General features: G+C 71.6%; 155 protein-coding genes, 1 tRNA gene and 2 pseudogenes (1 of these 158 only partly in view). 96 read left to right on the forward strand and 62 right to left on the reverse strand.

Features of this window, described 5'->3' with window-relative positions; translation table 11 throughout:
• Nucleotides 1-1,272, forward strand: partial view of a DUF6379 domain-containing protein gene (locus AB1K56_RS12245; protein WP_371205872.1) — the 3' portion only. Its footprint begins 39 nt before the window's first position; 1,272 of the gene's 1,311 nt are visible here — the last part of the coding sequence; the start codon falls outside the window, past its left edge; its stop codon occupies nucleotides 1,270-1,272.
• A gap of 10 nt (nucleotides 1,273-1,282) precedes the next feature.
• Nucleotides 1,283-2,758 carry a DUF6379 domain-containing protein gene (locus tag AB1K56_RS12250; protein WP_371205873.1) on the forward strand — a complete coding sequence of 492 codons (1,476 nt, stop codon included), beginning with the start codon at nucleotides 1,283-1,285 and terminating at the stop codon, nucleotides 2,756-2,758.
• A gap of 81 nt (nucleotides 2,759-2,839) precedes the next feature.
• On the opposite strand, the gene AB1K56_RS12255 is transcribed toward AB1K56_RS12250, so the two are convergent.
• The 4 genes and pseudogenes from AB1K56_RS12255 to AB1K56_RS12270 all read right to left on the reverse strand — a co-directional run bounded on the left by AB1K56_RS12255 (nucleotide 2,840) and on the right by AB1K56_RS12270 (nucleotide 7,242).
• Entirely contained in the window at nucleotides 2,840-3,490 is a 651-nt protein-coding gene (locus AB1K56_RS12255; protein ID WP_371205874.1) for a TetR/AcrR family transcriptional regulator, read from the reverse strand.
• Between the two features lie 20 nt (nucleotides 3,491-3,510).
• Entirely contained in the window at nucleotides 3,511-4,947 is a 1,437-nt protein-coding gene (locus AB1K56_RS12260; protein WP_371205875.1) for a hypothetical protein, read from the reverse strand.
• Nucleotides 4,948-4,966: 19 nt separating this feature from the next.
• Nucleotides 4,967-6,136: pseudogene (locus tag AB1K56_RS12265) on the reverse strand (FAD-dependent monooxygenase); the annotation flags it as partial.
• Between the two features lie 167 nt (nucleotides 6,137-6,303).
• The gene (locus tag AB1K56_RS12270) at nucleotides 6,304-7,242 is read right to left on the reverse strand and encodes a LysR family transcriptional regulator (RefSeq protein ID WP_371205998.1); all 939 of its coding nucleotides are present in this window, start codon (nucleotides 7,240-7,242) and stop codon (nucleotides 6,304-6,306) included.
• A gap of 227 nt (nucleotides 7,243-7,469) precedes the next feature.
• Between AB1K56_RS12270 and AB1K56_RS12275 the strand changes: the two genes are divergently transcribed.
• From AB1K56_RS12275 to AB1K56_RS12340, 14 genes are all read left to right on the forward strand, one after another.
• Entirely contained in the window at nucleotides 7,470-8,756 is a 1,287-nt protein-coding gene (locus AB1K56_RS12275; RefSeq protein ID WP_371205876.1) for an extracellular solute-binding protein, read from the forward strand.
• 70 nt (nucleotides 8,757-8,826) lie between these two features.
• A complete protein-coding gene (locus AB1K56_RS12280) occupies nucleotides 8,827-9,801 on the forward strand; it encodes a carbohydrate ABC transporter permease (RefSeq protein WP_136588281.1) in 975 nt (324 codons plus the stop codon).
• Nucleotide 9,802: 1 nt separating this feature from the next.
• Nucleotides 9,803-10,639 carry a carbohydrate ABC transporter permease gene (locus tag AB1K56_RS12285; RefSeq protein ID WP_371205877.1) on the forward strand — a complete coding sequence of 279 codons (837 nt, stop codon included), beginning with the start codon at nucleotides 9,803-9,805 and terminating at the stop codon, nucleotides 10,637-10,639.
• Between the two features lie 93 nt (nucleotides 10,640-10,732).
• Nucleotides 10,733-11,527, forward strand: coding sequence for a TIM barrel protein (locus AB1K56_RS12290; RefSeq protein ID WP_371205878.1), 795 nt, complete (start codon nucleotides 10,733-10,735; stop codon nucleotides 11,525-11,527).
• Entirely contained in the window at nucleotides 11,524-13,071 is a 1,548-nt protein-coding gene (locus AB1K56_RS12295; RefSeq protein WP_371205879.1) for a GMC oxidoreductase, read from the forward strand. Before AB1K56_RS12290 ends, AB1K56_RS12295 begins: the two co-directional genes overlap by 4 nt.
• An 88-nt stretch (nucleotides 13,072-13,159) precedes the next feature.
• The gene (locus AB1K56_RS12300) at nucleotides 13,160-13,579 is read left to right on the forward strand and encodes a DUF6379 domain-containing protein (protein ID WP_371205880.1); all 420 of its coding nucleotides are present in this window, start codon (nucleotides 13,160-13,162) and stop codon (nucleotides 13,577-13,579) included.
• On the forward strand, nucleotides 13,576-14,685 hold the full coding sequence (locus AB1K56_RS12305; RefSeq protein ID WP_371205881.1) for a sugar phosphate isomerase/epimerase family protein: 1,110 nt from the start codon (nucleotides 13,576-13,578) through the stop codon (nucleotides 14,683-14,685). The genes AB1K56_RS12300 and AB1K56_RS12305 overlap by 4 nt, the downstream gene beginning before the upstream one ends.
• 136 nt (nucleotides 14,686-14,821) lie before the next feature.
• Entirely contained in the window at nucleotides 14,822-15,865 is a 1,044-nt protein-coding gene (locus AB1K56_RS12310) for a sugar phosphate isomerase/epimerase family protein (protein ID WP_371205882.1), read from the forward strand.
• Between the two features lie 26 nt (nucleotides 15,866-15,891).
• Nucleotides 15,892-16,674, forward strand: a complete 783-nt coding sequence (locus tag AB1K56_RS12315) for a nuclear transport factor 2 family protein (protein WP_371205883.1) — start codon at nucleotides 15,892-15,894, stop codon at nucleotides 16,672-16,674.
• A gap of 12 nt (nucleotides 16,675-16,686) precedes the next feature.
• A complete protein-coding gene (locus AB1K56_RS12320) occupies nucleotides 16,687-17,103 on the forward strand; it encodes a DUF6379 domain-containing protein (RefSeq protein ID WP_371205884.1) in 417 nt (138 codons plus the stop codon).
• The gene (locus tag AB1K56_RS12325; RefSeq protein ID WP_371205885.1) at nucleotides 17,100-18,305 is read left to right on the forward strand and encodes a Gfo/Idh/MocA family protein; all 1,206 of its coding nucleotides are present in this window, start codon (nucleotides 17,100-17,102) and stop codon (nucleotides 18,303-18,305) included. Before AB1K56_RS12320 ends, AB1K56_RS12325 begins: the two co-directional genes overlap by 4 nt.
• Nucleotides 18,305-19,309 carry a sugar phosphate isomerase/epimerase family protein gene (locus AB1K56_RS12330; RefSeq protein ID WP_371205886.1) on the forward strand — a complete coding sequence of 335 codons (1,005 nt, stop codon included), beginning with the start codon at nucleotides 18,305-18,307 and terminating at the stop codon, nucleotides 19,307-19,309. The genes AB1K56_RS12325 and AB1K56_RS12330 overlap by 1 nt, the downstream gene beginning before the upstream one ends.
• Nucleotides 19,310-19,313: 4 nt before the next feature.
• Complete coding sequence (locus AB1K56_RS12335) at nucleotides 19,314-20,177, forward strand: ThuA domain-containing protein (RefSeq protein WP_371205887.1); 864 nt, start codon at nucleotides 19,314-19,316, stop codon at nucleotides 20,175-20,177.
• A gap of 139 nt (nucleotides 20,178-20,316) precedes the next feature.
• Complete coding sequence (locus AB1K56_RS12340) at nucleotides 20,317-21,303, forward strand: Gfo/Idh/MocA family protein (protein ID WP_371205888.1); 987 nt, start codon at nucleotides 20,317-20,319, stop codon at nucleotides 21,301-21,303.
• A 157-nt stretch (nucleotides 21,304-21,460) separates the two neighbouring features.
• Here the strand turns inward: AB1K56_RS12340 and AB1K56_RS12345 are convergent, their stop codons facing one another.
• The 5 genes from AB1K56_RS12345 to AB1K56_RS12365 form a co-directional block, all read right to left on the reverse strand.
• Entirely contained in the window at nucleotides 21,461-22,450 is a 990-nt protein-coding gene (locus AB1K56_RS12345; protein WP_371205889.1) for a sugar phosphate isomerase/epimerase family protein, read from the reverse strand.
• The gene (locus AB1K56_RS12350; RefSeq protein ID WP_371205890.1) at nucleotides 22,447-23,406 is read right to left on the reverse strand and encodes a sugar phosphate isomerase/epimerase family protein; all 960 of its coding nucleotides are present in this window, start codon (nucleotides 23,404-23,406) and stop codon (nucleotides 22,447-22,449) included. Before AB1K56_RS12350 ends, AB1K56_RS12345 begins: the two co-directional genes overlap by 4 nt.
• 86 nt (nucleotides 23,407-23,492) lie before the next feature.
• A complete protein-coding gene (locus AB1K56_RS12355; RefSeq protein WP_371205891.1) occupies nucleotides 23,493-24,482 on the reverse strand; it encodes a restriction endonuclease subunit R in 990 nt (329 codons plus the stop codon).
• Nucleotides 24,479-24,892, reverse strand: coding sequence for a hypothetical protein (locus AB1K56_RS12360; protein ID WP_371205892.1), 414 nt, complete (start codon nucleotides 24,890-24,892; stop codon nucleotides 24,479-24,481). The genes AB1K56_RS12355 and AB1K56_RS12360 overlap by 4 nt, the downstream gene beginning before the upstream one ends.
• A gap of 82 nt (nucleotides 24,893-24,974) precedes the next feature.
• Nucleotides 24,975-26,243 carry an ROK family protein gene (locus AB1K56_RS12365; protein WP_371205893.1) on the reverse strand — a complete coding sequence of 423 codons (1,269 nt, stop codon included), beginning with the start codon at nucleotides 26,241-26,243 and terminating at the stop codon, nucleotides 24,975-24,977.
• 109 nt (nucleotides 26,244-26,352) lie between these two features.
• On the opposite strand from AB1K56_RS12365, the gene AB1K56_RS12370 reads away from it, so the two are divergent.
• The 16 genes from AB1K56_RS12370 (at nucleotide 26,353) to AB1K56_RS12445 (ending at nucleotide 41,372) form a co-directional block, all read left to right on the forward strand.
• Complete coding sequence (locus tag AB1K56_RS12370) at nucleotides 26,353-27,399, forward strand: Gfo/Idh/MocA family protein (RefSeq protein ID WP_371205894.1); 1,047 nt, start codon at nucleotides 26,353-26,355, stop codon at nucleotides 27,397-27,399.
• Complete coding sequence (locus AB1K56_RS12375; RefSeq protein ID WP_371205895.1) at nucleotides 27,396-28,118, forward strand: hypothetical protein; 723 nt, start codon at nucleotides 27,396-27,398, stop codon at nucleotides 28,116-28,118. The genes AB1K56_RS12370 and AB1K56_RS12375 overlap by 4 nt, the downstream gene beginning before the upstream one ends.
• Nucleotides 28,119-28,353: 235 nt before the next feature.
• Nucleotides 28,354-29,370 carry a VOC family protein gene (locus tag AB1K56_RS12380; RefSeq protein WP_136587978.1) on the forward strand — a complete coding sequence of 339 codons (1,017 nt, stop codon included), beginning with the start codon at nucleotides 28,354-28,356 and terminating at the stop codon, nucleotides 29,368-29,370.
• Nucleotides 29,371-29,404: 34 nt separating this feature from the next.
• Nucleotides 29,405-30,364 carry a fumarylacetoacetate hydrolase family protein gene (locus AB1K56_RS12385; protein WP_371205896.1) on the forward strand — a complete coding sequence of 320 codons (960 nt, stop codon included), beginning with the start codon at nucleotides 29,405-29,407 and terminating at the stop codon, nucleotides 30,362-30,364.
• Complete coding sequence (locus tag AB1K56_RS12390) at nucleotides 30,361-31,410, forward strand: cyclase family protein (protein ID WP_371205897.1); 1,050 nt, start codon at nucleotides 30,361-30,363, stop codon at nucleotides 31,408-31,410. Before AB1K56_RS12385 ends, AB1K56_RS12390 begins: the two co-directional genes overlap by 4 nt.
• Nucleotides 31,411-31,441: 31 nt before the next feature.
• The gene (locus AB1K56_RS12395) at nucleotides 31,442-32,575 is read left to right on the forward strand and encodes an FAD-dependent monooxygenase (protein ID WP_371205898.1); all 1,134 of its coding nucleotides are present in this window, start codon (nucleotides 31,442-31,444) and stop codon (nucleotides 32,573-32,575) included.
• Complete coding sequence (locus tag AB1K56_RS12400; protein WP_371205899.1) at nucleotides 32,572-33,597, forward strand: amidohydrolase family protein; 1,026 nt, start codon at nucleotides 32,572-32,574, stop codon at nucleotides 33,595-33,597. The genes AB1K56_RS12395 and AB1K56_RS12400 overlap by 4 nt, the downstream gene beginning before the upstream one ends.
• Nucleotides 33,594-34,595: a fumarylacetoacetate hydrolase family protein gene (locus tag AB1K56_RS12405; protein ID WP_371205900.1), complete on the forward strand. Its 1,002-nt coding sequence runs from the start codon at nucleotides 33,594-33,596 to the stop codon at nucleotides 34,593-34,595. Before AB1K56_RS12400 ends, AB1K56_RS12405 begins: the two co-directional genes overlap by 4 nt.
• Nucleotides 34,592-35,353: an SDR family NAD(P)-dependent oxidoreductase gene (locus AB1K56_RS12410; RefSeq protein ID WP_371205901.1), complete on the forward strand. Its 762-nt coding sequence runs from the start codon at nucleotides 34,592-34,594 to the stop codon at nucleotides 35,351-35,353. Before AB1K56_RS12405 ends, AB1K56_RS12410 begins: the two co-directional genes overlap by 4 nt.
• Before the next feature lie 130 nt (nucleotides 35,354-35,483).
• Nucleotides 35,484-36,977 (forward strand): MFS transporter, encoded by a 1,494-nt coding sequence (locus tag AB1K56_RS12415; RefSeq protein ID WP_371205902.1) that lies wholly within the window; start codon nucleotides 35,484-35,486, stop codon nucleotides 36,975-36,977.
• 21 nt (nucleotides 36,978-36,998) lie between these two features.
• Nucleotides 36,999-38,582, forward strand: a complete 1,584-nt coding sequence (locus AB1K56_RS12420) for a GMC oxidoreductase (protein WP_371205903.1) — start codon at nucleotides 36,999-37,001, stop codon at nucleotides 38,580-38,582.
• Between the two features lie 96 nt (nucleotides 38,583-38,678).
• Entirely contained in the window at nucleotides 38,679-39,068 is a 390-nt protein-coding gene (locus AB1K56_RS12425; protein ID WP_136587986.1) for an ester cyclase, read from the forward strand.
• 183 nt (nucleotides 39,069-39,251) lie between these two features.
• Nucleotides 39,252-39,536, forward strand: coding sequence for a hypothetical protein (locus tag AB1K56_RS12430; protein WP_371205904.1), 285 nt, complete (start codon nucleotides 39,252-39,254; stop codon nucleotides 39,534-39,536).
• Nucleotides 39,533-40,000, forward strand: coding sequence for a BLUF domain-containing protein (locus AB1K56_RS12435; RefSeq protein ID WP_371205905.1), 468 nt, complete (start codon nucleotides 39,533-39,535; stop codon nucleotides 39,998-40,000). Before AB1K56_RS12430 ends, AB1K56_RS12435 begins: the two co-directional genes overlap by 4 nt.
• On the forward strand, nucleotides 39,997-40,695 hold the full coding sequence (locus AB1K56_RS12440; RefSeq protein WP_371205906.1) for an alpha/beta fold hydrolase: 699 nt from the start codon (nucleotides 39,997-39,999) through the stop codon (nucleotides 40,693-40,695). The genes AB1K56_RS12435 and AB1K56_RS12440 overlap by 4 nt, the downstream gene beginning before the upstream one ends.
• A gap of 26 nt (nucleotides 40,696-40,721) precedes the next feature.
• Nucleotides 40,722-41,372, forward strand: coding sequence for a Pr6Pr family membrane protein (locus AB1K56_RS12445; RefSeq protein WP_371205907.1), 651 nt, complete (start codon nucleotides 40,722-40,724; stop codon nucleotides 41,370-41,372).
• Here the strand turns inward: AB1K56_RS12445 and AB1K56_RS12450 are convergent.
• Nucleotides 41,367-42,077, reverse strand: coding sequence for an SGNH/GDSL hydrolase family protein (locus AB1K56_RS12450; protein WP_371205908.1), 711 nt, complete (start codon nucleotides 42,075-42,077; stop codon nucleotides 41,367-41,369). The two genes, AB1K56_RS12445 and AB1K56_RS12450, sit on opposite strands and share 6 nt — an antisense overlap.
• A gap of 41 nt (nucleotides 42,078-42,118) precedes the next feature.
• Entirely contained in the window at nucleotides 42,119-42,700 is a 582-nt protein-coding gene (locus tag AB1K56_RS12455; protein WP_371205909.1) for a YdeI family protein, read from the reverse strand.
• 110 nt (nucleotides 42,701-42,810) lie between these two features.
• Here AB1K56_RS12455 and AB1K56_RS12460 point away from each other — a divergent pair, with 110 nt between their 5' ends.
• From AB1K56_RS12460 to AB1K56_RS12470, 3 genes are all read left to right on the forward strand, one after another.
• Nucleotides 42,811-43,173 carry a hypothetical protein gene (locus tag AB1K56_RS12460; protein WP_136587990.1) on the forward strand — a complete coding sequence of 121 codons (363 nt, stop codon included), beginning with the start codon at nucleotides 42,811-42,813 and terminating at the stop codon, nucleotides 43,171-43,173.
• Between the two features lie 214 nt (nucleotides 43,174-43,387).
• Nucleotides 43,388-44,149 carry an SDR family NAD(P)-dependent oxidoreductase gene (locus AB1K56_RS12465; RefSeq protein WP_371205910.1) on the forward strand — a complete coding sequence of 254 codons (762 nt, stop codon included), beginning with the start codon at nucleotides 43,388-43,390 and terminating at the stop codon, nucleotides 44,147-44,149.
• Nucleotides 44,150-44,224: 75 nt separating this feature from the next.
• A complete protein-coding gene (locus tag AB1K56_RS12470) occupies nucleotides 44,225-44,770 on the forward strand; it encodes a cysteine hydrolase family protein (RefSeq protein WP_371205911.1) in 546 nt (181 codons plus the stop codon).
• A gap of 19 nt (nucleotides 44,771-44,789) precedes the next feature.
• Here AB1K56_RS12470 and AB1K56_RS12475 read toward each other — a convergent pair whose 3' ends face one another.
• The 3 genes from AB1K56_RS12475 to AB1K56_RS12485 all read right to left on the reverse strand — a co-directional run bounded on the left by AB1K56_RS12475 (nucleotide 44,790) and on the right by AB1K56_RS12485 (nucleotide 46,572).
• Nucleotides 44,790-45,533 (reverse strand): hypothetical protein, encoded by a 744-nt coding sequence (locus AB1K56_RS12475; RefSeq protein WP_371205912.1) that lies wholly within the window; start codon nucleotides 45,531-45,533, stop codon nucleotides 44,790-44,792.
• Between the two features lie 186 nt (nucleotides 45,534-45,719).
• Entirely contained in the window at nucleotides 45,720-46,280 is a 561-nt protein-coding gene (locus AB1K56_RS12480) for a hypothetical protein (protein WP_371205913.1), read from the reverse strand.
• Nucleotides 46,281-46,498: 218 nt separating this feature from the next.
• Nucleotides 46,499-46,572: transfer RNA gene (locus tag AB1K56_RS12485), tRNA-Gly, on the reverse strand.
• 197 nt (nucleotides 46,573-46,769) lie between these two features.
• On the opposite strand from AB1K56_RS12485, the gene dcd reads away from it, so the two are divergent.
• Nucleotides 46,770-47,375: a dCTP deaminase gene (dcd, locus tag AB1K56_RS12490; RefSeq protein WP_136587994.1), complete on the forward strand. Its 606-nt coding sequence runs from the start codon at nucleotides 46,770-46,772 to the stop codon at nucleotides 47,373-47,375.
• Nucleotides 47,376-47,524: 149 nt separating this feature from the next.
• On the opposite strand, the gene AB1K56_RS12495 is transcribed toward dcd, so the two are convergent.
• Nucleotides 47,525-48,385 (reverse strand): hypothetical protein, encoded by an 861-nt coding sequence (locus tag AB1K56_RS12495; RefSeq protein WP_371205914.1) that lies wholly within the window; start codon nucleotides 48,383-48,385, stop codon nucleotides 47,525-47,527.
• 108 nt (nucleotides 48,386-48,493) lie between these two features.
• Here AB1K56_RS12495 and AB1K56_RS12500 point away from each other — a divergent pair, with 108 nt between their 5' ends.
• The gene (locus AB1K56_RS12500; RefSeq protein ID WP_371205915.1) at nucleotides 48,494-49,000 is read left to right on the forward strand and encodes a MarR family winged helix-turn-helix transcriptional regulator; all 507 of its coding nucleotides are present in this window, start codon (nucleotides 48,494-48,496) and stop codon (nucleotides 48,998-49,000) included.
• A gap of 189 nt (nucleotides 49,001-49,189) precedes the next feature.
• On the opposite strand, the gene AB1K56_RS12505 is transcribed toward AB1K56_RS12500, so the two are convergent.
• On the reverse strand, nucleotides 49,190-50,560 hold the full coding sequence (locus tag AB1K56_RS12505; protein WP_371205916.1) for an MFS transporter: 1,371 nt from the start codon (nucleotides 50,558-50,560) through the stop codon (nucleotides 49,190-49,192).
• Between the two features lie 126 nt (nucleotides 50,561-50,686).
• Here AB1K56_RS12505 and AB1K56_RS12510 point away from each other — a divergent pair, with 126 nt between their 5' ends.
• From AB1K56_RS12510 to AB1K56_RS12530, 5 genes are all read left to right on the forward strand, one after another.
• On the forward strand, nucleotides 50,687-52,438 hold the full coding sequence (locus AB1K56_RS12510) for a DEAD/DEAH box helicase (RefSeq protein ID WP_371205917.1): 1,752 nt from the start codon (nucleotides 50,687-50,689) through the stop codon (nucleotides 52,436-52,438).
• 525 nt (nucleotides 52,439-52,963) lie between these two features.
• Nucleotides 52,964-54,835, forward strand: a complete 1,872-nt coding sequence (gene dnaK / locus AB1K56_RS12515; RefSeq protein WP_371205918.1) for a molecular chaperone DnaK — start codon at nucleotides 52,964-52,966, stop codon at nucleotides 54,833-54,835.
• A 9-nt stretch (nucleotides 54,836-54,844) separates the two neighbouring features.
• Complete coding sequence (locus AB1K56_RS12520) at nucleotides 54,845-55,450, forward strand: nucleotide exchange factor GrpE (protein ID WP_136587999.1); 606 nt, start codon at nucleotides 54,845-54,847, stop codon at nucleotides 55,448-55,450.
• An 8-nt stretch (nucleotides 55,451-55,458) separates the two neighbouring features.
• A complete protein-coding gene (locus AB1K56_RS12525; RefSeq protein ID WP_136588000.1) occupies nucleotides 55,459-56,442 on the forward strand; it encodes a DnaJ C-terminal domain-containing protein in 984 nt (327 codons plus the stop codon).
• A 93-nt stretch (nucleotides 56,443-56,535) separates the two neighbouring features.
• The gene (locus tag AB1K56_RS12530; RefSeq protein WP_371205919.1) at nucleotides 56,536-56,979 is read left to right on the forward strand and encodes a heat shock protein transcriptional repressor HspR; all 444 of its coding nucleotides are present in this window, start codon (nucleotides 56,536-56,538) and stop codon (nucleotides 56,977-56,979) included.
• Between the two features lie 221 nt (nucleotides 56,980-57,200).
• Here the strand turns inward: AB1K56_RS12530 and AB1K56_RS12535 are convergent, their stop codons facing one another.
• Entirely contained in the window at nucleotides 57,201-57,794 is a 594-nt protein-coding gene (locus tag AB1K56_RS12535; protein ID WP_264632004.1) for a hypothetical protein, read from the reverse strand.
• A 160-nt stretch (nucleotides 57,795-57,954) separates the two neighbouring features.
• On the opposite strand from AB1K56_RS12535, the gene AB1K56_RS12540 reads away from it, so the two are divergent.
• The 4 genes and pseudogenes from AB1K56_RS12540 (at nucleotide 57,955) to AB1K56_RS12555 (ending at nucleotide 64,800) form a co-directional block, all read left to right on the forward strand.
• Nucleotides 57,955-59,682 (forward strand): ABC transporter ATP-binding protein, encoded by a 1,728-nt coding sequence (locus AB1K56_RS12540; protein ID WP_371205920.1) that lies wholly within the window; start codon nucleotides 57,955-57,957, stop codon nucleotides 59,680-59,682.
• Nucleotides 59,679-61,837, forward strand: a pseudogene (locus AB1K56_RS12545) (ABC transporter ATP-binding protein). The gene AB1K56_RS12540 and the pseudogene AB1K56_RS12545 overlap by 4 nt, the downstream one beginning before the upstream one ends.
• A gap of 418 nt (nucleotides 61,838-62,255) precedes the next feature.
• On the forward strand, nucleotides 62,256-63,497 hold the full coding sequence (locus tag AB1K56_RS12550; protein WP_371205921.1) for a glycosyltransferase: 1,242 nt from the start codon (nucleotides 62,256-62,258) through the stop codon (nucleotides 63,495-63,497).
• 4 nt (nucleotides 63,498-63,501) lie between these two features.
• Nucleotides 63,502-64,800: a glycosyltransferase gene (locus AB1K56_RS12555; protein ID WP_371205922.1), complete on the forward strand. Its 1,299-nt coding sequence runs from the start codon at nucleotides 63,502-63,504 to the stop codon at nucleotides 64,798-64,800.
• A 73-nt stretch (nucleotides 64,801-64,873) separates the two neighbouring features.
• Here the strand turns inward: AB1K56_RS12555 and AB1K56_RS12560 are convergent, their stop codons facing one another.
• A complete protein-coding gene (locus tag AB1K56_RS12560) occupies nucleotides 64,874-65,116 on the reverse strand; it encodes a hypothetical protein (RefSeq protein ID WP_371205923.1) in 243 nt (80 codons plus the stop codon).
• An 87-nt stretch (nucleotides 65,117-65,203) separates the two neighbouring features.
• Between AB1K56_RS12560 and AB1K56_RS12565 the strand changes: the two genes are divergently transcribed.
• The gene (locus AB1K56_RS12565; protein WP_371205999.1) at nucleotides 65,204-66,205 is read left to right on the forward strand and encodes a GlxA family transcriptional regulator; all 1,002 of its coding nucleotides are present in this window, start codon (nucleotides 65,204-65,206) and stop codon (nucleotides 66,203-66,205) included.
• A gap of 58 nt (nucleotides 66,206-66,263) precedes the next feature.
• Here AB1K56_RS12565 and fae read toward each other — a convergent pair whose 3' ends face one another.
• The 6 genes from fae to AB1K56_RS12595 form a co-directional block, all read right to left on the reverse strand.
• Nucleotides 66,264-66,773, reverse strand: a complete 510-nt coding sequence (gene fae / locus AB1K56_RS12570) for a formaldehyde-activating enzyme (protein WP_136588009.1) — start codon at nucleotides 66,771-66,773, stop codon at nucleotides 66,264-66,266.
• Nucleotides 66,770-67,717: a glycine betaine ABC transporter substrate-binding protein gene (locus AB1K56_RS12575; protein ID WP_371205924.1), complete on the reverse strand. Its 948-nt coding sequence runs from the start codon at nucleotides 67,715-67,717 to the stop codon at nucleotides 66,770-66,772. Before AB1K56_RS12575 ends, fae begins: the two co-directional genes overlap by 4 nt.
• A 52-nt stretch (nucleotides 67,718-67,769) precedes the next feature.
• Nucleotides 67,770-68,564 (reverse strand): ABC transporter permease, encoded by a 795-nt coding sequence (locus tag AB1K56_RS12580; RefSeq protein ID WP_371205925.1) that lies wholly within the window; start codon nucleotides 68,562-68,564, stop codon nucleotides 67,770-67,772.
• The gene (locus AB1K56_RS12585; protein WP_371205926.1) at nucleotides 68,561-69,595 is read right to left on the reverse strand and encodes an ABC transporter ATP-binding protein; all 1,035 of its coding nucleotides are present in this window, start codon (nucleotides 69,593-69,595) and stop codon (nucleotides 68,561-68,563) included. Before AB1K56_RS12585 ends, AB1K56_RS12580 begins: the two co-directional genes overlap by 4 nt.
• Complete coding sequence (locus tag AB1K56_RS12590) at nucleotides 69,588-70,253, reverse strand: ABC transporter permease (protein WP_136588013.1); 666 nt, start codon at nucleotides 70,251-70,253, stop codon at nucleotides 69,588-69,590. Before AB1K56_RS12590 ends, AB1K56_RS12585 begins: the two co-directional genes overlap by 8 nt.
• A gap of 103 nt (nucleotides 70,254-70,356) precedes the next feature.
• Complete coding sequence (locus AB1K56_RS12595) at nucleotides 70,357-71,223, reverse strand: IclR family transcriptional regulator (protein WP_136588014.1); 867 nt, start codon at nucleotides 71,221-71,223, stop codon at nucleotides 70,357-70,359.
• A 154-nt stretch (nucleotides 71,224-71,377) separates the two neighbouring features.
• Here AB1K56_RS12595 and AB1K56_RS12600 point away from each other — a divergent pair, with 154 nt between their 5' ends.
• From AB1K56_RS12600 to AB1K56_RS12625, 6 genes are all read left to right on the forward strand, one after another.
• Nucleotides 71,378-72,307, forward strand: a complete 930-nt coding sequence (locus AB1K56_RS12600) for an NAD(P)-dependent oxidoreductase (RefSeq protein WP_240752841.1) — start codon at nucleotides 71,378-71,380, stop codon at nucleotides 72,305-72,307.
• Nucleotides 72,304-73,782 (forward strand): NAD-dependent succinate-semialdehyde dehydrogenase, encoded by a 1,479-nt coding sequence (locus tag AB1K56_RS12605; RefSeq protein ID WP_371205927.1) that lies wholly within the window; start codon nucleotides 72,304-72,306, stop codon nucleotides 73,780-73,782. The genes AB1K56_RS12600 and AB1K56_RS12605 overlap by 4 nt, the downstream gene beginning before the upstream one ends.
• 4 nt (nucleotides 73,783-73,786) lie before the next feature.
• Nucleotides 73,787-74,566 (forward strand): SDR family oxidoreductase, encoded by a 780-nt coding sequence (locus AB1K56_RS12610; protein ID WP_371205928.1) that lies wholly within the window; start codon nucleotides 73,787-73,789, stop codon nucleotides 74,564-74,566.
• Nucleotides 74,567-74,597: 31 nt separating this feature from the next.
• The gene (locus AB1K56_RS12615; protein WP_371205929.1) at nucleotides 74,598-76,061 is read left to right on the forward strand and encodes an FAD-binding oxidoreductase; all 1,464 of its coding nucleotides are present in this window, start codon (nucleotides 74,598-74,600) and stop codon (nucleotides 76,059-76,061) included.
• Nucleotides 76,061-77,467, forward strand: a complete 1,407-nt coding sequence (locus tag AB1K56_RS12620; RefSeq protein ID WP_371205930.1) for an FGGY-family carbohydrate kinase — start codon at nucleotides 76,061-76,063, stop codon at nucleotides 77,465-77,467. The genes AB1K56_RS12615 and AB1K56_RS12620 overlap by 1 nt, the downstream gene beginning before the upstream one ends.
• Before the next feature lie 153 nt (nucleotides 77,468-77,620).
• Complete coding sequence (locus AB1K56_RS12625; protein ID WP_371205931.1) at nucleotides 77,621-79,828, forward strand: ATP-dependent Clp protease ATP-binding subunit; 2,208 nt, start codon at nucleotides 77,621-77,623, stop codon at nucleotides 79,826-79,828.
• A 79-nt stretch (nucleotides 79,829-79,907) separates the two neighbouring features.
• Here the strand turns inward: AB1K56_RS12625 and AB1K56_RS12630 are convergent, their stop codons facing one another.
• The 3 genes from AB1K56_RS12630 to AB1K56_RS12640 all read right to left on the reverse strand — a co-directional run bounded on the left by AB1K56_RS12630 (nucleotide 79,908) and on the right by AB1K56_RS12640 (nucleotide 82,812).
• Nucleotides 79,908-80,513 (reverse strand): YdcF family protein, encoded by a 606-nt coding sequence (locus AB1K56_RS12630; protein WP_371205932.1) that lies wholly within the window; start codon nucleotides 80,511-80,513, stop codon nucleotides 79,908-79,910.
• A 191-nt stretch (nucleotides 80,514-80,704) separates the two neighbouring features.
• Nucleotides 80,705-81,289, reverse strand: coding sequence for a nitroreductase family protein (locus tag AB1K56_RS12635; protein ID WP_371205933.1), 585 nt, complete (start codon nucleotides 81,287-81,289; stop codon nucleotides 80,705-80,707).
• Nucleotides 81,290-81,450: 161 nt separating this feature from the next.
• Nucleotides 81,451-82,812: a glucose-6-phosphate dehydrogenase gene (locus AB1K56_RS12640; protein ID WP_371205934.1), complete on the reverse strand. Its 1,362-nt coding sequence runs from the start codon at nucleotides 82,810-82,812 to the stop codon at nucleotides 81,451-81,453.
• 113 nt (nucleotides 82,813-82,925) lie between these two features.
• Here AB1K56_RS12640 and AB1K56_RS12645 point away from each other — a divergent pair, with 113 nt between their 5' ends.
• Genes AB1K56_RS12645 through AB1K56_RS12655 form a run of 3 tightly spaced genes read left to right on the forward strand, consistent with a single transcriptional unit; the run spans nucleotide 82,926 to nucleotide 85,851 of the window.
• Entirely contained in the window at nucleotides 82,926-84,707 is a 1,782-nt protein-coding gene (locus AB1K56_RS12645; protein ID WP_371205935.1) for a glycoside hydrolase family 15 protein, read from the forward strand.
• Between the two features lie 37 nt (nucleotides 84,708-84,744).
• Nucleotides 84,745-85,455: a hypothetical protein gene (locus AB1K56_RS12650; RefSeq protein WP_371205936.1), complete on the forward strand. Its 711-nt coding sequence runs from the start codon at nucleotides 84,745-84,747 to the stop codon at nucleotides 85,453-85,455.
• A 15-nt stretch (nucleotides 85,456-85,470) separates the two neighbouring features.
• On the forward strand, nucleotides 85,471-85,851 hold the full coding sequence (locus tag AB1K56_RS12655) for a VOC family protein (RefSeq protein WP_136588026.1): 381 nt from the start codon (nucleotides 85,471-85,473) through the stop codon (nucleotides 85,849-85,851).
• Between the two features lie 33 nt (nucleotides 85,852-85,884).
• Here the strand turns inward: AB1K56_RS12655 and AB1K56_RS12660 are convergent, their stop codons facing one another.
• The 5 genes from AB1K56_RS12660 to AB1K56_RS12680 form a co-directional block, all read right to left on the reverse strand.
• Nucleotides 85,885-87,042, reverse strand: coding sequence for a hypothetical protein (locus AB1K56_RS12660; RefSeq protein WP_371205937.1), 1,158 nt, complete (start codon nucleotides 87,040-87,042; stop codon nucleotides 85,885-85,887).
• An 82-nt stretch (nucleotides 87,043-87,124) separates the two neighbouring features.
• The gene (locus tag AB1K56_RS12665) at nucleotides 87,125-88,240 is read right to left on the reverse strand and encodes an ABC transporter permease (RefSeq protein WP_371205938.1); all 1,116 of its coding nucleotides are present in this window, start codon (nucleotides 88,238-88,240) and stop codon (nucleotides 87,125-87,127) included.
• The gene (locus tag AB1K56_RS12670; RefSeq protein ID WP_264632020.1) at nucleotides 88,237-89,121 is read right to left on the reverse strand and encodes an ABC transporter ATP-binding protein; all 885 of its coding nucleotides are present in this window, start codon (nucleotides 89,119-89,121) and stop codon (nucleotides 88,237-88,239) included. Before AB1K56_RS12670 ends, AB1K56_RS12665 begins: the two co-directional genes overlap by 4 nt.
• A 140-nt stretch (nucleotides 89,122-89,261) precedes the next feature.
• Entirely contained in the window at nucleotides 89,262-89,978 is a 717-nt protein-coding gene (locus AB1K56_RS12675) for a response regulator (RefSeq protein WP_371205939.1), read from the reverse strand.
• On the reverse strand, nucleotides 89,971-91,230 hold the full coding sequence (locus AB1K56_RS12680; protein WP_371205940.1) for a sensor histidine kinase: 1,260 nt from the start codon (nucleotides 91,228-91,230) through the stop codon (nucleotides 89,971-89,973). The genes AB1K56_RS12675 and AB1K56_RS12680 overlap by 8 nt, the downstream gene beginning before the upstream one ends.
• A gap of 143 nt (nucleotides 91,231-91,373) precedes the next feature.
• Between AB1K56_RS12680 and AB1K56_RS12685 the strand changes: the two genes are divergently transcribed.
• Nucleotides 91,374-91,946 (forward strand): NADPH-dependent FMN reductase, encoded by a 573-nt coding sequence (locus AB1K56_RS12685; RefSeq protein ID WP_136588031.1) that lies wholly within the window; start codon nucleotides 91,374-91,376, stop codon nucleotides 91,944-91,946.
• 183 nt (nucleotides 91,947-92,129) lie between these two features.
• Here AB1K56_RS12685 and AB1K56_RS12690 read toward each other — a convergent pair whose 3' ends face one another.
• From AB1K56_RS12690 to AB1K56_RS12700, 3 genes are all read right to left on the reverse strand, one after another.
• Nucleotides 92,130-93,395: an RNA polymerase sigma factor gene (locus AB1K56_RS12690; RefSeq protein WP_371205941.1), complete on the reverse strand. Its 1,266-nt coding sequence runs from the start codon at nucleotides 93,393-93,395 to the stop codon at nucleotides 92,130-92,132.
• Nucleotides 93,392-93,817, reverse strand: coding sequence for a YciI family protein (locus AB1K56_RS12695; protein WP_371205942.1), 426 nt, complete (start codon nucleotides 93,815-93,817; stop codon nucleotides 93,392-93,394). The genes AB1K56_RS12690 and AB1K56_RS12695 overlap by 4 nt, the downstream gene beginning before the upstream one ends.
• A gap of 191 nt (nucleotides 93,818-94,008) precedes the next feature.
• Nucleotides 94,009-94,854 carry an exodeoxyribonuclease III gene (locus AB1K56_RS12700; protein ID WP_371205943.1) on the reverse strand — a complete coding sequence of 282 codons (846 nt, stop codon included), beginning with the start codon at nucleotides 94,852-94,854 and terminating at the stop codon, nucleotides 94,009-94,011.
• An 83-nt stretch (nucleotides 94,855-94,937) separates the two neighbouring features.
• Between AB1K56_RS12700 and pyrE the strand changes: the two genes are divergently transcribed.
• Nucleotides 94,938-95,516 (forward strand): orotate phosphoribosyltransferase, encoded by a 579-nt coding sequence (gene pyrE / locus AB1K56_RS12705; protein WP_264632026.1) that lies wholly within the window; start codon nucleotides 94,938-94,940, stop codon nucleotides 95,514-95,516.
• 80 nt (nucleotides 95,517-95,596) lie between these two features.
• On the opposite strand, the gene AB1K56_RS12710 is transcribed toward pyrE, so the two are convergent.
• From AB1K56_RS12710 to AB1K56_RS12725, 4 genes are all read right to left on the reverse strand, one after another.
• Nucleotides 95,597-95,743, reverse strand: coding sequence for a hypothetical protein (locus AB1K56_RS12710; RefSeq protein WP_316003836.1), 147 nt, complete (start codon nucleotides 95,741-95,743; stop codon nucleotides 95,597-95,599).
• A gap of 79 nt (nucleotides 95,744-95,822) precedes the next feature.
• Nucleotides 95,823-96,395, reverse strand: a complete 573-nt coding sequence (locus AB1K56_RS12715) for a YdeI family protein (RefSeq protein ID WP_371205944.1) — start codon at nucleotides 96,393-96,395, stop codon at nucleotides 95,823-95,825.
• Nucleotides 96,396-96,397: 2 nt separating this feature from the next.
• Nucleotides 96,398-97,228 (reverse strand): HAD-IIA family hydrolase, encoded by an 831-nt coding sequence (locus AB1K56_RS12720; protein WP_264632028.1) that lies wholly within the window; start codon nucleotides 97,226-97,228, stop codon nucleotides 96,398-96,400.
• A gap of 97 nt (nucleotides 97,229-97,325) precedes the next feature.
• Nucleotides 97,326-97,496 (reverse strand): CsbD family protein, encoded by a 171-nt coding sequence (locus tag AB1K56_RS12725; RefSeq protein WP_055832729.1) that lies wholly within the window; start codon nucleotides 97,494-97,496, stop codon nucleotides 97,326-97,328.
• Between the two features lie 191 nt (nucleotides 97,497-97,687).
• Here AB1K56_RS12725 and AB1K56_RS12730 point away from each other — a divergent pair, with 191 nt between their 5' ends.
• Together AB1K56_RS12730 and AB1K56_RS12735 are read left to right on the forward strand one after the other, a co-directional pair.
• Nucleotides 97,688-98,635 (forward strand): SDR family NAD(P)-dependent oxidoreductase, encoded by a 948-nt coding sequence (locus tag AB1K56_RS12730; RefSeq protein ID WP_264632029.1) that lies wholly within the window; start codon nucleotides 97,688-97,690, stop codon nucleotides 98,633-98,635.
• 56 nt (nucleotides 98,636-98,691) lie between these two features.
• Nucleotides 98,692-101,661, forward strand: coding sequence for an HAD-IC family P-type ATPase (locus AB1K56_RS12735; RefSeq protein WP_371205945.1), 2,970 nt, complete (start codon nucleotides 98,692-98,694; stop codon nucleotides 101,659-101,661).
• An 18-nt stretch (nucleotides 101,662-101,679) separates the two neighbouring features.
• On the opposite strand, the gene AB1K56_RS12740 is transcribed toward AB1K56_RS12735, so the two are convergent.
• Nucleotides 101,680-102,315, reverse strand: coding sequence for a metal-dependent transcriptional regulator (locus tag AB1K56_RS12740; protein WP_136588040.1), 636 nt, complete (start codon nucleotides 102,313-102,315; stop codon nucleotides 101,680-101,682).
• A 9-nt stretch (nucleotides 102,316-102,324) separates the two neighbouring features.
• Nucleotides 102,325-103,722, reverse strand: a complete 1,398-nt coding sequence (locus AB1K56_RS12745; RefSeq protein WP_371205946.1) for an Nramp family divalent metal transporter — start codon at nucleotides 103,720-103,722, stop codon at nucleotides 102,325-102,327.
• A 203-nt stretch (nucleotides 103,723-103,925) separates the two neighbouring features.
• Here AB1K56_RS12745 and AB1K56_RS12750 point away from each other — a divergent pair, with 203 nt between their 5' ends.
• Nucleotides 103,926-104,588, forward strand: coding sequence for a TrmH family RNA methyltransferase (locus AB1K56_RS12750; RefSeq protein WP_371205947.1), 663 nt, complete (start codon nucleotides 103,926-103,928; stop codon nucleotides 104,586-104,588).
• Between the two features lie 20 nt (nucleotides 104,589-104,608).
• The gene (locus AB1K56_RS12755) at nucleotides 104,609-105,019 is read left to right on the forward strand and encodes a RidA family protein (protein ID WP_371205948.1); all 411 of its coding nucleotides are present in this window, start codon (nucleotides 104,609-104,611) and stop codon (nucleotides 105,017-105,019) included.
• Between the two features lie 71 nt (nucleotides 105,020-105,090).
• On the opposite strand, the gene AB1K56_RS12760 is transcribed toward AB1K56_RS12755, so the two are convergent.
• Nucleotides 105,091-106,419 (reverse strand): MATE family efflux transporter, encoded by a 1,329-nt coding sequence (locus AB1K56_RS12760; protein WP_371205949.1) that lies wholly within the window; start codon nucleotides 106,417-106,419, stop codon nucleotides 105,091-105,093.
• Between the two features lie 389 nt (nucleotides 106,420-106,808).
• Between AB1K56_RS12760 and AB1K56_RS12765 the strand changes: the two genes are divergently transcribed.
• The 4 genes from AB1K56_RS12765 (at nucleotide 106,809) to AB1K56_RS12780 (ending at nucleotide 111,179) form a co-directional block, all read left to right on the forward strand.
• Nucleotides 106,809-108,788 (forward strand): M13 family metallopeptidase, encoded by a 1,980-nt coding sequence (locus AB1K56_RS12765; RefSeq protein WP_371205950.1) that lies wholly within the window; start codon nucleotides 106,809-106,811, stop codon nucleotides 108,786-108,788.
• Between the two features lie 48 nt (nucleotides 108,789-108,836).
• On the forward strand, nucleotides 108,837-109,799 hold the full coding sequence (locus AB1K56_RS12770; RefSeq protein WP_371205951.1) for a serine hydrolase: 963 nt from the start codon (nucleotides 108,837-108,839) through the stop codon (nucleotides 109,797-109,799).
• A 196-nt stretch (nucleotides 109,800-109,995) separates the two neighbouring features.
• A complete protein-coding gene (locus tag AB1K56_RS12775; protein WP_136588049.1) occupies nucleotides 109,996-110,271 on the forward strand; it encodes a hypothetical protein in 276 nt (91 codons plus the stop codon).
• Between the two features lie 14 nt (nucleotides 110,272-110,285).
• Nucleotides 110,286-111,179, forward strand: a complete 894-nt coding sequence (locus AB1K56_RS12780; RefSeq protein WP_371205952.1) for an FHA domain-containing protein — start codon at nucleotides 110,286-110,288, stop codon at nucleotides 111,177-111,179.
• Between the two features lie 131 nt (nucleotides 111,180-111,310).
• On the opposite strand, the gene purU is transcribed toward AB1K56_RS12780, so the two are convergent.
• Both purU and AB1K56_RS12790 read right to left on the reverse strand, forming a co-directional pair.
• Nucleotides 111,311-112,192 carry a formyltetrahydrofolate deformylase gene (purU, locus tag AB1K56_RS12785; RefSeq protein ID WP_371205953.1) on the reverse strand — a complete coding sequence of 294 codons (882 nt, stop codon included), beginning with the start codon at nucleotides 112,190-112,192 and terminating at the stop codon, nucleotides 111,311-111,313.
• A gap of 119 nt (nucleotides 112,193-112,311) precedes the next feature.
• Nucleotides 112,312-113,430 (reverse strand): zinc-binding alcohol dehydrogenase family protein, encoded by a 1,119-nt coding sequence (locus AB1K56_RS12790; protein ID WP_371205954.1) that lies wholly within the window; start codon nucleotides 113,428-113,430, stop codon nucleotides 112,312-112,314.
• A gap of 80 nt (nucleotides 113,431-113,510) precedes the next feature.
• Here AB1K56_RS12790 and AB1K56_RS12795 point away from each other — a divergent pair, with 80 nt between their 5' ends.
• The 4 genes from AB1K56_RS12795 to AB1K56_RS12810 all read left to right on the forward strand — a co-directional run bounded on the left by AB1K56_RS12795 (nucleotide 113,511) and on the right by AB1K56_RS12810 (nucleotide 117,767).
• Entirely contained in the window at nucleotides 113,511-114,071 is a 561-nt protein-coding gene (locus AB1K56_RS12795) for a TetR family transcriptional regulator (RefSeq protein ID WP_371205955.1), read from the forward strand.
• A 121-nt stretch (nucleotides 114,072-114,192) separates the two neighbouring features.
• Complete coding sequence (locus tag AB1K56_RS12800; protein WP_371205956.1) at nucleotides 114,193-115,515, forward strand: nitrate/nitrite transporter; 1,323 nt, start codon at nucleotides 114,193-114,195, stop codon at nucleotides 115,513-115,515.
• A gap of 32 nt (nucleotides 115,516-115,547) precedes the next feature.
• Nucleotides 115,548-116,234, forward strand: a complete 687-nt coding sequence (locus tag AB1K56_RS12805) for a GNAT family N-acetyltransferase (RefSeq protein ID WP_371205957.1) — start codon at nucleotides 115,548-115,550, stop codon at nucleotides 116,232-116,234.
• Between the two features lie 234 nt (nucleotides 116,235-116,468).
• A complete protein-coding gene (locus tag AB1K56_RS12810; RefSeq protein ID WP_371205958.1) occupies nucleotides 116,469-117,767 on the forward strand; it encodes a hypothetical protein in 1,299 nt (432 codons plus the stop codon).
• Nucleotides 117,768-117,803: 36 nt separating this feature from the next.
• Here AB1K56_RS12810 and AB1K56_RS12815 read toward each other — a convergent pair whose 3' ends face one another.
• Both AB1K56_RS12815 and AB1K56_RS12820 read right to left on the reverse strand, forming a co-directional pair.
• Complete coding sequence (locus tag AB1K56_RS12815) at nucleotides 117,804-118,013, reverse strand: multidrug transporter (RefSeq protein ID WP_371205959.1); 210 nt, start codon at nucleotides 118,011-118,013, stop codon at nucleotides 117,804-117,806.
• A 10-nt stretch (nucleotides 118,014-118,023) separates the two neighbouring features.
• Nucleotides 118,024-118,836 carry an SDR family oxidoreductase gene (locus tag AB1K56_RS12820; RefSeq protein WP_371205960.1) on the reverse strand — a complete coding sequence of 271 codons (813 nt, stop codon included), beginning with the start codon at nucleotides 118,834-118,836 and terminating at the stop codon, nucleotides 118,024-118,026.
• A gap of 307 nt (nucleotides 118,837-119,143) precedes the next feature.
• Between AB1K56_RS12820 and menC the strand changes: the two genes are divergently transcribed.
• The 5 genes from menC to AB1K56_RS12845 all read left to right on the forward strand — a co-directional run bounded on the left by menC (nucleotide 119,144) and on the right by AB1K56_RS12845 (nucleotide 124,539).
• Nucleotides 119,144-120,277, forward strand: a complete 1,134-nt coding sequence (menC, locus tag AB1K56_RS12825) for an o-succinylbenzoate synthase (protein ID WP_371205961.1) — start codon at nucleotides 119,144-119,146, stop codon at nucleotides 120,275-120,277.
• Nucleotides 120,274-120,975 (forward strand): hypothetical protein, encoded by a 702-nt coding sequence (locus AB1K56_RS12830; RefSeq protein WP_371205962.1) that lies wholly within the window; start codon nucleotides 120,274-120,276, stop codon nucleotides 120,973-120,975. The genes menC and AB1K56_RS12830 overlap by 4 nt, the downstream gene beginning before the upstream one ends.
• A gap of 58 nt (nucleotides 120,976-121,033) precedes the next feature.
• Nucleotides 121,034-122,422 (forward strand): glycine--tRNA ligase, encoded by a 1,389-nt coding sequence (locus AB1K56_RS12835; protein ID WP_076672936.1) that lies wholly within the window; start codon nucleotides 121,034-121,036, stop codon nucleotides 122,420-122,422.
• 306 nt (nucleotides 122,423-122,728) lie between these two features.
• The gene (locus AB1K56_RS12840; RefSeq protein WP_371205963.1) at nucleotides 122,729-123,739 is read left to right on the forward strand and encodes an ATP-binding cassette domain-containing protein; all 1,011 of its coding nucleotides are present in this window, start codon (nucleotides 122,729-122,731) and stop codon (nucleotides 123,737-123,739) included.
• A complete protein-coding gene (locus tag AB1K56_RS12845) occupies nucleotides 123,736-124,539 on the forward strand; it encodes an ABC transporter permease (RefSeq protein ID WP_371205964.1) in 804 nt (267 codons plus the stop codon). The genes AB1K56_RS12840 and AB1K56_RS12845 overlap by 4 nt, the downstream gene beginning before the upstream one ends.
• On the opposite strand, the gene AB1K56_RS12850 is transcribed toward AB1K56_RS12845, so the two are convergent.
• Complete coding sequence (locus AB1K56_RS12850; RefSeq protein WP_371205965.1) at nucleotides 124,536-127,544, reverse strand: AAA family ATPase; 3,009 nt, start codon at nucleotides 127,542-127,544, stop codon at nucleotides 124,536-124,538. The genes AB1K56_RS12845 and AB1K56_RS12850 overlap by 4 nt on opposite strands.
• 181 nt (nucleotides 127,545-127,725) lie before the next feature.
• On the opposite strand from AB1K56_RS12850, the gene AB1K56_RS12855 reads away from it, so the two are divergent.
• Nucleotides 127,726-132,342: an SCO7613 C-terminal domain-containing membrane protein gene (locus AB1K56_RS12855; protein WP_371205966.1), complete on the forward strand. Its 4,617-nt coding sequence runs from the start codon at nucleotides 127,726-127,728 to the stop codon at nucleotides 132,340-132,342.
• Between the two features lie 173 nt (nucleotides 132,343-132,515).
• On the opposite strand, the gene AB1K56_RS12860 is transcribed toward AB1K56_RS12855, so the two are convergent.
• Nucleotides 132,516-133,091 carry an HhH-GPD-type base excision DNA repair protein gene (locus AB1K56_RS12860; protein WP_371205967.1) on the reverse strand — a complete coding sequence of 192 codons (576 nt, stop codon included), beginning with the start codon at nucleotides 133,089-133,091 and terminating at the stop codon, nucleotides 132,516-132,518.
• Between the two features lie 90 nt (nucleotides 133,092-133,181).
• Between AB1K56_RS12860 and AB1K56_RS12865 the strand changes: the two genes are divergently transcribed.
• Together AB1K56_RS12865 and AB1K56_RS12870 are read left to right on the forward strand one after the other, a co-directional pair.
• Complete coding sequence (locus AB1K56_RS12865) at nucleotides 133,182-133,406, forward strand: antitoxin (protein WP_371205968.1); 225 nt, start codon at nucleotides 133,182-133,184, stop codon at nucleotides 133,404-133,406.
• The gene (locus AB1K56_RS12870; RefSeq protein ID WP_371205969.1) at nucleotides 133,403-133,786 is read left to right on the forward strand and encodes a type II toxin-antitoxin system VapC family toxin; all 384 of its coding nucleotides are present in this window, start codon (nucleotides 133,403-133,405) and stop codon (nucleotides 133,784-133,786) included. Before AB1K56_RS12865 ends, AB1K56_RS12870 begins: the two co-directional genes overlap by 4 nt.
• A gap of 300 nt (nucleotides 133,787-134,086) precedes the next feature.
• Here the strand turns inward: AB1K56_RS12870 and AB1K56_RS12875 are convergent, their stop codons facing one another.
• The gene (locus tag AB1K56_RS12875) at nucleotides 134,087-134,368 is read right to left on the reverse strand and encodes a hypothetical protein (protein WP_264632055.1); all 282 of its coding nucleotides are present in this window, start codon (nucleotides 134,366-134,368) and stop codon (nucleotides 134,087-134,089) included.
• 64 nt (nucleotides 134,369-134,432) lie between these two features.
• Nucleotides 134,433-135,755 (reverse strand): glutamyl-tRNA reductase, encoded by a 1,323-nt coding sequence (locus tag AB1K56_RS12880; RefSeq protein ID WP_371205970.1) that lies wholly within the window; start codon nucleotides 135,753-135,755, stop codon nucleotides 134,433-134,435.
• Nucleotides 135,756-135,846: 91 nt separating this feature from the next.
• Here AB1K56_RS12880 and hemE point away from each other — a divergent pair, with 91 nt between their 5' ends.
• The 12 genes from hemE (at nucleotide 135,847) to cofD (ending at nucleotide 146,592) form a co-directional block, all read left to right on the forward strand.
• Complete coding sequence (gene hemE / locus AB1K56_RS12885; RefSeq protein WP_371205971.1) at nucleotides 135,847-136,959, forward strand: uroporphyrinogen decarboxylase; 1,113 nt, start codon at nucleotides 135,847-135,849, stop codon at nucleotides 136,957-136,959.
• Complete coding sequence (gene hemG / locus AB1K56_RS12890; protein WP_371205972.1) at nucleotides 136,956-138,458, forward strand: protoporphyrinogen oxidase; 1,503 nt, start codon at nucleotides 136,956-136,958, stop codon at nucleotides 138,456-138,458. Before hemE ends, hemG begins: the two co-directional genes overlap by 4 nt.
• 111 nt (nucleotides 138,459-138,569) lie before the next feature.
• The gene (locus AB1K56_RS12895) at nucleotides 138,570-138,971 is read left to right on the forward strand and encodes a hypothetical protein (protein ID WP_371205973.1); all 402 of its coding nucleotides are present in this window, start codon (nucleotides 138,570-138,572) and stop codon (nucleotides 138,969-138,971) included.
• Between the two features lie 3 nt (nucleotides 138,972-138,974).
• A complete protein-coding gene (locus AB1K56_RS12900) occupies nucleotides 138,975-139,385 on the forward strand; it encodes a phage holin family protein (RefSeq protein ID WP_264632059.1) in 411 nt (136 codons plus the stop codon).
• Nucleotides 139,375-139,653, forward strand: a complete 279-nt coding sequence (locus AB1K56_RS12905; protein WP_136588070.1) for a hypothetical protein — start codon at nucleotides 139,375-139,377, stop codon at nucleotides 139,651-139,653. The genes AB1K56_RS12900 and AB1K56_RS12905 overlap by 11 nt, the downstream gene beginning before the upstream one ends.
• A gap of 228 nt (nucleotides 139,654-139,881) precedes the next feature.
• Nucleotides 139,882-140,553: a hydrogen peroxide-dependent heme synthase gene (gene hemQ, locus AB1K56_RS12910; RefSeq protein ID WP_136588071.1), complete on the forward strand. Its 672-nt coding sequence runs from the start codon at nucleotides 139,882-139,884 to the stop codon at nucleotides 140,551-140,553.
• The gene (gene hemC, locus AB1K56_RS12915) at nucleotides 140,550-141,548 is read left to right on the forward strand and encodes a hydroxymethylbilane synthase (protein ID WP_371205974.1); all 999 of its coding nucleotides are present in this window, start codon (nucleotides 140,550-140,552) and stop codon (nucleotides 141,546-141,548) included. Before hemQ ends, hemC begins: the two co-directional genes overlap by 4 nt.
• Nucleotides 141,545-142,360: a uroporphyrinogen-III synthase gene (locus AB1K56_RS12920; protein ID WP_371205975.1), complete on the forward strand. Its 816-nt coding sequence runs from the start codon at nucleotides 141,545-141,547 to the stop codon at nucleotides 142,358-142,360. The genes hemC and AB1K56_RS12920 overlap by 4 nt, the downstream gene beginning before the upstream one ends.
• Complete coding sequence (gene hemB, locus AB1K56_RS12925; protein ID WP_371205976.1) at nucleotides 142,357-143,340, forward strand: porphobilinogen synthase; 984 nt, start codon at nucleotides 142,357-142,359, stop codon at nucleotides 143,338-143,340. The genes AB1K56_RS12920 and hemB overlap by 4 nt, the downstream gene beginning before the upstream one ends.
• A 214-nt stretch (nucleotides 143,341-143,554) precedes the next feature.
• Nucleotides 143,555-144,895 (forward strand): glutamate-1-semialdehyde 2,1-aminomutase, encoded by a 1,341-nt coding sequence (gene hemL, locus AB1K56_RS12930; protein WP_264632062.1) that lies wholly within the window; start codon nucleotides 143,555-143,557, stop codon nucleotides 144,893-144,895.
• Nucleotides 144,896-145,103: 208 nt separating this feature from the next.
• The gene (locus AB1K56_RS12935) at nucleotides 145,104-145,556 is read left to right on the forward strand and encodes a hypothetical protein (protein ID WP_371205977.1); all 453 of its coding nucleotides are present in this window, start codon (nucleotides 145,104-145,106) and stop codon (nucleotides 145,554-145,556) included.
• Between the two features lie 70 nt (nucleotides 145,557-145,626).
• Nucleotides 145,627-146,592: a 2-phospho-L-lactate transferase gene (gene cofD / locus AB1K56_RS12940; RefSeq protein ID WP_371205978.1), complete on the forward strand. Its 966-nt coding sequence runs from the start codon at nucleotides 145,627-145,629 to the stop codon at nucleotides 146,590-146,592.
• Between the two features lie 350 nt (nucleotides 146,593-146,942).
• Here the strand turns inward: cofD and AB1K56_RS12945 are convergent, their stop codons facing one another.
• The 6 genes from AB1K56_RS12945 to cofG all read right to left on the reverse strand — a co-directional run bounded on the left by AB1K56_RS12945 (nucleotide 146,943) and on the right by cofG (nucleotide 154,662).
• Nucleotides 146,943-148,013 (reverse strand): CU044_5270 family protein, encoded by a 1,071-nt coding sequence (locus AB1K56_RS12945; RefSeq protein WP_371205979.1) that lies wholly within the window; start codon nucleotides 148,011-148,013, stop codon nucleotides 146,943-146,945.
• Complete coding sequence (locus AB1K56_RS12950) at nucleotides 148,006-148,587, reverse strand: RNA polymerase sigma factor (RefSeq protein WP_371205980.1); 582 nt, start codon at nucleotides 148,585-148,587, stop codon at nucleotides 148,006-148,008. Before AB1K56_RS12950 ends, AB1K56_RS12945 begins: the two co-directional genes overlap by 8 nt.
• A gap of 331 nt (nucleotides 148,588-148,918) precedes the next feature.
• Nucleotides 148,919-149,554, reverse strand: coding sequence for a 2-phospho-L-lactate guanylyltransferase (cofC, locus tag AB1K56_RS12955; RefSeq protein ID WP_371205981.1), 636 nt, complete (start codon nucleotides 149,552-149,554; stop codon nucleotides 148,919-148,921).
• Between the two features lie 102 nt (nucleotides 149,555-149,656).
• A complete protein-coding gene (fgd, locus tag AB1K56_RS12960; RefSeq protein WP_136588078.1) occupies nucleotides 149,657-150,667 on the reverse strand; it encodes a glucose-6-phosphate dehydrogenase (coenzyme-F420) in 1,011 nt (336 codons plus the stop codon).
• A 9-nt stretch (nucleotides 150,668-150,676) separates the two neighbouring features.
• Nucleotides 150,677-152,170, reverse strand: coding sequence for a flavin-containing monooxygenase (locus tag AB1K56_RS12965; protein WP_371205982.1), 1,494 nt, complete (start codon nucleotides 152,168-152,170; stop codon nucleotides 150,677-150,679).
• Nucleotides 152,167-154,662, reverse strand: a complete 2,496-nt coding sequence (cofG, locus tag AB1K56_RS12970; RefSeq protein WP_371205983.1) for a 7,8-didemethyl-8-hydroxy-5-deazariboflavin synthase CofG — start codon at nucleotides 154,660-154,662, stop codon at nucleotides 152,167-152,169. The genes AB1K56_RS12965 and cofG overlap by 4 nt, the downstream gene beginning before the upstream one ends.
• A 187-nt stretch (nucleotides 154,663-154,849) precedes the next feature.
• Here cofG and AB1K56_RS12975 point away from each other — a divergent pair, with 187 nt between their 5' ends.
• Nucleotides 154,850-155,239: a hypothetical protein gene (locus AB1K56_RS12975; protein WP_136588100.1), complete on the forward strand. Its 390-nt coding sequence runs from the start codon at nucleotides 154,850-154,852 to the stop codon at nucleotides 155,237-155,239.
• 55 nt (nucleotides 155,240-155,294) lie between these two features.
• Here the strand turns inward: AB1K56_RS12975 and AB1K56_RS12980 are convergent, their stop codons facing one another.
• The 3 genes from AB1K56_RS12980 to AB1K56_RS12990 are packed head-to-tail and all read right to left on the reverse strand — an operon-like array spanning nucleotide 155,295 to nucleotide 158,317.
• Nucleotides 155,295-156,113 (reverse strand): TSUP family transporter, encoded by an 819-nt coding sequence (locus AB1K56_RS12980; protein ID WP_371205984.1) that lies wholly within the window; start codon nucleotides 156,111-156,113, stop codon nucleotides 155,295-155,297.
• Between the two features lie 45 nt (nucleotides 156,114-156,158).
• Entirely contained in the window at nucleotides 156,159-156,977 is an 819-nt protein-coding gene (locus AB1K56_RS12985; protein ID WP_371205985.1) for an ABC transporter permease, read from the reverse strand.
• A complete protein-coding gene (locus AB1K56_RS12990; protein ID WP_371205986.1) occupies nucleotides 156,974-158,317 on the reverse strand; it encodes an ABC transporter ATP-binding protein in 1,344 nt (447 codons plus the stop codon). The genes AB1K56_RS12985 and AB1K56_RS12990 overlap by 4 nt, the downstream gene beginning before the upstream one ends.
• Before the next feature lie 88 nt (nucleotides 158,318-158,405).
• Between AB1K56_RS12990 and AB1K56_RS12995 the strand changes: the two genes are divergently transcribed.
• From AB1K56_RS12995 to AB1K56_RS13015, 5 genes are all read left to right on the forward strand, one after another.
• Nucleotides 158,406-159,470 (forward strand): enoyl-CoA hydratase/isomerase family protein, encoded by a 1,065-nt coding sequence (locus AB1K56_RS12995; protein WP_371205987.1) that lies wholly within the window; start codon nucleotides 158,406-158,408, stop codon nucleotides 159,468-159,470.
• Nucleotides 159,471-159,504: 34 nt separating this feature from the next.
• Nucleotides 159,505-160,374 carry an LssY C-terminal domain-containing protein gene (locus tag AB1K56_RS13000; RefSeq protein WP_371205988.1) on the forward strand — a complete coding sequence of 290 codons (870 nt, stop codon included), beginning with the start codon at nucleotides 159,505-159,507 and terminating at the stop codon, nucleotides 160,372-160,374.
• The gene (locus AB1K56_RS13005; RefSeq protein ID WP_371205989.1) at nucleotides 160,371-160,925 is read left to right on the forward strand and encodes a hypothetical protein; all 555 of its coding nucleotides are present in this window, start codon (nucleotides 160,371-160,373) and stop codon (nucleotides 160,923-160,925) included. Before AB1K56_RS13000 ends, AB1K56_RS13005 begins: the two co-directional genes overlap by 4 nt.
• Nucleotides 160,926-161,051: 126 nt before the next feature.
• A complete protein-coding gene (locus AB1K56_RS13010; protein WP_371205990.1) occupies nucleotides 161,052-161,984 on the forward strand; it encodes a DnaJ domain-containing protein in 933 nt (310 codons plus the stop codon).
• A gap of 39 nt (nucleotides 161,985-162,023) precedes the next feature.
• Nucleotides 162,024-162,206: a DUF5302 domain-containing protein gene (locus AB1K56_RS13015; RefSeq protein WP_371205991.1), complete on the forward strand. Its 183-nt coding sequence runs from the start codon at nucleotides 162,024-162,026 to the stop codon at nucleotides 162,204-162,206.
• An 85-nt stretch (nucleotides 162,207-162,291) separates the two neighbouring features.
• Here AB1K56_RS13015 and thiD read toward each other — a convergent pair whose 3' ends face one another.
• Genes thiD through thiM form a run of 3 tightly spaced genes read right to left on the reverse strand, consistent with a single transcriptional unit; the run spans nucleotide 162,292 to nucleotide 165,283 of the window.
• The gene (gene thiD / locus AB1K56_RS13020; RefSeq protein ID WP_371205992.1) at nucleotides 162,292-163,752 is read right to left on the reverse strand and encodes a bifunctional hydroxymethylpyrimidine kinase/phosphomethylpyrimidine kinase; all 1,461 of its coding nucleotides are present in this window, start codon (nucleotides 163,750-163,752) and stop codon (nucleotides 162,292-162,294) included.
• A gap of 56 nt (nucleotides 163,753-163,808) precedes the next feature.
• Nucleotides 163,809-164,456 (reverse strand): thiamine phosphate synthase, encoded by a 648-nt coding sequence (thiE, locus tag AB1K56_RS13025; protein ID WP_371205993.1) that lies wholly within the window; start codon nucleotides 164,454-164,456, stop codon nucleotides 163,809-163,811.
• Complete coding sequence (gene thiM / locus AB1K56_RS13030) at nucleotides 164,453-165,283, reverse strand: hydroxyethylthiazole kinase (protein ID WP_371205994.1); 831 nt, start codon at nucleotides 165,281-165,283, stop codon at nucleotides 164,453-164,455. Before thiM ends, thiE begins: the two co-directional genes overlap by 4 nt.
• Nucleotides 165,284-165,437: the final 154 nt, after the last annotated feature.

Genomic DNA, 165,437 nt, shown 5'->3' on the forward strand with positions numbered 1-165,437 from the left:
CGCAACGTCCGCGAGGGCGGAGACAGCGGCGAGATCACCGGCTTCCAATTCCGCGTCCGGATGCCGTCGTACCGGGGCATGGCTGCCTCGCTCATCGACGGGATCGGGGTCAGCATCCCCGGGCTCGTCGACGTCGCCCCCGACGTGCCGCTGTGGACGCTCCAGGGCACGCAGTACACGCTCGCCGAGCTGTGGGACGGCGACGGCGTGCGCTGGCCCCTCGAGGACGCCGCGATCGTCACGGTCCCGCTGCCCGGGGGTCTGCCCGACGGCGTGCACGAGCTGTCGATCGAGCTGCGACTGCGGATGTCGTACATCCCCCAGGAGCACCAGCCGAGCACCTACCGGGTCACCAAGCACGTCACGCTCGCCCCCGAGGCATCCGGTGCCCCCTTCCGCTACGGCGTCTCGCTCTACAGCTACATGACCGACTTCGGCACCGTCATGGACCTCGAGACCGCGATGGCCTCGATCGCCGACCTCGGCGCGACGGGGATCGAGATCCTCGGCGAGGCGCACATCCCGAACTACCCGAACCCCTCCGACGAGTGGGTCGAGCAGTGGTTCGCGCTGCTGTCGAGGTACGGCCTCGAGCCGACGAACTACGGCTCGTGGATCGACACGCGCCTGCACTCGAGCGGGCCGAACGGCCGCGACATGACCGTCGACGAGGGGGCTGCGGCTCTGCAGCGCGACCTGCGTCTCGCGAAGCGTCTCGGCTTCCGCTTCGTGCGGCCCAAGATCGGCGTCGTCTCGAGCGACCTCATCCCGCACCCGATCTGGACCGAGGTCGTCGAGGCGTCCCTGCCGCTCGCCGAGGAGCTCGACGTCATCATCTGCCCCGAGATCCACTCGCCGACCCCGATCAAGCACGAGGTCGTCGACGACTACATCGCGCTGATCCGCCGCACCGGCACGAAGCACTTCGGGCTGCTGCTCGACACCGGCATCTTCCAGGACCGCCCCATCCCGCTGAAGCCGGGCGAGCTGCCGGGTCAGCGTCCGGCGTTCCTCGACGGCATCCACGTCGACCCGAACGACGTGTTCGACGTGATCGAGAACGTGGTCTTCATCCAGGCGAAGTTCCACGACATCGACGAGAACCTCGACGACAAGCAGATCCCGTGGGAGCCGGTCCTGCGGGCGCTCAAGGACGCCGGCTACGCCGGGTACCTCTCGAGCGAGTACGAGGGCGAGCGCGAACCGTGGCGCTCGATCGAGCAGGTGCGCCGCCAGCACACGCTCATCCGCCGGATCGCCGACGGGCTCTGAGGAGACGACCATGCCCAACGGACTCATCCACGACGACAGCCTGCGCGCACACCCCGACGGGCTCGCGCTGCGCCTCACGATCCCCTGGTACCGCAGCCTCTGGCTGTCGTCGGTCACGACCCTCGCCCTCACCGTCGACGGGGAGCAGGTGGATGCCGCCGATCTCCGCGTCGCCTTCGACGACACCTCGTACGGTCTCGACGAGCTGCCCGCGCAGAGCGAGCGCCTGTGGTTCCTGCAGGAGCACCCGCTGCTCATCGCCCGCCGCGACGTCCCCGTCGCCCTGGGCGAGACCCACGACGTTGTGCTGCACGGCGAACTGCGTCTGCCCTACATGCAGATCGCGCCCGGGCAGGACGGCGGGCCCGGCATGTACGTGCCCAACGTCGTGCACGACGTCCGCACCCTCACCGTCGTCGACGCGGATGCCGGCATCCCGGCTCTGGTGTCGGACGTCACGCCCCCGCCGCCGGCGGCCGAGGACGACCCCTTCCAGCTCGGCCTGACGCTGTACTCGGCCAGCGCGGAGTTCCGCGCGGGGTACTTCGACTTCGACGGCCTTCTCGACCGCGTCGCGGAGCTCGGGATCGGCCCGGGCATCGAGATCGTGGCATCCCAGATGGTCCCGACCTACCCCGTCGTCGGCGACGACTTCGTGCGCACGTGGCGGGCGGCGTTCGATCGGCACGGGTTCGTGGAGAGCTCGTTCGGGGCGAACCTCGACATGGGGCGCCGGCGCGACCGCGACATGACCCCGGACGAGGAGTTCGCGTTCTCGAAGCTCATGTTCGAGGGGGCCAAGAAACTCGGCTTCCCGCTCGTGCGCATCCAGAGCGCCAAGCCCGAGCTGCTGCGCCGCCTGCTGCCGATCGCCGAAGACCTCGAGCTCAAACTCGCGTACGAGATCCACGCGCCCATGGGTCCGAATGCCGAACCGATCCTGCGCGTGCGCGAGACCTACGCCGAGCTCGACTCCCCCCTGCTCGGCTTCGTCGCCGACTTCTCCTCGACCATGCACGCGATGTCGCCGACCCTGCTGCGGGCCGTGCGCCGCGCGGGCCTCGACGACGAGGCGGTCCAGACGCTGCAGAGCATCTGGGCGACGGATGCCACGATGCAGGCGCGCCAGCAGGAGTTCATCGCGTACCTCCGCGGGCGGGACTTCGACCCGGGTCGGCTGGGCGCCTTCGCGCACCTGGCCTTCAACATGCACGGGCACGTCGACCCGCGGGAGTGGGCCGACATCATGCCGCAGATCCTGCACGTGCACGCGAAGTTCTACGACATAGACGACGCCGGTCAGGAGCCCGCGATCGACTATCCCGAGCTCGTGCGCGTGTTCGTCGAGGGCGGGTACCGCGGCTTCTGGTCGAGCGAGTGGGAGGGCCACGCCTTCGCCGAGCTCGGCGAGGTCGACCCGCTGCTGCTCGTGCGTCGTCAGCACGACCTCATCCGGTCGGCGATGCGGTCGGTGCCCGTGGGCTGACCCTCCGTTCGAGGGATCAGGGGGCGTTCTCATCCGGACTGAGCGGATGCGGACGCCCCCGGCCCGTCGGACGGTCGAGCGTCAGGCGGCCGCCAGCGTCAGGAACACCGTGCGCGTCAGCCGCTCGAGCAGCTCCGACCAGCGGTAGGCGTCGTGCGGCGTCGCGGTCGCCGTCACACCGAGGCCGAGATACCGCACGCACAGGCTGTAGAAGACCTCGAACGCCCAGACGGCGTCGTCGTCCGACAGCGTGACGCCGTGCGCGGAGGCCGCGGTCAGGAGGGCGCGGACGAACACGGACTGCCCGGCGTCGCCGGAGCGTCGGCCGCGCGCGAGGATCTCGGCGTCGTCCACCCCCATCACGAAGAAGGGGGAGAGCAGGTCGCGGTTCTCGCGCAGGATGCCGGCGTAGACCGCGACGATCTCGGCCGTCGCCGTCTCGAAGTCCGTCGCGCCGATGCCGGCGGCCGCGACGCGTTCGGCGGTCTCGACGTCGAGGCGGTCGAACTCCTGCGCCTGGATCACGCGCAGCAGTTCGGCCTTGCCCGAGACCCGGCCGTAGATCGAGCCGATCGACACCTCGGCGCGCGCACTGACCTCGGCGAGCGAGAACTGGCCGGTGCCGCGCTCGTGCAGCAGCGCGAGGACGGCGGCGCGCACCTTCGCGAACGAGTCGCGACTGCGCTGCTGCTTGGGCTCGGACACCCCGCCCGCTCCCTCTCTCGTGGCCATCGCTCTCCCCGGTTCCGGGCTCAGGCCGTCAGCTCCACGAGGAACACCGACTGCGGCTCCAGGGCGAGGTCCATCGACAGGCTCCCCTCCGCCGACACCGCGACGGGGGAGGGCCCCTCGACCGCACCCGACAGCGACGTGACGGTGGCGTGTACGGTGGCATCCGTCCAGGGGAGGTTGCGCAGGTCGAGGCTCACCCGTTCCACCCCGGCGGATGCCAGGTCGGGGCGCTGCGGCGGGAGGGTGAGCCCCAGCTCGATGCGCTGCTCGCCGATGGGGATGCGGAACGTGAAACGGTCCTCGGCGCGCGGGGCGAGGGCACTGTCGGGGGCGACGTAGTTCGTCACGAGGACCCGGACGGTGTCGCCGTCGCGCCCGGCGGCGACCGCCAGCCCCGACTCGTCGCCCCCGGTGGCCTCCAGCCGCCGCCCGGTCAGTGCCCGACCCGCGAGGACGAGCGCGCGCGAGCGCTCGTCGGGCCGTCCGTCGATGTCGCCGACCCCGCCCGGGTCGACGAACCCGTAGTGCGGATCGCGGCCGGTGTCGGCGCGGAAGAAAAACGCGTGGTCGATGACCGTGTCCTGCAGGGCGATCGCCGTGGCCGCCATGAACGCGCCCTTCTCGGGCGCCGGCGCGGTGCTGCTGGGCACCGCGAGGTAGTTCCAGTAGCTGAGCGTCAGGTCGGTGTCGGTGAACCCGTGACCATCGAGCACCGCGCGCAGCTCGCGCGCGACGTAGCGGTAGTCCATCGGATCGCGGCTGCCGTCGGTGAACCACAGGAACGAGAAGAAGTGCAGTGGCAGGTCGTTCTCGCGCACGAACCGCAGGAAGCCCTCGCGGTAGGGCGAGTCGGCCTCGAGCGAGAAGGCGACCGAGGGTCCCCCGACGGTGAGGGTCGCGTCGACGCGGTGCACCGCCTCGCAGAAGGCGCGGTACATCGCGTAGAACTCCTCCGGTCGCCCGGCGAAGTGCAGCGGCCCGAAGTCGGGCTGATCGCCGAACTCGTAGCGGCGCACGGGCGTCGCCGGGCCGCCGGCCCACCCCTGGGAGTAGTGCCGGACGATGTGCTCGACGACCCGGCCGTACACCTCGACGTCGTCGGCGGGCAGCTTGTTCTTCGGGATCGAGCTGGCCACGGTGAACAGCACCTCGGCGCCGATGGAGTGGACCGCGTCGACCCACGCGTCGGTCGCGGCGAAGTTGTAGCTGGCCGGGTCGTCGGGGTCGGCGCTCCAGTCGGGGAACAGGCTCGTGGGGTTGTCACGCGTGTCGAGGCGCGAGACCCAGTCGAAGGAGCGCACGAGGGTCACCCCCGCCTCGCGCCACAGCGGGGTCATGTCGGGGAAGTCGGGATAGGCCGCGACGGGGCCGGGGACGCCGCCGACGCCGTTCAGCGGGAGGAAGGCGCTCTCGCGGGCGGCGTCCACGACGAGGGTGCGGGTGGGGATGTGCGACACGGGTGTCTCCTCGGGGGTCTCAGTAGGGCATCCGCAGGAGGCGGTTCGCGTACTCGTTCGCGATCGGCTCGTCGTGACGGAGGTGGTCGATGCGCGCGCGGTAGGTCTCGTCGGTGACCGAGTCGAACTCCTCGAGCATCGACTCGATCGAACGCTCGTGCACCGCGCGCACCCGGGGCAGGCGGCGCTTCATGAACTCGAGCTGTGCGTCGAGAAGCGACTGGTCCTTCGCGAGCTCCTGGGCGAGAACCACGCCGTCTTCGATGCTCATCGCCGCTCCCGATCCGAGGTAGGGCGTCATCGTGTGGGCGGCGTCGCCCAGGATCATGATGCGTCCGCGGAACCACGGGTACGGCACCCACACCGTCGAGTAGGGGGTGTAGGCGACGTTCTCGGCGTGACGGACGTCGGCGAGGGCGTCGGCGAGGAAGGACGAGCCACGCGTGAGCGAGGCGGCGCGGTCGTGCATGATCTCGGCCATCTTGCTCGCGTCGTAGCGCGGGCGCCCCTCTTCGGCCACGGTGAGCACCATGTACATGGTGTCTTCCGACAGGGGCGTGAGCATGATCTTGCCGCCGTAGCCCTGGCAGATGATCGGCTGCATGATCTTGCGGCGGTTGGGCAGCCCCGCGCGCCAGGCGACCCCACCCACCGGGCGCGGAGCGTACTTCTCACCGAAGTACTCGCGGCGGATCTGGGAGTTCAGCCCGTCGAAGCCGAGCACGAGGTCGTAGTCGGCGCTGTCGCCGGTGTTGAAGGTCACGGTCGCCCTGTCGGCATCCTGGGCGATGTCGGCGACGGTCGTGCTCATGTGGAACGTGGCGCCGTTGGCGAGGGCGTGGCGCGCGGCCATCTCGAGGAACGCCATGCGCGACATCGTCACGCACCCCGGCAGGCCCTCGTCGCGGGTGCCGTAGCTCATGGTGCTCAGCAGGGTGCCGTCGGCGTCGTAGTTGTCGATGCCCGGAGCGGGATGGCCGATCTCGAGGACGTCGTCGAGCAGTCCGATCTCGCGCACCGCGCGCAGGCCGTTGATGCGGAGGCCGAATCCGACGCCGGCGACGCTGATCTCGGGCTTGTCGTCGATGACGTCGACGTGCGCACCGATCCGGGCGAGGGCGGATGCCGCGGTGAGGCCGCCGATGCCTGCGCCGACGATCAGGATTCTCAACGGGGTCGACATGGGTGCTCCTCCTCGAGCGGACGGCCGGGCCCGCGGGGGTGCGTGCCGACCGAATCAGAACGTTGATTCTGATTTCAGGCTAGGGACGGGCCGGGCGCGCGCACAACGACCGCACCCCGATCGCCGTGGATGCCGTTCATCACGATCGCTGATGCGGGCGGCATCCGCCCGTCTCACTGCGGAGCGTGCCCCGCGGCGATCACGCGACCGGCCTCGGCGAAGAGGCCGCGCATCCACTCGTGCTCGGGATCGCGGGTGTGCGAGGGGTGCCACCACAGGGCGCTGACGATCGGGGTCGCCGCGAACGGCAGGGGCATGACGCGGATCCCGCCGATGCGCAGCAGGTGCGGGGCGAGGGCGGACTGCACGAGTCCCACGCGCCGCGTTCCGCTGACGAAGTGCCCCACCGAGAGGAAGCTCTCCAGCACCACCTCGATGCGCGGCTCGACACCGAGCTGCTGGATCTGACGCGCGGCCGAGGTGAAGGCCGAACGCGACTGGAAGGTGAGCACCCACGGCAGGTCGGCGAGGTTCTGCATCGTGAGCGCCTCGCCCACCTCGTCGTTGTCGTCGGCGACGACAGCCAGCCAGTCGTCCTGCCAGAGGTCGAGGTAGGGCAGCTCCGACACGGGGCCGTGCGGGATGACGATGCCGTCGGCCGAGCGCAGGCGGTTCGCGGCGTCTTCGACGATGCCGGGGTTGTGCAGCATGTAGCGGAACCGGACGCCGGGCGCCTGTTCGGCCGCCAGCTGCGAGACGACCGTGCCGACGGTGACGAAACCGTAGTCGGAGCCGTAGATCGAGAACTCCCGCGTCGACTCGGCGGGCGACCACGACGCCTGGCTGTCGAACACGCGCCGGGCCGCTTCGAGGGCGGTGCTCGTGTGATCGGTCAGGCGGACGGCGAACGGCGTGAGTTCGTAGGTGTTGCCGCGACGCGCGAGGATCTGGTCGTTGAAGTGCGTGCGCAGGCGCGCGAGGGAGGCGCTGAGGGCGGGCTGGCTCAGGTGCAGGCTCTCGGCGGCGCGCGTGACGCTGCGCTCGGTGAGCAGCGCGTCGAGCGCCACCAGGAGGTTGAGGTCGAGGCGCGAGAGCGCCGAATGATCGGTCACCACGGCGTGATCCTTCGCTCGGGAAAGCTGTGCCGTCATCGTATCAATGCGGTCTATGTCGGGGCTAGGGCGTATCTCTCGGGGCGATGCAGACCCTCCTGGAGCGCCTTATGCGCTACATCGCGAAGACTTATGTGCTTTTTCTACTGATCCCACGGATACTGAGTCACACAGCACAGGCGCTCCACCGAAGGGGCCGCCGACAACGTCGTCAGAAAGGCTGGCAAATGGCTCCGCAACGCGTCACGCGCATCGCAGGTCTTCTCGCTCTTCCCGTCACCGCCGCTCTCGTCCTCTCCGGCTGCTCCGGTTCGGGGTCGGGGGATTCCGGAGGCGACGCCGAATCGTTCACCTTCACCTTCGCCACCTCCAACAACCTCGAGAGCCCGTACGAGACGCTCGCCAAGGAGTACATGGCGGCGAACCCCGGCGTCACCATCACCTCGAACCCGACCCCCAACGACAAGTACGGGGAGACCATCCGCACGCAGTTGCAGGCCGGGAACGCCTCCGACGTGATCATCACCGCGCCCGGCGCGGGTGACGCACGCGGTCTCATCCCCCTCGCCCAGGCCGGGTTCTTCGAGCCGCTCGGCGACACGGCGACGTCGCTCGTGCCGACCGGCAGCGACACGCTCTTCGAGATCGACGGCAAGACCTACGGGCAGCCGCTGGACTTCACCATCGGCGCGGTCGTCGCCAGCATGGGCACCGCGGGCATGAACGGGATCACGAGCTGGCCCACCACCATGGACGACTTCTACGCCGAATGCGGCAAGCTCGCGGGCGACGGCAAGTCGATGCTCGCGCTCGCCGGCGCCGCTGCTCCGAACGCCGGTCTCACCGCGCAGGGCATCGCGGCGACCCGCGTCTACGCATCGGACCCGAACTTCAACACCGAGCGGGCCGAGGGCAAGACCACCTTCGCGCAGAGCAAGGGTTGGGCCGACACGCTGCAGACCATCATCGACCTCAAGGACAAGGGCTGCTTCCAGGCCGGCGCCGAGGGCGGCGGCTTCGACGCCATCACCAACGGACTCGCGCAGGGCACCTCGGTCGGCAGCTTCATCCCCTCGGGCTCGGCGGTCGAGATCGCCGCGGCGGCTCCCGCGGAGGCCGACTTCAAGGTGCAGCCCTTCCCGCCCGCGGCCGGCGGCAAGCCCTTCGTGCTCGCCAGCTCGAACTACGCCGCGTCGATCAACGCGAAGTCCCAGAAGAAGGACGCCGCGAAGAAGTTCCTCGACTGGCTCGCCACCCCCGACGCGCAGGAGAAGTTCTACGAGGCCTCGGGCCTGCTGCCCATCTCGGAGTACAAGAACCTCGACCTGAGCAACACGATCTACTCCGAGGTCGTCGACGACATCTCGAACGGCTCGTACACCACGCTGCCCTCGAACGTCTGGCCCAACCCGGCCGTGTACGACGCGCTCTCGACGGGCGTCCAGGGTCTGCTGACCGGCCAGAGCAGCATCGACCAGGTGCTCCAGAACATGGATGCGGCCTGGGGCAACTGAGTGAATCCGCCGCCCGGGCCCCTGGACCCGGGCGGCGGAGCCGCACCCCATCGAGGATGACGAGGACGCCATGAGCACCACCTTCCGAGCCGGCGAGGTCGCCGCCACCGAGACCGAGCGCGTGGTCCTGCCGCGCCGCGGCGGACGCCGCCGACAGGCTCCCGCCCCGCGGCGCAAGGGCCTGCTGAAGTTCGGCTACTGGTGGTGGGCGCTGCCCGGCATCCTCTTCGTCATCGGCATCCACTACGTCGCCACGAGCGTCGGCGGCTTCTTCGCCTTCACGAACTGGACCGGCATCGGGGCCTTCGAGCTGATCGGGCTCGACAACTTCACGCGGATCTTCCAGGACCCGACGAAGATCGGGGCCCTGTGGAACACGCTGTTCCTCGCCTTCGGATCGGTGATCCTCAGCAACATCCTGGGCCTGGGCATCGCCCTCGGGCTCAACCGGGGGCTGAAGAGCCGCTACATCCTGCGCACGCTCTTCTTCATGCCGGTCGTGCTGAGCCCGCTGGCGACCTCGTACATCTGGAAGTTCATCTTCGACTTCAACGGACCGCTCAACCTCGTGCTGCGCGGGATCGGCCTGGACTCGATGGCCCGCGCCTGGATCGCCGACCCCACGTGGGCGATCTGGACCATCCTCGTCGTGCTGGTCTGGCAGAACATCGGCTTCTCGATGGTGATCTACATGGCCGGCCTCGCCGCCGTCCCGGTCGAGATCGAGGAGGCCGCGGCCATCGACGGCGCCAACCTGTGGCAGCGCTTCTGGCACGTCACGCTCCCCTCCATCCGCCCGGCCGTCGCGATCGCGACCACCCTCGGGCTGGTGAACGGACTGCGCGTCTTCGACCAGATCATGGCGCTCACCGGCGGCGGCCCCGCCGCGGCGACCGAGACGCTCGCGACGCAGGTCTACAAGCAGTCCTTCGCACTCGGCAACTTCGGCTACGGCGCCGCCCTCGCGCTGCTGCTGACCCTCATCATCCTCGTCTTCGCCGTCATCCAGCAGCGCGTCACCGCCGACCGTTCGGAGGAGAACTGACATGTTCCGCTACACCAAGCTCACGGGGCTGCGCGAGTTCCTGTTCTGGATCGCCGCGCTCGTCTTCCTGCTGCCGTTCTACTTCCTGGTCACGACCTCGCTGAAGTCGGACCGCGAGGTCATCACCTCGTCGACGCTGGCACCGCCGGCGGCGCCCGACTTCGGCAACTTCCTCAAGGTGCTCACCGCCACCGGCAACTCGAACGTCGTGATGGGGCTCGTCAACAGCATCATCATCACGGCCGGCAGCATCGTGCTGCTGGTGCTCCTGGGCTCGCTCACCGGGTACGTGATCGCCCGCAGCACGCGCCGGTGGAGCCGCGTCGTCTACTACCTGTTCCTGGTGGCGATCGTGCTCCCCACGCAGCTCGGCACCGTGCCGCTGTACATCGGGGCGCGCGCGCTCGGACTCACCGGATCGGCCTGGGGCATGATCATCCTCTACACCGGAATGCTCCTGCCGCTCGCGATCTTCCTCTACGCGGGGTTCTTCCGCGGGCTCGGCACCGAGTACGAGGAGGCGGCGACGATCGACGGCGCCAGCCGCACGCAGATCTTCTTCCGCATCGTGCTCCCGCTGATGTCGCCCGCGACCGGGACCGTGGCGATCCTCGCCGGCCTCATCGTGTGGAACGACTTCTTCACGTCGCTGATCTTCCTCGGCGGCTCTGCGAACCAGACCCTCCCGGTCGCCATGTACTACTACATCGGCTCTCTGGTCTCGGCCTGGAACCAGATCTTCGCGATCGTCATCGTCTCGATGATCCCGATCCTCGCCTTCTACCTCTTCGCCCAGAAGCGCTTCATCCAGGGCTTCGCCGGCGGTTTGAAGGGCTGACGCCTCTTCTCACGGGCTGAGCCTGCCCAGATGGATGCCGCGGAGCGTGGCATCCGTCGATCGTCGCGCCCCGCAGCCGAAAGGACACACCCCATGTACCGACTCGCCCCCAACATCGAACTCCTCTTCACCGAGGCCGGCGATTACCACGACCGCGTGCGCGCGGCGGCGGCGGCGGGCTTCGACGCCGTCGAGATGTGGGGTCCCACCGGGGTGGACGCCCCGGCGACGCCCAAGGACCTGCCGGCGCTGAAGGCCGCGCTCGAAGAGACCGGCGTGCAGCTCACCGCGCAGCTCAGCGAGCCCCGCACGCAGTTCATGATCCCGCCGTGGGATCACTCCGAGTTCTTCCGAAAGCTCGACGAGGGCGTCGCGATCGCGCACGACCTCGGCTGCCCCCGCATCGTGGTGGGGAGCGGCACGGGCTTCGGCGGGTGGAAGCGCCAGGTGCAGCTCGACAAGCTGATCGAGATCTACCGCACGGCGATCGCCCAGATCGAGGGATCGGGTATCGGCCTCGTGCTCGAGCCGGTCAACGTACGTGTCGACCACCCCGGCTCGCTGCTGGACCGCACCGCCGAGGGGGTCTACGTCGCCCGCGGCGTCGACTCGCCGCACTTCGGGGTGCTGTACGACATCTACCACTCGGCGGTCGAGGGCGAGGACATGGAGGCCGAGCTCGCGAACGCGGGCGACCTGATCCACTACGTGCAGCTCGCCGACGCTCCCGGCCGGGGGGAGCCCGGAACGGGCTCGCTCGACTGGGCCGAGCGCTTCCGTCTGCTCCGCGACAGCGGCTACGACGGGCCCGTGGGCCTGGAGTACTACCCCACCACCGCGTCGGAGGCCTCGGTCGCCCACGTCGTCGAGATCGCGCGCGCGGCATGAGCGCCCGAGAGTACCCGGCATCCGTCGACGTCGTCATCGTCGGCAGCGGGCCGACGGGTTCGGCGTACGCCCGGATCCTCTCGGAGCGGGTGCCCGGGGCGAGCATCGCGATGTTCGAGGTGGGGCCGACGGTGTCGAACCCGCCGGGCGCGCACGTGAAGAACATCTCCGACACCGCCGCACGCGCTCGCGCGCAGGTGGCGTCGGAGGGCCCGGGGGAGCGCGGCGAGAAGGTCGCCAGCCCCGGGGCCGCCCGTGCCGGGGTGCGGGGGGCGCGCCCCGGCACCTTTCTCCTCGACGAGGGGTACGCCTTCGAGGGCGAGGACGGCATGCCCGTCGCGGCGATGTCGAGCAATGTCGGCGGCATGGCGGCGCACTGGACGGGCGCGTGCCCGCGGCCCAACGACAGCGAGCGCATCGGCTTCCTCGACGACCTCGACGAGCTCCTCGACGAGGGCGACCGGCTGCTGGGGGTGACGCGGGACGCGTTCGACTCGGCGCCCTTCGGCGAGATCGTGCGCGAGCGTCTCTCGGCCGCCGTGGACGCGGGTCGCGTCGACGCCACGAAGGTGCAGCGGATGCCGCTCGCCGTGCACCGCCGCGACGACGGCCGCCTGGTGTGGTCGGGGTCGGACGTCGTCCTCGGCGACGTCACGCGCGAGAACCCCGGCTTCGCGCTGTTCGACGAGTCGCTCGTCGTGCGCGTCGTCGTCGAGGGCGGTCGCGCGGCCGGCGTCGTGGTCCGCGATCTGCGCTCCGGCGAGGAGCACCGCGTCGCGGCCCGCTTCGTCGTCGTCGCGGCCGACGCGCTGCGCACGCCGCAGCTGCTGTGGGCGTCGGGGGTGCGCCCCGAGGCCCTCGGGCGGTACCTGAACGATCAGGCGCAGGTCGTCTTCGCCTCGCGTCTGCGCGACATGCCGCCGCTCGCCGAGGACGCCCCGACGACGGGTCTCGCGGAGTACAGCGGCGTCAGCTGGGTGCCGTTCACCGACGACATGCCCTTCCACGGGCAGATCATGCAGCTCGATGCTTCGCCCATCGCCCTGGCCGAGGACGACCCCGTCGTGCCCGGCTCGATCGTCGGGCTCGGCCTGTTCTGCGCGAAAGACCTGCGCGCCGACGACCGCGTCGTCTTCGACGACGAGCACGTCGACGGATACGGAATGCCGGCTCCTCGCATCCACTACCGCCTCACGGAGCGCGATCACGAGGTCGTGGAGCGCGCGCGGCGGGAGATCGTGCGCCTGGCGGAGGCGATCGGCGACCCGGTCGGCGATCGACCGTTCACCCTGCCGCTCGGTTCGTCCCTGCACTACCAGGGCTCGACGCGGATGGGCACGGCCGACGACGGCACGAGTGTGTGCGACGTCGACAGCGAGGTGTGGGGCGTTGCGGGACTGTTCGTCGCCGGCAACGGCGTCATCCCGACCGCCACGGCCTGCAACCCCACGGTGACCTCGGTCGCCCTGGCGGTGCGCGGTGCGCGCAAGATCGCGTCGGTGCTCTCTCAGGAGCGGGACGTCGCCGTCTCGGCATCCGCCTGATCCTTGCTTATGCAGGAATCAGACATTAGAATGTAGGAATCAAGACAAAGAGGTCTGCGGCTCCGGCCGCGCCGACGAGGAGGTCATCGTGATCCCGGATCGCATCATCGAGCAGGGCACGCTCACCGCCGCGGGTGGTCGGGCGTCGGTGGAGGTGCGCCTGCCCTGGTACCGGGCGCTGCCGGCATCCTGCATCTCGGGCGCGAAGCTGGCCGTCGACGGGGTCGAGGCGCCGGCCGCCTCGCTGCGGTGGCAGATGAACGGCGAGGAGTTCACCTTCGCCGAGATGAAGACCAACACCGCACAGTGGTGGTTCCCCACCGACTCGGCCGTGCTCTCGGGAGATCTGGAGATGGATGCCGGGGAGCACGAGGTGCGCGTCGACCTCGAGCTCTACATCCCGTACATCATCATGTCCGACGAGAACTCCGCCGACAGCGTGCTGCACATCGAGGAGCACGACACCAAGACGATGACCGCACGCCAGGTCGAGGAGGCCCGCGCATGACCGAGCCCACCGCGAAGGGAACGCCCATCCAGGGCGTCACGCTCTACAGCTTCACCCGCGCGTTCCACGGGCGCGAGTACGACCTCGACCAGCTGATCCGCAAGACGGCGGCCGAGGGCTTCGGTCCGGGCCTGGAGATCATCGGGTTCTCGAGCTTCCGCGGCTTCCCCGAGATCGACGACCACTTCGCGGGTCGCTTCTCCGACCTCGTCGACGAGGTCGGTCTGGTGCGCACTTCGCTCGCCGTCAACGCCGACATCGGTCTGCGCCCCGACAGGCTCATGAACCAGGACGAACTCCTCGCCTACATGCGCAAGCAGATCGCCGCCGCGGCGAAGCTCGGCTTCCCCATCGCGCGCGTGCAGATCTCCATCACGCCCGACTCGATGGAGGCCCTCGCCCCCATCGCCGAGGAATACGGCGTCACGCTCGCGCTCGAGGTGCACGCCGACCAGTACGCCTCGCACCCGCGCATCCTCGCGCTGCGCGACCGCTACGAGAAGGTCGGCTCGCCCTTCCTCGGCTTCACGATGGACTGGGGAGCCACCGTCACCGGCTTCGCGCCCTCGCTCGTCGAGGCGTACCGCCGTCGCGGTGCGTCGGAGGAGCTGCTCGCCGCGGTCGTCCAGCTCTGGGACGACTTCTACGAACAGGGTCCGCCCGCCGACCAGGCCGATCACGGCCAGCGCTTCGGTCGCTTCATCGGTCTCGCGCACCAGCATGGTCGCCCCGACCTCGGCATCGACTTCGGCATCAACGGCACCGGCCTGTTCGGTCCCGCGCGCGTCAACGACTGGCTCGAGATCATGCCGTGGGTGAAGCACGTGCACGGCAAGTTCTTCGGCATCGACGAGAACGGGGACGAGCCGTCGGTGCCGGTCGCCGACCTCATCACGCTGCTCGTGGACAACGGCTACAGCGGCGCCGTGTCGAGCGAGTACGAGGGCTGGCACTGGAACCACTGGCAGAGCCCCTTCGAGATCGTCCGCGGCGAGCAGGTCATCCAGCGCGCCGCCGCCGAGGCCGCCGGTTCCCGGATGATCACGGATGCCGCCGAGGCGCGCCGCGCCCTCGACGCCCACCTCGCGCACGCCGTGCGCGCCTGACCCTTCGACAGGCTCAGGGACCACCCTTCGACAGGCTCAGGGACCACCCTTCGACAGGCTCAGGGGCCCCGCCACCAAGGTGGCTGAGCCTGTCGAAGCCACCGGAACCGCCGCAGACACCGATCCAAGGACCGAAATGACGCACGACGCCAAGGGCATCGCCGGAACCGGCATCCGCCTCGGTACCACCCTCTACTCGATGACGAGCGAGTTCGCCGCGGGGCTGTACACCCCCGAGACGCTGATCCGCGAGGTGCACGACCAGGGCATCGGCCCCGGCGTCGAGTTCAACTTCGCGCAGCTCCTGCGCTCGTACCCCGACGTCGACGCGGAGTTCACGAAGCTCTGGTTCGACTCCCTCGAGAGGTACGGCCTCGAGGCGAGCGCCGTCGGCACCAACCTCGACATGGGGCGTCGCAAAGACCGCGACATGACCCCCGACGAGGAGCACGACTTCTTCGCCCGTCAGTTGAAGTCGGCGCACACCCTCGGCTTCACGACCGTCGTCATCCGCTCGGCCGGCAAGGAGCTGCTGCGTCGCCTGCTGCCCCTCGCCGAGAAGTACGACCAGCGACTCGCGTACGAGATCCACGCGCCCTCGGGACCGAACGATGCGAAGGTGCTCGAGATCCGGGAGGTCTACGACGAACTCGACAGCGACCGTCTCGGCTTCACGGCTGATTTCTCGTCGACCATGCACTCCCTCTCACCGACGCTGCTGCGCACGCTCGGGCAGATGGGGATGGATGAGAAGCACTTCCCGGTCATGGACGAGATTTGGCACGAGCCCACGCCCATGCACGTGCGCAATCAGAAGTTCGAGGACTACCTCGCGGGCGAGGGCGTCGATCCCCTGCGCTTCGGGCCCTTCACGCGTCTGGCCTTCAACATGCACGGTCTCGTGCCGCCGGAGGAGTGGCTCGACATCATGCCGCAGATCTTCCACGTGCACGCGAAGTTCTACGACATCGGCGACGACGGCGAAGAACCGGCCATGGACATCCCGCGCATCGTGAAGCAATTCGTCGCCGGGGGATACGAGGGCTACCTCTCCAGCGAGTGGGAGGGTCACGCCTTCAGCGACCTGGGCGAGAGCGACCCCGTCGATCTCGTGAAGAAGCAGCACGCGCTCATGCGCACCGCCATCGAAGACACCGTCGCGGCGCGCCAGCCCGCGTGATCCACCACCACATCGGAGGAATGACAATGTCGAACACCACCACCGAGGCATCCGTCTCCGACCTCATCGCCGAGGTCACCCGCCTGCGCGAGCAGGTCGAGGCCGCCCACGCCCTCGCGCAGCGCGCCGAGGACCGCGGTCAGGTCGAGAACCTCTTCAACCGCTACATGTATCTGCACAACGCCTTCGAGGACGAGCAGATCATTCCCCTGTGGGTGAAGGAGGGCACCGAGGGGATCCGCGCGCGCTACACCAACGCCGGTCAGTACACGACCTGGCAGAGCGTCACCGACTACCACCGCGGGCGCCCCCACCCCGAGGGCAAGCTCATCCTGCACGCCACCAACACCCCGGTGATCGAGGTCGCCGGCGACGGCAAGACCGCCACGGGCGTGTGGATGATGGCGGGCACCGAGTCGGGCCTGACCGACCCGAAGGTCGCCGAGGAGTTCCCCGACATGTACTCGCCCGAGGAGGTGCTGGGCAAGAAGGTCTGGGCCCACTGGGTGTGGTGCAAGTACGCGATCGACTTCCTCAAGCAGGACGGTGAGTGGAAGTTCTGGAAGTTCCGCTGCTACGAGCTCGCCCGCGCTCCCTTCGAGGAGAACTGGGTCTCGTTCGGCCTGAAGAACCAGGGCGCGTTCGACCTCGACCTCATGTACTTCGGCGACGACGGCAAGCCCGTCTTCATGCCGAAGGCCGACGAGCCGGTCCCCTCCACGAACCACCCTTACAGCCCCGAGACCACGCAGAAGCTCGAGCCCGCGCCGCCGGTCGCGCACCAGACCTTCTCCGACAACTACGCCTGAGAGACAGCCCCCATGGCCACCCACAACTCGCTCTTCGCCGAGAAGGACGTCCGTCGCACCGACGACGGCCTCGCCGTCTCGGTGCAGTTGCCCTGGTACCGCAGCCTCTGGCTGTCGGCCGTCGATGACGTCGCCGCGACGGTGAACGGCGTCGCCGTGCCGAAGGACGACCTGCGGTTCTCGCTCGAGGGCCGCGAGTACCGCGTCGAGGAGCTGCCCGAGCAGTCCGAGACGCTGTGGTTCGTCGCCGACCGACCCGACGTGCTGATCCACCTCGACACCCCGCCCGCGGCGGGCGAGGCGGTGACCGTCGAGGTCGTGCTGACGATGCGTCTGCTCTACATGCAGATCATGCCGGGGGTCGACGGCGGTCCCGGGCGGTACGTCACGAACCGGGTTCCGGTCGAGCGGGAGCTGGTGCTGTCATGACCCGTTCTCTGCGCGTGGCGATGATCGGCTACGGCTTCATGGGGGCCGCGCACTCGGTGGGGTGGCGGCAGGCGCCGCGCATGTTCAATCTGCCGCGTGCGGTCGAGATGACCGTGGTGGTGGGACGCAACGCGGATGCCGTGGCGTCCGCCGCCGAGAGGTGGGGGTGGGCCGAGTCGGCCACCGACTGGCGCGAGGTGATCGCTCGCTCCGACATCGACATCGTCGACATCGTCACCCCCGGCGACTCGCACGCCGAGATCGCGATCGCCGCCCTCGAGGCGGGAAAGCACGTGCTGTGCGAGAAGCCGTTGGCCAACACGGTGGCCGAGGCCGAGGCGATGGCCGAGGCGGCCGAGCGAGCTCGGGCCCGCGGCATCCGGTCGATGGTGGGGTTCACGTACCGCCGCGTCCCGGCCGTCACGCTCCTGCGCGACATGATCGCCGAGGGTGCGGTCGGCACGGCGCAGCAGGTGCGCGCGGCGTATCGGCAGGACTGGCTGGTCGATCCCGGGATGCCGCTCGCGTGGCGTCTGCAGAAGGGGCACGCGGGGTCGGGGGCGCTCGGTGACATCGGCGCGCACATCATCGACATGACCCAGTTCGTCACCGGTCTCGCCGTCGAGAGGGTCACGGGGACGCTCGAGACGATCGTGAAGGAACGCCCCCTTCCGGCGGACGGATCGATGGGGCTGGCGAAGGGTGCCGGCGCCGCGCAGACGGGCACTGTCACGGTCGACGACGTCGCGCTGTTCACCGGGCGGCTGTCGAACGGCGCCCTCGCGTCGTTCGAGGCGACCCGCTTCGCCACCGGGCGCAAGAACGCCCTCACGATCGAGGTGTCGGGCGATCGGGGGGCCCTGTCGTTCGACCTCGAAGATCTCAACAGCCTGCGATTTTACGATCGAACCGCGCCCGAGGGGCGGCAGGGGTTCACGCAGGTGCTGGTGACCGAGCCGCAGCATCCGTACGTCTCGGCGTGGTGGCCCGCCGGTCACATGCTCGGCTACGAGCACGGCTTTAGCCACCAGGTCGTCGATCTCGTCACCGCGATCGACGCCGGCACCGATCCGCACCCCTCATTCGAGGAGGGGCTGAGCGTGCAGCGCGTGCTCGACGCGGTCGAGCGCAGCAGTGAGAATGATTCGGCCTGGACCGGCGTCGCCGCCGGGGTCCCGGTCGCCCTGAGCGAAGGAGCATGATGGCGCGCCCGATCACCCTGTTCACCGGCCAGTGGGCCGACCTGCCCTTCGAAGAGGTCGCGCGCCTCGCCGGGGAGTGGGGCTACGACGGCCTCGAGATCGCCTGCTGGGGCGACCACATCGACGTCTCGCGCTGGGACGACGCCGACTATGTGCAGTCGCGCCTGGACATCCTCGAGCGCAACGGGCTGAAGGTGTGGACGATCTCGAACCACCTCGTCGGCCAGGCCGTGTGCGACGACCCGATCGACGAGCGCCACCACGACATCGTGCCGCCCCGGGTGTGGGGAGACGGGGATGCCGAGGGCGTGCGCCGGCGCGCGGCTGAAGACCTGAAGAACACGGCGCGTTTCGCCGCGAAGCTCGGCGTGAAGACGGTCACCGGCTTCACCGGGTCGAGCATCTGGAAGTACGTCGCGATGTTCCCGCCCGCCTCCGACGCCATGATCGAACGCGGATACGCGGACTTCGCCGAGCGGTGGCATCCGATCCTCGACGTGTTCGAGGAAGTCGGCGTGCGCTTCGCCCTCGAGGTGCACCCCTCCGAGATCGCGTACGACTACTGGACCGCGAAGAAGACGCTCGAGGCCATCGGGCATCGCGAGAGCTTCGGATTCAACTTCGACCCCTCGCACTTCGTGTGGCAGCAATTGGACTCGGTGGCGTTCGTGCTCGACTTCGCCGAGCACATCTTCCACGTGCACTGCAAGGAATCGACGACGAACCTCGACGGCCGCAACGGCGTGCTCGGCTCGCACCTGTCGTGGGACAACCCCCGCCGCGGGTGGACCTTCGTCTCCACCGGACACGGCGACGTGCCGTGGGAGCCGCTGTTCCGCGCGCTGAACGCGATCGGCTACGACGGCCCCACCAGCGTGGAGTGGGAGGACGCCGGCATGGATCGCCTCGTCGGCGGCCCCGAGGCCCTCGCCTTCGTGCGCAAGCTCGGCGGGATCACCCCGCCGCACCAGCTCTTCGACGCCGCGTTCTCGAACAAAGGCTGACCCGGTGATCGACGTCCTGATCCTCTCGGGGCACATGACCATCGAGCACGACAACGCCCACCGCAGCTTCCGCCAGCACAACCAGTGGATCACGACGCTGTTGGAGGACACCGGGCGCTTCAGGGTCCGCATCGTCGAGGACCCGCGGGGACTGCCGGCGAGCGTCATCGACAGGTACGACGTGCTCATCGTCATCTTCGAGGGCCGCGACGGCTACCACGACATGGCGACCGGATTCGGGGCCGAGACGGATGCCGCGATCCTGCGCTTCGTGCACGACGAGGGCAAGGGCATCGTGTGGTTCCACGGCTCCGCGGCGCAAGAGGATCGCTGGGGCTACCCCGAGGAGTACAACGTCATGCGCGGAGCCAAGCTCAGCGCGTGGGAGACGGGCCTGCGCCCCCGCCCGTGGGGCGAGGCGCAGCTGCACACGGCCGAGCCGCGGCATCCGATCACCGAGGGCATCAACGCCACCTGGACCGTCACCGGCGACGACATCCTCGTCGGGGTGCAGATGTACGACGGCGCCCAGGTGCTGCTCACGACCTTCGACGACCTCGAGGCGTATGAGAAGGCGCCGGTGTGGCCGATGTCGCACTACCCGGTCGACATCCCGCCCGAGGGGATCGCGGCCCTGCCGGGGATCAACACCGAGCAGCCGCTCGCGTGGATCAACGAGTACGGCGCGGGACGGTCGTTCACGATCACGATCGGCCACGACATCGACACGTTCCGTCGGATCGAGTTCATCCGCATGTTCCCGCGCGGGGTGGAGTGGGCAGCGACCGGCGAGGTGACGCTGACCGGACCCGACCGCCGTGGCGACCGTCGCATCAACCCGTGGCCGTACTACAACGGCGAGGGGTGACGGCGCGCCGGGGCGTGCGGGTGGCGTGCCCAGGTACGCGCCGGCGCATAACCCGCGATAAACGCCGTTCCGTGCGAGAAACGCGGTGCCGCGGCGTTCATGCGCACGAACAGCGTTTATCAGTGAGGGTGGGGCGGGCATGATCGGGATCGGGATACTCGGGGCGGGCGGGATCGCGGAGCGCGCGATGGTGGAGCCCGCGCGCGCGATCGACGGGGTGGAGGTCGTGGCCATCGGCGCGCGGGACCCCGAGCGGGCGCGGGCGTTCGCCGACCGCCTCGACCTGCCGGCGTGGGGCGACTACGACGCGGTGCTCTCCGACCCGCGGGTCGATCTCGTCTACCTCGCGCTGCCCCCGATCGTCCACGCCGAGTGGGCGCAGCGGGCGCTCGCGGCGGGCAAGCACGTGCTGTGCGAGAAGCCCCTCTCCGCGAACGGTACGACCGCGCAGCAGATCGCGGATGCCGCGGATGCCGCGGGGCGGCGCGCCTTCGTCGGGTTCCACTTCCGCCTGCACGGCTTCATCCGCGACCTGCTCGACACGATCGCGTCGGGCGTGCTCGGCGAGATCGAGCGGGTCGAGATCGACTTCAGCATCCCGCACTTCGTCGTGCAGCCGGGCAACATCCGTCTCGACGGCGACCTCGCGGGCGGCGCCGTGATGGACGTGGGCTGTTACGCCGTCGACCTGCTCCGTGCCGCCTTCGGCGAGCCCGAGGTCGTGTCGGCCACGGCTCGAACGTACGATGCCGACCCCCGCATCGACCTGCAGACCGACGCGGAGCTGCGGCTGCCCGGCGGCATCCCGGCCCTCCTGCGCGCGTCGTTCATCGGTGACGAGAAGGGCGCGATGTGGGTGCGCGTCGACGGCAGCGATGCGTCGTTGCTGGCGACGAGCGTGATCGTTCCGCAGTGGGGAGCGACGCTCACCGTGACGTCGTCCGACGGCGAGGTGCTCAGCTCCGTCGCGGCGGAGCCGGGGGAGAACAGCTACGCGCGGCAGCTCGAGCACCTGCGCGATGTGCTCGCCGACGGCTCGCCGAGCGTCCTCGACGCCCGTCGGGGCGCGGGGACGATGCGGGTGGTCGATGCGATCTACCGCGCGGCGGGACTCCAGCCGCGCTGAGTCGCGGCATCCGGTCTCCCCAGAACAGGGAACCGTGCGAGAACAGGACGGCGCGCCCTCGACGCGTCCTGTCGCCGAACGATCGCCTGTCGTCGCGTGCGCCCGCAGACGACGAAGGGGCGGCAGCCGCGCGGCCACCGCCCCCTCGTCGCGTGCGTCAGGCCGAGACCCGGGTCCGCTCCAGGATCGGGCGCAGCACCTTCTGCACGTACCAGCCGGCGACCATCGTGCTCTCGGCGGGGTGCGGGCTCTGGTCGGACTCCACGACGATCCAGCCGCGGTAGCCGTGCTCGGACAGGGCCTCGACGAAGGACTCGAAGTCGACGAGCGCGCGCTCGTCGCTCGGCTCGAAGAACCAGCGCAGGATCTTGCGCGCCCCGCCCTCGGTGCGGATGAACTGCTCGGCGTGCGGCGTCGACGCCTCGGCATCGTCGACCGTCTCGCGCGCGTCCTTCAGCTGCACGTGCACGACGCGGTCGGCATACTGCCGATACAGCTCGACGGGGTCGATCCCCGCGATCGCGAGCTCGGCGGTGTCGATCGCGAGTCCCACGGTGTCGGCATCCGTCGCCGCCAGCAGGCGGTGGATGCCGTCACCCAGCCGCAGCGCGGAGAGGAAGTCGACGTGCAGGCCCAGGGCGATGCCGTCCTCGGCGATGGCCGCGCCGACGGCGTTCCACAGCCTCGCCAGCACCCCGATCTGCTCGTCGGAGAGCGCGCCCGTCTGCCACGCCGACGGCGCCGCGCGCACCACCAGCACGCTCCCGCCGAGGCGGCGCAGGGCATCGGCGAACCACCGCGCGGTGCGCACGATCTGGTCGACCGACGCCGGGTCGAGGGGATCCGGCCCGCGGCCCATCTCGACCTCGAAGCCGACGGACGGGTCGTAGACGTAGCTGCTCACGGCGTCGATCGCGCACGAGGAGAGGAACTCCCCGAACTTCTCGACCGAGCCGTACAGGTCGGCGAGCTGCTGCGGGGTGCCGAGCGGCTCCCATGCGCCGAAGCTCTCGGCGGTCAGCTCGACGCCCGAGAACCCGCTGATGGATGCCGTCTTGAACGCCCGCTCGTGCTCGCGCTTGCGCACGAACGAGTCGATGTTGGTGTCCCACTGGTTGATGGCGTATGCCCAGCGCACGTCGCTCATCGCGCGACCTCCTCGGAGTAGATGCCGTCCAGCACGTTCTTGGCGTACCAGCGTGAGATCGCGGTGCTCTCGGCGTAGTCGCCGCCGAGCTTGTCGGCCTTGTCGTGCTCGACGCTGATCCAGCCGGTGTATCCGTGGTCGCGCACCGAGCGCATCATCGCCTCGAAGTCGACGAGGCCCTCGTCGGTGCCCATCTCGTAGAACCACTTCTCCGTCGTCTTCGCCGAGACCTCGGCATCCGGGAACATCCGGTAGTCGTCGTTGACGTCTTTGTGGCGGGTGTCCTTGAAGTGGAAGCCCGTCACGCGCTCGTGGTGCGCCGCGTACACGTCGACCGGGTCGACGTCGGCGATGCAGTGCTGCGCGGTGTCGACGAAGAACTTCACGTAGCGCGGGTCGGCGTAGGAGTAGAAGCGGTCGATCTGGTCGCGCGTGCGGATGCCGGCGTAGAACTCGTGGTGGCAGGTGAGGTTGACGCCGTACTGCTGCGTCAGCTCGCCGACCTTGCCCCAGATGTCGGCGGCGTGCTTGAGTCCGTCGTCGGGGACCCCGGCCTCGTCGAAGTAGCGCGAGCCGGGCATGACGATGATGTTGTCGAGCTGGATGCCCGACCACATGTCGAGTGTGCGCTGGAAGTCCTCGAGGATCGTGCCGTGGGTCGCGGGGACCTCGGGCGCGTAGCGGTCGGGGGAGTAGTAGACGCCGTGGAACGTGTTGACGATGCGCTCGAGGCCCTGCTCCTGCACGAACTCCTGGTAGTTCGCGACCGAGCCGTACTGCTCGAAGATCTGCCAGATGCGGAAGTCGAAGGTGTCGATCGCGTCGAAGCCGACGGCGGCGACCTGCTGCAGGAAGCGCTTCATCGCCAGCTTGGACTGCCACTGATCGTAGGGCCCGGCGGGGCCGTTGGCCCGCCAGTGGTCCATGTAGCTCCATTTGATGGGTCGGTCGGTCATCACGTGCTCCTTCTTTCGATGTGCGAGCGCGTGAGGTGCCAAGTCGTGTCGCTTCGGGCGTGCGTGAAGCGACACATTCTGGCGACTCACGCGGGAGGGTTCGAGCGGTCGGAGAGGGCGACGGCGGCCAACGACAGATGACGCGAGGTCATCTCCCACGGGTCGTCGTCGAGCCACTCCTGGCCGCCCCACTCGCTGCAGAGCGTGCCGGTGAAGCCCGTCGCTGCGAGGGCTGCGCCCACGTCGCGAAGGGGGTCGGAGAATCGGTGATCGGCGTCGTCGAGGTCCCAGAACTTCAGGTGCACCGCACCGAGGAGGGGGAGGACGGATGCCAGGTCGGCGACCTGCGCGCGCCCGAAGCGCACGAGCAGGTTCATGTACAGGGTGTGCACGGGTCCGGGGACGCCTCCGCTGTGCAGGAGGTCGAGCACCGCGCCGTGGGTCGCCGGGTCGCGCCACTCGTCGCGCAGGCGGCGCACGAGATCGGCCGGGATGCCGCCCCGCTCGAGCCGCTCGAGGTAGGTGACCGGGAGCGCCGGCATGAGCATGCTGATGTCGAGTAGCAGGCGCACGTGCGGGGTGTCGAGGGCCGCGATGCGCGCGTACGCGTCGGGGCGGAGGGCGGGCGTCTCGTGTCCCTGGGCCTCCTCGAACAGCACGAGGTCGAGCTCCTCGAGCAGGGGGACGAGATCGTCGAGCAGGGCCCCGGCCTGGCCGATCGGCAGGCGCACGCCCGCGGCGCCGACGGCGGCGGCCGCGCGCAGTTGCGGTTCGAGGAAGGCCCGGCGTTCGGCATCCGTCCGCCGTCGGGCGCGATCGAACTCGTCGATGCTGACGCCGACGATGCTCACGCGGCCCCCGGCCGCGGCGAGCCGATCGCGGAAGGCCCCGGCATCGGTGAGGTCGGGGGCGGGGAAGCCGCGCCACATCTGGCCCAGCTCGATCTCGATCGCCTGCGCGATGCCGCGCTCGACGAGCGTGAGGGCGAGGTCGGGGGCGGTGCGCTCGGCGCGGATGGCCTCGGGGGTGAGGTTGAAGGCGCTGGCCGAGAGGGTCCAGGTGGCGGGGAGGGTCATGCCGCGCTCCCCACGTCGAGCGAGACGCTCGTGGCGGCGGCATCCGCGACCAGGTCACGGGTGAACGAGAACGGCAGGCGCAGCGGTTCCGCGGGTCCGCCGGGCAGGTAGGGGATCTCGAGGCGGAACGACACCGACACCTCGTGGATGCCGGGGGAAACGGCATCCGGGATCTCCAGCACCACGCGATCCTGGAGGTACCACCACGCGTCCTCGGCGGACAGCTCGGCGGGGGAGATCCGGCGGGCGCCGAGCGCGACCGCGGGGTCGCACGTCGCGCCGTCGATGCGGAGGGCGACGTCGAGCAGGCTCGCCAGCGGCAGCGAGCGGATCCACGGCAGCGACACCCGCACCTCGGTGCGCTCGGCGCGCACCCGCAGGGCATCGTCGCGCAGGGCGGAAAGGGTCATGGCGGGCACGTCCTCGTGTCACGCACGCCGACGGCGTGCTTCCGCACATAATCTAACGACTAAGGTCGAAAAAAGCCAGAAGTCAGCCGTGGGCTCCGTGCACGGCCGCCACCGTGGGGCGACCCTCCGCGAACCACCGGGGCAGGCTCAGCTCGAACAGCTGCTCCTTCGCGAGGTCCACGCCCCCGCGGAGCGGCTCGCGGGAGTCGTTCTCGCTCGTCTTGATCGCGAGGTCGCGCGTCGCGAGCGGGAGCGACAGCTCGTAGACGCGCTGCCGCACCTCGGCGAGGAAGAGTTCACCCGTCGATGCGACGGCCCCGCCCACCACGATCACCCCGGGGTTGAACATGTTCACTAGGGCGGCCACGGCCTCGCCGACCTGACGGGCCGAGGCCTGCACGAGAGAGATGGCCAGGGCGTCGCCGCGACCCGCCGCACGGGTGATCTTCTCCAGCGTCAGGGTGTCTCCGGATGCCACGGCCTCGGCGAGCGGCCCCGTGGCGCCGTCCGCGATCGCGGCGCCCGCGTCGCGCACGAGGGCCCACCCGCCGGCGACGGCTTCGAGGCACCCGACCTTGCCGCAGCGGCACACCTGCTCGGCGCCCGGGACGCGGACGTGGCCCATGTCGCCCGCCGCGCCGTTCGCGCCGCGGTGCAGGCGCCCGTGCGAGACCAGGCCCGCGCCGATGCCGGTTCCGACCTTGCAGTAGATGAGGTCGACGGCCTCGTCGCGGCGACGCGAACGCTCGGCGGCGGCGAGGAGGTTGACGTCGTTGTCGACCCAGACGGGGGCGTCGTAGCGCTGCTCGAAGACCGTGCGCACGTCGTAGTCGTTCCAGCCGGGCATGATCGGCGGCGCGACGGGCCGGCCGGTCTCGAAGTCGACGGGGCCGGGCAGGCCGACCACCAGGCCCCACACCGGGGTGCCGTCGCCCCGCGCGAGGAGGTCGTCGACCATCGACGTCGCCGTGCGGAGGGTCTCGTCGGGTCCGCGGGAGATGTCCCACGCCTGGTGGGCCTCGTCGAGGATCGCGCCGTCGAGATCGGTGACGCCGACGTGGATGTGCAGGCCCCCGAGGGCGCACACGACGATGCGGCCGCGCTCGGCGCGGAAGCGCAGGGTGCGCGGCGCCCGCCCTCCCGAGGAGGGGGCGTACTCGGCATCCTCGAGGAAACCCATCTCGACGGCGCGATCGACGCGCTGGGCGACGACGCCGCGCCCGAGGCCGGTGATGCGGCCGATCTCGGGGCGCGTGACGGCGTCGCCGACGCGGACCATGTTGACGATGCGCAGCAGGCTCGTGACCTCGTCGGTCTGCGCGCCGAAGCGGAGGGTGGACACGTTCGCCATGCGTTGATCCTCACACAGGACGGGCCTGACCCTGCCGGATTTCGCGCATCTATGGTTCATTAGTCTCCGACTTCAGTATTTTTCAGGCTGAAGTGGCGAAGGGGCCGGCATGACGTGGGGTGTGGGGATCATCGGGTCGGGTCCGGGCGTCGCGGCGCTGCACGCGCCGACCCTCGCCCGTGTGAGCGAGGACTTCCGGCTCGTGCACGTCAGCGACGCGGGGAGCGGCCGCGCGGCCGTCATCGCCGATCGGTTCGGGGCGCGCGCGTCGACGGGGGTGGACGCCCTGCTCGCCGACCCCGAGGTCGACGTCGTGGCGATCTGCAGCCCGCCCGCGCGGCACGCGGAGCACGTGCGCGCCGCCCTGGCCGCGGGCCGCCGCGCGATCTTCGTCGAGAAGCCCCTGGCCGACACCGCCGACGACGCCGACCGTCTGGTCGAGGAGTGCGCCGCGGTGGGGGCGCTGCTCGTCGTCGGGACGAACCACCTCTTCGATCCGGCCTGGGCCAAGGCGACCCACCACCTGCACGCCATCGACGGGCGCATCTCGTCGGTGACGGTGACGCTCTGCCTCTCGCCGAACGACCGGTACCACGCCCTCACGATGGGAGACCGCCTGCCGGCCGGGCCCGCGGCGCCGCGCCCACCGCTCGACCTCGACGATCCCGAGCGCAGCGCCGCGATCGTGCGTCAGCTCATCGCGGGCTTGGGCGTGCACGACCTGCCCCTGGTCCGCGATCTCGTGCCCGCGACGCCCGAGCTGGTGTGGGCGCGGCCCGTGGCGCCGATCGGCTTCGACCTCGCCCTCCGCGCCGACGGGGCCCTCGTGCGGTTCACGGCCGTGATGCTGCCGGAGGGCGCCGACTCGCTGTGGACGGTGAGCGTGGCCACCGCGGGAGCCCGCGTCGACGTGGAGTTCCCCCCGCCGTTCGTGCACGTCGGGGGAGCGCGCACCACCGTGCGCGACGCGCAGGGCGTGCAGACGGCGTACCCGGTGGACCGGCGGGACGGATACGAGGTGGAGTGGCGCGCGCTCGCCGCGCTGCTGCGGGGGGAGGCGGCCATGGAGTACGACGAACTGCGCGCCGACGCGGCGTTCGTGATGGCGATCGCCGACCAAGCGGCCGTGGCGGTGCGGGCTGGAGGGGCGCGATGAGCGCCGTGCGCACCGACCTCGCCGCGTATCGCGCGGCCGTGGCCGAGCTCGCCCCGCGCGTGCGGCCGGCTGGCGGGGCTGACGCGATCCGGGTGGTCGAGGGGCGGGGCGCCTGGTGGGAGCGGCTCGAGGGGGCGGCGGCGTTCATCGTCGACGAGCCCGACCCCGCTCCCGCGGAGGTGCACGAGCGTCTCGCCGCGCTCCGGGTTCCCGTCGTGGTCGTGCGCCGGCGCCTGCGCCCGGACGTCGTCGCCGACGCGATCGGCGCGGTCGCGACGACGCGGCACGTGGTCGTGGACGCGTGGAGCGGACGGACGGATGCCGCGACGGTGCTGCGTGACGCGGTCGGCTGGGCACGCGTGCTCGCCGGCGGCCCCGTGCGCGCCCTCTCGAGAGCCGACACCGAACGCGCGACGACCCTCGCCGTGCGGAGCGAGGCCGGGGTGGGGGCGAGCATCACCCGCGCGATCGGGGGCGGCGTGGGCGGGGCCCTCACCGCGACCGCTCTCGGGCCGCGGCGCGTCGAGGTGTGCGTCGACAGCGCCTCTCCGCTGCACGAGGTCGCGTTCGACGACGAGGAGGGCCGCCGTACGTCCCGCGCGCGCCGCGAGTCGCCCGAGCGTCTCGCCCTGCGCCGCATCCTGGGCGCCGGGGAGGGGGCCGCACTCAGCGACCTGTCCGATCTCGCCGCGGATGACGCCGCCGCCGCTCTCTCCTGACGCCGCCCCGGCGATGCAATGTCCCACTTTTGGTGGGTTGGATGCCGCCCAGGTGACCACTTCTGGGACATGCACCGCCAGAAAGGGGACGAGGTCCCCCGCCGAGCCGGTCGCAGCGTCGGAGTATCGATCAAACCGATGCGCGGCATCCACGGGATCGGCTTCCCTGATACGTACTTCGGTCGGATAGTGGAAAAAGAGCCGGAACGACCCGTCTCACCCGAAAGGATCGAAGATGATCAAGCTTCTCTCTCATCTGTCGTTCGTCGCGATCACGACTCCGGATGTCGAGGCGTCGGTGGACTTCTACGTCAACCAGGTCGGTCTGACCGAGGTCGCCCGCGAGGACGGCCGCGTCTACCTCCGCTGCTGGGGCGACTACTACGCCTACTCCGTCGTCGTCGCGCACGGCGACGAGCCCTCGCTCGAGACCATGGCCTGGCGCACCTCGTCGGCCGAGGCGCTGGAGGAAGCCGCGAAGCGCGTGCAGGCCGCCGGCATCGAGGGCGAGTGGTTCGAGGGCCGCGGCATCGGCCGGGCGTTCCGCTTCACCGGCCCGTTCGGCCACAACATGACCCTGCACTGGGACGTCGAGCGCCACCGCGCCGAGCCGCACACCGCGTCGATCTTCCCCGACCGTCCCGAGAAGCGCAGCCCCGTCGCGGGCGCCCCGCGCCAGCTCGACCACGTCACGGTCGCCACGCAGGACGTCGACGCGTTCGTGCAGTGGTACGTCGACACGCTCGGCTTCCGCTTCATGGCGCGCACCGTGCTCGACGAGGCGCCGATCTCGGTGTTCTCCGTGCTCACGACGAACGAGAAGTCGCACGACCTCGGCGTCGTGCTCGACGGCTCGAGCCGCGCCGGCCGCATCAACCACTACGCCTTCTGGGTCGACACTCGCGAAGAGCTCCTCATCGCCGCCGACACCCTCATGGAGAACGGCGTCCCGATCGAGTACGGCCCCAACATCCACGGCATCGGCGAGCAGACTTTCCTCTACTACCGCGAGCCCTCGACGCTGCGCATCGAGCTCAACACCGGCGGGTACCGCAACTACGTGCCCGACTGGGAGGCCAACACCTGGAAGCCCTCGCAGGGGTCGAACAACTTCTACCGCAACGGCCGCATGCCGATGTCGATGACCGAGTCGTTCCCGCCCGCCGACGGCCCCAGCGCCACCGAGGAGGGCGTGCCCGACGAGATCAAGGACGCCCTGCTGAACCCCTACGCCGTCGAGGGCCGGGGCTGAGCGAAGATCCCGGTCGGGGAAAGTGAGCACCACCATGACGACTGCACCCTTCGCGCTCGCGCGCTTCCGTGAGGCGGATGCCGTGCGCATCGGTCTCGTCGCCGGAGACCGCATCCGCGCGCTCACCGACGACGAACTGGGTGGGGGTCTGAACGCCTTCCTCGCCGACCCCGACTGGGATCGCCTCGACGCCCTGGCCTTGGCTCGCGACGAGGCGCCGGGGGAGTGGCATCCGCTCTCGGATGTCACTCTCACGGCGCCCGTCGAGCCCCGCCAGGTGCTGCAGACCGGCGCCAACTACCGCGAGCACGTCATCCAGCTCGTGGCGGCGGGACTGACGCAGAACACCGATCGCACGCCCGAGGAGGCGCACGCCTTCGCCGCCGAGATGATGGACGAGCGCGCGCGCAGCGGTGAGCCGTACTTCTTCATCGGGCTCGCCGCGTGCGTCGTCGGCGACGACGTGCCGCTCGTGCTCCCCGCCTCCAGCGAGGTGCACGACTGGGAGCTCGAGCTCGCCGTCGTGATCGGCAAGGAAGCCTTCCGGGTCTCGCGCGAAGACGCCCTCGACCACGTCGCCGGCTACACGATCGTCAACGACATCACGACGCGCGACCTCGTCTTCCGCAAGGACATGAAGGAGATCGGCACCGACTGGTACCGGGCGAAGAACGCCCCCGGGTTCCTGCCGACCGGACCCCTCCTCGTCCCCGCGCGCTTCGTCGACCCCGCCGACACCGCCGTGCGCCTCGAACTGAACGGGCAGGTGATGCAGGATGCCAACACCTCCGACCTCCTCTTCGACGTTCCCGCCCTCGTCTCGGCGGCGTCGCAGACCCACCCCCTGCTGCCCGGCGACCTGCTGCTGACCGGCAGCCCCGCCGGCAACGGACAGCACTGGAAGCGGTTCCTTCGCGACGGCGACGTCATGACCGGGACCATCGGCGCGCTCGGCACGCAGGTCGTGCGGTGCGTGGGGGAGGCGGGGTCGTGACCCTTCGACAGGGTCAGGGTCCCGACGCTGCGGCTCAGGGGCTCGACGCTCCGGTGCAGCTGCCGTCGGAGAACCCGGCCGACCTCGACCGGCAGAACCCCGAGGCCGAGATCGCGCTGCGCGCCGAGGCCTACCGCAATTGGGGGCGGTGGGGCGACGACGACGTGCTCGGCACGCTCAACTTCATCGACGACGACATCCGCCGGGCGGCCGCGGCCCTCGTGCGGGAGGGGCGCTCGATCTCGCTGTCGCAGCCGTTCGACACCGACGGTCCGCAGAAGGGCTGGCGCCGCCGCACCAACCCCGTGCACACGATGACCGACACGGGCACCGACGCCGAGCGCGGCAACCAGGGCTTCCCGCACGGCATCGGCGGCGCCGACGACGTCATCGCGATGCCCCTGCAGTGCTCGACGCAGTGGGACGGTCTCGGTCACATCTTCGACCACGGCTTCGCGTGGAACGGCCGCCGGGCGGGCGACGTCGTCACCAGCGACGGCGACCTGGTCACGGGCATCGAGCACGCGGCATCCGTCATCGTCTCGCGCGGGGTGCTCCTCGACGTGGGCCGGCACCTGTCGCCCGAGACGGGGGAGCTCGCCGACGGCCACGCGATCACCGTCGCCGACCTCGAGGCGTGCGCCGCCGCCGAGGGTGTCGAGGTGCGCCGCGGCGACATCGTGCTCGTGCGCACCGGCCACTACACCCGTGCCCGCCGCGAGGGCTGGGGCGACTACGCTGGAGGCCCCGCGCCCGGCCTCTCGCTCACCACCGCCGGGTGGCTGCATCGCACCGAGATCGCGGCGATCGCCACCGACACGTGGGGGTTCGAGGTGCGGCCGAACGAGTTCGACGTGCCGGCGTTCCAGCCCCTGCACCAGGTCGTCATCCCGAACCTGGGACTGACGATCGGCGAGATGTGGAACCTCGACGAGCTCGCGTCGGCGTGCGCCGAGGCGTCACGCTGGGAGTTCCTGCTGGCGGCTCCCCCGCTGCCGATCACGGGGGCCGTCGGGTCGCCGGTGAACCCCCTGGCTCTCCTCTAATTCCCCCGTCCCAGAACAGAGAGGTTCTGACATGACCGCCGTTCAGAAAGTCGCGATCGCCGGAGCCGGCGTCGCGGGCCTGGCCACCGCCATCTTCCTCGCGAAAGCCGGTGTCGAGGTCGACCTCTACGACGCCCAGCCCGCGCTGTCGACGCGCGGATCGGGCATCACCCTGCAGGGCAACGCCCTGCGCGTCTTCGACGAGCTCGGCGTCTGGGACGAGGTCTCGGCCGCGGGCAACGCCTTCAAGGGACTCAACCTGCGCGCCCCCGGACCCGGCGCGCCCGTGGTCGCGGCCCTTCCCGACCTGAAGACCGGCGGCCCCGACTACCCCTCCACGATGGGGATGTCGCGTCCCGACCTGGCCCGCATCCTCCTCGCCGCCGCCGAGCGGCATGGCGCGCGCGTGCACTTCGGCACGCGCGTCACCGGCGTCTCGCAGACCGACGACGCGGTCGCCGTGGAGGTCGACGGCGAACCCGCGGGTTCGTTCGACCTGCTCGTCGGCGCCGACGGCCTGCACTCCGCGGTGCGCGAGCTGATCGGCATCCACGTCTCCCCCGAGCAGACGGGCATGGGCATCTGGCGCACCTTCGTGTCGCTGCCGCCCGACGTCGACCGCAGCGAGCTCTACTACGGCGGCCCGATGTACATCGCCGGCTACACGCCCACCGGCGATGACACGATGTACGCCTTCCTCGTCGAGGCCGCGCAGGACCGCTCGCAGGCCACGCCCGAGGAGGCGCGGCGCATCATGGTGGAGCAGTCCCGCGCGTACGACGGACCGTGGAACCACATCCGCGCCGACATCGAGGCCGGGGCCGACGCCAACTACACGTGGTTCACCCGCCACCTCGTCGACGCGCCGTGGAACCGCGGGCGCGTCGTGATCATCGGCGACGCCGCCCACAGCTGCCCGCCGACGATCGCGCAGGGCGCGGCCCAGGGTCTGGAGGACGCCGCCGTGCTCAGTGAGCTCCTCGTGCAGCGGGATGCCGTCGACCAGGCGCTCTGGGACGCCTTCCACGAGCGCCGCGTGGCGCGGGCGAAGGCGATCGTCGAGGCCTCGGTGCAGCTCGGCCAGTGGCAGCTCGACGGCGTCCGCGACGCCGACATGGGCGGTCTTCTGTTCGGCGTCGCGCAGCTGACGGCGGCCCGCGCATGAGCGCGGTCGAGGGGCGGGGCGTCACCGACGTCCACGCGCACCTGCTCATGCCGGGGCTGCACGCCGAGGTCGAACGCCGCGTGCCCGACGAGGTGCAGGCCGCGGCCGACCTCGAGCTGCGCCGCAACGGCCTGTTGAGCATCCAGGCCTCGGGGCGCATGATCGGCGAGCGCTTCCCGCGCCTGACCTCGGTCGACGCGCGCTTGGCCGCGATGGACGCGCAGGGGGTCGAGCGGCAGTGGGTGAGCCCCTCGCCGAACCACTTCTACCCGTGGGCGAACGAGGGGCTGGCGACCTGGACGACGGGGGAGGCCAACCGCCTCATCGCCGAGCACGTCGCGCAGGCGCCCGACCGGCTCGTGGGCCTGGGCACCGTGCCGCTGCAGCACCCGCACCTCGTCGTCGACGCCCTCGACGACGCCGTGCTCGGTCGCGGGCTCGCGGGCGTGGAGATCTCGTCGTTCGCGGGAGACGTCGAGCTCAGCGACGACCGCCTCGAGGCGTTCTGGGCGCGCGCGGCAGAACTGCGCGCGGTCGTCTTCCTCCACCCCTTCGGTTGCTCGCTCGACGAGCGCCTCGACCGGTTCTACCTCTCGAACACGGTCGGCCAGCCCACCGAGAACGCCGTGGCGCTGTCGCACCTCATCTTCGCGGGCGTGCTGGATCGGCATCCGGGACTCCGTCTCGTCGCCGCGCACGGCGGGGGATACCTCCCCACCGCGATCGGCCGCTCCGACCGCGCGTGGAAGGTGCGCCCCGAGGCGCACGGCTGCGCGCACGCCCCCTCGACGTACCTGTCGAAGCTGTGGTTCGACACCGTCGTGCACGATGAGCGGGCGCTGCGCTGGCTCGTCGAGGCGGCCGGGGCCGACCGGGTGCTGCTGGGCAGCGACTTCCCGTTCGACATGGGGCTCGACGACCCCGTCGGCTTCGTGCGGGGCGCGGGATTGGCCGCGGCGGAGGTCGACGGCATCCTGGGCCGCAACGCCGACGAGCTGCTGCGCACGCGGGTGCACGCATGAGGATCGCGCGGTGGGCCGACGGCGCCGACGTCGGGGAGGGCTTCGTCGACGGTGACGCGGTCGTGCCGTTCCCCGACGGGCTGCGGGTGGCCGAGGTGCTCGCGCAGGGTCTCGAGGCGGCGCACGCGCTGTTCGCGCGTCGAGACAGCGCGCTCGCGCGACCCCTCGCCGAGGTGCGTCTGCTCGCGCCGCTCGTGCCCGCATCGATCCGCGACTTCGTCGCCTTCGAGGAGCACGTCGAGGGCGTGAGCGCCTCGGTCGACGGCAAGAGCGAGGTCGTGCCCGAGTGGTACGAGGCGCCGACGTTCTACTTCACCAACCCGCACACCGTGCGGGCGACGGGTGAGGTCGTCGCGATCCCCGAGACGCAGCGCCTCGACGTCGAGCTCGAGCTCGCCGCGGTCATCGGCGCCGCGCCCGGCTCGGACGGAGAGAACGTGGATGCCGAGACCGCGGCGCGGCACATCTTCGGCTACACCGTGCTGAACGACTGGTCGGCCCGGGATCTGCAGTCGCGCGAGATGAAGGTGCGGCTGGGGCCGGCCAAGGGCAAGGACTTCGCGATGACCCTCGGTCCGTGGATCGTGACGTCCGACGAGCTCGAGCCGTATCTCGACGCGGAGGGATTCCTCGCGGTGCGGGCCGAGCTGTTCGTCAACGGGGAGCTGATCGGTCACGACCTCGTGTCGAACATGGGCTGGCCGTTCGCCGAGCTGGTGATGTACGCCGCGCGGAACTCCGTCGTCGTGCCCGGCGACGTGCTCGGCTCGGGCACGGTGGGACACGGCGGATGCCTCGGCGAGCTGTGGGGCCGCCGGGGCGGTCTCGACCCGCGCCCGCTCGAACCCGGCGACGAGGTGCGCCTGGTTATCGAGGGCGTCGGCGAGATCGTGAACGTGGTCGGCGAGCGGGTGCCGGCGCCGCCCGTGCCGCGCGCGCGGTCGCGGTCGCGGGCGCGCGAGCGGGCCGACGCGACGGGCGTCACGGCCGGGCGATGATCGCGCCGGGCCTGCCGGGCCTCGCGGGGCACCTGTTCGTCGTGACCGGCGCAGCCGGGGGACAGGGCGCCGAGGAGGCGCTGGTCCTCGCCCGCGCGGGAGCCGAGGTGATCGCGGTCGACGTGGCCGACGAGGCCCCGGCGCTCGCCGAGGAGGGCGCGATCTCGTATCGCCGCCTCGACGTAGCGAGCGAGCGGGACTGGGCCGCGCTCGCCGCGTCGCTCGACGGCCGCCGCGTGCGCGGGCTCGTCAACAACGCCGGCATCACGCACCGCGCGCGCATCGGCGACCTCGCGCGGGAGGACTGGGATCGTGTGTTCGCCGTCAACGTCACGGGGGCGATGCTCGGCATCCAGGCTCTGCTGCCGCTGATGGATGCCGGGTCGTCGATCGTCAACATCGGTTCGGTCGCGGGGCTCACGGGGCACTACACGGCGGCGTACACCGCGAGCAAGTGGGCGCTGCGCGGGCTCACGCACGCGAGCGTCACCGAGCTCGGGCCCCGCGGCATCCGGGTCAACCTCGTGCACCCGGGGTTCATCCGCACGCCGATGACGGCGTCGGCGCCGGACGCGTTCGCTCGGGCGAACACCGCGATCATCCCGCTCCACCGCGTGGGCGAGGTCGACGAGGTCGCGGGCATCGTGGCTTTTCTGCTGTCGGATGCCGCGGCCTTCATCACCGGCGCCGAGATCGGCGTCGACGGCGGACAGGCGCTGTCGGGCGCGGCGACCGTCCTCGCGGATGCGCTCCGCTAATGTTGAAAATCGACATAAGTCGGGTATGCTGAATGTGACGTCGGGGCCCCAGGGGTCCGTTCGCCCGGTGAGGGAGCCGGAGCGGCACACACGGTCGCGTCGATCGCCCGGTCGTACGGGCGCCCCACGCATGACTCTCTCCCCCGCGCGCCTGCGCGTACTCGTCGCCGCCCTGCTGGCGGTCTCGTTCCTCGGTGCCCTCGACCACACGATCGTTTCGACCTCGCTCGCCACGATCGCCGGCGACCTCGGCGCCCTCGCCCACATGAGCTGGATCATGGTCGGCTACACCCTCGCCGCCACCGTGATGCTGCCCGTCCTCGGCAAGCTCGGCGACGTCGTCGGTCCCCGCCGGGTGTTCCTCGTCTCGCTCGTGCTCTTCCTCGCCGCCTCGCTCGCGTGCGGATTCGCGCCCGACCTCGGGTGGCTCATCGCCGCACGCGTCGTGCAGGGGCTCGGCTCGGCCGGACTCCAGCTGATGTCGCAGACGATCATCGCCCGCGTGACCAGTCCGCGTCAGCGCCCGCGCTACATGGCGGTCATCGGCGCGGCCTTCCCCGTCGCGATCGTCGTCGGGCCGGTCGTCGGCGGCGTCATCACCGACTACGCGAGCTGGCCCTGGGTGTTCTGGATCAACCTGCCCGTGGGCCTCGTGGCCCTCGTGCTCGTCGTCGCGGCGGTGCCGAAGCTCCCCGGCGGAGCGCACCCGCGGTTCGACGTGCCGGGCTCGCTCGTCTTCACCGGCTCGCTGCTGGCGCTCATCCTCGCGGTCACGTGGGCGGGAGACGACGCGCTGCGCCCCGCGGCGATCGCGTGCGCCGCGGGGGCGGTCGTCGGCATCCTGGCCCTCGTCGCGATCGAACGTCGCGCGGACGCCCCGATCCTTCCCCCGCGGATCCTGCGCGACCGCACGATCCTCGTCTGCCTCGGGCTCTCGCTCGTCGTGGGAGCGGGACTGTTCTCGGTGGTCGCCTACGTTCCGACCTACGTGCAGATGGCGTACCGCACCACCGCGACGGTCTCGGGCCTCGTGCCGATCGCGACCGTACTCGGCATGCTCGTCAGCAGCCTGCTGACCGGGTGGCTCGTCAGCCGTTCGGGTCGCTACCGCCTGTACCCCGTGGCGGGCACCGCGCTCGCCGCCCTGGGGCTGACCGCGATGGGCCTGCTTCCGGCGGGGATGCCGCTGTGGGTGCCGATGATCGTGATGGCCGCGGTCGGCATCGGCACGGGGGCCTTCACGAACCTCATCTTCGCGGTCGTGCAGAGCGCCGCCTCGCGCGACGACCTCGGGGCGGTCACCGCGACGACCAACCTCGTCCGGCAGATCGGGGCCGCCGTCGGCACCGCGGTGGTCGGCGGGATTATCGGTGTCGCGGTGGCCGCGGGTCTTCCCGCGGGAGTGGATGCCGCGACCCTCACGCCCAGCGCGGCCCGAGCGGCGGCGCCGGCCGTGCAGGAGCAGATCGGCACGGTCTACCACGACGCCTTCGCGCCCGTCTTCCTCGGCCTCGCCGTCGTGTACGCCTGCGGCGTCGCGATCGCGCTGCTGCTGCCCGCCGCGCGTCTCTCCGACGAGACGCCCGCGCCCGCGGCATCCGTCCCCGCTCGCCAGAGCGCCTGAACGCCCCTCGAAGGAGAGACCATGACCGTCGCCCCCACCATCGCCGTCGTCGGCAGTGGACCCATCGGCTCGACCTATGCCCGCCTGCTGCTCGAGGCGCTGCCCGAGGCTCGCGTGATCATGTTCGAGGCCGGCCCCCAGGTGACCCCGCGTCCGGGCGAGAGCGTACGCAACCTCACCGACCCCGACGAGAAGGCGCGCGCCCGCGAGATGTCGCAGGGGCCCCAGGCCGGGCAGTACCGCGACTCCCTCGGCATCCTGGCCGGGGCGGTCGTCGAGGGCATGTTCACCGCGCGCGGGGGCACGCACCTGCTCGACTTCGGCGGCGAGGGCTCCGCGCACGCGGCGGACTTCCCCGCCGCCGCGGCCGCGACGAACGTCGGCGGGCAGGGAGCGCACTGGACCTGCGCCATTCCCCGACCGGCGTTCAGCGAGAAGCTCGACTTCATCGGCGACGACGAGTGGGAAGACCTCGTCTCGACCGCCGAGGACCTGCTGCACAAACAGAGCGCGGCGTTCTCGGACTCGCCCGTGGGCGCGGCCATCCGCACCCTGCTCGACCGGGAGTTCGCCGACGAACTGCCCGAGGGCTACGGCGTGAGCACGCTGCCGGTCGCGGGCGACCCGCAGCCCGACGGGACCATGCGCTGGGCCGGGGCCGACACCGTGCTCGGACCCCTCATCGAGCCGGGCACCGACACCGCCGCCCGGTTCGAGCTGCGCGATCTCACCCTCGTCCGCCGCATCGAGCACGACGGCGCACACGTGCGGGGCGTGGTCGTCGAGGACCTGCGCACCCGCGAGGAGGCGTTCGTCGAGGCGGATGCCGTCGTGGTCGCCGCCGACGCCTTCCGCTCTCCGCAGCTGCTGTGGGCCTCCGGCATCCGTCCCGCGCCCCTCGGGCGGTACCTGACCGAGCACCACGTCGTCATCAGCACGGTCGCGCTGGATGCCGATCGCATGAGCGCGCTCGTCTCGGAGGACGAGCTCGAGGCCGAGCTCGCCCGCCGCGCCACGAACCCGGCCGACCCGGTCGCCGCGGTCAACCGCATCCCGTTCTCCGAGCCCGACCACCCGTACTCGGCGCAGATCATGTACGCCGAGACGCCGCCGTTCCCGCTCCCCGTCGACCACCCCGCGTCGGGCAACCGCTGGGGGTACGTGAACATGGGCTTCGGCACGCGCAAGTTCCCCCGCGTCGAGGACGGCGCCGTCTTCAGCGACGACGAGCTCGACTACCGCGGCATGCCGAACTTCACGATCGAGTACGCCCTCACCGAGCGCGAGAACGCCGAGATCGCCGAGGCCACCGCGCGTCTTCGCCGCGCCGGCCAGGCCCTCGGCACGTTCATCGCCGAGCCCCGGCTTCTGCCGAACGGCTCGAGCCTGCACTTCATGGGGACGATGCGCGCGGGCACCGACCCCGCGACGTCGGTCGCCGATCCCTTCTCGCGCGTGTGGGGGTTCGACAACCTCGTGGTGGGCGGGAACGCGCTCATCCCCACGGCCAACACGATGAACCCGACGCTCACGAGCGTCGCGATCGCGGTGCGCGGCGCGCGACGGCTGGCTCACGATCTCCGCACCGGCGTCGCCGACGCGTGACTCGCCGGTTCTCGTCGCCTTCCGGACTGCCGGAGCGACAAGAACCGGCGAGTCACGCACGGTGCCGGGGTCGCACGCGCTGGCGATAATGGACCGATGGAGCCGTGGGAGATGCGGGAGTGGTTCGCCGACTTCCTCGAGGCGCTCAACCGTCACGACGTCGAGAGGGTGCGCGGCTTCCTGCACCCGGCCGTGCGGCGGGCGCACCTGCCCGCAGGTGCGGAGGCCTGGATCGCCGACTACGCCGAGCTGCTGCACGGCTTCCCCGACTGGCAGGTCAAGCGCATCCAGATCCTCGTCGAAGACGACCGTCTCGCCGTCCACCTGCGTGCAGGCGGGGCGCACACCGGCCCCTTCGCCCACGTCGCGCCCACCCGGCGACGCGTCAACATCGCGTCGTTCGCGATGTACCGCGTCGAGCGCGGCCTCATCACCGAGGCGGTCGGAACCGACGACGCCGCCCAGATCCGCGCCGCGATCGCCTGATCTCCCGCTCGCGCCGACGGGATGCGGGATGCCGAGAGAAAGCCCCGGCCTGCCTCCGAATCGGGCAGATCGCTGCGTACAGATGGGTCTGTGTGCGCGATCTGTCAAGGGCGGCCCGGTGTCGGACCCCGCGGGTACGGTCACTCGTGCCCGTGTTCCATCCGGGTGAAAGGAACGGTGAGCATGATGTCTCCCGACCGGCCCGGCGCCGGAGTCGTATGGTCCCGCGTCGAAGAGGGCTTCCACGTCGGCAGCCGCAAGGGCGTCTTCCTCGGCTACATCGACCGGCAGACCGACGGCGGCTATCTCGCGTTCGACGGGACCTCGCGCGTCGTCGGGAGTTTCCGCACCCTCACCGCGGCCATGGCCGCCGTCACCAACGGCCAGCCGGCCCAAGAGGACGAGATCACCCTCGAGCAGGTGCGGGTGCCCGCGCCGCGCGCCCTCGGGCGTGGGGCGGTGTCGTGAGCGCGCCGCTGGTGTCGGTCTCGTACGTCAGCACCGCGACCGCGCCGTTCGACGACGAGCGTCTGGCTGACCTGTTGACGCAGAGCCGCCGTTCCAACCACGCTCACGACCTCACCGGCATGCTGCTGTACCGGCGGGGTCGGTTCTTCCAGGTGCTCGAGGGACCGCAGGACGCGGTGGAGCACCTGATGGATGCCATCCGTCGAGACGATCGTCACTCCGACGTGCGCATCCTCCTGTCCGAGCGGATCGACGAGCGCCGCTTCACCGAGTGGACGATGGGGTACGAGCCGATCGGCGTCCCCACCACAGCGGCGCCCGAGGGTTTCCGCGACACCTTCGACGACCTCGAGAGCGACGACGACGACGACGCGACCATCCGGGCCGTGCGTGAACTGACCGTCTGGTTCCGTGCCCGCACACTCGCCGGCACGGCCCTTCGCGAGAAAGAAGATGCACGATGACCACGATCGTCCTCATTCCCGGAGCCATGCACGGCCCCTGGGTGTTCGAGCCGCTGCTGGCCGCGCTGTCCGAGCGCGGGGCGACGGCCGTCACCGTCGACCTGCCCAGCATCTCCGATGACACCGCCACGATCGGCTCGTTGACGGATGACGTGGATGCCATCCGCTCCGCGGTCGCCCGCGTCGAGGGGCCGGTGGTGCTCGCGGCGCACTCGTACGGCGGCGTTCCGGCACGGGCGGCGGCGGCGACCGACTCGGTGCGGGGGCTCGTGATGATCGCCGCTTTCGCCCTGCCGGTCGGTGTGTCGCTGCTGGACGCGCAGGGCGGCGAGTTCCCGCCGGACTACGAGCGATCGGCCGACGGACGCGGCGTGAAGATCGGCGACATCGCCGAGACCATCTACTCCGGCGTCGCCCCCGCCGTCGTCGAGAAGGCGCTTCCGCGAGTCCAGTGGCAGAGCGTGGAGTCATTCACGCAGCCGGCTCCGGCCGCGCCCGGCCCCGACGTGACGATCACGACCATCATCGCGACCGAAGACAAGGCCCTCCCGGCCGACCAGCAGCGCCAGTGGGCCGAATCCTCGGACGCGCGGGTGGCGGTGGCATCGGGTCACTCTCCGCACGTGTCTCACCCCGACGCGGTGGCGGATGCCATTCTCGACACGGTTCGTCGGGTGGAGGCCACGACGCGGTGACGCGGCACGGGCGATATCGTCCCAGGGTGCCGTCCCCTCCCGCCTCCGCGAGCGCGTACCCGCTGCGCGCCCGCGGTCGTGTCATCGGCGGATCAGCGGTGCTCGCGGTGATCGCTTACGCGTACGTCCTGCGAATCGCCGTGGGCGATGCGAACCCCTTCGACTTCTTCGGATACTTCACGAATCAGACGAGCGCACTCACCGCCGCCCTGCTCATCGTCCTCGGGCTGCTCGCGACGAGAGGCCGTGGCGTCCCGCCGTCGCTCACCGTGGCATGGGCAGTCGGGGTCGCCTGTCTGATCGTGGTCGCCGTGGTCTATAACGGCCTGGTCCCGGGGACGGGCTCAGCGCCGCCGTGGGTCAGCATCGTGCTGCACGCCGTCTTCCCCGTGCTCGTCGTCTTCGACTTCGCCACCGCGCCGGATCGCCCGGTGCTGCCGTGGAACCGGCTGTGGTGGGTGCTGCCGTACCCGCTGCTGTGGGTCGCCGTCGTGCTCTTCCGCGGCGCGACCGACGGTTGGGTGCCCTACGGCTTCCTGCTCCCCGAACGCGGCCTCGCCTCGCTCGTGCTGCACGTGGTCGGCATCCTGCTGCTGCTGCTCGTCGCGGCGACCGGGGTGTGGGCTCTCAGTCGTGTTCGGTGGGCGGGGCGCACGCCGACTCGGCACCCGTCATAGCGGTGGATCGAGGGCGCGGAGCGCGGCATCCATCCGCTCCGCCATGTACGCGTAGCCGGTGTCGTTCGGGTGCAGCCCGTCGACCGCCATCCAGCTGTCGGGGGAGTCAGCGTAGTGACCGTCGAGCCAGTGGCTGGCGCCCTCGATGTGGTCGGCGCCGATGCGCTCTGCGGCGTCCTCGACCCATCCGGCGATGACGTCGACCGAGGCGGGGCGCTCGTCGGTGTACCAGAACGGTTCGACGACGACGATCCGCGCCTCGGGCAGTCCCGCGCGTAAGCGGTCGAGGTCGCTGTCGATCGTGCGGTGGATGGCGTCGGCGCGGTCGTCGTAGCTGAAGTTGTCGTTCAAGCCCATCGTGACGAACACGATGTCGGGATCGTCGGCGATCACGAGGGCGGGGATGTCGTCGAGGCCGTCGCGCATGCTCGCGCGCCGATTGACGAAGCCGAGGCCGTCGGCGCTGCGGTTGAACTCGTTCCACCCGCGCTCGACCGAGATGATCGTCGACCACCGCGCGTCGATCGAACTCGCGCCCGTGCCGCGCGTGTACGAGTCGCCGTAGAACGACACGACCGGGCGGTCGTCGGTCGCACCCGCACCGGCGCTCTCGGGGGAGGGGGACGTCGGGGCGGCGGGCGCGCAGCCGGCAAGGGCGGTGACGGATGCCGCGACGACGGCGGCCAGGATCGTCCGGGGGCGCATCCGCCCATTGTCGCCCGGCGCGGAGGGCCCCGGGGTCGTCGTCATCGGGGCGGGGCGCCGCTGTGGTCTCCTGCCAGTCGCGCGACGTGGCGGGCGATCCGCGCCGCCCGCGCGGCGGGGGTGGTCGCGGTGACCACCGGGTGCAGCACGGAGTAGCGGTCGGTCTTCGACAGCGCGGCGAACGCGCGGGCCGCCGCCGGAGCGGCATCCAACGCCTCCTGCAGGTCGGGCGGGACGTCCATCGTGGCCGACCCCGCGTAGGCCCGGTCCCACCGGCCGTCGGCCTGCGCCCGAGCGATCTCGTCCGCGCCGCGGGGACGCATGCGGCCCTCCGCCGTCAGGCGCGCGACGATGTCGACGTTGCGGGCCGACCACATCGACCTCGACCGACGCGGGGTGAAGTGCTGGCGGAAGGTCGCGGCATCCCTCGACTGCTTCCGTCCGTCGATCCATCCGCTGCAGAGAGCCTCGTCGAGGGCTTCGGCGTACGTGAGCGTGGTGGGAGCCGTCGTCCCCTTCTTCGCCAGCACCAGCCAGACCCCGTCGCTGCCGTCTTCGTGGGCGTCGAGCCAGGCGCGCCAGGCGGCGACGTCGGCGACGGTCAGTTCGGGTGCCTCGGCCATGCGTCGACGCTAGCGCCGACCACCGACATCGCACAGGTACGCCGTATCCGATCGGGAGGCCTCGGGGCAAGCGGGCCCTCCGCGACCGCGCCTCCCTCCACGATGAGGGAATGCGATGTGTGACCTACGCCGGCGAGACCGTGACCACGACCGATGACGTGGCGGAGGCGCTCGTCCAGCTCACCGCGTCGATCGCCGCCGACGGCCAGGCCGAGGCGGTCAGCATCCCGATCGTCACCGCGTCCGGGAGCACCGACGAGGCCGAACTGGTGATCGGCGTCGGCAACGACGTGCTCAGCGCACCCGCGCACGACTGGACCGGCGACGAGCCCGACTTCTCGTGGGCGGCCGAGGAGCTGCGGCAGCACAAGCGCTTCCCGCAGGCCCCCGCGATCGCGCACGAGCAGACGATCGACACCGACAACCCCGACGCGTTCTGGGACCCCGACCTCGACGGATTCACCCGCGCCTGAGCATCGGCATCCTTCCGCGTGCGGACACCCCCCCCCCGCACTCGCGGGGGGAGCTCGTCAAGCCCACCTCGGCCCACCCGCGCGGTCGTAGCGTGGGCCCTCCACACCGGATGCGACCGGTCATCGTCCCGGTGTGCGAGCCCCGGACAGTCCGGGCGACACCGCCGTTTCGCGCGTGGCGCCCGGACGCTCGGCATCCTCCAGGATGGGAGGCATGCTGCACTCCCTCGTGACCGGAGCCTCCCGCGGAATCGGCCGGGCCATCGCCGTGGCCCTCAGCGAGCGGGGCGACCGCGTCGCCGTGCACTACGGATCCGATCAGGATGCCGCCGCGCACACCCTCTCCCTCCTGCACGGTGAGGGGCACATCCTCGTCGGCGGCGACCTGTCCGACCCGGCGGTCCCGGAGCGCGTGGTCGGCGACGTGCTGGAGGAGTTCGGGCGGATCGACGTGCTCGTGAACAACGCCGCGATCGCCCCGAACCCCGACACCTCGCATCCCGTCGCCACCGTGGACTACGACACCTGGCAGCGCATCTGGGAGCGCATGGTCGACGTCGACCTGCGCGCGCCCGCGAACATGACCTTCCTCGTCGCGCGCTCGATGATCGATCGCGGTCTGCCCGGAGCGATCGTGAACGTGGGCTCGCGCGGCGCGTTCCGCGGTGAGCCGGAGTTCCCCGCCTACGGCGCGGCGAAGGCGGGTCTGCACGCCATGGGGCAGTCCCTCGCGGTCGCCCTCGCCCCGCACGACATCGCCGTCACGAGTGTCGCGCCGGGCTTCGTGGGCACCGACCGGCAGCAGCAGAAGCTGTCGGGGGCGGAGGGCGACGGCATCCGCGACCAGAGTCCGTTCGGTCGCGTCGCGACCGTCGAGGAGGTGGCGGATGCCGTGGTGTACCTCAGCTCGCCGCGCTCGCAGTGGGCGTCGGGCGCCATCCTCGACCTGAACGGGGCGTCGCACCTGCGCAGCTGAGCGTCCCCGCGATCCGCGTCGCGCGATCGGAGCAACCCCTCGCCGCTCCCGCCGCCGCGGGGCGATACTCGGGTCATGCCTCCCGTGCTCGTGATCATCGACATCCAACGCGACTACTTCCCCGGCGGCCGCCATCCCCTGGTGGGCCCGGATGCCGCGGCCGACGCCGCCGCGCGCGTGCTGGCGCGCCAGCGAGAGCAGGGAGCTCCCGTCATCCACGTGCGGCACGAGAGCCCGGCTGGCGGGGGCTTCCTCGAGGTCGACACGGACGGCGCCGAGATCGACGCGCGCGTCGCCCCCGAGGCGGGGGAGAGCGTGATCGTGAAGCACGCTCCCAACGCGTTCGTCGGCACCGACCTGCACGAGCGTCTCCGCGGCCTCGGCACCGAGAACCTGCTGGTGGTCGGCATGATGACGAGCATGTGCGTGGATGCCACCGTCCGCGCCGCCCTCGATCTCGGCTACGCCGTGACGGTGGTCGGCGATGCCTGCGCCGCTCCCGACCTCTCCCACGGCGGCGTCGAGGTGCCCGGCGAGGCCGTGCACGCCGCGTTCCTCGCCGCGCTGGGCGGGGCGGGCGCGGAGGTCGTGACGAGCGCCGAGGTGACGGGCGCCTCGTGACGCGGGGCGAGGGCCGCCCTCAGGACCGATCCCGCAGCTCGTAGAGACGCACGCTCTCCGACAGCTGACGCGTGTCGAACCGGCTGGGAAGGGTGTTGTTCATCTTCGCCGAGGACGGTTCGCCGATCACGACCCACGTGTTCGGATCCACCTGCGCGGTGACGTCGAACGCGCCGCACTGGGCCGTCGCGGCGTCGGCCACGCTCGAGAACACGACGGCGAGGCAGACCTCGTCGGGGACGTCGCGCTGGCGGCCGACGTAGATGAGGCCGTTGTCGGTGCTGGCGATGAAGCGGACCGACGCGGGATCGAGCAGGCCGGCGTCGTCGGGAAACGGCAGCCTGTCCTCCCCCGTCGCCGCGTACGACAGCTCGGGGATGTCGCCGCCCGCGGTCGGAGGGGTGAAGGTCGCCCCGAGGAGCGCCCCGCCGACCAAGCCCACGACCGCGGCGATGACCGGGAGCACGGCGGTGCGGCGGGGACCGTCGAGCGTGAGCCGTCGACGCCACGTCGGTCTCGTGTCGGGGTCCTCGTCCGGCGGGCCGTCGATCTCCTGTCCGCCGCTCCCTCCGTTCGGGACCGGGGTCGCCGCGGGCGGAGCAGAGCCGGCTTCCGGCTCCGGCTCGGGTCGCGCCGGCGGCGTCAGCGCCCGCTCCTCGAGCTCGCGCAGCCGCCGCACGAGGGCGTCGTCGGGGCGGGCGCCGGGGCCGTAGACGCGCCCGTACAGGAGCGTCCGTTCCTCCTGCTCGGCGTCGGTCAGCATGGTCCCACCCTGCCGTATCAGGGGTGGGGCGCGAAGGCCGGCTCCGCGGGGCCGGGGTTATCACTCCGGGGAGTCGGGGCTCCGAGACCAGCGATGCCGAAGGTCATCCGAGCAAAGCCCACGATCGGATTCTGCGTCCGCAGGTGGAGCCGCGTGGAACGTGGCGAACCCGCTGAGCACGGCGCCTCACCCATCGAAAGTCGACGGCTTCATGTAGACCGCCCCCGATGGCATCCGGTCCGTCAGGAGAGCGGGGCAGGGGACGTTACGACCTCGCCCGACGCTGGGCGCGCCGGACGAGGGGAACGACACCTCCACGTCGTAGCACGTGAAGAATGCCTCCGGCTCCCCGGGCCAGCGGAACCCTTCTTCGGGTGGGGCCACCCGGGTACCCGACGAAATAAAGACGTGGAAAGAGACGGTTTCCGGGGTTTCCTCGACGTCGTGAACGACCAGCGTCGGACGTGACAGGTCGATGGCATCAGCGCCGTCGGGAGCCCCATCCCATCGCACTCCGTTCAGCGCATCGACGTAGGCCGGGATGCTCGGGGCGTCGGTCCGGTAGAGGGAAGCATCCAACGGATCCTCCACCGATGCCACCTGACGCCAGAGCACGCCGTCCACCTCCGGATACGGGTTCTGATACTGGTGTCGAGCCCACAGGTACACGCCGCCGATCAGGACGGGAAGCAGGACGAGGATGCCGCAGGTCAGCGCGATCGTCGCCGCGCGCGACGGTGTGCTCACCCTCGCCACGTCGTCCACGTCCGCGGGTCAGGCACTCGCCGCGTGGCGCACACGCCGGGCTGACGCGCTGCGATCCCCATGGTCCTCACCGTAGCGGCAGCCAGCCGAGGCCCGTCGGGCAGCTGCTGCGCAGCGCGCGGAGCCTCCAGCGGCCAGGGCTTCGCTTGACGACAACACGAATGCCCTCCCGCGCGGCCTGCGGCCGCCCGTGAGGGCATTGGAGGGGCTGACGGGAATCGAACCCGCGCTGTCTGCTTGGGAAGCAGAAGTTCTGCCATTGAACTACAGCCCCGTGCGCCTCGCGGCGACCCGGCCAGCATAACAGCGTCTTCGGTGGCATCCGCTCGGGTCGGGACGTGTGCGATCGCCGAGGGCGCATCTGTGCGCGAGGTATCACCCGGGCCGTGATGAAAACCGAGCGCGCTCGACGCCGCGAGGCACTCCGCCGACGGCCCGGCCGCTGTGACGCCCACGCTCTAGGCTGATCCCGTGCTGCTCTCCGATCGCGACATCCGGGCCCACCTCGACGACGGCCGCCTCGGCCTCGATCCCTACGACCCCGCGATGGTGCAGCCCTCGAGCGTCGACGTGCGTCTCGACCGGTACTTCCGTCTGTTCGACAATCACAAGTACCCGTTCATCGATCCCGCCGAGGATCAGCCCGAGCTCACGCGCCTCATCGAGGTCGAGCCCGACGAGCCGTTCATTCTTCACCCGGGCGAATTCGCGCTCGGATCGACGTTCGAGCGCGTCACCCTCCCCGACGATGTCGCCGCGCGTCTCGAGGGCAAGTCGTCGCTGGGGCGCCTCGGCCTGCTGACCCACTCCACCGCGGGGTTCATCGACCCCGGTTTCTCGGGCCACGTGACCCTCGAGCTCTCCAACGTCGCCACGCTGCCCATCAAGCTGTGGCCGGGCATGAAGATCGGTCAGGTCTGCTACTTCCGCCTGACCTCGCCCGCCGAGAGCCCCTACGGCTCCGGCCCCTACGGCAACCGCTACCAGGGTCAGCGCGGTCCGACCGCGTCCCGCTCGGCGCTCAACTTCCACCGCACCGACGTCGGCACGACCGACGCCGGCTCGGCCGGTCGCTGACGCGAACAGCCCCGTCGAGAGGACCTCGGCGGGGCTGTTCGTTTGTCGGCTCGGAGGGGCCTGCGGCGTCGAGTGCGCCGGGGAACGCAATCCCTGCTCGGAAACGCGGTGAGCGCGCGTTCCTCGACACAGGGAGCGTTTCTCGATGATCACTCGGTGGTAGACGCGGCGCCGGCTGCGGGCGTCTCAGCGGATGCCGCTGACGCGCGCCCGCTGCTGAAACCGGCGTCGAAGCCGCGTTCGTAGGCGCGCTGCGCCGCGCGGCGGTCGCCGGGGCGGTGTCCGCGGTGGTGTCCGCGCTCCCGTCCGGCGCCGTCCTGGTGCGGGGCGCACCCGCGGCTGGCGCGATCGCGAGGGTCGTGGGCCGGAGCGTCTCCGCGCCCCGCCTCGCCGCGCGCGAAGCCGCGCTTGTGGCCGAAGCCGCGGCCGAAGCCGTGGCCGGGGCCGGGGCCGTGGCGGTGCTCGCCGCCCCGCTCGCCCGGTCCGAACGCGTGCGCCTCGGCATCGAAGCGAGGACCGAAGCCGCGCCGACCCGGTCCGAGGCCGCGGCCGAAGGGTCCGAAGCCGCCACCGGCGCCGCGTGCCGCGGGGCCGAAGGCGCCACGGGGATCGCCGTCGGTCTCGTCGTGGCCGAGCGCCGCCGAGACGGCGTCCAGCGCGGCGGTCAGACGCTCGAGCTCATCGGTCGGAACGTCGGCGAGGAGCGCCGCGCGGGCGGCATCCGCTCGATCGAGGACCGCGCGGCCCTCGTCGGTGAGCGTCCAGCCGTCGTCGGTGGAGGTGATCCATCCGCGGTCGGCCAGGGCGGAGACCCGCTTTCCGCCGCGGGCGAGGCGTTCGGCGACCCAGGGGGCGTCGACGCGGCCGTCGATGGCACGCAGCAGGAAGACGGTCTTGGGGTGCAGGTCGCCGTCGCGCAGTTGCGCGAACAGGCGGTGGTGCAGCGCGTGGCCGACCGTCGTGAGGCGGTGGGCGAGGCTGCGGGGGTCCAGAGGTGTGGAGGTGTCCATTGCGAAGTCCTTTCGTCGGCGGACGTTCCGCCATTACATGTCATATGACAACGGATGTACTGTGACATGTATTCCGAATGCTTGTCAAGAGACATGTAAAGTCGGGGCATGGCCTCCGACCCCGCCGACGAGATCGCCGCGGCCCTCGCACGGATCCGGGGTCGTCGCCCGCGACCGCCGTTCCCGCCCGACGCGCACCACCACCCGCACGGGCGCGGCGGAGGACCCTGGGGGAGCGGCGCTCCGCCGTGGGCCGATCCCGGGCAGGGGCGCTTCGGAGGTCCCGCGCGCCTGCGTCTGCTCGACGCTCTGGTCGCGGCATCCGGACCGATGTCCGTCAGCGAGATCGCGGAGGCCGTCGGCGTGGATCAGCCCCGCGCCTCGCGCCTGGTGCAGCAGGCCGAGCAGATGGGACTCGTCGCGCGCGAGACCGATCCCGACGACGCCCGCCGCACGCGCGTGCGCTTGACGCCTGCGGGGGAGGGGCTCGTCTCGGGATTCCGAGGCCGCCGACGGGATGCCGTGCGCTCCGCCCTCGAGGGATTCACCGACGCCGAGCGCGCCGAGCTCTCCCGCCTGCTGGCGAAGTTCGCCGACGCTTGGCCGAGCGACTGATCCGACGCAGCGCCGACGGGCGGCCCGGGTCGGACGGCTCCGCGGCCGACACAATGCAGGACATTCCCGTCGCCCCGCAGCCGTCATCGCGCAATCCCGCGGGTTCGGCGCAGGACGCTCCCGGAATGTCCTGCATTGTGTACGGCGCCGCGGTGATGACCGCCGCCCGCTTCGCAGCGCCCCGGCGACTCAGCGGATCACGGCCGCCTTCGTCTTCACCGGCAGCATGAGCAGCAGGCCCGCGGCCAGGATCAGCACGATCCCGAGGATCCCGAGGCGCGTGTCGCCCGTCACCCCGACGAACAGGGCGAACAGCCCCGGCGCGAGGAACGACACCGCACGACCGGTCGTCGCGTAGAGACCGAAGATCTCGCCCTCGCGTCCCTCCGGCGCCACGCGCGCGAGGAACGAGCGGCTCGCCGACTGCACGGGCCCGACGAAGGCGCAGAGCCCGAGGCCCACAATCCAGAAGCCCGTCTGCGAGGTGCCGATGAACAGCATCGCCGTGCCGAGGACGATCAGGCAGATGAGGGATGCCAGGATCACGCGCTTCGGGCCGAACAGGTCGTCGAAGCGCCCGGCGACGAACGTGCTGATGCCGGCGACGACGTTCGCCGCGACCGCGAAATACAGCACGGCGGTGGCGCTGAACCCGAACACCTGCGCGGCGATGATCGCCCCGAACGTGAACACGCCGGTGAGGCCGTCGCGGAAGACGGCGCTCGCGACGAGGAACAGCAGCACCTGCCGGCTGTCGCGCCAGAGCGAGCGGAGCGTTCCCCAGAGCACCACGTAGGAGCGGAAGAACCCCACCCGCACCTGACGCCGCTGCGCCGGGATCTCGGGCACGCGCACCAGCACCGGGATCGCGAACACCGCGTACCAGAGGGCGGATGCCAGGATCGCGAGCCGGATGTTCAGACCGCCGTCCTTGCTCACGGCGAGCAGGCCCCCGGCATCCGGATCCGAGAAGCTCTGGATGAAGAGCACCAGCAGGAGCATCAGCAGCACGATCCCGCCGACGTAACCCATGCCCCAGCCGAAGCCCGAGACGCGGCCGATGTTCTCGCGCGTCGAGACCTGCGTGAGCATCGCGTAGTAGTTGACGCTCGCGAACTCGAAGAACACGTTGCCGACGGCCAGGAGCGTCGCCCCGAGGATCAGGTAGGCCGGGGTCCCCTCGACGAAGAACATCGCGGCCATGGCGAGCACCACGACCCCGGTGTTGATGCCCAGCCAGAGTTTGCGGCGACCGGTTCCGTCGGAACGCTGGCCGAGCACGGGGGCCACGAGCGCCACGACGATGCCCGCGACCATGAGCGCGACGCCCACGAGGCTCGCGTTGTCGGCGAGCGCCCGGACGAGCGCGGGATTCTTGTCGTCTCCTCCGGCAGCGGCGACGATCGCGGGGTCGACGAACAGCGAGCTCGCCAGGTAGGTGCTGAAGACGAAGGTCGTGACGACGGCGTTGAAGGCCGCCGAGCCCCAGTCCCAGAGCGCCCACGCCAGCACGGGACGTCGGCCGACGGCGGGGGCGGGAGCGGTGCCGGGGGCGGACATGTCGGTCACGGTAGGGCCTCTCGGTGAACGCCGGGTGCCCCGGCACGACGCGGCGACGGCGACGTCGCGCGGGTTCAGGCTAGACCTCGGCCCACGGCGGAGCGCGCAGGAGACTACCGTGGAGTCATGGCATCCGAAACCCCCGTCGACTCCGCTGAGGCTGAGACCACCCCCGAAAAGCTCACCTTCGCCGACCTGGGACTGGATGCCGCCGTGCTCAAGGCCCTGAAGGACGTGGGCTACGAGACTCCGTCCGCCATCCAGGCGGCCACCATCCCCGTGCTGCTGCAGGGGCGCGACGTCGTCGGCCTGGCCCAGACCGGAACCGGCAAGACCGCCGCGTTCGCGCTGCCCGTGCTGTCGCAGATGGAGACCGGCCACAAGAACCCGCAGGCGCTCGTGCTCGCCCCCACCCGCGAGCTCGCGCTGCAGGTGTGCGAGGCGTTCGAGAAGTACGCCGCCCACATCAAGGGCGTCTCGGTGCTGCCCGTCTACGGCGGCCAGGGCTACGGCCAGCAGCTGTCGGCCCTGCGCCGCGGCGTCGACGTGATCGTCGGCACGCCCGGTCGCATCATGGACCACCTCGACAAGGGCACCCTCGATCTCAGCGAGCTGAAGTTCCTGGTGCTCGACGAGGCCGACGAGATGCTCAAGATGGGCTTCGCCGAAGACGTCGAGACGATCCTCGCCGACACGCCCTCGACCAAGCAGGTCGCCCTGTTCTCGGCCACCATGCCCGCGCAGATCCGTCGCATCTCGGCGCAGTACCTCAACGATCCCGAAGAGATCACGGTCAAGACGAAGACCACGACCTCGGCGAACATCACCCAGCGCTACCTCGTGGTGTCGTACCAGCAGAAGATCGACGCGCTCACGCGCATCCTCGAGGTCGAGAACTTCGAGGGCATGATCGTCTTCACCCGCACGAAGAACGAGACCGAGACCGTCGCCGAGAAGCTGCGCGCCCGCGGCTACACCGCCGCCGCGATCAACGGCGACATCGCCCAGGTGCAGCGCGAGCGCACGGTCAACCAGCTCAAGTCGGGCAAGCTCGACATCCTCGTCGCGACCGACGTCGCGGCGCGCGGTCTCGACGTCGAGCGCATCAGCCACGTCGTCAACTACGACCTGCCGATCGACACCGAGTCGTACGTGCACCGCATCGGTCGCACCGGCCGCGCCGGCCGGACGGGAGACGCGATCAGCTTCGTGACCCCGCGCGAGCGCCGCATGCTCACCGCGATCGAGAAGGCCACGCGCCAGCCGCTCACCGAGATGTCGCTGCCGAGCGTCGACGACGTCAACGCCACGCGCCTCACCCGCTTCGACGACGCGATCACCACCGCCCTCGAGGACACCGCCGCGATCGCGACGTTCCGCGACGTCGTCGCCCACTACGTCGCGCACCACGACGTTCCCGAGGCCGACGTGGCCGCCGCGCTCGCCGTGGTGGCCCAGGGCGACACGCCGCTGCTGCTCGAGGAGGAGACGATCCGGCAGCCGCGCTTCGACCGCGACCGCGACGGCTCCGCGCGCGAGGGCGGCGACCGCGGCGATCGTCGCAACAGCGGGGGCCGCTTCGCCACGTACCGCATCGCGGTGGGCCGCCGTCAGCGCGTCGAGCCGCGACAGATCGTCGGTGCGCTCGCGAACGAGGGTGGTCTGCGCCGCAACGACTTCGGCGCGATCCAGATCCGCCAGGACTTCTCGCTCGTCGAGCTGCCCGCCGACCTCTCGCGCGACACGATCGACCGCCTCGCCGACACCCGCATCTCGGGCCAGCTCATCGACCTGCGACTCGACCAGGGCGGGCGTTCGGCCAAGCGCAGCGAGCGTCCGCAGCGCCGCTCCTTCGACCGCGACCGCGACCGCGACTGAGCCGTGACCCGGCCGTCGCGCCGGGTTCGCGGCATCCGTTCGACGCCCCCGTGCCCCGTTGAGGGTGCGGGGGCGTCGTCGTGTCCGGCGGGGATGCGGGAGATGCCGGGTGCTGCAGCTCCGGAACGGGGCGGGCTGCGTGCACCGGGGTGTTCGGCGGCCGCCCCGGTGCACGCGCGGCGCCCCGGTGCGGGCGATGCGGGGATGCCGGGTGCTGCAGCTCCGGAACGGGGCGGGGTGCGTGCACCGGGGTGTTCGGCGGCCGCCCCGGTGCACGCGCGGCGCCCCGGTGCGGGCGCCGTGGCGGGGTGGTGGGTCTCGTCGGCGGCGGCGCCCCGGTGCGATCGCGTCACGGGATGCACCCGCGGCGGCGTCTGGTGCAGAAGTTGAGCCAATTCATATCAAGTCGCCTTGACCTCCCGACGGGGGTTCGATAACCTTGAGTCATCGCGGCTCAACCCGCGCAGAGACTTCACCAGAACCCCGAGTGCGGCAACGGCCGTGCTCACAAGCAAGGAGACGCATATGCCCCGTGCAGTGGGAATCGACCTCGGTACGACCAACTCCGTCGTGAGCGTGCTCGAGGGTGGCGAGCCCAAGGTCATCGCCAACGCCGAGGGTTTCCGCACGACCCCCTCGGTCGTCGCCTACACGAAGGACGGCGAGGTGCTCGTCGGCGAGACCGCCAAGCGCCAGGCCGTCACCAACGTCGACCGCACCATCTCGAGCGTCAAGCGCCACATGGGCACCACCTGGAGCTTCGACGTCGACGGCAAGAAGTGGACGCCGCAGGAGATCTCGGCCCGCATCCTGCAGAAGCTCAAGCGCGACGCCGAGGAGTACCTGGGCGACAGCGTGACCGACGCCGTCATCACGGTCCCCGCCTACTTCAACGACGCCGAGCGTCAGGCCACCAAGGAGGCCGGTGAGATCGCGGGCCTCAACGTGCTCCGCATCATCAACGAGCCCACCGCCGCCGCTCTCGCGTACGGCCTCGACAAGGGCAAGGAAGACGAGCTCATCCTGGTCTTCGACCTCGGTGGCGGAACCTTCGACGTCTCGCTGCTCGAGGTGGGCAAGGACGACGACTTCTCGACCATCCAGGTGCGCGCCACCTCCGGGGACAACCGCCTCGGTGGAGACGACTGGGACCAGCGCGTCGTCGACTACCTCATCAAGCAGTTCAAGGACACGACCGGTGTCGACGTCTCGGGCGACAAGATCGCTCTGCAGCGTCTGAAGGAAGCGGCCGAGCAGGCCAAGAAGGAGCTGTCGAGCTCGACCTCGACCTCCGTCAACCTCCCCTACCTGTCGCTCACCGACTCGGGCCCCGTCTCGCTCAGCGAGACCCTCACCCGCGCCAAGTTCGAGGACCTCACCAAGGACCTCCTCGACCGCACCCGCAAGCCCTTCTCCGACGTCATCCGCGAGGCCGGTGTCAAGGTCGCCGACATCGCGCACGTGGTGCTCGTCGGCGGCTCGACCCGCATGCCCGCGGTCGCCGAGCTGGTCAAGAAGGAGACCGGTAAGGACGCCAACAAGGGCGTGAACCCCGACGAGGTCGTGGCCGTGGGCGCAGCCCTCCAGGCCGGTGTCCTCAAGGGCGAGCGTAAGGACGTCCTGCTCATCGACGTCACCCCCCTGAGCCTCGGTATCGAGACCAAGGGCGGCATCATGACCAAGCTCATCGAGCGCAACACGGCCATCCCGACCAAGCGCAGCGAGACCTTCACCACCGCCGACGACAACCAGCCGTCGGTCGCGATCCAAGTCTTCCAGGGCGAGCGCGAGTTCACCCGCGACAACAAGCCGCTCGGCACCTTCGAGCTCACCGGCATCGCCCCGGCTCCCCGCGGCATCCCGCAGGTCGAGGTCACCTTCGACATCGACGCCAACGGCATCGTGCACGTGTCCGCCAAGGACAAGGGCACCGGCAAGGAGCAGTCGATGACCATCACGGGCGGCTCGTCGCTCCCGAAGGAAGACATCGAGCGCATGGTGCGCGAGGCCGAGGAGAACGCGGCCGAAGACAAGAAGCGCCGCGAGTCCGCCGAGACCCGCAACCAGGCCGAGACCCTGTCGTACTCGATCGAGAAGCTGATCAAGGAGAACGACGACAAGCTGCCCGAGGATGTCAAGACCGAGGTGCAGGGCGACGTCGACGCGCTCAAGACGGCTCTCGCCGGCGACGACGACGACGCGGTCAAGACGGCGTTCGACAAGCTGAACGCCAGCCAGGGCAAGCTCGGTGAGGCGATCTACGCCTCGTCGCAGGCTGCGGGCGAGCCCGCCGACCCGAACGTGGGTCAGCCGGGCAACGGCGAGACGCCGAACCCCGAGGAAGACGTCATCGACGCCGAGGTCGTCGACGACGAGAACCCCGACGAGAAGAAGTAAGCGGAGAACATGGCACACAAGGACGACGAACAGCCCACGGGCTCGGGCGCCGGTCCTGACGAGACGGGGCCGGAGGAGAACACCTCCGGCCCCGCGCCGTCGGGAGAGCAGGCCCCGGATGCCGATGGCCTGACCATCGACGACATCCTCGGCGCGGAGCAGACGCCCGAGGCCGCAGCCGAAGACGCCGGTTCCGACCGCGAAGCCTCGCTGCTGATCGACCTCAAGCGTCTGCAGGCCGAGTACGCCAACTACCGTCGGCGCACCGAGGAGCAGCGCGAGCGCGAGATCGAGCGGGCGAAGGGCGAGGCCGTGAAGGGCCTGCTCCCCGTCATGGACGACCTCGACCGCGCGGCCAAGCACGGCGACCTCGTCGAGGGCAGCCCCCTCGCCGCGATCGGCGACAAGGTGCGGGCCGTGGCCGAGCGTCTCGGCGTGGTGTCGTACGGCGCCGTCGGCGACGCGTTCGACCCGCAGCAGCACGAGGCGATCTTCCAGGCCCCGACCCCGGGCGTGACCGAGACGACGATCCTCGAGGTCGTCGAGGTCGGCTACCGCCTCGGATCGGTCGAGCTGCGACCGGCCAAGGTCGTCGTGGCCGTGCCGGCCGAATAGGAGGACGCATGGCGAGTCAGGACTGGTTCGACAAGGACTTCTACAAGGTCCTCGGTGTCGACAAGAGCGTCAGCGCTGCCGATCTGAAGAAGACGTACCGCAAGCTCGCGCGCCAGTACCACCCCGACTCGAACCCGGGCGACGCGAAAGCCGAAGCGAAGTTCAAAGAGATCAGCGAGGCCTACTCGGTCCTCAACGATCCGGAGCAGCGCGAGGAGTACGACCAGATCCGGGCCATGGGCTCGGGGGCGCGCTTCTCCGCGCCGGGAGCGGGAGGCGGCGGCGGTTTCGACGACGTCTTCAGTCGCTTCGGTCAGGGTCGCGGCCAGCCGCAGGGCGGCTTCGACGACTTCTTCTCGATGTTCGACCAGCAGGGCGGAGGGGGCTTCGGCTCCGGCCGCTTCGGTCAGACGACGGGCGGATTCCGCGGCTTCGGCGGCCCCCAGCGCGGGGCCGACGTCACCGCCCGCACGACGATCGACTTCGTCACCGCGGCCAAGGGCGAGACGATCACCCTGCAGGGGGAGGACAACGTCCCCTTCAAGGTGAAGATCCCCGCCGGCGTCTCGGACGGGCAGAAGATCCGTCTGCGGGGTCGGGGGCGCAAGTCCCCCGACGGCGGCGAGAGCGGCGACATCGTCGTGACGGTCGCCGTTCGTCCCCACCCGGTGTTCAGTCGCGACGGACTCAACCTGCGGGTCACGGTCCCCGTGACCTTCACCGAGGCCGCCCTCGGCGCCACGATCGAGGTGCCCACTCTGGGCGGTGAGTCGGTGCGACTGCGCGTCGCCCCCGGCACGCCGTCGGGTCGCGTGCTGCGCGTCAAGGGGCGCGGGATCTCGACCGCTAAGGGCACCGGCGATCTGCTCGCCGAGGTGCAGGTGGCCGTTCCCGCCCACCTCGACGACGCCGCGCGCGAAGCCCTCGAGCGCTTCCAGGCGCTCGAACCGAAAGAGAACCCCCGCGCCGACCTCATGGCCAAAGCGCGGTAAAGACACGCGCGTCGCCGCGGTTCTCGGCATCCGATGAGACAGGATGCCGAGAACCCGGCGCCGCACGACCGGCACGACGGAAGAGGTGAAGACGTGTCCGAGAGAGAGATCGACGAAGACGCCCCGATCTTCGCCATCGCCGCCGCAGCGGAACTGTCGAACATGCACCCGCAGACGCTGCGGCAGTACGACCGGCTCGGTCTCGTGGTCCCCGCGCGCACGCAGGGCGGATCGCGACGCTACTCGAGTCGACACGTGCAGCAACTGCGCGAGGTGGCGCGCCTGTCGGGCGAGGGCATGAGCCTGCCCGCGATCGCGCGTCTGCTCGCTCTCGAGGAGCGCGTGCACGAGCTCGCCCGCCGGGTCAACGATCTCGAGCGTCAGCTCTCGGTCGAGCGGCAGTCGCGCCCCGGTGCGCGCGTCTTCGCGGCCGGCGCGACCGGTTCGGTCGTGACGCTGCGCCACGGCGCGCGCGTGCGCCGGGCCACCGACGTCGTCCTGTGGCGTCCGCTCGGTCCGTTCGACCACGACGACTGAGACGGGTGCTCGCCCGCGCATCGCCGAGGTCCCTGAGCCCGTCGAAGGGACCGGATGCCGCGCAGCGCTCGCATCGTCGAGGTCCCCGAGCTCGTCGGCGGACCGGATGCCGCGCGGCGCCCGTGTCGCCGTGGTCCCTGAGCCCGTCGAACGGACCGGATGCCGCGGACGCCCGGTGGCTTCGACGGGCTCAGCCACCTCTGACGTGGGCCGGTGCGCGATCAGGCCGGATCGATCCGCAGCACGGTCGGCGACTCGCCGACCTGCAGGTCGTCGACCACGCGGAGCGTGCGAGCGACGTCGTCCACCGCGCCGATCACCGTGCCGAAGCGCTCGCGATCCGAGCACACGGCGGTCACCGTGACGAAGTGCGAGCCGGTGTCCCAGGTGTAGGTGGCGAACGGCGGGGTCTTGGCGTCGCTCGGCAGCGGCATCGCCAGCTTCTCGCCCACGCCGAGGAAGGGGTTCCGGAACGACTCCGTGTCGTCGTACTCCATCGGCATCATGGCGCGGGCGGTGCGCGCCTGCGGCGTCGCCTCCTGCAGCTGCGCCATCACGACGAGCAGTTCGGGGTCGCTCTTCCACACCCACACGAGCACGCGTCCGGCGGCGCGCCTCATCAGCAGCGGGGCCGCCTGGCTGAGGATCCACGCGAAAGCGCCGCCACCGGGGCGCGGGGCTGCTCCGGTCGCCTGATTCGCCTGGCTCAGCAGCATGCCGATCGCCGCCTTGCGGTGGCGTCGGCCGCGGAATCCGAGGGAGCCGGTCACCGGCACCCAGAGGTCGGCGGGGGCGTCGGCCTGCAGTCGGGACATGCCCCACAGCCTACGATCCGACGTCGAGTTCAGGTTGCCGCGGGGTGGCGTTCGCGAGCAGAGAACGCTCTCGCGCGCGAAAGTGTCGCCGATGTCGGAGGTCGGTGCCAGGCTGAGATCTGCGGTCATCGCGACCGCGATCGAACCTCCGGAGGGTCCCGTGCTCGGCAAACTCCTCATCCGCTACCTGTCGAGGTACCGGTGGCTGTTGGTCGCCATCCTGGTGTTCCAGGCCGCCTCGGCCATGGCGACGCTCTACCTCCCGCGTCTGAATGCCGACATCATCAACCTCGGCGTCGCGCGGGGCGACACCGGGTTCATCTGGTCGCGCGGCGGGTTCATGCTCGCGATCTCGCTCGGGCAGATCGTGGCATCCGTGATCGCCACCTACTTCGCCGCGCGCGCCGCGATGGCCGCCGGCCGCGACATCCGCCGTGACGTCTTCGAACGCGTGAGCGGTTTCTCCGAGCGCGAGCTGTCGCAGTTCGGGGCCGGATCCCTCATCACACGCAACACCAACGACGTGCAGCAGGTGCAGATGCTCGCGATGATGGGCGCCACCATGCTGGTGAGCGCTCCGCTGCTCGCGATCGGCGGCGTCGTCATGGCGCTGCAGCAAGACGTCGGGCTCAGTTGGCTGATCGCCGTCGCGGTGCCGGTGCTGCTGGTCGCCGCCGGTCTCATCATCGCCCGGATGGTGCCGCTCTTCCGCAGCTACCAGTCCAAGCTCGACGGCGTGAACCGGGTCATGCGCGAGCAGCTGACGGGAGTCCGCGTGGTGCGGGCGTTCGTGCGCGAGCGCATCGAAGAGGAGCGCTTCCGTCGGGCGAACACCGACATCCTCGTCGTCGGCCGCAAGGTCGGCTCTCTCTTCGTGCTCCTCTTCCCGCTCGCCATGCTCGTGCTGAACGTCACGGTCGTGGGCGTGATCTGGTTCGGTGGCATCCAGGTCGACGCCGGAGGGGTCGAGATCGGCACTCTCTTCGCCTTCATCCAGTACGTCGCGCAGATTCTCGGCGGTGTGCTCATGGCGAGCTTCATGACGGTGATGATCCCGCGCGCCGCCGTCTCCGCCGAGCGCATCGGCGAGGTGCTCGACAGCCGCTCGACGCTCACGCGCCCCGACGTTCCCGTCCGCTCTTTCCCCGAGCCCGGAGCCGTGGAGTTCGACGACGTGTCGTTCGCGTACCCGGGGGCGGAGTCCCCGGTGGTCGCGGGCGTCTCCTTCCGCGCGGAGCCCGGCGAGACCGTCGCGATCGTCGGCTCCACCGGTTCGGGCAAGACGACCCTCGTCTCACTCATCCCGCGTCTGTTCGACGTGACCGGCGGCGCGGTGCGCGTGGGCGGGGTCGACGTGCGCGAGGCCGATCTCGACGAACTGTGGAAGGGCATCGGGCTCGTTCCGCAGCGGCCGTTCCTGTTCAGCGGCACCGTGGCCTCCAACCTCCGGTTCGGGCGCGAAGACGCCACCGACGACGAGCTGTGGCGCGCGCTCGAGATCGCGCAGGGGCGCGACTTCGTCGAGGCCATGGACGGCCAGCTCGAGGGGCGCATCGCGCAGGGCGGAACGAACGTCTCGGGCGGGCAGCGTCAGCGTCTCGCGATCGCCCGGGCCATCGTGCACCGGCCGCGCGTTCTCGTCTTCGACGACTCCTTCTCGGCCCTCGACCTGACCACCGACGCGCGACTGCGGGCGGCGCTGTGGGAGGAGCTGCCGGAGGTGACGAAGATCGTGGTCGCGCAGCGCGTCTCGACCATCACGGGGGCCGACCGCATCGTCGTGCTCGAAGACGGGCGGATGGCCGGACTCGGCACGCACGACGAGCTGTTGCGCACGAGTCCCACCTACAGAGAGATCGTCGAATCGCAGCTGGGAGTGGAAGCATGAGCGCGCCCGACGCCCTCACCGACGAAGACCGCGCCGAGCTCGAGCTCGCCGAGCAGGCGCGGCAGAACTCGGGCGACTGGAACAGCGTCGCCCCGGGCAAAGCGGCGGCGTTCGGGCCGAGCTTCCGGCGCATGATCGGCCTGCTGCGACCCTACGCCTGGGCATTCGCACTGGTGTCCGCCCTCGGCGCGCTCGGCGTCGTGCTCGCCGTGCTCGCGCCCCGCGTGCTGGGCGATGCGACCAACATCATCTTCGAGGGCGTGGTGTCGCGCGGGCTGGGCGAGGCCTTCCCCGCCGGCACCTCGAAAGAGACCGTCGTCGAGGCGCTGCGCGCCTCGGGGCAGACCGACATCGCCAACATCGTCTCGGCGATGAACACCTTCCAGGTCGGCGCGGGAGTCGACTTCGACGCGCTGCGCGTCGTGATCGTGACCGTGCTGGCGATCTACGTCGGATCGTCGCTGCTCTCGTGGATCCAGGGCTACGTGATCAACGTCATCATGGTGCGCACGATGTGGCGGCTGCGCGAAGACGTCGAGGCGAAGATCAACCGCCTGCCCCTGTCGTACTTCGACAAGGTGCAGCGCGGAGAGCTGTCTCGCGCGTGACGAACGACATCGACAACATCACGCAGACCATGCAGCAGTCGCTCTCGAGCGCCCTGACCTCGGTGCTGACGGTCGTCGGCGTGCTCATCATGATGTTCACGATCTCGTGGCAGCTCGCGCTCGTCGCGCTGGTGTCGCTCCCGCTGATGGCCGTGATCTTCGGCGTCATCGGCCCGAAGTCGCAGAAGGCGTTCGGCGAGCAGTGGAAGAAGGTCGGCCGTCTCAACGCCCGCGTCGAGGAGTCGTTCTCGGGGCACGCGCTGGTCAAGGTCTACGGGCGCGAGAAGGACGCGCGCGAGAAGTTCGAGATCGAGAACGAGGAGCTCTACCGGGCGAGCTTCACGGCCCAGTTCCTCTCCGGCATGATCATGCCGGGCATGATGTTCGTCGGAAACCTCACCTACGTCGGCATCGCCGTCCTCGGCGGACTGATGGTGGCGGGCGGACAGATCCGTCTCGGTGACGTGCAGGCGTTCATCCAGTACTCCCAGCAGTTCACGCAGCCGCTGTCGCAGCTGGGCGGCATGGCCGCCGTCGTGCAGTCGGGCACCGCCTCGGCGGAGCGCGTCTTCGCCCTGCTCGACGCCGACGAGCAGGAGGCCGACGCGGCAGACGCACCCGCCGCGCCAGAGGGTCGCGGTGTCATCGAGTTCGAGAACGTGCGCTTCTCGTACACGCCGGAGCGACCCCTCATCACCGACCTGTCGTTCCGGGTCGAACCCGGCCAGACCGTCGCGATCGTCGGACCCACCGGGGCCGGCAAGACCACCCTGGTCAACCTCATCATGCGGTTCTACGAACTCGACGGCGGGCGCATCCTGCTCGACGGCCAAGACATCGCCGAACTGCGGCGCGACGACGTGCGCTCGCGCACGGGCATGGTGCTGCAGGATCCGTGGCTGTTCGCGGGATCCATCCGCGACAACATCCGCTACGGCCGCGAGAGCGCCACCGATGACGAGATCGTCGAGGCCGCGGTGGCCACCCGAGTCGACCAGTTCGTGCACTCCCTGCCGGAGGGCTACGACACCGTCCTCGACGAAGACGCCGCGAACGTCTCGGCGGGAGAGAAGCAGCTCATCACGATCGCCCGGGCCTTCGTCGCCCGGCCGTCGGTGCTGATCCTCGACGAGGCGACGTCGTCCGTCGACACACGCACCGAGCTCCTCCTGCAGCAGGCCATGGCCGCGCTGCGCGAGGGTCGCACGTCCTTCGTCATCGCCCACCGGCTCTCCACGATCCGCGACGCCGACCTCATCCTCGTGATGGAGCACGGCGACATCGTCGAGAAGGGCACGCACGACGAGCTCATCGCCGCGCAGGGCGCGTACTACCGGCTCTACCGGTCGCAGTTCGAGCAGGCTGCGGCCGACCTCGACGCGGCCGAGTCGACAGCGCAGCACCCCGACCAGCGGCGTGCGCCCGTCAGTGGAGACAGTGAAGCGGTCTCGGCGATGGCGGCGGCGGCATCTGAGGTGGTCGTCCCCGCGGGGGTCGATGGTCCACCGCGTCCGGCGAACGGTTCCCCGTCGACGGAGGGTCGCTGACGGGGCCGGGTTGCGCTGTCGAGTCGGGGTCGTGCCCGTAGCGCGGCCACGCTCCCGAGTCGGGGTCGCGCCCGCGGCGCGGCTACGACTCCCGAGTCGGGGTCGCGCCCGCAGCGCGGGCACGCTCCCGAGCCGGGGTGGCACCCGCAGCGCGGCGCCGCCCGCCCGAGCCGCCGCCCGCAGCGCGGCGCCGCTCGCCCGAGCCGCCGCCCGCCCGAGCCGCCGCTCGCCCGAGCCGCCGCCCGCCCGAGCCGCCGCTCGCCCGAGCCGCTGCCCGCTCGATGAGGGGGCGGATACGGTTCACCTCCCCGCGCCTGTGAGCGGCTCCCGGGAGGGCAAAACCCGCCCGGGTACAGTGGACGGACGCATGCACCGCATCATGCGAACCGCCCGCCGCACAGAATAGGCCTCACCACTCGTGACCACTCCTGCGACGCCCGCCGACGATCCCGCGCCCTCCGCCGCGTCCCCCTCCTCCGGCGCGACCGCCGACCGTCCGCTCAAGATCCTCATCGGCGCCGACACGTTCCTGCCCCACGTCAACGGCGCCGCACGCTTCGCCGAGCGCCTCGCGGCGGGCCTCGTCGCCCGGGGACATGACGTCCACGTCGCCGCGCCGAGCATCGGTCACCGTAACGCCGGCACCGCGATCGAGACAATCGAGGGGCAGCCGATGATGATGCACCGGCTGCCGGCGTTCCGCTTCCTGCCGCACGACTGGATCACCTACGTGCTGCCGTGGCGCTCCAAGCACTACGCCCGCATCGTCCTCGACGAGATCAAGCCTGACGTCGTGCACATCCAGTCGCACATCGTGATCGGGCGCGGTCTCGCCCGCGAGGCGCGCAAGCGCGGCATCCCGGTCGTCGCCACCAATCACGTCATGGCCGAGAACATCCTCGACTTCACGACGCTGCCCGACTGGCTCGACCGCATCTTCGTCAAGCTCGCGTGGGCCGACGCCGAGCGCACCTTCAAGATGACGCGCGCCGTGACCACGCCCACGCGCAAGGCGGCAGACTTCCTCGAGTCGACGATCGACATCGACGGGGTCATCCCGATCTCGTGCGGCATCGACCGCTCGAACTACCGGCCCGACCTCACCCCGCGCGACGCCAACCGCATCCTCTTCGTCGGCCGACTGACCACCGAGAAGCACATCGACGTGGTGCTGGCCGCCCTCGCGAAGCTCGACCCCGCGCTCGACGTCACCTTCGACATCGTCGGCGGCGGCGACCAGCGCGCCAAGCTCGAGGCCCTCGCGCAGCAGCTCGGCGTCGCCGCCCGCGTGACCTTCCACGGACACGCCTCCGACGACGACCTCCGCGACCTGTACTCGCGCGCGAGCGTCTTCGCGATCGCCTCGATCGCGGAGCTGCAGTCGATCGCGACGATGGAGGCCATGGCATCCGGTCTGCCGATCGTGGCCGCGAACGCCGTCGCCCTGCCGCACCTCGTGCACGAGGGCGAGAACGGCTACCTCTTCACCCCGGGCGATGCCGACGAGCTCGCCGCGCGCCTGACCGACGTACTCACCGCGGCGCCCGAGGAGCGCCGTCGCATGCAGCAGGCGTCGCTCGACGCCGTCGCCGTGCACGACATCACCCGCACCCTCGACACGTTCGAAGCGCTGTATCGCGGTCGCCCGCTGCCGGAGTGACCGCGTGCACGTGGTGATGTTCGCCGACCAGCACCTCGAGTCGCTCGGCGGTGCGCAGGTGTCGATGCGCCTGCAGAAGCGGTTCCTCGAACGCGCCGGGCACGTGGTCACCGTCGTCGCTCCGCGCCTCCACCGCCCGGCATCCGACGATCCGGCCTACCTCGACCTCCCCTCGATCGCCATCACCCCCGACCGCGAGTACGCGCTCACGTGGCCGGGCGCGCGCACGGATCGGTTCCTGGATGCCGAGATGGGGGCGCGCCTCCCGGTCGACGTCGTGCACGTGCAGGCGGACTTCTGGGGCGCGTTCATCGGCCACCGGTATGCGGCCCGGCACGGGCTGCCCGTGGTGCACACGATGCACAACCGTGTCGACGTCGGGATCGAGGCGACCGCGCCGTTCCCCGGCCTGGTGCTCCGCGCGCTCAACGCGTGGGCCCGCCGCGCGCTGCCCGCCGTGCGGTCGCGGAACGGGGCTCAGCCATCGGCCCGCCGTGATCCCGGTTCCGCGCCGGCGCGCGATGAGGACGGGGCTGATCCGCGCGATTCCGCGAGCTCACCGTCGGCCGCTTCGTCGTCGCGCGTCGACGGGTGGGCCTTCCTGCATCGGCTGGCCCGTCTCTCGCGCGCGGTCACGGCGCCCTCCGCACACTTCGCGCGCCGCCTGGAACAGCACGGGGTGGCCGCGTCGGTCGACGTCATCTGGAACGGCATCGACGACGATGTGCTCGACGCCGCCCTCGCCTTCGGCCCCTCCGCGCGCCGCCCCGGCCGTCCGCGCTTCGTCTGGCTCGGGCGCATGAGCCCCGAGAAGCGCCTGCTGCCCTTCCTCGAGGCCGTTGCGGCATCCGGGATCGATGCCGAGGTCGAGGTCATCGGCGGGGGCGCGCAGCTCGCCGCCGCGCGGCGGTTCGTCGAGCGGGCCCGGCCGACGGCGGCGGTCACCTTCGCCGGACGACTGCCCTACGCCGAGACCCTCGCGCGCCTCGCCGACGCCGACGCGGTGGTGCAGACGTCGATCGGCTTCGAGACGCAGGGCATGACGGTCTTCGAGGCGGCGTCGCTCGGGACCCCCGCCGTCGTGAGCGATCCCGACATCGCGGCCGAGCTCGGCGGCGGGGTCTGGGCGGTGACGGATGCCACGGTGCCCGCGCTCGCGGAGGCCCTGCGTCGCGCCGCCGCCGACATCGCCGCGGGATCGCCCGTGCGACCGCACCCCTCGATCGCGGAGCGGTTCCGCCAGTCGTCCCGCACCGCGGCGATGGTCGGGGTGTACGAGCGGGCCGTCCGCACCGGTCGCTGAGACCCGGATCCCATCTGCCGGGGCGGCGCGCGCGTCGGACGGGAGGCGTGGCCGTGGCGTCTTCGGGGCGGAGCTAGTGGGCTCCGGCCGGACGCGCGGGTCGAGCCGCGCGCGAGGTCTCGGCCGCGGGGGAGGGGAGCGGTTTCGCCTCGTCGCGGCTCGCGGTCGACGCGGATGCCGCGCTCTCGCGGGGTGCGGCGGCGGGGATCCGGGTCGGATCGGTGGGGATGCGGCCGTACCCATCGGTGCGCATCAGCCACACCGTGCCGATGATTCCGGCGAGGGACAGGAAGCCGAGAGCGATGAAATATGCCATGGCAGAAAAGCTACGGGTAGAGGAATCATGCCGACGAGTGGCATGATGGACGCACTTCGCAAGATTCCTGCCACACCGGAGGTGCGCATGCGCTCGGTCGCCGTCGTCGTCCAGCCGGGGTTCGCCCCGTTCGAATTCGGGCTCGCGTGCGAGGCCTTCGGTCTCGATCGCAGCGACGACGGCATCCCGAACTTCGACTTCCGCATCGTCGCCCCCGACCCGGGCGTCGTCCCCGCGAACATCGGCTTCTCGCTGAACGTCGAGCACGGTCTGGAGGCCGCGCGCGACGTCGACATCCTCGTGCTCGCACCGATCCCCCGCGCGCAATGGGATCGCGTCGACGAGCGCGTCGTCGAGGTGGTCCGTGCCGCGCACGCCCGCGGCGCGTGGCTGCTCAGCGTGTGCAGCGGGGCGTTCGTGATCGCGGCAGCCGGGGTGCTCGACGGCAAGCGCGCGACCACCCACTGGCGCTACGCCGACACGATGGCGCGCATGTACCCGCGGATCGACGTCGATCCCGACGTGCTCTACGTGCAGTCCGACAACATCATCACCAGCGCCGGCACGGCCGCGGGGCTGGACGCCTGCCTGCACCTGCTCCGCCAAGAGCTCGGTTCCGAACTCGCCAACCGCATCGCCCGGCGGATGGTCGTCGCCCCGCAGCGCGACGGCGGTCAGGCGCAGTTCATCGCCTCGCCGATCCCGATCGACACCTCGCTCTCCCTCGCGCCGGTCACCGAGTGGATGCTGCAGAACCTGGGCGCCGAGCTGTCGGTCGATCGTCTCGCCGCTCGCGCCCACATGTCGCCGCGCACCTTCGCGCGTCGCTTCAAGGCCGATCTCGGCGCGACGCCCGCGGCGTGGCTGGCGCGCCAGCGTCTGCTGCACGCGCAACGCCTGCTGGAGGAGACCGACCTCGGTCTCGACCGCATCGCCGCGGAGTGCGGTTTCGGGTCGGCCGCGGTGCTGCGGCAGAACTTCGCGCGCACGATGGGGCTGACGCCGACGGCGTACCGGGCGAGGTTCTCGTGCGCCGCGGACGCGGCATCCGGTTCCGTCCCCGCCGTCGCGGAGGCGATTCCGGCCTGACCACCGAGCGCGCGCAACGGCCCCGCCCGGAGAAGGGGCGGGGCCATTGCGGGATGCGTCAGGACGCGGGGGTGAAGAACGGATTCGACGGTGCGGTGCGCGCGGCGAGAACGTCCTCGGTCGCGGGCAGCGAACGGGCGCCGTTGCGGATCGCCTCACGCGCCGCCTGGCGGTTGTTGCGGTAGATCTGCTCCGCATCGGTGGCGGCCGGGTTGACCCACACCGCCGCGATCACCGCGTGGGTGTCGGCCCACTCGGCGGGGATCTCTCCGTCGGCGACGGCATCGGCGATCCCGGATGCCACCCCGGCTTGCGCCGGCCCCCAGATCAGCAGCCCGTGGGCGTCGCTTTCGGGCGCCGACTTGGTGACGAAGAGGGTCAGCGGCTTGACGGGCAGGGACGGACGCAGCACCGCCACGAAGGGGACGTGCCCCGCGCTCGGCGTCGCGAGAGCCGTGGCCCAGGCGGTGCCGGCGGGGCCGTCGCGATGCCCGAGCACCGTGTTGATGTGCGCGGCGTGCGCCCCTTCGCCGACGAAGCTCTCGCCGATCTGCACGTCGAGGCTCATCCGACGAGTCCCTGCTCCTTGAGCCAGTCGGTGGCGACGTCCTCGGGGTCTTCGCCGTCGACGTCGACGAGGGCGTTGAGCTTCTGCATCTCCTCGGTGGTCAGCAGCGGCGAGATCTCGGCGATCACGTCGGCGATCGCCGGGTACTTCTCGAGCGTCGACTGCTTGAGGGTGAAGGCGCCCTGGTAGACGGGGAAGAACTCCTTGTCGTCCTGCAGCACGACGAGATCAAGCGCGGGGATGCGACCGTCGGTCTGGAAGACCTCGCCGAAGTTGCAGTCGTCGCCCTTCTGCGTCGCGGTGTAGATCACGCCGGTGTCGAGCAGCGCCACGTTGGAGTCGGGCACGTTCAAGCCGTACGCGGTCTTCAGGCCCGGCCAGCCGTCGTCACGGGTGGAGAACTCGCTCTCGATGCAGAAGGTCTGCTCGTTCGCGGGGAGCTTCGCGACGTCGGAGAGTGTCTTGACGCCGAGCTCCTCGGCCTTGTCGGCGCGGATCGCGAAGGCGTAGGTGTTGTTGAGCGGAGCCGGGTCGAGCCACGCGATGCCCTTCGCCGCGTCGGCCTCCTTGGTGGCGGTGAACTGCGCCTCGGCCCCGGGCACGGGCGCGGTGTTGCCGTTGTAGGTGATCCACGAGGTGCCGGTGTACTCCCAGTACCCCAGGAACTCGTCGGTCTCGAGAGCCTGACGGACGTTGGCCGAGCCGACGAGCTTGGTGTTGGCCTCGACATCGGCCCCGCGGGCGTTGAGGAGCTGCGTGGTGATGTGGGCCAGGATGTATTGCTCGGAGAAGTCCTTCGAGCCGATCTGCCCGGTGAGTCCGGCGAGTTCGTCGCTGCCGCCGGCGGCGGAGCCGGAGCCGGACGAGCCGCCCGAACAGGCGGTGAGGGCCAGGACGCCGAGGGCCGCGACGGCGGTCAGCGAGAGAAGCGGACGACGCTTCATTGTGTCTCCTAAGGGTGGTGAGTGCGGTGGGTGATGCAGGGACGGTGGGGGCTCAGATGCCCTTGGGGGTCAGCAGGTCTTCGGCGACGCCGGCGACCCAGTCGATGAGCAGAGCGATGCAGGCCACGAGCACGGCACCGGTGACGAGCACGGGGTAGCGCTGGAGCTTGAGACCGTTGACGATCATGTCGCCGAGCCCGCCGGCGTTGATGAAGGTGGCGATGGTGGCCACGCCGACGCAGAACACCAGCGCGGTGCGAAGCCCCGCAAGGATCACCGGCACGGCGAGGGGGAGTTCGATCCGGGCGAGCACCTGCACGGGGGTCATCCCCATGCCCCGCGCCGACTCGCGGATCGCGCCGTCGACCTGCTCGATGCCGATCATGGTGTTGCGCAGCACGGGCAGGAACGCGTAGATCACGAGGGCGACGAGGGCGGTGGTGTACCCGGTCTGCCAGATGATCGCGAGAAGGATCACGACACCGACGGCCGGTGTCGCCTGGCCGATGTTCGCTAGCGCGAGCACGATCGCCTTGACCGTGCGCGACGGGGTCTTCGCGAGCAGGATGCCGACCGGGATGGCGAGCACCGCCACCAGGGCCGACGCCGCCACGGTGAGGCTGAGGTGCTCGCCGATGCGCAGGAACAGGTAGTCGGCGTTGAGGGTGCGCTGTTCGATCGAGTCGAGCGGCAGCGACGACACCCACAGGTACAGCGCGAGGAGCAGGACCACGACCACCGCGGGGGTGACGAAGCGCTTCCAGAGGCGCCGTCCGCCGCGCTGACGGCGCGAGGCCGCCAGGCGTGCGGCGCCGATGCTCTGGGTCTCGGTGGTGACGGTGGTCATCGCACGCCGCCCGGGCGGGAGATGTCGGCGACCTCGACGCCGAGGGCGGCCGAGATGCGCTCCATCGTCAGGGAGCCCACGGCCCGACCCTCGCGGTCGACGACGGCGACCGATGGGGAACCGGTGACCACGAGCAGGTCCAGGGCGTCGCGCAGGTTGTCGGCGACCGAGACGCGGGCGGCTCCGGCATCCGTCACCGGACCCAGGGGAGCCTCGCCGACGGGGATGAGCGCGAGGCGCTTGAGGGCCGCGCCGTGCCCGATGAACGAGCGCACGTAGTCGTTGGCCGGAGCGGCCAGGATCGCGGCGGGGGTGTCGAACTGCTCGATGCGGCTGCGCTCGGACAGCACGGCGATGCGGTCGCCCAGGCGGATGGCCTCGTCGAAGTCGTGGGTGACGAAGATGATCGTCTTGCCGATGGACTCCTGCAGGCGCAGGAACTCGGCCTGCAGACGCTCGCGGGTGATGGGGTCGGTCGCGCCGAAGGGCTCGTCCATCAGCATGACGGGCGGATCGGCGGCGAGGGCGCGTGCGACGCCGACGCGCTGCTGCTGGCCTCCCGAGAGCTGCCGCGGGTAGCGCTGGGCGAAGTCGCCGCTGAGCTGAACGGTCTCGAGCAGCTCTTCGACGCGGTCGGCGGTGCGCTTCTTCGACCAGCCGAGGAGCTTCGGGACGACGGCGATGTTCTCGCCGATCGTCATGTGCGGGAAGAGGCCGATCTGCTGGATGACGTAGCCGATGTGCCGACGCAGCTCGTTCGGATCGAGTGAGAGCACGTCGCGGCCGTCGATCGAGATGGTGCCCGAGGTGGGCTCGATGATGCGGTTGATCATCTTCATGGTCGTCGTCTTGCCGCAGCCCGAGGGCCCGACGAACATGATGAGCTCGCCCGGCTCGACGGTCATCGAGAATGCGTCGACCGCGGGGGTGGGCTGACCGGGATAGACCTTGGTCACGCTGTCGAGGCGGATGCCGACCCCCGAGGAGTCGCTCGCGGCGGCCGGTCGGGAAGTGGTGGTGGTGTCAGACACGGAGCCCCCTTGAGGTGGTGACGCGGGTGATGAAGACGAAGGCGGCATCCAGGAGCAGCGCCAGGACGATGACGCCGAGCGTTCCGGTGAGCGCGAAATTGAGGGCGTTGCGCGAACCGAGCGACGACAGGCCCATGAAGATGAACTGGCCGAGGCCCGGCCCGGCGACGTAGGCCGCGATGGCGGCGATGCCGACGGTCAGCTGCGCGGCGACGCGGACGCCGGTGAGGATGATGGGCCAGGCGATCGGCAGTTGCACCGACAGCAGGATCCGCGCGGGTGACATGCCCATACCCTTGGCGGATTCCATGATCGCGGGCGGGACCTCGCGCAGTCCCACGACGGTGTTCCGCACGATCGGCAGCAGCGAGTAGAACACGAGCGAGAACACCGTGGGCGTCCACCCGAGTCCGAGCACCGGGGTCAGCAGGGCCAGCAGCGCCAGCGACGGGATGGTCAGGGCGACGCCCGCGGCGGCGATCGTGACCGAGCGCGAGACCGGGCGGTTCCACACGGCGATGCCGATCGCGATGCCGATGACGGCGGCGATGGCGATGCTCAGCACGACGACGGCGACGTGCTGGAGCACGAGTTCGGCGATGTCGTCGCTGCGGCGGCCCCAGAAGGTGAAGAGTCCGCCGAGGTCGAAGTCGGACATGCGTCGCACTCCTCTCCTCATCGAGATGGGCCGCGGTTCACGGCTGCGGCTGACTGTACGGCTGGGGGGTTCTTATCCTCAACCGATGTTGTGCATATGGCAATCAGCGCGACCCGGAGGTGATCGCGTCGAAGCCCACGGCCCGTGAGAGGTCCTTCGCGCTGGATGCCACGAACCGGGCGAGAGCGTCGAGACGGTCGCCGATGCGGGTCTTGGGGGCGCTGACGTTCAGGGCGGCGACGATGCGTCCCGTGAAATCGCGCACGGGGGCGCTCGCGCCGACGACGCCGAGCTCGAGCTCCTCGTCGAGCAGGGCGTACCCGTTCGCCCGGATGCGGGCGAGCTCGGCGCGGAGGCTCTCGAGGTCGGAGACCACCTGTCGGTCGGCGGGTGGGCTCGGCAGCACCGAGAACCCCGCCGCGTGCGGGGGCACCGGCCCGACGATCGCCTGGTCCTGCCCGTGCTCGGCGTACCAGCGGGTGAGGGAGTCGTCGTCCCAGTCGCTCAGGAGGACGCGCCCCGAGGGCGTGCGCCAGGCGGCGGTCGTGATCCCCTCCCATCCGGTCGTGCGGAACTCGTGCGGGCTCAGCTCGCTGGCGATGGTGAGCACGTTGCCGCCGCGCAGCACGCACAGGTGCGTCGTCTCGCGGGCGCGCTGCGCCACCCGGCGCAGGATCGGCTGGGACTCGCGGGTGAGGGTGCTCTCGACGGTGAGGGCGGCGAGGGCGTACAGGCGCGCCCCCAGTCGGTAGGCGAGGGTGTTGTCGTCGCGGTCGACGAGACCCGCGTCGCCGAGGGTCGCGAGCGTGCGCGAGACGACGGCCTTGTCGCGACCCGTGATCTGCGCGACCCTCGACACACCGAGCCCGCCGGCGGCGACCGCTTCGGCGGATCCGAGGATCTCGAGGATCTCGACGTCGCGGGCCAGGCCCGAGGAATTGCGACGCGGGGTCGCCGTGGCATCTGTCATGGACCGGAACCCTAGCCCGTTGCCATATTCACATCAAGGGATGCTCACACGGCATCCTGCCTCTATCGTGGCCCTGCGGTCGCCACTGGCGGGCTCGAAGACGAGAGCCGCAGGAGCGCACCGCCCCCGATCCACGATCTCAAGGACTGGTCCCGTGACGAAGCGCACACTCACCGTCGGATTCATCGGCCTGGGCAGCATGGGCAGCGGGATGACCCGCAACCTCCAGGCATCCGGCTTCCCCCTCGTCGTCACCGACGTCCGCCCCGAAGCGGCGGCCGACGCCGTCGCGCGCGGCGCCGTCTGGGTCGACACCGCCGCCGAGGTGGCATCCCGCTCCGACCTGGTCATCACGATGCTGCCCACCCCGCGGCACGTCGACCAGGTGCTGCGCGGGCCCGACGGACTGCTCGGCGCCCTCCCGCAGGGCGGCACCTGGGTCGACATGTCGACCTCGGTGCCCGAGGTGGCCGAGCGCGCCCGCGCCGACCGCCCCGACCTCCACGTGCTCGACGCCCCCGTCAGCGGCATGTCGGTCGGCGCGGCCAACGGCACCCTGCAGATCTTCATCGGCGGCGAGGCCGACGACGTCGAGCGCCTGCGCGAGGTGTTCGAGGCGATGGGCGAGCCCGAGCGCATCCTGCACGTCGGCGGCCACGGCGCCGGCTACGCGGTCAAGCTCATGATCAACCAGCTGTGGTTCTCGCACCTGATCGCCACCGCCGAGGTGCTCTCGGTCGGCGTCAAGGCCGGGGTCGACCTCGAGGTGCTGCGCCGCGCCCTGGTCGCCAGCCCCGCCAACAGCAACTTCGTCGAGCACGACGTGCTGTCGATCCTCGACCACGGCGACTACGACGAGGGCTTCGCGCTGGCTCTCGCCTGCAAGGATCTCGGGCTGTCGAGCGACCTGGCCCGCTCGGTCGGGATGCCGTACGAGCTTTCGGGCCTCGTCGACCAGCAGTTCCGCCGCGCCAAGGCCATGTACGGCGAGCGCGCGGGCGAGATGGCGCCCTTCCGCCTTTACGAGGACCTGCTCGGCGAGCCCCTGCGCCGCGCCCAGGCGACCGCGGGGGTCGCGCGATGACCGACGAGCGCGCCTTCGTCGCCTCCCTGCCCACCGACCTCTTCATCGGCGGCGACTGGCGCCCGGCATCCACCGGGGACCGCTTCGACGTCATCGACCCCTCCACGGGCGACGTGCTCGCCACGGTCGCCGACGCGAGCGTCGCCGACGGCGACGCCGCCCTGGCCGCCGCCCACCGCGCGCAGGAGTCGTGGGGGCGCACCGCTCCGCGCGAGCGCGCCGAGATCCTGCGCCGGGCGTTCGACCTCGTCACCGCCCGCGCCGAGGACTTCGCTCTCGCCATGACCCTCGAGATGGGAAAGCCTCTCGCCGAGGCGCGGGGCGAGGTCGCCTACGGTGCGGAGTTCCTCCGCTGGTTCAGCGAAGAGGCCCCGCGCATCTCGGGTCGGTACTCCGTCGCCCCCGACGGTCGCAACCGCCTGCTCGTGGTGCAGCGCCCCGTGGGGCCGTGCCTGTTCATCACGCCGTGGAACTTCCCCCTCGCGATGGCCACGCGCAAGATCGCCCCCGCGATCGCGGCGGGCTGCACGATGGTGCTCAAGCCCGCCGCCCTCACCCCCCTCACGGCGCTGCTGTTCACCGAGGTGCTGCGCGAGGCGGGGCTGCCGGACGGCGTGCTCAACGTCATCCCCACCACCCACGCCGGAGCCGTCACCGGCCCGCTCGTTCAGGACCCGCGGCTGCGCAAGCTCTCGTTCACCGGCTCGACCGGTGTCGGGCAGCGACTGATCGCCGACTCGGCCGCCCAGGTGCTGCGCGTGTCGATGGAGCTCGGCGGAAACGCGCCCTTCCTCGTCTTCGAGGACGCGGACCTGGATGCCGCGGTCGAGGGCGCCGTGCTGACGAAGATGCGCAACGGCGGCGAGGCGTGCGTCGCCGCGAACCGCTTCCTCGTGCACCAGTCCGTGGCCGCGGAGTTCACCGAGCGCTTCGCGGCCCGCATCGGCGCATTCGTTCCCGCGCGCGGCACCGACCCCTCCTCGACGGTGGGGCCGCTCGTCGACGCCGCCACGCGCGACAAAGTCGCCTCGCTGGTCGAGGGAGCGGTCGCGCAGGGCGCCCGCGTCGCCGTCGGCGGGAGCGCGATCCCCGGGCCCGGCTACTTCTACCAGCCGACCGTCCTGGTCGACGTGCCCGCCGACGCCGACATCCTGCGCGAGGAGATCTTCGGCCCCGTCGCCCCGATCCTCACGTTCCGCGACGAGGACGAGGCGGTCCGCCTCGCCAACGACACGGAGTTCGGCCTGGTCTGCTTCGCCTACACGCGCGACCTCGATCGGGGCCTGCGCCTGGCGGAGCGCCTCGAGACGGGGATGCTCGGTCTGAACGCCGGCGTCGTGTCGAACCCCGCCGCGCCCTTCGGCGGCGTCAAGCAGTCGGGCCTCGGCCGCGAGGGCGGAGCCGAGGGCATCCACGAATACCTCGAGACCGTCTACGTCGGCATCGCCGACCCCTTCGCCTCCCGGAGCGCCTGATCGCATGGACATCACCGATTTCTCCACCGACTTCTTCTCGCTCGCCGGTCGCACCGCGATCGTCACGGGCGGCAACGGGGGCCTCGGGCGCGCGTTCTCGGTCGCGCTCGCCGCGGCCGGAGCGAACGTCTTCGTCCCCTCGCTCGTTGACGACGACGGCGAGACGGCGAGGCTCATCGAGGCGCACGGGCGCGAGTACGCGTTCGTGCAGTCCGACATCACGGCCGCCGGCGAGCCCGAGCGGGTCGTGACGGCCTGCGTCGACCGCTTCGGCGGGGTCGACGTGCTCGTCAACTCGGCCGGCATCAACCTCCTCAGCGAAGACGTCGTCGCCTTCGACCGCGCGAAGTGGGACCCGATGATCGCGGTCAACCTCACCGCGGCCTTCGACTTCGCCCGCGCCTCGGCCGAGGTCATGATCCCGAATCGCCGCGGCAAGATCATCAACATCGCCTCCCTCTTCTCGTTCCTCGGCGGGCGTCAGTCGCCCGCGTACGCGGCATCCAAGGCCGGCATCGTCGGGTTCACGAAGGCGTACGCCGACGAGCTGGGCGGTTTCGGCATCCAGGTCAACGCGGTCGCTCCGGGATACTTCGCGACCGCCCTCACCGAGAAGACCCGATCGGATGCCGCGGCCAACGCCCGCATCGTCGACCACGTCCCCGCGGGCCGGTGGGGGGACCCCGCCGATCTGATGGGCGCGGTCGTGTTCCTCGCCAGCCGCGCCAGCGACTACGTCACCGGGCACACGCTCGTCGTCGACGGCGGCTACCTGCTGCGCTGACCCGATACCCCCTCGATCAAGGAAGACCGACATGGCCGATTCCCGTTCCCCGCTGACCCGTTCCGACATCGCCGCGCGTCTCACGGACCTGCTCGGCGCCGAGGCCGTCGACACCCGTGAGGCCGAGCTGCGCGAAGCCAGCGTCGACCGCTTCAAGAAGTACTCCGCCGTCCACGGCATCTTCGACGGGCCGTTCCCCGCCGCCATCGTGTACCCGCGTTCGACCGAGGAGGTCGCCTCCGTGCTGCGGTTCGCGGACGAGAACCGGATCGCGATCGTCCCGCGCACCGGTCGCACGGCGACCGAGGGAGGACTCGAGACGGTGATCGCCGACACGATCGTGCTCGACGGATCGCGGATGGACGGCATCCTGAACATCGACACCGTCGACATGATGGTCACCGTCCAGTGCGGCGCCGGGCTGCAGCGCGTCGAGGACGAGCTGCGCGCGCAGGGGTACACGACCGGCCACTCGCCGCAGTCCAAGCCCCTCGCGCAGTACGGCGGTCTGGTCGCGACGCGCTCGATCGGGCAGTTCTCGACGCTCTACGGCGGGATCGAGGACATGGTCCTGGGGCTCGAGGCCGTGCTGGCCGACGGCACGGTCACGCGCATCAAGAACGTGCCGCGTCGCGCGGCGGGTCCCGACATCCGCCACCTCATCATCGGCAACGAGGGCGCGATGGCGTTCGTGACCGAGGTGACGGTCAAGATCTGGCCCTACACGCCCGAGAACAACCGGTTCTTCGGATTCCTCACCGAGGACTTCGGCGCGGGCATCGAGCTGCTGCGCGAACTCGTCACGCAGGGCTACCGCCCCTCGGTCGCGCGCGTGTACTCGCCCGAGGACGCCCGTCAGCACTTCGCCCACTTCCACGAGGGCAAGAGCGTCGTCGTGCTGGTCGCCGAGGGGCCGCGCCGTCTCGCCGACGCGACCGCCGAGGCCATCGCCGAGGCGGCCGAGGGCAAGCCTCTCGAGCGCGTCGACGACGCCCTGATCGCGTCGTGGTTCGACAACCTGAACTGGGGCCAGGACAAGATCGACCGCGAGAAGCGCGAGATGCTCGAGAAGGCCCACCTCGGGTACACGACCGAGGTGTCGGTCGACTGGTCGCGCGTGGTCGAGCTGTACGAATCCGTCATGCAGCGCGTGCGCCGCGAGTTCCCCCGCGCCGCCGATCTGACCATGCTCGGCGCGCACTCCTCGCACAGCTATCAGACCGGCACGAACCTCTACTTCGTGTACGACTACGACATCCACTGCGACCCGCGCGACGAGATCACCGAGTACCACGAGCCCCTCAACGCGATCGTCGTCGAAGAGGCGCTGCGCCTGGGCGGGTCGATGGTGCACCACCACGGCATCGGCAAGTACCGCACGGCCTGGACCGACGAGGAGCACGGCAGCGCCGTGGTGCTGCTCGAGCGCATGAAGGCCGCCCTCGATCCGAACGGCATCATGAACCCCGGCACGATCTTCGCCCTGGGGCGCTGATGCCCGTCGTCGTCGCGATCGACAACGGCTCGCAGTCGACGAAGGTGCTCGTCGTCGACGAGACGGGACGCGTGCGGGCGCAGGCGCGCGTGGGGCTCCGACCCTACGCGACGCCCGCGCCCGGGCGCAGCGTCCATCCCGACGACGACGTGTGGGACTCGATCGTGCGCGCCTGCCGCCTGGCGATGGACCGCTTCGGCGGCGACCCCGCCGAGGTGGTCGGCATCGGCCTGTGCACGATCCGCTTCTGCCGCGCGCTGATGCGCCCCGACGGCATGCTCGCCGAGCCGCTGTTGAGCTGGATGGACGAGCGCGTCGCGCGTCCGCACGTCGCCGCGCCCGACGTTGCGCACGTGACGACCTCGTCGGGATACATCGCGCACCGTCTCACGGGCGCATTCCGCGACGCCGCCGGCAACTATCAGGGGGTGTGGCCGATCGACCAGCGCTCGTGGCGGTGGTCGTCGGACCCGGATGTCGTGACGCAGACCGGCATGGACCCCATGCTGCTCAGCGAGCTCGTGGATCCCGGTGCCGAACTCGGCCGCGTGAGCGCGGAGGCGGCGGCGGCGACCGGCCTGCCCGCGGGCGTGCCGGTGTTCGCGACGTCGAACGACAAGGCCGTCGAGGCGCTCGGTGCGGGCCTGGCCTCGTCCGACGACGTGCTGCTGTCGTTCGGCACCTACATCGCGGCGATGACCGTGGCCGATGCCCCCGGTGGGGGAGCGGCGCACTGGGTGAACTTCGGCTCCCGCCCGGGCCAGTACCTCGCGGAGTCCACCGGCATCCGTCGCGGCATGTGGACCGTGAGCTGGTTGCGCGACCTGCTGCACCCGGTCGCCCCCGACGACGACATCTACGCGTTCGACCGCAGCCTCGGCGCCGAGGCGGAGGTGGTCGCTCCCGGATGCGACGGGGTCGCCGCCGTGCTGGACTGGCTCGCGCCCGGCGACGAACCGAACCGGCGCGGTGCCTTCGTCGGGTTCTCGGGCGCGCAGGGGCGCGGTCATCTCTACCGCGCCGTGCTGGAGGCCATCGCGTTCACGATGGCGGACCACATCGACGACATGGAGCGTGAACGCGGGCCCGTCGCGAGCGGCGTCATCGTGACCGGTGGCGGGGCGCAGTCGTCCCTGCTCGTGCAGATCGTCGCCGACGTGCTCGGGCGTCCCGTGCGCCGCGCGCTCGTCGACGACGCCGCGGGCATCGGCGCCGCGATCTGCGCGGCCGTGGGCGCGGGTCTTCATCCGGACTGGGATGCCGCGGTCGCGGCGATGTCCGGAACCGGCGCGCCCGTGCGGCCCGGGGTGCACGCCGACGCCTATCGGGCTCTCCGCCCCTGGCACCGCGGCATCCGTTCGCGTGTCGCCGACCTGTCGGACTGGATGGTCACGGCGCGCGCCTGACGCGTCGTCCGGACAACGGCCGCGGCTCTGCCGCGGCCGTTCGCCGTGCGCCCGGGGAACGCCCCGCTCCCGGCATCCATTGCCCCCGCCGACGTCCGCTGCTAAACTTGAGTCAACGCAACTCAAGTTTGCGACAGACTTCCAGGAGAACACATGAACGCCACTCAACAGCCGGGGCAGGAGGACGCGCGCAGCGCCCTCGAGCAGTTCGGCATCAACCTCACCGACCGGGCTCGCCAGGGCAAGCTCGACCCCGTGATCGGCCGCGACGGCGAGATCCGCCGTGTCAGCCAGGTGCTCACCCGGCGCACCAAGAACAACCCCGTGCTCATCGGCGAACCCGGCGTCGGAAAGACCGCCGTCGTCGAGGGGCTCGCCCAGCGCATCGTCGCGGGCGACGTCGCCGAGAGCCTGAAGAACAAAGAGCTCGTCTCGCTCGACATCTCGGCCCTGGTCGCCGGGGCGATGTACCGCGGCCAGTTCGAGGAGCGCCTGAAGAGCGTCCTCAAGGAGATCACCGAGTCCGACGGACGCATCATCACCTTTATCGACGAGCTGCACGTGCTCATGGGCGCGGGCGGCGGTGAGGGGTCGGTCGCGGCCTCCAACATGCTCAAGCCCATGCTCGCGCGCGGCGAGCTGCGCCTGATCGGCGCGACCACGCTCGACGAGTACCGCGAATTCATCGAGAAGGACGCCGCCCTCGAGCGCCGCTTCCAGCAGGTCTACGTCGGCGAGCCCACGGTCGAGGACACCGTGGCGATCCTCCGCGGCCTGAAAGAGCGCTACGAGGCGCACCACAAGGTCGCGATCGCGGATGCCGCCCTGGTCGCCGCCGCGGCCCTGTCGAACCGCTACATCCCCTCGCGTCAGCTGCCCGACAAGGCGATCGACCTGATCGACGAAGCGGCATCCCGGCTGCGCATGGAGATCGACTCGGCCCCGCTCGAGATCGACGAGCTGCGCCGGCACGTCGACCGGCTGAAGCTCGAAGAGCTCGCGCTGAAGAAGGAGAAGGACGCCGCCTCGAAGGAGCGCCTCGCGACGCTGCGCGACACCCTGGCCGGCGAGCAGGGCAAGCTCGACGAGCTGCAGGCGCGGTGGGAGCGCGAGCGCGCCTCGCTCAACCGCGTCGGCGACCTCAAGACCCGCCTCGACGCGGCCCGCGTGGATGCCGAGCGCGCCCAGCGCGAGGGCAACCTCGAGCGCGCCTCGCGCCTGCTGTACGCCGAGATCCCGGCCCTCGAGCGCGAGCTCATGGTGGCCGAGCGCGAGGAGCCCGCGGGCGACCGCATGGTCAACGACCAGGTCACCGACGAAGACATCGCCGCGGTCATCGCCGCGTGGACCGGCATCCCCGTCGGCCGTCTGCTGCAGGGCGAGACCGAGAAGCTGCTGCACCTCGAGCGCGAACTCGGCAAGCGACTGATCGGACAGAAGGATGCCGTCAAGGCGGTCTCCGACGCCGTCCGTCGTTCGCGCGCGGGCATCAGCGACCCGAACCGCCCCGTCGGATCGTTCCTGTTCCTCGGCCCCACGGGTGTCGGGAAGACCGAGCTGGCGAAGTCGCTCGCCGACTTCCTCTTCGACGACGAGCACGCCATGGTGCGCATCGACATGTCGGAGTACGGCGAGAAGCACTCCGTCTCGCGCCTGGTCGGTGCTCCTCCGGGCTACATCGGGTACGAGGCCGGTGGTCAGCTCACCGAGGCCGTCCGCCGTCGGCCGTACTCGGTGGTTCTGCTCGACGAGGTCGAGAAGGCGCACCCCGAGGTGTTCGACGTCCTGCTGCAGGTCATGGACGACGGCCGGCTGACCGACGGCCAGGGCCGCACGGTCGACTTCACCAATGTCATCCTGATCCTGACGTCGAACCTCGGGTCACCGATCCTCATCGATCCGACGATGTCGATGGATGCCAAGAGGGAGCAGGTGCAGGCGCTGGTGCGCCAGGCCTTCAAGCCCGAGTTCGTGAACCGTCTCGACGACATCGTGATCTTCCAGGCGCTCAGCCAGGACGACCTCGCGCAGATCGTCGAGCTCGCCGTCGATGCGCTCCACAAGCGCCTGCGAGAGCGCCGGCTGACCCTCGCGGTCACCCCCGACGCGCGGTCGTGGCTCGCCGAGCGCGGCTACGACCCGGTATACGGAGCCCGGCCGCTGCGCCGGCTCATCCAGTCTGAGATCCAGGACCGCCTCGCGATGGCGATCCTCGCCGGCACTGTGCGCGACGGCGACGTGGTCCGCGTCGACGTGGCCAGCGACGGCGACTCGCTCCTGCTCGAGAGCACGGGGCCGGCGGCCGAGGAGTCCGGCGACGACCCCGACGACGATGTCATCGAGGCGGAGATCGTCGACTGAGGAAGCCGACGCGGAGGGGGAGGCCATGCCCCGGGGCATGGCCTCCCCCTCCGCGTCCGTCACGTCGAGTCGGGAGCGCTCACGGACACGGTGTGATCCAGGCCTTCACGAACGCCGCGGTCTGGTACACGTACTGGAACGCCCAGTCGGCGGGCGTCATGGGCGTGTCGACCCCGACGACCGTCACGTCCCCCGAGTAGCACTTCGCGAAGATGTACCGCGTACGGGCGACGTGCGGCGTGTAGGTGATGACCACCGTCTCGGCTGCCGGCTGTCGCGCGACGTACGCCGTCAGCAGCCGCGCCTCCCCGGCCGTCGTGAAAGGCTCCGGGGTCGTGCAGGTCGCCCCCGCCTGGCGGCACTCGTCGACGGCGTCGGCGTCGAACGACGAATCCCCCCGGCCGGCGCGGGAGTCGGAGACGGAGATCAGCAGGGGGACGTGCCCGTCGGTGTCGCGGATCGCGGACGCCAGCTCGAGGCGTTGGGGCTGCGGCGGGCCGATGACGTAGACGAGGTCCGCTCCCGTCGGGTCGCCCTGGGGCGGGAAGACGTACACCGGCAGTCCCGCGACGGCGATCGCCGCCACCGCGACGACGAGCGCGAGGAGCGTTCTCCGGATGGCCCGGCCGAGGCGCACGAGCGGCCGGTGCGTCGGGAGGGCGCCGGTCGTGGAAGAAGTCGTCACCTCCGCGAGCGTAGGGGCCTCGCGTGAACGCCGTGGTGCGTCGCAGCGGCGCCAGGTCATCGGCGTGCCGGGTGAGAACGGCCGCCGCAGCGGCATCCGCGGGCACTCGCTACCCGTGCCACGACGACGTCCGCCCCCGTCCCGCGAGAGCGGCGACGGGGGCGGACGGATGCCGGTGACCCGGCGGGAGATCAGGCGTCGAGCAGCAACGACTCGGCGAGGGGACGACGCTCGCGCGGTGCCGACTCGCGCGTACGCACGGCCTCGTCGGCGCCATCCAGGTCGCCGAAGGCGCCGACCGCGATGACGGTCACGGGCGTGAAGCGCTCGTCGATCGAGAATGCGGTGCGCAGGTCGTCGGGGGAGAAGCCGCCCATGGTGTGGGTGGCCAGGCCGCGGGCGTGCGCCTCGACGGTGAAGAAGGCCGCCGCCTGACCCGCGTCGTAGGTCGCCCACGGGCGGGCGTTGCCCTCGTCGTCGACGGTCTCGGCCAGCACCACCAGGAGCGCGCCGGCGGCCGGCGCCCACCCCTGGTTGAAGCCGATGAGCGAGGCGACGATCTTCTCGTGGGCCTCGGTGCCGCGACGGGCGAGGACGAAGCGCCAGGGCTGAGTGTTGCTGGCGGACGGCGACCAGCGCGCGGCTTCCAGCGCGGCGCGCAGCGCCTCTTCGTCGATGGGGGTCTCCGCGTCGAAGACGCGGGTGCTCCAGCGCTCGGCGAGGACGTCGAGGATCGGGACGTCGGTCTGCGCGGTGCGGTCGAGAACGTGAGACATGGAAATACTCCTGAGGGTGAGGACGATGCCGGGACGCCGTTGACCCGCATCCATCCAACGCCCTGATGTCCCGTCGTGTTCCCGCGTGACCTTATGCGTCCGTGATGAGATGCGTCCGCGCTGAGCTGGGCCCGCCGCGGTCGCGCGGACGCGCGGGGCGATCAGGCGTTCCAGGCGGCCGGTCCGGCCGTTCCCGCCGGGTACTCGTCGAGCGGCACCTTGTTCTCGCGCCACGCGTCGATCACCGGCTGCACGATGCGCCAGCACTGCTCGGCGGCGTCGCCGCGCACGGCGAGCATCGCGTCTCCGTCGAGGATGCCGGAGAGCACTTCGCCGTAGGCCTTGAGCGCGCCGTCGCCGAGGTCGGCGGCGAGCGTCACCCGCTCGAGCTCGAGGGGGTCGTCGGCGCCGTTGACGTTGAGCCCGAGGCTCATCGTGTCGGGGCCGAGCGAGAACACCAGCACCGACGGCTCGCTGTCGCCCACGAAACCGCCGGGGAGGTGGCGCACGGGCTTGAACGTCACGGTCACCGCGGGGTCGCCCGCGCCGAGCGCCTTGCCCGAGCGCAGCAGGATCGGCACGCCCTGCCAGCGGGAGGTGCGCACCTCGACCGTCATCTCGGCGAGCGTCTCGGTGCCGCGCTCCGCGTCGACGCCCGGCTCGTCGACGTACGACGAGAAGTGGCGCTCGCCGACGTCGCCGGCGGTGTAGCGGGCGCGACGCGAGTTCGCGACGGGATCGTCGTCGAGGACGTGCGTCGCGCGCAGCACCGCCGAAGTCGCGTCGCGCAGATCGAGCTGGTCGAGCGACGCGGGCGGCTCCATGGTGACGAAGGCCATGACCTGCAGCAGGTGGCTCTGGATCATGTCGACGAGGGCGCCGGCGCGGTCGTAGTAGCCCGCCCGGCCCTCGAGCCCGAGGGCCTCGGGGAAGTCGATGCGGATCGACGCGATGTCGTCGGCCGACCACACGCTCTCGATGAGCCGGTTCGCGAAGCGGACGCCGAGGAGGTTGAGCACGGTCGAGCGGCCGAGGAAGTGGTCGATGCGGAAGACCTGGTCTTCGGGAACGAGCGTGGCCAGCTGCTGGTTGAGCGTGTGCGCGCTGGCCTCGTCGGTGCCGAAGGGCTTCTCGAGGGCGAGGATCGTGCCCTCGGGGAGGGTGACGTCGCTCAGGGCGAGACACGCTTTCTCGGTCACCGCGGGCGGGACGGCGAAGTACAGCGCGGGGCGCCCCTCGGCGTCGTCGAGGAGCTTCTGCAGATCTGCGGCCTTCGTGATGTCGGCCTGCGAGTACGTCGTCTCGGCGACCGCGGCGAAGGCGGCCTCGGCATCCGTCGTCTGGAAGGACTTCTTCACCACCTCGCGCCAGTGCTCGTCGGTCCAGTCGTCCATCCCCGCGCCGTGAAGGCGCACCGAGCGCCCGGGCTCGCGCGTGAGCAGCTGGCCGAGGGCCGGCAGGAGCAGTCGAGAGGTGAGGTCGCCCGAGGCGCCCAGGATGATCAGGGTGGTGTCCGCGGCCATGCCGCCACCGTAGCGCTCCCCACCGACACGCCGTCGGTGCTTGCAGCCAACGCAGGGGAGCCACTAGCGGGATGCTCTGCCGCGATGTCGGCCGCACCTGTCATGATCCGAGGGTGACGACTCCGATCGAGGATTACGCCGTCCTCAGCAACTGCCGCTCCGCCGCCCTCGTCTCCGCCGCGGGGAGCGTCGACTGGTTGTGTCTGCCGCGGTACGACAGCGCCTCGATGTTCGGCGCCCTGCTGGGCGACGAGTCGCACGGATCGTGGTCATTGCGACCCGCCGACCCCGAGGCGCGCGCCACGCGCCGCTACGACGGAGACACCTTCGTGCTCGTCACCCGGTGGGAGACCTCCACTGGTATCGCCGACGTCTACGACGCCATGCCCGTCGACGAGGGGGTCGACGCCGTCATCCGCCGGGTCGTAGGGGTGTCGGGCGCCGTCGATTTCGTCAGCGAGGTGCGCTTGCGCTTCGACTACGCCCGTGCGGTGCCGTGGGTGCGGCAGGTGGGCACCGGCGGCGCCCACGCCATCCTCGCCGTGGCGGGCCCGGATGCCGTCATCCTGCGCGGTCCGCGCCTGATCGCCGTCGACACCGCCCACCGGGGGCTGTGGACCACGGCCGCGGGGCGGAGCGTCGACTCGGTGCTGGCCTGGGGGCCGTCGTGGCAGGACCCTCCGGCGGCGTTCGACGTCGAGGCCGCGCTCGAGCGCACCCGCGAGTGGTGGGCGGCGTGGGCCGATCGCGTGCAGGCCGTCGGCGAACACGCGGCGCTCGTCACGCGATCGCTCATGGTGCTGCGCGCGCTCACGCACTCCGAGACGGGCGGCATCGTGGCGGCGGCGACCACCTCGCTCCCCGAGGCCTTCGGGGGCTCGCGCAACTGGGACTACCGCTACGTCTGGTTGCGCGACGCCGCCCTCACCCTCAGCGCCTACATCGAGCACGGCTACCTCGACGCCGCCCACCGCTGGCGCAACTGGCTGCTGCGGGCGATCGCGGGGGACCCCGCCGACGTGCAGATCATGTACGGCATCGCGGGCGAGCGCGACCTGCCCGAGCGCGAGATCACGAGTCTGCCCGGATACGGCGGAGCCTCGCCCGTGCGCCTCGGCAACGGCGCGGTCGATCAGTACCAGGCCGACGTGATCGGCGAGGTCATGGTCGCCCTCGAGGCCGCGCGCGACGCCGGCGTCGAAGAGACCACGTTCTCGTGGTCCCTGCAGCGCGCGCTGCTCGATCAGCTCGTGCACTGGGTCGATCGGCCCGACCTCGGCATCTGGGAGATGCGGGGCGATCCGCACTTCTTCACCCACTCGCGCGCGATGGTGTGGGCGGCGTTCGATCGCGGCATCCGGGCCGTCGAAGAGGGCGGGCGCGAGGGCGAGGTCGACACGTGGAGGCGGCTGCGCGACGGGGTGCGGGCCGAGATCGACGCGCGCGGGGTGCACGCGGGCGGTTGGTTCACGCAGCACTTCGAGACCGACGAGGTCGACGCCTCGCTGCTCGTGCTGCCGCAGGTCGGGTTCTGCGCCTACGACGACCCGCGCATGCTCGCCACCGTGGCCCGCATGGAGCAGACGCTCATGCCCGACGGCTGGCTGCTGCGGTACCGCACGACGGGCGTCGACGGGCTGAGCGGAGACGAGCACCCGTTCCTCGCGTGCTCGTTCTGGCTGGTGGGGCAGTACGCCCACAGCGGGCGCCGCGACGACGCCGTCGCCCTGATGCGCCGCCTCACCGCTGTCGCCAACGACCTCGGTCTGCTCTCGGAGGAGTACGACCCGACCTCGGGCCGTCAGGCCGGCAACACCCCGCAGGCGCTGTCGCACCTCGCCCTCGTGGGCGCGGCCGATGCCCTCGAGAAGACGCGGCCGCATCCGGCGGGCTGACCGCCCCGGGCCCTCCACGCGGTCATAGAGTCGTCGCATGGACGACGACGTCGAGCTGCGGGCGCTGCGCGAGCGCGTCTACGGCGTCGACGGCGCGTCGGCGACGCCCGAGATGCTCGCGCGCCTCGCGCAGCTCGAGGACCGGCACCGCGAAGAGCCGTCCGCGGCCCCCGAGTGCGCCGTCGACGGAACGGATGCCGAGCCCGCGGCCGATCCGCACCCGGCAGCGCACGAGCCGGAGACGGTCGAGCCCGCACCGACGTCCGTGCGACGGCGACCCGCGCTGTGGGCCGCGCTCGCCGCGGTCGGTGCGGTGGTGTGCCTCGGCCTCGGCGCCGCCATCGGGGCCGGCGTCGTCGCGCCCGCCGCCGGCCCGGTCGACCCCCAGACCGCGGCCGCGGCCTACCCGGAGCTGACCTTCCCGCAGACCGTCGAGGACGTCATCTCGGCCGACATCCTCCGCGACAGCGGGATCGATCCGTCCAGCACGCGGTACATCGCGACCGTCAGCGACTTCCGCATCTACCTCGCCCAGCCCGACGACGGCGACGGCATCTGCATCGCGACGTTCACGTCATCGGACAATCGACCGTGGTCGGTGGGCTGCGCCTCCGGGGGCGCCGGCCCCTCCGCGGCTTTCGGCGTCGACGCCGATCTCACGGTCGCGGTCGGCGACCCCGATCCGTCGGCCCTCGACGGCATCCCCATCCGCCTGTCCGACAGCGTCACGGCGTTCGTGGCGCGCTGAACCGAGGAGACCCCCATGTTCCACACTGACGGCGCCTTCAGCGGCTTCGCGGTCGACGACCTCGACGCCGCCCGACGCTTCTACGGCGACACGCTCGGCCTCGAGGTCGAGGTGCTCGACGACTCCGGGTTCCTGGCCCTGCACCTCGCCTCCGGCGGGCGCGTGCTCGTCTACGGAAAGCCGCACCACGAGCCGGCGTCGTTCACGGTGCTCAACTTCCCCGTCGACGATGTCGAGGCCGCCGTCGACGACCTGCGCGCGCGGGGCGTGGAGACGAAGATCTACGACGACGCCGACTTCCCCACCGATTCGCGCGGAATCATGCGCGAGGGGGGTCCGCTCATCGCGTGGTTCCGTGACCCGGCCGGCAACGTGCTCGCCGTGCTGGAGGGATGATCGCGCCCCTGCGGAGGTCGCGAACGTCGCCGTTCAGCCCGCCGGATCGAGTCGGACGCCCTGCGCCGACAGGCGGAAGAAGGCGTCGCGGTAGTCGTCGCTCAGGCTGAACGTCATCTCGGGCGGACCGACGGCGCGGATGAAGGTGTCGCTCTGCACGTCGGTGTCGGTCGACCGCACGACGCGCGCGACGGCATCGCCCACCGGCAGGCCGCTCTCGTCCGCCGCGGAGCGCATCGCGGGCCACAGCCGTTCGAGCGAGACGTCGTCCCACGAGAACTGCTCCGCCGCGAGCTCCGGCTGCGGACGCGCGGGACCGTCGTGGTCCACGCGGCCGCCGCGGTAGGTCCACTCGTCGGTCTCCACTGCGCCGACGCTGATCGGGGCGTCGACGACGACGGCATCCGGCAGCACGGTGATCGCCACCACGCGGTCGTGTCCGATCGCCTCACGGAGCGCCCGCGCGGCCGTCTCGATCTCGTCGGGCTGACGCAGGTCGACGCTCGCCCGGCCGTCGGCCCACGCCTCGAGGGTGGGCACGACCGCCGCGCGGAAGGGCAGGACGACGACGGATGCCGCCCCCACCGCGACGAGAGCGAACAGGGTCAGGCGCAGAGGCCGTCCGCGGCGGCCGACGCCGATCAGTGGACCACGCCGGCGTCCCCCGCCGATCCGCGTCCCGGGTGGGACCGGCCGCAGCGGCACGTCGGAGCGAGGCGGCACCACGAGGCGCTCGATCTCGGCCGGCGAGAGCTCGCCGTCGGCGAAGGCGATCTCCGGCCCGCCGTCGATGAGGATCGCGACGTCGCGCTCGCACCCGGTTCGGTACGCCGGCAGCTCGGTCAGGGGCACGATCCTGCGCACGGTCGTCGCCCACGCGTCACCCGTGAGGGCGGCGACGGTGACGTCGATGTCGCACACGGGCTGTTCGTTCAGGAAGGTGCCGGTCTGCCGCACCGCGTCGACGCGCGCGCGTCCGAGACGTCGGCCGTCGCGGGCTTCCCGCACCGCGGCGGGGGAGGGCGTCGCGACCGCGAGCCCCCCGGCCAGGCGGATCACGGTGGTCGTGGCGAGGAAGACGCCGAGGGCGATGCCGAGGATGAGCATTCCGGGGTCGGGGCGACCGAGCAGAGAGACGATCAGCCCCCCGATCGCCGCCCCCAGCGCGGCGGAGGCGAGCAGACGGAGCACCGCAAAAGCCTAGGGGAGGGATGCCGAAGCCCTGGCATCCCTCCCCCTGCTCCCGCCCCACCCGGGGTCGCGGGGCGCCGCCTCAGCCCTTCAGCGCCTCCGCGAGCTTGACCCGCGCCCCCATCCGCAGCAGCGAGTTCTGGTAGATGCGCGAGGCGAGGCCGATCGCCGCCACGCACGACGCGAGCAGGACGAGCAGCGACAGCACCGGCTCCCACCACTGGGCGTCGCCGAGGTACATGCGCAGCGGCATGCCGACCGGAGCCGAGAACGGCACGTACGACATCACCGTGAGCACGACGGGGTTGTCGTTGAAGAAGATCACGAGGAAGTACGGCGCCATGATCAGCATCGTGATCGGCGTCGTGGTCGCCCCGATGTCCTCCTGGCGGGACACCATCGCGGCCGCCGCGGCGAAGAGCGAGGCCAGCAGCACGAAGCCGAAGAGGAAGAAGATCGCGAACCAGGCGATGGGGGCGCCCAGGGCGGTGAGGACTCCGGCCTGATCGGTCACGGCGAGCCCGATGACCGCGACCGCCGCGAGCAGCACGATCTGCGCCATCGCGAGGATCGTGTTGCCCAGCACCTTGCCCGCCAGCAGAGCCCGCACGGGGATCGCCGAGATGAGGATCTCGACCACGCGCGTCTGCTTCTCCTCGACGACGCTCTGGGCGATCGTCCCGCCGAAGGTCGTCGCGGCGATGAGGAACACGATGCCGAACGCCAGCGCGATGAAGTAGCGCAGCACGTCGGCCGCGTTCGATCCGGGATCGATCCGGTCGACCGGCGGCGTCTCGCTCAGCATCTGCAGGAGCGTCGAGGGGACGCTGTCCTTCACCACGACGGTGAAGTCGAACGACGAGTCCGACGAGCCGGCCACCAGGGCGGCATCCACCGTCCCGTCGGCGACGAGGGCGCGCGCGGCGTCGTCACTGTCGGCGACGGTCACCTCGAGACCGTCGAGACCTGACACGTCGCTCTGGGTCTGCGCGGTGACGGCGACGGGGATGCCGCTGGACGCGGCGCTTCCCGCGGTGAAACCGCACCACAGCACCGAGGCGAGGGCCGCGACGATGAGGACGGCGGTCGAGATGACGAAGGCCTTGCTGCGCAGCTTCGAGCCGATCTCGCGCTCGGCGACGAGCCAGATGCTGTGCAGTTCGCCCGGGCGGGACGGGACGGCGGTCGAGGTGCTCACTGGATGACCTCCTTGAAGATCTCGGCGAGGGTCGGGCGGAGAGGAGCGAAGCTGGCGACGTCGCCGCGCGCCACGGCTCCCTGCAGCACGCGCTGCGCGGTGGCGTCGTCGGCCGCGTCGAAGAGCGCGTAGCCGCCGTCGAAGTCGAGCACGTTCACCCCGGGCTCCTCGCGCAGCCAACCCGCGTCACCGCGCGAGACCAGTTCGTACCGGTGCGTGGCGTGCTGTGCCCGCAGCTCGTCGCGGGTGCCCGCGGCGCGGATGGTGCCGCTCGCGATGATCACGAGGTCGTCGCACAGCCGCTCGACCACGTCGAGCTGGTGCGACGAGAAGAGCACCGCCGCACCCGACGCGGCCTTCTCCTGCAGGACCCCCGCGACCACGTCGACCGCGAGCGGGTCGAGCCCCGAGAAGGGCTCGTCGAGGATCAGCACCTCGGGCTCGTGCACGAGCGACGCGGCGATCTGCGCCCGCTGCTGATTGCCGAGCGACAGCGTCTCGACGAGGTCGCCGAGGCGCTCGCCGAGTCCGAGCCGTTCCAGCAGCGCGGTGGCCTTGCGGGTGGCATCCGCCTTCGAGAACCCGTGCAGTCGCGCGAGGTAGGCGATGTGCTCGGCGACCTTCATCTTCGGATAGAGGCCGCGCTCCTCCGGCATGTACCCGAAGCGGCGGCGATCGGCCGTCGTCACGGGGGAGCCGTTCAGCGCGACGGAACCGGCGTCCTTCCCGAGCACGCCGAGGGCGATGCGCATGGTGGTGGTCTTGCCGGCGCCGTTGCCGCCGACGAAGCCCGTCAGGCGACCGGGGGCGACGGTGAAGCCCACGTCGTCGAGCACGCGGCGACCGCCGTAGCTCTTGGTGATGCCGTCCAGTTCGAGCACGGTGCATCCCTTCTTCTCGTTGATGACCACGCTAGGCAGGCGGATGCCGCGGCACCTCCGCCCGCGGTGGGGTTGTCGCCCTCCACCCTGAGGGGGAGACCCCGAGGTTCCTGAGCCTGTCGGAGGGACCGGTCGCGCCGTCAGGCGAGCCCGTGGCGGTGCGCGAGCACGACGGCCTGCACGCGATCGCGCGCGCCGAGCTTCTGCAGCACGTTCGACACGTGCGTCTTGACCGTCGCCTCGCCGATGTACAGGCGCGCGGCGATCTCGGCGTTGCTGAGGGCCTCGGCCACGAGGGCGAGCACCTCGCTCTCGCGGTCGGTCAACGGCTCGGTCAGCACCAGCGGTTCGACCGCGCGAGCGCGCGCGGGTGTGATGGCGGTGGCGTCGGGCGTCGTCGAGACCCCGGATGCCGCGCCCCCGGCCGCCTGCGCGGTGAAGCGCTCGATGACTCGGCGCGTGACCTCGGGGGCGAGCAGCGCGTCGCCCGCGCCCACGATCCGCACCGCGGAGACGAGTTCTTCGGGCCCGGCGTTCTTCAGCAGGAAACCGCTCGCTCCCGCCGACAGTGCCGCGAAGAGGTAGTCGTCGCGGTCGAAGGTCGTGACGATGAGGATCGCCGCCTCCGACCGGGGGTCGGCGGTGAGCAGGCGCGTCGCCTCGAGGCCGTCCATGTCGGGCATCTGCACGTCCATGCAGATCACGTCGGGCCGCAGCCGTTCCGCGGCGGTCACCGCCTCGGCTCCGGTCGCGGCTTCGCCCACCACGGTGATGTCGGGCTCGAGCGACAGGATCGTGCGGAACCCGGCGCGCATCATGGCGTGGTCGTCGACGAGGAGGACGCGCAGCTCAGACATGCGACACCTGCGCCGGGGTCAGGGGCACGCGCGCGCGCACGAGCCATCCGCCGCGCGAGCGGGGACCGATCTCGATCGTGCCGCCCGACACGGCCGCGCGTTCGCGCATGCCCCGCTGGCCGAGGCCGGGCGTCGACGAACCGGACCGTCCCGTGTTCGAGACCTCGAGTTCGACGGCCTCCGCGGAGAAGCGCAGGCGTACATCGGCCGTCGCCCCGGGCCCGGCGTGCCGGCGGGCGTTGGTGAGGGCCTCTTGGGCGATGCGGTACAGGTTGACCTGCACGAGCGCGGGCGGATCGCTCTCGGGCTCGCCGACGACGGTGAAGGTGGTCGGCAGGCCCGCGGCATCCGCCTCGTCGACGAGGGCGCGGATGGAGGTCAGCCCGTGCGTGGTGGGAGCGGTGTCGGGGGAGGCGTCCGCATCGGGGGAGCGCAGGGTCTCGAGCAGTTGGCGCAGCTCGTGCAGGGACTGCCGCGCCGAGCCCTCGATGCTCGCGAGCGTGTCGCGGGCGGCATCCGGATCGCGCGAGAGGAGGGAGCGGGCCACCCCCGCCTGCACTCCCATGAGCGAGACGTGGTGGGCGACGACGTCGTGCAGCTCGCGGGCGATGCGCACGCGATCGAGGGCCACGGCCTGCGCCGCGGTGATCTCGCGCTCGGACTCGAGCTCGGCGGTGCGTTCCTCGAGGGCGGCGCGCTCGCGCATCTGCTGGTGGGAGCGGTCGCCGAAGTAGTACGCCCCGCCGAAGAACAGCGCGTTCACGCCGATCATGAGCAGCTGGTAGGCCACGAAGGGCGAGAAGGCGCCGGCGCGCGAGAAGGCGCCCTCGACGGACGGGTCGACGGGCTGCGTCGCATCTTGGAACATCACGATGAACAGCCACGCGAACATGCCGACGATGATCGCGACGCGGACGATCGTGGCGCGTCGGCGGCTCGGCTCCCACGCGCCGACGGTGTAGAGGGCGATGAACATCGCGATGTTGCCCGCGTAGAGCTCGGGGATGCGGAAGGTCACCGCGAAGAAGTACGCGGTCGACACGACCACCGCGGTGACCGACGGCCAGCGGCGCCGCACCGCGATCGGGATCGCCAGCACGGCGACGTAGACCACCGCGATCGCGAGGGATCCCTGCTCGTCTCCGTAGAGGCCCGAGACCGACGACAGCACGGCACTCAGCAGACCGCCGAGGAACAGCACGGTCGCGAGGATCAGGTCGCCGCGCTGCTGGGTGCGGGTGAGCCGTGGCATCCCTCCACGCTAGGGGGGACCTCCGACACCCGCATCCCCCGTGCGGCGGAGTCAAGCCCGCGGGGAATAGTGCCGACGCCGTCATGCTTTCGTCTGAATGCATTCGGGCGCGCCGCGCCCCCGTCTTCCCTGAGAGGATCATCGTGACCGAGTACACGATCGGCTACATCGTCGGCAGCATCTCCAGCACCTCCATCAACCGGCGCCTCGCCAAGGCGCTCGAGAAGGTCGCGCCCGAGGGCGTGACGCTGAAGGAGATCCCCATCGCGGACCTCCCCTTCTACTCGCCCGACTACGACGGCGACTTCCCCGCGGTCGCCACGGACTTCAAGAAGGCCATCGAGGATGCCGACGGCATGATCGTCGTGACCCCCGAGTACAGCCGTTCGATCCCGGGCGTGCTCAAGAACGCGCTCGACTGGTCGGCGCGCCCGTACGGTGAGGCGTCGTTCAACGACAAGCCCACCGCGGTCGTCGGCACCTCGCAGGGCGGCATCGCCACCGCGGCCGGTCAGCAGCACCTGCGCGCCGTGCTCCTGCACTACAACGCCCTCGTCCTGGGACAGCCCGAGGGCTACATCCAGTCGACGCCCGGCCTGTTCGAAGACGACGGCACGGTGACCGACGAGGGCACCGCCGCGTTCCTGCGCTCGATCATCGAGGCGCTCGTGACGCTGGTGAAGCGCACCGCGCCCGCCGAGGTCCCCTCGGTCTGACGGTTCGGCACGGCGGGGTCGGGGTGCGCTGCGCTGCTCCTCGGCCCCTCTGTCGGTTCGAGACCCGCACCGACGGAGGTCCCTGAGCTCGTCGAAGGGACCGGGCTGCCGGAGATCGGTGGCTTCGACGAGCTCAGCCACCTGCACTTCTCGCGGACGAGGGGAAGCCCCGGTTCTCCCCGGTCAGCGCCCCAGCGCCTCGGCCTTGCGTCGAAGGAGTGCAGCAGCGCGCTCGTTCCGGGTGCGGTCGGCGGCCTCGAGCAACTGCTCCCGCGCCTCGTCGTGGCGCCCCAGCCGCGACAGCAGTTCGCCGCGCACCGAGGGGATCAGGTGCGAGCTCCGCAGCGCCCCGGCGGCGGCGAGGGCGTCGACGATCGCGAGCCCCTCCCGGGGTCCGGATGCCATCGACACGGCGACCGCGCGATTGAGCTCCACCACGGGGCTCGGCGCCACGCGGCCGAGCGCCTCGTAGAGAAGCGCGATGCGGTCCCAGTCGGTCGTGTCGACCCCTGCCGCCTCCGCGTGACAGAGCGCGATCGCCGCCTGCAGCTGGTACGGCCCGCGGCCTCTGCCGCGCGCGTCGGCGCGGTCGAGCAGCGCCCGCCCGCGCGAGATCGCCGAGCGATCCCAGCGCCGCCGGTCCTGGTCGGCGAGGAGTACGGCATCCCCGTTCGCATCCACCCGGGCCGCGAAGCGCGACGCCTGCAGTTCCATGAGGGCGCCGAGGCCCAGCACCTCGGGTTCGCGGGGGAGGAGCCGTGCCAGAACGCGCCCCAGCCTGATCGCCTCATGGGCGAGCTCCGTCCTCAGCACGGCATCGCCGGATGTGGCCGCGTAGCCCTCCGTGAAGACGAGGTAGATCACGCTCAGCACGGCACCGAGCCGCGCCGGCCACTCCGCCGGATCCGGCGCCTCGAAGGGGACCCGGGCCGCGCTCAACGCCTTCTTCGCCCGCACGATCCGCTGCTGCATCGTCGGCACCGGGACGAGGAAGAGCCGGGCTATGGCCGCGGCGTCGAGGCCGCCGACGACCTTCAGCGTCAGGGCCACCTGCGCCTCGCGCGCGAGCACCGGATGGCACGCCGCGAACACCAGGCGCAGCACGTCGTCGTCGATCGGCTGCCACGCGGCATCCGTCACCTCGTCGAGATCCGCCCCGATGAGCCCGTACTTCTCGTCTCTCACCCGCTCCCTGCGCCACCCGTCGATCGCGCGTCTCTTCGCGACCGCGGTCAGCCAGGCGCCGGGGTTCGCCGGCACGCCGTCGCGCGGCCACTGCGCGAGGGCCTCGGCGACGGCATCCTGGGCCAGATCCTCCGCGGTGGGGAGATCGCCGACCACGCGCGCGAGCGTCGCGACGATGCGGGCGCCCTCGATGCGCCAGATCGCCGCGACGCGCCGCGCGGTGTCGGTGTCCGTGCCGGTGTCGCCGGCGGGAGCGGGGCTCACCGCGAGGACTGCTCCTCGCGCCAGCCCTCCTCCTTCTGGATGTACTCGTTGTCGGCGAACGCTGCGAAGTCGGTCTCGTCGGTCACGCGGCGCACCTCGAGCGTGTTGCCCGCGATGAGCGGCGCCCGGCGCGCCCACTCGACGGCCTCCTCCTTGGTCGAGACCTCGATGATCCAGAACCCGTTGAACAGCTCGTGCGTCTCGCCGTAGGGGCCGTCGGTGACGACGGGCTCCTCGCCGCCGAAGGTCACGACGAAGTTCTGGCTCATGTCCTCGGCCAGGCCGTCGCCCGCGACCAGCACTCCCGCGCTCATCATCGACTCGTTGTAGGCGCCCATCTCGTTGATGATCTGCTCGAACGGGATCTGCTTGTACGCCGCGTACGCCTCGTCGGTGCCGCGCATGATCAGCATGAACTTCATCGTTGACTCTTCTCGTCGGTGCTCTCTCGAGCGATCTGAGGGGAGCGAATGCCTCCCCCTACTATCGCGTCGAATGGCGACGATCGGAATCGACAGGGCGCGCGAGATTCTCGTCGATTCGCGCCGTGGCGGCCGCGCGGCACCGTTCATGGACGCCCCGGCGCGGCATCCGGATGCCGTGCCCCCGGCGCTCAGCCGAAGATCATCGGCAGGTCGTCCTCGTCGTCGGCATCCGACAGGTCGAGGTCGGCGACGACGGGGACGTGGTCGCTGGGGACCTCGCCCTTGCGCTCGTCGCGGTGGATCTCGGCACCGTGCACGGCGTCGGCGAACGCCCGCGAGCCGAGGATGAAGTCGATCCGCAGCCCCTCGTTACGGGGGAAGCGCAGCTGCTTGTAGTCCCAGTACGTGTATCCGGTGGGGATGAGGGGGCGGACGACGTCGGTCAGCCCCGCCGCCTCGAACGCGCGGAACGCCTCGCGCTCGGGAGGGGAGACGTGGGTGGTCGCGCCCTCGACGACGGTGGGATCGCCGTTGTCGTCGTCGGTGGGGGCGATGTTGAAGTCGCCCGTGAGGGCGAGCGGCAGGTCGGGGTGCGCGGCCAGCGTGTCGGAGGTGTACTGGCGCAGCTTGTCGAGCCAGTCGAGCTTGTAGACGTAGTGCGGGTCATCGAGGCCGCGGCCGTTGGGGACGTAAAGGCTCCAGACGCGGACGCCGTTCACGGTCGCGCCGATCGCGCGCGCCTCCTGCGGCTGGTCGGGGCCTTCCTTGCCCTTCTCGAAGCCGGGCATGCCGGGGAAGCCGATCTCGACGTCGTCGAGGGGCTCACGGCTCGCGATCGCGACGCCGTTCCACTGGTTCAGGCCGTGCGCGGCGACGTGGTACCCGGCCTCCTCGAAGGCGGCGTACGGGAACTGCTCCGTCTTGCACTTGATCTCCTGCATCGCCAGCACGTCGATGTGCTCGCGCACGCAGAACTCGACGGTGCGGGTGACGCGGGCGCGGATGGAGTTGACGTTCCAGGTGGCCAGGCGCATGGCATCCAGCCTACTTTCGGCCGGCGACATCGACGGCCGGGGTGACCCCGGCGTGATCCGTGTGGAGCACTAAACTCGACGCCGTGACCGCCGCCTCCACTCCCGAGCTCGAAGCCGACCGCCAGGCCCTCATCGGCCTCATCAACGCGGAGGCGGTGTTCCACGGCGACTTCACCCTCTCGAGCGGCAAGAAGGCGACGTACTACGTCGACATGCGTAAGCTCACGCTCGACCACCGGGCCGCTCCCGCGATCGGTCGTCTCGTGCTCGACCTCGTGAAAGACCTCGACGGCGTCGTCGCCGTCGGCGGTCTGACTCTCGGCGCCGACCCGATCGCCAACGCCGTCATGCACGAATCGGTGCACGCCGGTCACCCCCTCGACGCGTTCGTCGTCCGCAAGGAGCCCAAGGACCACGGCCGCGGACGCCAGATCGAGGGCGCCGACGTGAAGGGCAAGCGCGTCGTCGTCGTCGAAGACACCTCCACCACCGGTCAGTCGGCGCTCAAGGCCGTCGAGGCCCTGCGCCGCGAGGGCGCCGAGGTCGTCGCCGTCGCCGTCATCGTCGACCGCAAGACCGGCGCGCAGGCCGCGATCGAGGCCGAGGGCCTGCAGTGGCTGGCCTCCATCGACCTCGACGACCTGGGGCTCGCGCCGCAGTAATCCGATCGCGGCGCGCGGCACGCGTCGCCGGTGCGCCCCGGTTCCGTGACGGTGGTGCGATCCCGGATACCGCGCGCGCCTCAGCGCGCGTCGTCGTCCGGCCCGGGACCGTCGAACGGATCGCGGCGGTCGCCGCGCTTCGAGCGCCGCCACTGCACGATGAACGCGACGAGCGTCCCGGCGGTGATGAAGAAGGCGGTGATCAGCCAGAGGGTGCGGTCGTCCATGCGCCCATCCTCTCCGATGTCGTGAGGGGCCGAGCCGAACGCGCTCGCCGCACGCTCGGGCCAAGCGAGGGTCAGCCGCTCACGGCCTGCGGTCCTCCGCGGCATCCGAGACGATCTTCGCGATGCGCTTCGCACGGGTCTCGGGGCGCACAGCCGTCGCGATCTGGGTGAGGCCGAACTTGCGCGCCGAGGGAGGGAACGCGTCCCATCTCGCGCGCGCGATCGGCACGGCGTCCAGTGCGGCCGTGAGGTCGGCGGGCTCGATCCCGGCCTCGGGGCCGTCGAGCACCTCCCACGACCCGTTCGCACGTGCGACCTCGACCGCGAGGCGACCGGCCGGGCGCAAGCGTCCCTCCGCCTCGAGACGGGCGATGCGGGCCTTGTTCGTCGCCGCCCAGCCGCTCGTGGCGCGACGCGGCGCGAACCAGAGGCCGGAACTCACGTCGTCGAAGACCCGCACGGGCCCGTCGATCCAGCCGAAGCAGAGTGCTTCGCACACGGCATCTTCGTAGCCGATGTAACGACCCGCCGCGGCCCCGCGGCCGCGGACCAGCCATGCGCCCTTCGAGGTCGCGTGGTTCTGCTCGAGCCAGGCGCCCCAAGCGGAGACGTCTGCCGCCGCCACCTTCTCGCCGTCGTCGAGCGCTCCCACGGTCAGAGCCCGGCGTCGAGTCCGTCTTCGCCGTCGGCCAGCTCGGACTCGAGCGGTTCGTCGCGCACGAGCTCGGCGACGGAGCCGAGGATCTCGTCGGGACGGAACGGATACCGCTCGATCTCGCGCTGATCGCTGATTCCGGTCATCACGAGCACGGTGTGCAGGCCGGCCTCGATGCCCGCGACGATGTCGGTGTCCATGCGGTCGCCGATCATGCCGGTGTTCTCACTGTGCGCGCCGATGCGGTTGAGCGCCGAGCGGAACATCATCGGGTTCGGCTTGCCCACGATGTAGGGCTCCTTGCCGGTGGCCTTCGTGATGAGGGCCGCGATCGCGCCCGTCGCGGGCAGCACGCCCTCGGTCGAGGGGCCCGTGGCATCCGGGTTGGTCGCGATGAAGCGCGCGCCCCCGCGGATGAAGCGGATGGCTTTCGTGATGGCCTCGAACGAGTAGTTGCGGGTCTCGCCGACCACGACGTAGTCGGGCGTGGTCTCGGTCATGATGAACCCCGCCTCGTGCAGCGCGGTGGTCAGACCCGCCTCGCCGATGACGAAAGCGGATCCGCCGGGCATCTGCGACTGGAGGAAGTCGGCGGTCGCCAGCGCCGAGGTCCAGATCGACGACTCGGGCACGACGAGGCCGGACGCCCGCAGCCGTGCACTGAGGTCGCGCGGGGTGAAGATCGAGTTGTTCGTCAACACGAGGAACGGCGTGCCCTCGGACCGCCACTGGGCGAGCAGCTCGGAGGCGCCCGCGATGGGGGTGTTCTCATGGACGAGGACGCCGTCCATGTCGGTCAGCCAGCACTCGATGTCGCCACGGGTCCGCATGCGGCCAGCCTAGACCCGACCTCCGACACGCCCCCGGAAACCGGCGAGGGCGGGCCCGATCCGAAGACCGCGACCCGCCCGTCGGTGCGAGGACTGCTTACTTGAAGGTGTCCTTCACGTTCTCGCCCGCCTTCTTGGCATCCGCCTTCACCTGGTCGGCCTTGCCCTCGGCGGCGAGCTTGTCGTTGTCGGTCGCGTTGCCGATCGCTTCCTTCGCCTTGCCCACGATGTCCTGAGCGGCGTTCTTGATCTTGTCGTCCAGACCCATGATCTGACTCCTTCTCGTTTCGACGACGTCGGCGGCGGGGTGTCTCGTCGCGACGGAGCGGGTGCTCACAGGGAAGACGTGTCCCGCGCGCGATTCGTCACGCGCATCCGGGAAAAAAGTTCCCGGATGCCGGTATGCCCCGAACGGAATGGACCCGTGACGCGGGCGCTCGATCTCGTTAGGGTCGAAGGGTGACGCGCGCCGAGTGGGACCCCGAGAACCTCCCCGACCTCTCCGGGCGCTCGTACCTGGTCACCGGCGCGACCCGCGGGCTCGGGTACTTCGCGTGCGAACAGCTCGCCGCCGCGGGCGCCCACGTGCTGCTGACGGGGCGCAACCCGCACAGCCTCTCCGCGGCCAAGGCGGCCGTGAAGCGGTCGACTCCGGATGCCGCGATCGAGACGCTGCTGCTCGACACCAGCAACATGGGCTCGGTGCGTGCCGCCGCGGCGACGGCGCGCGCCCGCGGTCGCCTCGACGGACTGCTGCTGAACGCCGGGGTCGTGCACCCGCCGAAGCAGCGGGAGACCGTGGGCGGTCACGAGCTCGTGTTCGCGACCAACGTACTCGGGCACTTCGCCCTCGCCGGAGAGCTGCTCAAGCCGCTCGCGACGGCGCGCGGCCGCATGGTGTGGGTGGGCAGCATGTCGACCTCGCTCTGGCGGCACCTGCCGACCGACCCCGAACTGCGCGAGGGCTACACGCCCTGGAAGGCCTACGTGCAGTCGAAGGCGGCGACCACCGCGCTCGCCCTCGAGGCCGACAAGATGCTGCGCGCGCACGGCGTGCCCGTCGAGAGCCTCGTCGCGCACCCGGGCTACTCCACGAGCGGTCGCACGCGGGGAGTGCGGGGCGTCAACGAACCCAGCCGTCTCACGCGCTTCCTCGACAACCTGCAGGCCCCCATCACGCAGTCGAAGGAGCAGGGCGCGTGGGCGCTCGTGCGCGCGCTCGTCGACCCGTACGCCGAGGGCGGCTCGATGTACGGACCCGCCCTCGTCGCGCGCGGTGCGCCGCGGCGGGCCACGCCGGCGCGCGGTACGCGATCGGGCGACCTCGGCACCGAGCTGTGGCGCGCGTGCGAGACCGCGACGCACGTGAAGTGGCCCTTCGAGAGGGCCCGGCGCGCGGCATCCTGAACCCGCCCCCGCGATGTCGGCGGGGGGCTCTACAGTGAGCGCATGGAGCAGAGCTGGTGACCGGCGACCCCGGTGCAGACCTCGAGGTCGCCGGTCTGAGCGCGGGCGACGTCGCCGAACGGGTCGCGTCGGGGCAGACCAACGCCTTCACCGCCGACACCAGCCGCAGCGCGTGGAACATCGTGCGCGCCAACGTCTTCACGCTCTTCAACGGCATCGTCGGGGCCTGCTTCGTCGTGCTGCTGCTCCTGGGTCGCTGGCAAGACGCCCTGTTCGGGGTCGCGGCACTCTCGAACGCGGTGATCGGGTGCGTGCAGGAGTTCCGCGCCAAGGCCGCGCTCGACCGCCTCGCCCTGTTGAACGCGCCGCGCGCCCGCGTTCGGCGCGACGGAGCGGATGCCGAGATCGCTCCTCCCGAGGTGGTGCGCGACGACGTCCTCGTCCTGCGCGCGGGCGACCAGATCGCGGCCGATGCGGTGGTCGTCGCGACCCGCGCCCTGCAGGTCGACGAATCGATGCTCACCGGCGAATCGGATGCCGTCGACAAACGCGTCGACGACGAGGTGCTGTCGGGGTCGATCGTGGTGGCCGGAGAGGGTGCCGCGCGCGTCGTGCGGGTGGGTGCCGAGTCGTACGCGAACACCTTCGCGACCGAGGCGAAGCGCTTCCAGCTCGTCTCGAGCGAGCTGCGCAGCTCGATCGACCGCGTGCTGCGATGGGTCGGCTGGGGCATCGGGCCGATCGGCCTACTTGTGCTCAACGCGCAGATGATGGTCGCGGGCGGCTGGGTGCAGGCCTGGCAGCAGGGGACGTGGTCGCAGGCCGTGGTGAACACGATCGCCGCGCTGACGGCGATGATCCCGCTCGGTCTCGTGCTCATGACCTCGATCGCCTTCGCGGTCGGCGCGGCGCGACTCGCGGGGCAGAAGGTGCTCGTCAACGAACTGCCCGCGGTCGAGGGACTCGCGCGCGTCGACGTCATCTGCCTCGACAAGACGGGCACGCTCACCGCGGGCGAGATCCGCTTCGACGACGCCCTCGCCCTCGCCGAGGCGCCCGGCTGGGCCGACGTGCTCGCCTGGTACGGGGCGGCCCCCGACGCCAACGCGACGGCGCAGTGCCTGCGCGAGCCGTTCCCCGTGGGCGTCGCCCTCTCGGCCGCCCGTCGCATCCCGTTCTCGTCGGCGCGCAAGTGGAGCGCGGTGTCGTTCGCCGACGGCGCCGCCGGCACCTGGGTGCTCGGCGCACCCGAGATGGTGTTCGGCGACGCCGCGACCGACCCGAGCGGTGAGCTGGGCGCCGCGGTCACGCGGCTGGCATCGTCCGGCCGACGCACCCTCGTGCTCGGTCACGCCGACGCGCCGCTCAGCGACGCCGACGTCGACGCGGAGCGGTTGCCGGAGGGGGTCGTGGCGACCGCCGTGCTGACCTTCGTCGAGGCGGTGCGTCCGGATGCCGCCGAGGCGCTCGCCTACTTCCGCGATCAGGGCGTCGGGGTGCGCGTCATCTCCGGCGACAACCCCCGCACCGTCGCGGCGATCGCTCGAGAGGTCGGTCTCGACATCGACGAGGGGTACGACGCGCGACGTCTGCCCGACGACGACGCCGAGCTGGGTGCGGTGCTCGAGGAGCACACGGTGTTCGGCCGCGTCACGCCCGACCAGAAGAAGCGCATGGTCACCGCGCTGCAGGCGCGCGGGCACGTCGTGGCGATGACCGGCGACGGGGTCAACGATGCCCTCGCCATCAAGACCGCCGACATCGGGATCGCGATGAACTCCGGCGCCGCGGCGACGAAGGCCGTGGCCCGTCTCGTGCTGCTCGACGGTCGTTTCTCCCACCTGCCCTCGGTGGTGGCCGAGGGCCGCCGGGTGATCGCCAACATCGAGCGGGTCTCGATGCTGTTCCTCGCCAAGACCGTCTACGCGACGGGCCTGGCGGTGCTGTTCGGCGCCCTCGTGATGGAGTTCCCGTTCCTCCCGCGGCAGCTCTCGATCACCGACGGGCTGACCATCGGCATCCCGGCGTTCTTCCTCGCCCTTCTGCCGAACGCGCAGCGCTACGTACCGGGGTTCCTGCGACGGTCGCTGAGTTTCGCGATCCCCGCCGGACTGGTGATCGCCGTCTCGCTGACCCTGTACACGCGCTCCGGGATGAACCTCGGGCTGTCGACCGAGCAGCTGCGCACGGGAGCGACGATCATCCTCGCGATCGTCGCGATCTGGGTGCTCACCGTTCTGTCGCGTCCGGTCACGCGCGTGAAGGTCCTGGTCATCGGGGCGATGTTCATCGCCCTCACCGGCATCTTCACCCTCCCGCCGCTGGGACAGTTCTTCCAGCTCCAAGACCCGGGTGATGACGGCGCCGTGCTGGTGACCGTCGTCGTCATCCTCACCGTCGGGGCGATCGAGGCGGTGCGGTTCGGGCATCGTCGGTTCGTGCGGCGTTCCCTCGCGGTCGTCTCCGGCGACGAGCGCGGCGTCGCCGGGCGGCCGCGCCGGCGGCCCACCGTCGTCACCGCGGCCATCGTGCTCGTCTACCTCGGCGGGCTGCTGAACACCGCCCTCGGCATCGTCGTCCTGCTGGCGCGCTACGCGGTGACGCCCGACCTGGTGCTCCCGGTGTCGCTCGTCGGCGCGGCGACCGTGCTGCTCGGCCTGCTCACGGTCGCCGGCGGGTCGGCGCTGTCGCGCGGCAGCTCCCTCGCGCGCACCCTGCTGACGGTCTACCTCTCGGTGCTCGTCGTCCTGCAGGCGACCGCGATGGTCTTGACCGAGCTCGACCCGGTCGTCGCCGTGGCCCTGGTCGCCGCTCTCGCGGTCATTGCGGCGATGTGGATTCCCGGGCGCGCCCGTCGATGGTTCCGTGCTGATGCGACCCCGTCCGCGGTGGCGCGATCGGACGCCGACCCGGTCGACGCGACCGCGCCCCGCGAGGGGGATGCCGAAGCCGCCCCCGCCGGCCCGCCCCTCACGCGGACAGCGCGCGCCAGCGAGTCCCGGGACGATCGGTCTCCGACCGCGTAGCGATCGCGCGAGCCCACCTCAGCGCGTGAGCCAGACCGACCCGCCCGCGCCGGCCGGCAGCGACATCTCCACGCCGTCCGCGCGGACGACCTCGTCGGAGACGACCTCGAGTTCGTGCCCCACGTCGATCCCCCTCTCGACGAGCGCACGCAGCAGCTCGGGATCGCGGTCGCTCACCCGCAGCACGCGGCCCGAGTGACCGACCGGCGCCTCGGCGAGCAGCACGAAAGGCTCGCGGTGCACCGCGCCCTCGGCATCCGGGATCGCATCCCCGTGCGGGTCGAAGCGCGGACGTCCCAGCCGCGCGTCGATCCCCTCGAGCAGGCGGTCGCTGAGAGCGTGCTCGAGCACCTCGGCCTCGTCGTGCACCTCGTCCCACGCGTAGGCGAACTCCCGCACGAGCCACGTCTCGATGAGCCGGTGCCGGCGGATCACCGCGGCGGCGCGACGGTGTCCCGCCGTGGTCAGCGACACCGGACCGTACGGGCGGTGCGTCACCAGGCCCTGCGCGGCGAGTTTCTTGACCATCTCGGTCACGCTCGACGGAGCGAGCCCCAGCACGCCCGCGAGCTGCGACGGCGTGATCGGGGAGTCCTGCCACTCGGTGTGGTGGTAGATCGCCTTGAGGTAGTCGTCGGACACGGGCGATTCCACGCCGTCAGCCTATCCGCCGGTGACCACCAGCCACACGAGCACGACGTTCAAGGTGATCAGGAAGACGGATGCCGCCACCCCGGCCGCCGTGGTCGCGCGGCGGTTGCGGTAGCGGCCGAGCACCTCCTCGCGCGCGGTCAACGCGACGAGCGGCACCAGGGCGAAGGGGATGCCGAACGACAGCACCACCTGGCTCAGCACGAGGGCGAGCGTCGGGTCGACGCCGAGTCCGAGGATCACCAGGGCCGGGACGAGAGTGACCAACCGTCGGGTGAGGAGGGGCACCCGCGCCCGCAGCAGGCCGTGCATGATCTCGGCGCCCGCGTACGCGCCGACCGAGGTCGAGGCGAGACCGCTCGCGAGCAGGCCGACGGCGAAGAGGGTGGCGACCAGCGGCCCGAGACCGTCGCGGAGGGCCGCGTAGGCGCCCTCGAGGCTGTCGGTCCCGTCGACCCCGGCGAGGTTGGCGGCGGCCAGGAGCAGGATCGCGAGGTTGACGGTTCCGGCGACGGCGAGGGCGATCGTCACGTCCCACCGCGTGGCTCTCAGTAGCCGGGGTGTGGAGATGCCGCGCGCGTGCTCGAGCGCCGTGCGCGCGGCGGACGCGGTGGCGGCGCCGATGTCGGTGGAGGTGGCGGTGACGGATGCCGCGGGACCGCCGTCCGACCCGGGCGCACTCCGCGCGGCTGAGGCGGTCGCCCGTCCGTCCGTCGCCGACCCCGCGCCGCCGGGCGCGAAGCGATCGCGGGCGAGCGCCGAGTGCGCGTAGATCGCGTGCGGCATGATCGTCGCCCCGAGGATCGACGCGGCCAGCAGCACCGAGTTCGTCCCCTCGAAGCGCGGCAGCAGTCCTCCCACGACGCCCGCGGGGTCGGGCGGGGCGAACAGCAGTCCCGCGGAGAAGCCGATCGCGATGATGACGAGCAGGCCGATCAGCACGGTCTCGAACGCCCGGGCCCCCCGCCGCGTCTGCACGAGCAGCAGGCCCATCGACACCACTCCCGTGACGGCCCCGCCCCACACCAGGGGGATACCGAACAGCAGGTGCAGCGCCACCGCGCCGCCGATCACCTCGGCGACGTCGGTGGCCATCGCGACCGCCTCGGCCTGGAGCCAGTAGAGGCGTCGCGCCCACGGGCGGCGGATGCGGCGACCGAGGATCTGCGGCAGGCTCTCTCCGGTCACGATGCCGAGCTTCGCCGAGAGGTACTGGATCAGCCAGGCCATGACGTTGCCGAGCACCACGACCCACACCAGCAGATACCCGAACGCCGCGCCCGCGGTCATGTTGCTCGCGACGTTGCCGGGGTCGAGGTATGCCACGCCCGCGACCATCGCCGGCCCCAGCAACCAGAGTGCGCGCCCGGGCGCGTGGCGGCGGTCCACGGCATCCTGAGTTTTCGGCATGCCGAAACCATAGCTATTTTTCGGGCGACCGAAAAGCTGTCGGGGGCGCCGAGAGCACACGTTCGGCTCGAGATCACACGTCGGCGGGTGTGATCTCGAGCCGATCGTGTGATCTCGCGGGCGGAGGGGGCGCGGCGGTGGCGCGGCGGGGCGCGGGCGCACGCGCGGCGGGGGCGTGGCGGGCGCGCGGATAGCCTGGGACGGTGACGGATGCCGAGGACCCGACGGGGGCGCCGACCGGGCGGGGCCCGGAGCCCGAGGCGCCGACGCACGGCGTCGGGCCGTGGCCCGGCGGTCCGGACGAGTGGCCCGACGACCCGCGATACGACCCGGAGCTGCTCGCGGAGGGCGACCGGCGCAACGTCGTCGACGGCTACCGCTACTGGAGCATGGATTCGATCGTCGCCGATCTGGATGCCAAGCGGCATCCGTTCCACGTCGCGATCGAGAATTGGCAGCACGACCTCAACATCGGCACCATCGTGCGCAGCGCGAATGCGTTCCTCGCGGCCGAGGTGCACATCGTCGGCAAGCGTCGGTGGAACCGCCGCGGCGCGATGGTCACCGACCGCTACCAGCACGTGCGTCACCACGAGGACGTCGCGGCGTTCGCCGCCTGGGCGCGCGGAGCGGGCCTGCCCGTGATCGCCGTCGACAACATCGAGGGATCCGTGCCGATCGACCGCGCGGACCTGCCCCGTGACTGCGTGCTCCTCTTCGGTCAGGAGGGGCCGGGCCTCTCGCCCGAGGCGCTCGAGGCGGCGACCGGCGTGGTCGAGATCACGCAGTACGGGTCGACGCGGTCGATCAACGCCGCCTCCGCCGCCGCGGTGATCATGTACGAGTGGTGTCGCCGCTGGGCGTAGCGGCATGCCAGGGTGAATCGATGCCGAAAGCCGTGACCCTTATCCGCTCCGCGTCGCTGTCGAGCGTTGCGGAGTACGCCTACGCCGCGACGGCCCCCGCCGAGGCCCGCCTCATCTTCCTCGCCGGTTCGTGCCCCCTGGATGCCGACGGGGTCACCGTCGGCGTCGGCGACGTTGCCGTGCAGGCGGCGCGCTGCGTCGAGAACCTCCGGACCGCGCTCGCCGACGCGGGAGCCGAGCTCACCGACGTGATCAGCACGCGCGTGCTCGTGGCATCCGATCGTCAGGCCGACCTCGTCTCGGCCTGGGAGGTCGTCCGCGATGCGTTCGGGGCACACGACGTGCCGAGCACGTTGATGGGCGTGACGGTGCTGGGCTACGACGACCAGCTCGTCGAGCTCGAAGCGGTCGCCGCGGTGCTCGACGACTGACGGGGCGAGGGCGCCCGGGTCCGAGCGGGGTGCACCCGGGGCCCGGGCGAGGATGCGCCGGCGTCGGCGGGTCAGTCGCCCGCCGTCATCCACGCCCGCCCGCGCACGCGCAGGCCGAGGGTGATCGCGCGGGCGAGCATGTAGACGCCGAAGAACGCGGCGGCGAGCCACGCCAGTCCTCCGCCGCCTCCGCCCGCGAACAGGGCGACGAGCGCCAGGGCCGGCGCGTAGGGCACGAGGTTGAGCAGCCCCGCGAGGGCGAGGTAGCGGGCGTCGCCCGCGCCGATGAGCACGCCGTCGAGCACGAAGACGAGCCCCGCGAGAGGCTGCGCGACGGCGAGCACGAGCAGGGCCGGCTGGATGAGGGCCGCGATCTCGGCGTCGCCGGTGAAGACGAGTCCGATCACGCCCGACGCCGCCGCCAGCACGGCGCCGACGGCGACGCCGAACCAGATGCCCCACGCGCTCGTGCGCGCCAGCACGCGCCGCACCGTGTCGGTCTCGCGCGCGCCGAGGGCGTGGCCGATGAGGGCCTGGGCCGCGATCGCGAGGGCGTCGAGCGCGAACGCCGCGGTGGAGAAGATCGTGAACGCGATCTGCCAACCGGCGAGTTCCGCGGAACCGAGGCCTGTGGCGACGGCGACGGTGGCGAGGAAGGCCGCGCGTAGGCTCAGGGTGCGCAGGAACAGCCAGCCGCCCGAGCGCGCGGTGCCTCCCCATCCCTCCCGCTGCGGTCGCAGCGACGCCGCGTGCCGCCGCGCCAGTCGCCGGACCACCACGACGTACGCGCCCACCATTCCCCACTGGGCGGCGACCGTGCCCACCGCCGAACCCGCGATGCCCCAGCCGAATCCGTAGATGAACAGCGCGTTCAGGGCGGCGTTCGCGGCGAACCCGATGCCCGCGATCCACAGCGGGGTGACGGTGTCCTGCAGGCCGCGCAAGAGGCCGGTCGCCGCGAACACCACGAGCATCGCAGGCAGGCCCCACATCGAGATCGACAGGTAGACGCGGGCGTTCTCGGCGACGTCGGGCGCGGCGCCGAACACGTCGATCACGAGGGGCGTGAACAGCGAGCCCACCGCCGCGAGTCCGGCGCCGAGGGCCAGGGCGAGCCACATGCCGTCGATGCCGACCGACACCGCGCGCCCCGGCTCGCCCGCGCCGAAGCGCCGCGCGACGGCGGGGGTGGTGGAGTAGGCGAGGAAGACCATGAGCCCGACGATCGTCTGCAGCACCGCGCTCGCGATGCCGAGACCCGCCAGGGGAGCGACGCCGAGATGGCCCACCATCGCGGCATCCACGATGAGGAACAGGGGCTCGGCGATCAGGGCGCCCAGAGCCGGCACCGCGAGCCGCAGGATCGAGCGGTTCAACGTCACGGGCGGGAGGGTGCTCACGCGTCGAGCCTAGGGTGGGCCCCCGACATCGACGGGCGCGGGCCGCGTGCGGCGCGGGCCGGAAGCCACGCACGCTCCGTGATTCGCGCAACCTCCGTGGGGTGGGGGCGGATGCCGCTGAGGGTGCGCGGATCGCGGAGGTTGTGTTCGGCGTGGGCGGGTGGTCGCGCACGCTCCGTGATTCGCGCAACCTCGGTCGGGTGGGGGCGGATGCCGCTGAGGATGTGCGGATCGCGGAGGTTGTGCGGGCGCGGGGTCGACCCGGCCGCACGGCGCCGCCGCACACGATGCCGGCGCTGCGCGGAACGGGGAGGCGATGCGTTCCGCGTCCGGGCGTGGCGCGCCCGCGTTCCGAGCCCGCACGGATGTGGGGCACTTATCCTGTCTGCATGACCGACACCCCCCGCTCCGGTCTCGCGCTCGACGAGCTCAGCGACGAGATCCGCCCGCAGGACGACCTGTTCCGCTACGTGAACGGCCGCTGGCTGGAGCGCACCGAGATCCCCGACGACAAGGCCCGCTGGGGCTCGTTCCACCTCATCGCCGAGCAGGCGGAGGCGGACGTGCGCACCATCGTCCAGGAGTCGCAGGACGCCGAGCCGGGCAGCGAAGCCCGCAAGATCGGCGACCTGTTCGCGAGCTTCATGGACACCGACCGCATCGAGGCGCTCGGCGGGGAGCCCCTGGCCCCCCAGCTCGCCGCCGTCGACACCGTCACCGACATCCCCTCCCTGCTCCGGCTCATCGGCGAGCTCGAGCGCGACGGCATCAGCGGACTGCTGACGCTCTTCGTCGAGCCCGACCCGGGCGATCCCACGCGCTACGTGCCGGTGGTCTACCAGGGCGGCATCTCGCTGCCCGACGAGAGCTACTACCGGCTCGACAACTTCGACGAGACCCGCACCGCGTACCGCGCGCACATCGCGCGCGTGCTCGAGCTCGCCGGTGTCGCCGAGGCCGCGGCATCCGCCGATCGGGTGTTCGCGCTCGAGACCGACCTCGCCGCGCACCACTGGTCGCGCGAAGACAGCCGCGACGCGGTGAAGACCTACAACCTGAAGACCTGGGACGACACGCTCGCCCTCGCCGGAGTCGACCTCGAGCCGTGGCGTGCGGGGGTCGCCCCGGGTCACGAGGACGCGCTCGCCGAGGTCGTCGTGTACCAGCCGAGCTTCATCGAGGCTCTCGGCGGCCTGCTGGTGGCCGAGAGGCTCGACGACTGGAAGGCGTGGCTGCGGTTCAAGATCGTGCACGCGGCGGCGGCTTTCCTGTCCGACGATTTCGTGGCCGAGAACTTCGCGTTCTACGGAACGCAGCTCACCGGCGTGCCCGTCAACCGCGAACGCTGGAAGCGCGGCGTCAGCCTCGTCGAGGCCGCCCTGGGCGAGGCGGTCGGCAAGGTGTACGTCGAGCGGCACTTCCCGCCGGCGGCGAAGGATGCCATGGACGGCCTCGTCGCCCACCTGATCGAGGCGTACCGCCGGTCGATCCGCACGCTCGAGTGGATGACCGAGGAGACGCGCGAGCGGGCCCTGGCCAAGCTCGACGCCTTCACGCCCAAGATCGGCTACCCGGTGCGGTGGAAGGACTACTCCGACCTCGAGATCGAGGCCGGCGACCTGGTCGGCAACGTCCGTCGCGCGCACGTGTGGGAGCACGACCGCCAGCTCGCCAAGGTCGGCCAGCCGATCGACCGCGACGAGTGGTACATGACCCCGCAGACGGTCAACGCGTACTACAACCCGCTCATGAACGAGATCGTGTTCCCCGCGGCGATCCTGCAGTACCCGTTCTTCGACGCCGAGCGCGACGCGGCGGCGAACTACGGCGGCATCGGCGCGGTGATCGGTCACGAGATTGGCCACGGCTTCGACGACCAGGGATCCCGCTTCGACGGCGACGGATCGCTGCGCGACTGGTGGACGGATGCCGACCGCGCGGCGTTCGAGGAGCGCACCAAGGCGCTCATCGCCCAGTACGAGGAGCTCGTGCCGCAGGGCCTGAGCGCGGAGCATCACGTCAACGGCGCCCTCACCATCGGCGAGAACATCGGCGACCTGGGAGGGCTCGGCATCGCGATCGCGGCCTACCGGCTCTTCCTCGAGGAGCAGGGTGAAGCCGAGGGCGAGGGGTCCGTCGTCGACGGGTTCACCGGCATCCAGCGTCTGCTGCTCAGCTGGGCCCAGATCTGGCAGCAGAAGGGTCGGGACGCCGAGACCATCCGTCTGCTCACCATCGACCCGCACTCGCCGAACGAGTTCCGCTGCAATCAGATCGTGCGTAACATCGACGCGTTCTACGAGGCGTTCGAGGTCGGCGAGGGCGACGCCCTCTGGCTCGACGCCGACCAGCGCGTCACCATTTGGTGAGACGGCGTTTGTTGTCCTGCTGACCCGGAAGGAGCAACGCTCGTGGGCATGCCCCCGCTTCCCGAGCCCGCCCTGCCCGAACCCGCCGGAGGGCCGGTGGAGTCGTCGCGACGCGACGCCCCGGCCCTTCGCGGCGCGGGCCGCAAGGGACCGAAGCGACTGCCCCGGCGGGCGGCGGCCGGCCGCCGCTCCTTCACCGCGACGCTGCGTTCGCTCGACGAGCTCGCCGCCTCGGGCGCCAAGGTGTCGGTGCGCATCGACGACCTCGACGGCGGGACGGCGGTGCTCTCGGGCGACGACTTCCTGACCCTGCCCGTCGGCGGGCTGGGCGTCGTACCCCTGCTCATCGAGACGGCCGCGGCGTTCGAGTCGGGGCGGCTCGACGCGCTCGAGATCGTCGACCGATCCAGCGTGGCGGGGGCGGCGCACGGGGGCACCTGGCAGCACCTCAAGGCTCCCGCTCTCCCGCTGACCGACCTGGCCCTGCTGGCGGCCTCGACGGGCGACGCCCTCGCGGCCAACGCGCTGCTACACCGCGTCGGTCTGCAATCGGTGCGCGCCCGCCTCGAGCACCTCGGGCTGCGTCGCACGGCCCTGCTCGACCGGTTCCGCGACGACCGCGGCCCCGACGACGCCCCGCACGTCGCGCTGTCGACCGCGCGCGAGATGGCCCAGGTGTTCGCGGGACTGGTCAACTCCACGATCGTCTCGCCCGGCGTCAGCGCGCAGGTCGCCGAGTGGCTGAGTCTGAACCACGACCTCTCGCTCGTGGCATCCGCGACGGGACTCGATCCTTTCGCGCACGAGAACGACCAGCACGGTCTGCTGTTCGTCAACAAGACCGGACGCGCCCCCGGCGTGCGCGCCGAGGCGGGAGTGCTCGGGGGCCCGCGGGCGGGCGTCTCGTACGCCTTGCTGGTCAACTTCGACGACCTGTCGATCGCGCATCGCCTGCGCGCTCACGACGCCTTCCGGGTGCTGGGCGTCGAGCTGATGGAGTACGTGTACTGACGCTCAGGCGGCGCGGATGCTCCACACGCTCCGCGACCGCTACGCCACCAGGGTCGCCACGACGATGACCGCTGCGCGGCAGGGCGTGGGCGTGCAGGGAATGGTGCCCCAACACGCGCCCCAATGCAATCCCTCCTCGGGTGACCGGGGCCGCTGGGACGCTTATGGCCTCGAACTGAAAGGAAGGACCGAAGCCATGTCCGAGACTCCTGCCACCACCGACCCGTTCGCCGACTCCTCCGGGCCCCAGGGCCACTCGATCACCGACTGGACCGACCTCGGCCGCGAGATGTGGTCGTACCTCACCGGCCGCGGCGCCGCCGTGAACTATTCCTTCGTCGACATGACCGTCGAGGTGCCGCGCGACATCGGCCCCGACGCTCCCCGCGCTACGTGGAAGCTCAACGGCACCCTGCGCGTCACCACGAGCGACGACACCGCGGCCGGGTCCGACCCGTACCGCGGCAACTGAGGGGCGGCGCCGTCATGGTGCGCCTCGACATCGACCTCGCCTTCTCGGAGCGGGAGGAGGGGCAGGATGCCGACGTCCCGCCGTTCGAGGGGACGATCACGGCCGCGGGCACCGAGGTGCGCATCGTCGTGAGCGATCCGTCGCGCCTGCCGGGGAACGGCCGCCGCACACTCGCCGAGCTGTCCACGGTGGCCGAGGCCCTGGCATCCCGGGGCATCTCCGTGAAGCTCGAGGGGCCGGACGGGCCGATCCTGCAGCTCGGCGACGTCAAGAGCGGTGCGCTGCAGCGCGTCATCACGGGGTCCAAGCACATCCGGCTCGGCTCGGTCGCGGCCGTGGCCCCGCTGCTGGTGCGTCGCAACGGGGATCGGACGCTGACGTTCCCGGTCCCGCCCGAGACGCCGCTGCCGCTGGTGCCCACCATCAACCGCACCGTGCGTCGCCGGGTCACGACCACGCACTACACCCCGGGGTCGGGGCGCCCGCGCCTCATCTTCGCGGTGGGCGACTCGTCGTGGGACGGATCGCGTCCGCGCGAGTTCGACCTGCTCCCCACCAAGACGGTGATCGGATCGGGCGACGAAGCCGATCTGCGCCTGCCGGGGCTCGCCCCCGTGCACGCCGAGATCCGGCACGAGGGCGACGACGAGTACGTGCTGTACGGCTTCGACGTCGTCGGCGGCGGGGGTGCTCGCGATCAGGGCCCCGGACGCGACGGCGGCGGGCGCATCCTGCGCACCGGTGCCCGCATCGAGCTGGGCGACTGGCGGCTGGCGTACTTCCGGGCCGAGTTCGCCGATCACGGTCGTCCGTACGGCGGGCGACAGGGCGGGGAGCTCGCGCGTCAGCGCAAGCAGCCCCCGCGCGGTGGCTCCGGTCCCCTCAGCCGCGCGAGCGACCCCGACTGACCCGCACGCGCCACTGTCCTCGGCGCCGAGACTGCATCTCTTCAACGAGACGGTTGCATCCCGCAGCCGACGTGTCGGCGAGATGCAGTCTCGCGGTGCCGGGCGGCGGGCCGGGCCGCGGCATCCGGGGGTTAGAAGACGATCGTGTGGTTGCCGTGGCGGATGATGCGGTCTTCGGCGTGCCAGAGGACCGCGCGCGAGAGCACCTGACGCTCGACGTCGGCGCCCCGGCGGGCGAGCTCGGCGGCGGAGTCGGCGTGCGTGACGCGCACCGTGTCCTGCTCGATGATCGGACCCTCGTCGAGGTCGCTCGTGACGTAATGCGAGGTCGCCCCGATGAGCTTCACTCCGCGCTGCTTGGCCTTCTTGTACGGCTCGGCGCCGATGAAGGCGGGCAGGAACGAGTGGTGGATGTTGATCACCGGCACCCCGATCTTCTCGAGGAAGTCGGGGGAGAGGATCTGCATGTAGCGAGCGAGCACGACGAAATCGACGTTGCCGACGAGCAGTTCGAGGATGCGGGCCTCGGATGCCGACTTGTCCGGCCCGGGCGTCGACGGGACGTGGAAGAAGGGAACGCCGAACGAGCGCACGTCCTCGGCGGCCGTGGTGTGATTCGACACGACCATCGGGATGCTCACGGGCAGGTCGCCCCGACGGTGACGCCAGAGCAGGTCGAGCAGGCAGTGGTCCTGCTTGGACGCGAGGATCGCCATGCGCTTAGGACTGGAGAGGTCGGTGAGCGTCCACTCCAGGTCGAATCCCTCGCCGAGGGTCGTGGCGATGTCGGCCTCGATCTCGGGCAGCGCGACCGCGAGATTGGGCCGGTGGAACACCACGCGCTGGAAGTACGCGCCCCCGCGCGGGTCGTCGGAATACTGGTCGAAGGCGACGATGTTGCCGCCCTGGCGCGCGATGAGGGCGGAGACCGCGGCGATGATGCCGGGGGTGTCGCTGCCGTGCACGATGAGGCAGGCGTGATCGGGCTGCAGGTGGGGGCTCGCGGAGACCATCGGACCATTCTGCCGTGCGCAGGTGGCTTCGGCTGACCACGTGCGGCGTCGTTTCGGGGCGTCGTTCGTGGCCCCGGGGCCATGTCGGCCGCGCCGCCTCGGCCCGACCTCGGCCGGATTCAGACGCGCACGACGATCTTCTGCGCCGAGACGCCCGCGCGCTGCCGGTCCAGGGCGCCTTGCAGAGCGTCGAGGCCGTCGCCGACGACGAGCGCGTCGGGCGCGGGGCGCAGGGAGCCCTCGGCGAGCAGGCGCGGAACGACCTCGCCCCACAGGCGCGGGCCCATCTCGTCGTCGCGCAGGCTGCTACCCCAGACGAATGCGGCGCGGATGCCACGGCGTCGGGCGCGCAGTGTCGACCTCAGCGTTGCGAGACCGATGCGCGTGAAGACCGGCAGCATCGCCGGGAAGAGTCGGCGGCGTCCGACAAGTGCGTCGAGAGAGAGGGGTGTGCTCGCCATGGCCAGTCGATCCCCGCCGGTGCGGGCGAGGACGTCGATGCACGCGTCCGTCGAGCCGGCTCCGAGCGCCACGGCGCCGACCACGGGTCGTCCGCCGATGGCCGTGACGAGTTCCGCCACGGCGGAGGGCGAGCGGTGGTCGACGACGGCGTCCGCTCCGAGGTCGCGCACGATCGCCGCATTTCGAGCGGATGCCGTGGTCACGACGTCGTACCCGGCGGCGCGCGCCAGTTGGACGGCGTTCATGCCGACGCTGGTGGACCCGCCCCAGATCACGACGACACCGCGGTCGGGGGTGGGCGCCGGGTCGCCTGGCATCCGCAGTCCGAGGTGCTGCGGTTGGAACAGCGCGCACGCCGCGGTGGACAGTCCCAGCGGGAAGACGGCGGCCTGCTCGTCGGAGAGATCGTCGGGCGTGGGAGCGGTGAGGTGCTCGAGCAGGGTCGTGTACTCCTGGAACGCCCCTTCGCGCAGCGGGTTCCTGCCGCGGTCGGTGCCGGTCGCGAGGCCGAACACGCGCTGACCCACGCGGAACCGCGTGACGCCCGACCCGATCGCGACGACCTCGCCCGCCACGTCGGACCCCAGTACGGCGGGGGTCCGCAGCCAGCGGTAGGTGATGCGGCTGGTTCCCTGGATCACCCAGTCGACCGGATTGACGGCCACCGCGCGCACGCGCACGAGAACCTCGTCTGTGGCGGGTGCGGGGGTGTCGACCGTGCCGCGGGTGAGTGCTGCTCGAGGTGCAGGGAGAAGGGCGGCGGCGTGCGCGGACATGACGGACCTTTCGCGTGATGACACGGAGTGTCTTCACTATAGACGCGATGACACGCGGTGTCGTCACCTAGGATCTCGATATGGCCAGATGGGCACCCGATACCAAGGAGCGCTTGCGCGAAGCCGCGATGCAGCTGTTCACGGAGCGCGGGTTCGAGGCGACGACCGTCCCCGACATCGTCGAAAGGGCCGGGGTGACGCGTCGCACGTTCTTCCGGCACTTCGCCGACAAGCGCGAGGTGTTCTTCTCCGGAGACGAGATCCCGCGGCTCGCTGCGCGCGTGCTCGCGGACGCCCCGGCTGACATGTCGCCCTTCTCGATCGCCTGGACCGGACTGCAGGCCCTCGCCGCCGACCGATTCGAGCCCCGACGCGACGAGATCGCGGCGGCGCGACGCGTCATCGACGCCGAGCCCGCTCTGCGCGAACGAGACCTGCAGAAGCAGGCCGACCTGCGAGCGGTGCTCGTCGAGGGCTACCTCGCACGCGGCGTCGAGCCCCTGCACGCGCGCGTCGTCGCCGGGGTCGCGGTGGAGGTGCTGCAGACCGCCCTCGAGCGCTGGGCGGCCGATGGGTCGGGCACGCCCCTGCGGGAGCATCTCGAGAGGGTCCGCCGCGAGATGGCGGCTGTCCTGGGCTGACGGGCTGCCCGCCGTTCGCCCGTACGCCGGTTCGCGGCCCTGCGCCCTGCGCCGCGCACACCACAGCCCTACCCGCGCCACCCCGCCGCCCGTGTCGGCGGTCGGGGATAGCCTGGAACGCGTGACCAGCACCCTCCGCCTCGACCGGCCGGGCTGGCGCACCTGGACGCTGTGGATCGTCGGCGTCCTCGCGTACGTCGTGTCGATCGTCAACCGCACCTCGCTGTCCGCGGTCGGAGTGGATGCCGCCGTGCGCTTCGGCGCCGACGCGTCGGCGCTGTCGATGTTCGCCGTCATCCAGCTCTTCGTCTACGGCGCGATGCAGATCCCCGTCGGCCTCCTCCTCGACCGGTTCGGCGCGCGGCCGATGATCGCGATCGGCATGGTGCTGATGGCGGTGGGCCAGCTCGTGATGGCCTTCGCGGATGCCGTGGGGATCGGCATCCTGGCCCGCGTGCTCATCGGCGCGGGAGACGCTGCCATCTTCCCGAGCGTGCTGCGCGTGATCGCGACGTGGTTCCCAGCGCAGCGGGCGCCGCTGCTCGTTCAGCTCACGGGCATCATCGGCCAGATGGGCCAGATCGTCGCCGTGGTTCCCCTCGCGGCCCTCCTGCACGCGACGAGCTGGAGCGTCGCCTTCGGCAGCGTCGCCGGGCTCGGCGTGCTCTTCGCGGTGCTGACCTTCGCGATCATCCGCAACCGCCCTCCCGAACGCCGAGACGATCCGGTCGACACCTCCGTCGACACGCAGACGGGCGCCATCCGGGTGGTGCGTTCGGCGCCGGATCTGCGGCAGGGCTTCCGCGAGTCGTGGGCGCATCCCGGCACGCGGCTCGGATTCTGGTCGCACTTCGCCACCCCGTTCGCGGGGACCGCGTTCATGCTGCTGTGGGGCTTCCCGTTCCTCACCGCGGGCGAGGGACTCGAGCCGGCGGCCGCGTCGGGGATCATGACGCTGTTCGTGCTGTTCGGCATCGTCAGCGGCCCGGTGATCGGTGCGCTGTCGAGTCGGCATCCGCGTCGACGCTCGCGGTGGCTCGTTCTGCCGACCGTCGTCTTCCAGGCGCTCGTGTGGATCGTCGTCGTCGCCTGGCCGGGGCCCGCCCCGCTGTGGCTGCTCATCGTGCTGATGTTCGCCCTGGCCACCGGGGGCCCGGCGTCGATGATCGCGTTCGACCACGCGCGCACCTTCACACCCAGCCACCGCCTGAGCACCGCGACCGGCATCGTCAATGGCGGGGGATTCCTCGCCGCGCTTCTGGCCATCCTCTTCATTGGCATCGCGATGGACGTGCAGGGTGCGGGCAGCCCCGAGACCTACTCGCTCGACGCCTCTCGTCTCGCCTTCCTCACGCAGGTGCCGCTGTGGCTGGTGGGCGGGATCGCGATCGTGGTGGAGCGCGGGCGCACGATCCGGCACGTCGGCGGGGTATTACCGCGCTGACGGCGTCGGCCCGCGGTGCGAGGATCGAGGGCATGAGCGACATCGACATCCGCCCCCTCGACACGGTCGACGCGATCCACGTGGCCGCGGGGGTGCTCGACAGGGTGTGGGGCGAGAAGGGCACGATGCCGGCGAACATCCTCCGCGCTCTCGAGCACGCCGGCAACTACGTCGTCGGCCTCTACGACGGCGAGGCGATGATCGGGGCGTCGGCGGCGTTCTTCGGCCCGCCCGCCGCGCGGTCGATGCACTCTCACATCACCGGTGTCCTGCCCGGTCACCAGGGTCGCGGCCTCGGTCGGCAGCTCAAGAACCATCAGCGCGACTGGGCGCTCGAGCGCGGAGTCGGGCACATCACGTGGACCTTCGACCCGCTCATCCCGCGCAACGCGCACTTCAACCTCGCCGTGCTGGGCGCCCGCGTCACCGACTACCTCGTGAATCAGTACGGCGAGATGGACGACGACGTCAACCGCGGCGACGAGTCCGACCGGCTCCTGGTCTCATGGGCGCTCGCCGAGCCGCCCGCACCCACCCCGACGGATGCCGCGATCTCGGCCGTCGTGCCCGTGCCCGACGACATCGAGGGTCTGCGCCGCACCGACCCGGCGGCCGCCGCCGACTGGCGCGTGCGCGTGCGGGAGGAGGTGCGGGGGCACCTGGCATCCGGTCGCCGGATCGGCGGGTTCGACCGACGCGGATACCTCATCCTCTCCTGAAGTAGGCATCGAAACATTAGCTTTCTCTCATCTTCTTGCGTTACTCCTCGACTTGGCGGGCGCGCCTGTGTTCGATGGGAATGCCTTCGCCGTGACGTTCCGGCGAACTGACGCGATCATGAGCATCCTCAAGCCCGGGATGTTCAAGGACTACCCCCACCGGGGCCTCGTGCGCGTAGACGCGACCGCCGCCGTGTGCGACACGATCGAACGTGGAGTGGAGGAAAGACTCCCATGAGGCTGACTCGACGATCTTTCCTCGCACGTGCATCGGTTGCGGGACTTGCGCTTCTCGTTCCGAACGCGCGGATTCTGCTCGTTCTGCTTGTCGTGGCGGCGGCTTACGGTCCGGCCGTGCAGGCAGCAGTAGGGTTCGCCGGGTCCATCATCGGCATTGTGACGGTCCTGGCGACGGGGTTCATCATCGTCACCGTGCGCACATGTACACCGACGCTGACCCCAGACGGCCGGCCGACAGACGAAAGCTCTCGGCTCTACGGCCGGCAACTCAGCCTCAGCCTCTTGGTCGGCGTTCTGCTTCTCGGCATCGTCGGTGTCATCGTCCTTGCGGCCGGCGTTTTCTCAGTGGGCCCTCTGTCAGGCGCGTACCTCGCTGCCGCTGCTCTTGCTGTCGCCTTCGCGCCCGCTCTCTTCGTATTGAACGCGGGCTTCCAGACGATTCATCGGGACAGCGGGAATCTGGTGGTCGCCTGCGTCGGAACGGCGGTGCACGTCAGCGTCGCGTTCATCGTCGGAGCGGTCGGGGTGTCAGATTTCGCGGCGGTGACGCTGATGGGTGGCATATCGTCGTTGACCGCTGTGTTCGGCTTGGTGGCGAGGTCCTGGCAACTGCACAGAAGTGGGCTACTCACAGTCGACGCTGTCCGCCGGGGGGCGGCAGACATCGCGAGATCCCCCCGCAGCACGTCGCGCATCCTCGTCGAGGTCGCGACAGCGTCATTGGACGGCGTCGTCTTCATGACCGTGTTCGCCACGACGATCGCCGTTGCTCTCCACTCCTCGGTTGCGGCCGGTGCCCAGATGGCGCTGGCGGTCGCAGTCATGCGCACCATCATCATCCCTATGAAGCAGTTCGGAATTGTGGGAGCGCGCTTCACCCTCCGGGCGCGCGCACTTCCATCGCAATTCGCTTTCCGAGATGTCGCGATAGCGACCGAGGCGGTACTTGTCGCGAGCGTCGCAATACTCGTTGTGTCGAGGATTGTCCTGCCGGCCGTTCAGACACTGTCCTGGCTGCTCATCGCGCTCATGGCCGCTCAACTTCTCCTGGAGCCGTTCGCGGGAGTTGCGTACGCCTACCGGCGCATCGTAGACGGCCCATCCGCCGGCTTGGCAGCGCTCCTCATCGCATACGGCGGGTTGTACCCGGTCTTGATCCTGACGCTGGTAGCCGTCGGTGGAGCGCAGGCGGAAGCCCTATGGGCAGCGTTGCTTGCGTCTCGCATCCTCTTCGTCATCCTGCTGACGAGATCGAAGGCGGGACGACGCCTCCAGCCCCTTCCGGTCCGGTGACGTATGCCGCGAGCCCCGCTTCGGCGGCGCGGGAACTCACTGCTCGGTGATCGGCTCGTCCTTCTCAGCCGCGGGGTCGCCCGGCCCGGGGCCCGGACGCACGGCGGCGTCGTCGCGCACGTCGATGCGCGTGACACCGTCGTGCTCGCTCACGTCGAAGCGGGGCGCCGCGTCGGCTTCCGTCGCCTTCGGCGCGCTCGTCAGCTGGTCGTGACGGTTCTCTTCGAAGCTCTTCTCGTCGCTCATGGCGCTGTACTCACTCCTCGCCGGCCGAGCGCCAGACGTCGCTGTCCATGTGCGAGCCCGCCTGGGGGCCCATCTGCAGCATCCCGCCGTCGACGACCCAGCTCGCGCCGGTGACGTACGAGCCCGAGGGCGAGGCGAGGAAGCGGATGACGTCGGCGATCTCCTCCGGCTTGCCGGGGCGGCCGAGGGGGATGCCGGGGCGGTGGATGCGATCGGCGTCTTCGGCGGACATGTCGTTGATGGGGGTGGCGATCTCGCCCGGGGCGACGGCGTTGGCCGTGATGCCGTACCGGCCGAGCTCGAGGGCCATCGTCTTGATGAGGCCGCCGACACCGTGCTTGGCGGCGACGTAGGGAGCCGAGCCGACGCGCGGCTGGTGCTCGTGCACGCTCGAGACGACGATGAGGCGCCCGCCGTTGCCGGCCGCCACCATCCGCTTCGCCGCGGTGTGCAGAGCGAGGAAGGCTCCGTCGAGGTTGAGGGAGATGTCGGTGCGCCACGTGTCGAAGTCGAGGTCGAGGAACGAGCCGCCGATCCCGCCGCCGGCGTTGTTGACGAAGACGTCGAGGCCGCCGAGCTCGTCGGCCATGGCGTTCACGGCATCCGGGACCGCGTCGAAGTCGGTCGCGTCGAACTGCGCGACGATCGCGCGCACGCCGCGCTCGCGCACGGCGGCGGCGGTCTCCTCGGCGCCGTCCTGGTCGGAGTGGTAGGTGACCGCGACGTCCATTCCGGCGTCGGCGAGGGCGAGGGCGGTGGCCGCGCCGATGCCCGAGTCGGAGCCGGTGACGATCGCGTGGCGGGGGGTGAAGTCGTCGCTCATGCGGGTGACGCTACGCGCGCGGGGCGGTGGCCTCGGCGGCCTTGCCACGACCGGGCGCGGGCGTTACGGTCGCGGGCCGACCGACTCCGGCTCGGCGGGTCGGGACGGGCCGGCGTGCACAACTCCTGCAATTCCCCGTGGTCGGGCGCGAGTCCTCCCGCTCCGCGCCCGTTCTGCAGGAGTCGTGCCGGGGCGCCGCGACTCAACGCAGGAGATCTGCGCGGTCGCCCGGGCTGCGGGGCCGTATCCCGGGGCCCGACGACCGCGTCTCCTGCGTGGTGTCCGCCGCTCCCGATACCCTCCCCCCATGCCTCTCCTGCTGCCCGCCCCTGCCGTGACCTTGGACGCCGTCGAACTGCGCGTGCTGCACCTGCCGCTCGTGTCGCCCTTCACCACGTCGTTCGGCACCGAGACCGTGCGCGAGGTCATCGTCGTCGCCGCCGAGACGAGCGACGGCCGCGGGTGGGGGGAGGTCGTGACCTCGGCCGAGCCCTTCTACTCCAGCGAGTACACGCAGGGAGCGTGGGACGTGCTGACGCGGTTCCTCGCCCCGGCCCTGCTCGAGCGCCGCACGCTCGCGCCCGAGGAGTTCGGCGGCATCCTGGGTCGCGTCGTCGGTCACCGCATGGCCAAGGCGGGGCTCGAGCTCGCGGTGCTCGACGCCGCCCTGCGATCCGAGGGGCGCAGTCTCGGTCAGTACCTCGGGGCAGCGACGGACCGCGTGCCGTCCGGGGTCTCGGTCGGCATCCAGCGCGACCCGGCGGCCCTCGTCGACGCCGTCGGCGCCTACCTCGACGAGGGCTACGTGCGCATCAAGATCAAGATCAAGCCCGGGCGCGACATCGACGACACGGCCGCCGTCCGCGACGCCTTCGGTGCGATCCCGCTGCAGGTCGACGCGAACTCGGCCTACACGCTCCAGGATGCCGACACCCTCGCCGAACTGGATCGCTTCGACCTCCTGCTCATCGAGCAGCCGCTGCAGGAAGACGACCTCGTCGATCATGCGGCGCTCGCGACGCGCCTGCGGACGCCGGTGTGCCTCGACGAGTCGATCGTCTCGGACAAGGCCGCCGCCGACGCGCTCGCCCTCGGCTCCGCGGCGATCATCAACATCAAGGCCGGCCGCGTCGGCGGGTATCTCGAGGCCGTCGCGATCCACGACCGCGCCGTCGCCGCGGGCGTCCCGGTGTGGTGTGGGGGCATGCTCGAGACCGGAATCGGCCGGGCCGCGAACGCCGCTCTCGCCGCGCTCCCCGGGTTCACGCTGCCGGGCGATATCTCGGCATCCGCCCGCTTCTACACCCGCGACATCGTCACCGAGCCCGCGGTGATCGAGGATGGACACGTGCGCGTGCCCGCCGGCCCCGGCCTCGGCGTCGAGATCGACCCCGCGGCGCTCGAGGAGTTCACCGTGCACCGCGAGCGGATCACGCGATGACCGGCGGTCGGTCGGGACTCTCGGAGACCGACCGCGACGACGTGCCCTGGGGGCGGGCACCCGTCGTCGGCATCCCGATCCCGCCGTTCGCGGATGCCGCGGAGCACCGCACCTACCTGCGCTCGCTGCAGACGTTCCTTCTGCTGCTCGACCGGGGCGAGCCGTCGGCCGCGACGATCGCGCTGGCCGCCGCGCTCGAAGCGGACCTCCCGCGCACCGCGACCGCGGTGCCGGAGCGCCTGTCGCCGCTGGCGCTGCGGGTCAGCCTGTCGACCTTCTTCCCGGCCCCGTGGACGCCCGAGGCGCTCGCTGCGGCGCTGAGCGGCTTCGGCTACGGCACGCCCGTCCGCGGTCGGGGCGGGTGGTCCTGGGGCGGGGACCCCGACTACGCCGCGCGGCCCACGCGGCAGGGGTGGGAGATCGAGCGGCACGAGCGCGGCTCGTTCAGTCACGCGACGCTCGCGCACGGGGACGACCTCGTGCTGCTGTGGATGGACATGTTCCGCAACCGCTTCCCGTATCCGATCGCGCACGTCGCCGACCCCGCGGCGCCGGCCCCCGGCTCCCTCGCGGACGCCGCCCGCGCCACCCTGGCCGCCCACGCCACGAACGTCGCGATGCCGTATCTGCAGAACTGGATCCGTGAGCGCGATGACGGCAGAGAGGGCGGGCCGGGCGAGGCGGGGCCGCTTCGATAAACTGGATGCCGCGCCCTCGCGCTTGATCCCCACAGCTTTCCCGACCATTGGAGCCACCGTGGCCGAACAGTCCCGCCTCGACAAGGTCATCGCCCTCGCCCGCCATCGCGGGTTCGTCTTCCAGGCCGGTGAGATCTACGGCGGCTCGCGCTCCGCGTGGGACTACGGCCCCCTCGGCACCGAGCTGAAGGAGAACATCCGACGCCAGTGGTGGCAGACCTTCGTCCGCGGCCGCGGCGACATGGTCGGCCTCGACTCGAGCATCATCCTCCCCAAGCGCGTGTGGGAGGCCTCGGGTCACGTCGCCACCTTCACCGACCCGCTCGTGGAGTGCCTCAGCTGCCACAAGCGCTTCCGCGCCGACACCCTCATCGAGGACTTCGAGGCCCGCAAGAACCGCAAGGCCGAGAACGGTCTCGCCGACATCCCCTGCCCCAACTGCGGCACGAAGGGGCAGTACACCGAGCCGAAGTCGTTCTCGGGCCTGGTCAAGACCTACCTCGGCGTCGTCGACGACGAATCGGGCCTGTACTTCCTGCGTCCCGAGACCGCGCAGGGCATCTTCGTGAACTTCTCGAACGTGCTCACGGCATCCCGTCGCAAGCCCCCGTTCGGCGTCGGCCAGGTCGGCAAGGCGTTCCGCAACGAGATCACGCCCGGAAACTTCATCTTCCGCACGCGCGAGTTCGAGCAGATGGAGATCGAGTACTTCACCCCGCCGGCCGAGGCGAACGAGTGGTTCGAGCACTGGGTCGAGGCGTGCTGGAACTGGTTCATCGAGCTCGGCATCGACCCCGAGAACATGAAGCGCTTCGACGTCCCCGAAGACGACCGGGCGCACTACTCCGCCGGCACGATCGACGTCGAGTACCGCTTCGGGTTCCCGGGCAAGGAGTGGGGCGAGCTCATGGGCGTCGCCAACCGCACCGACTACGACCTCAAGAGCCACTCCGAGGCGTCGGGCCAGTCGCTCACGTTCTTCGACCAGGCGTCGGGCGAGAAGTACACGCCGTACGTGATCGAGCCGTCGTTCGGTCTGACCCGCGCGATGATGGCGTTCCTCGTCGACGCGTACCGCGAAGAAGAGGTGCCCAACGCCAAGGGCGGCACCGACACCCGCACGGTGCTCAAGCTCGACCCGCGCCTCGCGCCCGTCAAGGTCGCCGTGCTGCCGCTGTCGCGCAACGAGCGCCTCTCGCCGCTGGCCCGCGAGACCGCCGACACGCTGCGCGCCGCCGGCTGGAACATCGACTTCGACGACGCCGGCGCGATCGGTCGCCGTTACCGCCGCCAGGACGAGATCGGCACGCCGTTCTGCGTCACGGTCGACTTCGACTCGCTCGACGACAACGCCGTGACCGTGCGCGACCGCGACACCATGGGCCAGGAGCGCATCGGCCTCGACGCCCTGCACGGCTACCTCGCGGAGCGCCTGCGCGGCGCCTGACCCGCTCGTCACGCAGACCGGATGCCGCGGCTCGACGCCGCGGCATCCGGTCTGCGTCATTCCCGGGCGTCGCCCGCCGTGCTCGGCGCCCCGGCCCCGTCGCGCTCCCCGTCTGTGCGCGAGACAGCGCGCGGCTGACGAATCGACGACATTCTGCACCCGCGTCGTCAGCCGGATGCCGTCTCGCGGGCCGAAACGGCCCGAAACGGCCCAGAGCGACCCCGCGGCAGCGCCGTGACAGCGCCGTGACAGCGCCCCACCCGCCGTGACAGCGCCGCGACAGGGCCCCCGGCGCATCCTGGCGTCATGACCACCTCATCCACCCGCTCTCCCGCGGTCCGAGCCGAAGGGCTCGTCAAGACGTTCGGCTCCAACCGGGCCGTCGACGGCGTCGATCTCGTCGTCGAAGCCGGCACGGTCTACGGCGTGCTCGGCCCCAACGGCGCCGGCAAGACCACCACCATCAGCATGCTCACGACGCTCCTGCGTCCCGATGGCGGCAGGGCCGAGATCTTCGGCCACGACGTCGCCCGCGAGCCGCACGTCGTGCGCCAGCTCATCGGCCTGACCGGGCAGTTCGCCTCGGTCGACGAGAAGCTCTCGGCCACCGAGAACCTCCTCATCTTCGGTCGCCTGCTGGGCCTCTCGCGCGGCGACGCCCGCCGCAAGGCGACGGAGCTCCTCGAGGAGTTCGGCCTCACCGAGGCGGCATCCCGTCCCCTCGCGAAGTTCTCCGGCGGCATGCGGCGCCGGCTCGACCTCGCGGCCTCCCTCATCGCCCAGCCGCCGCTCATCTTCCTCGACGAGCCGACCACGGGTCTGGACCCCCGCACCCGCGGTCAGATGTGGGACACGATCCGCCGGCTCGTGGCATCCGGATCCACCGTCGTGCTCACCACGCAGTACCTCGACGAGGCCGATCAGCTCGCCGACCGCATCGCGGTGATCGACCGCGGACGCGTCGTCGCCGAGGGCACGGCTCTCGAGCTCAAGGCCTCGGTCGGTCAGGCGTCTCTCGTGCTGCGACTGAAGCCCGGCTCCGACCTTGACGTCGCCCGCGCGATGGTGGGACGGGTGCTGGATGCCGCGGCCATCGTCTCCCCGGAGGCGGCGCGCCTCACCGTGCCGATGTCCGACCCCGACCGGGTCACCGACCTGCTCGTGGCCTTCCGCGAGGCGGGCGTGCACCTGAGCGAGTTCAGCGTGCAGCAGCCCACCCTCGACGAGGTCTTCCTCACCCTCACCGGCTCGGGTGTCCCGAGCGACGATACCGCCGCGCGCGAGAGCGCCGGCGCCCTGGAAGGAGCCCGCTCATGAGCGCCCTCACCCTCGAGCGCGATCTGCCCCGCACCGCGGGTCTCGCGCAGACCCTGCAGAACACGATCACGATGGCCGGTCGCGGTCTGCTGAAGATCCGCCGCACGCCCGAGCAGCTGATCGATGTCACCGTGCAGCCGATCCTGTTCACCCTGATGTTCACGTACATCTTCGGCGGGGCGATCGCGGGAGACGTGCAGAGCTACCTGCCGATCATCATCCCCGGCATCCTCGTGCAGACCGTCATCACGACCTCGGTCGTGACCGGCACGCAGCTGCGCGAAGACATGGACAAGGGCGTGTTCGACCGCTTCCGGTCGCTGCCGATCGCGCGCATCGCCCCGCTCTCGGGCGCGCTGCTCGCCGACACCGTGCGCTACGCAATCGCCACGACGCTCACCTTCACGATGGGCTGGATCATGGGCTTCCGGCCCGAGGGCGGCCTCTGGGCCGTCGTCGCGGCGGGACTGCTCGTCATCGCGTGCTCGTGGGCGATCAGCTGGATCTTCGCCTTCTTCGGCGTCATCGCCCGCAGCGCGTCGAGCGTGCAGGGGATCTCGATGATCGTCCTCTTCCCGCTGACGTTCCTCTCCAACGCCTTCGTCCCGGCGGACACGATGCCGTCGTGGCTGCAGTGGTTCGTCGACGTCAACCCGGTCTCGCACCTCGTCACCGCGGTGCGCGACCTCGTCAACTCCGGCACCCTCGGCTCCGACGCGGTCGTCTCGCTCATCGGTGCGGCGGTCATCGTGGCGGTCTTCGCTCCGCTCACGGTGCGCGCCTACATGCGCAAGGCCTAGTCGAGCAGAGCGAGCAGGGTCGCGGCATCCACGTCCGCGAGGGCGGAACGGATGCCGCGAACGGGCGCCGGGGTCACCTCGGCGCCCGTTCGCGCCATGCGCGCGCGCACCCACACGGCGAACGGATCGCGCTCGTCGGCCGCCCCGCGCACCGCGTGAGCGCGGGAGAACGCCTCGGCGGCGCGCTCGGACCGTCCCTCGGCGGCGTTCCATCCGGCCACGGTCACCAGGACGGTCGCGATGATCGGGTGGTCGCGCGACTCCACGGCGCGGGCGAGGCCGCGGCGCAGCGCCGCTCGCGCGTCGTCGGGTCGGTCCTGCAGCAGCAGGGCCTGCGCGCGCAGGGCATCGACCCACGCGAGGAACTGATCCGGGATGCCGGGCTGTCCCTCGAGCCCCACCCGGTCGATCTCGCTCAGGGCGGCGGCTCCGTCGCCGTCGGCGATCTCGACGTGGGTCGCCGTCATCCGTGCCTGCGCGAGCGCCCGCACGGAGCCGTCGGCCGCGGCGGCGCGGTCGATCGCGGCCGCGCGCTCCCGGGCCGCGGGCAGTCGGCCGAGTCGGAGCAGGATGCCGACGGCCTGCGCCTCCTGCTGAAGGAGGTCGGGCACCGAGGTCAGCCCGCGGATCGCCGCGCCGGAGCGGTCGATCACCGCGAGGGCCTCGTCGAGCCGGTCGGCCAGCACGAGCCACTCCGAGCGCAGCTGGCTGGCGAAGCCGGTGCCCCACGCGTCGCCGAGACGCTCGAACATCTCCAGCGCACGGGCGCTCTCGACGCCGAGCGCGTCCATGTCCCCCGCGTTCTGGGCGGCGCCGGCCCGCAGGGCGTGCAGGATCGCCCGGGTCCACGGGGGCGCCTCGTCGAGTTCCGCGTCGGTCACGTCGACGTGCCAGGTTCGCACGGCCTCGCCCTCGTCGCTGTGCAGGACCGTCTCCGCCAGGCGGAGCAGGGGAGCGACCAGGGCGGTGATCTCGGACGGATGCCGCGTGGCGGCGTCCTCGAGCCGGGCCCGCCGCGCAGCGAAGGATGCCGGGGGGAGGGTCGAGGTGCGCCCGGGCTCGGGGAACGCGGCGGCGAAGAGCGCCACCGCCTCGAGCACGACGCTCGGCTCGTCGTCGAGGGGAGCGTCCGGGGCGGCGAACGTCGCGATCCCGCGGCGGAGGTCGTCGCTGCGCTCGCGCACGGCCCAGGGCCAGAAGAGGGTGCGGAGCAGGCGCACCCCGCCGGGGCGGTCGGCGGCATCCGCGCGCGTGCGCAGGGCCGCGGCGAGGTTCTCGTCGTTCGCGTCGAACCACGCGAGGGCGTCGCGCAGGCCCGGACCGCGCGAGCGTGCCTCGTGCGCGGCGGCGAGATCGGTGAGCACGTCGGCCGCGCGGGCGCGGAAGGCCCGCTCCGTCCCCTCGCCGCGGAGGCGGTCGAGACCGTACTCGCGCACCGTCTCGAGCATGCGGAAGCGCCCCTCGCGCCGGGTGAGGAGCGAGCGATCGACCAGGGCGTCGAAGGCGTCGGCATCCGCGTCGAACGTCGCGGCGACGGCCGGAGCGTCCGCGGTGCCGATGCCGTCGGGGAAGACCGCGGCGACCCTCAGGGCGATGCGCTCGCCCTCGGTGAGCGTGTCCCAGCTCCAGTCGATGAGCGCCCGCAGCGTGCGGTGCCGCTCGGAGCTGAGCCGTGGACCGTTCGACAGCAGGGCGAAGCGGTCGTCGAGCCCCGCATCGATCTCGGCGAGCGTCAGGGTGCGCGCTCGCGCGGCGGCGAGCTCGATCGCGAGCGGCAGCCCGTCGAGACGACGCACGATGCGTCCGGCTGTCGCGCGCTCGTCGTCGTCCGGAACGCGCCCGCGCGCGGAGCGCACCCGCGTGGCGAACAGCGTCTCGGCGTCGGTGGTGGGGAGCGGGCCGAGGTCGACGAAGGCTTCGCCCGGGATGCCGAGCGGCTCGCGACTCGCGGCGAGCACGCGCACTCCGGGGCTGATGCCGAGCAGGTGCAGGGCGGCCTCGGCGGCCTCGCGGATGACGTGCTCGCAGTTGTCGAGCACGATCACCACGCGCCGTCCCGTCACGGCCTCCGCGACGCGATCGGCGGCGGAGACGGTGGCCCCGCCGGTGTCGGGGAGGCGGATGCGCCGGCCCACGGCTCCCGCGATGGCCGTCCACACGTCCGCGGCGGCGGCGGGCGCCAGCTCGACCACGATGGAGTCGGCGACCGCGCGGGCGGTTTCGACCGCGAGGGTGGTCTTGCCCGCGCCACCGGGCCCCAGCACGGTGACCAGGCGATCGGTCTCGAGGCGCTCGCGGATCGCGTGGAGCTCGTCGGTACGACCGATCAGCGCGCCGAGGGAGACGACGGGCGTCGGCGCGGCGGGTGCGGGGGCGGGCGCTGTGGTGGCGGACGCTGTGGGGGCGGGCGTCGGCTCGGTGGGTATCGCGGCGAGTCTCTCCGCGTGACCTCGGTCTTCGAGCAGGTCGCGCACGAGCCAGTCGAAGCCGTCCGATGGCGTCCACACCTCGCCGGTCCACAGAGCGAGTGCCTCCCGAGCGAGTGCGGGGTCGGCGGTGGCGCGCGCCCGCGCGACGAGGTCCTGGAAGCGGGTGATGTCGACGTCGTCGCGCGACAGGGCGAGCCGGTACCCGCCGGGATCGGATGCGACGACGCCGGGCGGAAGCGACCGGCGCAGGCGCGACACGAGGGACTGCAGCGCCGCACGGGGGTCGTCGGGCCCGTCGAGACCCCACACGTCCTCGGCGAGCGCGCGATAACCGACGGTGGTGCCCGCATCGACGGCGAGACGCAGGAGCAGCGCCTGTTGCCCGCGCCCGGGCACGACATGGACGTCACCGGCCCCACCGCCGGCACCGTCACCGCCCGACGACACGGCCAGGCCGCCGAAGAACCTCACCCGCACGGTGTCCACCCTAGGTCGCGACGCGTTCGCGGGCCGCGTGGGGGTGGGCCCGGGGTCGTAGCCCGGACCGGACAGGATGCCGCGGGAGGCGGCAGGCATGCGGACCTCCTGTCGCGGAGTGGGGCAGCGTTCCCGCTGCTCAGGAGCGCGCCGCCGGGGTGGGGAGGAGGGGTCTGTGGACATTCCCCGGCGCTGTCGGCGGGTTTCGCTAGCCTGGGGCGACGACCGACGCCGAGGGGGCACGATGACGGACGCGGCGAACGGGGCACTCCGAGGAGGGATGGCATGGCCGGCGCAGCCGGGTGTGCTGACCGACACCACCCGGTGCCCGTCGTGCTTCACGACGATCTCCGCTACGCCGTGCACGGCGTGCGGCCTCGACCTCACCGACGTGCGCACCGCGCGCGTGCTGGAGCTGTCCCACCGCATCGTCGAGCTGAGCGACCAGCGCGCCGACGTGCTGCTGCGCATCCATTCGGATGCCGCCCCCGCACCTGCACCTGCACCTGCGCCCGCACCCGCGCCCGCCGCCGGCCCCGCGCCCGCCGCCGATCCCGCGTTCGCCGTCGATCCCGCGCCTGGCGCCGATCCCGCGTTCGAGGTCGATCCCGCGCCCGCCGCCGACCCCGCGTTCGCCGTCGATCCCGCGCCCGTGACGACACCCGGCTGGGCGCCGCCGAGCCCGGCGCTCGTCGCGGACGGTGGGGGAGTTTCGCTCGCGGTTGCGCCGGTTGCGGAGAGCCCGGCGGGAGGCGTTGCTTCCGTCCCGGTCGTCCCGGTCGTCCCGGGTGTTCCTGACCAGGGGACGTCCGGGGCCGTTCCCCTGTCAGGGGCTGTCGCTGCCGAGCCCGCGGCGCCGACCGGCGCCGTTCCCCTGGTCGGGGCCGCGGCGCCGGTCGGTCCGGGAGCGCCCGGTGCCGGCGCAGCCGGCCGCGCCAAGCCGCGACGGTCGGGCGTGCAGGTGTTCCTGCTCTCGGCGGGCGTCGTGCTGCTCGCGGTGGCTGCGGCGTTCTTCCTGACCGTGGCGTGGGTGGCCGGAGGTCTCGTGCTCCGATCGGTCGTGGTCGCCGTGGCCACCGCGGGTGTCGTCGTCACGGCATCCGTCCTCCGTCGTCGCGGTCTCGCCGCCACGGCCGAGGGCATCGCCCTGCTCGGGATCGCGCTCATCGCGCTCGACGTCTGGGCCGTGCGCGCCAACGACCTCGCCGGGGCCGCCGGGGTGGGCGCGCGCGTGTACTGGGGCCTCGCGGCCCTCGTCGCCGGGCTCGCGTTCGTCGGATGGGCCCGACTCTCACGACTGCGCTCGCCGCTGTCGGTCGGCGTGGTCGCGCTCGTGCTCGGTCCGGCGTCGGTGGCCGCCGGGATCGCCGGCGACGATGCCGCAGCCGCCTGGTACGCCGCGGCGGTGACCACTCTCGCCGTGGCGCTCGCCGCGCCGCTCCTGCCGCGACTGGCCCGACCGGACGTGGGCTCCCTGCGCGTCGAGACGGCGGTCGTCCGCGGTCTCGCCGCGGTCGGCGCCGTCGTCGGGCTCACCGCCGCACTCGTGCGCGACCCGGGCGCCGCCTGGGCGCCCGTCGCCGCCGCCCTTCCCCTCGCGATCCTCGTCGCCGCGCACGCCGCGATCGCCGCGCGCCGGGGCGAGAGCGCGACGGCGAGCGTGGCCGCCCCTCTCGCGGTCGTCCTGCTGGGAGCCGGGGTCGCGGCGACCGCGACACGACTGACGGATCCGACCGTCGCCGTCACGGTTCCGCTGCTCGTGGCGACCGTGGTCGCCCTGGGCCTCGACGTCGCGCGGACCCGGGCGCGCGCGGGATCCGGGCGCACCGCGCTGTCCGCTGCCGCGCTCACGGCGGGGGTCGCGGCGGCACTGGCTGCTCTCCCTCCCCTCGGGTGGGCTCTGCTCGCCTGGGTCGCCCCGTTCGGCGGCATCGGTCGCGCGTTCGGAAGATCCGCGTTCGCGGTCGACGTTCCGGATGCCACCGGCTCCGCATCCGTCCTGGCTCTCGGGGCCGCGGTCGTCCTCGCCGCGATTGCCTGGCGGTGGGGCGGGCGATGGGCGGCACGTCGCCCCGCTCTGCTCTGGGCCGTCGCCGTTGCGGCCCTGCTGGCGGGGCCGCAGCTGCGCGTGATCGGCGCGGTCGTGCTGTGGAACCTGGCTCTCGCCGTCGCCGCCCTGTGGCTGCTCCGCCGCCGGCGTGGGCTCGTCGCCGTCGCCGCCGCCGGCGGCCTCGTCGCCGTGACGGTCGGCTGGGTGCTGTCGTTCAGTTCGCCGCTGACCTGGGCGGTGGCGACAGTGGTCGTCGCGGCGCTGCTGTGGGCGGCGGCCCCCCTCGCCGCGGCGACCCGCGTCGCCGCCGTCGTGGCCTTCGCGCTCTTCCTGCCGCTCAGCGCCGTGCTCGTGCCCTCCGCGGTGCAGAGCGGTCTCGGGGTATGGCTTGACGACCCGAACCCCCTCACGGCGGGGGCGGCCGTGGCGGCGGTGCTGCTCGCCGTCGCGGTGCTGCCCGCGCGCTCGACGACGCGCCTGATCCCCGCGCAGCGGGAGGCCATGGCGCTGACGGGGCTCCTCCTCGTCGTCTGCCTCGGCTTCCCCGCGCTCGTCTGGGCGCGCGGCGGCGTCACGGCGACGGGCTGGCTCGTGGCCATCGGTGCCGTCACCGTCGTCTCGGCAGGGGCGATCGTGATTCGTCGGACGTCGGCCGATGCGGGGATCGTCCGCCCGGTCGCCGCGCTCCTCGTGCCGATCATCGTGGCCGCGTCGGTGCTCACCGGGGTGCGTGAGCTCGACCCGACCCCCTTCGCCCGCAGCGTGCTCCTGGCATCGGTCGGCGTGGTGTGCGCCGCCGTCGCGCTGTGGCGGCTGCGCACCGACCGCCTCACGCGCGGACTCTTCGACGCGGGAGCCGTCGCCGTCGGGGCGGCAGCGGTGGCCTCCGCCGTCTTCACCGCGGGCGTGGCCCTGCCGTTGCTTCTGCTCGCCGTCATCGTGCTCATCCAGGCGGTCGAGGCCGACGGGCTCTTCTCCTCGCGGGGTCCACGCCGCCACCTCGTCTGGCCGGCTCTCGCGGTCGCGGCGATCGCGCTGTGGACGCAGCTGACCACGCAGAGGGTCGAGACGGTCGAGGCCTTCACCGTTCCGGTCGCGGTGGCGCTGCTCGCAATCGCCGCCGCCGAAGAACGAGCGCGTCGCCGTCTCCCCGCGCGCTCGGCCGCGGCGCCCGCCGTCATCGCGTTCGCCGGGGTCGCGCTGGCGGTGATCCCCACGGCCACGGCCGCGGGCGATGACGCCGTGCGGGCCGTGGTGTCGATCGCCGTCGGCGCGACGCTCTCGGTCGTCGGCGCCTGGGTGAGGCCGCCTCGCACGCCCGATGCGCTGCCGCTCGCCGTCGCGGCGGCGGGGGCCGCGGGACTCGTCGTCGCGCTCGGGGCGTGTCTGATCGGGGCGTCCGTGCGCGGTGACGCCGCCGGAGGCGTGCTCGATGCGACCGTGGGGATCGTGACGGTGAGCCTGCTCGCCGCAGCGGCCGGTGTCGCCCGGCGGGAGCCGACGTGGTCGCGAGCGGTCGCCGGCGGCGTGGTCATCGCGGGCGTCGTGGTGTTCGCCCTCGGGGAGACGGTGCTCATCGGCCTGGGCGAGGGGCCCGTCGCGCGCGCCGTCGTGGCGATGCTGCTGCTCGGAGCGGCGGGCGCGGTGGCGCTTCGAAGTGAGGGACTCGCGCGCATCGTGCCGGGAGCCGAACCCGCCGTGACGGGGTTCACGGCGTTGGGAGGCACGGCTCTGCTGGCCGTGGTCGGAGTCGGCGCGGGCGTGCGTCCGATCGAGGCTGTGACGCTGCCGCTCGCCCTCGCCCTCCTGGCGACCGGCGTGCCCGGCCGGGCCGACCCGGTGATCCTCCCGCACCGCGTCCTCGTCGCGACGGGTCTGGCCGTCGGCCTGCTCCCCTCCGCACTGCTCGTCTCCGACGACCTCGGTCGCACCTTCGCCGTGCTGGCCGTCGCCGGAGCGCTGACGATCGTCTCGGCGCTGCGGTCGCCGTCACGCCTCGCACCGCTCGTGACCCCGGTCTTCGCCGTCTCGGCCGCGGCGCTCGTGCTGGCGGGCGTCCTCCGGTCCTTCGCCGACCTCGACCACCCGATCTTCGACCTGTGGGTGCCGCTGGTCATGCTGCCGCTGTCGGTGGCGGCGGTGCTGCGTCGCCACGGGAGGACGGCACCGGCGTGGCTCGCCACTGTCGCGGCATCCGTCGCCCTCGCCGTCTTCGCGCTGACGACGGTCGCGCGCGTCATCGTGACGCCCGACGAGGGCACCATCCGGGCATCGATCACCGTGGCGGTGGTGGTGGGCGTCGGTGCCGCGTGGCGCGGGGTCGGCGGACGCTCCCTCGCGGCCGTGGGCCTCGGACTCGGCGCGATTGTCGCGCTGGGCGGAGCGGCCCTCGGCGTGGTCGACCCGATCGAGTCGGTCACGGTGCCGCTCGCGATCGGCGCGCTGATCGTCGGGGCGCGCGCGATGCGCGTCCGCGAGACGCTGGGCAGCTGGCTCGCACTGGGCGCGCCGCTCGTCCTCCTGCTCGTGCCCTCGCTGCTCTTCGACTTCGGCGGCGCCAACGCGCTGTGGCGCATCGTCGCCCTCGGCGCCGTTGCCCTGGCCACCCTGCTGCTCGGCGTCCGCTTCCGCCTGCAGGCGCCGGTGCTCCTCGGCGGCGTCGTGCTGATCGTGCACGCGGTCGCGCAACTGTGGCCCTGGATCGCCTCGATCTACGAGAGCGTCTCGGGGCTGTGGTGGCTGTGGATCGGCGTCGCCGGTGCGTTCCTCGTCACGATCGCGGCGACCTACGAGAGGCGGCTGCGCGAACTGAAGGCCGTGGGGCTCGCGATCCGCGCCCTGCGGTGACCTCGTACGTGATGAGCCGCGACGGTCGGCCCATCTCGACTGACGGGCGCCCCGGTGCGGTCACCCGCGGCGACAACGCGGGCCGCGACGGATGCCGGCAGCCACCGTCCCGCCGGGCCGGGCGCCGTCAGCGGGAACTCTTCGCGGGCAGCGACGCGACGCTCGGCCGGACTTCAGCTCCGAGACTCCTTCGCCGCAGCCTTCGCGGCGCGCTTGTGTTCGCGCACCTTCGTCAGCGACTCGGGGCTGACGATGTCGGCGACCGAGCGGAACGAGCCCTCCTCGCCGTACGGAGCGGAAGCCTCGCGCCACCCGGCGCCGTCGAAGCCGCACTGTTTGCCGAGCAGCGCGAGGAAGATCTTCGCCTTCTGCTCGCCGAACCCGGGCAGCGCCTTCAGGCGCGTGAGCACGGTCTTTCCGTCGGGGTCGTCGCTCGTCCACAGGCGCTCGGCCTCGCCGTCCCAATCCTTCTCGATCGCCGCGCAAAGCGCCTGCACGCGCCCCGCCATCGATCCCGGGTAGCGGTGCACGGCAGGCGACTGCGAGAACGCGGCGGCGAACTCCTCGGGGTCCGCGTGTGCGATCGCGCCGGCATCCATCGATCCGGTGCGCTCCCGGATCTTCAGCGGACCCGCGAAAGCCGTTTCCATCGCGACCTGCTGGTCGAGCAGCATGCCGATCAGCAGGGCGAGCGGGTTGCTCGACAGCAACTCGTCGGCGGCGGGGTCGTCGGTGATCGAGAGACTCATGAAAGCAGTGTGGCACCGACGGATGCCTGACGTCTCAGATGCGCTCGTGCGTCAACGACATGCAATATGCATGTGTTATATGCTTATTGCATGACAACGATCCAGGTTAGGAACGTCTCGGAGGAGACGAGCCGCGCGCTCAAGGCGAAGGCTGCCCTCGAGGGCCGTTCGCTGAGCGATTACCTCCTGCGCGAACTCGACCGCATCGCAACCCGCCCGAGTCGGACGGAACTCCTGGAGCGGATCATGGGCCGTGACGTGGCCGCTCTCACGCCAGCGGTCGAGGTCCTCGCGGAACAGCGCCCTGCTCGATGACGCTGATCGTCGACGCGTCCGCGGTCGCGGAGATTCTCCTCGGCACTGCGGCAGGCCGACGTGCGGCGACCATGCTCGAGGGGCACGAGCTCCTCGCGCCGCAGCATCTCACCGCTGAGGTTGCTTCTGTCATCCGCGGATGGTCCCTGAGTCGACAGATCTCGGATGAGCAGGCTCTCCGAGCGTTCCGCGAGTTCGTCGAACTTGATATCGAGCAGGTGCCCATGGCGCAGATGCTCCCGGCCGTCTACGCGCTGCGACACAATGTCAGCGCGTACGACGCCATGTACGTCGTGCTCGCTCGCGCCGCAGCATGCCGCCTCCTGACGCTCGACGGTCGTCTTGCCGCCGTGGCACCGGACTGCGCCGTGCTGCCCTGAGCACGGAGATGGCGGCTGCTCGTCACGCGCGCAGATGCTCGTGACGCCTGAACCATCGCCCCCCCGCCTCGGCTCGCTCCGCCCCGCCCGCCCCGACTCGCCCCGGCTGACCGAGACGGCATCTCACCGACAAATCGGAGGCGCCGCGCAGCGGGGATTGCCAGGGAGATGCAGTCTCGCGCTCCACGAGGCCCGGCACCCCGCGATCCCCACGCTCCACGAGGCCCGGCACCCCGCGAGCCCCACGCCCCGCGGGCCCCGACCCCCCGGAGGCCCGACGGCGCCGCGGAGAACCCGCCGTCAAGCGGGGTCGGCGATCCACTTGCGCGCGAAGGGCACGGCATCCATCTCCCGCAGATCCTCGGTGGCCTCGCTGATCTGCACCTCGAAGTGCGCGACGCTTCCGGGCTTCAGCCTCTTCACGAGGGAGCCGTCGACGCGACGGATCACGGTCTGCGTCACCGAGGGAGCGTCGTCCTCGATGTGCAGCAGGCCCATCGCGAACGTCGCCACCCAGCGCAGTGCATTGCCTTGGCGGGGTTCCCCCGCGACCACGTAGACCTCGGATGCCGGTGTGCTCACGGCCCCATCCTGCCCGAACCGCGGCGCGCGCTCCGTCGTACGCGACGCGATCGCCCGCGGGGTCTCAGCCGGCGTCGGCGATGTCGCGACGCACGGCGGATGCCGCCGGGTCGGTGACCTCGATGCCGAAGAGCGCCGACAGGGCGTCGATGTACTCGTCGGCGCGGCCGGTCTCGGCCAGCTCGTGCGCCCGCGTGGTCGGGGTGTGCAGCAGCACGCCGACGAGGTGTCGCAGGGCCTGCTCGGTCTGACCGCCCTCGTCGCCGCGGGCGCGCACGCGGGCGACCTCGGCGTCGAGCACGCCGAAGACGTGGGCGCGCAGGGCGACGACGGCGGGGGTGATGTTCTTGCGCTCGCCCACGGAGGCGAAGCGGCGGGCGGCGTCGCGCACGAGGTCGCGCGCCGCGTCGGTGGCCTGCAGCTCCTCGAGCGGGGCGTGCAGGCGGATGGTCTCGAGGTCGAGCAGGTCGACGCCCGGGACGGTCGCGACGTCGGGGTCGACGTTGCGGGGGAGGCCGAGGTCGATCACGAGGCGGCGGCCGGCGTGGTCGACCGGGCATCCGGAGGCCGTGGCCTCGGCGCCCGTGCGGCCCGCGGCGAAGGTGGCGGCGCTGACGACGTGGTGCTCGCTGGTGGTGCAGGTGATGACGAGGTCGGCGTGAGCCACGGCGCTCGGGAACGTCTCGGCCGAGACGGCGCGCAGGCCGTGCTTGGCCGCGAACTTCGCCGCGCGACCCGAGGGGGAGTGCACCGAGATGTCTTCGGCTCCCTGGTCGCGGAGGGCGGCGACCGTGGCGGCGGCGTAGGCCCCGGTGCCCACGAGCAGCACGCGCTGGGTCGACCAGTCGGCGATGCGACTGTCGGCGAGCTCGAGGCCGAGGCGCACGAGCGAGCGGCCCGCGCGACCGATCGCGGTGGAGTTCTTCACGCCGCGCTGCGCCTCGGACGCGCGCTGGAAGAGGCGCTCGAGCTCGGCGGAGGTGGTGCCGAGCTGGCGCGACTCGGTGAGGGCGCGGCGCACCTGGCCGGCGATCTCGCCCTCCCCCACGACCACGGACTCGAGGCCCGACGCGACCGAGAACAGGTGCTCGGCGACGTCGTCTCCGCCGAGGACGGTGTACGCCCCCTCCAGCTCGGCCGCCGGCACGCCCGTGGCGGCCTCGATGGCGCTGAGGGTCGCGTCGACGCCCAGGGCGACGGCGGCGGTGACGGGTTCGTCCATGTCGACGTACGCCTCGAAGCGGTTGCACGTGGCGACGACGACAGCGCCCTGGACCAGCTCGGCGTTCGCGGCGATCAGGGGAGCGACGGGGGTGCGGGGTACGCTGAGGCGCTCGAGGAGCTCGAAGGACGCGGTCTTGTGACTCGCGCTGACGCACAGCAACACGCTCTTATTCTACGCCCGGGTCCCTCGGGGTATTCCGGGTGGCCTCTCGACGTCAAGGCATCCCCCTCTCGCACAGGGGGCGGATGGGAGGATGGATGCCATGGCATCCGCATCCCCCGACGCTCCCCTCCTCCGCGCCCTCCGTGGCGACCGTCCCGAGCGTCAGCCGGTGTGGTTCATGCGGCAGGCGGGGCGTTCGCTCCCCGAGTACCGGGAGCTGCGGGTGGGGACCCGCATGCTCGACGCCTGCCTCACCCCCCATCTGGCGGCGGAGATCACGCTGCAGCCGATCCGTCGTCATGACGTGGATGCCGCCATCTTCTTCAGCGACATCGTGGTACCCCTGCGGTTGGCCGGCGTCGACGTCGTGATCGAGCCGGGCCGCGGTCCCGTCTTCGCCGACCCCGTGCGCACCGCCGACGACGTCGCGCGCGTCACCGCGATCGACCCCGCCGACGTCGCCGCCGCCGCGGAACCCGTGCGCGAAGCCGCCCGTCTCGTCACCGCCGAGCTCAGCGACCAGGTTCCCCTGATCGGTTTCGCGGGGGCGCCGTTCACGCTCGCCGCGTACCTCGTGGAGGGCGGCCCGTCGAAGGAGCACCTCCGGGCGCGCGGCATGATGCACGCCGATCCCGCGTCGTGGCACCGCCTCGCCGGGTGGCTCGCGAAGGTGTCGCGCGCGTTCCTCGACGCGCAGATCGAGGGCGGCGCGCAGGCCGTGCAGCTGTTCGACTCGTGGGCGGGTTCGCTGTCGCCCGCGACGTTCCGCGAGTTCATCGCCCCGCACTCGACCGAGGCGCTGCAGGGCATCGACGTCCCCCGCATCCACTTCGGTGTGGGCACCGGGGCGTTCCTCGACGACATGCGCCTCGGCGGGCTCGCCGACGCGGTGGGCGTCGACTGGCGGATGCCGCTCGACGAGGCCGCCGCCCTCGTCGGTCCCGACGTCACCCTGCAGGGCAACCTCGACCCGGCCCTGCTCGGCGCCCCCTGGCCCGTGCTGTCCGCCCACGTCGACGACGTGCTCGCCCGTGGCCGGGCGGCGCGCGCGCACATCCTCAACCTCGGACACGGCGTGCCGCCCGACACCGACCCCGACGTGCTGACCCGCATCGTCGCGCACGCGCACGACTCGTCCGCGCAGGAGGCGTCGGCGCAGGACGCGTCCGCGCACGAGGTCTCCGCGCGGGGGGAGCAGGCGTGAGCGAGCCCCTCGACCGTCTCGTGCAGCACGCGCACGAGACGCGCGTGATCGTGGTCGGCGGGGGGATCGCGGGCCTTGTCGCCGCGCGCGAGTGCGCGAAGGTGGGGCTGCGCGTCACCGTCCTCGAGGCGACGGACGTCGTGGGCGGCGTGGTGCGCTCCGCCGAGGTCGGCGGCTTGACGCTCGATGTCGGCGCCGAGAGCTTCGCGACCCGCGGGGGCATCGTCCGCGACCTGCTCGACGAACTCGGCCTGGGCGAAGACGTGGTGTCGCCGAATCCGGCGGGTGCCTGGGTCGCGGGCGTTCCCGGCGTGGGTGCCGCGCCCCTCCCGAAGGGCGGGGTCCTCGGCATCCCCGACAATCCCTTCGCCCCCGATGTGCGCCGCGTCATCGGCTGGTCGGGAGCCTGGCGGGCCTACCTCGACAGGGTGCGCCCCCCGCTGACGATCGGTCACGCCCACAGCCTCGGCAAGCTCGTGCGTTCGCGCCTGGGCGAGCGCGTGCTCGACCGCCTCGTCGCCCCCGTCACGAGCGGGGTGTACTCCGCGCGTCCCGACGACATCGACGTCGACCTCGCCGCTCCCGGTCTCAACGCCGCGCTCACCCGCACCGGCTCGCTCACGGGAGCCGTCGCCGAGGTGCGCGCCCGGCGCCCGCAGACCCGTCCCGCCGACGCCCCCGCCTCGGATGCGCCCGTCACCGGGGCGGCGAAGGCCCCCGCTCCGGGAGGGGCCGTGCAGGGGATCCGCGGGGGCATGTCACGCCTCGTCGACGCCCTCGTCGCTGGCCTTCGCGACGCGGAGGTCGAGGTGCGCACCGGCGTGCGCGCCGAGCGGCTGTCCCGCACCGCCGACGGCTGGGCGGTGTCGACGTCGGTCGATGACGAGGCCCTGAGCGCCCGCGCGGTGATCGTCGCCCTGCCCGAGGGGCCGGCCCGCGCGCTGCTCGCCCCGGTCGTCGAGGGGCTCGAGGCGGCGGAACCGATCGCCCCGGTCGTCGAGGTCGTCACCCTCGTCCTCGAGGCCCCCGCGCTCGACGCCGCCCCGCGCGGCACCGGTGTGCTCACCGTTCCCGGCAGTCACGTGGCGAAGGCCCTCACCCACTCGAGTGCGAAGTGGGACTGGGTGCGGGATGCCGCCGAGCCCGGCGTCCACGTCGTGCGCGTCTCGTTCGGGGCTCAGGGCGAGGAGCCGGCCACCGCCGCCCTCGACGACGACGCCGCGGCCGACCTCGCCCGGTCGGAGGCCGCCGCGATGCTCGGCGTCGAGCTGCCGGCATCCGCTCTCCGCGCCGCCCACCGGGTGCGCTACGTGCAGTCGCAGCCCGCGGCGACCATCGGTCGGGCCGCCGTGACGCAGGCGGCGCGCGAGGCCGTGCGCGCCGTGACCGGGCTCGGCGCCACGGGGGCATGGCTCTCGGGCACCGGGCTGGCGCAGGTGATCCCCGACGCGCGCGACGAGGCCGACCGGGTGCGCAGCGTCGCGCTGTGGACGAGCTGACCAGGGCCGCCGTCGTCGATGCGACGCCGACTGTCAAGGGTGGATGCCGGATGCGGCATACATGACTATTGTGAGACTCGACCAGCACTCGATCGAGCGTGAGGAGACCCCATGAGGGGCAAAGCAGCACTCGTCGTCGGACTCGTGGCGGGCTACGTGCTCGGAGCACGCGCCGGCCGCCAGCGGTACGAGCAGATCAAGGCGCAGGCCGAGAAGGTCTGGGAGCAGCCCGTCGTCCAGGGACAGGTCGAGAAGGTGAAGGCGCTCGGCGTCTCCGCCCTCAAGTCCGTCCCCGGAGTGGTGTGGAAGGGCGCGAAGTCCGTCGCCCAGGCCGCATCGGGTTCGGGCACCGTGCAGGAGCGCGCCGAGCGCGCCGGCCGCGCCGCGAAGCGCTCCGCCGACGAAGTGGCCGACGTGGTCGAAGACGCCGTCGACGACGGCAAGCAGGCCGAGAAGTCGGCGACGAGCCGTGCCCGCGCGGCCAAGAGCGGCTCCGCCACGTCCGGGAGCTGAGGCATGACCACTCCGCGCGGATTCCGCGATCGTTCCGACGACAGCCTGTTCACGCTGCTCGGGGACATCCCCGAGCTGGTGCGCAACCTCGTCATCGCCGAGATCAACGGTGCCAAGGCCTGGGCGCAGCGCACGGCGAAAGACGCCGGGATCGGCGCCGGCTGGTTCGTCGGCGCGCTCATCGTGCTGTTCTGGGCCGTGCCGGTGTTCTTCGCGTTCGTCATCGCGGGGCTGTCGTCGTGGTGGCCCGTGTGGCTGTCGGCCCTCGTCGTGTTCGGCGTGATGGTCGTGATCACCGCGATCCTCGCCCTGCTGGGGTGGCTGCGGTTCAAGAAGCTGTCGAACCGCGAGAACCCGGGCGCGGCCATCGCCGAAGACGTCCGCATCGTCAAGGAGGCCCGCGATGAGTATTGAGCGTCCCGTCCCCGTGCCCCGCACCGCGGTGCCGCTGGGCATCACCGACCCGGTCGAGTCGGCCCGCGCCGAGCTCAAGGCCGCGTTGGCCGCGATCGAGGTCAAGGCCAACCTGCCGCGTCGCGCGAGCGACGCCGTCGACCAGGCCGTGCACGACGTCCGGCAGAAGGCGCAGCGCAACCCCGGGGCCGCTGCCGCGGCCGTCGCGGGCGTCGCCGCCCTCGTCGGTTTCGCCGTCTGGGGCCTGGTGCGCGCCTACACGCGCTGAGACCTCTCGAAGCGACCCGCTCCCTCGCCGGAGCGGGTCGCTTCGTCGTTCCCGGTCCGTGCCGGTGCGCGGGGCGTGACGTCGTTCGGGGTCCGATGCGCCGTCGCGCGGACTCGGCGCGCGGTGGGGTACGTTTCGGGTGCCCGGGGCGGTGACGAGACGGGCGGGTGGTTCACCGGTGAGTCAACCGGTTTGGCCCGCCGCCCGGGCGAGACGAGACTAGGAGTCATGTCCCACGACAGCTCCTCCTCCGTGTACACGCTGTGGGCGGTCCTGCGCCGCGATCCCGAGAACCCGGTGACCGCCGCCGAGTCCACCGAACTGGCCGACCTCGTGTCGCTGATCGAAGCCGACGGCGTCACCGTCCGCGGCTTCTACGACGTCAGCGGCCTGCGCGCCGACGCCGACCTCATGGTCTGGCTCCACGGCGAAGACCCGCAGGCGCTCCAGCGCGACCTGCGCCGCCTGCGCCGCACCGACCTGCTGAAGAACCTGCTTCCTACGTGGAACGCCATGGGCGTGCACCGCGACGCCGAGTTCAACCGGTCGCACGTGCCCGGCTTCCTCCGCGGCATCGACGCGAAGCAGTGGCTGTGCCTGTACCCCTTCGTGCGCAGCTACGAGTGGTACCTCCTGCCCGAGGCCGAGCGCCGCGACATGCTCATCGAGCACGGCAAGAAGGGCTCCGAGTACCGCGGCGTGATCGCGAACACGGTGGCCTCCTTCGCCCTCGGCGACTACGAGTGGCTGCTGCCGATGGAGTCGGACGTGCTCACCGACCTCGTCGACATGATGCGCGACCTGCGGTACACCGAGGCTCGTCGCCACGTGCGCGAGGAAGTGCCGTTCTACACCGGCCGTCTCGTCACGCTCGACGAGATCCCCGAGATCCTCCAGTGACGGCGGCCCTGCGGCTCGGCACGCGTCGCAGCACCCTGGCGATGGCGCAGTCGCAGATGGTCGCCGACGCCGTGGCTGCGGCATCCGGTCGTCCGGTCGAGCTCGTCCCGATCGTGTCGGAGGGCGACGTCAACCGGGCGTCGCTGTCGCAGCTGGGCGGGCGCGGCGTGTTCGCGAACGGCCTGCGCGAGGCGCTCGCCGCCGACCGCTGCGACTTCCTCGTGCACTCGCTCAAGGATCTGCCGACCGTTCAGCCCGAGGGGCTGGTGATCGCCGCGACCCCGCCGCGCGAGGACGCGCGCGATGTCGTCGTCACGCGCGACGGCGTCGCCCTCGGCTCCCTCGCCCCGGGATCGCGCGTCGGCACGGGTTCGCCGCGCCGTATCGCACAGGCGCTGCGCCACAATCCCCGGCTCGACATCCGCGACATTCGCGGCAACGTCGACTCCCGGCTCGCGCGCGTGCGCGACGGAGAACTGGATGCCGTGATCCTCGCCGCCGCGGGGATCTCGCGCCTCGGCGGAGACCTCGGCGGTCTGCAGGCCGAGGCGCTCGGCTTGGCCGAATGGCCCACCGCCCCCGGGCAGGGATCGCTCGCGATCGAGACGCGCAGCGACATCGACCCCGAGATCCTCGCCGCGCTCGCCGCTCTCGACGACGAGGACACGCGCGTCGCCATCACCGCCGAACGCGTCGTGCTGAACGCCCTCGACGCCGGCTGCAGCGCTCCCGTGGGCACCCACGCGTCGCTGGCGGAGGGCGACCTGCGGCTGCGCGCCGTGGTCTACGCGCTCGACGGTACGCAACGGATCGGCATCGACCGGACCGTGCGCCTCGCACCGGGGTATGGTGGGGAAACGGGCAGTGGCAATGGAGCGGATGCTGCCGACGACGGGGGGCCGATCGCGCGAGCTGTGCGAGCGGGCCGAGAAGCCGCGCGTCGGTTGCTCGAACGTGGGGCGGCCGACCTGGTACCACGAGAGTCGACCACATGAATGAAGGCCACTGGCACACGCCGAACCCGACCACGGGCAGCGTGCCCAAGCCGCTCGCCGGCCGGCGCGTCCTCGTGCCGCGCGGGGGTCCGTGGGGCGACGGTGTGGCAGCGAGCCTGCGGCAGCTGGGTGCCGTTCCGGTCATCGCCCCGCTGATCAACTTCGCGCCGACGAACGATCAGGCGACCCTCGACGAGGCGCTCGCCGACCTCGCCGCCGGCGCCTTCGACTGGCTCACACTGACGAGCGCGACCACCGTCGACGTGCTGTACGCCTACAAGGCGGTCATCCCCGCCGAGACCCGCGTCGCCGTCGTCGGCGAGACCACGGCCGCGGCGATGCAGGCCGTCGGCTACCGCGTCGACCTCGTGCCCGAGCGCGACAACTCGGCACAGGGGATGGCGGAGCAAATGATCGCCATCGAGACCGAGCCCCGCAAGGTGCTCACGCTGCGCAGCGAGATCGCCAAGCCCGTGCTCACGCGCCTGCTCATCGAAGCCGGTCACGACGTGCGCAGCGTCGTGGCGTACCGCACGGTCGGCGTCCCGGTGACCGAGAAGATCGCCACCGACGTCCACTCGGGGCGCATCAACGCCATCCTCGTGACCAGTGGTTCGGTGGCGGAGCAGGTCGTCGAGCAGTTCCCCGAGATCCCGGCATCCACCGTCATCGCGGCGATCGGCCCGCGCACCGCCAAAGACGCCAAGCGCGCCGGTCTCAGCGTCGACGTCGTCGCCGAACGGCAGACCGTCGACTCCCTCATCGAGGCGGTCGCCCGCTTCCCCCTCCCCATCGACGAATCGACTTCATGAGCTTCCCCGAGCACCGCCCGCGGCGTCTGCGCCGCACTCCCGCCGTCCGTCGTCTCGCTCGAGAGACGCACCTGGTCCCCTCGCAGCTCGTGCTGCCGATGTTCGTGCGCGAGGGCATCACCGAGCCGAGCCCGATCGGCTCGATGCCCGGGATCGTGCAGCACTCGATGGACTCGCTGCGTCGCGCCGTCGCCGAGGCGGCCGAGCAGCGCGTCGGCGGGGTCATGCTCTTCGGCGTGCCCGAGGTGCGCGACGCGGTGGGTTCCGGGGCCGACGATCCGAGCGGCATCCTGAACCGCGCGACCGAGGCCGTCGTCGCCGAGGTCGGCGATGCGGTGGTCGTGCAGACCGACCTCTGTCTCGACGAGTTCACCGACCACGGCCACTGCGGCGTGCTCCGCGGAGACGGTGCCGTCGACAACGACGCGACCCTCGAGCGCTACACCGCGATGGGGCTCGCTCAGGCTCGGGCGGGCTCGGCGATGCTGGGGCTGTCGGGGATGATGGACGGCCAGGTCGGCGCGGTGCGCGAAGCCCTGGATGCCGAGGGCTTCACCGACACGCTGATCCTCGCGTACTCCGCGAAGTACGCCGGGGCCTTCTACGGTCCGTTCCGCGAGGCGGTCGACTCGCAGCTGAAGGGCGACCGCCGCTCGTACCAGCTCGATCCCGGCAACGGCCGCGAGGGTGTGCGCGAAGCGCTGCTCGACGTCGAAGAGGGCGCCGACGTGGTCATGGTCAAGCCGGCGCTGCCGTACCTCGACGTCCTCGCCGACGTGAAGGCGTCGGTCGACGTCCCCGTGTGGGCGTACCAGGTCTCGGGGGAGTACGCGATGGTCGAGGCGGCCGCGGCCCACGGCTGGATCGACCGCCGCGGCGCGATCATGGAGAGCCTGCTCAGCATCCGTCGCGCCGGAGCCGACGCGATCCTGACGTACTGGGCGCTCGAGGCCGCCCGCTGGCTCCGCGAAGAGCTGTAAACCCGCGGCGGGGATGCCGCCCGGCGGCCGGGACGCCGTCTGCCCGACGGGCGCGGCATCGGTCGCGCTCGCCGTCGGACACGACGCAGGAGATTCCCACCGCCGTTCGCGGCCCCGAGGCGCACAACTCCGGAAAGATTGACCCTGCACACCCCGCGGCGCCGGCACGCCCCCGCATTTCCTGCGTTGTGCACATCGAGAGGATGAGCAACCCATGACCGATCTCAACGACCAGTGGTTCGCCCGCGCGAAGGATGTCATCCCGGGCGGCGTGAACTCCCCCGTGCGCGCGTACGGCTCCGTCGGCGGCACCCCGCGGTTCGTGCAGTCGGCCTCGGGTCCGCGGATCACCGACGCCGCGGGTCGCGAGTACGTCGACCTCGTCGCGTCGTGGGGTCCGGCGCTCCTCGGCCACGCGCACCCCGAGGTGGTCGGTGCGGTGCAATCCGCGGCATCCCGGGGTCTGTCGTTCGGTGCGCCCACGGGAGCCGAGGTCGAGCTCGCCGACCTCGTCGCGCAGCGCGTGCAAGTCGGCGATCTGAAGCCGATCGAGAAGGTGCGTCTGGTCTCCACCGGCACCGAGGCGACCATGACGGCGATCCGTCTCGCGCGCGGCGTCACCGGTCGCGACCTGCTGATCAAGTTCGCGGGGCACTACCACGGGCACTCGGACGGACTGCTGGCCGCCGCGGGCTCGGGCGTTGCGACCCTCGCCCTGCCCGGATCGGCGGGCGTGCCCGCACCGATCGCGGCGCAGACCCTCGTGCTGCCCTACAACGACCTCGACGCGGTGCGCGAGGCGTTCTCCGTGCACGGCGAGAACATCGCCGCGATCATCGTCGAGGCGGCCTCGGCGAACATGGGCGTCGTCCCGCCGCTGCCCGGCTTCAACGCCGCCCTCGCCGACATCGCGCACAGTCACGGCGCGCTGCTCATCATGGACGAGGTGCTCACCGGCTTCCGCGTGCACCCCGCGGGCTTCTGGGGCCTGCAGGCCTCGCAGGGCGAGCGCTACCTGCCCGACATCCTCACGTACGGCAAGGTCATCGGCGGAGGGATGCCGCTGGCCGCCCTCGCCGGCCGCGCCGAGGTCATGGACCACCTCGCCCCGCTGGGCCCGGTGTACCAGGCCGGCACGCTGTCGGGGAACCCGCTGTCGGTCGCCGCGGGCCTCGCGACGCTGCGGCTGGCGACGCCCGAGGTCTACGCCGCGGTCGACGCCTCGGCATCCCGCATCGCCGACGCGCTCGACGAAGCCCTGACCGCCGAGGGCGTGGTGCACGCGGTGCCGCGCGCGGGGTCGCTGTTCGGCGTCGCCTTCCTGCCCGAGGTCCCCCGCGACTACGCCACCGCGCTGACGCAGCAGTCGTACCGCTACGCCCCGTTCTTCCACGCGATGCTGGATGCCGGGGTCTCGCTGCCGCCGAGCGTGTTCGAGGCGTGGTTCCTCACCGCCGCCCACGACGACGTCGCCCTCGAGCGCGTGCTCGAGGCGCTCCCGGTCGCGGCGAAGGCGGCCGCGGAGGCGCTGGATCCGACGCTGCTGGCGCAGTAGTCCGGGCTCGGTGCTGACATCCCCGAATGCCCTTGATTCGGTCGAACCGGGGGCGGGGGATGACGGGATCGAGTTTCTGGCTGGCGCCTGAGGCGCTTGAGCATCTCCGCGTTCTGCGACGCGTCGCCGCGACGGCCGGGGACCGTGCACACGATGCCGTTCGGCGCTTTGGCGACTTCGACCGCCGTCGCGCGGGAGCGTGGGGGCGGTGAGGGGCCGTCTCATCGCCGTCGGGATGATCGCTACGGGGTTCGTCCTGACCGGTTGCGCGCCGGCCACGTCGCCCTCCAGCATCACCGTCACCTGGATGGGACCCGAAGGGGAACGGACGGTCACGATGACCCCCGACGTCGTCGAGTGCGACGACACCGGCGCCCGCGGCACGTCCGTGCAGGTCACACCCCAGGGGACGTTCTCCTTCCGCGCGAACGTCGACGAGGGAGCCCGCGGGTCGGTCGGGGTCGGCGCAGACGATGTGCTGGTCTCTTTCGAATCCGACGACATCGACCTCACCGTCGGCGGGGATGCCGTGTCGGTCGCCTCCAGTGACGGTGAGGCGGCGGTCGTCGAGGGATGGAATCCCGAGGACGGTATCGTCGCGTCGCCCGACGACGCCACACGCTATCCCGCGACGGTCACCGCGAGCCTGCGCTGCGAGTGACGCCGACGCGATCGCGATCGTCCGGAGAGACCCCATCCGCGAGGTGACCGGGGGATGGGACACTGGAGCGATGCTCCCTCCCCAGCCCCGTGTCGTCGTCCTCGCCGGTGGAGTCGGGGGGTCGAAGTTCACGCTCGGCGTGCGCGCGGCGCTGCGCCGGCTCGGCGCTCCCGAGGCGACCGTCGTCGTCAACACGGGCGACGACCTGTGGCTCTCGGGCGTGCGTCTCCAGCCCGACGTCGACTCGATCACCTACGCGCTCGCCGGGGTGAACGACACCGTGCGCGGGTGGGGTCGCGCGGGCGACACCGAGCGCGTGAACGAGGAACTGCAGGCGTGGGGCGCCGGCTGGCCGTGGTTCACCCTCGGCGACCTCGACCTCGGCACCCACCTCGCGCGCACCGGCTGGCTGCGCGAGGGCCTCACCCCGACCGACGTGCTCGGCAGGATGGCCGAACGCTGGCCGCTCGGCATCCGTCTCCTGCCCATGACCGACAGCGAGGTCGACACGCACGTGCTGCTGGAGGACGGGCGGCGCCTGCACTTCCAGGAGTGGTGGACGCGGCACCGCGCGCAGCTGCCCCCGCGCGCCTTCGAGAACCCCGGGATCGCGGATGCCGCGCCCGCACCCGGAGTGACGGATGCCATCGCGGAGGCCGACGTGGTGCTGCTGGGGCCGTCGAATCCGGTCGTGTCGATCGGTCCGATCCTCGCGGTGCCCGGCGTGCGTGAGGCCCTGCGCGCCACCTCCGCGCGGGTGGTCGGCGTCTCGCCCATCATCGGCGGGCGGGTCGTGCGCGGAATGGCCGACGTGTGCCTGACGGCGATCGGGGTCGAGACGTCGGCCGCGGCCGTCGCACGGCACTACGGCGCGCGGTCGGCGGATGGGGTACTGGACGCGTGGGTGCTCGCCGAGGAAGACGCCGCCGCCGCGCCCGCGGTCGAGGCCGCGGGGATCCACGCCGTCGTCGCGCCGCTGTGGATGCGCGACGAGGAGGCGTCGGCGGCGATCGCCGAGGCGGCGCTGGGGGCCTGAGGTTCCGGCGTCCGTCGTGGCCATCGGCCTCGGAGACGTACGTTCCCGGCGGTGCGCGTTTGCTCAGAGAGTCGCGCGAACCTCGGAAGATGTCGCCGGGGAACTCCGAGAAATGAGTGTTTATTCGAGGTTGTGGGCGCTTAGCGCTCGGCGGTGCGCGCAGCATCGGAGATGCGCAACGGACTCGAATGCCGCGGGGCGTCTCGTCCAGATCTGTTGCGCATCTCCGAGACCGTCACAGGGCTAGCCCCGCTCGCGGCGCACGGACACGGGCACGGGCGCGTCCGATTCACCCGTCAGGATGACCACCTGAGTGGGCGGCAGCGCCAGGTCGGCAGGGCCTGTGCCGATCACCCCGCGCACAGACTCGTCCCCTCGGGCACCGCGTCGACGACGGTCGTGGTTACCGACGTGGAGCCGGTGGCGGTGCCCGCGGGCATGTCGGCCACCGGCGCCAGCAGCACCTGGCGCTCGCCGATGAAGGCGCCCGTGTCGGGATCGATAATGATGTCCTGACGGAAGCCGTTCGTGCCCTCGTCGCGGCCGATCGCGGTGCCCGTGCGGCCGTTGAGGGTCGCCTGCTTCTCAGTGATCGTGACGCCGGGGATAAGCGCGGCGGTGTCGTAGAACACCGAGCGCAGATCGGCCGGGACGGTCCCGGAACGCAATCGGTCGGCGATCCACACGAGCGCCTCGCCGTCGCGCGAGGGGCCGGCGTCGCCGTTGTCGCGGTAGATCTTCTCGAGCAGCTGCTGGGGATCGCGGGGGAGGTCGGCGGCGGTGTCGGCGTCGAGCATCGCGATGGAGTACCCGGTTTCGGTCTCTCCTCCCGGAAACACCTGGCGCGCGTCGTCTGCGACGCCTCCTGCCTCGGCGGCAAACGTCTCGGAGCGGGGTCCGAACGTTTGGACGGGAACGCGCGCGCACCGCACCTCGATCCAGTCGGCGGATCGGTCGGCCGGTACCCACAGGACTCGCAGATCTCGCTCGAGGAACGTCGTCAGATCGCCATCTCGGAGGTTGCCGTCGTTCTCGCGTCGGGCAGCCTCGGCGTCGGCCTCGGTCGTTCCCATCGCGGCGTAGACGGCGTCCGTGCGAACCTCGAGGTACTGTCCCGGACCGACGACCGGGTCGACCACGCTCCGCGCGGCCGTGGCGGCCGAGCCCAGAACCGCCGCCGCGGCGGGATCGGCACCGCCCGGGCCGCTGAGGACCCCACCGAACACGAACACCCCGGTGAGGGCACAGGTCGCAGCGACCGCGGAGCCGACCCAGATCCACGGGCGGCGCGGACGTCGAGCCGGCGCGGCGGCGGGTGCCTCGATCGCGCGCAGTAGCGCCGCGCGACCACGGATCACATCGTCGGGGATGCGCTCGGGAACGTCGGCCCGAACGCGGTTCAGCAGCGAGATCTCATCCACGGTGGTGCTCTCTTTCTCGGCCGGGGGCCGGACTGACGTGCGGGGCGATTGCAGCGCGGACCTTCCGCCGCGCGCGGCTCAAGCGCGAGCGGACGGTCCCGAGAGGGATGCCGAGGGCCTCGGCGATCCCGGCGTAGTCGAGTTCGCCGAAGGTGTGCAGGAGCAGCACATCGCGGTCGCCGCGCGAGAGGTCCGCGAGCGCGGCGCCGAGATGCGGCGCGAGGCCGTCGGCATCCATCCGTTCGTCGGCGGTTTCGATGTCATCGATGTGGACGCGGGCGATGTCCGCGGCGAGCATGCCGCGCCACGCGCGGGCCTCGAGCCTGGCGTGCTTCTGCATGAGCACGGTCGCGATGCCGAGCAGCCACGGGCGAGCATCGAGACCGCCGGTGAACGATGCGCGTCGCGCGAAGGCGACGAGGAACGTCTCGGAGGTGATGTCCTCGGCGAAAGCCGTGCCGAGCCGTCGACCGATGTAGCGGTGCACGACGCGCTGATGTCGGTCGTAGAGGTCGGCGAACGCGGCCCCGTGTGTCAGGGACCGAACGATGATGTCGCCGTCGTGCGTGCTCACACTGGGTATTGTCCGATTCGCGGAATTGGTTCTCGGCTGCGCGAGATCGGCCGGGGCGTCGCGCCGGGGCGCGTTCTTCTGCAGTGCGTGGGGCGCAGCGGCCTGGGGCGGGATAGTGCTCGCGGGGGCGTCGCGAGGGCGCTCCGGCCCGGTCGCTCGGAGAATTGTGCGCACCTCGGAGGGTCTCACCGGGGGACTGCGGGAAGTGGGTGTCTCTGTGATGTTCGGCGGCGGGGGCGTGGGGCATGACGCGGAGCCTCGGGCGGCGCGTGGAGCCCTGGGTAGGCCGCACGCCCGGGGCGGGTTACGCTTCGGGCCCGGACCGCGCCGGTCAGGCCGCCGCTGCCGCGAGCACCGCGGCCGTGCGCGGCCCCACGCCCAGGGCCACGGCTTGAGCGAGCTGTGCGGCCGTGTCGACGTCGCGACGCAGCGTCGAGTCGCGGGGGACGGCGAGGTCGGCGCACCCCAGCAGACGGTGCCGTGCGGCGGAGTCGGCGCCGAACGCCGAGACCCACACCGCCCCCGGCCGGGCCGTGACGAGGGTGGAGCCGGTGCCCTCGGCATCCGGGACCAGGCCCCGCTCCACGCGGCCGGCGAGGGCGAGGGCGGCGTCGAGGTCGTGCGGGGTGAGCGCGGGCACGTCGCCCAGAAGAGCGGCCCGGGGGACCCCCTGGCCGGCCTCGTCGGCGCCGAGCGCGATCGCGGCGTCGAGGCCGCGCACATCGCCCTCGGCCACGACGTCGACCGCGGGCCACTGCTCCACCAGCCGCGAGATCTCGGCGTCGTCGGTGACCACGATCACGCGCGCGACACGCGGGGTCGCCGCGGCTGCCGCTATCGTGTCGAGCGCGAGGGCGCGGGCGAGCGCCTCGCGGTCGGAGACACCGGTCAGGCGCGTCTTGCCGAGGGCGGCGGGCTTCACCGGGACGACGATCGACCAGCCGTCGCGGATCTCAGGAATGCTCATCGGCTCCATTGTGCGTCGAACCACCGACAGCGGCGGACGGGGGTGGCGCTGAGCGGGTGAACGTGCTGCGGTCCCGACTCGGGTGACGCACCCCGCCCCGCCTCACCCGAAGCGCTTGCGCAGACGGGGCAGGATCTCCTCGCCGTACATGCGCAGGAACTGCTCCTGGTCGTGGCCGGGGTCGTGGAAGACGAGGTGCCGGAAGCCGAGGTCGACGTACCGGGCGATGCGTTCGACGTGCTCGTCGGGATCGGTCGAGACGATGAAGCGGGATGCCGCGCGCTCGATCGGCAGCTCGTTCGCGAGGCGCTGCATCTCGACGGGGTCGTGGACGCTCATCTTCTCTTCGGCCGTGAGGGCGAGGGGAGCCCAGAAGCGCGTCTTCTCGAGAGCGGTGTCGTGGTCGGGGTGATACGACACCTTCACCTCCATGAGCGTGTCGACGTCGTCGCGGGTTCGCCCGGCCTTGCCGAGACCGTCGTCGAGCGCCGGCAGCAGCTTCTCGGTGTACAGCTCGGGGTCCTTGCCGCTGGTGGTGATGTAGCCCTCGGCGATGCGGCCCGCGAGGCGCGTGGCGGCGGGACCCGAGGCACCGATGTAGATCGGCACCTTCTGCTCGGGGCGGTCGTAGATGGTGGCATCCTTCACGGAGTAATAGGTGCCCTCGTAGGTGACCCGCTCGCCCGCCCACAGCTCGTTGATGATGGTGATCGCCTCTTTCAGGCGCTGGAAGCGCTCGGGGGGCTCGGGCCAGTCGAGACCCAGGGTGACCTCGTTGAGCGCCTCTCCGGTGCCGACGCCGAGCACGACGCGACCCGGGTACATGACGCCGAGGGTGGCGAACACCTGGGCGATGACGCCGGGGTGGTAGCGGAACGTGGGGGTGAGCACGCTCGTGCCGATGATGACGCGCGAGGTGCGGGCGCCGAGCGCGCCGAGCCAGGGGAGGGCGTTGGGGGCGTGCCCGCCGTCGTGCATCCAGGGCTGCAGGTGGTCGGAGAGGAAGACGGAATCGAAGCCCATCTCCTCGGCGAGCACGCCGAACTCCAGCAGCTCGTTCGGGCCGAACTGCTCGCTCGAGGCCTTGTAACCGAAACGCAGGGGAATGGTCATCGCTGTCTCCTAGCCGTGCGGGTGGGTGGGGAGGGAACCGGTGACAGGCGCGCGGGCGGGCTCGAACTCCGACCCGTCGGCACCGGTGAGTCTTTCGTGGAACGCCTGCACCGTGCCGGGCCAGAGCAGGGTCAGGCGGCCCGAGCGGTCGTCGACGTACCAGTTGCGGCATCCGCCGGTGAGCCAGGGGGTGGATGCCGCGGCCTCGGCGATCTCGTCGGTGTAGGCCGCCTCGGCCTCGGGGCGGACACGCAGCACCCGGTCGGACCGCCGATCGCGCTCGCACAGCGCGCGGACGACGTACGCGGCCTGCTCCTCGGCCATGAGCACGGCGGAGTTGTGTCCGAGGCTCGCGTTGGGACCGTTCAGCACGAAGAGATTGGGGAAGCCGGCGACGACCGTCGAGCCGAACGAGGTCATTCCGGCGGACCAGTGGGCCGCGAGCGTGTCGTCTTCGCCCCGCACGAGTTCGGCGTAGGGCTGCTGCGCCGCCGCGAAGCCGGTCGCGAGCACGAGCACGTCGGCGTGATGACGCTCCCCGCTCGCGGCGGTCAGCACCGAACCCTCGACCGAGGCGAGGGCCGTGGGCTCGAGGGTGACGGCATCCGAGGCCACCGCGGGGTAGAACGCGTCGGACAGCAGCACGCGCTTGCAGCCGAAGGCGTAGTCGGGGGTGAGGGCCTCGCGCAGGGCGGGGTCGGCGACCTGGGCGTGCAAGTGCGCGAGCGCGACGTCGCGGGCGGCGGCGGATGCCACGGCGTCGCCCGAGCGGGAGGCGAAGCGCTCCTCGCCCTCGGCGTACAGCGCCGCGCGGAGACGGGCGAGATCGCCCGGATGCGCGGCGAGACGCTCGCGCTCGGCGCGCGGGATGTCGACGCCCCCGCGCGGGACGATCCACGCGGGCGTGCGCTGGAAGAGCGTGACGTGGGCGGCGCGTCGCGCGAGCTCGGGGACGAGCTGCACGGCGCTCGCGCCGGTGCCCACGACGGCGACGCGCTTACCGGCGAGGTCGACGTCGTGGTCCCATCGCGCGGAGTGGAACAGGGGACCCGCGAACGACTCGAGCCCCTCGATCGCGGGGACGTGCGGCTCGGTCAGGCGCCCGCAGGCGAGCACGAGGGAGCGGGCCGTCACCGGCTCCGCGCCGGTGTCGAGGTGCCACACCGCGCCCTCTGCATCCCACCGCGCGCCCAGGAGAGGGGTACGCCGTCGCAGGCGATCGCCGAGCCCCTCGCGGTCGGCGACGTCGCGCAGGTACTGCTGGATCTCGCCGCCCGCGGCGAACGTGCGCGACCAGTGCGGGTTGGGGTGCGCGGCGAGGCTGTAGAGGTGGGCGGGCACGTCGCACGCGACGCCCGGGTAGGTGTTGTCGCGCCAGGTGCCACCCACCTCGGCGGCGCGCTCCAGCACGACGAAGTCGTCTCGGCCGGCCCGCCGCAGGGCGCCCGCCATGGCGAGTCCGGCGAAGCCCGCGCCGACGATGGCGACGTCGACGGTCCTCACGAGTGCGCTCCGTCGGGCGTGCGGGATCCGTCGGACGTAAGTGGGAAGCGCGTGCCCCCGCTCGTCACGATGGACGGCGCCACGGCGTGGGTCACCCGGTAATCGGTCGTGCGCAGCCGGAACGGGCGCATGAGGCTCCGCGCGAGACGCTCGGCGGCGGCGACGGGCAGCTCGAGGCCCTGCTCGATCCCGGTGTCGGGGAGCACCCGCCCGTCGAAGAGCGTGCCGCCGAGGTCGTCGCCGCCCGATCGCAGCAGCACCGCCGCGGTCTCGCGGCCGACGCGGGTCCACGGGATCTGCACGTGCGCGATGCTGCCCGACAGCAGCAGCCGCGACACCGCGACCATCGCCCGGTGCTCGTCGACCGGTGCGCGTCCCGAGACCAGCGGCACGTCACCGCCGGGCAGGGGGATCGGCACGAACTCGGCGAAGCCGCGCGTGCGGTCTTGGATCTCGCGCAGACGGCGCAGATGGGTGACGCGCTCCTCGGCGGTCTCGACGTGCCCGTAGAAGAGCACCGAGGTCGACCGGAAGCCTGTGAGGTGCGCGGCGGTGATGGTCTCGATCCACGCGTCGATCTCGAGATCGCCCGGGGCGACGAGACCGCGCACCCGCTCGCTGAGCACCTTCACGCCGGTGCCGGGCACGGTGTCGACCCCGGCCGCGTGCATCGCGGCGAGAGCCCCACCGAGGCCGAGGCCCCCGCGGTCGGCGAGGTCGCGCACGTCGAGGGGACGGTAGGCGTGCACGTGGAGGCCGGGCGCGGCGCTCTTCACGGCGCGCACGAGGTCGAGATACCCGCCGGGGTCCTCGTCGCCGGGGAGCGCGCCCTGGATGCAGATCTCGGTCGCCCCGAGGTCCACGGCATCCGTCGCGATGGCCGCGGCGTCGTCGAGACCGAACTCTCCCGGTGCCGCGCGACCGGCACGGCGGAACCCAGTCGAGGTGAGGTTGCGGTTGCGCACCAGGGTGATCGGCTCGCCCACGGTGTAGCGGCGGGCGTCGTCGGCGACGGCGGTGAGGTCGTCGAGCTCGTCACCCGTGGCGTGCTGCAGGCGCGTCCAGTCGGCGTCGTCGAGGGACAGGGGATCGGATGCCGCCCGCTCGGCCAGCCGACGCACCCCGGGGTCGGCGGCGACGCGGTTCGCGGCGGATCGCTCCCGGTCCCGCTCGGTCGCCGTCGGGCGCGGGGAGCTCTCGTCGCGCGCGGAACCGTCGGTGAGGTCGGAGCCCTCGGCGCCCCGAAGACCGCGCGGGATGACGTCGGCGGCGAGCCCCGCGGCATCCGCGAGGGCGCGGACGGGCGCGTGCAGGGCCGGATCGATCCAGGTCTCGGCGGCGTTCACGAATTCGGGGTGCGCGGTCAGGCGCTCGCGCAGCGTGTAGCCGTGGGCCGCGGTGGACGCGGCGAGATCGTCGATCTGCGGCCAGGGGCGTTCGGGATTGACGTGGTCGGCGGTGAGCGGCGAGACCCCGCCCCAGTCGTCGATGCCCGCCGCGATCAGCAGTCCGAGCTCGCGGGGGTCGGAGAGGTTGGGCGGAACCTGCACGCGCATGTCGGGGCCGAGGACGAGCCGCGCCACGGCGACGGCCGCGAGGTATTCGCGCATGTCGGCGTCGGGGGCGCCCTGCATGGCGGTGCGGGGCTTCGCGCGGAAGTTCTGCACGATGACCTCTTGCACGTGCCCGTGGCGCTCGGCGCTCTCGCGCAGGGCGACGAGCGACTCCGCGCGGTCACGGACCGTCTCGCCGATGTCGACCAGGATGCCGGTCGTGAACGGGACGCCGGCGGCGCCGGCGTCGTCGATGACCTTCAGACGCAGGGCGGGGTCTTTGTCGGGCGAGCCGAAGTGCACCTGGCCGGGCTCTTCGTAGAGGCGCCGGGAGGTGGTCTCGAGCATCATGCCCATCGACGGCGACACCGGGCGCAGCACCGCCAGCTCGTCGGGATGAAGAACGCCCGGATTGGCGTGGACGAGCATGCCCGTCTCGGAGGTGATCAGGCGGGCGATGTGGGCGACGTAGTCGATCGTGGAGGAAAAGCCGTGCTCGTCGAGCCACGCGCGGGCCTCGGGCCAGCGCTCCTCCGGCCGGTCACCGAGGGTGAGCAGCGCCTCTTTGCAGCCGAGGGCCTGCCCCTGCCGCACCACCGTGAGCACCTGCTCGGGGGTCATGTAGGCGGGCTTGCGCAGCAGCGCGAGCTGCCCGGGGGTGTCGACGAAGATGCAGTAGTGGCAGCGATCGCGGCAGAGGGTCGTCAGCGGCACGAAGACCTTGCGCGAGTAGGTGACCACACCGGGGCGTCCCGCCCTCTCGAGGCCCTCGTCGCGCAGGGCCGCGGCCACCGGGAGGAGGGCGTCGAGGTCGGCGTGCAGGAGCGACGCGGTCTCGTCGACATCGGGCCGGTGCCCGGCGCGCACGCGCGCGAGCAGATCGTCGATCGACGTGCCTCGGGCCGGTGCGACTCGCGGCGCAGCGCTGCCCGTGCTCATCGCTCCAGGCTATCCCCCACCTCCGACATGCGGGCCGCCGCGAGGGTGGGACGGCGGGTGCGGGCGCGGCGGCTGCATGGCGGCTGCATGGCGGCTGCGAGCGGCGTTCCCTCGCGCGACCGGATCGTTGCGCTCCCGTGAGGTGGGAGGCGGATCGGCCCGCGGCGACGCTGGCAGGATGGAAGGCATGGTGACCCTGCTGCTCGATTCGACGCAGCTCGAGGTCGTGCTCTCGCCGACCGAGCGGGCTCTGTCGTTCCGCAAGACCAACATCGTCGTGCCCCGCGAGCACATCGACCGGGTGCAGTTGACCGACGACGCGTGGACCTGGATCCGCGGAGTGCCGAACCCCGGCATCAACCTGCCCGTGGCGGTCGGCGCGGGCACCTGGAAGTCCGCCGGCGGCAACGACTTCGTCATCATCCGCGGGCGCAAGCCCAGCGTGGTCGTCGACCTCGCCGGTCACGACGAGTTCGAGCGGCTCGTGCTCACCACCAAGCACGGCGTGGCCCTGGTCAAGGCGCTGCGTCTCGACGTGGCATCCGAGCCCGAAGACGTCGCCGACATCGTCGCCTGAGAGACCCCGTTGGCTGTCGCGCGATGCGCGGCGAGCGCCGCGACCGGCGCTCCGCTCAGCCCGCGAACTGCGCCACGGTGTCCCACGCGAGCTTGACGATCAGGATCGACAGGGTCACGAGGAACACGATCCGCACGAAACCGCTGCCACGGCGCGTGGCCATGTGCGCGCCGATGAACCCGCCGGTGATGTTCATCACCGCCATCGCGAGGCCCAGCGCGAGGAGGATCTCGCCGTGGACGCCGTAGACCACGAGGGCCGCGAGGTTGGTGGTGAGGTTCGCGATCTTGGCGTTCACGCTGGCCTGCAGGAAGCCGTAGCCCAGCACGCCCACGATGAGGATGACGAAGAACGACCCCGTGCCGGGCCCCAGGATGCCGTCGTAGAACCCGACCAGCAGACCGATCGCCCCCGCCCGCCAGGCGACGGCGGCGCGGGAGTCGTGGCGCGGTGCGTGCTCGAGGCCCATCTTCGGTTTGAACAGGGTGTACAGCGCCACGGCCACGACGGCCACCAGCACGATCGGGGTGAGCACCTCGCGCGGGACGAACCGCGACAGGGCCGCTCCGGCGGTCGAGCCCCCGTACGCTCCCGCCACCAGGGGGATCAGCAGCACGAGCTGCACCCGGATGCGGCGGAGGTAGACCCCGCTGGCCGAGAGGGTCCCGAAGAAGGACGACAGCTTGTTGGTGCCGAGGATGAACGGCGTCGCGACGTCTCTCGGCACGCCGATCACCAGCGCGGGGAGCTGGATCAGCCCGCCCCCGCCGACCACGGCGTCGACCCAGCCGGCGACGCCCGCGGCGACCAGCAGCAGGACGAGGGCGCCCACCGAGACGGGGAGCCACTCGGCGATCACCGGTCCATCGAGCACGATTGATTCTCGCCGCTGCGATCGACGGCGGCAAAAACCGCCGGGTCAGTCGATGTCGCGTCGCCAGGTGGTGAGCAGGCCGATCGCGAGCAGCACCACCGCGTAGCCGAGCAGCACGAGGCCGCCCGCCCACCACTCGAGGGTGCCGCCGCCGGCCGTTCCCATCGCGCCGAAGATCGTCTGCCCGACGAGGGCGTCGCTCGCGGCGCTCGGGAACCACTTCACGACCTCGCCGAAGCCCTCGACGACCCCGCCCACGGTGCGGATGATCGGCTCGATGAACAGCGTCACGGCGAGGACGATGACGATCGCGGCGACCTGGTTGCGCACGACCGTGCCGACGCCGATGCCGACCACCGCCCACAGCGCGAAGGCCAGCAGCATCCGGCCCACGAGCACCCAGGTGTCGGAGGAGGTCAGCGCGGTGTCGATGCCGAAGATGCTCAGCACCCCCGCCCCGGTCGCGATCGCGGCGAGGGAGCCCAGGATGCCGTAGAGCACGCCGACCAGGATGCCGACGGCGAACTTGCCCAGCAGCACGACGCCGCGCCGAGGGGTCGACAGGAAGGTCGGGGTCAGCGTCTTGTGGCGGAACTCGGTGGTGACCATGAGGGTTCCCACGAGGAGGGGGAAGACGTATCCCACCGCCGACGCCGAGCTGTAGATGAGCGGGGGCACTCCCTCGGCCGCCAGGGCCGGACCCGACGCTCCGGTGAGCCGGCCCGAGGCGACGCCGCCGAAGACGAAGGCGAGCACGCCCGCGGTGAAGGCGACGTAGACGATGAGGACGATGCCCAGCACCCACCACCCGGCGGTGGTGAACTGCTTCGTGTACTCGGAGCGCGTGGCGGCGAGCAGCGTCATCGCGAGACCTCCTGCTCGGCGCGGACGTGGTGGTCGGGGCGAGCCTCGTCGCGTGGCTCTTCGTCGCGCTGCTCCTCGTCGGGCGCGGCGCCCGTGGGAACGGCGCCCCCGGGAACGATGTCGATGACACCCGTGGAGGCCACGGCGTACGAGGGGCGCGGGCCGGCGTCGCGTGCGTCGGGCGCGGGCGACGACTCCCGCGCGGCGGGGGTGCCCCGGGTCGCGGCGGGGGCGATCACGGCGACGAGGGCCGTCGAGGGGCGGGGCTCGTCGACCACCCGATCCGCGGCGACGGGCGGGGCCATCGGCGCGGCGGTGGACGCCGGCTCCTCGTCGGACGCCGTCGGTGCGGGTGTCGGCGGGGTCGCGGCATCCGTCGTCTGCTCGTCCGCCGGGGCCACGGCGGCGGCCGCTTCCGGTGCCGCTCCTCCCGCGCTCGCGTGCACGCGCACGCCGCTGACGAGCTCGAGGAAGATGTCTTCGAGGCTCGCGCCCTTGCTCTGCAGGTTCGACAGCGCGATGCCGGAGTCGGCCGCGAGGGCGCCGATCTCGACCGGCTCGTGGTGACGGATCGTGAAGCCGTTGCGCAGCAGCTGGTAGTCGATGCCGCGCTCGTCGAGCAGTCGCGACAGCGCCGCGCGGTCGGGGGAGTCGACCACGGTCGCGTACTCGTCGGGGTCGGCGAGGTCTTCGATGCCGCCCTGGAACACCAGGCGGCCGCGCGAGATGATCAGCAGCGCGTCGACGGTCTGCTGCACCTCGGCGAGCAGGTGCGAGGAGATGAGCACCGTGCGTCCCTCTTCGGCGAGGTGGCGCAGGAGCGAGCGCATCCAGCGGATGCCCTCCGGGTCGAGGCCGTTCGACGGTTCGTCGAGCACCAGGACGCCCGGGTCGCCGAGCAGGGCCGTGGCGAGTCCGAGGCGCTGGCGCATGCCGAGGGAGAAGCCGCCGACGCGGCGTCCGGCCACGTCGGCCAGGCCGACGAGCCCCAGCACGTGGTCGATGCGGGACGTGGGCAGGCCCGCCGCGCGCGCGTAGACCTTGAGGTGGTTCGCGGCAGAACGGCCGGGGTGGAAGCTCGACGCCTCGAGCGCCGCGCCCACCGTCTGCAGCGGGGAGTCGAGCTCGGCGAAGGACCGGCCCCCGATGGTCGCCCTGCCCGACGTGGGGCGGACGAGTCCGAGGAGCATGCGCAGCGAGGTCGTCTTGCCGGCCCCGTTGGGACCGAGGAAGCCCGTGACCTGACCCGGCTCGATGCGGGCCGAGAGATCGTCGACCGCCGAGACCGCTCCGAAGCGTTTGGTGAGTCCGGCGAACTCCAGCACCTGTCCGTCGGGCATCCGACACCTCTCGTTCGGCGGGCGTTTGCGTCCATCCTCCCCGATCCGAGGCCGAAAACGCATCTCGGCGCGTGTGTAACGTGGCACCGTGCACGCACAACGAACCGAGAACGACAGCGTCCTCGTGGGCGGCCGACGCGGCCTCGGCCACCTCACCCTCAACCGGCCCCGGGCGATCAACGCCCTCGACCTCGACATGATCCGTGCGCTGAACATCACGCTCGACCGCTGGGAACGCGACACCGACGTCGACGTCATCCTGCTCGACGGCGCCGGGGAGCGCGGGTTCTGCGCGGGCGGCGACGTGCGGGCCCTGCACGAGATGGTCACGGGCGGTCGCGTCGACGAGGTGCACGCCTTCTTCCGCGAGGAGTACGCCCTCGACCACCGCATCGCCACCTCGCGCAAGCCCGTCATCGCCATCGCCGACGGCGTCTGCATGGGCGGGGGCATCGGTCTCGCCGGCCACGCCGCGATCCGCATCGTCACCGACCGCTCGCGCCTGGCCATGCCCGAGACGCGCATCGGCTTCACCCCCGACGTGGGCGGTTCGTGGCTGCTCGCCCGGGCTCCGGGCCGGCTCGGCGAGTACCTGGCCCTGACGGCGGGGACGATGGATGCCGCTGACGCGCTGTACGCGGGTTTCGCCGACCACATGGTGCCCACCGCCCATCTCGAGGCGCTGTACGAAGCGCTCGAGAACCGCGCCGACCCCTCGAGCCCGACCGAGCTGGTGCTGCTGTTCGATGAGAGCCCGGAGCCCTCGCGGCTCGAGGTGGCGCGGGAGTGGGTCGACGACGCCTTCGCCGCCGACGATGTCCCGGCGATCATCGACCGCCTGCGGGCTCGGCCCGAGCCCGAGGCGCACGAGACCGCCGACCTTCTCGCCGCGTCGGCGCCCACCGCGCTCGCGGTGACGCTCGAGGCCGTGCGCCGGGCGCGCGCGCTGCCGTCGCTGCGGGCGGCGCTCGCCCAAGAGTACGGTCTCGTGCTCTGGTTCGCCTTCACGCAGCCCGACCTCGTCGAGGGCATCCGCGCGCAGGTCGTCGACAAGGACCGTTCGCCGCGCTGGTCGCCCGCCCGATGGGACGAGCTGCCCGCCGATCGCGTGGCCGCGGCCTTCGCGTACGAGCCGGAGCCGGCGCTGTGGTGACCGGTCCGGGGTCGACGGCGGGAGCGATCCGGCCATGACCCCGCCGCGGCGCCGCTGGTCGTTCGGTCGAGCCCTCGACGGGTTCTTCTTCGTCTTCGCCGGTCTCGCCGCGATCTGGCTCGCGTACCTGAGCTTCACGCAGTCGTTCTCGCTCGGCTGGGGCGGAGTGGTCATGGCGGTCGCCTTCTGGCTGCTGCTCGCCTACCTCGTGCTGCCCCGCCTGCATCGCATCCTGACCGCGATCTACGTCCCCGATTACTTCATGGGCCGCACGCGCACCTCCGACGGGCTGCTGGGCGATCCGGTCAACCTCGCCTTCCTCGGCGAGCGGGAGCAGGTCGAGGCGGTGATGGCGGGGGCCGGGTGGATCCCCGCCGATCCGGTCACGCTGCGCTCGTCGTGGCGCATCGTCACCTCGACGCTGCGACGCCGCAGCTACCCGCGCGCCCCGGTGAGCCCCCTGCTGCTCTTCGGGCGCGTGCAGGACCTCGCCTACCAGCAGGAGGTCGCCGGCTCGCCCGCGCAGCGCCATCACGTGCGCCTGTGGAGATGCCCCGACGGGTGGCTGCTGCCCGGCGGGCGTCGCGTCGACTGGCTCGCCGCGGGGACCTTCGACCGCGCGGTGGGGCTGTCGCTGTTCACCCTGCAGGTGACGCACCGTATCGACGCCGACACCGACATCGAACGCGACCACATCGTCTCGACCCTCGAGCCGCTGCCCGGGGTCGCCGTCGACGTGATCCGCGACTTCTCCACGGGCTATCACGCCCGCAACGGTGGCGGCGACAGCATCTCGACCGACGGCGATCTGCCGATCGTCGACGTGCGCGGAGCGGATGTCCGGGAGTCGGGGGAGACGGCGGATGCCGCGCCCCGCCCGCGCCGGAACGGGGAGGGCGAATGAGCCTGCGGCATCCGGACGAACGGCATCCGGACAAGAGGGCGGCGTTCGAACCCCTCGCCGCGCCGATCGCGGCGGATCCCGCGATGCCGCGCCCCGTCACCACGCTCGCGGGCGGGGTGCTCGTACTCCTGCGCGCGGTCACGGCGCTCGCGTGGGGCCTCACGGTCGTGATCGACGTGCCGCCGTGGGTGCATTCCCTCGCGGCGCTCGCGACCGGCGAGCTCGACGTGCCCTCGTCGGCCGCCGACTACGACGTGAGCGATGCGGTCTTCTTCGCGCTCGTCGCGACCGTCGCGGTGGTGCAGCTCGTGTTCGGCATCCTGGTGCTCCGGGGGAGCAACGCGGCCCGCGTGATCGTGATGATCTCGTCGACCCTGACGATCCTCGCGTCGTTCGCGGCGTGGTGGGACGGGTCGTCCGACATCACGATCCGCACGACGCTCATCACCCTGGCGCTCGACATCCTCGTGCTGCTGGCGCTGTCGAGCCGCAGCGCCGCCGCGTGGGCCCGCCGCGGCGATCGACGGCGGCGACGGCGACGGCGACGGTGACGGTAGGGGCGAGAGCGGCGCGGGGACTGTGCGCCCTCAGCGAAGGCACGGCTGATTCCGGTCGGCGTACAGACACCGGCGGCTAGCCTGGAATCGCCGCGCCCCGCGGCGGAACGGAAGACGCACGTGTTCGACAGTCCCATGTCGTCCTCGGCATACGAGGTGCTCCGCGTCGCGGCCGACATCGACGACGACGGCCTGCGTCGCGCCTACCGGGTGCGCCTGCGCGAGACCCATCCCGACACCGGCGGCGACGCCGCCCTGTTCGTGCAGGTGCAGCGGGCGTGGGAGCTGGTCGGAACGCCCGAGGCGCGCAGCGCCTACGATCGCGGCCACGGAACGGCGGCGGCGTCCCACGACTGGGGCGGGGCGCCGTCGGCATCCGCCCCCTCTCGTCCGGCCGATACGCGCCCGCGCGCTCGCTCGCACGGGCAGCCCGGGGGCTGGCGTCGCGAGCGCTACCTCGGCCTCATCCGCGAGTGGGTGGGCCGCGGCGTCGACGTCGCCGACCCGTACGATCCGGCGCTCGTGCGCTCGGCGCCGCCCGAGATCCGGCACATCCTCGCCGACGCGCTCGCCGAGGAGGAGACCGCGCGTCTGGTGTCCGAACTCGGCATGGGGTACACCGTGTGGCACGACGTGTTCGCCGACCGCGACGGCATCGACCCGGAGCAGAAGATCGATCATCTCGTGCTCGGCCCGAGCGGCCTCTACGCGATGCTGAGCGAGGACTTCGGCGGTCCGGTGGGCGTGCGCCGCGGCGAGATCACCGGCCCGAACGTGATCGGAGCCCCCGTGACCGAGCTCGTCTCGCGCGCCCGGGTGGTGGCTCGCGCCGCCGGAGTGCGGTTCAGCGGAGCGATCGTCGTGCTTCCCGACGACGACGTCTCCGACGCGATCACCGAGCTCGGCAAGGTGCGCGGTACCCCCGTCGCCCTGGTCACGCGCAGTGCGCTGACCACTCTGCTGCGCCGCGGCATCACGGACGCACGCGAGGTCGGCGGCACCGAGCTGTTCGACATCCGGACGCGCCTGCAGCAGCGCGTGCGGCACGTCTGAGCGCTGGCCGTCGTCCGTCGGCGTGCCTAGGGTGGGGGCATGAGTTCCGACGAGACCTCGGATGCCGCGGCATCCGACGAGATGAAGCGCAAGTTCAAAGAGGCTCTCGCGAAGAAGAACGGTCAGCAGCGGTCCGGTCAGGCGCACCTCGACGGTCACTCCGCCGTGCAGGGCACGCACGCCGCCGTGACGAAGCGCGAGTTCCGCCGCAAGAGCGGCTGATCCTCCACCGCCGCGCGAGTCGCCGGGAATCGTCGCCTCCGGCCCGTCCGAAGCGACGGATCATGGCGACTCGCGCGCGGTGAGGTCAGCGCAGCGGCGCCTCGAAGAACTCCAGCTCCAGGGCCATCGACCGGTCATAGGCGGTGGCCATCGCGGCGCGCTCGGCGGGGGATGCCGCCCGGGCTGCCGCATCGGCGATCGTCGAGGCCTCTCGTGACGACGCCGCGAACGCCTCGTCCGCGTAGGCGGTGAGCCAGTCGGCGTAGGCGTGGTCGGCGTCGAACGTGCCGCGCAGTCGTGCGCCGATGTCGGTGTACAGCACGAAGCACGGGAGGATCGCCGCCACGAGCACCGCGTACGATCCCGCGGCCGACGCGGCGAGCAGGTGGGCGGTGTAGTCGAGGGTGGATGCCGCGGGTGCCAGCCCCGTGGGATCGACGTGCGACTCGTGCAGAGCCGCCTCCTCGGCGAGGCACGACACCGACGCCGCGGCCCAGAACCGCTGCTCCGCGACCGTGGGCGCGAGGGCCGCGGCCCGTGCGAGCACGCGGGCGTACTCGCGCAGGTACAGCAGGTCCTGACCGAGGTACCAGGTGAACGCGGCGCGCGGGAGGGTGCCGGATGCCAGGCCCCGGACGAACGCGCAGGCGTCGACCCGCGCGCGGGTCGGTGCCGCGGCATCCCATCGGGCGGCGCTCCACGACGGGGCGAGGTCGATGTGCGGTCGCAGTTCGTGCAGGTGGTCGATGGGGCCGTTGCCGCGGCCCACGTGCAGGGCCTCGGCGTGCTCGAGGGCGCCCGTCAGCCAGGCCTTGGCGCGTTCGAGGGCCTCGGACCAGGTCAGTCCGTGGGCGGCGAGGGTCGCCATCGCAGACGACAGCGAGCAGCCGGTGCCGTGCGTGTGGCGCGTGTCGACGCGGCGGCCGGCGACCGCGTGCACCCCGCTCGCATCGACGACGGCATCCGGGCTGTGCGCGCCGTCGAGGTGGCCGCCCTTGAGCAGGACGGTCGTGTCGGCGCGCGCGGCGAGGAGCTGCGCCTGGGCGACGGCGGCGTCCCAGGTCGTCGCCCGGGGCTGCGCCACCAGCACGGCGAGCTCGGGGAGGTTCGGGGTGACGAGATCCGCGCGGTGGCAGAGGGCGCGCACGGCCTCCTCGGCCTCGGGATCGAGCAGGCGGTCGCCGCTCGTGGCGACCATCACCGGATCGAGCACGACAATCGGCGGCTGCACCTCGACCAGCCACGCCTCGACGTGCGCCACGACCTGCGCGGAGCCCAGCATCCCGATCTTCACGGCGTCGATCTCGACGTCGTCGCTGACCGCGCGCAGTTGCGCGTCGAGGAACGCCGTCGGCGGCACGTGCACCTCGCGCACGCCGAGGGTGTTCTGGGCGACGAGGGCCGTGACGACCGCCATGCCATACCCGCCGAACGCGGCGATCGCCTTGAGGTCGGCCTGCACCCCGGCGCCACCGGTGGGGTCGGTGCCGGCGATGCTCAACACGCGCGGGCTGACGCCTCTGCTGCTCGTGTCGTGGCTGCTCATGCTCTGGCTGCTCGTGTCTCGGCTGCTCGAGTCCCCGCCGCGCGTGCCCGGGCCGTTCATGCCCCGGCCGCCCAGGCGGAGCGGAGGTCACGGACGACGGCGCCGGGATCGTCGGCACCGCACACGGCGGACACGACGGCGACTCCAGCCGCCCCCGCCTGTCGCAGAGCGGCGACGTCGTCGACACCGATCCCGCCGATCGCGACGCAGGGCAGGGGCGTGGAGGCCGCGAGGGTTGCGAATCCGTCGACGCCGAGCGGTTGCGGGTGGTCAGGCTTGGTGGCGGTGGCGCGGATCACGCCGACGCCGAGGTAGTCGACCGTGCCGGCGGACAGCGACGCGGCCGCCGCGAGATGGGCGGGCGTGTTCGCCGTCCACCCGACCAGGGCGTCCGGCCCGAGGAGCGCGCGGGCGACGTCGACCGGCAGGTCGCTCTGACCCAGATGGATGCCGTCGACCCTCGCTCCGCGGTCGCGGGCGGCGAGCACGACGTCGAGGCGGTCGTCGACGACGAACGCGCACCGTCCGGCGACGACATCGGCCAGGTCGAGGGCGCGGGCGAAGAGCTCGCCACCCGTGGCGACCTTGTCGCGCAGCTGCACCACGGTCACACCTGCGGCGACGGCGTCGTCGACGATGTCGCGCAGTTGCGCGAAGGGCACGCGGTGGTCGGTGACCAGGTGCAGCGCGAGGTCCCGGCTCATCGCGCGGTCCCCGCGCCCTCGGCACTGGTTCGTTCCGTCCGGATGTCGACCGACCGCAGATCGGTCGGTTCGAGCGCGGCCAGCTCGTCGAGGAAGGCGACGGCGAACGACCCCGGACCGCGGGAGACGGATGCCGCCCGCTCCGACGCGATCGCCCAGACCGCGCTCGCGGTGATCGCCGCGTCGAACGGCGTGGTCACCGCGGAGAGGGCCGCCATCGCCGCTCCGAGCGCGCATCCGCCGCCGGTGACCCGGGTGAGCAGGACGCTGCCGCCGGTGACGCGCGCGGTGCGGTCGGCATCCACGATGAGGTCGACCTCGCCCGACACGGCGACGGTGGCGCCCGTCGCGCGGGCCAGGGTGCGGGCCGCGTCGAGAGCGTCGTCGGGGGAGTCGGTGGTATCGACTCCGCGGCCACCGGCACCCGCTCCGGCGAGGGCGAGGATCTCGGAGGCGTTGCCGCGGATGATCGACGGACGTGCGGCGAGCAGGTCCCTCGCGAGCGCGGTGCGGACCGGCAGGGCGCCGACGGCGACCGGATCGAGCACCCACGGCGTGCCCGCGCCCACGGCCTCGCGGGCGGCATCCCGCTGCTCGGCGGTGGGGGTGCCCAGGTTCACCAGCACTCCGCCCGCGATGCCCGCGAACAGGCCGGCCTCGCCGGGGATGTCGCACATCGCGGGGGCGGCGCCGAGGGCGAGCAGCGCGTTGGCGGTGAAGTTCGTCACCACCGCGTTCGTGATGCACTGCGTGAGCGGCGCGGTTCGGCGCAGGGCCTCGAGGCTCTCGGCGGGGGTGGACGGAGACGACGACGTGCGAACGACCATTCGCGACATCCCTTCGCTAGTACGAACTAGATGTGATGTCCAGGGACGTTGTTTCGGCGACACGGCTATGAGGAGCTAAAAAGCGAGGGCCTCCGGTTGTGAAGTGGAGCTGTTGAGTTCAACCGCTTCACGAACCAGGAGGCCCTCATGTCCC

The organism is Microbacterium sp. BWR-S6Y (assembly GCF_041379845.1).
In the GTDB taxonomy this organism is placed as follows: domain Bacteria; phylum Actinomycetota; class Actinomycetes; order Actinomycetales; family Microbacteriaceae; genus Microbacterium; species Microbacterium hydrothermale.

What these genes read in the sequence shown, in the direction of transcription:
- AB1K56_RS12285 (WP_371205877.1), top strand. Translation starts at nt 9,803, where the DNA reads ATGTTCCGCTACACCAAGCTCACGGGGCTGCGCGAGTTCCTGTTCTGG.
- AB1K56_RS12495 (WP_371205914.1), bottom strand. Translation starts at nt 48,385, where the DNA reads ATGGACACCTCCACACCTCTGGACCCCCGCAGCCTCGCCCACCGCCTC.
- AB1K56_RS12655 (WP_136588026.1), top strand. Translation starts at nt 85,471, where the DNA reads ATGTTCCACACTGACGGCGCCTTCAGCGGCTTCGCGGTCGACGACCTC.
- AB1K56_RS12440 (WP_371205906.1), top strand. Translation starts at nt 39,997, where the DNA reads ATGACCACGATCGTCCTCATTCCCGGAGCCATGCACGGCCCCTGGGTG.
- AB1K56_RS12375 (WP_371205895.1), top strand. Translation starts at nt 27,396, where the DNA reads ATGAGCGCCGTGCGCACCGACCTCGCCGCGTATCGCGCGGCCGTGGCC.
- fgd (WP_136588078.1), bottom strand. Translation starts at nt 150,667, where the DNA reads ATGACCATTCCCCTGCGTTTCGGTTACAAGGCCTCGAGCGAGCAGTTC.
- AB1K56_RS12420 (WP_371205903.1), top strand. Translation starts at nt 36,999, where the DNA reads ATGACCGTCGCCCCCACCATCGCCGTCGTCGGCAGTGGACCCATCGGC.
- AB1K56_RS12425 (WP_136587986.1), top strand. Translation starts at nt 38,679, where the DNA reads ATGGAGCCGTGGGAGATGCGGGAGTGGTTCGCCGACTTCCTCGAGGCG.
- hemL (WP_264632062.1), top strand. Translation starts at nt 143,555, where the DNA reads ATGACCGATCTCAACGACCAGTGGTTCGCCCGCGCGAAGGATGTCATC.
- AB1K56_RS12595 (WP_136588014.1), bottom strand. Translation starts at nt 71,223, where the DNA reads ATGACAGATGCCACGGCGACCCCGCGTCGCAATTCCTCGGGCCTGGCC.
- AB1K56_RS12985 (WP_371205985.1), bottom strand. Translation starts at nt 156,977, where the DNA reads ATGACGCTGCTCGCCGCCACGCGCTCCGAGTACACGAAGCAGTTCACC.
- AB1K56_RS12860 (WP_371205967.1), bottom strand. Translation starts at nt 133,091, where the DNA reads ATGAGTCTCTCGATCACCGACGACCCCGCCGCCGACGAGTTGCTGTCG.
- AB1K56_RS12345 (WP_371205889.1), bottom strand. Translation starts at nt 22,450, where the DNA reads ATGAGCGACGTGCGCTGGGCATACGCCATCAACCAGTGGGACACCAAC.
- AB1K56_RS12565 (WP_371205999.1), top strand. Translation starts at nt 65,204, where the DNA reads ATGCGCTCGGTCGCCGTCGTCGTCCAGCCGGGGTTCGCCCCGTTCGAA.
- AB1K56_RS12770 (WP_371205951.1), top strand. Translation starts at nt 108,837, where the DNA reads ATGCCCCCGCTTCCCGAGCCCGCCCTGCCCGAACCCGCCGGAGGGCCG.
- AB1K56_RS12975 (WP_136588100.1), top strand. Translation starts at nt 154,850, where the DNA reads ATGGTGACCCTGCTGCTCGATTCGACGCAGCTCGAGGTCGTGCTCTCG.
- AB1K56_RS12275 (WP_371205876.1), top strand. Translation starts at nt 7,470, where the DNA reads ATGGCTCCGCAACGCGTCACGCGCATCGCAGGTCTTCTCGCTCTTCCC.
- AB1K56_RS12635 (WP_371205933.1), bottom strand. Translation starts at nt 81,289, where the DNA reads ATGTCTCACGTTCTCGACCGCACCGCGCAGACCGACGTCCCGATCCTC.
- AB1K56_RS12920 (WP_371205975.1), top strand. Translation starts at nt 141,545, where the DNA reads ATGAATGAAGGCCACTGGCACACGCCGAACCCGACCACGGGCAGCGTG.
- AB1K56_RS13005 (WP_371205989.1), top strand. Translation starts at nt 160,371, where the DNA reads ATGAGCCTGCGGCATCCGGACGAACGGCATCCGGACAAGAGGGCGGCG.
- hemQ (WP_136588071.1), top strand. Translation starts at nt 139,882, where the DNA reads ATGTCCCACGACAGCTCCTCCTCCGTGTACACGCTGTGGGCGGTCCTG.
- AB1K56_RS12280 (WP_136588281.1), top strand. Translation starts at nt 8,827, where the DNA reads ATGAGCACCACCTTCCGAGCCGGCGAGGTCGCCGCCACCGAGACCGAG.
- AB1K56_RS12450 (WP_371205908.1), bottom strand. Translation starts at nt 42,077, where the DNA reads ATGCGCCCCCGGACGATCCTGGCCGCCGTCGTCGCGGCATCCGTCACC.
- AB1K56_RS12680 (WP_371205940.1), bottom strand. Translation starts at nt 91,230, where the DNA reads ATGCCACGGCTCACCCGCACCCAGCAGCGCGGCGACCTGATCCTCGCG.
- AB1K56_RS12830 (WP_371205962.1), top strand. Translation starts at nt 120,274, where the DNA reads ATGACCGGCGGTCGGTCGGGACTCTCGGAGACCGACCGCGACGACGTG.
- fae (WP_136588009.1), bottom strand. Translation starts at nt 66,773, where the DNA reads ATGAGCCTCGACGTGCAGATCGGCGAGAGCTTCGTCGGCGAAGGGGCG.
- AB1K56_RS12405 (WP_371205900.1), top strand. Translation starts at nt 33,594, where the DNA reads ATGAGGATCGCGCGGTGGGCCGACGGCGCCGACGTCGGGGAGGGCTTC.
- AB1K56_RS12900 (WP_264632059.1), top strand. Translation starts at nt 138,975, where the DNA reads ATGACCACTCCGCGCGGATTCCGCGATCGTTCCGACGACAGCCTGTTC.
- AB1K56_RS12590 (WP_136588013.1), bottom strand. Translation starts at nt 70,253, where the DNA reads ATGTCCGACTTCGACCTCGGCGGACTCTTCACCTTCTGGGGCCGCCGC.
- AB1K56_RS13015 (WP_371205991.1), top strand. Translation starts at nt 162,024, where the DNA reads ATGAGTTCCGACGAGACCTCGGATGCCGCGGCATCCGACGAGATGAAG.
- AB1K56_RS12620 (WP_371205930.1), top strand. Translation starts at nt 76,061, where the DNA reads ATGCCCGTCGTCGTCGCGATCGACAACGGCTCGCAGTCGACGAAGGTG.
- AB1K56_RS12505 (WP_371205916.1), bottom strand. Translation starts at nt 50,560, where the DNA reads ATGTCCGCCCCCGGCACCGCTCCCGCCCCCGCCGTCGGCCGACGTCCC.
- hemE (WP_371205971.1), top strand. Translation starts at nt 135,847, where the DNA reads ATGGATGCCATGGCATCCGCATCCCCCGACGCTCCCCTCCTCCGCGCC.
- AB1K56_RS12605 (WP_371205927.1), top strand. Translation starts at nt 72,304, where the DNA reads ATGACCGACGAGCGCGCCTTCGTCGCCTCCCTGCCCACCGACCTCTTC.
- AB1K56_RS12820 (WP_371205960.1), bottom strand. Translation starts at nt 118,836, where the DNA reads ATGAGCGACGACTTCACCCCCCGCCACGCGATCGTCACCGGCTCCGAC.
- AB1K56_RS12360 (WP_371205892.1), bottom strand. Translation starts at nt 24,892, where the DNA reads ATGACCCTTTCCGCCCTGCGCGACGATGCCCTGCGGGTGCGCGCCGAG.
- AB1K56_RS12755 (WP_371205948.1), top strand. Translation starts at nt 104,609, where the DNA reads ATGCCGAAAGCCGTGACCCTTATCCGCTCCGCGTCGCTGTCGAGCGTT.
- AB1K56_RS12325 (WP_371205885.1), top strand. Translation starts at nt 17,100, where the DNA reads ATGACCCGTTCTCTGCGCGTGGCGATGATCGGCTACGGCTTCATGGGG.
- AB1K56_RS12330 (WP_371205886.1), top strand. Translation starts at nt 18,305, where the DNA reads ATGGCGCGCCCGATCACCCTGTTCACCGGCCAGTGGGCCGACCTGCCC.
- hemB (WP_371205976.1), top strand. Translation starts at nt 142,357, where the DNA reads ATGAGCTTCCCCGAGCACCGCCCGCGGCGTCTGCGCCGCACTCCCGCC.
- AB1K56_RS12310 (WP_371205882.1), top strand. Translation starts at nt 14,822, where the DNA reads ATGACGCACGACGCCAAGGGCATCGCCGGAACCGGCATCCGCCTCGGT.
- AB1K56_RS12455 (WP_371205909.1), bottom strand. Translation starts at nt 42,700, where the DNA reads ATGGCCGAGGCACCCGAACTGACCGTCGCCGACGTCGCCGCCTGGCGC.
- AB1K56_RS12610 (WP_371205928.1), top strand. Translation starts at nt 73,787, where the DNA reads ATGGACATCACCGATTTCTCCACCGACTTCTTCTCGCTCGCCGGTCGC.
- AB1K56_RS12615 (WP_371205929.1), top strand. Translation starts at nt 74,598, where the DNA reads ATGGCCGATTCCCGTTCCCCGCTGACCCGTTCCGACATCGCCGCGCGT.
- AB1K56_RS12510 (WP_371205917.1), top strand. Translation starts at nt 50,687, where the DNA reads ATGGCATCCGAAACCCCCGTCGACTCCGCTGAGGCTGAGACCACCCCC.
- thiE (WP_371205993.1), bottom strand. Translation starts at nt 164,456, where the DNA reads ATGAGCCGGGACCTCGCGCTGCACCTGGTCACCGACCACCGCGTGCCC.
- AB1K56_RS12720 (WP_264632028.1), bottom strand. Translation starts at nt 97,228, where the DNA reads ATGCGGACCCGTGGCGACATCGAGTGCTGGCTGACCGACATGGACGGC.
- AB1K56_RS12865 (WP_371205968.1), top strand. Translation starts at nt 133,182, where the DNA reads ATGACAACGATCCAGGTTAGGAACGTCTCGGAGGAGACGAGCCGCGCG.
- AB1K56_RS12895 (WP_371205973.1), top strand. Translation starts at nt 138,570, where the DNA reads ATGAGGGGCAAAGCAGCACTCGTCGTCGGACTCGTGGCGGGCTACGTG.
- AB1K56_RS12905 (WP_136588070.1), top strand. Translation starts at nt 139,375, where the DNA reads ATGAGTATTGAGCGTCCCGTCCCCGTGCCCCGCACCGCGGTGCCGCTG.
- thiM (WP_371205994.1), bottom strand. Translation starts at nt 165,283, where the DNA reads ATGGTCGTTCGCACGTCGTCGTCTCCGTCCACCCCCGCCGAGAGCCTC.
- AB1K56_RS12290 (WP_371205878.1), top strand. Translation starts at nt 10,733, where the DNA reads ATGTACCGACTCGCCCCCAACATCGAACTCCTCTTCACCGAGGCCGGC.
- AB1K56_RS12380 (WP_136587978.1), top strand. Translation starts at nt 28,354, where the DNA reads ATGATCAAGCTTCTCTCTCATCTGTCGTTCGTCGCGATCACGACTCCG.
- dnaK (WP_371205918.1), top strand. Translation starts at nt 52,964, where the DNA reads ATGCCCCGTGCAGTGGGAATCGACCTCGGTACGACCAACTCCGTCGTG.
- AB1K56_RS12370 (WP_371205894.1), top strand. Translation starts at nt 26,353, where the DNA reads ATGACGTGGGGTGTGGGGATCATCGGGTCGGGTCCGGGCGTCGCGGCG.
- cofD (WP_371205978.1), top strand. Translation starts at nt 145,627, where the DNA reads ATGCTCCCTCCCCAGCCCCGTGTCGTCGTCCTCGCCGGTGGAGTCGGG.
- AB1K56_RS12560 (WP_371205923.1), bottom strand. Translation starts at nt 65,116, where the DNA reads ATGGCATATTTCATCGCTCTCGGCTTCCTGTCCCTCGCCGGAATCATC.
- purU (WP_371205953.1), bottom strand. Translation starts at nt 112,192, where the DNA reads ATGGTCTCCGCGAGCCCCCACCTGCAGCCCGATCACGCCTGCCTCATC.
- AB1K56_RS12710 (WP_316003836.1), bottom strand. Translation starts at nt 95,743, where the DNA reads ATGGACGACCGCACCCTCTGGCTGATCACCGCCTTCTTCATCACCGCC.
- menC (WP_371205961.1), top strand. Translation starts at nt 119,144, where the DNA reads ATGCCTCTCCTGCTGCCCGCCCCTGCCGTGACCTTGGACGCCGTCGAA.
- AB1K56_RS12575 (WP_371205924.1), bottom strand. Translation starts at nt 67,717, where the DNA reads ATGAAGCGTCGTCCGCTTCTCTCGCTGACCGCCGTCGCGGCCCTCGGC.
- AB1K56_RS12845 (WP_371205964.1), top strand. Translation starts at nt 123,736, where the DNA reads ATGAGCGCCCTCACCCTCGAGCGCGATCTGCCCCGCACCGCGGGTCTC.
- AB1K56_RS12625 (WP_371205931.1), top strand. Translation starts at nt 77,621, where the DNA reads ATGAACGCCACTCAACAGCCGGGGCAGGAGGACGCGCGCAGCGCCCTC.
- AB1K56_RS12695 (WP_371205942.1), bottom strand. Translation starts at nt 93,817, where the DNA reads ATGAAGTTCATGCTGATCATGCGCGGCACCGACGAGGCGTACGCGGCG.
- thiD (WP_371205992.1), bottom strand. Translation starts at nt 163,752, where the DNA reads ATGAGCAGCCACGACACGAGCAGCAGAGGCGTCAGCCCGCGCGTGTTG.
- AB1K56_RS12855 (WP_371205966.1), top strand. Translation starts at nt 127,726, where the DNA reads ATGGCATGGCCGGCGCAGCCGGGTGTGCTGACCGACACCACCCGGTGC.
- AB1K56_RS12840 (WP_371205963.1), top strand. Translation starts at nt 122,729, where the DNA reads ATGACCACCTCATCCACCCGCTCTCCCGCGGTCCGAGCCGAAGGGCTC.
- AB1K56_RS12790 (WP_371205954.1), bottom strand. Translation starts at nt 113,430, where the DNA reads ATGTCCGCGCACGCCGCCGCCCTTCTCCCTGCACCTCGAGCAGCACTC.
- AB1K56_RS12365 (WP_371205893.1), bottom strand. Translation starts at nt 26,243, where the DNA reads ATGGCGAACGTGTCCACCCTCCGCTTCGGCGCGCAGACCGACGAGGTC.
- AB1K56_RS12650 (WP_371205936.1), top strand. Translation starts at nt 84,745, where the DNA reads ATGGACGACGACGTCGAGCTGCGGGCGCTGCGCGAGCGCGTCTACGGC.
- AB1K56_RS12355 (WP_371205891.1), bottom strand. Translation starts at nt 24,482, where the DNA reads ATGACCCTCCCCGCCACCTGGACCCTCTCGGCCAGCGCCTTCAACCTC.
- AB1K56_RS12535 (WP_264632004.1), bottom strand. Translation starts at nt 57,794, where the DNA reads ATGTCCCGACTGCAGGCCGACGCCCCCGCCGACCTCTGGGTGCCGGTG.
- AB1K56_RS12315 (WP_371205883.1), top strand. Translation starts at nt 15,892, where the DNA reads ATGTCGAACACCACCACCGAGGCATCCGTCTCCGACCTCATCGCCGAG.
- AB1K56_RS12305 (WP_371205881.1), top strand. Translation starts at nt 13,576, where the DNA reads ATGACCGAGCCCACCGCGAAGGGAACGCCCATCCAGGGCGTCACGCTC.
- AB1K56_RS12400 (WP_371205899.1), top strand. Translation starts at nt 32,572, where the DNA reads ATGAGCGCGGTCGAGGGGCGGGGCGTCACCGACGTCCACGCGCACCTG.
- AB1K56_RS12725 (WP_055832729.1), bottom strand. Translation starts at nt 97,496, where the DNA reads ATGGGTCTGGACGACAAGATCAAGAACGCCGCTCAGGACATCGTGGGC.
- AB1K56_RS12805 (WP_371205957.1), top strand. Translation starts at nt 115,548, where the DNA reads ATGAGCGACATCGACATCCGCCCCCTCGACACGGTCGACGCGATCCAC.
- AB1K56_RS12520 (WP_136587999.1), top strand. Translation starts at nt 54,845, where the DNA reads ATGGCACACAAGGACGACGAACAGCCCACGGGCTCGGGCGCCGGTCCT.
- AB1K56_RS12675 (WP_371205939.1), bottom strand. Translation starts at nt 89,978, where the DNA reads ATGTCTGAGCTGCGCGTCCTCCTCGTCGACGACCACGCCATGATGCGC.
- AB1K56_RS13000 (WP_371205988.1), top strand. Translation starts at nt 159,505, where the DNA reads ATGACCCCGCCGCGGCGCCGCTGGTCGTTCGGTCGAGCCCTCGACGGG.
- AB1K56_RS12460 (WP_136587990.1), top strand. Translation starts at nt 42,811, where the DNA reads ATGCGATGTGTGACCTACGCCGGCGAGACCGTGACCACGACCGATGAC.
- AB1K56_RS12395 (WP_371205898.1), top strand. Translation starts at nt 31,442, where the DNA reads ATGACCGCCGTTCAGAAAGTCGCGATCGCCGGAGCCGGCGTCGCGGGC.
- AB1K56_RS12640 (WP_371205934.1), bottom strand. Translation starts at nt 82,812, where the DNA reads ATGGCCGCGGACACCACCCTGATCATCCTGGGCGCCTCGGGCGACCTC.
- AB1K56_RS12340 (WP_371205888.1), top strand. Translation starts at nt 20,317, where the DNA reads ATGATCGGGATCGGGATACTCGGGGCGGGCGGGATCGCGGAGCGCGCG.
- AB1K56_RS12815 (WP_371205959.1), bottom strand. Translation starts at nt 118,013, where the DNA reads ATGAGCGACGAGAAGAGCTTCGAAGAGAACCGTCACGACCAGCTGACG.
- AB1K56_RS12415 (WP_371205902.1), top strand. Translation starts at nt 35,484, where the DNA reads ATGACTCTCTCCCCCGCGCGCCTGCGCGTACTCGTCGCCGCCCTGCTG.
- AB1K56_RS12990 (WP_371205986.1), bottom strand. Translation starts at nt 158,317, where the DNA reads ATGCCCGACGGACAGGTGCTGGAGTTCGCCGGACTCACCAAACGCTTC.
- AB1K56_RS12255 (WP_371205874.1), bottom strand. Translation starts at nt 3,490, where the DNA reads ATGGCCACGAGAGAGGGAGCGGGCGGGGTGTCCGAGCCCAAGCAGCAG.
- AB1K56_RS12765 (WP_371205950.1), top strand. Translation starts at nt 106,809, where the DNA reads ATGACCGACACCCCCCGCTCCGGTCTCGCGCTCGACGAGCTCAGCGAC.
- AB1K56_RS12810 (WP_371205958.1), top strand. Translation starts at nt 116,469, where the DNA reads ATGAGGCTGACTCGACGATCTTTCCTCGCACGTGCATCGGTTGCGGGA.
- AB1K56_RS12700 (WP_371205943.1), bottom strand. Translation starts at nt 94,854, where the DNA reads ATGCGCCTGGCCACCTGGAACGTCAACTCCATCCGCGCCCGCGTCACC.
- AB1K56_RS12580 (WP_371205925.1), bottom strand. Translation starts at nt 68,564, where the DNA reads ATGACCACCGTCACCACCGAGACCCAGAGCATCGGCGCCGCACGCCTG.
- AB1K56_RS12430 (WP_371205904.1), top strand. Translation starts at nt 39,252, where the DNA reads ATGATGTCTCCCGACCGGCCCGGCGCCGGAGTCGTATGGTCCCGCGTC.
- AB1K56_RS12745 (WP_371205946.1), bottom strand. Translation starts at nt 103,722, where the DNA reads ATGCCGAAAACTCAGGATGCCGTGGACCGCCGCCACGCGCCCGGGCGC.
- cofC (WP_371205981.1), bottom strand. Translation starts at nt 149,554, where the DNA reads ATGAGCATTCCTGAGATCCGCGACGGCTGGTCGATCGTCGTCCCGGTG.
- AB1K56_RS12350 (WP_371205890.1), bottom strand. Translation starts at nt 23,406, where the DNA reads ATGACCGACCGACCCATCAAATGGAGCTACATGGACCACTGGCGGGCC.
- cofG (WP_371205983.1), bottom strand. Translation starts at nt 154,662, where the DNA reads ATGAGCACGGGCAGCGCTGCGCCGCGAGTCGCACCGGCCCGAGGCACG.
- AB1K56_RS12320 (WP_371205884.1), top strand. Translation starts at nt 16,687, where the DNA reads ATGGCCACCCACAACTCGCTCTTCGCCGAGAAGGACGTCCGTCGCACC.
- AB1K56_RS12470 (WP_371205911.1), top strand. Translation starts at nt 44,225, where the DNA reads ATGCCTCCCGTGCTCGTGATCATCGACATCCAACGCGACTACTTCCCC.
- AB1K56_RS12870 (WP_371205969.1), top strand. Translation starts at nt 133,403, where the DNA reads ATGACGCTGATCGTCGACGCGTCCGCGGTCGCGGAGATTCTCCTCGGC.
- AB1K56_RS12385 (WP_371205896.1), top strand. Translation starts at nt 29,405, where the DNA reads ATGACGACTGCACCCTTCGCGCTCGCGCGCTTCCGTGAGGCGGATGCC.
- AB1K56_RS12850 (WP_371205965.1), bottom strand. Translation starts at nt 127,544, where the DNA reads ATGCCTGCCGCCTCCCGCGGCATCCTGTCCGGTCCGGGCTACGACCCC.
- AB1K56_RS12475 (WP_371205912.1), bottom strand. Translation starts at nt 45,533, where the DNA reads ATGCTGACCGACGCCGAGCAGGAGGAACGGACGCTCCTGTACGGGCGC.
- AB1K56_RS12780 (WP_371205952.1), top strand. Translation starts at nt 110,286, where the DNA reads ATGGTGCGCCTCGACATCGACCTCGCCTTCTCGGAGCGGGAGGAGGGG.
- AB1K56_RS12795 (WP_371205955.1), top strand. Translation starts at nt 113,511, where the DNA reads ATGGCCAGATGGGCACCCGATACCAAGGAGCGCTTGCGCGAAGCCGCG.
- AB1K56_RS12525 (WP_136588000.1), top strand. Translation starts at nt 55,459, where the DNA reads ATGGCGAGTCAGGACTGGTTCGACAAGGACTTCTACAAGGTCCTCGGT.
- AB1K56_RS12295 (WP_371205879.1), top strand. Translation starts at nt 11,524, where the DNA reads ATGAGCGCCCGAGAGTACCCGGCATCCGTCGACGTCGTCATCGTCGGC.
- AB1K56_RS12775 (WP_136588049.1), top strand. Translation starts at nt 109,996, where the DNA reads ATGTCCGAGACTCCTGCCACCACCGACCCGTTCGCCGACTCCTCCGGG.
- AB1K56_RS12250 (WP_371205873.1), top strand. Translation starts at nt 1,283, where the DNA reads ATGCCCAACGGACTCATCCACGACGACAGCCTGCGCGCACACCCCGAC.
- AB1K56_RS12410 (WP_371205901.1), top strand. Translation starts at nt 34,592, where the DNA reads ATGATCGCGCCGGGCCTGCCGGGCCTCGCGGGGCACCTGTTCGTCGTG.
- AB1K56_RS12500 (WP_371205915.1), top strand. Translation starts at nt 48,494, where the DNA reads ATGGCCTCCGACCCCGCCGACGAGATCGCCGCGGCCCTCGCACGGATC.
- AB1K56_RS12465 (WP_371205910.1), top strand. Translation starts at nt 43,388, where the DNA reads ATGCTGCACTCCCTCGTGACCGGAGCCTCCCGCGGAATCGGCCGGGCC.